Source organism: Monashia sp. HAY1-11D, assembly GCF_056868035.1.
Genome location: NZ_CP200320.1, coordinates 1421923 through 1651931, shown reverse-complemented (window position 1 = coordinate 1651931; position 230009 = coordinate 1421923). Strand labels below are relative to the sequence as shown.

General features: G+C 73.3%; 199 protein-coding genes, 3 pseudogenes and 1 riboswitch (2 of these 203 only partly in view). Of the genes and pseudogenes, 109 read left to right on the top strand and 93 right to left on the bottom strand.

What is annotated here, in order from left to right; genetic code table 11:
- The 3 genes from AC1VM9_RS07615 to AC1VM9_RS07605 all read left to right on the top strand — a co-directional run.
- On the top strand, window positions 1–68 hold the end of the coding sequence (locus AC1VM9_RS07615) for a hypothetical protein (protein ID WP_481343584.1). The gene continues 805 nt to the left of window position 1, outside the view; 68 of the gene's 873 nt are visible here — the last part of the coding sequence; its start codon lies beyond the left edge, outside the window; the stop codon is at window positions 66–68.
- Between the two features lie 94 nt (window positions 69–162).
- Window positions 163–2151 carry a VWA domain-containing protein gene (locus AC1VM9_RS07610; RefSeq protein WP_483122148.1) on the top strand — a complete coding sequence of 663 codons (1989 nt, stop codon included), beginning with the start codon at window positions 163–165 and terminating at the stop codon, window positions 2149–2151.
- 70 nt (window positions 2152–2221) lie between these two features.
- Window positions 2222–3010, top strand: coding sequence for a GNAT family N-acetyltransferase (locus AC1VM9_RS07605; protein ID WP_483122146.1), 789 nt, complete (start codon window positions 2222–2224; stop codon window positions 3008–3010).
- A gap of 223 nt (window positions 3011–3233) precedes the next feature.
- On the opposite strand, the gene AC1VM9_RS07600 is transcribed toward AC1VM9_RS07605, so the two are convergent.
- Window positions 3234–4601: an NAD(P)/FAD-dependent oxidoreductase gene (locus tag AC1VM9_RS07600; RefSeq protein ID WP_483122144.1), complete on the bottom strand. Its 1368-nt coding sequence runs from the start codon at window positions 4599–4601 to the stop codon at window positions 3234–3236.
- Window positions 4598–5701 (bottom strand): semialdehyde dehydrogenase, encoded by a 1104-nt coding sequence (locus AC1VM9_RS07595; RefSeq protein ID WP_483122143.1) that lies wholly within the window; start codon window positions 5699–5701, stop codon window positions 4598–4600. The genes AC1VM9_RS07600 and AC1VM9_RS07595 overlap by 4 nt, the downstream gene beginning before the upstream one ends.
- Before the next feature lie 138 nt (window positions 5702–5839).
- On the opposite strand from AC1VM9_RS07595, the gene AC1VM9_RS07590 reads away from it, so the two are divergent.
- Entirely contained in the window at window positions 5840–6262 is a 423-nt protein-coding gene (locus tag AC1VM9_RS07590; RefSeq protein ID WP_483122141.1) for a hypothetical protein, read from the top strand.
- Between the two features lie 14 nt (window positions 6263–6276).
- Here AC1VM9_RS07590 and AC1VM9_RS07585 read toward each other — a convergent pair whose 3' ends face one another.
- Window positions 6277–6978, bottom strand: a complete 702-nt coding sequence (locus tag AC1VM9_RS07585) for a DNA glycosylase AlkZ-like family protein (RefSeq protein ID WP_483122139.1) — start codon at window positions 6976–6978, stop codon at window positions 6277–6279.
- A 536-nt stretch (window positions 6979–7514) separates the two neighbouring features.
- Here AC1VM9_RS07585 and AC1VM9_RS07580 point away from each other — a divergent pair.
- A pseudogene (locus AC1VM9_RS07580) lies at window positions 7515–7984 on the top strand (phage tail protein).
- Here the strand turns inward: AC1VM9_RS07580 and AC1VM9_RS07575 are convergent.
- The 6 genes from AC1VM9_RS07575 to AC1VM9_RS07550 are packed head-to-tail and all read right to left on the bottom strand — an operon-like array spanning window position 7948 to window position 13651.
- Window positions 7948–8493, bottom strand: a complete 546-nt coding sequence (locus AC1VM9_RS07575) for a DUF4440 domain-containing protein (protein WP_483122137.1) — start codon at window positions 8491–8493, stop codon at window positions 7948–7950. The pseudogene AC1VM9_RS07580 and the gene AC1VM9_RS07575 sit on opposite strands and share 37 nt — an antisense overlap.
- 24 nt (window positions 8494–8517) lie before the next feature.
- The gene (locus tag AC1VM9_RS07570; protein ID WP_483122136.1) at window positions 8518–9666 is read right to left on the bottom strand and encodes a VWA domain-containing protein; all 1149 of its coding nucleotides are present in this window, start codon (window positions 9664–9666) and stop codon (window positions 8518–8520) included.
- Window positions 9667–10647: a VWA domain-containing protein gene (locus AC1VM9_RS07565; RefSeq protein WP_483122134.1), complete on the bottom strand. Its 981-nt coding sequence runs from the start codon at window positions 10645–10647 to the stop codon at window positions 9667–9669.
- Window positions 10644–11642, bottom strand: a complete 999-nt coding sequence (locus tag AC1VM9_RS07560; RefSeq protein ID WP_481346537.1) for a DUF58 domain-containing protein — start codon at window positions 11640–11642, stop codon at window positions 10644–10646. The genes AC1VM9_RS07565 and AC1VM9_RS07560 overlap by 4 nt, the downstream gene beginning before the upstream one ends.
- Window positions 11621–12694 carry an AAA family ATPase gene (locus AC1VM9_RS07555; protein WP_481346538.1) on the bottom strand — a complete coding sequence of 358 codons (1074 nt, stop codon included), beginning with the start codon at window positions 12692–12694 and terminating at the stop codon, window positions 11621–11623. Before AC1VM9_RS07555 ends, AC1VM9_RS07560 begins: the two co-directional genes overlap by 22 nt.
- 39 nt (window positions 12695–12733) lie before the next feature.
- Window positions 12734–13651 carry a S1C family serine protease gene (locus AC1VM9_RS07550; protein ID WP_481346539.1) on the bottom strand — a complete coding sequence of 306 codons (918 nt, stop codon included), beginning with the start codon at window positions 13649–13651 and terminating at the stop codon, window positions 12734–12736.
- 98 nt (window positions 13652–13749) lie between these two features.
- Here AC1VM9_RS07550 and AC1VM9_RS07545 point away from each other — a divergent pair, with 98 nt between their 5' ends.
- Entirely contained in the window at window positions 13750–14307 is a 558-nt protein-coding gene (locus AC1VM9_RS07545) for an N-acetyltransferase family protein (protein ID WP_481346540.1), read from the top strand.
- A 127-nt stretch (window positions 14308–14434) separates the two neighbouring features.
- Here the strand turns inward: AC1VM9_RS07545 and AC1VM9_RS07540 are convergent, their stop codons facing one another.
- The 4 genes from AC1VM9_RS07540 to AC1VM9_RS07525 all read right to left on the bottom strand — a co-directional run bounded on the left by AC1VM9_RS07540 (window position 14435) and on the right by AC1VM9_RS07525 (window position 18438).
- Window positions 14435–15286, bottom strand: coding sequence for a CHAP domain-containing protein (locus tag AC1VM9_RS07540; protein ID WP_481346541.1), 852 nt, complete (start codon window positions 15284–15286; stop codon window positions 14435–14437).
- Window positions 15286–15469, bottom strand: a riboswitch (cyclic di-AMP (ydaO/yuaA leader). Its footprint overlaps the gene before it by 1 nt.
- A 282-nt stretch (window positions 15470–15751) precedes the next feature.
- Window positions 15752–16138 (bottom strand): iron chaperone, encoded by a 387-nt coding sequence (locus AC1VM9_RS07535; protein WP_481343873.1) that lies wholly within the window; start codon window positions 16136–16138, stop codon window positions 15752–15754.
- A gap of 219 nt (window positions 16139–16357) precedes the next feature.
- Window positions 16358–17374, bottom strand: coding sequence for a zinc-dependent alcohol dehydrogenase family protein (locus AC1VM9_RS07530; protein ID WP_481343874.1), 1017 nt, complete (start codon window positions 17372–17374; stop codon window positions 16358–16360).
- A 71-nt stretch (window positions 17375–17445) separates the two neighbouring features.
- Window positions 17446–18438 carry a pirin family protein gene (locus AC1VM9_RS07525; protein WP_481346542.1) on the bottom strand — a complete coding sequence of 331 codons (993 nt, stop codon included), beginning with the start codon at window positions 18436–18438 and terminating at the stop codon, window positions 17446–17448.
- Window positions 18439–18475: 37 nt separating this feature from the next.
- On the opposite strand from AC1VM9_RS07525, the gene AC1VM9_RS07520 reads away from it, so the two are divergent.
- A complete protein-coding gene (locus AC1VM9_RS07520) occupies window positions 18476–19975 on the top strand; it encodes an MFS transporter (RefSeq protein ID WP_483122131.1) in 1500 nt (499 codons plus the stop codon).
- 22 nt (window positions 19976–19997) lie between these two features.
- On the opposite strand, the gene AC1VM9_RS07515 is transcribed toward AC1VM9_RS07520, so the two are convergent.
- Window positions 19998–20702 carry a hypothetical protein gene (locus AC1VM9_RS07515; RefSeq protein WP_481346544.1) on the bottom strand — a complete coding sequence of 235 codons (705 nt, stop codon included), beginning with the start codon at window positions 20700–20702 and terminating at the stop codon, window positions 19998–20000.
- Between the two features lie 256 nt (window positions 20703–20958).
- On the opposite strand from AC1VM9_RS07515, the gene AC1VM9_RS07510 reads away from it, so the two are divergent.
- From AC1VM9_RS07510 to AC1VM9_RS07500, 3 genes are all read left to right on the top strand, one after another.
- Window positions 20959–21522 carry a hypothetical protein gene (locus AC1VM9_RS07510; protein ID WP_481346545.1) on the top strand — a complete coding sequence of 188 codons (564 nt, stop codon included), beginning with the start codon at window positions 20959–20961 and terminating at the stop codon, window positions 21520–21522.
- A 1-nt stretch (window position 21523) separates the two neighbouring features.
- On the top strand, window positions 21524–22642 hold the full coding sequence (locus AC1VM9_RS07505; RefSeq protein WP_481346546.1) for a hypothetical protein: 1119 nt from the start codon (window positions 21524–21526) through the stop codon (window positions 22640–22642).
- A 242-nt stretch (window positions 22643–22884) separates the two neighbouring features.
- On the top strand, window positions 22885–24756 hold the full coding sequence (locus AC1VM9_RS07500) for a hypothetical protein (protein WP_483122129.1): 1872 nt from the start codon (window positions 22885–22887) through the stop codon (window positions 24754–24756).
- 21 nt (window positions 24757–24777) lie between these two features.
- Here AC1VM9_RS07500 and AC1VM9_RS07495 read toward each other — a convergent pair whose 3' ends face one another.
- A complete protein-coding gene (locus AC1VM9_RS07495) occupies window positions 24778–25176 on the bottom strand; it encodes a cupin domain-containing protein (protein ID WP_481343178.1) in 399 nt (132 codons plus the stop codon).
- An 81-nt stretch (window positions 25177–25257) separates the two neighbouring features.
- On the opposite strand from AC1VM9_RS07495, the gene AC1VM9_RS07490 reads away from it, so the two are divergent.
- From AC1VM9_RS07490 to AC1VM9_RS07480, 3 genes are all read left to right on the top strand, one after another.
- Window positions 25258–26673 carry an FAD-dependent oxidoreductase gene (locus AC1VM9_RS07490; protein WP_483122127.1) on the top strand — a complete coding sequence of 472 codons (1416 nt, stop codon included), beginning with the start codon at window positions 25258–25260 and terminating at the stop codon, window positions 26671–26673.
- A 91-nt stretch (window positions 26674–26764) separates the two neighbouring features.
- Entirely contained in the window at window positions 26765–29089 is a 2325-nt protein-coding gene (locus AC1VM9_RS07485; RefSeq protein WP_483122125.1) for a glycoside hydrolase family 31 protein, read from the top strand.
- 141 nt (window positions 29090–29230) lie between these two features.
- Window positions 29231–30196: a cation diffusion facilitator family transporter gene (locus AC1VM9_RS07480; protein WP_483122123.1), complete on the top strand. Its 966-nt coding sequence runs from the start codon at window positions 29231–29233 to the stop codon at window positions 30194–30196.
- Window positions 30197–30457: 261 nt separating this feature from the next.
- On the opposite strand, the gene AC1VM9_RS07475 is transcribed toward AC1VM9_RS07480, so the two are convergent.
- Window positions 30458–31768 (bottom strand): HNH endonuclease signature motif containing protein, encoded by a 1311-nt coding sequence (locus AC1VM9_RS07475; RefSeq protein WP_483122122.1) that lies wholly within the window; start codon window positions 31766–31768, stop codon window positions 30458–30460.
- 598 nt (window positions 31769–32366) lie between these two features.
- Window positions 32367–32711: pseudogene (locus AC1VM9_RS07470) on the bottom strand (substrate-binding domain-containing protein); the annotation flags it as partial.
- Window positions 32712–32768: 57 nt separating this feature from the next.
- Here AC1VM9_RS07470 and AC1VM9_RS07465 point away from each other — a divergent pair.
- From AC1VM9_RS07465 to AC1VM9_RS07455, 3 genes are read left to right on the top strand one after another with little or no spacing between them, the layout of a single operon-like run.
- Window positions 32769–33182, top strand: coding sequence for a (deoxy)nucleoside triphosphate pyrophosphohydrolase (locus AC1VM9_RS07465; protein ID WP_483122120.1), 414 nt, complete (start codon window positions 32769–32771; stop codon window positions 33180–33182).
- Window positions 33172–34353 carry a DEAD/DEAH box helicase gene (locus tag AC1VM9_RS07460; RefSeq protein ID WP_483122118.1) on the top strand — a complete coding sequence of 394 codons (1182 nt, stop codon included), beginning with the start codon at window positions 33172–33174 and terminating at the stop codon, window positions 34351–34353. Before AC1VM9_RS07465 ends, AC1VM9_RS07460 begins: the two co-directional genes overlap by 11 nt.
- Window positions 34242–36164, top strand: coding sequence for a DUF3427 domain-containing protein (locus AC1VM9_RS07455; protein WP_483123977.1), 1923 nt, complete (start codon window positions 34242–34244; stop codon window positions 36162–36164). Before AC1VM9_RS07460 ends, AC1VM9_RS07455 begins: the two co-directional genes overlap by 112 nt.
- Before the next feature lie 270 nt (window positions 36165–36434).
- Here AC1VM9_RS07455 and AC1VM9_RS07450 read toward each other — a convergent pair whose 3' ends face one another.
- From AC1VM9_RS07450 to AC1VM9_RS07440, 3 genes are read right to left on the bottom strand one after another with little or no spacing between them, the layout of a single operon-like run.
- Complete coding sequence (locus AC1VM9_RS07450; protein WP_481343227.1) at window positions 36435–36863, bottom strand: hypothetical protein; 429 nt, start codon at window positions 36861–36863, stop codon at window positions 36435–36437.
- Window positions 36863–38068, bottom strand: a complete 1206-nt coding sequence (locus tag AC1VM9_RS07445; RefSeq protein WP_483122116.1) for a hypothetical protein — start codon at window positions 38066–38068, stop codon at window positions 36863–36865. The genes AC1VM9_RS07450 and AC1VM9_RS07445 overlap by 1 nt, the downstream gene beginning before the upstream one ends.
- Window positions 38069–38100: 32 nt before the next feature.
- The gene (locus tag AC1VM9_RS07440) at window positions 38101–38439 is read right to left on the bottom strand and encodes a hypothetical protein (RefSeq protein WP_481343225.1); all 339 of its coding nucleotides are present in this window, start codon (window positions 38437–38439) and stop codon (window positions 38101–38103) included.
- Between the two features lie 330 nt (window positions 38440–38769).
- Here AC1VM9_RS07440 and AC1VM9_RS07435 point away from each other — a divergent pair, with 330 nt between their 5' ends.
- Both AC1VM9_RS07435 and AC1VM9_RS07430 read left to right on the top strand, forming a co-directional pair.
- Window positions 38770–39945 carry a S53 family peptidase gene (locus AC1VM9_RS07435; RefSeq protein ID WP_483122115.1) on the top strand — a complete coding sequence of 392 codons (1176 nt, stop codon included), beginning with the start codon at window positions 38770–38772 and terminating at the stop codon, window positions 39943–39945.
- A 125-nt stretch (window positions 39946–40070) separates the two neighbouring features.
- On the top strand, window positions 40071–40733 hold the full coding sequence (locus AC1VM9_RS07430) for an HAD family hydrolase (RefSeq protein ID WP_483122113.1): 663 nt from the start codon (window positions 40071–40073) through the stop codon (window positions 40731–40733).
- A gap of 78 nt (window positions 40734–40811) precedes the next feature.
- Here the strand turns inward: AC1VM9_RS07430 and AC1VM9_RS07425 are convergent, their stop codons facing one another.
- On the bottom strand, window positions 40812–41717 hold the full coding sequence (locus tag AC1VM9_RS07425; RefSeq protein WP_481345995.1) for an oxygenase MpaB family protein: 906 nt from the start codon (window positions 41715–41717) through the stop codon (window positions 40812–40814).
- Window positions 41718–41830: 113 nt separating this feature from the next.
- Window positions 41831–42232: a PPOX class F420-dependent oxidoreductase gene (locus AC1VM9_RS07420; protein ID WP_483122111.1), complete on the bottom strand. Its 402-nt coding sequence runs from the start codon at window positions 42230–42232 to the stop codon at window positions 41831–41833.
- 33 nt (window positions 42233–42265) lie between these two features.
- On the opposite strand from AC1VM9_RS07420, the gene AC1VM9_RS07415 reads away from it, so the two are divergent.
- A complete protein-coding gene (locus tag AC1VM9_RS07415) occupies window positions 42266–42790 on the top strand; it encodes a 2'-5' RNA ligase family protein (RefSeq protein ID WP_483122109.1) in 525 nt (174 codons plus the stop codon).
- Between the two features lie 288 nt (window positions 42791–43078).
- On the opposite strand, the gene AC1VM9_RS07410 is transcribed toward AC1VM9_RS07415, so the two are convergent.
- Together AC1VM9_RS07410 and AC1VM9_RS07405 are read right to left on the bottom strand one after the other, a co-directional pair.
- A complete protein-coding gene (locus AC1VM9_RS07410) occupies window positions 43079–43999 on the bottom strand; it encodes a lysophospholipase (RefSeq protein ID WP_483122107.1) in 921 nt (306 codons plus the stop codon).
- A gap of 280 nt (window positions 44000–44279) precedes the next feature.
- Complete coding sequence (locus AC1VM9_RS07405; protein WP_483122105.1) at window positions 44280–44843, bottom strand: flavodoxin family protein; 564 nt, start codon at window positions 44841–44843, stop codon at window positions 44280–44282.
- 197 nt (window positions 44844–45040) lie between these two features.
- On the opposite strand from AC1VM9_RS07405, the gene AC1VM9_RS07400 reads away from it, so the two are divergent.
- A complete protein-coding gene (locus AC1VM9_RS07400; RefSeq protein WP_483122103.1) occupies window positions 45041–46624 on the top strand; it encodes a DUF4389 domain-containing protein in 1584 nt (527 codons plus the stop codon).
- A 25-nt stretch (window positions 46625–46649) separates the two neighbouring features.
- Window positions 46650–47120, top strand: a complete 471-nt coding sequence (locus AC1VM9_RS07395) for a hypothetical protein (protein ID WP_483122101.1) — start codon at window positions 46650–46652, stop codon at window positions 47118–47120.
- A gap of 404 nt (window positions 47121–47524) precedes the next feature.
- Here the strand turns inward: AC1VM9_RS07395 and AC1VM9_RS07390 are convergent, their stop codons facing one another.
- Window positions 47525–49714, bottom strand: coding sequence for an ATP-dependent DNA ligase (locus AC1VM9_RS07390; protein ID WP_483122100.1), 2190 nt, complete (start codon window positions 49712–49714; stop codon window positions 47525–47527).
- Window positions 49715–49898: 184 nt separating this feature from the next.
- On the opposite strand from AC1VM9_RS07390, the gene AC1VM9_RS07385 reads away from it, so the two are divergent.
- The 6 genes from AC1VM9_RS07385 to ptsP all read left to right on the top strand — a co-directional run bounded on the left by AC1VM9_RS07385 (window position 49899) and on the right by ptsP (window position 56370).
- Window positions 49899–50285 carry a VOC family protein gene (locus AC1VM9_RS07385; protein ID WP_481346227.1) on the top strand — a complete coding sequence of 129 codons (387 nt, stop codon included), beginning with the start codon at window positions 49899–49901 and terminating at the stop codon, window positions 50283–50285.
- Between the two features lie 255 nt (window positions 50286–50540).
- The gene (locus tag AC1VM9_RS07380) at window positions 50541–51302 is read left to right on the top strand and encodes a DeoR/GlpR family DNA-binding transcription regulator (protein WP_481343125.1); all 762 of its coding nucleotides are present in this window, start codon (window positions 50541–50543) and stop codon (window positions 51300–51302) included.
- Window positions 51299–52258 carry a 1-phosphofructokinase gene (pfkB, locus tag AC1VM9_RS07375; RefSeq protein ID WP_481343124.1) on the top strand — a complete coding sequence of 320 codons (960 nt, stop codon included), beginning with the start codon at window positions 51299–51301 and terminating at the stop codon, window positions 52256–52258. Before AC1VM9_RS07380 ends, pfkB begins: the two co-directional genes overlap by 4 nt.
- A gap of 16 nt (window positions 52259–52274) precedes the next feature.
- Window positions 52275–54383: a PTS fructose transporter subunit IIABC gene (locus AC1VM9_RS07370; protein ID WP_481346228.1), complete on the top strand. Its 2109-nt coding sequence runs from the start codon at window positions 52275–52277 to the stop codon at window positions 54381–54383.
- Between the two features lie 29 nt (window positions 54384–54412).
- A complete protein-coding gene (locus tag AC1VM9_RS07365) occupies window positions 54413–54679 on the top strand; it encodes an HPr family phosphocarrier protein (RefSeq protein ID WP_483122097.1) in 267 nt (88 codons plus the stop codon).
- 8 nt (window positions 54680–54687) lie between these two features.
- Window positions 54688–56370, top strand: coding sequence for a phosphoenolpyruvate--protein phosphotransferase (ptsP, locus tag AC1VM9_RS07360; RefSeq protein WP_481343121.1), 1683 nt, complete (start codon window positions 54688–54690; stop codon window positions 56368–56370).
- Window positions 56371–56531: 161 nt separating this feature from the next.
- Here the strand turns inward: ptsP and AC1VM9_RS07355 are convergent, their stop codons facing one another.
- The gene (locus tag AC1VM9_RS07355; RefSeq protein ID WP_483122095.1) at window positions 56532–57254 is read right to left on the bottom strand and encodes a histone deacetylase; all 723 of its coding nucleotides are present in this window, start codon (window positions 57252–57254) and stop codon (window positions 56532–56534) included.
- Window positions 57255–57358: 104 nt separating this feature from the next.
- Here AC1VM9_RS07355 and AC1VM9_RS07350 point away from each other — a divergent pair, with 104 nt between their 5' ends.
- Complete coding sequence (locus AC1VM9_RS07350) at window positions 57359–58528, top strand: baeRF2 domain-containing protein (RefSeq protein WP_483122093.1); 1170 nt, start codon at window positions 57359–57361, stop codon at window positions 58526–58528.
- Between the two features lie 20 nt (window positions 58529–58548).
- Here AC1VM9_RS07350 and rocD read toward each other — a convergent pair whose 3' ends face one another.
- Window positions 58549–59790, bottom strand: coding sequence for an ornithine--oxo-acid transaminase (gene rocD, locus AC1VM9_RS07345; RefSeq protein WP_483122091.1), 1242 nt, complete (start codon window positions 59788–59790; stop codon window positions 58549–58551).
- A 188-nt stretch (window positions 59791–59978) separates the two neighbouring features.
- Between rocD and AC1VM9_RS07340 the strand changes: the two genes are divergently transcribed.
- The gene (locus tag AC1VM9_RS07340) at window positions 59979–61415 is read left to right on the top strand and encodes a cyclic 2,3-diphosphoglycerate synthase (protein ID WP_483122089.1); all 1437 of its coding nucleotides are present in this window, start codon (window positions 59979–59981) and stop codon (window positions 61413–61415) included.
- 13 nt (window positions 61416–61428) lie between these two features.
- The gene (locus tag AC1VM9_RS07335) at window positions 61429–62091 is read left to right on the top strand and encodes an SRPBCC family protein (protein ID WP_483122087.1); all 663 of its coding nucleotides are present in this window, start codon (window positions 61429–61431) and stop codon (window positions 62089–62091) included.
- A 6-nt stretch (window positions 62092–62097) separates the two neighbouring features.
- Here the strand turns inward: AC1VM9_RS07335 and AC1VM9_RS07330 are convergent, their stop codons facing one another.
- From AC1VM9_RS07330 to AC1VM9_RS07320, 3 genes are all read right to left on the bottom strand, one after another.
- Window positions 62098–62886 (bottom strand): dienelactone hydrolase family protein, encoded by a 789-nt coding sequence (locus tag AC1VM9_RS07330; RefSeq protein WP_483122084.1) that lies wholly within the window; start codon window positions 62884–62886, stop codon window positions 62098–62100.
- Window positions 62887–62940: 54 nt separating this feature from the next.
- Window positions 62941–63390: a hypothetical protein gene (locus AC1VM9_RS07325; RefSeq protein WP_483122082.1), complete on the bottom strand. Its 450-nt coding sequence runs from the start codon at window positions 63388–63390 to the stop codon at window positions 62941–62943.
- A gap of 143 nt (window positions 63391–63533) precedes the next feature.
- Window positions 63534–64064, bottom strand: coding sequence for a DoxX family membrane protein (locus tag AC1VM9_RS07320; protein ID WP_483122080.1), 531 nt, complete (start codon window positions 64062–64064; stop codon window positions 63534–63536).
- Between the two features lie 292 nt (window positions 64065–64356).
- Here AC1VM9_RS07320 and AC1VM9_RS07315 point away from each other — a divergent pair, with 292 nt between their 5' ends.
- Window positions 64357–65310 (top strand): DUF4097 family beta strand repeat-containing protein, encoded by a 954-nt coding sequence (locus AC1VM9_RS07315; RefSeq protein ID WP_483122079.1) that lies wholly within the window; start codon window positions 64357–64359, stop codon window positions 65308–65310.
- Window positions 65311–65396: 86 nt separating this feature from the next.
- Here AC1VM9_RS07315 and AC1VM9_RS07310 read toward each other — a convergent pair whose 3' ends face one another.
- The gene (locus AC1VM9_RS07310; protein WP_483122077.1) at window positions 65397–65786 is read right to left on the bottom strand and encodes an antitoxin; all 390 of its coding nucleotides are present in this window, start codon (window positions 65784–65786) and stop codon (window positions 65397–65399) included.
- A gap of 169 nt (window positions 65787–65955) precedes the next feature.
- Window positions 65956–67107 (bottom strand): GNAT family N-acetyltransferase, encoded by a 1152-nt coding sequence (locus AC1VM9_RS07305; RefSeq protein ID WP_483122075.1) that lies wholly within the window; start codon window positions 67105–67107, stop codon window positions 65956–65958.
- Between the two features lie 704 nt (window positions 67108–67811).
- Here AC1VM9_RS07305 and AC1VM9_RS07300 point away from each other — a divergent pair.
- Window positions 67812–69374, top strand: a complete 1563-nt coding sequence (locus tag AC1VM9_RS07300) for a hypothetical protein (protein ID WP_483122073.1) — start codon at window positions 67812–67814, stop codon at window positions 69372–69374.
- Between the two features lie 153 nt (window positions 69375–69527).
- On the opposite strand, the gene AC1VM9_RS07295 is transcribed toward AC1VM9_RS07300, so the two are convergent.
- Entirely contained in the window at window positions 69528–70844 is a 1317-nt protein-coding gene (locus AC1VM9_RS07295; RefSeq protein WP_483122071.1) for a hypothetical protein, read from the bottom strand.
- Window positions 70845–71063: 219 nt separating this feature from the next.
- Here AC1VM9_RS07295 and AC1VM9_RS07290 point away from each other — a divergent pair, with 219 nt between their 5' ends.
- The 3 genes from AC1VM9_RS07290 (at window position 71064) to AC1VM9_RS07280 (ending at window position 74120) form a co-directional block, all read left to right on the top strand.
- Window positions 71064–71975 (top strand): inositol monophosphatase family protein, encoded by a 912-nt coding sequence (locus AC1VM9_RS07290; RefSeq protein WP_483122069.1) that lies wholly within the window; start codon window positions 71064–71066, stop codon window positions 71973–71975.
- A 199-nt stretch (window positions 71976–72174) separates the two neighbouring features.
- A complete protein-coding gene (locus tag AC1VM9_RS07285; protein ID WP_483122067.1) occupies window positions 72175–73605 on the top strand; it encodes an esterase/lipase family protein in 1431 nt (476 codons plus the stop codon).
- A 68-nt stretch (window positions 73606–73673) separates the two neighbouring features.
- Window positions 73674–74120 (top strand): VOC family protein, encoded by a 447-nt coding sequence (locus AC1VM9_RS07280; protein WP_483122065.1) that lies wholly within the window; start codon window positions 73674–73676, stop codon window positions 74118–74120.
- Window positions 74121–74132: 12 nt separating this feature from the next.
- Here the strand turns inward: AC1VM9_RS07280 and AC1VM9_RS07275 are convergent, their stop codons facing one another.
- The 3 genes from AC1VM9_RS07275 to AC1VM9_RS07265 are packed head-to-tail and all read right to left on the bottom strand — an operon-like array spanning window position 74133 to window position 77066.
- On the bottom strand, window positions 74133–74933 hold the full coding sequence (locus AC1VM9_RS07275) for an arylamine N-acetyltransferase family protein (RefSeq protein WP_483122062.1): 801 nt from the start codon (window positions 74931–74933) through the stop codon (window positions 74133–74135).
- A 42-nt stretch (window positions 74934–74975) separates the two neighbouring features.
- Window positions 74976–76004 carry a Y-family DNA polymerase gene (locus AC1VM9_RS07270; RefSeq protein ID WP_483122060.1) on the bottom strand — a complete coding sequence of 343 codons (1029 nt, stop codon included), beginning with the start codon at window positions 76002–76004 and terminating at the stop codon, window positions 74976–74978.
- A 54-nt stretch (window positions 76005–76058) separates the two neighbouring features.
- Complete coding sequence (locus AC1VM9_RS07265) at window positions 76059–77066, bottom strand: patatin-like phospholipase family protein (protein ID WP_481342413.1); 1008 nt, start codon at window positions 77064–77066, stop codon at window positions 76059–76061.
- Window positions 77067–77347: 281 nt separating this feature from the next.
- Between AC1VM9_RS07265 and AC1VM9_RS07260 the strand changes: the two genes are divergently transcribed.
- Window positions 77348–78058: an NERD domain-containing protein gene (locus AC1VM9_RS07260; protein WP_483122058.1), complete on the top strand. Its 711-nt coding sequence runs from the start codon at window positions 77348–77350 to the stop codon at window positions 78056–78058.
- Window positions 78059–78069: 11 nt separating this feature from the next.
- Here the strand turns inward: AC1VM9_RS07260 and AC1VM9_RS07255 are convergent, their stop codons facing one another.
- Window positions 78070–78657 (bottom strand): DinB family protein, encoded by a 588-nt coding sequence (locus AC1VM9_RS07255; RefSeq protein ID WP_483122057.1) that lies wholly within the window; start codon window positions 78655–78657, stop codon window positions 78070–78072.
- 310 nt (window positions 78658–78967) lie between these two features.
- Here AC1VM9_RS07255 and AC1VM9_RS07250 point away from each other — a divergent pair, with 310 nt between their 5' ends.
- Complete coding sequence (locus AC1VM9_RS07250) at window positions 78968–79510, top strand: VOC family protein (protein WP_483122055.1); 543 nt, start codon at window positions 78968–78970, stop codon at window positions 79508–79510.
- Window positions 79511–79520: 10 nt separating this feature from the next.
- Here AC1VM9_RS07250 and AC1VM9_RS07245 read toward each other — a convergent pair whose 3' ends face one another.
- On the bottom strand, window positions 79521–80456 hold the full coding sequence (locus AC1VM9_RS07245; RefSeq protein ID WP_483122053.1) for a sigma-70 family RNA polymerase sigma factor: 936 nt from the start codon (window positions 80454–80456) through the stop codon (window positions 79521–79523).
- Window positions 80457–80602: 146 nt separating this feature from the next.
- Here AC1VM9_RS07245 and AC1VM9_RS07240 point away from each other — a divergent pair, with 146 nt between their 5' ends.
- The 7 genes and pseudogenes from AC1VM9_RS07240 to AC1VM9_RS07210 all read left to right on the top strand — a co-directional run bounded on the left by AC1VM9_RS07240 (window position 80603) and on the right by AC1VM9_RS07210 (window position 89308).
- Window positions 80603–80947 carry a VOC family protein gene (locus AC1VM9_RS07240; RefSeq protein ID WP_481345426.1) on the top strand — a complete coding sequence of 115 codons (345 nt, stop codon included), beginning with the start codon at window positions 80603–80605 and terminating at the stop codon, window positions 80945–80947.
- A gap of 325 nt (window positions 80948–81272) precedes the next feature.
- Entirely contained in the window at window positions 81273–83708 is a 2436-nt protein-coding gene (locus AC1VM9_RS07235; RefSeq protein ID WP_483122050.1) for an extracellular solute-binding protein, read from the top strand.
- Window positions 83709–83712: 4 nt separating this feature from the next.
- On the top strand, window positions 83713–84720 hold the full coding sequence (locus tag AC1VM9_RS07230) for a carbohydrate ABC transporter permease (RefSeq protein ID WP_481342405.1): 1008 nt from the start codon (window positions 83713–83715) through the stop codon (window positions 84718–84720).
- A gap of 1 nt (window position 84721) precedes the next feature.
- Window positions 84722–85630, top strand: coding sequence for a carbohydrate ABC transporter permease (locus AC1VM9_RS07225; RefSeq protein ID WP_483122048.1), 909 nt, complete (start codon window positions 84722–84724; stop codon window positions 85628–85630).
- A 19-nt stretch (window positions 85631–85649) separates the two neighbouring features.
- Window positions 85650–86174: pseudogene (locus tag AC1VM9_RS07220) on the top strand (DUF3131 domain-containing protein); the annotation flags it as partial.
- Window positions 86175–86286: 112 nt separating this feature from the next.
- Window positions 86287–87276 carry a glucoamylase family protein gene (locus AC1VM9_RS07215; RefSeq protein WP_483122046.1) on the top strand — a complete coding sequence of 330 codons (990 nt, stop codon included), beginning with the start codon at window positions 86287–86289 and terminating at the stop codon, window positions 87274–87276.
- A gap of 136 nt (window positions 87277–87412) precedes the next feature.
- On the top strand, window positions 87413–89308 hold the full coding sequence (locus AC1VM9_RS07210) for a glycoside hydrolase family 3 protein (RefSeq protein ID WP_483122043.1): 1896 nt from the start codon (window positions 87413–87415) through the stop codon (window positions 89306–89308).
- On the opposite strand, the gene AC1VM9_RS07205 is transcribed toward AC1VM9_RS07210, so the two are convergent.
- The 3 genes from AC1VM9_RS07205 to AC1VM9_RS07195 form a co-directional block, all read right to left on the bottom strand.
- Window positions 89296–89544, bottom strand: a complete 249-nt coding sequence (locus AC1VM9_RS07205) for a DUF2630 family protein (RefSeq protein ID WP_481342401.1) — start codon at window positions 89542–89544, stop codon at window positions 89296–89298. The two genes, AC1VM9_RS07210 and AC1VM9_RS07205, sit on opposite strands and share 13 nt — an antisense overlap.
- A 225-nt stretch (window positions 89545–89769) precedes the next feature.
- Window positions 89770–90450, bottom strand: a complete 681-nt coding sequence (locus AC1VM9_RS07200; protein WP_483122041.1) for a zf-HC2 domain-containing protein — start codon at window positions 90448–90450, stop codon at window positions 89770–89772.
- Window positions 90447–90935 carry a sigma-70 family RNA polymerase sigma factor gene (locus tag AC1VM9_RS07195; protein WP_481345420.1) on the bottom strand — a complete coding sequence of 163 codons (489 nt, stop codon included), beginning with the start codon at window positions 90933–90935 and terminating at the stop codon, window positions 90447–90449. The genes AC1VM9_RS07200 and AC1VM9_RS07195 overlap by 4 nt, the downstream gene beginning before the upstream one ends.
- Before the next feature lie 131 nt (window positions 90936–91066).
- On the opposite strand from AC1VM9_RS07195, the gene AC1VM9_RS07190 reads away from it, so the two are divergent.
- From AC1VM9_RS07190 to AC1VM9_RS07180, 3 genes are all read left to right on the top strand, one after another.
- Window positions 91067–91912 carry a uracil-DNA glycosylase gene (locus AC1VM9_RS07190; protein WP_483122039.1) on the top strand — a complete coding sequence of 282 codons (846 nt, stop codon included), beginning with the start codon at window positions 91067–91069 and terminating at the stop codon, window positions 91910–91912.
- A 28-nt stretch (window positions 91913–91940) separates the two neighbouring features.
- Complete coding sequence (locus AC1VM9_RS07185; RefSeq protein ID WP_481343266.1) at window positions 91941–92135, top strand: hypothetical protein; 195 nt, start codon at window positions 91941–91943, stop codon at window positions 92133–92135.
- Between the two features lie 102 nt (window positions 92136–92237).
- Window positions 92238–92741: a DnaJ family domain-containing protein gene (locus AC1VM9_RS07180; protein WP_481343267.1), complete on the top strand. Its 504-nt coding sequence runs from the start codon at window positions 92238–92240 to the stop codon at window positions 92739–92741.
- Window positions 92742–92956: 215 nt separating this feature from the next.
- Here AC1VM9_RS07180 and AC1VM9_RS07175 read toward each other — a convergent pair whose 3' ends face one another.
- The 3 genes from AC1VM9_RS07175 to AC1VM9_RS07165 form a co-directional block, all read right to left on the bottom strand.
- Window positions 92957–94573, bottom strand: a complete 1617-nt coding sequence (locus AC1VM9_RS07175; protein ID WP_483122037.1) for a serine/threonine-protein kinase — start codon at window positions 94571–94573, stop codon at window positions 92957–92959.
- Window positions 94574–94657: 84 nt separating this feature from the next.
- Window positions 94658–95452 (bottom strand): HAD-IIA family hydrolase, encoded by a 795-nt coding sequence (locus tag AC1VM9_RS07170; protein ID WP_481343269.1) that lies wholly within the window; start codon window positions 95450–95452, stop codon window positions 94658–94660.
- 44 nt (window positions 95453–95496) lie between these two features.
- Window positions 95497–96735 (bottom strand): ROK family transcriptional regulator, encoded by a 1239-nt coding sequence (locus AC1VM9_RS07165; protein ID WP_481343274.1) that lies wholly within the window; start codon window positions 96733–96735, stop codon window positions 95497–95499.
- A 90-nt stretch (window positions 96736–96825) separates the two neighbouring features.
- On the opposite strand from AC1VM9_RS07165, the gene AC1VM9_RS07160 reads away from it, so the two are divergent.
- From AC1VM9_RS07160 to AC1VM9_RS07080, 17 genes are all read left to right on the top strand, one after another.
- A complete protein-coding gene (locus AC1VM9_RS07160) occupies window positions 96826–98352 on the top strand; it encodes a sugar ABC transporter ATP-binding protein (protein WP_483122034.1) in 1527 nt (508 codons plus the stop codon).
- Window positions 98349–99437, top strand: coding sequence for an ABC transporter permease (locus AC1VM9_RS07155; RefSeq protein ID WP_483122032.1), 1089 nt, complete (start codon window positions 98349–98351; stop codon window positions 99435–99437). The genes AC1VM9_RS07160 and AC1VM9_RS07155 overlap by 4 nt, the downstream gene beginning before the upstream one ends.
- Window positions 99438–99579: 142 nt before the next feature.
- Window positions 99580–100638: a substrate-binding domain-containing protein gene (locus AC1VM9_RS07150; protein ID WP_481343272.1), complete on the top strand. Its 1059-nt coding sequence runs from the start codon at window positions 99580–99582 to the stop codon at window positions 100636–100638.
- Between the two features lie 75 nt (window positions 100639–100713).
- Entirely contained in the window at window positions 100714–101946 is a 1233-nt protein-coding gene (locus AC1VM9_RS07145) for a Gfo/Idh/MocA family protein (RefSeq protein ID WP_483122029.1), read from the top strand.
- Between the two features lie 91 nt (window positions 101947–102037).
- Window positions 102038–103153, top strand: a complete 1116-nt coding sequence (locus tag AC1VM9_RS07140) for a sugar phosphate isomerase/epimerase family protein (RefSeq protein WP_481345413.1) — start codon at window positions 102038–102040, stop codon at window positions 103151–103153.
- Between the two features lie 197 nt (window positions 103154–103350).
- Window positions 103351–106611: a PQQ-dependent sugar dehydrogenase gene (locus AC1VM9_RS07135; protein WP_483122026.1), complete on the top strand. Its 3261-nt coding sequence runs from the start codon at window positions 103351–103353 to the stop codon at window positions 106609–106611.
- An 83-nt stretch (window positions 106612–106694) separates the two neighbouring features.
- On the top strand, window positions 106695–107909 hold the full coding sequence (locus tag AC1VM9_RS07130) for an inositol-3-phosphate synthase (RefSeq protein ID WP_481347320.1): 1215 nt from the start codon (window positions 106695–106697) through the stop codon (window positions 107907–107909).
- Window positions 107906–108856, top strand: coding sequence for an SCO3242 family prenyltransferase (locus tag AC1VM9_RS07125; RefSeq protein WP_483122024.1), 951 nt, complete (start codon window positions 107906–107908; stop codon window positions 108854–108856). Before AC1VM9_RS07130 ends, AC1VM9_RS07125 begins: the two co-directional genes overlap by 4 nt.
- A complete protein-coding gene (locus AC1VM9_RS07120; protein WP_483122022.1) occupies window positions 108853–109773 on the top strand; it encodes a sugar phosphate isomerase/epimerase family protein in 921 nt (306 codons plus the stop codon). Before AC1VM9_RS07125 ends, AC1VM9_RS07120 begins: the two co-directional genes overlap by 4 nt.
- A complete protein-coding gene (locus tag AC1VM9_RS07115) occupies window positions 109770–110390 on the top strand; it encodes an EboA domain-containing protein (RefSeq protein WP_483122020.1) in 621 nt (206 codons plus the stop codon). Before AC1VM9_RS07120 ends, AC1VM9_RS07115 begins: the two co-directional genes overlap by 4 nt.
- Before the next feature lie 9 nt (window positions 110391–110399).
- The gene (locus AC1VM9_RS07110) at window positions 110400–111287 is read left to right on the top strand and encodes a TatD family hydrolase (RefSeq protein ID WP_483122018.1); all 888 of its coding nucleotides are present in this window, start codon (window positions 110400–110402) and stop codon (window positions 111285–111287) included.
- A 2-nt stretch (window positions 111288–111289) separates the two neighbouring features.
- Complete coding sequence (gene eboE / locus AC1VM9_RS07105; protein WP_483122016.1) at window positions 111290–112471, top strand: metabolite traffic protein EboE; 1182 nt, start codon at window positions 111290–111292, stop codon at window positions 112469–112471.
- Entirely contained in the window at window positions 112468–113916 is a 1449-nt protein-coding gene (locus AC1VM9_RS07100) for an alkaline phosphatase family protein (protein ID WP_483122014.1), read from the top strand. Before eboE ends, AC1VM9_RS07100 begins: the two co-directional genes overlap by 4 nt.
- Window positions 113917–113948: 32 nt before the next feature.
- Window positions 113949–114959, top strand: coding sequence for a sugar phosphate isomerase/epimerase family protein (locus tag AC1VM9_RS07095; protein ID WP_481343056.1), 1011 nt, complete (start codon window positions 113949–113951; stop codon window positions 114957–114959).
- Window positions 114960–114997: 38 nt separating this feature from the next.
- On the top strand, window positions 114998–115381 hold the full coding sequence (locus AC1VM9_RS07090; protein ID WP_481343057.1) for a VOC family protein: 384 nt from the start codon (window positions 114998–115000) through the stop codon (window positions 115379–115381).
- Window positions 115382–115399: 18 nt separating this feature from the next.
- Complete coding sequence (locus tag AC1VM9_RS07085; protein WP_483122011.1) at window positions 115400–116413, top strand: alpha/beta fold hydrolase; 1014 nt, start codon at window positions 115400–115402, stop codon at window positions 116411–116413.
- A gap of 14 nt (window positions 116414–116427) precedes the next feature.
- Window positions 116428–117045, top strand: coding sequence for a class I SAM-dependent methyltransferase (locus tag AC1VM9_RS07080; RefSeq protein ID WP_483122009.1), 618 nt, complete (start codon window positions 116428–116430; stop codon window positions 117043–117045).
- 47 nt (window positions 117046–117092) lie between these two features.
- On the opposite strand, the gene AC1VM9_RS07075 is transcribed toward AC1VM9_RS07080, so the two are convergent.
- Complete coding sequence (locus tag AC1VM9_RS07075; RefSeq protein WP_481343389.1) at window positions 117093–117329, bottom strand: ECF-type sigma factor; 237 nt, start codon at window positions 117327–117329, stop codon at window positions 117093–117095.
- Window positions 117330–117448: 119 nt separating this feature from the next.
- On the opposite strand from AC1VM9_RS07075, the gene AC1VM9_RS07070 reads away from it, so the two are divergent.
- From AC1VM9_RS07070 to AC1VM9_RS07060, 3 genes are all read left to right on the top strand, one after another.
- Window positions 117449–117991, top strand: a complete 543-nt coding sequence (locus AC1VM9_RS07070) for a hypothetical protein (protein WP_483122007.1) — start codon at window positions 117449–117451, stop codon at window positions 117989–117991.
- A 94-nt stretch (window positions 117992–118085) separates the two neighbouring features.
- Window positions 118086–118346 (top strand): metal-sensitive transcriptional regulator, encoded by a 261-nt coding sequence (locus AC1VM9_RS07065; protein ID WP_481343391.1) that lies wholly within the window; start codon window positions 118086–118088, stop codon window positions 118344–118346.
- A gap of 53 nt (window positions 118347–118399) precedes the next feature.
- On the top strand, window positions 118400–118798 hold the full coding sequence (locus AC1VM9_RS07060) for a VOC family protein (protein ID WP_481343392.1): 399 nt from the start codon (window positions 118400–118402) through the stop codon (window positions 118796–118798).
- Window positions 118799–118867: 69 nt separating this feature from the next.
- Here the strand turns inward: AC1VM9_RS07060 and AC1VM9_RS07055 are convergent, their stop codons facing one another.
- The 3 genes from AC1VM9_RS07055 to AC1VM9_RS07045 all read right to left on the bottom strand — a co-directional run bounded on the left by AC1VM9_RS07055 (window position 118868) and on the right by AC1VM9_RS07045 (window position 122371).
- Window positions 118868–120169 (bottom strand): class I SAM-dependent methyltransferase, encoded by a 1302-nt coding sequence (locus AC1VM9_RS07055; protein WP_481343393.1) that lies wholly within the window; start codon window positions 120167–120169, stop codon window positions 118868–118870.
- Complete coding sequence (locus AC1VM9_RS07050; RefSeq protein ID WP_483122004.1) at window positions 120166–121677, bottom strand: FAD-binding oxidoreductase; 1512 nt, start codon at window positions 121675–121677, stop codon at window positions 120166–120168. The genes AC1VM9_RS07055 and AC1VM9_RS07050 overlap by 4 nt, the downstream gene beginning before the upstream one ends.
- Window positions 121678–121744: 67 nt before the next feature.
- Entirely contained in the window at window positions 121745–122371 is a 627-nt protein-coding gene (locus AC1VM9_RS07045; protein WP_483122002.1) for a LysE family translocator, read from the bottom strand.
- A gap of 72 nt (window positions 122372–122443) precedes the next feature.
- Between AC1VM9_RS07045 and AC1VM9_RS07040 the strand changes: the two genes are divergently transcribed.
- A complete protein-coding gene (locus AC1VM9_RS07040; RefSeq protein WP_481346615.1) occupies window positions 122444–122983 on the top strand; it encodes a DinB family protein in 540 nt (179 codons plus the stop codon).
- 34 nt (window positions 122984–123017) lie between these two features.
- Here the strand turns inward: AC1VM9_RS07040 and AC1VM9_RS07035 are convergent, their stop codons facing one another.
- The 5 genes from AC1VM9_RS07035 to AC1VM9_RS07015 all read right to left on the bottom strand — a co-directional run bounded on the left by AC1VM9_RS07035 (window position 123018) and on the right by AC1VM9_RS07015 (window position 130949).
- Window positions 123018–124313: a DUF6596 domain-containing protein gene (locus AC1VM9_RS07035; RefSeq protein WP_483122000.1), complete on the bottom strand. Its 1296-nt coding sequence runs from the start codon at window positions 124311–124313 to the stop codon at window positions 123018–123020.
- A complete protein-coding gene (locus AC1VM9_RS07030; RefSeq protein WP_481346613.1) occupies window positions 124314–124808 on the bottom strand; it encodes a YciI family protein in 495 nt (164 codons plus the stop codon).
- A 104-nt stretch (window positions 124809–124912) separates the two neighbouring features.
- The gene (locus tag AC1VM9_RS07025) at window positions 124913–126565 is read right to left on the bottom strand and encodes a helix-turn-helix domain-containing protein (RefSeq protein ID WP_483121998.1); all 1653 of its coding nucleotides are present in this window, start codon (window positions 126563–126565) and stop codon (window positions 124913–124915) included.
- A gap of 1042 nt (window positions 126566–127607) precedes the next feature.
- Window positions 127608–129563 (bottom strand): APC family permease, encoded by a 1956-nt coding sequence (locus tag AC1VM9_RS07020; RefSeq protein WP_481341766.1) that lies wholly within the window; start codon window positions 129561–129563, stop codon window positions 127608–127610.
- A gap of 57 nt (window positions 129564–129620) precedes the next feature.
- Window positions 129621–130949 carry an APC family permease gene (locus AC1VM9_RS07015; protein WP_483121995.1) on the bottom strand — a complete coding sequence of 443 codons (1329 nt, stop codon included), beginning with the start codon at window positions 130947–130949 and terminating at the stop codon, window positions 129621–129623.
- Between the two features lie 80 nt (window positions 130950–131029).
- Between AC1VM9_RS07015 and pdxR the strand changes: the two genes are divergently transcribed.
- Complete coding sequence (pdxR, locus tag AC1VM9_RS07010) at window positions 131030–132457, top strand: MocR-like pyridoxine biosynthesis transcription factor PdxR (RefSeq protein ID WP_483121993.1); 1428 nt, start codon at window positions 131030–131032, stop codon at window positions 132455–132457.
- Here pdxR and AC1VM9_RS07005 read toward each other — a convergent pair.
- The 4 genes from AC1VM9_RS07005 to AC1VM9_RS06990 all read right to left on the bottom strand — a co-directional run bounded on the left by AC1VM9_RS07005 (window position 132438) and on the right by AC1VM9_RS06990 (window position 135638).
- The gene (locus AC1VM9_RS07005; RefSeq protein ID WP_483121991.1) at window positions 132438–133634 is read right to left on the bottom strand and encodes an MFS transporter; all 1197 of its coding nucleotides are present in this window, start codon (window positions 133632–133634) and stop codon (window positions 132438–132440) included. The two genes, pdxR and AC1VM9_RS07005, sit on opposite strands and share 20 nt — an antisense overlap.
- Before the next feature lie 74 nt (window positions 133635–133708).
- Complete coding sequence (locus AC1VM9_RS07000) at window positions 133709–134341, bottom strand: cation efflux transmembrane domain-containing protein (RefSeq protein ID WP_481345859.1); 633 nt, start codon at window positions 134339–134341, stop codon at window positions 133709–133711.
- Window positions 134338–135261 carry a cation diffusion facilitator family transporter gene (locus AC1VM9_RS06995; RefSeq protein ID WP_483121989.1) on the bottom strand — a complete coding sequence of 308 codons (924 nt, stop codon included), beginning with the start codon at window positions 135259–135261 and terminating at the stop codon, window positions 134338–134340. The genes AC1VM9_RS07000 and AC1VM9_RS06995 overlap by 4 nt, the downstream gene beginning before the upstream one ends.
- Window positions 135258–135638 (bottom strand): ArsR/SmtB family transcription factor, encoded by a 381-nt coding sequence (locus tag AC1VM9_RS06990; RefSeq protein ID WP_483121987.1) that lies wholly within the window; start codon window positions 135636–135638, stop codon window positions 135258–135260. The genes AC1VM9_RS06995 and AC1VM9_RS06990 overlap by 4 nt, the downstream gene beginning before the upstream one ends.
- An 88-nt stretch (window positions 135639–135726) precedes the next feature.
- Here AC1VM9_RS06990 and AC1VM9_RS06985 point away from each other — a divergent pair, with 88 nt between their 5' ends.
- From AC1VM9_RS06985 to AC1VM9_RS06975, 3 genes are all read left to right on the top strand, one after another.
- Entirely contained in the window at window positions 135727–136713 is a 987-nt protein-coding gene (locus AC1VM9_RS06985) for a DUF389 domain-containing protein (RefSeq protein ID WP_483121985.1), read from the top strand.
- Window positions 136714–136883: 170 nt separating this feature from the next.
- The gene (locus AC1VM9_RS06980; RefSeq protein WP_483121983.1) at window positions 136884–140936 is read left to right on the top strand and encodes a family 43 glycosylhydrolase; all 4053 of its coding nucleotides are present in this window, start codon (window positions 136884–136886) and stop codon (window positions 140934–140936) included.
- A 594-nt stretch (window positions 140937–141530) separates the two neighbouring features.
- On the top strand, window positions 141531–142976 hold the full coding sequence (locus AC1VM9_RS06975; protein ID WP_483121981.1) for an HNH endonuclease signature motif containing protein: 1446 nt from the start codon (window positions 141531–141533) through the stop codon (window positions 142974–142976).
- Window positions 142977–143044: 68 nt separating this feature from the next.
- Here the strand turns inward: AC1VM9_RS06975 and AC1VM9_RS06970 are convergent, their stop codons facing one another.
- Both AC1VM9_RS06970 and AC1VM9_RS06965 read right to left on the bottom strand, forming a co-directional pair.
- Window positions 143045–143704: a hypothetical protein gene (locus tag AC1VM9_RS06970; RefSeq protein WP_481345855.1), complete on the bottom strand. Its 660-nt coding sequence runs from the start codon at window positions 143702–143704 to the stop codon at window positions 143045–143047.
- Between the two features lie 135 nt (window positions 143705–143839).
- Complete coding sequence (locus AC1VM9_RS06965; RefSeq protein ID WP_481341755.1) at window positions 143840–144238, bottom strand: DUF2237 family protein; 399 nt, start codon at window positions 144236–144238, stop codon at window positions 143840–143842.
- A gap of 76 nt (window positions 144239–144314) precedes the next feature.
- Between AC1VM9_RS06965 and AC1VM9_RS06960 the strand changes: the two genes are divergently transcribed.
- From AC1VM9_RS06960 to AC1VM9_RS06930, 7 genes are all read left to right on the top strand, one after another.
- A complete protein-coding gene (locus AC1VM9_RS06960) occupies window positions 144315–144776 on the top strand; it encodes a hypothetical protein (RefSeq protein ID WP_481345854.1) in 462 nt (153 codons plus the stop codon).
- A 6-nt stretch (window positions 144777–144782) separates the two neighbouring features.
- The gene (locus tag AC1VM9_RS06955; protein WP_481345853.1) at window positions 144783–145193 is read left to right on the top strand and encodes a TIGR03618 family F420-dependent PPOX class oxidoreductase; all 411 of its coding nucleotides are present in this window, start codon (window positions 144783–144785) and stop codon (window positions 145191–145193) included.
- Window positions 145190–147367, top strand: coding sequence for a penicillin acylase family protein (locus AC1VM9_RS06950; protein WP_481345852.1), 2178 nt, complete (start codon window positions 145190–145192; stop codon window positions 147365–147367). Before AC1VM9_RS06955 ends, AC1VM9_RS06950 begins: the two co-directional genes overlap by 4 nt.
- Window positions 147368–147508: 141 nt before the next feature.
- Window positions 147509–148684: a hypothetical protein gene (locus AC1VM9_RS06945; protein ID WP_483121978.1), complete on the top strand. Its 1176-nt coding sequence runs from the start codon at window positions 147509–147511 to the stop codon at window positions 148682–148684.
- Between the two features lie 126 nt (window positions 148685–148810).
- The gene (locus AC1VM9_RS06940) at window positions 148811–149236 is read left to right on the top strand and encodes a hypothetical protein (RefSeq protein ID WP_481345850.1); all 426 of its coding nucleotides are present in this window, start codon (window positions 148811–148813) and stop codon (window positions 149234–149236) included.
- A gap of 55 nt (window positions 149237–149291) precedes the next feature.
- Window positions 149292–150374, top strand: a complete 1083-nt coding sequence (locus AC1VM9_RS06935; protein WP_481341749.1) for a DNA polymerase IV — start codon at window positions 149292–149294, stop codon at window positions 150372–150374.
- A 57-nt stretch (window positions 150375–150431) separates the two neighbouring features.
- On the top strand, window positions 150432–151151 hold the full coding sequence (locus tag AC1VM9_RS06930) for a phosphatase PAP2 family protein (protein WP_481345849.1): 720 nt from the start codon (window positions 150432–150434) through the stop codon (window positions 151149–151151).
- Between the two features lie 94 nt (window positions 151152–151245).
- Here AC1VM9_RS06930 and AC1VM9_RS06925 read toward each other — a convergent pair whose 3' ends face one another.
- From AC1VM9_RS06925 to AC1VM9_RS06900, 6 genes are all read right to left on the bottom strand, one after another.
- Window positions 151246–151707, bottom strand: coding sequence for an Hsp20/alpha crystallin family protein (locus AC1VM9_RS06925; RefSeq protein WP_481341747.1), 462 nt, complete (start codon window positions 151705–151707; stop codon window positions 151246–151248).
- A 228-nt stretch (window positions 151708–151935) separates the two neighbouring features.
- Window positions 151936–153282 carry a sugar ABC transporter permease gene (locus AC1VM9_RS06920; RefSeq protein WP_481341746.1) on the bottom strand — a complete coding sequence of 449 codons (1347 nt, stop codon included), beginning with the start codon at window positions 153280–153282 and terminating at the stop codon, window positions 151936–151938.
- Complete coding sequence (locus AC1VM9_RS06915; RefSeq protein WP_481341767.1) at window positions 153279–154136, bottom strand: ATP-binding cassette domain-containing protein; 858 nt, start codon at window positions 154134–154136, stop codon at window positions 153279–153281. Before AC1VM9_RS06915 ends, AC1VM9_RS06920 begins: the two co-directional genes overlap by 4 nt.
- 107 nt (window positions 154137–154243) lie before the next feature.
- Window positions 154244–155344, bottom strand: coding sequence for an ABC transporter substrate-binding protein (locus AC1VM9_RS06910; RefSeq protein ID WP_483121973.1), 1101 nt, complete (start codon window positions 155342–155344; stop codon window positions 154244–154246).
- Between the two features lie 94 nt (window positions 155345–155438).
- A complete protein-coding gene (locus tag AC1VM9_RS06905) occupies window positions 155439–156635 on the bottom strand; it encodes an ROK family transcriptional regulator (RefSeq protein ID WP_481346720.1) in 1197 nt (398 codons plus the stop codon).
- 49 nt (window positions 156636–156684) lie between these two features.
- Window positions 156685–158331: an FAD-binding dehydrogenase gene (locus AC1VM9_RS06900; RefSeq protein ID WP_483121970.1), complete on the bottom strand. Its 1647-nt coding sequence runs from the start codon at window positions 158329–158331 to the stop codon at window positions 156685–156687.
- Window positions 158332–158431: 100 nt separating this feature from the next.
- On the opposite strand from AC1VM9_RS06900, the gene AC1VM9_RS06895 reads away from it, so the two are divergent.
- From AC1VM9_RS06895 to AC1VM9_RS06885, 3 genes are all read left to right on the top strand, one after another.
- Window positions 158432–159265 carry an alpha/beta fold hydrolase gene (locus tag AC1VM9_RS06895; protein WP_483121968.1) on the top strand — a complete coding sequence of 278 codons (834 nt, stop codon included), beginning with the start codon at window positions 158432–158434 and terminating at the stop codon, window positions 159263–159265.
- An 80-nt stretch (window positions 159266–159345) separates the two neighbouring features.
- Window positions 159346–159954, top strand: coding sequence for an ATP-dependent Clp protease proteolytic subunit (locus AC1VM9_RS06890; protein ID WP_481338982.1), 609 nt, complete (start codon window positions 159346–159348; stop codon window positions 159952–159954).
- Window positions 159951–160565, top strand: coding sequence for a ClpP family protease (locus AC1VM9_RS06885; protein WP_481338980.1), 615 nt, complete (start codon window positions 159951–159953; stop codon window positions 160563–160565). The genes AC1VM9_RS06890 and AC1VM9_RS06885 overlap by 4 nt, the downstream gene beginning before the upstream one ends.
- Before the next feature lie 33 nt (window positions 160566–160598).
- On the opposite strand, the gene AC1VM9_RS06880 is transcribed toward AC1VM9_RS06885, so the two are convergent.
- Window positions 160599–161072, bottom strand: a complete 474-nt coding sequence (locus AC1VM9_RS06880) for a helix-turn-helix domain-containing protein (protein ID WP_483121966.1) — start codon at window positions 161070–161072, stop codon at window positions 160599–160601.
- A 224-nt stretch (window positions 161073–161296) separates the two neighbouring features.
- Here AC1VM9_RS06880 and AC1VM9_RS06875 point away from each other — a divergent pair, with 224 nt between their 5' ends.
- Together AC1VM9_RS06875 and AC1VM9_RS06870 are read left to right on the top strand one after the other, a co-directional pair.
- Entirely contained in the window at window positions 161297–162343 is a 1047-nt protein-coding gene (locus AC1VM9_RS06875) for an ATP-binding cassette domain-containing protein (protein WP_483121964.1), read from the top strand.
- A complete protein-coding gene (locus AC1VM9_RS06870; RefSeq protein ID WP_483121962.1) occupies window positions 162340–163197 on the top strand; it encodes an ABC transporter permease in 858 nt (285 codons plus the stop codon). The genes AC1VM9_RS06875 and AC1VM9_RS06870 overlap by 4 nt, the downstream gene beginning before the upstream one ends.
- 98 nt (window positions 163198–163295) lie before the next feature.
- Here the strand turns inward: AC1VM9_RS06870 and AC1VM9_RS06865 are convergent, their stop codons facing one another.
- The 5 genes from AC1VM9_RS06865 to AC1VM9_RS06845 all read right to left on the bottom strand — a co-directional run bounded on the left by AC1VM9_RS06865 (window position 163296) and on the right by AC1VM9_RS06845 (window position 168748).
- Complete coding sequence (locus AC1VM9_RS06865; protein ID WP_483121960.1) at window positions 163296–164240, bottom strand: carbohydrate ABC transporter permease; 945 nt, start codon at window positions 164238–164240, stop codon at window positions 163296–163298.
- Window positions 164237–165142, bottom strand: coding sequence for a carbohydrate ABC transporter permease (locus tag AC1VM9_RS06860; RefSeq protein WP_481338970.1), 906 nt, complete (start codon window positions 165140–165142; stop codon window positions 164237–164239). Before AC1VM9_RS06860 ends, AC1VM9_RS06865 begins: the two co-directional genes overlap by 4 nt.
- Window positions 165143–165267: 125 nt before the next feature.
- Window positions 165268–166593, bottom strand: coding sequence for an ABC transporter substrate-binding protein (locus AC1VM9_RS06855; RefSeq protein WP_481338968.1), 1326 nt, complete (start codon window positions 166591–166593; stop codon window positions 165268–165270).
- Window positions 166594–166694: 101 nt separating this feature from the next.
- Window positions 166695–167753 carry a class I mannose-6-phosphate isomerase gene (locus AC1VM9_RS06850; protein WP_483121958.1) on the bottom strand — a complete coding sequence of 353 codons (1059 nt, stop codon included), beginning with the start codon at window positions 167751–167753 and terminating at the stop codon, window positions 166695–166697.
- The gene (locus tag AC1VM9_RS06845; protein ID WP_481338964.1) at window positions 167750–168748 is read right to left on the bottom strand and encodes a LacI family DNA-binding transcriptional regulator; all 999 of its coding nucleotides are present in this window, start codon (window positions 168746–168748) and stop codon (window positions 167750–167752) included. The genes AC1VM9_RS06850 and AC1VM9_RS06845 overlap by 4 nt, the downstream gene beginning before the upstream one ends.
- 236 nt (window positions 168749–168984) lie before the next feature.
- Here AC1VM9_RS06845 and AC1VM9_RS06840 point away from each other — a divergent pair, with 236 nt between their 5' ends.
- The gene (locus tag AC1VM9_RS06840) at window positions 168985–174078 is read left to right on the top strand and encodes a GH92 family glycosyl hydrolase (protein WP_483121957.1); all 5094 of its coding nucleotides are present in this window, start codon (window positions 168985–168987) and stop codon (window positions 174076–174078) included.
- A gap of 83 nt (window positions 174079–174161) precedes the next feature.
- Here the strand turns inward: AC1VM9_RS06840 and AC1VM9_RS06835 are convergent, their stop codons facing one another.
- The 4 genes from AC1VM9_RS06835 to AC1VM9_RS06820 all read right to left on the bottom strand — a co-directional run bounded on the left by AC1VM9_RS06835 (window position 174162) and on the right by AC1VM9_RS06820 (window position 176864).
- The gene (locus tag AC1VM9_RS06835) at window positions 174162–174962 is read right to left on the bottom strand and encodes an alpha/beta fold hydrolase (protein WP_483121956.1); all 801 of its coding nucleotides are present in this window, start codon (window positions 174960–174962) and stop codon (window positions 174162–174164) included.
- 88 nt (window positions 174963–175050) lie between these two features.
- Window positions 175051–175515, bottom strand: coding sequence for a trypsin-like serine peptidase (locus AC1VM9_RS06830; protein WP_483121955.1), 465 nt, complete (start codon window positions 175513–175515; stop codon window positions 175051–175053).
- Window positions 175427–175957, bottom strand: a complete 531-nt coding sequence (locus AC1VM9_RS06825) for a hypothetical protein (protein WP_483121953.1) — start codon at window positions 175955–175957, stop codon at window positions 175427–175429. Before AC1VM9_RS06825 ends, AC1VM9_RS06830 begins: the two co-directional genes overlap by 89 nt.
- 109 nt (window positions 175958–176066) lie before the next feature.
- Window positions 176067–176864 carry a deoxyribonuclease IV gene (locus tag AC1VM9_RS06820; protein WP_481338956.1) on the bottom strand — a complete coding sequence of 266 codons (798 nt, stop codon included), beginning with the start codon at window positions 176862–176864 and terminating at the stop codon, window positions 176067–176069.
- A 116-nt stretch (window positions 176865–176980) separates the two neighbouring features.
- Here AC1VM9_RS06820 and AC1VM9_RS06815 point away from each other — a divergent pair, with 116 nt between their 5' ends.
- The 4 genes from AC1VM9_RS06815 (at window position 176981) to AC1VM9_RS06800 (ending at window position 180596) form a co-directional block, all read left to right on the top strand.
- On the top strand, window positions 176981–177553 hold the full coding sequence (locus AC1VM9_RS06815) for a carboxymuconolactone decarboxylase family protein (RefSeq protein WP_483121951.1): 573 nt from the start codon (window positions 176981–176983) through the stop codon (window positions 177551–177553).
- Between the two features lie 24 nt (window positions 177554–177577).
- Window positions 177578–179128, top strand: a complete 1551-nt coding sequence (locus tag AC1VM9_RS06810) for an MFS transporter (protein WP_483121949.1) — start codon at window positions 177578–177580, stop codon at window positions 179126–179128.
- Window positions 179129–179186: 58 nt separating this feature from the next.
- Complete coding sequence (locus tag AC1VM9_RS06805; RefSeq protein ID WP_483121947.1) at window positions 179187–180002, top strand: DUF6498-containing protein; 816 nt, start codon at window positions 179187–179189, stop codon at window positions 180000–180002.
- Between the two features lie 63 nt (window positions 180003–180065).
- Complete coding sequence (locus AC1VM9_RS06800) at window positions 180066–180596, top strand: DUF4395 domain-containing protein (RefSeq protein ID WP_483121945.1); 531 nt, start codon at window positions 180066–180068, stop codon at window positions 180594–180596.
- Here AC1VM9_RS06800 and AC1VM9_RS06795 read toward each other — a convergent pair.
- The 3 genes from AC1VM9_RS06795 to AC1VM9_RS06785 all read right to left on the bottom strand — a co-directional run bounded on the left by AC1VM9_RS06795 (window position 180585) and on the right by AC1VM9_RS06785 (window position 184086).
- Complete coding sequence (locus AC1VM9_RS06795) at window positions 180585–181571, bottom strand: LLM class F420-dependent oxidoreductase (protein WP_483121943.1); 987 nt, start codon at window positions 181569–181571, stop codon at window positions 180585–180587. The two genes, AC1VM9_RS06800 and AC1VM9_RS06795, sit on opposite strands and share 12 nt — an antisense overlap.
- Window positions 181572–181646: 75 nt before the next feature.
- Complete coding sequence (locus AC1VM9_RS06790; protein WP_483121941.1) at window positions 181647–182366, bottom strand: MBL fold metallo-hydrolase; 720 nt, start codon at window positions 182364–182366, stop codon at window positions 181647–181649.
- A gap of 37 nt (window positions 182367–182403) precedes the next feature.
- Entirely contained in the window at window positions 182404–184086 is a 1683-nt protein-coding gene (locus AC1VM9_RS06785; RefSeq protein ID WP_483121939.1) for an alpha-amylase family protein, read from the bottom strand.
- A gap of 120 nt (window positions 184087–184206) precedes the next feature.
- Here AC1VM9_RS06785 and AC1VM9_RS06780 point away from each other — a divergent pair, with 120 nt between their 5' ends.
- The 4 genes from AC1VM9_RS06780 to AC1VM9_RS06765 all read left to right on the top strand — a co-directional run bounded on the left by AC1VM9_RS06780 (window position 184207) and on the right by AC1VM9_RS06765 (window position 187288).
- Window positions 184207–184755 (top strand): type 1 glutamine amidotransferase domain-containing protein, encoded by a 549-nt coding sequence (locus AC1VM9_RS06780; protein ID WP_481338940.1) that lies wholly within the window; start codon window positions 184207–184209, stop codon window positions 184753–184755.
- A gap of 74 nt (window positions 184756–184829) precedes the next feature.
- Window positions 184830–185168: a TfoX/Sxy family protein gene (locus AC1VM9_RS06775; RefSeq protein ID WP_481338938.1), complete on the top strand. Its 339-nt coding sequence runs from the start codon at window positions 184830–184832 to the stop codon at window positions 185166–185168.
- 135 nt (window positions 185169–185303) lie between these two features.
- Complete coding sequence (locus AC1VM9_RS06770) at window positions 185304–186038, top strand: alpha/beta hydrolase (RefSeq protein WP_483121936.1); 735 nt, start codon at window positions 185304–185306, stop codon at window positions 186036–186038.
- Window positions 186035–187288, top strand: coding sequence for an ATP-grasp domain-containing protein (locus AC1VM9_RS06765; protein ID WP_483121934.1), 1254 nt, complete (start codon window positions 186035–186037; stop codon window positions 187286–187288). Before AC1VM9_RS06770 ends, AC1VM9_RS06765 begins: the two co-directional genes overlap by 4 nt.
- A gap of 27 nt (window positions 187289–187315) precedes the next feature.
- On the opposite strand, the gene AC1VM9_RS06760 is transcribed toward AC1VM9_RS06765, so the two are convergent.
- Entirely contained in the window at window positions 187316–188302 is a 987-nt protein-coding gene (locus AC1VM9_RS06760; RefSeq protein ID WP_483121932.1) for an IS481 family transposase, read from the bottom strand.
- Window positions 188303–188425: 123 nt separating this feature from the next.
- Complete coding sequence (locus tag AC1VM9_RS06755) at window positions 188426–189079, bottom strand: DUF1345 domain-containing protein (protein WP_481338934.1); 654 nt, start codon at window positions 189077–189079, stop codon at window positions 188426–188428.
- Between the two features lie 118 nt (window positions 189080–189197).
- Here AC1VM9_RS06755 and AC1VM9_RS06750 point away from each other — a divergent pair, with 118 nt between their 5' ends.
- Genes AC1VM9_RS06750 through AC1VM9_RS06740 form a run of 3 tightly spaced genes read left to right on the top strand, consistent with a single transcriptional unit; the run spans window position 189198 to window position 191729 of the window.
- A complete protein-coding gene (locus AC1VM9_RS06750) occupies window positions 189198–190196 on the top strand; it encodes a diacylglycerol/lipid kinase family protein (protein WP_481338932.1) in 999 nt (332 codons plus the stop codon).
- The gene (locus AC1VM9_RS06745) at window positions 190189–190959 is read left to right on the top strand and encodes a phosphatase PAP2 family protein (RefSeq protein WP_481347255.1); all 771 of its coding nucleotides are present in this window, start codon (window positions 190189–190191) and stop codon (window positions 190957–190959) included. Before AC1VM9_RS06750 ends, AC1VM9_RS06745 begins: the two co-directional genes overlap by 8 nt.
- Entirely contained in the window at window positions 190956–191729 is a 774-nt protein-coding gene (locus AC1VM9_RS06740) for a phosphatase PAP2 family protein (protein ID WP_481347254.1), read from the top strand. The genes AC1VM9_RS06745 and AC1VM9_RS06740 overlap by 4 nt, the downstream gene beginning before the upstream one ends.
- Window positions 191730–191733: 4 nt before the next feature.
- Here AC1VM9_RS06740 and AC1VM9_RS06735 read toward each other — a convergent pair whose 3' ends face one another.
- The 3 genes from AC1VM9_RS06735 to AC1VM9_RS06725 form a co-directional block, all read right to left on the bottom strand.
- On the bottom strand, window positions 191734–192516 hold the full coding sequence (locus AC1VM9_RS06735; RefSeq protein ID WP_481338926.1) for a DUF1206 domain-containing protein: 783 nt from the start codon (window positions 192514–192516) through the stop codon (window positions 191734–191736).
- Window positions 192517–192627: 111 nt separating this feature from the next.
- Entirely contained in the window at window positions 192628–193521 is an 894-nt protein-coding gene (locus tag AC1VM9_RS06730; RefSeq protein WP_481347253.1) for an acyl-CoA thioester hydrolase/BAAT C-terminal domain-containing protein, read from the bottom strand.
- A gap of 38 nt (window positions 193522–193559) precedes the next feature.
- Window positions 193560–196115 (bottom strand): DEAD/DEAH box helicase, encoded by a 2556-nt coding sequence (locus tag AC1VM9_RS06725; RefSeq protein WP_481347252.1) that lies wholly within the window; start codon window positions 196113–196115, stop codon window positions 193560–193562.
- 137 nt (window positions 196116–196252) lie between these two features.
- Between AC1VM9_RS06725 and fdh the strand changes: the two genes are divergently transcribed.
- The 8 genes from fdh to AC1VM9_RS06685 are packed head-to-tail and all read left to right on the top strand — an operon-like array spanning window position 196253 to window position 210518.
- The gene (gene fdh / locus AC1VM9_RS06720) at window positions 196253–199600 is read left to right on the top strand and encodes a formate dehydrogenase (protein WP_483121928.1); all 3348 of its coding nucleotides are present in this window, start codon (window positions 196253–196255) and stop codon (window positions 199598–199600) included.
- Window positions 199601–199603: 3 nt separating this feature from the next.
- Window positions 199604–200701 (top strand): 4Fe-4S dicluster domain-containing protein, encoded by a 1098-nt coding sequence (locus AC1VM9_RS06715; RefSeq protein WP_481345328.1) that lies wholly within the window; start codon window positions 199604–199606, stop codon window positions 200699–200701.
- Entirely contained in the window at window positions 200698–201594 is an 897-nt protein-coding gene (gene nrfD, locus AC1VM9_RS06710) for an NrfD/PsrC family molybdoenzyme membrane anchor subunit (protein WP_483121926.1), read from the top strand. Before AC1VM9_RS06715 ends, nrfD begins: the two co-directional genes overlap by 4 nt.
- On the top strand, window positions 201531–201821 hold the full coding sequence (locus AC1VM9_RS06705; protein WP_483121924.1) for a hypothetical protein: 291 nt from the start codon (window positions 201531–201533) through the stop codon (window positions 201819–201821). The genes nrfD and AC1VM9_RS06705 overlap by 64 nt, the downstream gene beginning before the upstream one ends.
- Before the next feature lie 53 nt (window positions 201822–201874).
- Window positions 201875–203239 carry an L-lactate MFS transporter gene (locus AC1VM9_RS06700; RefSeq protein WP_481345326.1) on the top strand — a complete coding sequence of 455 codons (1365 nt, stop codon included), beginning with the start codon at window positions 201875–201877 and terminating at the stop codon, window positions 203237–203239.
- A 30-nt stretch (window positions 203240–203269) separates the two neighbouring features.
- Entirely contained in the window at window positions 203270–205081 is a 1812-nt protein-coding gene (gene selB / locus AC1VM9_RS06695) for a selenocysteine-specific translation elongation factor (protein ID WP_481345325.1), read from the top strand.
- A 22-nt stretch (window positions 205082–205103) separates the two neighbouring features.
- Window positions 205104–205544: a nuclear transport factor 2 family protein gene (locus AC1VM9_RS06690; RefSeq protein ID WP_481345324.1), complete on the top strand. Its 441-nt coding sequence runs from the start codon at window positions 205104–205106 to the stop codon at window positions 205542–205544.
- Between the two features lie 57 nt (window positions 205545–205601).
- Window positions 205602–210518 (top strand): ATP-dependent helicase, encoded by a 4917-nt coding sequence (locus AC1VM9_RS06685; RefSeq protein WP_483121921.1) that lies wholly within the window; start codon window positions 205602–205604, stop codon window positions 210516–210518.
- A 228-nt stretch (window positions 210519–210746) separates the two neighbouring features.
- Here AC1VM9_RS06685 and AC1VM9_RS06680 read toward each other — a convergent pair whose 3' ends face one another.
- Window positions 210747–212024, bottom strand: coding sequence for a nucleotide sugar dehydrogenase (locus AC1VM9_RS06680; RefSeq protein ID WP_483121919.1), 1278 nt, complete (start codon window positions 212022–212024; stop codon window positions 210747–210749).
- A gap of 119 nt (window positions 212025–212143) precedes the next feature.
- On the opposite strand from AC1VM9_RS06680, the gene wecB reads away from it, so the two are divergent.
- On the top strand, window positions 212144–213322 hold the full coding sequence (gene wecB / locus AC1VM9_RS06675) for a non-hydrolyzing UDP-N-acetylglucosamine 2-epimerase (RefSeq protein ID WP_483121917.1): 1179 nt from the start codon (window positions 212144–212146) through the stop codon (window positions 213320–213322).
- A 65-nt stretch (window positions 213323–213387) separates the two neighbouring features.
- On the opposite strand, the gene wecC is transcribed toward wecB, so the two are convergent.
- Genes wecC through AC1VM9_RS06650 form a run of 5 tightly spaced genes read right to left on the bottom strand, consistent with a single transcriptional unit; the run spans window position 213388 to window position 219274 of the window.
- Entirely contained in the window at window positions 213388–214647 is a 1260-nt protein-coding gene (gene wecC / locus AC1VM9_RS06670; protein ID WP_481345319.1) for a UDP-N-acetyl-D-mannosamine dehydrogenase, read from the bottom strand.
- Window positions 214581–215789 (bottom strand): glycosyltransferase, encoded by a 1209-nt coding sequence (locus tag AC1VM9_RS06665; RefSeq protein ID WP_481338900.1) that lies wholly within the window; start codon window positions 215787–215789, stop codon window positions 214581–214583. Before AC1VM9_RS06665 ends, wecC begins: the two co-directional genes overlap by 67 nt.
- Window positions 215786–216649, bottom strand: coding sequence for an ABC transporter ATP-binding protein (locus AC1VM9_RS06660; protein ID WP_481345318.1), 864 nt, complete (start codon window positions 216647–216649; stop codon window positions 215786–215788). Before AC1VM9_RS06660 ends, AC1VM9_RS06665 begins: the two co-directional genes overlap by 4 nt.
- Entirely contained in the window at window positions 216636–217550 is a 915-nt protein-coding gene (locus tag AC1VM9_RS06655; protein ID WP_481338896.1) for an ABC transporter permease, read from the bottom strand. Before AC1VM9_RS06655 ends, AC1VM9_RS06660 begins: the two co-directional genes overlap by 14 nt.
- Window positions 217547–219274 (bottom strand): glycosyltransferase, encoded by a 1728-nt coding sequence (locus AC1VM9_RS06650; RefSeq protein WP_481345317.1) that lies wholly within the window; start codon window positions 219272–219274, stop codon window positions 217547–217549. Before AC1VM9_RS06650 ends, AC1VM9_RS06655 begins: the two co-directional genes overlap by 4 nt.
- Before the next feature lie 186 nt (window positions 219275–219460).
- On the opposite strand from AC1VM9_RS06650, the gene AC1VM9_RS06645 reads away from it, so the two are divergent.
- Both AC1VM9_RS06645 and AC1VM9_RS06640 read left to right on the top strand, forming a co-directional pair.
- Window positions 219461–221338 carry a glycosyltransferase family protein gene (locus AC1VM9_RS06645; protein WP_483121914.1) on the top strand — a complete coding sequence of 626 codons (1878 nt, stop codon included), beginning with the start codon at window positions 219461–219463 and terminating at the stop codon, window positions 221336–221338.
- A complete protein-coding gene (locus AC1VM9_RS06640; RefSeq protein ID WP_483121913.1) occupies window positions 221338–222552 on the top strand; it encodes a glycosyltransferase family protein in 1215 nt (404 codons plus the stop codon). Before AC1VM9_RS06645 ends, AC1VM9_RS06640 begins: the two co-directional genes overlap by 1 nt.
- Here the strand turns inward: AC1VM9_RS06640 and AC1VM9_RS06635 are convergent.
- Window positions 222539–225424: a glycosyltransferase gene (locus AC1VM9_RS06635; protein ID WP_483121911.1), complete on the bottom strand. Its 2886-nt coding sequence runs from the start codon at window positions 225422–225424 to the stop codon at window positions 222539–222541. The genes AC1VM9_RS06640 and AC1VM9_RS06635 overlap by 14 nt on opposite strands.
- 110 nt (window positions 225425–225534) lie before the next feature.
- Here AC1VM9_RS06635 and AC1VM9_RS06630 point away from each other — a divergent pair, with 110 nt between their 5' ends.
- Both AC1VM9_RS06630 and AC1VM9_RS06625 read left to right on the top strand, forming a co-directional pair.
- The gene (locus AC1VM9_RS06630) at window positions 225535–226404 is read left to right on the top strand and encodes a DNA-formamidopyrimidine glycosylase family protein (protein WP_481345313.1); all 870 of its coding nucleotides are present in this window, start codon (window positions 225535–225537) and stop codon (window positions 226402–226404) included.
- A 109-nt stretch (window positions 226405–226513) separates the two neighbouring features.
- Window positions 226514–226960 (top strand): VOC family protein, encoded by a 447-nt coding sequence (locus tag AC1VM9_RS06625; protein WP_481345312.1) that lies wholly within the window; start codon window positions 226514–226516, stop codon window positions 226958–226960.
- Between the two features lies 1 nt (window position 226961).
- On the opposite strand, the gene AC1VM9_RS06620 is transcribed toward AC1VM9_RS06625, so the two are convergent.
- The 3 genes from AC1VM9_RS06620 to AC1VM9_RS06610 form a co-directional block, all read right to left on the bottom strand.
- Window positions 226962–227894, bottom strand: a complete 933-nt coding sequence (locus AC1VM9_RS06620) for a carbohydrate kinase family protein (protein WP_483121909.1) — start codon at window positions 227892–227894, stop codon at window positions 226962–226964.
- A complete protein-coding gene (locus AC1VM9_RS06615) occupies window positions 227891–229615 on the bottom strand; it encodes a glycerol-3-phosphate dehydrogenase/oxidase (RefSeq protein ID WP_481345310.1) in 1725 nt (574 codons plus the stop codon). Before AC1VM9_RS06615 ends, AC1VM9_RS06620 begins: the two co-directional genes overlap by 4 nt.
- Before the next feature lie 226 nt (window positions 229616–229841).
- A protein-coding gene (locus AC1VM9_RS06610) for a twin-arginine translocase TatA/TatE family subunit (RefSeq protein ID WP_481345309.1) crosses the window boundary here: on the bottom strand, window positions 229842–230009 show its 3' portion. The gene runs 84 nt beyond the window's last position; the window shows 168 of its 252 coding nt (coding positions 85–252); its start codon lies beyond the right edge, outside the window — the gene reads right to left on this strand; it ends in the stop codon at window positions 229842–229844.

The window sequence follows — 230009 nt, the reverse complement described above, 5'->3', positions numbered from 1 at the left end:
AGGTCGCAGGAGCCGCGGTGCTCGTCCTCGGCTCGGTCGTCCTGTTCCGCCTCGGCCCTCCGTCGTGAGCCGCGACGCGCAGGCCGCCACGCGGGGGGCGGCGGGACCTGCGGCGCGGCGACGGCCGTCGACAGCCTCCGGGGCCGGACGTAGCGTGGGGCGATGAGCCCTCGCGACACCGGCGACGTGCACGGCCGCTTCCGTTACGGGCCGTGGACCGGTGGCCCCGACCCGCTGGCGCCGCCGTTCGACGTCCGCTCGGCGCTCGACGAGGTCGGCCGTGACGTCCTCGCCGGCGGCAGCCTCCGGGAGTCGCTGCGCGACCTGCTCCGACGCGGCCTGGACGGCCGGCGCGGGCTCGACGACCTCGCCGACCGTGTCCGTCGGCTGCGCGAGGCGGCCCGCCGCCGCGGCGACCTCGGCGGCACGCTCGACCAGGTGCGCGCCATGCTCGACCAGGCGCTCGCCCAGGAGCGCGACGCCCTCGCCGGTGAGGAGGGCGACGCGGCGCGCCTCGCGGAGATGGACCTCGCGACGATCCCCGACGACGTCGCCGGGGCGGTGCGGGCGCTCGCCGACCACGAGTGGCATTCCGACGAGGCCCGCGCCACCTACGAGCAGATCCGACGCATGCTCCAGCGCGAGGTCGTCGGCGCGCAGTTCGAGGGGTTGCGCCGGGCGCTGTCCGGCGACGACCCCGGAGCGATGCAGGCGGTCAAGGACATGCTCGCGGACCTCAACGAGCTGCTCGCGGCGCACGCCCGGGGCGAGGACACCGACGACCGGTTCCGCGACTTCATGGACAAGCACGGCGAGATGTTCCCCGAGAACCCGCAGAACGTCGACGAGCTGATCGACGCCCTCGCCCGCCGGCAGGCCGCCGCGGAGCGCCTGCTCGCGTCGCTGAGCCCGGAGCAGCGCGAGCAGCTGGCCCAGCTGATGTCGGACGCGCTCGGGGACCCCGATCTCGCCTCGCAGATGGCGCAGCTGTCCGACAACCTCCGCGCGCTGCGCCCGGGCCTGGACCGCTCCACGCCGGTGCGCCCGGGGCAGGGACCCGAGTCGCTGGGTTGGGGCCAGGCGGTCGACGCCGTCGCGGAGCTGGCCGACCTCGAGCAGCTCGGCGAGCAGCTCGGCCAGTCGTACTACGGCGCGAGCCTCGACGACGTCGACGTCGAGCGTCTCGAGCAGCACCTCGGCGCCGACGCCGCCAGGGACATGGACCAGCTGCGCCGGCTCGAGCACGAGCTCGAGCGCCAGGGCTACGTCTCGAGGGGCGACGACGGCCTCCGGCTCACGCCTCGCGCCGTCCGGCGTCTGGGCGAGACGGCGCTGCGCCGCGTCTTCGAGCGCGTCGACGCCACCGGCCGGGGTGACCACGACGACCGCAGTGCCGGCCAGGCCGACGAGCTGACGGGACTCTCACGGCAGTGGGAGTTCGGCGACGAGCTGCCGATCGACACCGTCCGCACCGTCTCGAACGCCTTGCGCCGCACTGCAGCCCACCGGTCTGCGTCGGGCACCGGTGGCGTCGACCTGCTCGTCGAGGACTTCGAGGTGGCCGAGACCGAGCGGCGCGCCCGCGCGGCCGTCGCCCTCTGCGTCGACATGTCCTTCTCGATGCTCCAGGAGGGACGCTGGGGGCCGATGAAGCAGACGGCGCTCGCCCTCTCGCACCTCGTGCAGACGCGGTTCCGCCACGACGCGCTCGAGATCATCGGGTTCAACCTCGCCGCCCGCCGCCTGTCGCCCGTCGAGCTGACCGAGGCCGAGCCCGAGTGGGTGCAGGGCACCAACCTCCAGCACGCGCTCATGCTCGCCTCCCGCCACCTGCGGCGCCATCCCGACGCGGAGCCCGTCGTGCTCGTCGTCACCGACGGCGAGCCGACGGCCCATCTCGAGGCCGACGGGCGGCCGTCGTTCCACTGGCCGGCCCTGCCCGAGACGGTCCGCGCGACCGTGGCGCAGGTCGACGAGCTGCGGCGCTCGGGCGCCACGCTCAACGTCTTCATGCTCGGCGACGACCCGGGCCTCGCGCGGTTCGTCGACGCCGTCGCGCGCCGGGCCGGCGGACGCGTCTTCACCCCGGACGTGTCCCGGCTCGGCGAGTACGTCGTCGCCGACTACCTCCGCAGCCGCCGCGGGCGATGACCCCCGCCCTGTCCGACCGGCACCGCCAAATGGATGGCCCGCGGCCCGGAGGCGGTGTCATCCTCGCCGCATGACGACCTCGCGCACGCGCCGCCAGCCCGGTGCCGCCGACCGGCGCCTGCACCGCATCGAGGCGTACTACGACCGTGTCCCGCGCGCCGTGGCCACGACCGAGGAGGTGGGCCCGTTCACCCTCTTCCTGGCCGAGGAGGGCACCGGCTGGCAGTTCTACGCGCGGCCGCGCCTCGGCGGCGGTGACGCGTTCACCGTGTCGGACGTCGAGCGGGTCCTCGCGCGGCAGGCGGCCCTGGACGTGCCGCGTGCCATCGAGTGGGTGGACGACGTGACGCCGACGCTGCTGCCCGCGGTCCGCGCGGCCGGGTACGAGCCGCGCCGCTACCCGCTGCTCGTCCTGCCCCCCGACGTCGTCGTCGAACCGGACCCGCGGGCCCGCCCGCTGCGTCCGGCCGAGCCGCACCTCGCCCTCGCCATCGGGACCGTGTCGGCGGGGTTCGGCGAGCGTGACGTCGTCGAGCCGAAGGACACCGGCAAGCGCCCCGAGCTCATCGAGAACGGCGAGCTCGTCGTTGTCGCCTCGTTCGAGGAGGGTCGGCTCTGCGGGGCGGGGTCGGCCGCGCCGCGGGGGGACGTCGCCGAGCTCATGGGGATCGCCGTGCCGCCGAAGCACCGCGGCCGGGGCCACGGCAGCGCCATCACCCGCACGCTCGTCAGCGCGTGTCGCGAGCACGGCGTCGACCTCGTCTTCCTCACCGCGGGCTCCGACCCCACGGCCGACATCTACCGCCGCGTCGGCTTCGTCGACCTAGGGACGGCGTGCGTCCTCGAGCTCGACGACTGACGAGATCGGGCGGCCCGTCAGCAGGCTCGGGCCCGGGGGGTGCCGTGGTGGGTACGTCAGTGCTCAGTCAGAGTGAGCAGTGACGTAGCGGTCGGAGGGTGTCGCCGCGGGGGGGTCCGGGGGGTGCCGTGGATACGTCAGTGCTCAGTCAGAGTGAGCAGTGACGTAGCGGTGGGAGGGTGTCGCCGCGGGGGCCCGGGGGGTGCCGTGTGTACGTCAGTGCTCAGTCAGAGTGAGCAGTGACGTAGGAAGCGGCGGACGACCGGGCCGGGCGCGGCGGGTAGGTCTCGACGCGCTCCAGGTGGCCGAGGTGGCCGCCGCCGCGAGCGGCGGCCAACGGGATCAGCGCGCCTCGTGACGCCGCCGAGGGCACCGGGCGGCCGTGCCGGGCGACCCGGGCGAGGTCACCGACCACCTGCAGGGCCTTGCGGCGCGACGGCATGAACCGCAGGAAGAAGGTCACCCGCAGCACCCAGGCAGCCCATCCGGTGAAGGGGACGCCGTAGAGCTCGCTGATCGAGCGTCCCATCCCGAACGACGCGGCCTGGCCGAGGCCGCGGTAGCCGAACGCCCGCGTGGCGCGTCCACGGATGGACCGGCCGACGTTGGCGCCGACGTGGTCGCCGCCCTTGATGGCCCACAGCGCGTTGGCGGGTACCGGCTCGCGCCGCGTCGGGTGCACAACGCACGCGGCGTCGCCGGCCGCCCAGACGTGCTCGACGACGGACAGGTCGGGGCGGGTGACGAGTCGGCCGCGCGGGTCGCGGTGCTCGTCGAGACCGGGAACGCGCACGGGCCGCTGGCCGATCGTCGCGATGACGGTGGTCGCCGGCAGCGTCGTGCCGTCGGACAGGACGGCCCGGTCGGCGGTGACCGCCGCGAGCCGGACGCCGAGCCGGACGTGGACGCCGAGGCGCCGCAGCTCGTCCGCGGCGCGACGCGCCAGGCGGGGCTGGGCCTCGTGCAGCTCGGGCAACAGGTTCGGCCCCGAGTGGACGAGCTCGACGCGGACGCGGGCGCCCCCGAGGTCGGCGACCGCCGCGGCCATCTCCACCCCGGCCAGGCCGCCGCCGGCGACGACGACGGTGTGCCGGCGCAGCCCGTGCTGGTCGGCGGCCGCGCGGACCCGGTCGGCGAGCACCTCGATGTCGCCGGGCGAGCGCAGGGTGAACCCGTGCTCGGCGAGGCCGGGGACCGTCGTGGCCGGCTCCCGGCCGCCGGTGCCCACGACGAGCTCGTCGTAGTCGAGGACGCGCTGGCCCGGTTCGCCGTCCTGCTCGTACCGGACGACGCGGCGCTCGGTGTCGATGCCGACGGCCCGGCCGACGACGACGTGGGCGTGCGGCATCGCGCCGGCCAGCGGGGTGCGGATGCGGTCGTAGGGAAGCAGGCCCGCCAGCACCTCGCCGGTGAAGCCGTGGAAGCTGTGGGCGTCGTCGGCGCTGATGACGACGACCTGCACGTCGCCGCGGCGGACGGCCTGCCCCGCCCGACGCATGAGGCCGGCGTAGGCGTGCAGCGTGACGTAGCCGCCGCCGAGGAGGACGACGCGCTGCTGGGCCCGGTGGCCGCCCCGCACGACGGTGGTCACGACGCCACCCCCAGCACCACGCGTCGGGTGCCGGCCTCAGGACCGCGGTGATCCGCGCTGCGGTCGAGGGTGACCGGCCGACCGAACGACGTCGGAGCTGCGGCGCGGAAGCCCAGGTGCGACAGGTCCGCTGCCAGCGCCCGCGTCTGGTCGACGAGCTCGAGGTCGGGAGCGCCGATGGAGAAGTGGCCACGGTGGCCGGACAGGGCGAGCAGTGCCGTCTCGGCGAAGCACGCGTACGCGCGTCCGTCCGGCAGGCCGATGTCGCCGCCGACGAGGCGCAGCGACGGGATCGACACGACACCGCCGTCGACGACGAGGACGTCCGGACGGGTGCCGAGGAGGTCGGCGGAGGTGTTGCGCGGCTGGGTGCCGTCGAGGACGACCGCATCGGGCTTGAGGTGCTCGGGCCCGAGCAGCGCGTCGGCCGAGGCGGTGAGGAGGACGACGAGGTCGGCGTCGCCCACGGCACCGAGGGTCGTGGCTGCAGTCGTCGGCACCCGGCGTCCCACCTCGGCGGCGAGGGCCTCGAGGCGGGGACGCGACCGGGCGACGAGCGTCAGGCGGGCCACGGCGCGGTCGCGTGCCAGCAGCCGCGTCAGGGCGGAGCCGACGCTGCCGGTGGCGCCGACGACCGCCACGTGCGCGTCGGCGGCGGGGTCGACGGCCTCGCGCAGGAGGCGGCGGGCCTGGTCGTCGATGATCGCGGCGGTGAAGGCGTTGCCGTTGGTGACACCGATGTCGGTGCGGCCCCGCAGCGACACACCGCCGCCGGTCACCGTGGCGGTGAGTGCGCCGAGGCCGACGACGTCGCAGCCGAGGTCGCGGGCCTTGTCGATGGCGCGGTGGACGCGGGCGCGTCCCTCGCCGGGTGCCTCGAGCAGGTGCCGCGCGCCGAACGGGACGAGGACGACGTGGCCGACGTGCTGGTCACCGATGCGGACCCGCGCCATGGCGTGGGGCGGCAGCGGCAGGCGGCGCAGGGCCGTGGCGTACGCGCGCTCCGGGACGCGCCCCAGCGGTGCCCAGACGCGGGCGAGGTCCTCGCCGATGCGGGTCCGCGGGTGGACGGTGAAGGCGAAGGTGCCGGGCGAGGTCACGGTCGTGCTCCTGATCCTGCGTGGCCGGGGTGGCCGGAGTAGCGAGGGGATGAACAGGAGGGGCCGAGGACCAGGGCGCTGATACGCGCCGCGGCGCAACGCAGCGAAATCCGAGTACGCGTGCCTAGGATCGGGAGCATGCCCACGATTCCCCGACCCCTCCGCGGGAAGTGGTCGATCGCCTCTCGCGACTCGTTCCTGTCCATCGGCTCGACCGGGTCGATCCTGTCGATCGGCAGCGTCGGCTCGATCCTGTCCGTCGGCAGCATCGGCTCGATCGCCTCGCTGCTGTCGATCGGGTCCTCGATGAGCGCGTTCTCGTTCCTGTCGAACATGTCCAACACGTCGGCGTTGTCGCACCAGAGCGACCAGTCGGTGCTGTCGGCCCAGTCCAAGCGGGCGATCCGCGGGTACCGGACCAACGGGGCCAAGCGCGCGGCCGACCGGCGCGCCGAGCGCAACGGCGACGCCGTCGACGGGCTGGTCCCGCCGCCCGCCCCGCCCGCCACCTCGAACGGGCACGGACGCTTCGAGCAGCTCCAGGGCGTCAGCCGCGGCTGACGTCGTCGACCACGTCAGGCGCGCTGGACCTCGAGGCCGAGCCAGGCGGCGAGGTCGGCGATCTCGCGGTCGACGTCCGTGGCCATGGACCGGGTGAACGGGACGTCCTCGTGGACGGCGCTGACGACGAGGACCCCGGCCTTGCGGTCGGCCTGGGCGTCGAGCTTCCCGACCAGGCGGTCGTGGTGCAGGATCGGCAGCGCGAAGTAGCCCCAGCGTCGCCGGTCCTTGGGCTTGTACATCTCGAGGTAGTACTCGAAGCCCCACAGCTGCTCGGCCCGGGTGCGGTTGTGCACGAGCTGGTCGAAGGGCGACAGCAGCGCCGCGCGGCCCCGGAAGGTGCCCCGCGAACCGGACGACCCGGATGAGCCGGACGACGCGAAGAGTCGTCGAGGTAGGGCTCGTGGACGCGCCACGTCCCGGACGTGCCGGCGACGGCGACCTCGAGACCGGCCTGTCCGACGTACGCCTGCTCGCCGGGCAGCTCCGGTCCGGTCGCCCGCGCGATGCCGAGGGCCGCGAGACGGCGCTCGTTGCGGATGCGGGTGGCCTCGTCGGGCGTCAGCCGCTCGAGCGGACCGCCGTAGACCCGCTCCGGGAGGTCGAAGTAGCGCTGCCGTCCCTTGCGGCCGGCGATGGCGACCTGCCCGCGGCGGGCCATGGACTCGAGCATCTTGGTGACGTTGCGGTTGTTGGTCCAGCCGCTCGACGGCCACGGCACCGCGCTCGTGTCGGGGATGTCGCGCGAGAGCAGGGGGCCCTCCTTCTCCAGACGGTCGAGGATGTCCTGCCGGAACTGCTCGTTGGCCTCGAGCCACTCGAGGATCGACGGGTGGAACTCGCGTCCGACCCACTCGGCCACGACCGCCGCGACGTCGCCGGGCGGCCGGACGTAGGCGACCGTCTCGTGGAGCCGGCGCTCCTCGAGCGCCTGCGTGAGCTGCTCGGGCCGGTAGGCCGAACCGAGCCGGGACCACAGGACGAGGTCGGCGCTCGGTGCGATCGCCGCGGTGGGGTCGATCTGGAGCAGCGTCAGCCGGTCGACGACCGCGAGCACGTCGGTCGGGCGCGGCAGGTCGAGCAGCTGGGCGTGGATCGCCACGCGTCGTGCCTGCTCGATGGTCAGCTCCGTGGTCCCCTGCCGCACCGCCATGCGGCCGACCCTAGACCGAACCACCGACGCGGTGTCAGGCTCCCGACCGGCGGCGGGGACTAGCCTCGTGGGAACCAGGCCCTGCTTCCGGAGGTGGTCATGCCCTACGCCGTCGACTTCACGGACGTCTCCACGGTGGGTCTCGAGTCGTCACCGCACGCGGAGGCGCTCGCGGGGGTGCGTGCGAACGAGGCCCGGTACTACTGGAACAAGTACGACCACACCTTCACGGTGCACCCGGCGAGCGAGGCGACGGAGGTCGTCGACTACGTCGCCCGCATCCTGAGGGAGGAGCGCGGCCTCGTCATCGCGTCCCCGGCGCTGGAGGCCACGACGTTCGAGGTCGACGGCATGCGGATGTCCTACGTGTTCTACGAGTCGGGCCTGTCGATCAACGTCATGTACACGCTCGCGGACGGCGGCAAGCGCGCCGTCGGGTTCAAGCTGTGTGACGGGATGGATGTCCCCGACGACTCTCGGGCTTCAAGTTCGCGCGACAGAAGTCGAAGCTCGCCGGGACGATCCGCGGGTCCTACTTCGTCGTCAAGGGCGAGTACCCGACCCCCTGACGAGGGGCCGTGGTGCCCTCCCCACCGCCTGGGGAGCCTGCCGGCAGCGTGAGGCCCGGGCGCTCGTCGTCCCACGCGACGGCACTGATCCGCCAGCCCTCGGGCGTCCGGACCAGCTGCACCGACTTCATCCCGCGCCCGGCGGTCGGCTCGCCGTCGTGGACGCCCTCCTTGGCGTAGGCCCCGAACCAGGCCGCGATGTCACCGAAGACGTCGACGCGCCCGCCGAGCGACCACTCGTGGAAGTCGACGAGGACCCCGCCGGTCAGCAGGGCCTCCCGCGGGGCGATGAACGACTCGACGTCGTGCACGCCGAGGTCCGCTCCGCAGGTGCGGACGACGACCGCCTGCGGGAGGAACAGCCGGCGCAGCCGGTCGAGGCGCTGCGCCGCCTCGGGGCCGGAGCGGAACGCGTCGAGGAACGCCTCGACGACGGCCTGCACGGCCGTCCGGTCGGCGTCGACGTCGACGTCGAAGACGGGAACTGGCTGCTGCCCTTCGGTGCCCACGCCCGAACGCTAGCGGGTCGGCCCTCAGGCGGTCGCACGGCGCAGGGAGAGCCAGGCGCCGACGACGAGCACCAGGGCGGCGAGCCCGGCGAAGGCGGAGCTGAGGTCGACCGCCTCGTGCGTGACCGTCACGTGCTTGGGCAGGTTGCCGAGGACCTGCGCCAGCGACTCGGCGTCCTGCGCCGCGAAGTACTCGCCGCCCGTGGTCTCGGCGACGTCGCGCAGGGCTGCCTCGTCGACGACGAGGAAGTTGCGACCGCCGATGTCGCCGACGCGGGACCCGCCGAAGCCGCCACCGACGTTGGGGCCGAAGCCGGGCCCGGGCAGCCCGCCGTACTGGTCGAGCGTGCACGCGAGCCGCGTCGGGTTCCGGGTGCCGAACCCGATCGGGTAGACGCGGACGCCGCGGGCCGCCGCCTGCTCGGCCGCCTGCCTCGGGGTGACTCCGCGGGTGTTGGCTCCGTCGGTGAGCAGGACGACGATCTCGGGCGCCGGCGCCCCGCGGGCCGCGGCCCGGGCGTCGCCCCCGGAGCCCTCGCCGGAGGACGGCGAGCCGGTCGGCGGAGTTGCGTCGGCCGTCCCGGGACCGTCCGTCGCCGGTTCGGCCACCGGGTCGCTCGGGGGCACGGTCGGGTCGAGCTCCGCGATGGCGTCGATGGAGCGCAGGATGGCAGCGCCGATCGTCGTGCCGCGTCCGGTCGTCACCTCGTCGATCGCCTCGAGCAGCGCGTCCCGGTCGTCGGTCGGCGGCACGGCGAGTTGTGCGAACCCGGAGAACACGACGAGCCCGACCTTCGCGTCACCGTCCTGCCGGCGGACGAACTCCCGCACGGCCGCCTGGGCCGCGCTGAGCCGGTTGGGCGTCACGTCGGTCGCGCACATCGACCCGGAGACGTCGAGCGCGATGATGACCGTCGAGCTCGACGTCGGCACGTCCGCCTCGACGGTCGGGCGCGCACCGGCGAGGCCCAGCAGCGCCAGCGCGCCCAGCACGAGCGCCACCGGCACGTGCCGACGCCACGATCGGGTGGACGCCCCTGCCGCCCGAAGCAGGGCGACGTCCGGGAACGGCACCGCGTCCCGACGCCGTCGGCGCAGCTGCCAGGCGTAGGCCGCGAGCAGTGCGGGGACGGCGGCGAGGACGAGGAGCAGGAGCGGCTGGCCGAACGACACCTAGACCACCCGACCCTGCCGGAGCACCGTCACGGCCGCCCCGGAGAGCAGCAGCAGCGCCGCCACCGCCGCCACGAGCGAGGTGATCTCGTGCGGCACCGACCGGGTCGTCCACTGCAGCTGGATCGAGTCGTAGACGGCCGCGAGGGTGGCGACGTCCGACGCGCGCCGGTAGGTCCCGCCGGTCGTGTCGGCCACCTCGCGCAGCACCGACTCGTCCAGTGCGGTCGCGATGCTGAACCCGTCCACGTCGATGACCGTGCCCGCAGGCGTCCCGAGCCCCACCGGGTCGATGCGCACCCCGGCGGCCGAGGCGAGGTCGGCCAGGTCGTTCGGGTCGGCGCCGGACGTGTTCTCGCCGTCGGTGAGCAGGACGATCGCCGTGCCGCCGAAGTAGCCGATCGGGGTCTCGTCCGTCGCGCCGTTCTCGGTGTCGGTCGGCGGGCGCACCGGCTTGCCGGCGATGGCGCTCAGGCCGCCGAGGATGCCACCGGCCAGCGACGTGTCGCCCTGCGGCGTCAGTCGCGCGATCGCGGCGAGCACCGCCGACCGGTCGTCCGTCGGACGTTGTGCCACGACGCCGCTGCCGCCGAACGCGACGACGGCGATGCGCACGCTCGGCGGCTGCTTCTCCACGAAGCCGCGTGCGGCCGCCTTGGCCGCCTCGAGCCGCGTCGGCTTGACGTCGGTGGCCGCCATGCTGTTCGACACGTCGAAGGCCAGCACGACGGTGCCCTCGCGGTGCGGCTCGGCCACGGCCGCCACCGGTCGCGTCAGCGCGACGACGAGCAGGGCCAGGGCGGCGAGCAGCAGCACCGGCCCCAGGTGGCGCAGGCGGTCGCGCCGTTCCACGAGCACGAAGCCCTCCGCGGCCATGGCCCGAAGCCGCGCGGCCCGCGCGGCCAGCAGCCGCCGGTACGCCACGACGAGCAGCGGCAGGAGCGCGAGTCCCGCCACCATCCACGGCCAGGTCAGCGTCATGGTCGACGTGCTCCGATCCGCCTGCGCCGCAAGGCGGCCACGCGCACGAGCACCCGCACGAGGTCCTCCTCCGTCGACACGTGGTGCAGGTCGGCCCCGGCCCGACGCGTCACCCGCTCCAGCTCGGCCCGGCGCTCGTCGGCCACCTGCCGCACCCGCGCCCGGAAGGCCGCGTCGTCGGTGTCGACGACGATCTGCTCGCCGGTCTCGGGGTCCTCGACGTACACCGTGCCCACGTTCGGCAGGTCGTGCTCGCGGGGGTCGCTGACCCGCAGCACGACGACGTCGTGCCGCCGTGCGAGCCGGCCGAGCTCGGCATCCCACCCCGGCGCGCTGACGAGGTCGCTGACGACGACGACCATCGACCGCCGGCGCGCCAGGCCGGCCAGCGCGCGCAGGCCGCCGCCGAGGTCGGTGAGGCCGGGAGGGGCCGGACGTGCCGGTCGGAACGGGCGGACGGGGCGAGCCAGCGTCCATCGACGCCGGCTCGGGGCGGCGGCCGCCGCGTCGGCCGCCTCGTGCGCCGCCCGCCGGTCGAGCAGCGCCGTGGCGATCCGCAGCACCTGGGTGCGCCCCGACCCCGGTGGCACGACCGCCTCGACGCCCGCGTCGACGATGACCGCCCCGACGCGGCTGCCCCCACGGGTCAGGACGTGGGCGAGCGTCGTGGCGAGCTCGGCCACGACGAGGTCCTTGTTGCGGCCTGCGGCGCCGAAGCCCATCGACCGCGACGCGTCGAGGAGCAGCCACGCCGTCACCTCGCGCTCCTCGACGTACTCCCGCACCCACGGCTCGTCGAGGCGCGCGGTGACGTTCCACTCGACGTGCCGCAGGTCGTCGCCGGGCTCGTACTCGCGCAGGTCCGTGAAGTCGAGCCCGGACCCCGTGAAGAGGCTGCGGTAGTCCCCCTGGAGCAGCCCGTCGAGCCGGCGCACCACGCGCCACTCGAGCCGGCGGAGCAGGCGCTCCGGCGTCAGTGCTGGGGCCGCGCCCACGACGTGTCCTCCACGCCACCGACGGGGACGCCTGTCCCCGTGGGGGCCTCGCGCGTCGGTGCCGTCGGCACGGGGACCGCAGCGACGACGGGGGCGAGCACCTCGTCGGGCGACAGGTCCTCGGCCAGCGCCTCGTACGACAGCACGACGCGGTGCCGCAGCACGTCGTGCGCGAGCTCGTGCACGTCGGACGGCAGCGCGAAGTCACGCCCGCGCAGGAAGGCCAGGGCCCGGGCCGCGAGGACGAGGTTGATGGACGCGCGGGGGCTGGCCCCGTACGTCAGGAGACGGGACAGGTCGTCGCGCCCGACCGAGGCCGGGTCGCGCGTCGCCGACGCGAGGTGCACGGCGTACTCGATGACCGCCGGGTCGACGTACACCTCGTCGACCTCCTGCTGGAACCGCCGCAGCACGTCCGGGTCCAGCACCTGCGCCGTCCGCACCGCCGCCCCGATCTGCCGCTCGACGACGACGAACTCCTCTGCGGCGGAGGGGTACCCGATGAGGACCTTGAGCATGAAGCGGTCGACCTGGGCCTCGGGCAGCTGGTACGTGCCCTCCGACTCGATGGGGTTCTGGGTCGCCATGACGAGGAAGGGGTCCGGCGCCGGGTAGGTCTGGCGGCCGATCGTCACCTGCCGCTCCTGCATGACCTCCAGCAGCGCGCTCTGCACCTTGGCCGGCGCACGGTTGACCTCGTCGGCGAGCACGAGGTTGGCGAAGACCGGACCGAGCGACACCTGGAACTCGCCGTCGCGCTGGTTCCAGATGCGCGTGCCGACGAGGTCGGCCGGCACGAGGTCGGGCGTGAACTGGATGCGCTGGAACTGGCCGCCCACCGTCGCCGCGAGCGTCTTGATGGCCATCGTCTTGGCCAGGCCGGGAACGCCCTCGACGAGCAGGTGACCGCGGGCGAGGAGCGCCACGACCATCCGCTCGAGGAGCACGTCCTGCCCGACGATGGTCCGCTTGACCTCGTAGAGCGCCTGCTCGAGCAGCCGGTGGTCGGCGGCGGTGTCGACGTCGGGAGCGACGTGCGTCGGGTCGTCCATGGCTTCTCCCCGTGGTGGGCTGGTGCTCGTACCCGGCGCTCAGTGCGGCGGGCTGCCGGCGGCGCCGCCGGCCGTGGCGATGGGCACGGCGAAGCCGATGCCGACGAACAGCGTCTGATCGGTGGGGTTGGCCAGGCCCGTGACGATGCCGACGACGTGCCCGGCCCGGTCGAGCAGCGGCCCGCCGGAGTTGCCCGGGTTGACGGCGGCGTCGAACTGGATGAGGTGGCGCAGCTGCCTGCCGCCGGGCACGGTGACGGTGCGGTCGAGGGCCGACACGACCCCGGCCGAGAGAGAGTCGGTCAGCCCGAGCGGGTGCCCCACGGCGAAGACCGGGACGCCGACCTGCACCCGGCCCCCGAGCACGGCCGGGACGACGGTGGCCGGCAGGCGCGCCGGCGTCAGGGTCGCGATGTCGTTCTCCGGCCGGCGCGTCCCCACCGTCGCCGGCGAGCTCGTGCCGTCGGCGAACTGGACGGTGATGCCGGTCGCGCCCGCCACGACGTGGTCGGCGGTCAGCACCGTGCCGTCGTCGTTGACGACGACGCCGGCCCCCGTGCCGCGCTCCACGCCGGTCCGGGTCGGGGTGAGCGTCGTGACGAGGACGAGCGAGGGCTCGATGGCGCGGTGGGCGAGGCTGGCGTCCGGGGGCCGCGCGGCCTGGTCCTCGGCGTACGCCTCGAGGCTGCGCCGGACGCTGGCGTCGACGTCCCGCTGCGTCGGCGGGGGCGGACCGGACTGATGGGTCAGCCCGAAGGCGAGCCCCGCTGCGGCCACGAGGAGGACGACGACCACGACCGCCCAGACGCGTCGGGGCAACGACCGCAGGGGGCCGGACCGGCGCGGCGGCTCGGGCGGGGAAGCCGGCTCCGACCCGCCACCGGGCGCGGGGGTCGACGGCGCGGCACCGACGGCGCCGGCCGGATGCACCTTCGGCGGATCGGTGACCCGTGCCACCACTCGACTCTACGTTCCGCACCCACCGACCGGCAGGGGTCTGTGCACCCTTCACAGGAGCGCGGCCAGCGCGGGCCCGGGCCCCTACGATCGCCACCATGCCGACCGACGCGACCCCTCCCCTCGCCGTGGTCGTCCGCGACGCCACGCCCGCCGACGCCGCGGCCTGCGCGCGCATCTACCGGCCGTACGTCCTCGACACCGCGATCACCTTCGAGCTCGAGCCACCGACCGAGGACGCGGTCGCTGCGCGCATCGAGGCCGCCCGCGCCACGCACGCCTGGCTCGTCCTCGAGGAGGCGGGACGGATCCTCGGCTACGCGTACGCCGGTCCGTTCAAGACGCGCCCGGCCTACCGCTGGGCCTGCGAGGTCTCCGTCTACCTCGACCTGGAGCGGCGGGGGCGCGGCGGCGGGCGGGCGCTCTACCTGGCGCTGCTCGAGCGGCTCACCGCGCGCGGCTACCGGATGGCGGCCGCCGGCATCGCCCAGCCCAACGAGGCGAGCAACCGGCTCCACGCGTCGCTGGGGTTCGAGCCGGTGGGCACCTTCCGGCGGGTGGGCTGGAAGCACGGCGCGTGGCACGACGTCGCATGGGTGCAGCGGCTCCTCGGCGAGCCGCACGCGGGCCCCGAGCCGCCCCCCGAGCCGCGCTGAAAGCCACGGCCGGCCCCGGGTCCCGTCAGGCACCCTCGGCCTCCGGCCCCGCACGCCCCGGCATGCAATGAGGGCGGGGACGACACGTGGTCGTCCCCGCCCTCATCCCGCGGGCGCACCGGTCAGGTCACGGTGCGTAGATGTACTGCATCCCCGAGATGTCGGTGACGGTGCGGGTGTTGTAGTTGTACGGGCCGGCGAGGGCGTTCATCTCGACGATGGTGACCTCGTTGCCGTTGACGGCCGTGACCCAGGCGACGTGGCCGACGCTCGAGGAGCCGTGGACGCCGGGCTGCATGACGACGATGGAGCGCGTGCGCGGCGTGCCGCTCACGGTGTAGCCGGCGGAGGCGGCGCCGGAGGCCCACTCCATGGCGTTGCCGGTCCAGCCACCGGGGTAGTAGCCCTCGGACTGGTACCACTTGTTGAGAGCGCCCCACGTGCACTGGCCCGGGGTGGCCCAGTTCGACGAGGCGCGCATGCCGGACGAGGCGCTCGGGACCGAGGCGTTGCTCGTCGCCTTGGTCGAGATCGTGCTCGTCGTCAGGGACCGGCGGGACGCGTCGCGCGAGGCGCGCTCGGCCGCGGCCTTGCGCTCCGCGGCGGCCTGGCGGGCCTTCTCGACGACGAGGTCCTCGATGACGGTCGGCTTGGCCGTGGCGGTGCGCTGGGCGACGGCCTGCTGCACCTGGGGCTGGAAGCCGATCTTGGACAGGGCCGTCGCGGGAGCCACGGCGGGAGTGGTCGCCGGGCCGACGGCGGCAGCGTTGCCGAGGGCGGCGACCGCACCGTTGGCCGGCTTCGCCTCGTCGGCGCTGGCCGGGTTCGCGAAGGTGGCGACGAGGCCACCGGTTGCCGCGACGATCGCGGCGCCCTTCATCGCCGGCTGGGCCGACTCACGGGCGAGAAGCTTGAGTTCGTTGAGGGGGTTGTGTCGTCCCGGCGCACGGTGGCGCCCGCGGGTGTTCTCAGTCGTCATGTACCTCTCCGCGCCTACGAAGTTAGCTGTCGGGTTCGGGCGGAAAGGTGCCCGGTGCCCTCCCGTGCCAGCTGCGGCCCGGATGGGTACTTCACCCCAAGGACGTCCGGAGTCGTGGTGCCGGACGCCCGGAGAAACGCGTGGTTCCTCCGCTCCTGTCACAAGGTTTGTCGTCACGAACGAGGCGGTGACAGGACTAGGCGGTCCACCTCGCGCGTGTCCGGCCTGGTGGCCGGACTCCCGGAACTGTAGACGAATCAACCGGGCAATGTCACGCCGAGGTAACGGTGACGCGCCGGGTGTGCCCTTGAACGACCGGTTGCTCCCGCTTTACCGGCGGCATACCGCCCGGGGAGTGAGACATGGGTCACAGACCCACCGGTCGGGTTTCCGGTACGTCGGCCCCGCTCCGGGGTATACGCACCGCCGGGCGCGGTCCGTCTGTCGCCCGGCGTCGTCACGCCCTCAACCGGACTGGATCTCGTCCTCGTCCTGCTCGCGCTCCGCGCGGCGTCTGACGCACAGGCGGGCGATCGTCGCGACGAGGTCGAGGGGCACGGGACGGGTGATCGGAAAACGCACGGTGTCCTTGGCGCGACGGTAGGGCCGGATGGCCTCCTCGAACGCCTCGTCACCGCTCGGGACGGGGTAGACCCCGACGTGGTTCTTCCACCCGGCGAAGTACAGCAACGGCTTGCCGTCGAGGGTGAAGGTCGCCATGCCGTAGCTGATCTTCTCGCTGGCGTCGGGCACCGCCGTGCGCACCGCCGTACGAACCCTCGCGAGCTGAGTTCGCGTCTCCTCGGGATAGGAGGCGATGTAGTCATCGACGGACGCGAATCTGGGGGCCAATCCTGGTCCTCACTGTCTCCGGACCGGTTTGTCGGGCGGGATCACTGCGACTTTATTGGCCCAAAGGGGTCAGTGCAAAGGAACCTCGCCATTCGGCGCCAAACCGGAGCAAAGCGACAGATGCGTGGAGAGGCCGGATCGTCCGGCGAATCCCGTTGGCCCGAGGCGCCGTCCGCGTCAGGCGGGAGCGCCCGCGCGCAGCGCGTCAGGGAAGGCGGCTCACGGCTGCAGGAGCACCTTGACGGCGCGTCGCTCGTCCATGGCGCGGTAGCCCTCGGCCACCTCGTCGAGCGGCAGCGTCAGGTCGAAGACCTTGCCGGGGTCGATGCGCCCGGACAGCACCCGGTCCAGGAGGTCCGGCAGGTAGCGGCGCACCGGGGCGACGCCGCCGGCGAGCCCGATGTTCCGGGAGAACATCCGGCGCACGGGCAGCTCGACCCCGTGCGGGACGCCGACGAAGCCGACGGTCGACCCGGCCCGCGCGACGTCGAAGGCGGTGTCCATGGCCTGGTGCGTGCCGACGCACTCGAGCACGGCGTCGGCCCCGACGCCGCCGGTGAGGTCCTTCACCGCCGCGACGGCCTCCTCGCCGCGCTCGGCCACGACGTGCGTCGCGCCGAAGTCGCGGGCCAGGGCCTGTCGCGGCTCGTGCCGCGACATCGCGACGATCCGCTCGGCGCCGAGCTGCTGGGCGGCGATGACGCCGCAGAGGCCGACCGCGCCGTCACCGACGACGACGACCGTGGAGCCGGGCGTCACCTTCGCGGCGACGGCGGCGTGCCAGCCGGTGGCCATGACGTCGGACAGCGCCAGCAGCGAGGGCAGGTACTTCTCGTCGGGCATCCCGTCGGTCTTGACGAGGCTGCCGTCGGCCTGCGTGACGCGGGTCAGCTCGGCCTGGCCGCTCGCGGTGCCGTCGGCGTTCGGGCACGCGGACTGCACACCGGCGAGACAGTCCGGGCAGGTGTTGTCGCAGTGGCAGAACGGGATGACGACGAAGTCGCCGGGCCTGACCTCCCGGACCTGCGCGCCGACCTCCTCGACGACGCCGACGGCCTCGTGACCGATGGTGGCGCCCACGCGGATCGGGTTCTCGCCGCGGTAGGGCCACAGGTCGGAGCCGCAGATGCAGCCCGCCGTGACGCGCACGATCGCGTCGGTCGGGGCCTCGATGGTGGGGTCGGCGACCTCGGACAGACGGATGTCGCCGGGGCCGTGGATCGTCGTCGCGCGCATGGGCGCCATCCTCGTCCGGCCGCCCGCACGTGGCAAAGCCACTCGACGACGGCGCGGGCCTTACCCTGCGCTCAGCCGCGGGAACGCAGGCGCAGGTTGGGCAGCCCGGGCGCGGGGAGCGTGTGGTCCCACGCGTCGGGGAAGGTGCCGTAGCGGGCGGACGCGTCAACCGCCTCGCCGCGTGCAGCGGCCTCGCGCTCGCGCTGCCACTGCTCGCGGAAGCCGACGACCTCGTCGTGGCTGCGGCCGATGAAGTTCCACCACATGACGATCTGCTCGCCGAAGGGTGTCCCGCCGAGGACGAGCAGGCGCGTGGCGTCGTCGCCCGCGGTCAGCGTCACGCGCTGGGCTCCGGCCGGCAGGAAGACGATCTCGCCCGGCTTGGCCGTCGCGCCCTGCACCGTGAGCGTGCCTGTGTCGCAGAGGAACCCGTGCTCGTACGCCACGTCCAGGTCGACCTCGAGCGAGCGCCCGGCCGGCAGGGTCACCTCGGCGCCGACGAGCGGCGAGTGCATCGTCACCGGTGAGGTCTGCCCGAACAGGGTGCCGAGGAACACGAGGACGCGGCAGCCGTCGACGTCGGTCGCCGCCGGCGCGTAGTGCTCGAAGCCCGGCGCGGTGAACCGGCTCGCCTCGGGCAGCGCCACCCACAGCTGCGCGCCGTGCAGCGTCGTCGTGGCCGGCGTCGAGTACTCGGAGTGGGCGATGCCGTTGCCGGCCGTCATGAGGTTGAGCTCGCCCGGGCGGACGAAGGCGTGCGCGCCGGTGGTGTCGCGGTGCTCGACCTCACCCGAGAAGAGCCACGACACCGTCTGCAGGCCGGTGTGCGGGTGACCCGGCACGACCATGCCTCCTGTCGCCGACACGTCGTCGGGCCCGTAGTGGTCGACGAAGCACCAGGCCCCGATGAGCGAGCGCTCACGCTGGGGGAGGCTGCGGCGCACCGGCATCGCCCGCGGCCCGCCGAGGGGCACGTCGCGGTAGGGGAGCACGACGGGGTCGTGGCCGCCGGTGTCGCGGCTCTCGCAGGTGACCTCGTCGGGGTTGCGGTCGGGGTTGCTCACCGGATCAGGCTAGGCCGCCGTTGCTACCTTGCCCACCATGACCGAACCCCTCCGACCGGCCCGACCCGACGCCTCGCCGGTCCCGTCGTCCGCCGCGTCCCCGACGCGGGCGCCGCGCTGGTCCGCGTGGCGGGTGGTGTGGTGGTTCGGGTTCGTCAGCCTCGCCGCCGACATGGTCTACGAGGGCGCCCGGTCGATGTACGGCCCGCTGCTCGCCTCGCTCGGCGCGGGCGCGGTCGTCGTCGGGCTCGTCACCGGGGCCGGCGAGGCGATGGCGCTGGCCCTGCGTCTCGTCTTCGGTCCCCTCGCCGACCGCACCGGCCGCTACTGGGGCCTGACGATCGCCGGCTACGGCCTCACCGCGGTCTGCGTGCCGCTGCTCGCCGTGGCACCGTTCGTCGGCGGCGCCGGACTCGTCCTCGCCGCGGTGCTCATCCTGCTCGAGCGCGCCGGCAAGGCGGTGCGCAGCCCGTCCAAGTCGGCCCTGCTCGCCCACGTGGCCACCGCGGTGGGGCGCGGACGTGGCTTCGGGGTCCACAAGGCCCTCGACCAGGTGGGCGCGTTCGCGGGCCCGCTGCTCGTGGCCGGAGTGGTCGCGGCCGCCGGCGCGATCTGGCCGGGCCTGCTCGTGCTCGCCGTCCCCGGCCTCGCCGCCATGGTTCTGCTCGCCGTCATGCGGGCGTGGGTGCCCGACCCGGCCGTGTACGACCCCCAGCCGACCGACACCGCGCCTCCCGCTGCGACCACCGACACGTCGAGCACCGACGCCCAGTCAGACGTCGGGACCATCGACGCCGGGACGACCGACGCGGTCGCGCCCACCGAGGCGCTCGCGGCCGACGCCGTACTCGCCGCCGCGTCGGTGACGGACGCGAAGGACGGCCACACGCCTGCCGACCCGTCGGTGCCTGCCGACGGTACGCGTCCTCGACAACCCGTCGGCGGCGTGCGCGGCTGGTTCGCGGACGCCGTCGGCGCGGGTCTGCCGCCCTCGTTCTTCCGGTACGCGCTCGCCGCGGGCCTGACGACCGCCGGCCTCGTGACGTTCGGCCTCATCGGCTACCACCTCACCGTCGCCGGTCTCGTGCCCGTGGCCACCGTGCCGGTGGTCTACGCCGGGGCGATGGGCGTCGAGGCGCTCGCGGCCCTCGGTGTCGGCGTCGGGTACGACCGGTTCGGCGGGGCGGTGCTCTTCGCGGTACCGGTGCTCGTCGCGCTCGTGCCTCCGCTCGCGCTCACCGGCTCCCTGACCCTCGCGCTCGTCGGCGTCGCAGTGTGGGGACTGGCGTACGGCGTCCAGGACTCGACGGTCAAGGCGCTCGTCGCCGAGGTCGTCGAGGCGCCGAGGCGGGCCACCGCGTACGGCGTCTTCGCCGGCGTCCAGGGCGCCTTCGCCGTGGTCGGCGGCCTCGTGTCCGGCTGGCTCTACGACCGGTCGCTGCCCTGGCTCGTCGCCGTCGTCGCGGTCAGCCAGCTCGTCGCCCTCGTCCTGCTCGTCCGCACCGTCCGCGCCCTCCGTGGGACCCGCACCCCCTGACCGACGAGGAGGGCCGGGTCGGTCAGGCGGGGAGCGCGGTCGGACGCGTCAGCGGGCCGAGCGCGATGAGCAGCAGGAGCGCCCCGAGCGGCAGCAGGCCCCACGGCACCGCGATGGCGACGGCTCCGACGGCTGCCAGCGCCGCCGACCCCACCGGCAGGCGTCCCTCGAGGGTCAGGGCCGCGAGCACCGCGGCCAGGCCGACGGCGACGAGCACCGGGCCGCCGACGACGAGGGCGACGGGCAGGGTCGAACCGAGCAGCCCGACCGCCTGGCCGAGCCACACCGCGCCCGTGGCGCCGGCGCCGAACGCGGCGAGGGCCGTGGCCGGGACGCCGATCCGCAGGTGCTCGAGGCGTGTGCCCAGCGCCGCGACGAGCCAGCAGAACGCGGCGGCGGCGACGACGAGCGTCAGTCCCGACGCCACGGGCGCGAGCCGGTCCACGTCCGCCCCGTCGAGGCTCGCCCCGAGCGCGAGGGAGACGGTGCCGGTGTCGCTGCCGGTGTCGCTGCCGGCGACCGCGCCGTCGATGCCCGTGGCGGCGGGGGACCCGAGGCCGAGCACCCACGCGACGATGCCGTGGACGAACAGGGCGAGGGGTGCGACGAACGCGAGCACCCGACCCCGGGCGGGCAGCGGCGCGGGCACGGTGCGGGCGACCGGAGGGGTGCGGTCGGCGCCCGGAACCCCGAGGGTGACGGGGCGGGAGCGGAGGGTCGTCGTCATGCTCCCAGCGTGGGGTCCCGGACGGGTCCTGCCCATCGGGGTCGACCCCGAGCCGTCCCCGAGCGACCCCTGAGCCGCCCCGGCGCGGCGAGTTCGCGGCGACGGCGCTGCGGGCCGGGCGCAGCCGGCGGGGAGCGCCTCCCGAAAGGTGGGTTTTGTCCATTTCGCGACGGAGGCGCTGTCCGGCGTCGTACCTTTCGCCAAGAGGGAGTGGAGCACGGGGGTGCTCCGAGGTTCGCGTTCAAAGGGGATGACCATGTCCGTGCGCTTCAACACCCCACCCGGATGGCCGGCTCCGCCCGCAGCATGGGCGCCCGGTGACGACTGGATGCCCGACCCCAGCTGGCCTGTGCCACCCGAGGACTGGGAGTTCTGGACGGTCGTCGACCCGCGTCGGGTCGCGAGCAGCGGTCTGGTCGGCGACGTGCTCGCCGGCCTCCCCGTGGGGTCGCGTGCGGTCAGTGCCATCGATGCCATCGACGCCGTCGGCGCAGCCGGCCCAGCCGGGCCAGCCGGGCCGGGTGGTGCACGGCGGTTCGAGCCGCGTCCGCCGCGACTGGGTGCCCCTCCCCGGTCCGTCGTGGCGGCCTACGGCACGGACCGCGGCACCTGGCTCGCCCGGCTCCGGGCGTCCGAGCGCGTGGCCCAGCCCGGGGTGGCTCCCACCACCACGGTCGTGGCCACGCCGGTCCCCGAGAACGAGACCCTGCCCGCGCCGGCCGCACCCGTGACGCCTCCGCGTCCCGCGGCGCGTCCGGCACCCGAGGACGCGTGGGCCGTCGACGGCCTCCGGTTCCCGGTCAGCAGGGTGGACGTCTGACGTGGAGCCGCAGATCAGGGTCGCACCCGAGGTGCGGCTCGGCTCCACGGCGTCCGGCCTGCGCGCGTCGCTCGCCGCCGGTGCCTCCTCCACCGACCCCCTCGCGGGCCCCGGCGGCTGGATGGGCACCGGCGTCGGGTCGCGCGGCACGTCCGGCGTCCCCCCGGTGTCGCTCGACGCGCTCGCCGTGCGGGCGCTGGCCGCGCAGCGCGGCAGCGACGTCAACGCCCTGACCGAGGTCGAGACGACGCTCGCCTCGCTCCACCTCCAGACCCACACCCCCCGGCGCCGTCCGGAGCCCGAGCCGGTCGGACCGCTCCAGGGCCACGAGCGCAAGGACCTGTACCGCAGGGCCCTGCGCGCCGCGCGCCGGCCGGTGCCGGTGTTCCGGTTCTCGGCGCGTTCGGCCGCTCGCCAGGACGCCGAGGTGCAGGCCGACGCGTTCGCCGCCGCCGCCGAGGTGTCCCACGCCGTCGTCGGGCAGCACCGCGCCACGGCCCTCGAGGACCGGTGGGCCGACCTCGCCCGCAACGACCGGGTCACCGTCATCGCCGAGCTCGACGCGGAGTTCGCCGCGGGCGGCGGGACGTGCACCTGCATCGACGCCGGCTGGTCCGAGGACGGCGCGCGCGGTTACGTCACCGTGGTCGCCCGCTACCCGCGTCCGGACATCGTCGGCGAGCGCGGCCCGGGCCTGTCGGGCAACGGGCGACCGATGCTGCGCCGCCGAACGCCCGCCGAGCGCAACGCCGTCTACCTCGGCGGCCTCGCCTCGCTCGCCCTCGCGACGGCACGCCACGCGATCAGCGTCGCCGTCGCCGCCGACGACGTCCACGTCCTCGTCGTCCGCCCGACCGAGGGCGGCACCGGCCTCGAGCCGGTCTACCTCGGCAGCCTGAGCCGCGAGGCCGTGACGCTGCGGCCGGCCTCGGCCGACCCGTTGCCCCTGCTCGTCAGCGCCGCCGCCCGGCCGATGCGCTTCGAGGGAGCGACCAACGACCTGGCCCCGCTCGAGCCGGAGGCGGACATCGAGGCGGTCGTCGGCGCGTGCGTCGCCGCGCTCGAGGACGAAGCCGTCGACGCCGTCCTCGGCGGTGCGGTCGAGGGCTCCGCCGGCTGACCGCTCTCGGCCGCCCGGTGGACACGACAGGGACATCGGCGGGGCCCGGCGACGGAGACGTCGGCGGGACACATCGGGACACATCGGGACACGTCCGGAACCCGGACTGCCCTCCGCTGCAACGGAACCCGTGACGGCGTTACGCTGCGAACGGCACGTACAGGCAACCGGCCTCGGTGGCGTGCCGGGCGATGTCTCGGTTCCCGTGGGGGCGGGTGACGAGGCAGGGTCTAGGGGGCCCTGTGCTGACCGTACGTTTCAACCCGCCGCCGGGGTGGCCGGCGCCGCCGACCTCGTGGGTGCCGGCGGACGACTGGCTGCCCGAACCGGAATGGCCGGATCCGCCGGTGCGCTGGACGTTCTGGACGATGGACGGCGAACCGGACGTACCGCGCGGCGTGCGTGACCTGGGCCGCCTGTCCCAGGTCTCCTTCCCCGTCGCGACGGTGGCGGCCCAGTCGACGGTCTCGCTCGCGGCCCTGTTTCCCGAGCGCGGACGCCGGGGCGGTGCCGTGCACGGCGGCTACGGCAGCTCGATGCGTGCGAGCCCGGGGTCCGGTGGCCCGGCCGGCGGTGGCACGTACGGCAGCTCGGCGGGTGCCGCCTTCCGTGGTGCGGCGCGCGGGTCGGGGGTGTACAAGCGCTCGGGGCGCGAGTACTACCGACCCCGTGGCGCGTTCGACGCCTTCGACGCCTCGGCCCTCGACGGCGGCCACGCGCTGGCGGCGCTCGAGGGCACGCCCGTCGGCGCGGACCCGGCTGCCGTCCTCGACTCGAGGCTGCGGGCACCGCTGCCGGTGGTCGACCGGGCGGCCACGAGCGCGGCGGTCTCGACGGTCCGGTTGTCGCCGCTGCTGCGCATCGTCGCCCACCCGTCGGGGTTCCGGGTCCGGTTCCGGCTCGGCGGTGACGTGGCCGCGGCCCTGACCGAGCTCATGACGCCCGCGCTCGTCGCCAGCGCCGCCGACCGGTCCGAGGCGTCCGTTCGCCCGGACCCTGCGCAGGACGGCCGTCCGGGGCGAGGTCCGGGCGAACGCGGAGGGCGCGAGCGCGGCATCCGGATGCTGCTGCGTCGCTCCAGGGGCGAGGACGGACCGGCGGCCGGGACCACGGAGCAGGGCATCGCGACCATCCGCTCCTCGCGGGCCGCCGTCGCCACCGGCGACCTGCTCCGTCGGGCGCTCGCGGCCCGTCGCGACGGTGACCAGGCTGCCGCGGCGAGGGTCGAGGCGGAGCTGCGCTCGCTGCACCGGCAGGCGTTCCGCCCGTTGCGGGCGCCGGCGCCCGCGCCCCGGGCGTCGCTCTCGGACGCCGACGAGGAGGCGATCCTGCGTCGTGCGCTCGACGTCGAGAGCGCGGCCGAGCGAGGCATCGAGCGGGAGGAGATCCAGCGTCGGCGCGAGGTCGCGAGCGAGCGCGCGGCGGAGGTCGTGCGGGCCACCCGGATCGCGAGGTGGGTGCTCTCCGACCGCCGGCGGGTCATCGCCGACGGCGCCTGGCGTCTCCTTCGCGAGCACGACCCGGCCACCGTCGTGGCCGTCGTCGACGAGGCGATGCGCCTGTCGGGCAGCGAGGTCACGTGCATCGACGCGGGCCACGACCCCGCGACCGGCCGGCCGTACGTGTCCGTCCTCGTGCGGTTCCCGCCCCCGGTCGTCGTCCCCGACGAGGTCCTCGAGCGGACGGCGACGGGCCGGCACGTCTGGCGACCGCGCACCGCACGAGAGCGCAACGTCGCGTACGCGTCGGGCCTCGCGTCGGCGACGCTCGCGGCCGCCAAGCACGTCGACAGCATCGCCATCGCGAGCGATGCCGTGCGCGTCGTCGTCGTGCGGCCGACGCCCAACGGCCGTTCGGTCGAGCCCATCTACGTCGGCACGCTGGACCGGGAGGACGTGTCGCTGCGCCACCCCGACGCCGACCCGATGCCGCTCGTCGTCTCCTCGGCGGTGCCGGGCGGCCTGCGGGTCGTGGGGCACCAGCGCGAGGTCATGGCGCTGGAACGGTCGGTCGACAGCGACGGGTCGATCGCCGACATCGTCGAGGCGTGCCGGCGCGCCCTCCACTCGGCCGGCGCCGAGCGGATGCCCGGCGCGGGAGCCCAGCAGGCGTGACGAGCGTGAGAGGCTGCGGCGTCAGCGCTCCGGTGCCGGACCGTCGACGTTGACCGTCGGAGTTCCGGAGCCGCAGCGGACGATGACGGCCCGCGACGACGCGTCGCCCGGGTTGGACTCGCGGTGCACGGCGCCGGCGGGGACGCGCAGGAAGTCGCCGGGACCCGCCTCGACGACGTCGCGACCGCCCGGCCCCGACTCGAGGCGCATCCGCCCGGACACGATGTAGAGCGTCGTGTCGTGCTCGCCGTGGTGGTGCCAGCCCGAGGTCGCCCCGGCCTCGGTGTCGACGGTGCCGGACCACATGGTCTCGGTGTGCAGCGCCACCTTCCGCGCCATGCCGGGCGTCGGGTCGGCCGGCGTGAGCTCGTCGCCGCCGACGTGGGTGCAGGGCGTGGCCGGGTCGTGCGGGTCGCTCATGGGCCCATCAAACCCCGGAACGGCCGCGTCCGGCAGTTCGGCGGCCCTAGCCTCGGGGGAGGCTCGACGTCGGGAGGTGCGGTGGCAGCGCGGCAGAGGGATGAGGCACGGGGGCAGCGGGTCGGACGCGTCGTCGTCGTCGGTGCGGGCACGGCCGGGCTCTTCACCGCCCGGGTGCTCGCGGACCACGTCGCGGAGGTCGTCGTCCTCGAGCGCGAGCGCCTTCCCGAGGACGTGCGCCCGCGTGGACGCGTGCCGCAGGGTCGGCACCTGCACCTGCTGCTGTCCGCGGGTCTGGACCGGCTCCGGGTGTGGTTCCCGGGGATCGAGGACGAGCTGGTCGGGCGTGGGGCCGTGGCCACGGACGGTCGGAGCGCCTACGTGCACCAGGGCGGGGCCTACCGCGCCCGCGGCGACTGGGGTCGCCCGGTGCTCAGCATGTCGCGTCCGCTGCTCGAGGACGTCGTGCGGTCGCGGGTCGCCGCCCTGCGGAACGTCACCGTCGAGTCGGGGGTCCGGGTCGAGCGGGTCACCCTGTCCGAGACCGCGCCGGTGCGGGTCACGGGGGTCGTCGCCGGGGGCGTCGAGCGGCCGGCCGACCTCGTCGTCGACTGCTCGGGACGCAGCTCGGCCATCGCGCACGACCTCGTCGAGGCCGGGGTGGTCGTGCCGCCCGTCACCCGCGTCGGCATCGACATCGCCTACGCGTCCTGCCTGCTGCACCGCGGACCGGACGACTTCGAGGGCACGTTCGTCGTCTGCCAGGACAACCCGGGCTCCCTCCGCGCCGGTGCGGCGCTGCCGGTCGAGGGCGACCGGTGGCAGGTCACGCTCGCGGGCGTGCACGGCGACTCGCCGGGGTCCACGGACGCGTCGATGCGGGCCTTCGCGGCGGGGCTGCCCTCGCCCGTGGTGCGCCAGCTGCTCGACCGCTGCGAACGGGTCGGCGACGTCGAGACGTACCGGTTCCCGTCGAGCCAGCGACGCCACCACGAGAAGGTGCGCGACCCCGTGCCCGGCATCGTCGGCCTCGGCGACGCGGCGTGCAGCTTCGACCCGATCTACGGGCAGGGGATGACGTCGTCGGCGTTGCAGGCGGAGGCCCTCGGCCGGGTCCTGACGGAGCTGGTCGCGCACTCCGATGCCGCGGGCCTTCGCTCACCTGACCTGCCGAAACGCTTCTACCGCAAGGCAGCCCGCGTCATCGACGCACCGTGGCGGATCGCCGTCGGCGGTGACTTCGGGCACCCCGCGACGACCGGACCGCGGCCGCCCGGGTCGTCGGCGCTCAACGCCTACGTGCGCCGCGTCGTCCGCGCGAGCCACTCCTCGGTCGAGGTGGCGCGCGCCTTCAACCGCGTCGTCCAGCTGGCCGACCCGCCGGTCGCCCTCGCCCGGCCGGTGCTCGTTGCGCGCGTCGTGCGCCACGCCGGGCGCTCGCCCGTGGCGACCGGGGCGCCGGTCGTGCACCCGCGCGTCGGCCCGCCGTCTCCCTGAACGACCTCTCGGCGCGTTCAGCATTGCGTCGCCTGGTGGGGCACCGCATACGGTGGTCTCGGCCCGTCCCCTGCCAGCGAGGACCAGCACCATGAGGACCGACCACTTCATCCGCTTCGAGCGCGTCGACTCGGTCGAGCAGGTTGAGCACGGCCTGCGCGCCCGCCTCCACGGCGAGACCTTCCTCGTCGAGGCGGTGCGCGACGACGTCGTGCGGCTGCGGATGAGCCGCGGCGGCGCCTACGAGGAGAAGCCGACCTACGCCGTGTGCGTCGACCCGCTGTCCCGGCCCCTCGGCGGTGGTGTCCAGTGGTCGGTCGAGGAGGGGCCGGACGCGTGGCGCCTGCGCACGGCCGGCCTCGTCGTCACGCTGTGGCTCGACCCGTTCCGCGTCGACGTGCACCGCACCGACGGCTCGCCGGTCGTCGAGTCGGCGCCGGACGCCGAGGGCCGGTACTGGACGTACGCTACGCTCAACGACGCGTGGACGACGCGGCGCCGCATCGGCCGCGACGACGCGATCTACGGCCTGGGGGAGAAGGGCGGCCGGCTCAACCGCCGCGGCCGCGACTTCACGCTGTGGAACACCGACGTCCTCAACGAGCACGCGACCGCCGAGTTCCGCGCCGGGCTCGCCGCCGACGACCCGCGGGCCGACATGACGAGCACCGAGTTCGACCCGTACTACGTGTCGATCCCGTTCTTCCACCACCGCTCCGCCCAGTCCGGTGCGGTGGCCGGCTCGTTCGTCGACAACGGCTACCGCGGCCACTACGCGTTCAGCGACGACGACGAGTACCGCATCTCCTTCCACGGCGGGCAGTGGGCCGAGTACGTGTTCGCCGGTCCGTCGATGGCCTCGGTCATCGAGCGGTACACGTGGCTCACCGGGCGCGCGTCGCTGCCCCCCGTCTGGGCCCTCGGCTACCACCACTGCCGCTGGCACGCCTACAAGCAGCAGGACGTCGAGGTGATCGCCAAGCGCTACCGGGAGGACGAGTTCCCCTGCGACGCCATCTGGCTCGACATCGACTACATGGACGGTTACCGCGTCTTCACCTGGGACTCCGACCGCTACCCCGACCCCGCGGGCATGCTCAAGGGCCTGGCCGACCAAGGCTTTCGGACGGTGACCATCGTCGACCCGGGCGTCAAGCACGACCCGGGCTACGAGGTCTACGACGACGGGCTGGAGGAGGACGTCTTCTGCCGCACGGAGGGCGGTGACACGTACATCGGCCAGGTGTGGCCGGGCAACACGGTCTTCCCGGACTTCGCGACACCCGAGGCCCGCGCCTGGTGGGGCGAGCTCAACGCCCGCCACGTGGAGTCGGGCCTGGCCGGCATCTGGAACGACATGAACGAGCCTGCGACCGGCGAGATCCCGCCGGGAGCGATGCTCTTCGACAAGGGCCGCGCCACGCACGAGCGCTTCCACAACCAGTACGCGATGCTCATGGCGATGGGCACGCTCGAGGGACTGCGCAAGGTGCGGCCCGAGGCGCGCACCTTCATCCTGTCGAGGTCCGGGTTCGCCGGCATCCAGCGGTACGCCGCCAACTGGATGGGTGACAACCAGGCCCGCTGGGACCACCTCTGGGTCAGCATGCCGATGGCCTGCGGTTTCGGCCTGTCCGGCCAGCCGTTCGTCGGTGCCGACATCGGTGGCTTCCAGGGAGACACCAACGCCGAGCTCTTCCTGCGGTGGATGCAGATGGGCACGCTGACTCCCTTCTGCCGCAACCACTCCGAGACCGACAACATCGACCAGTACCCGTGGTCGTTCGGGCCGGAGATCCACGAGCTGGCCCGCGAGGCGGTCCGGCTGCGCTACCGCCTGATGCCGTACATCTACTCGGCCTTCGTCCGGGCCTCACAGACCGGAGAGCCGGTGCAGCGTCCGCTCGTCCTCGACCACCAGGACGACCCGGCGGTCGTCGACCTCGACGACCAGTACCTCTTCGGCCGCGACCTCCTCGTCGCACCGGTGTACGAGGCCGGCGTGACGTCGCGGACCGTGTACCTGCCCGCGGGGCACTGGTACGACTGGCACACCGGCGAGCTGCACGAGGGGCGGCAGACGATCACCGTCGAGACGCCGCTTGAGCGGATCCCGCTCTTCGCCCGTGCGGGCGCCGTCGTGCCGATGTGGGAGGAGGCCCCGGCGTCGACGGACGGCTACGCGCCGGAGACCATCGAGCTGCACGTCTTCGAGCCGGCTGTCGACGGACGCTGGACCTCGACGCTGATCGAGGACGACGGTCTCACCGCGGGCGAGGGCGTGCCGCAGCTCGTCACGACGGTCACCGTGACCCGCGCCGACGGCGAGACGACCGTTGCCCACGAGACGTCGGGGGAGCCGTATCCGGGTCACCGGCGGACATCCTTCCGCGAGGTCCGCCACACGGCGTCCTGAGCCTGACCGGCCCGCGTCGAGGGCCGACGGTCGAGGGACGACCGCCGCGCCGGCGGGTACGGCCGGGTAGCCGCCGTCGAGCGGGCGCGTCCACCGCGCTCGTGGGTTGAGGCGCCGCGAGGGTGGGGTAAGGATGCCGACATGGCCGACGACGCGAAGTCCTCGGGTGGCGAGAGCCTCCTCACCGTCATCGTCGCGCTGGCGGCGAACACCCTCATCGCGATCGCGAAGTCCGTCGTCGCCGCGATCACCGGCTCGGCGTCGATGGTCGCGGAGGCCGCGCACTCGTGGGCCGACGCGGGCAACGAGATCTTCCTGCTCAAGGCGGAACGCCGTGCCGCGAAGCCGCGTGACGACCAGCATCCCTTCGGCTACGGCCGCGAGGCGTACGTGTGGTCGATGTTCGCGGCGTTCGGGCTGTTCGGCGCCGGGGCGGTCGTGTCGGTGTGGCACGGCATCCAGGCGCTGACGTTGTCGGAGGCGGAGACCGACTACGTCTGGGCGTACGTCGTGCTCGGCATCGCCTTCGTCCTCGAGAGCGTCTCCTTCGTCCAGGCCACGCGGCAGACGCGCGCCGAGGCCAAGCGGCGCGGGCTGCACTCGCTGCCCTACCTCGGCTACACGTCCAACCCGACGCTGCGCGCGGTGTTCGCCGAGGACGCCGCGGCGCTCATCGGCATCCTCATCGCAGGCGCCGGTATCGTCCTCCACCAGGTGACCGGCAACGCCGTCTGGGACGCGCTCGGCTCGATCCTCGTCGGGCTCCTGCTCGGCGTCGTCGCGATCTACCTCATCGGCCGCAACCGCGACTTCCTCGTCGGCGAGACCGTGCGGCCGGAGCTGTGGCGACGCGTCCTGCGGGAGCTGCAGGGCAGCCCGGAGGTGGAGCGGGTCACGTTCCTGCACCTCGAGTTCGTCGGCCCGAGCCGGATGCTGCTCGTCGCCGCCGTCGACCTCGTCGGGGACGAGATGGAGTCGCAGGTCGCCGCCAAGCTCACGGCGATCGGCCGCCGCATCGAGGAGTCCGACGTCATCGAGCGCGCCATGGTGACGCTGTCGCGCCCGGACGCCCCCACCCTCGACGCCGACGCCGCCCCTGCCGCCTGACCCGCGGCGCGCGACCCAGCCCCAGCCCCGGCCCTGGCCCCGGCCCCGCCCCGGCTTGGCCCCGGCGCTGGCCCCGGCCCTGGCCCGGCCCCGACGGCAGCCGCTGGGCAGCCCGCCGACCCCGCCCCGGTGCCCGTCCCTGCCCCCATGCATGGGCCTCCTGCCCGGCCCTGCCCGACGGCAGGCCACTGGGAAGCCCGACGACAGACCACGGGCAGCCCTACGACCCCGCCGCTGCCGGCAGGGTGCGGGGCGGGTGACTCAGGTGTGCCAGGTGACTCCGGCCGCCGTGACCGTCGCAGTGAGGTCACGCTCGTGGACCTCGGTGTGGTGCCGAGGGCACAGGAGCGCGCCGTTCGACACAGACGTGCCCCCACCGTGCCGCCAGTGCACGACGTGGTGGGCGTCGCACCAGGTGGCGGGAACGGTGCAGCCCTCGAAGCTGCAGCCCTTGTCGCGAGCGACGAGGGCGAGTCGCTGGCCACGGGTGAACAGTCGGCGGCTGCGGCCGACATCGAGCGGCTCGCTGTCGGGACCGAGCACCATCGGGATGATCGCGGCGTCGCAGGCCATCCGGCGCACGACTCCCGGTGACAGGACGTCGCCGGTCAGCGTCGTCCCGGTGCCCCGGACCTCACCCACGAGCGTCTCGAGGTCGATGAGGACGACGACCTTGGCCTTGTCGGTGGTCGGGACGCCGTCCGCCGAGGCGACCCCGCGTCGGACGATCGCCAGCAGGGCCTCCAGGCGCCGGCGCGCGGGCGTGCGCGTGTCGGCGCTGACGGTGCGGCCGTGCTCGTCGGTCTCGGGACACGGCATGGACAAGGGGTCGATGGCGGCCTTGAGGACCGCCGCCCCTTCCGGGTCGAGGGTGCCGCGCAGGCCCACCATGCCGGAGCCGTCGGGCTGGGAAAGCCACAGACCGCGGGCCTCCCGGCGGCCGCGGTCGAGGCGGTCCTCGTCGCGGGGCGGTCTGATCTGCTCGGTGTGGTGCCGGACGAGGCGGGCCAGTTCCTCCGGCCGCAGCCGGGGTGCCTGCTGCATGAGGTCGACGAGCGCCGTCGTGAGGTCGTCGGCGTCCGCCACCGGCCTCGTGCGCGAGTCGAAGTCGACGATCTGTGCGGCGTTGCCGACGGTGACCTGGTGGGTGGCCACGAGCATCCGCAGCCGAGCCCAGCGCGCGTCCGCCAGCGCCGTGCCCACCGTGACGAACGCGGCCGCCTGTCCCGCCGTCAGCGACGGGTCGTGCTGGCGCAGCCAGTCGGTACGGGACAACCCGTCCGGCGCCCTGACGCCACGCGAGACGAGCTCGGACACGATCCCGACCAGGGCGACCTCGTGCGAGCGTCGCTGCTGCGCCAGGTGCTCGGCCGCGGCGGTGAGCTCGGCCTCTGCATGGGCGGACAGTCCCAGCCCGATGGTCGCCTCGAGCGCGATCGCGTCCCGAACCTCCACCCGACCCTTGCTCTCGGCCTCGCGCTGCGCCCGGGCGGCGCCCCGCTTCGAGACGCTCTCGACCCAGGCCGGGTCGTCGACCAGCTGCTCGTAGCCGGTCGCGTCGAGCCACGGCATGGACCGCGGATCGGGGGAAGCCAGGGAGTCCAGCGCCTCGGGTGGGACCTCGGACCACAGGCCGCGTGACTGAGGGTCGGGCCGCGTCAGACGCGCCACGTGCCGACCCGGTCTCGCCGTCCGCCCCGGCCGCATCTGCGCCGCCGGGCCCGCGGAGGACGACGGCGTCGCCGGGGAGGGCCGCGTCGCCGGGGACGACGGGGACGGTAGGGGCCTCGAGAAGCGCTCCCAGAACCCACCCTCGGCCACACCCCCTGAAGCGCGCTGCCGCGCCTCGAGGTCGGCGAGCCGGCTCCGGAGCAGCTCGAGCGTCGAGGGATCCGCTGTCATGGTTCGAACATACATTCGACCACCGACAGTCCCTGTGCGCCGTCCACAGCCCGCTCTGCCGCCGGAAGCGGCCCGCCGAGGGTCGCGGAAGGGCCTCGCGCACAACCGCGTCCGGTTCTCCGGCGCATCCGTCGTTGCCATCCCCCGCCCGGGCGACGTCCGGCCCGCGCCCGGCGGCGCAAGGCGTCAGGGGAGTGAACGGATCGAGCACCTGGAGGGACATCTCGACGAGGTGCTCGCCCCGCGACACGGCCGGGTCGAGGAGCAGCTCGAGCGCCCCACGCCCCATCCCGAGGTGGGGCAGCCGCGCCGTCGTCAGTCCGGGACGCAGGTAGGTGGCCAGCTCGTCGTCGTCGAAGGAGGCCACGGACAGGTCGTCGGGGATGAGAAGACCCTTCTCCTGCCTGGCCTGCTTGGCTCCAAAGGCGACGCGGTCGTTGCGGCTCGGCTCGGGCAGTCTGACCTCGTGACAGCCGTTTCGGCGGACAGTTGCGCCGTGTAAGTCATTGCCGGTGGCCGGCGACACCGTTTCCGCCTCGAGGGGACGCACATCGTGAGCGGGGTCAAAGGACTGGCCGGCCCAGCAGATGGTCCCCAAGGGGCAGGACGTCATGGGTGGCCCTCTTCGTGTCGGCGGCCGCATTCCGCCACCACCTTCTAAGCTCGGCACGTGAGTAGGTCGAAGTCGGTCATTTCGGTCGTCGGGGCGGTCATCCTTTCGGACGGCAAGGTTCTGTGTGCACGCAGGGCGGCGCCCGGGACGCTGGCCGGCTATTGGGAGTTTCCGGGCGGAAAGGTGGAGCGCGAGGAGACGCCTCGAGACGCACTGGTTCGCGAGATCGATGAGGAACTGCGCTGCGAGGTCGTTGTGGGCGCGGAGATTGAGTCGACCCACCACGAGTACGACTTCGCCACGATCCTCCTCACCACCTTCTACTGCGACCTGACAGCCGGCCAGCCGCACCTCACCGACCACGACGATGTGCGGTGGTGCACTCCATCGGAGATGGGCGAGCTGCGGTGGGCCCCCGCAGACATTCCTGCGGTGGAGCGTGTGAGGCGTGATCTGACGCATGGCGACTGACTTCAACTGGCTGGGCGACCTTTCTCGGGACGTCCAGTTCGGCTACCTCGGTACCGACCAACTGGCTCCCCGTCGACGCCACCCACAACTCGTCTACAACGACGCGGACAACACCGCCCTTCGTGTGATCCGCGAGGAACTGGCGACCTGCGACAGCTTTCTCTTCTCCGTCGCCTTCGTCTCACCGCGAGCCATTGCCCTCCTCCTAACGGACCTACTTGAGTTCCGAGGGGAGGGCCGCATCGTGACCTCTGACTACCTGGCCTTCAACTCACCGGCCGCCTTCGCCGAGCTCCTGCGGCTACAGCAGCACGGCATTGACGTTCGTATCCATCGCTCGCCAGCGTTCCACCCGAAGGGCTACGTCTTCCAGCACGACAGCTCAGTGACAGCCATGCTGGGTAGCTCGAACCTCACCGAAACCGCGCTCGTGAAGAACCACGAGTGGAATCTCCGAGTCTCGGCAGCGCGGACGAGCGACTTGGGCAAACAGCTTCAACAGCTGTGCGACTTTCAGCTCCGCGACTCCGATCCGCTGACGCAGGACTGGGTCGACTCTTACTCAGAGGGCTACCTGGCCCCGCCGGCTCGTCCCCGGCGGATGCTGAACGGCGTCGCAAGCATCAGCCAGATCGACGGGCTGGGCCGACCGGGTCTGAGCCCGAACGGATACCTGGAGCCCACGCCGGAAGGCTCCAATGACGCAATCGCCGGTCACGAAGCGCGTCCGCTCATACTTCCGAACCGCATGCAGCGAGAAGCGCTCGCTGCCATCGCGCACGCGCGGGCCGACGGTGCGGAACGTGCGGTCGTCATCTCAGCGACTGGCACAGGTAAGACGATCCTTTCCGCTCTCGACGTTAAGGCTGCGAACCCCAAACGCATGCTCTTCATCGTCCACCGCGAACAGATCCTCGACCGGACCATGGGGGAGTACGCCCGAGTCCTTGACAGGCCGATGACTGACTTCGGCAAGCTGGCTGGAGGATCACATCACTGGATCGGCCTTTCGTGTTTGCCACCATTCAGAGTCTGTCCAGACCCCATACGCTTGAGAGCATCGATCCCGCGGCCTTTGATTACGTGCTCGTTGACGAGGTCCACCGGGCCGGGGCATCGAGCTATCTCAAGGTCCTGGAGCACCTCAAGCCACGCTTCCTTCTCGGGATGACAGCGACGCCGGAACGCACCGACGGGTTCAACGTCTACGAATTGTTCCACTACGTGGTCCCCTACGAGATCCGCCTTACCAAGGCGTTAGAGGAGGAGATGCTGTCGCCATTCCACTACTACGGGATCGCCGATTTCTCGTTTGACGACGGAACTACGACGGACGACTTCACGGTCCTGGCCAAGCTGGCCTCCCCGGAACGGGTACGCCACGTCCTCGCCGGCATCGAAACGTATGGTCAGGCCGGTGTCCCGCCGCGGGGTCTCATCTTCTGTAGCCGCAAAGAGGAAGCGCATCAGCTCTCGCAGGCCTTCAACGCCGCGACGCTGCGAGGGAGGCAACTCAGGACGCTTGCGCTGACGGGCGACGATGCGATCGGGGCGAGAGAGGCTGCAGTGGGCCGCCTCGAGCGCGGTGAACTCGACTACATCCTGACCGTTGACGTCTTCAACGAGGGCGTTGACATCCCGAGCATTAACCAGGTGGTCATGCTGCGTCAGACGCAGTCATCAATCATCTTCGTGCAGCAGCTTGGTCGGGGCCTTCGCAAGGCTCCCGGCAAGGACTACCTGGTCGTCATCGACTTCATCGGCAACTACGCGAACAACTTCCTCATCCCGGTCGCGCTGTTCGAGAACGAGTCACTCAACAAGGAATCGATTCGCCAGAACCTAATTGCCGCAGAAGAGATCGGTGTTGTTGCGGGACTCTCGAGCGTCCGTTTTGACAAGGTCGCGGAGGCCCGCGTGTTGTCCTCGATCAGCCAGACGCGGCTTGACGACATGCCGAAGCTGCGGGCTGCGCTCGTAGCCATGCGCGACCGCGTCGGTCGAACCCCACGACTGTGGGACTTTTGGCGGTTCAAGTCGACAGACCCCGTCGTGCTGGCCACCAGGCGGCAGCATTACCCGAGCCTGCTGCAGGCAGCCTTGAAGGTGACGACCGAGCTGACCACGCGACAGGCGAAAGCCCTCGAACTGCTGTCCCACGAGGTCCTCGCCGCCAAGCGCTCGGGAGAGGCGCGACTCCTGCGCGCGCTGCTCGACGGCGCCAACTTGACTAGGGCGGAAGCCCGGGATGCCCTCCATGTCAGCGGCGGCCGCGTGCCGGACCGCCTTCTTGACAGCATCATCGACACGTTCACCCTGGAGCGGCACGCAGAGGCAGACCAGAAGCGCTACAAGACCGGAATCGTCGAGCGGCGCGCGGACGGCAGCATCGCTTTGACACCCGAGTTTCAGTGGGACTACGCCCGTTCCGGGGCTTTTCAGTCTCACGTGGATGACCTCGTGGAGACCGGAGACGCGATCGCCACGTCCCTGTATGACCCCTCCCGACCCTTTACCCCAGGACGGCAATATTCGCGCAAGGAGGTCTGTCGGCTCCTGGGCTGGCCCAGAAAGTGGACGTCAACGGTCTATGGGTATCGGGCCGACGTCGAGTCGGGTGACTGCCCAGTCTTCGTGACGCTGCACAAGGGTGAGGGCATCACGTCGAGCACCGCCTACGAGGACGCCCTGCTCGATAAATCGACGATGCTCTGGTACAGCAGAGCCCGTCGCACGCTTGCCAGTGCAGAGGTCGAGAACATCATCCAGGGTCGCGTGAAGCTCTACATCTTCGTGAAGAGGGACGACGCCGAGGGCACGCAGTTCTACTACCTCGGCGATGCGACGCCTCTGGAGTTTGAAGAGACGACTATGCCTGACGACGACGGAAAGGCCTTGCCAGTCGTCCGCATGCGTCTGGAGTTCGATGCGCCCATCCAGGCAGGTCTGTACGACTACTTCCATCCAGTGATCACCGTGTGAGTCAGCCTCGACGTTCGTCCGTTCGTGGCATCTTGGCGCCTAGGGACGGTACCGGCGCAAGGGGCAAGGTCAAGTCGGCTTGCGAGCTACAACGGAGCGTGGTCGGCGATAACTGCCGCTTGTGCGCGGTTGTCGACGCCAAGCTGGGTGCTCGCAATCGTGACAAGCGACTTGACGGTGGGTTCGCTGACCGTGGAGCGCGCGCGAGATCGGCGTTGACGGCCGGGCCGCGCTGCACGTCGCTGCCGACGTGCGGTGCGGTGCCGCCGTTCACGGCCAGGGGAGCAGCTCCTGTGCGACTGCGTCGGGCCGATCGGAGAGCCGGTCGACCTTCCGCAGCCCGAAGACGCGTCGAGGGTAGACGTGCTCGGTCTCGTTCTTGAAGGCCGGAGGGACGAACCACTTGGGGATCGGGACGGCGGCGAACTGCCCCATGCCGGCCCAAGCCATGCACACCAACAGCCACAGGAGCACGATCTTGTCCACGATCCCTCCGTTCGTGCCTCCGGCGCTGATCCACAGGCCCACCGGCGTGAAACCGAAGCCGAGGCCCAATCCCGCGACGTACCCGCGGTCGGGCAGGTGCGCGTACCTGAACCGCCCGCGGTACATGCGCTTGGGCTGCGAGATGCTGAGGTAGCTGATGGGGAGGAAGCCGTCGATCACCAGTACGAGCACCCACGGGGGCCACGACTCCATCAGTTCCACACCGCCTGGAGCGGCACGGTGACGGTGTGCTTCGTGTCTTGCCGCGTCGGTGCCAAGCCCACCCGCGTGTTGACCCACCGACCGGCCTGCTGCCCGGCGGCCGTGCCGGCAGCGCCACACGCGGGTGCCAGAACCGGACCGAGGATCGGTACCCGCGAGCACGCAGCGCCTGCCAACGCTCCGCCGAAGCCGGCGATCCCGCCCTGGACGAGTCCGCGGGAGAACAGCTTCCACGTCGGCATGTTCGAGTACTTCCTCGAGTCAGAGTCGAGCTGGCTGGCCGTCGTCGTCACGCCGGTGAGACCGATCCCGGCCCAGCCGGCCACCTTGTCGGCCTTCGTCAGCGTGTCGACGGTGCGCCGGACGGCAGGGTTCTCCGCCGCCCGGGAGACCATGCCGCTCGGGTGCAGGGCGCCCGTCAGGCCGTACTGCGTCGCGGTCAGCGCGGCGCCGGAGCCCCAGGCGATCTTGTCGATGACGCTCGGCCCGGGGATGATCCCGGCATCGGTCAGCTTCTGCTCGAGCGACCACTCGGGCAGGCCGGTGTCGACGTCGTCATAGACATCGACGGCCACCGTCTTGCACTCGGGTGGCACGAGCTCGGTCCTCGTCAGGGGGAGGTCGCCGAGGAGGTCGTGCGGAACGCCCTGGGCGGTGTTCGGCCCAGGGAGGGTGACCTCGGTGCTGCCACGCAGGGGAGTGGCGGCCAGATACAGCAGCCGACGCGTCAGCGCCCGACGCTTCAGACCCAGCTGCGTCAGGGCCGCCTCGTACCGCGACCGGGCCAGGCGCTGGCGTCGGTCGCGCTCGTCGGTGAAGGTACGCTGTCGTTCCGCCTGCGCGACCGGGTCGAGCATCGGGAAGGTCGTCGCGAGGACCTGCTCGTAGTCGCGCTGGGCGGCGTACTGCTCGGCGATCGAGCGCCGCGCGACCGTCTGCGCCTCCTCCAAGGCGGCAGCGAGGGCGAGCAGCTCGACGCCGGCGCCACCGACCCGCTCGAGCAGCAGCCGGGTGCGCGCCGCGAGCACGTCGGCCTCGCGCTGGGCCGCGGTGGCGGCATCGCCCCGCCACACCGCCGCGATGATCGACGCCGACCGGCCGCGCACGCCGGGCGTCTGCAGCCCGGTCTCGGCCACCCTGCCCAGACGGCGTGCCGCCGCACGCAGCGACGCCGGGTCGCCGTTGGGGACGGTCATCGGGCCGTGCGGCCCTTGCGGAGTCGGCCGCATCAGAGTGTCTGTCCCGCAGAGCCGGTCGGTGCCGGCCTGCCCGTGAGGCCCAACGCCTGGGCCACCTCGAGCTCGGTCTCCCTGCCGGTGAGGCCCACCCAGGACACCTTGCGGCCGAGGGCGGCGAACCCGCCCGACGCGGTGTGCAGGGACATGGTCTGGGCGCCGGCGAACTCCTTCGCGGCCGCCGCGAGGACCGGGTCGTCGTCACCCACCCCTCGCTGCAGCACCCCTGCGGTGTAGGCGAACGCCTCGGCGCAGTCCTTCAACGTGGTGGCGGTGAGGGCCAGCGTGTCACCGGCCCCACCCGCCCCGTCGGTGTCGATCGCGTAGGACATGCCTCGAGGCTAGGGACATCCCGAACACCCCGCCCGCCGTCATCCACAGCCTCGACGCCTCACCAGCCGGACCACGTGAGTGGGGGTCGACGGCGGCGGCACGACGCGTCGCGTACAGGAGCATGTGTTGCCGTCACGGGAGCGCGCAACAACACCCTTCGTCAATTCGGCTGTGTGGCAGAAGTCTTCCCAAATGTTGGCCAACGCTTTACCTGACCGGGCGTAACGTCCGGGACGCGGCGCCAATGAGGTTGGGAGGCCTCGACGATCGCGCCGCCGACCCCATCGACGCTGCGCCGGGCGTCCACACACCCCACCCTGGAGGACCCTGTGAAACGCTCGGCTCTGTCTCTTGCTGCCGTCGCCGGCGCCCTGATGCTCACGGTCGGCGCGACCTCGGCGATGGCCCAACCGACCGCCGCTTCGACCGCGTCCACGCACCGTGCCGCGCACGTCTGCGCGGTGCCCGTGCCCGGGACGGCGGGCTGCCACGCCATGGTCGTCGTCGACGCGACGGGCAAGCCGCAGGTGACCGCGACCCCGAGCGGGTACGGCCCGGCCGACATCCAGTCGGCGTACGGCCTGACCGGCCTGTCCAGCGGCGGCCGCACCGTCGCCATCGTCGACGCCTACGACGACCCGACCGCTGAGGCGGACCTCGCCACGTACCGTTCGCAGTTCGGCCTGCCGGCCTGCACCACGGCCAACGGCTGCTTCAAGAAGGTCAACCAGACCGGCGGCACGAGCTACCCGCGGACCGACGCGGGCTGGGCCACCGAGATCAGCCTCGACCTCGACATGGTCTCGGCATCGTGCCCCGACTGCAGGATCCTGCTCGTCGAGGCCAGCTCGGCCTCGTTCACCAACCTCGGCGCCGCAGTGAACTACGCAGCGACACAAGGGGTCTCGGCCATCAGCAACAGCTACGGCGGCTCCGACTCCTCGCCGATCGCGGCCTACGACCACCCGGGCATCGCCATCACGGCCTCGACCGGTGACAACGGCTACGGCATCGAGTCGCCGGCCTCCTTCGACAGCGTCGTCGCCGTCGGCGGCACGAGCCTGACCCGCGCGGCGGGCACGGCTCGCGGCTGGACGGAGAAGGCGTGGAGCGGCGCGGGCAGCGGCTGCTCGACGAAGAACGCCAAGCCGTCGTGGCAGACGTCCGCGACGCAGTGCTCGGGCAAGGCCAACGCCGACGTATCGGCCGTCGCCGACCCCAACACCGGCGTCGCCGTCTACGACTCGACGTCCTACCAGGGCCGCAGGGGCTGGCAGGTCTACGGCGGCACCAGCGCCTCCGCCCCGATCATCGGCAGTGTCTACGCGCTCTCGGGCAACACCGCCGGCTACCCGGCCTCGTACACCTGGGCGCACACGTCGGGCCTGAACGACGTCACCACCGGCACCAACGGCACGTGCACCCCTGCGGTGTGGTGCACCTCGGGCGCCGGCTGGGACGGACCGACCGGCCTCGGCACGCCGAACGGCACCAGCGCCTTCTGAGCCCGTACCTCCGACAGGCGAAGGGGCCCGTCCCGGACGGCCCCTTCGCCGCATCCGAGCTGTGGTTCCGTTGGCCGAGCGCGGTCGCCGCTGCTCTCGGCCTGCTGGTTGGGTACGGACCTGCCATGGCTGACACGGCAATCTTCGACGTCGACGGAACCCTCGTGGACACCAACTACCAGCATGCCCTTGCTTGGTTCCGGGCCCTGCGCCGCTTCGAGATCACCCGGCCGATGTGGCGCATCCACCGCGGCATCGGGATGGGCGGGGATCTGTTCGTCTCGGCGGTCGGGGGCCAGGAGGTCGAGGAGGCCCACGGCGACGCACTGCGCGAGGCATGGGCGGAGGAGTTCGACGAGCTCATCGGCGAGGTGCAGGCCTTCGAGGGCGCGCACGAGCTGCTGGCCGACGTCAAGGAGCGGGGCTTCCGGCTCGTTCTCGCCAGCTCGGGCAAGAAAAAGCACGTCGAGGCGTTCCTCGACCTCATCGACGGCACGTCCCTCGCCGACGCCTGGACGACCTCGGACGACGTGAAGAACAGCAAGCCGGAGCCCGACATCGTGTCGGCGGCACTGGCCAAGGTGAACGGCGACAGCGGCATCATGGTCGGCGACTCGATCTACGACGCGCAGGCGGCGGCCAAGCTCGGCATCCCGACCCTGGGAGTCCGCACCGGAGGGTTCTCCGTCGGCGAGCTGCAGGAGGCCGGCGTCCTGCAGGTGTTCGACTCCCTGGTCGCCTTCCGCTACGCCCTCGACGGCACCCCGTTGGCTCGCGCCAGCCGCTGAGGGGGCTCGGGTGGACGTGCGCGTGGGGCTGTGCCCAGGACAGTCTCCGACTCCTCGTACGTACGAAAGACGCCGGGGTCACGCCGAGGCAGCGGTCCCCCCGTGCGTGTCGGAGGGGCGGCGCTCGCCGAGTCCGGCCATGCCCCACCGCACGGTCGCCGCACCGAGGTACCCGAGCGGCCGCCCGACCAGCCACGCGACCGGGTCCGGCACCGGCAGCCCCAGCATCTGTCGGGCCCACCCCGGCAGCAGCGACACCCCGCCGGCCGCCAGGGTCGCGTACCCGGGCCTCGCCACCAGCGGCAGCGGCGGGTACAGCAGCAGGAACCGCGCCGCCTCACGCGCCGCGTCCGACGCCTCGAGCTCGGGCCGGTACGACTCGAGCACCGCGCGCAGCTCCGCGACCGACGCGGGCGGCGTCGGCACCCCCAACCGGGCCGCCGGCACCCCCGCTTGGCGCACGTACAGGTCGGCCTCGGCGGGCGTCAGCGGGGCAGCCGAGAAGGCCTGGTACGCGCGCAGGAACGAGTCAACCTCCGCGACGTGCACCCATGTCAGCAGGTGGGGGTCGCTGGCCCGGTAGGCACGCCCCGACGCGTCGCGCCCGCGGACCCGCTCGTGGATCGCCTGCACCGCCGCGATGGCCTCCTCGGCGTCCTCGACCGTGCCGAACGTCGTCGTCGCGAGGTAGTGGCTCGTGCGCTGCAGCCGCCCCCACGGGTCGCTCTTGTAACCGCTGTGCCCCGCGACCCCGGCCATCGCGAGCGGGTGCAGCATCTGCAGCAGCAGCGACGTGAGGCCACCCGGGAACATCGACGCGTCGGCGTGCACCCGCCACACCGGGTCCGACGGCCCGAACCACCGCTCGCCTTGCGCGCCCCAGATGCGCTGCGCCCGCGCCGGCGCGTCCTGGCCGGCGACCTTGTCGCGCAGCATCGTCCCGAGCCGGCGCTGGAGCGCGCGCGTCACCGGTTGGAGCGTCATGAAACCACGCTAGGCGACGCCTCCCGCAGGCCCAAACGCCGTGTCCAACGTTCGCCCCGACGCGTCCCGGCGCCTGTGGAGGAGCCACCCGACGCGTCGTCGGGGCGGGCGCGTCAGTCGAGCGTGATGCGGATGCCGGCCCGCGGCTGCCGCTTGACCGCCCACGACGTCGCGGCGGCGATCGCGTCGCCGAGCCGGGCCAGCGGGTACTTGCGGCCCATCGCCCGCTTGACCGCCGCGACGCCCTCCGGGGTCCGGACGACGCGTGCCGTGCCCGTGTACGCCGGCGCCCCGGGCGCGACGCGTCCGCGGATGTCGCACGGCCGCAGCTCGACCCGCGCCGTGTGGGCCAGTCGCTTGAGCTTGCCCGCCGGATCGACGGTGACGACGACGAGCTCGCCGCCGTCCCGCGCGATCCACACCGGCGTCGCGACCGGCGTCCCGTCGCGGCGGAACGTCGTCAACGAGACGTACCCGTGTGCGGCGACGACCTCGGGGTCGCTCGGTGTCTCCATCCGCCCACCCTAGGTGCCCAGTGACAATGGGGCATGGCGCTCGCGCTATGCCTCCTGCTCGACCGGCCGTCCGAGCGGACGGTCATCCGGCTCTGGGAGCGCCTCGAGCAGCGCGGCATCGCCACCCTCCTCACCCACACGCACGGCCGGCACGTCCCACACCTGTCGTACGCGGTGCTCCGCGAGTGGGATCTCGATGCCGTCCTCGCGACTCTCACCGCGCTGCCGGACGCCGGACCGGTCGAGGTCGCGGTCCAGGGCACCGTGGCCTTCCCCCGCGGACGCGCCGCCCTGGCCTGCTCGGTGACCTCCGCGACCGCCGCCCGGCAGGAGTGCGCCGTCGCGGCCCTGCGCGCCACCGGTGCGGACCTGCACCGCCACTACGAGCCCGGCCACTGGGTGCCGCACGTCTCCGTCGCGACCGGCCTGTCCGCCGCCCAGCTGCCGCTCGCCGTCACCGCCGTCACCGACGTGCTGCCCCTGACGATCCGCTGCGACCACGCCGCCCTCGTAGACACCGCCGACGGACGCCGCTGGCCCCTCCCCGGCATCCCCTGACCGAACCTCACGGGGCCCAACCGGACCCCACCCCGCCGGGCCGCCGAGCCGCCGGGCCGCCGGGCCGGCAAGCCGCCGAGCCGCCGAGCCGCCGAGCCGGCACGCTCCTCCCGCAACACACCGAGTAGTTGCCAACCGGTGCGAGGTATTCCTGGGCCCGGTTGGCAACTGCTCGGTGTGTTGCGGGACGGGGGCGGCGGTGTCGCGGGCAGGGCAGGGGCAAGGCAGGTGCGGGACAGGGGCGGGGCAGGCGCGGGGTCAGGCCCGACGGCGGCGGTTGCGGCGCTGTCAGGCGGGGAGGTGGGCGTCGAGCCAGTCGACGATCTCGGCCTCGACCTCGTCGCGGTTGGTCTCGTTGAGGATCTCGTGCCGCGCGCCGGGCCAGAGCGTGACGGTGACGTCCCGGACGCCGACGCGCCGTAGCTGGTTGGCGACCGCCCGCACGCCCTTGCCCTTGTTGCCGACCGGGTCCGTGTCGCCGGCCGCGAGGTGGACGGGCAGGTCCTCGGGGATCCGCGACACCACGCGGTCGCTGTTGACGGCGGCCAGGCCCTTGAGCAGGTCGACGAAGCCGCCCGCCGTGAACACGAACCCGCAGTCGGGGTCCGCGACGTACTTGTCGACCTCGGCCGTGTCGCGCGAGAGCCAGTCGAACTCGGTGCGGGCCGGCTTGAACGCCGCGTTGTACCGGCCGAACGTCAGCTGGTTCATCAGGCCGCTGACGTGCTCGTGCCCGCGGAGCCGGGCCTGGGCCGTGGCGAGGAGGACCCCGACGTTGCCGAGCGGTCCGGCGCTGCCGGCCGTGCCGGTCAGCACGAGCCCGGCCAGCTCGGCCCCGTGCTGGGCCGCGAAGCCCCGGGCCAGGAAGCTGCCCATGCTGTGGCCGAGGAGGAAGAGGGGCAGCTCCAGATGCTCCTCGCGGGCACGGTCGGCGACGGCGCGCAGGTCGTCGACGACGGTCTGCCAGCCCTCGTTCGCGGCGAAGCTGCCGCGCGTGCCGGGCGTGCGCCCGTGACCGCGGTGGTCGGACGCGTAGACGGCGTACCCGTGGGCCGTCAGCCGCTCCGCGAAGCGCGCGTACCGCGAGGAGTGCTCGGCCATGCCGTGCGCGATCTGGACGATGCCCTTGACCGCGCCGTCGGGCAGCCAGCGGTTGACGAACACCTCGGTGCCGTCGGGCGTGGTCAGCGTGAAGGTGCTGCTCTGCATCGTGGTCCTCGCGGGCTCGGTGGGTCCTGCGGGCACTGTATGACGCATCGCAACGTGCCTGCTGGCTTCCCGCAAGTTATCTGCAATCGGGCAAAGCGGCGTGTCTGCCGACGTTTCAATGGAGAAAGTCGGAACAATTCATGACGACGCAAAGACTTTGACGGTTGGCCCGATGTGGTACGTGAACCGTCGCCCGGGGCCCGGACTCGCACGGCGAGCCGGGCCCCAAAATGTGCCCTTCCGGAGCGCGTCGGACCGCGACGGACCGCGTCAGACAGCGTCAGACCGCGACGGGCAGGGTCGCGAGGAACGCGCCCCACGCCCGGGCCCGCACGACCTCGTCGTGCGAGAGCGGACCGTCCGTACCACCGACCCAGAAGCTCTCACCACGCTCGGCGCGCTGGAACCCCTTGTGCCGCAAAGCGATCGCCGCCTGTTTGGCCGCCGACCCCGGCAGCATCCGGACGTGGACGCGGGTGTCGAACGTGACCACCCGCAGGTCCTCCCGAGGCTCCACGTCGTCGATCCACTCCCGGATGCCGCGGTGGGGGGAGCCCGTCGCGCCCTGGCGGGCCGCGTCGGCCCGCGTCGAGCTGCGCGACATCGAGAACGCGTGCGTCGGGCCGCCCACGAGGAGCAGCTCCACGTCGTCACCGATGCGGGTCGGGGCCTGCGTCACGGGGACGACGCGGACCGTGGTCGGGTGGCCGCCCGGATCTGGGGCTGAGGCGTCTGGTGGACTGCCGGGCGGCGCACCGCGGGTGCGGGCGATCCCCTCGGCGATGGCCTCGGCGATCGCGGCTGTGTTGCCGAACATGGACTCGTGGACGATCAGGGTGCTCATGGGATCCGCCTCCACGCCCATCGTCCCGCCGCGCGTCGGGGCCGCCCGGGAAAGGTGACCCACGAGACGGTCCGGACGGTGTGACGTGGCGGACAGGACTCGTGGGTCACACTCCCGCGGCGCCGCGCGAGGACCGGCCTAACGTTGAAAACGTAGAGCCGTCAACGGAGTTCGCCATGAAAACGCGTCATGTTGTCATGTTGGTCATCGGCTGCCTGCTCCTCCTGCCGGGGTTGGGCCTCATCGTCGGCGGTGGTGCCATCGGGGTGCTGGAGGCGACGACCCGCGACAGCGCCGGCTGGCACTCCGTGTCGATCGAGCGCCTCGCCTCCCCGGGCGTCGCCGTGACGACCACCGACACGATGGTCCGGCTCGACGGCCCGAGCAGCGTCGTCGACCGCCTCGACCTCGAGATGCGCCTCGCCGTGACTCCCGCGGACGGCGTCAACCCGGTCTTCGTCGGTGTCGCGCCCACCGCGGCCCTCGACCGCTACCTCTCGGGCGCCGCGCGCGACCAGGTGGTCGGCGTCGATGCCCGCGGCGTCGTCACCTACCGCGCGGTGCCGGGCAGCGGGTCGGTCGCCCCGCCCGCCACCGAGAGCTTCTGGGCCGCCAGGGCCACCGGCTCGGGCACCCAGACGCTGACGTGGACCCTGCGCTCCGGCAGCTGGACCGTGGCCGTGCTCAACGCGTCCGGTGTGCCCGGCGTGTCGGTGTCGGCCGTCGCCGGCGTCCGGTCCGCGGCGGTCGTGCCCCTCGGCGTCGGGATGGTCGTCGTCGGGCTGGTGCTCCTCGTGGTCGGCGTCGTCCTCGTCGTCACCGGTGTCCGCGGACGGGACCGCGCGCGCGACCACGACCACGACGAGCCCGGCTCCGGGCCCGGCCCGACGCCCCAGGGGCGTCCCGTCGTGACCACCGGAGCTGCGGGCGCCGGCCCGGGGGAGGGGTCCGCGTCGTCCGGCATCGACCGGGCGGACGCGGTGCAGCCGACGCTCGCGCACCCCGTGGTGCTCGAGGCGCGGATCGCGCCCGACCTGTCGCGCTGGCTGTGGCTCGTCAAGTGGTTCCTCGCCCTGCCGCACCTCGTCGTGCTCGTCGGCCTGTGGCTCGTCTTCGGCGTGACCACGGTCTGCGCGTGGTTCGCGATCCTCGTCACCGGCCGCTACCCGCGCAGCCTCTTCGACGTCAACGTCGGCGTGATGCGCTGGAGCTGGCGCGTCATGCACTACTGCGGCTCGGGCGGACTCGGCACCGACCGTTACCCACCGTTCTCGCTGGACCCGCAGCCCGGTGACGACGCGCGCCTCGACATCGCCTACCCCGAGCGGCTGTCGCGCGGCCTCATCTTCGTCAAGTGGCTGCTCCTGCTGCCGCACTGGGTCGTCGTCGCCCTCATCGTCGGGACGCAGTCGCACACCGACGACCGGGGCGTGCGCGTCGGCGGCTGGCCCGGTGTGCTCGGCATCCTCGTGTTCGTCGCGGGCGTCGTGCTGCTCGTCACCGGCACGATGCCGCGGGGGTTGTTCGACGTCGTCGTCGGGCTCAACCGCTGGGTCTACCGCGTCATGGCGTACGCGGCGCTCATGACCGACGTGTACCCGCCGTTCCGCTTCGACGCCGGTGGCAGCGAGCCGTCGCCGCCGCTGGCCCCGCCGTCCGGCCCGCCGCGCGGCGACGCGGTGGTCCCGCCGGACGCGGTCGTCCCGCCGGACGCGTCGACGCCGGGTGAGCCGCGGCCCGCGGACCAGCCCGACCTCTGGCACCACACCCCGACCGGCTGACCGGCCGGGCCCGAGAGGAGTCCTCATGTCCACCCACCTGCACCAGCCGACCCGTGAGCCGACCGGCCAGCCGTCCCGCCGGACCGCGGGTGGGACGGTGCCCGCCTCGGCGAGCGCCGGCTACATCGCCGCGGTCGTCGTCAACGGGGTGCTGCTCTACCTCATCGACGTCGCACCCGGCTGGGAGGCCGTGCCGTTCCTGACGCCGGCGATGACGCTCGTCCTCGGCCTGGTCAACGCCACGCTCGTGGCCGGGCTCGTCGCCAACCTCGTCTACACCGTGGCCGACCCGCCCCGGCTGCGCGCCCTCGGTGACCTCGTCACGACCTCGATCGGCCTGGCCGCCCTGGTCCGCATCTGGCAGGTCTTCCCCTTCGACTTCGCCCATGACGCGGTGTGGGAGGTCGTCGCCCGGACCGCGCTGTGGTTCGGCTTCGTCGGCAGTGGCATCGCGATCATCGTCGCCCTCGCCCGCCTCGCCAGCGGCCGTCGCTGACCCGCCTCGCCGGGGCCGAACGCGTCGGTGAGGCCCGAACGCGTCGGTAGAGCCCGAACTGACCGGTGCACCGGACAGTTCGGCACCGAACGAGTCGTTCGGTGCCGAGGCGCGGGATCGGTCGGCCGAACGCGTCGGTGAGGCCCGAACGCGTCGGTAGAGCCCGAACTCACCGGTGCACCGGACAGTTCGGCACCGAACGAGTCGTTCGGTGCTGAGGCGTGGGATCGGTCGGCCGAACGCGTCGGTGAGGCCGAACGCGTCGGTAGAGCCCGAACGCGCCGCCGAGGCCCGAACACACCGGTGCACCGGACAGTTCGGCACCGAACGACTCGTTCGGTGCTGAGGCGCGGGATCGGTGTGACCGAACGATTCGTTCGGTGCTGAAGAAGGGGTGGCGGGGGTCAGTCGGGCGTGGCGGAGAGGACGTCGGCGAGGTCGTAGCTGACGGGCTCCTCGAGCTGGGCGTAGTTGCACGACTCGGGGTCGCGGTCCGGGCGCCAGCGGACGAACTGCGCCGTGTGACGGAACCGGTCGCCCTCCATGTGGTCGTAGCGCACCTCGACGACGCGCTCGGGCCGAAGCGGGACGAACGAGAGGTCCTTGCCGTTGTTCCAGCGCGAGTACTCCGAGGACCGCGGGTTGCGCACCCCCTCCTCGGGCTGGGCCCAGTTCCAGGGGTGCTCGTCCCACTCGGCGACGAGCGGCTGGAGCTCCTCGAACAGCTCCCTGCGCCGCGCCATGGGGAACGCGCCGATGACGCCCACCGACGCGAGCTGTCCGTCGGGGCCGTAGAGTCCGAGCAGGAGCGAGCCGATCGCGTCGGGACCGCTCTTGTGGACGCGGTAGCCGGCGACGACGCAGTCGGCGGTCCGCTCGTGCTTGATCTTGTGCATGAGGCGCTTGTCCGGCTCGTAGTGCACGTCGACCGGCTTGGCGATGACGCCGTCCAGCCCGGCCCCCTCGAACTGGGTGAACCAGCCGCGCGCGACCTCGCGGTCGGCGGTGGCCGGTGTCAGGTGCACCGGCGGCTGGGCGTCGGCCAGGGCCTTCTCGAGGGCGGACCGGCGCTCGCTGAACGGGCGGTCCACGTACGAGACGCCGTCGAGGGAGAGCAGGTCGAACGCGACGAACGAGGCCGGCGTCTCGGCCGCGAGCTTCTTCACGCGCGACGCGGCCGGGTGGATGCGCTGCTGGAGCAGGTCGAAGTCGAGGCGGTCCCCGGACGACGGTGACACGAGGACGATCTCGCCGTCGACGACCGCCTGCTCGGGGAAGTTGGCGAGCACCGCCTCGACGACGTCGGGGAAGTACCGCGTCATCGGTTTCTCGTTGCGCGAGCCGATCTCGACGAGGTCGCCGGACCGGTAGATGATCGAGCGGAAGCCGTCCCACTTCGGCTCGTAGAGCACCTCGCCCTTGACGGCCGAGAAGTCCTTGACCGGCTTGGCGAGCATCGGCGGGACCGGCGGCACGACCGGGCCCCACACGTCGCGCAGCTCGGCGTCGCGCTCGGCCTTGGGCGCCATGTACTCCGCGTCGGACTTGTCCTGCCGGCGTTTGCTCGGCTGGACGCGCGGGGGCTCGCCGGGCATCTTCGGGTAGTCGGGCGGGAAGTTCAGCTCGCCGAGGCCTCGCTCGTGGACGTCCTTGTCCCACAGGGCGATCGCGGCCGCGACATCGCCGACGGCGTCGTCCATGCCGTCCCACGCGTGGCCGCGCGACGCGACGAGACCGGGCACGGTGCGCAGCGTCAGCTCCTTGGGGTCGACCGACCGCAGCTCGTCCCACGTCACCGGCGTCGACACCGGGGCGCCCGGCAGCGGACGCGGCGAGTACGCCGAGGCGATGGTGCGGTCGCGGCAGGCCTGGTTGAAGTCGACGAAGACGCGCTCGCCGCGCTCCTCCTTCCACCACGAGGTCGTGACGAGGTCGGGCAGCCGGCGCTCGAGCTCGCGGGCGATGCCGATGACGCCGTGGCGCACGTCGAGGAACTCGTGCGTCGGCGCGACCCGCGCGTAGACGTGCACGCCGCGGTTGCCCGACGTCTTGGCCCAGGCTGTCAACCCGATCTCGGCCATGACCTCGCGCAGCGCGAACGCCGCCTCGACGGCGTCGGCGAAGCCGCGCCCCGGCTGCGGGTCGAGGTCGATGCGCAGCTCGTCGGGGTTGTCGATGCTGCCGGTTCGCACCGGCCACGGGTGGAAGGTGATGGTGTTCATCTGGGCGGCCCACACCGCCGTGGCGACCTCGTCGACGACGAGCTGCGGGTGGCGACGGCCGGAGGGGTACGTGCACATGACCGTGCGCACCCAGTCGGGCACCCCCTTCGGCGGGTTCTTCGAGAAGAACTCCTCGCCCTCGATGCCCTCGGGGAAGCGCTGCAGCGTCACCGGCCGGTCGCCGAGGGCGTGCAGCAGCGGGTCGGCCACGGCGACGAGGTACTGCGCCATGTCGAGCTTGGTGACCGGCCTGCCGTGGGCCATCCCCTCCGCAGGCCACAGCACGCGGTCCGGGCTCGACACGCGCACCTCCCGCGCCCCGGACGGGCTGGCCGGGCTGGGCGCGACGACGACGGCGGGCTTGGCGCTCACGGGCCGATCGTAACGACGCGGACCGTCACCGAGGCCCGGCGCGCGGACAAGCCCGCGGGGGCACCCGTGGCGCCAAGCCCGCCACCGCCAAGCCCGCCACCGCCAAGCCCGCCACCGCCAAGCCCCCACGCGACCGCGTCGAGGAGTTCACTGGGGAGGACCGCCACGACGAGAGGGGACCACCGTGCTCGAGAGCTCCAAGGCCTTCAGCGGCTTCGCCGTGAAGGACCTCGACGCCGCCCGCACCTTCTACGCAGACACGCTCGGCCTGCACGTCACCGAGGAGAACGGCATGCTGACGCTGCACCTCGCGGGTGACCGCCCGGTGCTCGTCTACCCGAAGCCGGACCACACGCCGGCGACGTACACGATCCTCAACTTCCCCGTCGAGGACATCGGGTCCACGGTCGAGGGGCTGGCCTCGCGGGGCGTCACCTTCGAGCACTACGAGGGCACGCCGATGGAGACCGACGCGTCGGGCGTCTTCCGCGGCGGTGGTCCGCCCATCGCCTGGTTCACCGACCCCTCGGGGAATGTGCTCTCGGTCCTCGAGGCGCCCGGCCCGTCCTGACGCGGCTGCCGGTCCGGTGCCCGTTCCCGCCCGCTTTCGCGTGCTCGGCGTGCGCGCTACGGCCTCCCTCCCCGAAGAGCCACAAAAACGGGTGCCCGAATCCCTTTACTTGAGCCGACGTCGGTGGTTCCATGGAACGACCGGCCCCCCACGGCCGGGCCCGGCACCACCACCGAGCACCACCAGCACGACCAGCACCCGGCACGAGGACGGCACGGCGCGACGAGCGCGCCACCGGCAGGACGAAGGGGTCCGATGTACGCAGCGGAGCGGCAGCAGCGCATCATGAGCGAGGCGCGCCAGGCCGGCCGGGTCGAGGTCAGCGCCCTCGCCGACACCCTCGGCGTCGCCGCCGAGACCATCCGCCGCGACCTGTCCGCCCTCGAGCGCCGCGGCTCGCTGCGCCGGGTCCACGGCGGCGCGATCCCCGTCGAGCGCCTCGAGGTCGAGCCCACCCTCGCCACCCGCTTCGGCCGGCTCGCCGACGTCAAGCGCCGCATCGCCGCCCGCGCCCTCGAGCAGGTGCCCGCCGGCGGCAGCATCGTCCTCGACTCCGGGACGACCACCCAGGCGCTCGCCGAGCTGCTTCCGCCGGACGCCGAGCTGACCGTCGTCACCAACAGCGTCCAGATCGCCGGCGTCCTCTGCGCCCGGCCCGGCATCTCCCTCTACGTCGTCGGCGGCACCGTCCGCGGAGTCACCGGCGCGGCCGTCGGCGTCTGGGCCGTCAACGCCCTGCGCGACGTCGTCGTCGACGTCGCGTTCGTCGGCACGAACGGCCTGTCCGCGGCCCGCGGGTTCACGACCCCGGACCAGTCGGAGGCCGTCGTCAAGCGGGCCATGGTCGCGGCGGGCCGGTCCGCCGTCGTCCTCGCCGACTCGAGCAAGGCCGGGGACGACCACCTGCACCGCTTCGCCGGCCTCGACGAGGTCGACGTCCTCGTCACCGACACCGACCTTCCCGACGACGTCGCGGCCGACCTACGGGCCGCCGGACCCGAGGTGGTGACCGCATGATCGTCACGCTCACGCCCAACCCCAGCGTCGACCGCGCCGTCGTCATCGACGCCCTGCGCCGCGGCGAGGTGCACCGCGCCACCGAGAGCCGGATCGACCCGGGCGGCAAAGGAGTCAACGTCTCCCGCGCCCTCGCCGCCAACGCCGGCCGGACCGTCGCCGTCCTGCCCGCCGGCGGCCCCGAGGGCCACCTGCTCGAGGAGCTGCTCGACGCGTCCGGCGTCTGCCGCCGCAGCGTCCCCGTCGCGGGCACGGTCCGGATGAACATCAGCGTCCTCGAGCCCGACGGCACGACGACCAAGCTCAACGAGCCGGGCCCGACGCTGTCGAGCGCCGAGGTCGACGCGCTCGTCGACGCCACCGTGGCCCTCGCCGGCGAGCTCGACGCCGGCTCCGACTGGGTCGTCGGGTGCGGCAGCCTGCCGCCCGGCGCACCGGCCGACCTCTACGCGACGCTCGTGGCCCGGGTCCGCGACCTCGGCGTCCGCGTCGCCGTCGACTCCTCCGGCGCCCCGATGGCCGCAGCCGTCGCGGCCCGCCCGAGCCTCGTCAAGCCCAACCACGAGGAGCTCGCCGAGGTCGTCGGGCACGACCTGCCCACCCTCGGCGACGTCCGCGACGCCGCCCTCGACCTCGTCACGAACGGGATCGAGTGCGTCGCGGTGAGCCTCGGCGGCGACGGCGCGCTGCTCGTCACCGCTGACGCAGCCGTCCACGCCCGCGCGACGATCACCGCCCCGCTGTCGACCGTCGGGGCCGGCGACTGCATGCTCGCCGGCCTCCTCCACGGCCTGTCCACCGGGCAGGGACCCGAGGAGGCCCTCGTCACCGGCGTCCTCTGGGGCGCCGCGGCCGTGACGCTGCCCGGCAGCCGCGTCCCCACGCCCGCCGACCTGCTCGGCATCCCCGTCGACAGCACCGACACCCCTGACTTCACCTGGCGCCTGGCCGGCTGAACCGAAAGGAACCCGCATGTCCCTCATCACCGAAGAGCAGGTCGTCCTCGACCTCACCGGTGCCGACCGTCACGAGGCGACGCGCACGCTCGGCGAGCGCCTCGTCGCGACCGGCCGCTGCACCGACCTCGACCAGTTCCTCGCCGACGTCCGCACGCGCGAGGAGACGATGGCCACCGGTCTGCCCGGCGGCATCGGCATCCCGCACGCCCGCAGCACGGCCATCACCGAGCCCTCGCTCGTCTTCGGCCGCACCTCGGGCATCGACTGGGGTGCCAAGGACGGCCCCGCCCGTCTCGTCTTCCTCATCGCGGCCCCCGAGGGCGGCGGCGACGCCCACATGCAGATGCTGCCCAAGCTCGCCCGGGCGCTCATGAAGCAGGACTTCAAGGACGCCCTGCTCGCCGCGACGACCGAGGCCGAGGTCGTGCGCATCGTCAGCCAGGAGGTCGCCCTCGACGCTCCTGCCGCCTCGGCCGCCCCTGCCGCGACCGGTGCCGCAGCCGGTGCCACGGCCGGCGGGGCAGCTGCCAGCGACGCCACCGGCGCGGCCGCCGGCTCGGTCGCCACGGCCACGCGCGAGCGGCGGACCCTCAACCTCGTCGGCGTCACGTCGTGCCCCACCGGCATCGCGCACACGTACATGGCCGCCGAGGGCCTCGAGAACGCGGCGAAGGCCGCCGGCCACACGATGAAGGTCGAGACGCAGGGCTCGGCCGGCAGCAAGCCGCTGAGCCCGGCCGAGATCGCCGCCGCCGACGCCGTCATCTTCGCCCACGACCTCCCGGTCAAGGACGCCCGGCGCTTCGCCGGCAAGCCGCTCGTCGACGTCGGCGTCAAGAAGGGCATCTCCGACGGCCCCGCCCTCGTGGCGCAGGCCGAGCAGCTCGTCGCCGAGTGGGACGCCGACCCGAGCAAGCGCGAGGCGGCTGCCGCCGCTGCCGCCGCCGCCGGCGCGTCGGGCGGGCTCACGACGAAGGTCGACGAGAGCGCGAGCACGGGCACGAGGATCCGCCAGTGGCTCATGACCGGCGTCTCCTACATGATCCCGTTCGTCGCGGCGGGCGGCATCCTCATCGCCCTGTCGTTCATGCTCGCCCAGGTCGCCCTCGGCCAGCAGGGCGCCATCGAGATCGTCAAGTACAACCTCAAGCCGGGCGACCCGCTCAACATCGCGACGACGTTCACCCCCGGCAGCCTCACCTCGTGGGCGGCGCTGCTGTTCGTCATCGGCGGCGCGTCCTTCGGCTTCCTCGTGCCGATCCTGTCCGGCTTCATCGCCTTCGCGATCGCCGACCGGCCCGGCCTCGTGCCCGGCATCGTCGGCGGCTCGATCGCGGCCACGATGGGCGCCGGCTTCCTCGGCGGTCTCGTCACCGGCCTGCTCGGTGGCTTCGTGGCCCGCTGGGTCTCCGGCTGGAACGTCGCCAAGGGCGTCCGGGGCGTCATGCCCGTGGTCGTCATCCCGCTGCTGAGCTCCCTCATCACCGTGGGCCTGTTCATCACCGTCCTCGGCCGCCCGATCAAGGGCCTGACGGACGGGCTCAACAGCTGGCTCACCGGCATGAGCGGCGCCAGCGCCGTCGTCCTCGGCCTCATCCTCGGCGCGATGATGGGCTTCGACCTCGGCGGCCCGGTCAACAAGGTGGCCTACGCGTTCGCGACGACCGGTCTGGCCGCGGCGGGGGCCGCGACCGACGCCCCGCAGCTGAAGATCATGGCCGCGGTCATGGCCGCCGGCATGGTGGCCCCGCTGGCCATGGCGCTCGCGACGACGGTCCGCCCGCACCTGTTCTCCGAGCCCGAGCGCGAGAACGGCAAGGCGGCCTGGCTGCTCGGCTTCTCGTTCATCTCCGAGGGTGCCATCCCGTTCGCCGCGGCCGACCCGGTGCGCATCATCGCCTCGTCCGTTGTGGGCTCGGCGATCACCGGGGCGCTCGCGATGCTCTTCGGCGCGACCCTGCGGGCCCCGCACGGAGGCATCTGGGTGCTGCCGCTCATCGGCAACTTCCTCCTGTTCGTCCTCGCCCTCGTCGTCGGCGTCCTCGTCATGGCGGGCATCGTCGTCGTCCTCAAGTCCCGAGAGCACAACCTGGCGCAGGTCGAGGCCAGCGCTACCGTCTGAGAACACCCGACAGCGAAGGAGAGCCGTTCATGGCCAGTCGTACCGTCACCATCGCCTCGTCCGTGGGCCTGCACGCCCGTCCCGCCGCCCTCTTCGTCGAGGCCGCGAGCAACAGCGGCCTCGACATCGAGATCGCCCGACCGGGCCAGGACCCCGTCGACGCGACGAGCATCCTCGGCGTCATGGCCCTCGGGGCCAAGCACGGCGAGGAGGTCGTGCTCAGCGCGGAGGGCGACGGCGCCGACGCGACCCTCGACCAGCTCGTCGACCTGCTGTCGCAGGACCTCGACGCCTAGGAGGCACCATGGCCGCCGCGACGACGATCCACGGCATCGGCGTCAGCCCCGGGACGGCGTACGGGCCGGTGGTGCAGGTCGCGCCACCGGTCCCGCCGCCGACCGACGAGGCTGCGCCGGAGGACCACGAGACCGCCCTGGCCGACGTCAAGGCGGCGTTCGAGGCGGTGGCGGTCTCGCTCGAGGAGCGGGCCGCCCACGCCGACGACACCGCGCAGCAGATCCTCAAGGCCACCGCCCTCATCGCCCGTGACAAGGGCCTGGTCAAGGCGGCCGACAAGCTGCTCGCCGCCGGGCAGGGCCGGGCCACCGCGATCAGCCACGCCGTCGAGGAGTACGCCGCGCAGTTCGAGGCCCTCGGCGGCTACTTCGCCGAGCGCGTCACCGACCTGCGCGACGTCGGGGCGCGCGCCGTCGCCGCCGTGCTCGGCGTGCCCGCGCCGGGCGTCCCCGACCTCACCGAGCCGTGCGTCCTCGTCGCCGAGGACCTCGCGCCCGCCGAGACGGCCACGCTCAACCGGGCCCTCGTCGTCGGCATCATCACCCAGGGCGGCGGGCGCACGAGCCACACCGCGATCCTCGCCGCCCAGATGGGGATCCCGGCCGTCGTCCAGCTGCACGGCGCGATGGACATCGCACCCGGCACGCCCGTCGCGCTCGACGGGGACTCCGGCGAGGTCGCCGTCGACCCCGACCCGACGCTCGTCGAGGAGCAGGCCCGACGCCGGCAGCGGCGGGCCGATGCCCTCGCGCACCTCTCCGGCCCCGGCCGCACCGCCGACGGAGCCGCCGTGGCGCTGCTGGCCAACATCGGCGGTGTCGAGGACGCCGAGGCCGCCGGTCCGCTCGACCTCGAAGGCGTCGGCCTCTTCCGCACCGAGTTCGTCTTCCTCTCGGCCGACAAGGCGCCCACGGTGGAGGAGCAGGCCGACATCTACCGACGCGTCATGGCGCCCTTCGGCGACCGACGCGTCGTCGTGCGGACCCTCGACGCCGGCGCCGACAAGCCGCTGGCCTTCGCCGACCTCGGCCCGGAGGAGAACCCGGCCCTGGGACGCCGCGGCCTGCGCCTGTCGGCCGAGCGCCCCGAGCTGCTCGACGCCCAGCTCGAGGCCCTCGCCATCGCGGCGCGCGACACGGGGGCCGACGTGCGGGTCATGGCCCCCATGGTGGCCACCGTCGAGGAGGCCGCCTGGTTCGCGCGGCGGGTCCGCGAGAACGGGCTGCCCAAGGCCGGGGTCATGATCGAGGTGCCGGGTGCCGCGCTGCGGGCGCGGCACGTGCTCGGGGAGGTCGAGTTCGGCTCGCTCGGCACCAACGACCTCGCGCAGTACACGATGGCCGCCGACCGCATGCAGGGCGAGCTGTCCGACCTGCTCGACCCGTGGCAGCCGGCCGTCCTCGACGTCGTGGCCCTCGCGAGCGAGGGGGCGGCCGCCGCCGGCCGCCCCATCGGCGTCTGCGGCGAGTCCGCCGGTGACCCGCTGCTCGCGCTCGTCCTCGTGGGTCTCGGCGTGTCGTCGCTGTCGATGGCGCCGAGCAAAGTGCCCATCGTGCGGCTCGCGCTCTCGGTGCACACCCTCGCCGAGTGCCAGGGACTGGCGGCGGCCGCCCGCGGCGCCCGAACCGCGTACGAGGCCCTCCAGGTCGTCCGCGACCGCGCCAACGCCGAGCTCACCGACCTCCTCTGACCCGCCGCCCCACCCGCCCCGACACGCCCCGACGCGCCCCACGCGCCCACCCCACCCTGGACGCGGTACGAGCGGCCGGATCGAACGGCGAAAACGCCCTCGGACGAGGGTTTCGCCGGTTGGATCCGGCCGCTCGGCCCACCGGGGTGCGCGCGCCTCTGTCAGAAGCGCGCGAGGCAGTCGGTGACGAGCTCGGTCAGGGCGGCGCGGGTCCACGTCGGGGTGAGGCCGGGACACGCGAGGAGGTAGTCGCAGACGCGGGTCTCGTCCCAGCCGTGCGACTCGGCCAGCCCCGTCGCCATGGTGCGCAGGTACGCCTCGACCGGCGGGTTGAGCCTCGCGGCCGCGTGCTCCCACGACGCCGTGAACGTCACCACCGGCACGGCGTCCAGCTCGGCGACGACGTGCAGCGTCTCGTAGCGGCCGGGCCCGATCACGGCCGTCCGGCTCTCGCGGAACAGGGTCGCGAGCGGCAGGTCCCGGCCCACCGGCCGGCGCATCTCCTGGCTCGCGACGTCGCTGAGCTGCTGGCCGGTCAGCAGGTACGCCCGGGCCGCGACCCCGCCCGACGCGCCTCCCTCGCCCGACGCGTCCGCCCCGCCCGACGCGTCCGCCCCGCGCGACGCGGGCGCCGCACCCGACGCGGGCGCCGCGGCGGACCCGTCCGGGTCGTAGAAGGCGATGCCGCCACCCCACGTCGGCGACTCCCACGCGAAGTACACCCGTCCCGGGAGCACGATCGGCACGTCGCCGAGGGGCTGGGACGCGTCCCGGGCACCGACGTACGTGCGCGCGGCCCCGTCGGGGCGTCCTCCCGCGAGGTAGTGGGTGAAGCGGGCGCGCGAGAGGTTCGACCCGTACGCCGCGTACCAGACCTGGTTCATCCCCTCCACCATCGCAGACGCCCCCACGGACGCTCACCACGACGTGGAGACGGTCGGGGCCGAATGGGTAGGAGCGCACTGTTGGACGGACACGGAGGTGACTGATGGATCTCGAGATGTTCCACCCCCTCGCCGAGGTGAGCGGGCCGTTCGCGAGCGCCACCCTCGACGTGACGAAGACCGACCCGGCCACCGGCGACGACGTGGAAGCGCGCTGGCGTGACGTGGAGCGGCTGCTGCGCGAGTCGGGGGCACCGGACGGCGTCGTCGACGCGATGCGGGAGCCCGCGCTGGCGCCCACCGGCCGAGGCGGTGAGCACGGCCGCCTGCTCGTCGCCACCGAGGCCGGACCGACGTTGACCGTCGAGCTGCCCCGGCGCCCCGTGCAGGACGCCACATGGGCCCCGATCCCGTCGCTGCTGCCGGCCGTCCGGGCGCTGTCCGCGAGCCTGCCCCACATCGTCGTCCGGCTCGACCGCACCGGCGCCGACATCGAGGTGCACGGCGGCCGGGGCCTCGATCACCCCGCCGACACCGAGACGATCGAGGTCGAGGGCGGTCACGACGAGCTGCACCAGGTGCCCACCGGCGGGTGGTCGCAGCGGCGCTACCAGTCCCGCGTCGAGGACTCCTGGCAGCACAACGCGGCCGCCGTCGCGGCCCAGCTCGACCGGCTCGTGACGCGGTACCGGCCGCGGGTCGTCGTCCTCATGGGGGACGAGCACGCGGCGGCCTACCTCGAGCAGCACGCCGGCGAGGAGCTGCGTTCCGTGCTCGTCCGCTCTACGACCGGTGGCCGGGCCGCGGGCACGTCGGCCGAGGCCGAGCGCCAGGCCGTCGCGTCGGTCCTCGCCGCGTGCCGGGCCGAGGACGAGGCCGCGCTCGTCGGGCGGTTCGAGGAGCAGACCGGGCGCGCCGGGGCCGCCGCGGAGGGACTCGAGCCCGTCGTCGAGGTGCTCCAGCGGGCGCAGGCGGCCACGGTGCTCCTCGTCGACGGGCGCCTCCACGACGCACGGCTCTGGGTCGGCAGGGACCGGCTCCAGGTCGGCAGCTCGAGGGAGGACGCGCTCATGACCGGTGCGTCCGACCCGGTCCAGGTGCCCGCCGACGCTGCCCTCGTGTGGGCCGCGGTGTGCTCGCGGGCCGGCGTGACGCTCCTCGACGCCGGCCAGGTGGACCCGGCCGACGGCGTCGGGGCCGTGCTGCGCTGGTCGGACGAGTCGACGCCACGGGCGCTTCCCCAGCATGCCGGGACACGGCGGCCAGTGACCTGACACCCGAGGTGGGTGCAGGATCAGCGCAGGATACGGGCGAAGGCGTCGACGAGCAGCTGCACGTCACGCTCCTCGACGACGAGCGGGGGTGCGACGCGGACGGTCGAGCCGTGGGCGTCCTTGACGAGGACGCCCTGCTCGAGCATCCGCTCGCACACCTCGCGCCCCGTCATGAGCGTCGGGTCGACGTCGATGCCGGCCCACAGGCCGCGCACCCGGACGGCGTCGACGCCGTGGCCGACGAGGGGCGTGAGCCCCTCGGCGAGCACCTCGCCGAGCCACGCCGCCCGCTCCTGGTACTCGCCCGTCTCGAGGAGGCCGACGACGGCGTGCCCGACCGCCGCCGCGAGGGGGTTGCCGCCGAACGTCGAGCCGTGGCTGCCGGGCGTGAAGACACCGAGGACGTCGCGGTCGCCGACGACGGCCGAGACCGGCAGGATTCCGCCGCCGAGGGCCTTGCCGAGGACGTAGAGGTCGGGCACGACGCCCTCGAGGTCGCACGCGAAGGTCGACCCGGTCCGCCCGAGGCCGGACTGGATCTCGTCGGCGACGAGGAGGACTCCTCGCTCGCGGGTGAGCCGCCGGACCGTGGCCAGGTACCCCTCGGGCGGGATGACGACGCCGCCCTCGCCCTGCACCGGCTCGAGGAGCACGGCCACCGTGTCGTCGGTCAGGGCCGCCTCGAGCGCGGCCGCGTCGCCGTAGGGAACGACGTCGAACCCGGGCGTGTAGGGGCCGTAGTGGTCGCGGGCGACGGGGTCGTCGCTGAACCCGACGATCGTCGTCGTGCGTCCGTGGAAGTTGCCGGACATGACGACGATGCGGGCGCGGCCGTCCGGCACGCCCTTGACCTCGTAGCCCCACTTGCGGGCGGCCTTGATCGCGGTCTCGACGGCCTCGGCGCCGGTGTTCATCGGCAGGACGAGCTCCTTGCCGGCGAGCGCGGCGAGGTCGCGCGCGAAGGGACCGAGCCGGTCGCTGTGGAAGGCGCGGCTGGTCAGGGTCAGGCGGTCGAGCTGGTCGCGGACGGCGCCGACGAGCACGGGGTGCAGGTGGCCGAAGTTCAGGGCCGAGTAGCCGGCGAGCGCGTCGAGGTAGCGGCGTCCGTCGACATCGGTGACCCAGGCGCCCTCGGCGTGCGCGATGACCACGCGGAGCGGGGAGTAGTTGCGGGCCAGCCACTGCTCGGCGAGGGAGACGTGCTCGTGCGTCCCGGTCGTCCGGCGGGCGTGGCCGCCACGGTCTGCCGTCGCGGTGCTCACCCCCTGATGGTCGCACCCTCGCCGCCGGCCGTCAGGCGGTCGTGGGGTACGCCACGGGTGAGTCTCGTCTCCACGGCCCCACGCGGCGGGGCCCCGGTGCCACCATGGGGGTGGCGGGTCCCGCAGCCAGGACTACCCGCGACAGGGTGTGTCGGTTCCGGCGGTCGACCTCAGCCGTGGAGTTGGCCATGAGCACGACCGGACCCCTCGACCCGACCCCCGCCGCCACCGCAGGCGACGATGCCGCGCGGCCCCGACGCGTCGTCCTGCTCGGGGCCGCCGGACGCGACTTCCACGACTTCAACGTGACGTTCCGCGACGACCCCGCGTACGAGGTCGTCGCGTTCACGGCGACCCAGATCCCCGACATCGACGGGCGCCGCTACCCACCCGAGCTCGCGGGGCCCCTCTACCCGCAGGGGATCCCGATCGTCGACGAGTCGCAGCTGACCGACCTGGTGACCCGCGAGGACGTCGACGTCGTCGCCTTCGCGTACTCCGACGTGTCGCACGAGCGGGTCATGCACCTGGCCTCCGAGGCGATCGCGGCGGGTGCCGACTTCTGGCTGCGCGGCGCCCGCCGGACGATGCTGCGCAGCAGCAAGCCGGTCGTCGCCGTCACCGCGGTGCGCACCGGCGTCGGCAAGAGCCAGACGACCCGCTACCTGAGCCGGCTGCTGCGCGCGACTGGCCGGCGGGTCGTGGCCGTGCGCCACCCGATGCCGTACGGCGACCTCGCCCGCCAGGCGTGCCAGCGGTTCGCGACCCACGACGACCTCGACCGGCACGACTGCACCATCGAGGAGCGCGAGGAGTACGAGCCGCACCTCGACAACGGGTGCGTCGTCTACGCGGGCGTGGACTACGAACGGATCCTGCGCGAGGCCGAGGAGGAGGCCGACGTCATCCTCTGGGACGGCGGCAACAACGACCTGCCCTTCTACGAGCCGGACCTGCACATCGTCCTCGCCGACCCGCTGCGACCCGGCGACGAGACGCGCTACCACCCGGGCGAGGCCAACGTCCGGATGGCCGACGTCGTCGTCGTCAACAAGTGCGACTCCGCCCGCCCGGAGGACGTCGAGGCGGTCGTCGACTCGTGCCGCGGCCTCAACCCGGCCGCGCGGATCGTCTTGGCGGACAGTCCGGTCCGCGTCGACGACGAGGACCTCGTCCGTGGCCACCGGGTCGTCGTCGTCGAGGACGGGCCGACGCTGACGCACGGGTCGATGACGTACGGCGCGGGCGTCGTCGGCGCCCGACGGGCCGGTGCCGCGGCCATCGTCAACCCGACGCCGTACGCCGTCGGCTCGCTCGCCCGCACCTTCGAGCGGTACCCGAACGCGCGCGGCATCCTGCCCGCGATGGGCTACGGCGCGGCCCAGGTCCGCGACCTCGAGGCGACGATCGAGGCCGTCGTCGCCGCCGGGATGTGCGACGTCGTCGTCACCGGCACGCCCATCGACCTCACGCGGGTGCTCACCGTCAGCGTCCCGGTCGTCCGGGCCCGGTACGACCTGCGGGAGCGGACACCGGGCCAGCTCGAGGCCGCCGTCCGCGAGGTGCTGGAGCGACACGACGAGTCCGGCGGCCACCCCCACGAGCACGACCTCGCGGCGACGTGACGAGGAGGCAACGATGAACCCGATCAGGTGGGACGTGCACCCGGTGCGCCGAGCGGTCCTGCTCGGCGGCCTCGCGACGGCGGCGGCCTTCTCCGCGTGGACGTTCCGCTGGGCGTACCTGCGGTACGGGTCCACCACCGGCGAGACGCTCGATGCCCTGCCCGGTGACGACCTCATCCCCGACGCGTCGCTCGTCGCCACGCGGGCCGTGACGATCGGCGCGCCGCCGGAGCAGGTGTGGCCGTGGGTCGCCCAGCTCGGTCAGGGCCGGGGCGGCTTCTACAGCTACGACTGGCTGGAGAACCTCGTCGGCTGCCACGTCGCGAGCGCCGACCGCGTCCACGAGGAGTGGCAGCACCCGCACGTGGGCGAGGAGTTCCGGCTGCACCCCGACCTCGCCCTGCGCGTCGCGTCGGTGGACGAGGGCCGGTCGCTCGTCGTCGACGGCCGGGCCCGGCCCGACGCTCCGGCGCCGCCCTACGACTTCACGTGGGCGTTCGTCGTGCGCAAGCACCCCGGTCGCACGACGAGGCTGCTCGTCCGCGAGCGGTACGGCTACACGACGCACGCCTCACGTGCGGTGTGCGAGCCGCTCGCGGCGGGCAGCGCCCTCATGACCCGCAAGATGCTCCTCGGCATCAAGGAGCGGGCCGAGGCGGCGGCCCTCGCCGCGTGACCGGACCTATCCGGGCTGGCCGGTGGGCAGCTGCTCGCGGAGGAACTCGAGCGTGCGCGCCCAGGCCTCACCCGACGCGCCCGGGTGGAACCACGGCATGTCGTCGTTGTCGAAGGCGTGGTCGGCCCCCGCGTAGGTGACGACGACGGTCTGCGGCTCCTTCGCCAGGGAGGCCTCGATGCGTCGCACCGTGTCGGTGTCGATGAACGAGTCGGCCAGGCCGAAGTGGTGCAGGCTCGGCGCCGACACCGCGACGGTGTCGTGCAGCCCGGGCAGCGCCGAGCCGTAGTAGCTGACGAGGGCATCGAGCGGCGTCGCCCCCTCTGCCTCGAGCCCGGCCGCGACGGCGTAGCCCAACCCGCCGCCGAAGCAGAACCCGACGACCCCGACACCGGCCGTCACATCCTCGCGGTCCCGGAGCCACTCCACGGCGGCGGACGCGTCGAGGACCGCCCGGTCCCAGTCGAGCCGCCGCACGAGGGCCATGCCCTGCTGGAGGGCGTCCTCCCCCTCGACCGGGTCGGTCACGCCGAGCCGCCAGAACATCTCGGGAGCGGCCACGACGTACCCGAGGCGCGCCAGGGCGGCCGCGCGACGCCGGATGTACGGGCTGACGCCGAAGATCTCCTGGAGCACGACGATGCCCGGGCCCCGTCCGCCGGGCGGCAGCCAGAGCCGGGTCGGCAGGTCGCCGGTCCCGGTCGGCACCGCCACGTCGATGGCGTCTGAGGCGTCGGTCGCGTCGGTGGTGTGGGCGGCGGGCGCGTCGGTCTCGTTACGGGCGGTGTCGGGCATGCTCGCCATCCTCACTCATGCCGGGGCGCCGATGGGGCGAAGCCGACGGCCGGCTCAGCGTCGGCGGGCCGCCTGGAGCTCGAGCACCCGGGACTCGTACCGGCGGACGCGCTCGGCGAGCCGGTCGTTCTCCCGCTCGTGCCGGCGCAGGGCCGCGACGAGCCCGCTGACGGCGAGGACGAGGACGGTCCCGGTACCGAGGAGCGTCACGACGCCCGTGGTGCCCGCGGCGCGCCCGGTCGAGAGCAGCACGAGCATGACGGCGAACGCGGCCGCCACGAGAAGGGCCAGGGCCCCGGCGCGACGTGTCGCGCGGCGTCCCGACGCGGCGAGCTCGGCGAGGGCGAAGGCCCGCTCCTCGCGGGCCGCCGCGCGGCCGAGGTACGTCGCGGCCGGGAAGCGGTGGGTGCGCGGCCCTGCGTCGGGCCGGCGTGCGATCGGCCGGTGGTCGCACGGGCTGTCGGCGGCATGGGTTCCGGTGTGGTGCAGGGGAGTGGCGGTCATGGTCCGGTCCTGGGTCTGACGGGTCGCCGCGGTCTGCAGGCAGGTTGTCGCCGGCGACGGGGGGTGGTGGCGTGCTGTGCACGTGGTGCTCCCGCCGCGGACGGTGTGGTGGCCGGCCGCGGCGGGAGGTCGGGGGTCGCCGGTCAGCCGCGGGGCGTGAGCCGGGCGCCGAGCGCGTAGGCGCAGACGACGAGCGCCGCGGCCGCGAGGACGATGTCCTTGAGGACGTACTGCCCCATGAGCGTCGGGCCGTGCGGGAACAGGTCGGCCGTGAAGAGCGCGAGCGGCGACATGATGCCGATGAGCGCGCCGCCGAGGACGACGATGCCGACGCGGAGGAACCGCCCGCTGACCAGCGTCAGGCCGATGACCGTCTCGGTCACGGCGGTGAGCAGGACGGCCGCATGCCCCGAGACGAGGCCGAGCGTGAGCCGGTCGACGGTGGCCGAGGCGATGGCCTCCGCAGGGCTGAGCCCCGGGAAGAACTTGAGGACGCCGAAGCCGAGGAAGACCAGGCCGAGGCTGACGCGGAGGATGGTCAGGCTGAACCGGACGAGGAAGGCCTGGAGGCGGTCGACGCCGGCGGTGGCCAGGCCGGTGACGGTGCCCACGACGCCGGAGGCGGAGGGGCGGAGGGTGCTGCGACCGGGTCGGTCGACGGCGATCTGCGACATGGTGGTGTCTCCTGTGAGGTCGTTGCTGTCGGGACCTCAGAAGCCCGACGACCCGGCGGAGATACGCGCGGGCCGTCGTTTGAGTCGCGGTACCCATCCCGTACCGGGACGTTCGCTGTCAATTCGGACACGATCGCGGGCCGCTGTGAGTTCGCTTGACGCACAAGCGCGCTCGTGACGCGCTCGTGAGGGCTTGGAGTCCTCGCGGGGAGACCCTCCTCCCGGCCTCGACCCGCCGGAGGGTGCGAAACGTCATGGTCGCCGGGAGGTCCCGGCCCGTACCGTGAGTCGGGTGACCTCCGACGAGCCGGTCCGCGGCTACGGCCAGCACCCACCCCCTCCCACCGGTCCACCCGTGCCCGACGACCGGGTCCCTGGCGACCCGCCTCGCGGCGAGGTGTACGGCGACGCGTGGCTGCGCCCGACGCGCGAGGTCCGGACGGACGCCGGGCTCCCGCCGACGCCTCCGCCTGCCGCGCCGGGTCGCCGCCGGCGGTCGGCCAGGCGGCCCTGGTTCCTCGCCGGTGTCGGCGCGGTGCTGGTGCTCGCCTCCGCCGGCGCGTTCTCCTCCGGAGCGCGCGGCGGCGACGCCCGCGTCAGCTCGGTGACCTACCCGGTGACGGCCCGCACCGTGACGATCCGCGGCGGAGCGGATGACATCGAGGTCCACGCCGGTCCGCGGGGTGGCACCCTGTCGGTCCGGACGGAGGCGCGCTGCTGGGGTGACGCGTCCCACGCGGCACCGTCGTGGTCGGGGAACACCCTTGCCCTCGACGGCGGGTGCGGCGGGTTCCCCGGCTGGGGCAGCGTCGACCACGTCGTCGAGGTTCCCGACGGCACCGCCGTGGTCATCGACAACGGCTCCGGCGACCTGACGCTGACCGGCGGGCTCGGCGCCACGACGGCCAGGTCCGGGTCGGGCGACATCGAGGTGCGCGACGTGCCGGGTGCCCTCGACGTCGAGACCGGCTCCGGGGACATCGACGCCACGGGGCTCGGGCAGGCGGCGGTCACCGCACGGTCCGGCAGCGGCGACGTCGACCTCGAGTTCTCCTCCGCCGCCGACACCGTCGAGGTGCGCACCGGGTCCGGTGACGCCTCGGTGCGCCTGCCGCCGGGTGCCTACGCCGTCTCCACCGAGACCGGCTCGGGCGACGAGGAGGTCGAGGTCACCCAGTCGTCGGCGAGCCGGGACCACCTCACCGTCCGGACCGGCTCCGGCGACATCGACGTCCGCTACCGCTGACCCCCCAGCCCGGCCCAGCGAGGGTCGAGCCGGCAGGCGCAGGGCGGGAACGTCGGCTGTCGAGCCGGCTCGGGTCGGCGGGTCGGTCAGGAGGGGGAGCCCTCGGGCGTGTCGTCGTCGAAGGCCGAGTGCCTGTCGTCGGGGACGCTCGAGCCCGTCGTCGAGCCCGCCGAGCCCGTGGACCCGGGGGCGGCGGTCTGCGAGCCGCTCTTCTCGACGAGCTTGTCGATGCCCTTGTCGACGCCGGCGCGCACCTTGCTCACGGTGTCGGTGTGCTTGCCGTTCGTCCGCTCCGAGATGGTGCCCTCGACCTTGTCGAGCGCGCCGTCGACCTTCTCGCGGTTCTCCTTCGCGTAGCGGGCGGCGATCGAGACGGCCGCCTTGACCATCTCGGCCACGGCGTCGCCGAAGTCCTTCGCCTTGGCCTGGAGGTGGACCTCGTCGGCCTTGTTCTTCATCTGGTCACCGAACGACACGGTGCCTCCTCGGGGTGCTCGGTCGTCCCGGACCGGTCGCCGGGCTCGCTGCTGCCAGCGTCCATCCGACGTGCCGGTCCCCGCAACCGGGGTCGGCCCGGAGCCGACCCTGAGTCGACCCCGACACCGACCTCACAGCCCGATCGGCAGCCCGACCGGAGCGCTCACGTCAGCCGGCGGCAGGGGACCCGGCGCCCGGCCCCTCGAGCCACGCGTCACGGAACAGCTCCCAGTGCAGCCCGTCACCCAGCGACCCGTCGGGCAGCTCGTCGACGGCGTGCTCACGACCCCACGACGTGAACCCGGTGGCCCGCAGGACGGCGTTGCTCGCGTCGTTGTCGGCCGCGGTCTCGGCGACGAGCCGGCGCAGGCCGAGGCCGCCCTCCTCGCGCGCGGTGAACGCGTGCCTCGTGGCGAGCCGGGCGGCGGTCTTGGCCACGCCCCGCCCTCGCGCGCTCGGGAAGAGCTGGTACCCGAGCTCGGCGGCGTCCCCCGTCATCGGCCCCGACCGCGAGAACACGGTGACGCTGCCGAGAGCGCGGTCGGTCGCGGCGTCGGCGACGCACCAGTCGAGGGCCGTGCCCTCGGCCATGCGCTCCTGGCGGACGAGGAGCCAGCCCGGGAAGGTGTCGCGGGCCAGGACCGAGCGCGTCGGCATCCAGTGCGCCGGGTCGGTGTCGCGGGCCTCGATGGCCTCCGCGTCCGCGAGCCGCCACGGCCGCAGCCGCAGGCCGGCCTCCGGCGCCTCGAGGACCGGGGGTTCGAGCCACGGTGCGACGGGCACGGTGGGCTCGCCCGCGGCGATGCTCGCCGTCCACGTGTCGAGGGCGTCCACCCCGCCGGACGGGTCCGGGTGGCTGCCGGGAACCGTGCCGTGCTGCGTGAAACCGGTGGCCCAGGCGACGCGTCGCGAGGCCCAGTTGCCACGGACCGCGCGCCAGTGGACGCGGGTCAGCGGCCGCCCCCACGCGCCCTCGCCGAACGCGTGCTCGAGGACGAGGCGCACCGCGCGGGCCATGATGCCGTTGCCGCGGGCGTCGGGGTGCAGCCCGAAGCCGAGCTCGCCGACCGTCGGCGGCACCGTCGGGCGCAGGTCGATGGTGCCCCCGAACCGCGTGCGCCCCTCGGGGTCGACCCACTCGATGGCCCACGAACGCGTGCCGTCGGGCGTGCTCCAGGCGGCTCGGTTGCCCTCGACGAAGGCCAGGGCGTCGTCGCGGCCGTACGGGCGGGGGACCGTGGTCCACCTCAGGCTTTCGGGGTCGGTCGACTGCTCGACGACGGCGTCGGCGTCCGCCTCGGTGTGCCCGCGCAGGGTCACGACGCCGTCGCTGAGGATCGACGCAGACGCAGACGCAGACGCAGACGCTGACGGTGACGCCGACGCGGGCACGGGACTGGGCTGGGGCTGCACGGTGGTCACGAGGGCCACCCTGCCAGCCGGGCGCGACACCCGGCCACGGAGTTACCGACCGACGCCACCGACCGAGGCCACCGACCGAGGCCACCGACCGAGGCCACCAACCGACGCCCCCGACCGACGCCTACACGGGAAGACCGGGAGCCGGACGTGCCGGCTCCCGGTCCGAAAGGCCCGCTTCCCCTCCACAGGCTGCGTACCGGGCTCTACCGTACCCAAGGAGGGGGTCCGCCGAACGCGCGTTGCGCGGGCCGGCGCCCGACGCAACTCGGGGGAGTTCGGGCACGTCGGGGCGCGGCTGCGCGCCCGCCGGGACGAGGGTTCGAGACGGGAGCTGCCATGCAGGGGGAGTCGCCGTGGGAGTCGGGGTGCGGCGTCGCCGCGGTACGCAGGAGACGGTCGCTCACGTCGTCGGAGCGGCCGGGAGCCGACCCCTGGCCACGGCTCCCGGCACTCCCTCCCCGGTGTTGCAGGTGCCGCAGATGCTGCACCCCCCGTGCCGGTCACCCTACGAAGGCCCCCAGCCCGTCCAGCCCGCCGTTGCGCGGCCTTCGGTACGCCGCAACGGCGCGTCTCGCGACGTGGACCGGGGGTAGGGGGCGGCGGTGGAGCTGATCGACGAGATCCAGTGGGTGCTCCGCAACGCCAGACTCCACGCGTCGGACCCTGCACTGCGCACGGCGGCCGGCTTCGCCCACGGCGACGGTGTCGCCGCGCCGGTGCACCGCGCGCAGGTCGGCCGGTGGGAGCGGGGCCGCGTCGTCGTCACGCGCCCCCTCGTCCGTCGCTACGAGGAGGTCCTCGGCCTCGACGAGGGCACGCTCCTGACCGCCGTCGACCTGTTCGGCCGGGCGCGAAACCCGGTCCGCTCGGTGGCGGTGCTGTCGACCCCCGGTGAGCCCGACCGCGACCTCGCCCTCACGCTTCTCGAACGCGCCCTGTCCGACGAGCGCATGACGGGTCTGGACTGGGACCTGCTCACCGACGCGCTCGGCCGGATCGGCCGGCCGCTCGTGCGCGCCGGCGACTGGGAGGCCCTGCTGCGCCGGCTCCTCGAGGAGACCAGCCTCGCCCTCGGTCTCGGGTACGCCGAGCGGTCGGAGGCGCTCGCCCGCCTCGTCGGTCACGCCCGCAGCGGCCCGGTCGTCGCGGCCATGGCGGCCGAGGTGACGGCCCGGCCGGACGCGCAGTTCTACAACGACCCGCTCGGCATGCTGCACCACACCGACCACCCCGAGGCGGTGTCGGTGGTCCTCGACCAGCTCCGCGAGCCGACCAACCCGAGCGTCCTGCGCGCCTGCCTCATCGTGCTGACGACGCTCGTCCGGGGCCGCCGCCTGCACCCCGACGTCCGGCTGGAGGCCGCGCGCCTCGCGGTGCGCCACCTGCGCGACGGCGACCTGCCCTACCGGGTCCAGCGCGGTGCGGCCAACCTCGTGCGGGCCCTCGGCATCGGCGGGCCCCGGCTGGCGACGGTCCTCACCGCCGAGGACCGCCGGGTCGCGGCCTCGATCATCCGCGACGGCCGGGCCATCAGCGCCGAGGCCGTGCGGATCGCCAACAAGCAGATCCGGGCCGAGCTGGAGGAGCAGGGCGGACGCGAGTCGATGGACGAGCCGGTGCTCGACCGGCTGCTCGAGACCGCCCTGGGGTCCACGGACGAGGGGGAGCGCGGCTCGGCCCTCGGCATCCTCATGATCTCGCCGCAGGCCCGGGCCGTCGGACGGGTGCTGGCACGGGCGCTCGCCGGCGCTCTCGAGGACGGCGACCTCGTGGCGGTGCACGAGAGCCTGACGATCCTGTCGTGGGTGGGGCAGCCGGAGGACCTCGACCTGTACGAGCGGCTGGCGACGGGGGGACGGGCCGCGGCGACGTCGCCACCGACACCCCGGTCCCGAGCGACGTCGCCGCGACGGCCGGGTTCGTCGTCGGCAACACCGTGGAGCCGCCTTCGCCGCAGCGGGAGGCGCGCGAGCGGTCCCTCGCCCTCCGCGCCGCAGAGCTCGTCGCCACCGGCTCGGGCCACGACGACAGCGACCACCTGCGCAGCCTCGTCTACGCCCTGGGGATGCGTGGGCGTCTCGACCTGCTCACCGCGCTCTCCGACGCGCTGCCCGCCCACGTCGTGGCCCCCCTGGAGGAGGCCGCGGCGTCGGGCGTGCCGGTGACGGCGACGCGTCCGGGCACCGACGCCGTGGCGCGCGGCATCCTCGACTACTGGCTCGCGCTGCCGGAGCACCTGCGCCCCGAGGGGTGACGCGCGACCCACCCCCGCTCGCGAGCGGGGGTGGGTCGTGGCGTGGGCGGACGCGTCGCCCGGGTCAGCAGCCGGTGGCCGGCTGGCGGAAGCCCGGGAACGGGTTGAGATCACCCATGAAGGTGTAGCGGCCACCCGACCCGCTCTGTGTCGGCTCGGTGCCGGCCGCGTTCGGCGGCAGGCGCAGGAACCACGGGAAGAGCGCCTCGTCCTCGGGGTGGTAGGCCCCGTCCGCGCTCCGCGTCCCGTTCGGGTTGGGACCCTGGCGGAACGTGTTGGTGCCCTGGGCGAAGCCGATGGCGACGACGGGGTCACCGGTCTCGAGCACCGAGGTGCAGCCGTACTGCGGGGCGGTCGGCGTAAGCCACGGCTCGACCGTGTTGTTGACGAAGGGGTCGTCGCCCCACTCGGCGATCTCGTGGCTGATGGCGTGGATGTCCTGCAGCGCCCAGTAGGTGCCGCCGTCGGGCCGCGAGTAGATGCCGGGGCTGACGTACGACGCCCAGGCGAACGTCTGGACGGCCGCGTTGCCCTGCGACTTGCCGGTGCCGTAGCGGTTCCCGGCGGCGACGGTGCCGTGGTAGCCGATGACGCAGCAGTCGGTCAGCGACTTGCCGGTGTGCAGCAAGATGTCGTCGGTGAGGTAGAGCGGCAGGTGCGTCGGGTCGGCGGTCGACTCGAGGTTGGTGATCTGGGCCGACCACCAGCCGATGTCGACGCTCGCGAAGACCACACCGCGACCGCTCTGCAGCAGCCCACCCTGGTTGCTCGGCACCGTGAACGTCACGGGCGACAGGACGTTCGGGTGAAGCCGCAGGTGGTACGGGCTCGCGCCGGTCCTGTCGAACTGGGCCCGCATCGTCGCGTCCTCCAGCTGGAGCGGCACGCCGGCATCCTCCTGCGAGAGCAGACCGCCGGGGCCGCGCACGAGCGCGGGCGCGTTCGGGAAGGCGCCGGCAGCGGTGGCCGCCGTCGTCGACCCGTAGTCACCGGTGGCGAACTGCGGCGAGGCGAGGGTCGCCGGCAGGACGGTCGACCCGTCGAAGGTACGGCCCGCGACGACGACCCTGATCGGGGTGATGTCGACCTGGACCGTGACGTCGCACGCCGAGCCGCTGCACGAGTGCGGGTCGGCCCCGACCATGTTGTAGCCGTAGGTTCGCCCGTCGGACGGGTCGGCCTGGGTGCCGTACCAGTGGGGCACGGTGCGGGTGGTCGGGAGGACCTTCGCGCCTCCCATCGTCACCGACTCGGCCTTGAGGGCGTCGTCGCTGATGACCTGCGGCTCGGACGTCGTGGGTGTGCCCGCCGTCGCCGCTCCGGCGGCCACCACGAGTGACGCGGCGGCGACCAGGGCTGATGCTGTGGAACGCAGTCTCATGTGCTGCTCCATCCATGGGTTCCTTGTGGTGACCCCCGATATGGCGGAATGTAGTGCCCGCGAGGCGCTGGTGGGCCGTATCGACGCGGACGGAATTCGTTGGGCACCAAGGGGTTTCTGCAACTCACAGCCTTCCCTCAGAGGGAGGTCACGATGCCTCCAGCAAGCGTCCAGCGGTCGCCCAGCGGAGGCGCTCGAGGAAGGGGCTAGGTTGCTGCCGTGGACACCGACGAGATCCTGACGCTGCTGCGCGAGGTCGCCGAGGAGGTGGTCAACCCGCGGTTCCGGTCCCTCGCCAACGGCGAGGTGCACGAGAAGAACCCGGGCGACCTCGTCACGGACGCGGACCGCGAGGCCGAGGTGCTCATCACCCGGGCGCTGCTCGACGCCCACCCGGACGCCGTCGTCCTCGGGGAGGAGACCTTCGCGTCGGACCACACCCTCATGGACCGGTACGCGGCCGCGCCGCACGCCTTCACCCTCGACCCGGTCGACGGCACGAAGAACTTCGTGCACGGCTCGCCGGACCACGCCGTCATGGTCAGCGAGACCGTCGACGGGCAGGCGGTCCGCTCGTGGATCTGGCAGCCCCAGCACGGCCGCGGCTACGTCGCCGAGCGGGGCGCGGGCTCCTGGCGCCACGACGACCGGGGTGCGACCCGGCTGACCGTGCCCTCCCGTGACGACTCGACTGACGCCTCGGGTGACGCGTCGGGCGTGCCGTCCGGTGACGCGTCGGCCGGCGGCTTCGGTGACACCGCGGGGGAGACGCCCGGCCACCCCGTGGACCGCGCGGGTACCGGCGCGGGGCTGCGCGGTCGTACGTCGCGCCGGGCGTGGATCGGCCGCAGCCTCGGCGGCCTGCCGCCGCTCGAGCTGACGTGGGTCTCCTGCGGCATCGACTACCCGAAGCTCGTCGAGGGCGCGGCCGACTACGTGCTCTACGCGCGCGGCGCGCCGTGGGACCACGTTCCCGGGTCGCTCCTGCTCGCCGAGGCCGGCGGCGTCCTCGGCCGGGCCGACGGGCAGCCCTACTCGCCGCGCGACACCGCCCCGCCGGGGCTCGTCGCGGCCGGGGCCCCGACCGTCTACGACCGGGTCGTCGCGGCCCTCGCCGCCGGCACGCACTGAGCTTCGCCCACGATCGAGGCTCCGGGCGGGTGACGTCGACGGGTGCTCCTGCCCGGCTCCACGACTTCTGCGACGTTCGCACCCGTTTCGCGTATCACCAGCCGGCATCGGTGCCACCGTTGGTCGGAGGGCTTCGCAGCAGCCCCCGGCAGTCCTCTTGCAGCTCTCTGCAGTCCCCAGGATCGAGGCGGTGGGTCGGATGACGAGCAACGATCTGGTCGTGGTGCTCCCGGGCATCACGGGCAGCACCCTCGGGGTGCGCGGCACGGACGGGTCCCCCGCCGCTTCGAACCTCATCTGGGCCCCGAGCGCCGGTGCGGTCTGGAAGATGTTCACCGGCGGAGACTCGGTGCTCAAGCACGCGCTGCCGGCCGGCATCGGCGACGACCACCCGGGCGACGGCGTCGAACCGGTCGCCCTCATGCCGGACGTCCACGCCATCCCCGGCATCTGGACGCCGATCCGGGGCTACGACGTCCTCGTGTCGGCGCTGGAGAGGCTCGGCTACCGACGCGGCGACGGGGCCCAGCCGCCGACCCTCATCGCCTTCGCCTACGACTGGCGCCTGTCGAACCGCTACAACGGCCGGCGGCTCGGCACCGTCGTCGAGCCCGCGCTCGAGCGCCTGCGCGCCCGCGGTGGGCAGTGGGCCGACGCGAAGGTCGTCTTCGTGTGCCACTCGATGGGTGGCCTCGTGGCCCGGTGGTACATCGAGAAGTGCGGCGGCGCGGAGGTGACCCGCAAGCTCGTGACGCTCGGGACGCCGTGGCGCGGGGCCACGGACGCCCTCGAGCAGCTCGTCAACGGGGTGCGCAAGGGCATCGGGCCCCTGTCGGTCGACCTGACGCAGTTCGCCCGGAGCATGCCGTCGCTGCACCAGCTGCTCCCGGAGTACGCGTGCATCGGCGGCGCCCCCGGGGCAGGCGGCGACTGGGCCAAGACGACCGAGGTGCAGGTGCCGAACCTCGACACCGCCATGGTCGCCGACGCGATGGCCTTCCACACCGACCTGCAGGCCGCCGAGGCCGCCCGGCCGGCGAGCCGGGACACCGCCCACCTGGTGCTCGGGGTGCGCCAACCGACGCAGACCACGGTGACCTTCCGGGACGGCCGGGCGATCACGTCGCAGACGTTCGGGTCCGACGACGACTACGGCGACGGCACGGTGACGCTGACCGGCGCCGTCGGCCTCGGTGAGACCCTCGACACGAACCTCGCGGTCCGGGTGCCCGACCAGCACACCAACCTCCAGTGCAACCCGGTCGTCCTCGACCAGGTGCAGGAGATCCTCACGGCCAAGCCGGTGCGCCGCCGCGACCTCGCCACCGTCAGCGTCCGGGCGGTCGTGCCCGACCTCGTCACCGACGGGCACGCGCTGCGCGTCGCCTTCGACCTCGAGCACGACGACCCCGACGCCGGCCCTCCCGACCAGGCGGTGACCGTGACCGTCCGCAGCGAGGGCGGGGCCGTGCTCGCCACGTCGGAGCCTCGGGTGCGGGCAGGGCACGGTTCGGTGCGGTTCCCCGAGCTGCCGCCCGGCACGCACACGGTGAGCATCACCGGGTCCGGCCCGGTGTCGACGGTTCGACCGGTCACCTCCACCACCCTCGTGTGGCCGACCGCCACCTGAGGCGACGGGTGCCGGCCGGCGGGCGAATCCCGGTGGCGCGTGTCGGTGGCGGGTGCTGAGGTGGGGGGATGACAGACACCGCAGCACCCGACCCCACGCCGACGCCCACACCGACACCCGGCCCGGGCGACCGCATCGGCTGGGACTGCGTGGCCCTCGACTGCGCCGACGCGGCCGGCGTCGCGCAGTTCTACGCCGACCTCCTCGGCGGCACCGTGGTGGCCGATGCCGACGGCGACTGGTTCAACGTCGTCTGGGACGGCCCGCGCATCGCCACCCAGCTGGCCCCGAACCACGAGGCGCCGGACTGGCCGCGCGGCCAGCAGCAGGTGCACCTCGACTTCGTCGTCGTCGACATCGCGGCCGCTCACGAGCGGGTCCTCGCCCTCGGTGGCGCGGCCCTGGACCCGGTGGAACCGCCGCAGCCGGCGCCCGAGCGCGGCTTCCGCGTCTACGCCGACCCGGCGGGGCACCCGTTCTGCCTGTGCCGCCCCACCCGCGACGCCTGGGGCTGAGGCGGGCCGACGTCACGCCGCCGGCAGGTCGATGCCGAACCGGGCCGCGAGCACCTCGTGCACCTGCGCCTCGTCGACCTGTCGCTCGTCCCGCACACCGTGCGTCGTCGTGATGAGCCGCGTGCCGCTCAGGGTGGTGCGCCCGGTGGCCGTCAGCACCGAGGCCAGCCGCTGCCGCGTGAAGTGGCTCTCGGCCGAGGTCTGCTGCCACTCGTTGCGTGCGGCGAAGTCGGACAACGGGTGCGGGCGGGTCGTGAACAGGTACCGGGCGGCCCACTCACCGCCGGCGGGACGCTCCCGGTACGCCCACGTGTCGCCGTCCCGCACGAGGCCGACGTCGGTGCCGCGCTCGCGGCGCACGAACCCGTCACGCAGCGGCATCGGCTCGATGAACCCCGCGCCGAACCCGACGTCGGCGAGGACCGGCTCGTCCATGTCCCCGCTCGCCACGACGAGCGCGAGGTGGTCGTACTCCGGCGTGAACCCCCCGTCCGCCGTGGCCACCCGAGCCGACACCAGGTCGACGTGGAACCCGGCCGTGCGCAACAGCGCCGCGAAGAGACCGTTGAGCTCGTAGCAGTAGCCGCCGCGCCGGTGCCTGACCACCTTGTCGACCAACGCGTCGAGGTCGAGGCGGATCGGCCGGCCCAGGTGGATGTCGAGGTTCTCGAACGGCACGGCGAGCAGGTGGGCCCGGTGCAGGCTCGACAGCGCCGCGAGCGTCGGGGCCGCAGGCAGGGTCGCACCGATGCGGCGGGCGTAGGCGTCGGCATCCGCCGCGGTGAGGGTCTGCGTGCCCGAGGTGGGGTCCATGGGCGTCATCGTGCGACCTCGAGCGCACCTGAGGTCAAGGCGTCAGGACTGCGGCGTGGCGGGCAGCGGCAGGGTCAGGCCCACGAGCGTGACGCCGCGACCGTCCCGCTCGAAGCCGGTGCGGTCGAGCAGGTCGTGGGCGGCCCGACGCAGGACGTCCGTGGCGAGCGTGGGTGCCGGCAGCGGGCCGCGTTCGAGCACCTGCACGCCGTCGTCGTAGCGGACGTGCACCTCGAGGCGTGCCGGCAGGCGCAGCGGGCCGTCGAGCCCCGACACCCGCTGGACCGCCCGCGCGATGCACTCGTCGAGGACGGCGAGGACCTTGGAGCGGGTCCGGGTGGCGGCCAGCGACCGCGTCGCACTGACCGACCGGCGTAGCCCCGGCAGGCGGACGGTGGCGTCGTCGGTGCCCGCGGCTATCGACACGAGGCGTCGCGCCATCGCCGTGGAGACGACACCCTTGAGCCGCTGCTCGTCCCAGCCGTAGAGGTCGGAGACGACGAACAGGCCTGCGGCGTGGAGCTTCTCGTACGTCGTGGGCCCGACACCCCAGAGGTCGTCGAGCCGGAGCCGGGGCCGCACCCGGGCCTCGGTCTCGGGGTCCACGACGACGAGGCCGTCCGGCTTGGCGCGCCGGCTGGCCAGCTTGGCCATGAGCTTGGTGCGCCCGACGCCGATGCTGACCGGGAGGCCGACCTCGGCCCTGGCCGCGCGTCGGAGCGCGGCCGCCATGCCGGCGGGGTCACCGCGGTCGCGGCCCGTGACGTCGAGGAACGCCTCCTCCATGGAGCCCGGCTCGACGAGGGGGGTGAACGAGCGGAAGACGTCGAACAGCCGTCGTGAGGCGTCCTCGTAGGCATCGGCCCGGTAGCCCACGACGAGCACCTCGGGCCACCGACGGCTGACCATCCGCGTCGACATGCCGGCGTGCACGCCGAGCGCCCTGGCCTCGTAGGACGGGCACGCGACGACCTCGTGCGCGACCACCATCGGCCGCCCGCGCAGCCGCGGGTCGTCGCGCTGCTCGACGGAGGCGAAGAACGCGTCGGCGTCGGCGTGCAGGAGGACCACGGGCCCATTCGACACGCGACCGCCGACAGCACGCCAGGGCGGCTGGGGCAGGTGTCAGTAGCCGGCGTGGTCGAGCGCCTCGGCCGTCAGCTGGCGGCCGAGCTCGATCATCTCGGCGGCCCGGTGGAAGTCGAGGGTCCGCACGGCGTTCGACGGGACGGTGACGAGGACGTCGGGCGGGTTGCTCGCCATGCGGTAGCGCGAGATGAGGGCGCTCATGGTGTCGAACGACATGGTGAGCAGGTCGACGGTGCCGATGTCGGCACGGCCCGGGGCGAGCACCTCGGCCGCGGCCTGCGGGACGACGTCGGAGGCGTCCGGCGCGACGGTCAGCTCGGCGTCGACCTCGCGGCCGTGGGAGAACCGGCTCGTGATCGACCGGACCCGCTCGGAGTCGAGGACCTCGGCGGCGCTGCGGCGCAGTCGCAGGGCCCACTCCTCGCGGGGCCGCTGCTCGGAGGACTCCTTGACCGGTGTCGCGGTGCCGGTCGAGGACCGCATGCCGGACAGCGACACCGCGATCGTGACGTCGGCCGGCGCGGCGGCCGTCGGCTCGATGGGGATCGGGTTGATGAGGCCGCCGTCGACGAGGACCCGCCCGTTGATGACCGCCGGCGTGATGACGCCGGGGATGGCGATCGAGGCGCGGATCGCCTGCTCGACCGGCCCGCGCTGGAACCACACCTCGCGGCGGGCGTTGATGTCGGTGGCGACCGCCGTGAACGGGATGGGCAGGTCCTCGATCGTCGCACCGTCGAGGATCTCGCCGACGCGGGCGATGATGCGCTCGGCCCGGATCGCGCCGCCGAGCCCGCCGAGCCCGGTGAGGTTGAGGTCGAGGAGCCGCCACACCTCGCGCTGGGTCAGGCTCCGCGCCCACTCCGTGTACGCGTCGAGCCGTCCGGCCGCCGCGAGCCCGCCGACGAGGGCGCCCATCGACGTACCGGCGATGGCGACGACCTCGATGCCGCGCTCGGCGAGCACCTCGAGCGCGCCGATGTGCGCGTAGCCCCGGGCTCCGCCCGACCCGAGCACGACCGCCGCACGCGTCCCGTCAGCCACGTTCCGACGATACGACCTCGGCGTCGGTCGGGTGGCCGGGCCGGGGTGGTGTCGGTCACGCCCGGGGGCAGCACATCCCGCGTTCTCCCGCGTTCTCCCGCGTTCGGCCACGGCGCCGGCCGCGGACGCCTAGCGTCAGGCGAATGACAGGGGACGAGCCACTCGCCGAGGGTGAGAAGCGGGTGAGGCTCCGGTACGCCGGCGCCTGCGTGCGGTGCGGCGCGCACCTGGACCGCGGAGCACCTGCCATCCACTCCCGGGTGACCCGCACCGTCCGCTGCGTGGACTGCCACACCTCCTCGGAGCCGAGCGCCGCGGACCTGCCGAGCGCGCTGCCGCTCCTCGACGGGACCGCAGGCGCGTCGGCCCGGCGCGAGCACGACCGGCGCCGCCGCGCCCGGGAGGAGCGGGTGCGCGCCCGCGCACCTCGCATCCGTGGCCTGCTCCTCGCCCTCTTCGCCGACCCGCAGAGCACCAGGGCGTGGGAGACGGGCGCGCGCGGCGAGGAGCACGTCGGCTCGGCCCTCGACGCCGCCGCGGGTCCCACGTTCCGCGTGCTGCACGACCGGCGCGTGCCGGGCTCGCGAGCCAACCTCGACCACGTCGTCGTCTGCGCCCAGGGGGTCGTCGTGGTGGACGCCAAGCGGTACAGGGGACGGCCGCGGCACGTCGTCGAGGGCGGCTTCCTGCGTCCACGGGTCGACCGGCTGCTCGTCGGGACGCGGGACCGGACCGGGCTCGTCACCGCCGCGCACCGTCAGGTCGACGTCGTGCGTGCCGGGCTCGGTGCGGACGTCGACGTCGACGTCACCGCGGCGCTCTGCTTCGTCGACGCGGACTGGCCGCTCGTCGGCGGGTCGTTCGTCATCGACGGCGTGGCCGTGACGTGGGCCCGACGCCTCGTGTCCGTGCTCAGCCGGCCGGGCCCCCTCGACGCCGAGGCGGTCGCCGCCCTGCACCGGCGGCTCGCGTCGGCGCTGCGACCGGCCTGAGAGACCTGCGGTCAGGCGTCGGGGTCCTCGCCGGTGAGGCCGTCGACGTTCTCGCGCAGGAGGTCGATGTGGCCCACGTGGCGTGCGTACTCCTCGACCATGTCGACGACGACGCGACGCGTGTCCGGCGTCCGTCCGTCCCGCCACGTGAACGCCGCCGGGTGGTCGAGCCCTCCGTCGGCGAGGGCCTCGGCGAGCCGTCGGCGCGACCGGTCGCACGAGGTCTCCCACAGGGCGAGCAGCTCCTCGGGGGAGTGGTCGGCGGCGGTGCGGAACTCCCAGTCCGGGTCGGCGTCGAAGTCGACCGACGCCCAGGGCTCGCCGAGGGCCAGGCCGTGCAGCCGGTTGCCGAACCAGTGGTCCTCCACGAGCGCCAGGTGCTTGAGCAGGCCGCCGAGCGTCAGGCTCGAGGGCCCGAGCCGCCGGCGCATGCCGTCGGCGTCGACGCCGCTGCACTTCCACCGCACGTAGCCGCGGACCCGCTCGAGCTCGCCGAGGAGCATCTGGACCTCAGTGCCGGCGACCGGCGGGTGCGAGGGCGGCGGGAGGAAGGGGGAGCGGCCGGAGAGGTCGGTCGGCGCAGGGTGCGAGGTGTCCATGGCGGCGACGGTATTCCCGGTTGCGGACGATCCGCAGCCGCAACGGATGTGGTGGCGCTGGGTGCGTCGGTGACCGCTGGGGCCGCTTTGTCACTGGTGCCTCGCCGACCATGTGACGCAACGCTGACGAAGAGCGGCAACGGCGACGCGTCGGATCGGCTGTGGCCCTCAGCCGGCGTTGAAGCCGCCGTTGCCGTGGGGCAACCAACCAGCCCCTCCCGGCCGCACGACCGGACTGCGGGCCGCGCGCTCGCCCGGGTGTCGTGAATGTTCAAGCCGCAGAGGCCACCCCGCGCCTAGCCTCGGCGTCATGAGTGACACCACCACCACGTCCGCGACGAGCCGAGCCGCCACCGGCGCCCACACGACGAACGGCGTGCCGCACGGGTCGACGAGCGTCACGCCCTTCATCGCCGTGCCCCGTGCCGCCGAGGCGATCCGGTTCTACGCCGACGTCTTCGGCGCCCGGGTCGTCGACGTCACCGAGATGGGCGGCGTCGTCGTCCACGCCGACCTCGACCTCGGCGACGGCCACCTGCAGCTCGGCGAGCCGATGCCCGACTACCACCTCGTGGGCCCGCCGGACGGCGAGGACGACTGCTACTCCCTCGGGCTCTACCGCCCGGACGTCGACGCCGTCGTCGAGCGGGCGCTCGCCGCGGGCGCGACGCTGCGCGAGCCGGCGACCGACTTCGTCTCGGGTGACCGGTACGCCAGCATCCGGGACCCGTTCGGCGTCCGGTGGAGCATCCTGACGCGGGTCGAGGACCTGTCCGAGGAGGAGAGCGCGCGACGCGTCCGCGACTGGGCCGCGCAGGCCTCCCAGGCCTCGCAGCAGGACGCGCAGGGCTGAGCGGCAGCCGTCACAGGTAGTCGAGGTCGAGCGCGTCGAGGCGCGCCTCGTCGGCGACGAGGTCGATGCTCACGACGTGCCCGTCCTCGACGGTGAAGGCGAAGACGACCTTCGGCACGCCGTGCAGCATCCACACCGCTCCGAGGCGCCCGTCGATGGCGGCGAGCCGGGCTCCCCGGGCGCGTCCGTCGAACATCGCGGCGACGGCCTCGCGGCCGCGCAGCTCCGCCGGTGACCCCATGAGCGCGGCGGCCGCATCGGACCGGACGACGACGCCGGGGTCCAGCAGCTCGAGCAACCGGCGGAGGTCACCACCCCGGGAGGCCGCGAGGAAGGCCTCGACGACCTCCCGCTGTCGCGACCTCGCCACCCCGTCCGCGGCCCGGACCGCGGCACCGACGCGCTCGGCGTCGAGGTCGACGTCCGAGGCCCGGACCCGGCGCCGGGCCCTGCTCGCGAGCTGACGCGTCGCGGCGGGAGAGCGGTCGAGCACGTCGGCGATCTCCTCGAAGGGCAGCCCGAACAGGTCGTGCAGGACGAAGGCGAGCCGCTCGGCCGGGGCGAGCGTGTCGAGCACGACGAGCAGCGCCAGCCCCACGGAGTCGGCGAGCTCGGCCTCCCCGGCCGGGTCGGGGGCGCGCCTCCCGCCGATGGGCACGACGGTGGCGTCGCCGCCCGGGGACTCGGTCCCGGCGGTGTCCCACAGGTGCTCGCGGCGCGCCGACCGGGACCGCAGCATGTCGAGGCTGATCCGGGCGACGACGGTCGTCAGCCACCCACCGAGGTTGGCCACGTCCCCGGTGTCGGTCCGGCTCAGCCGCAGCCAGGCCTCCTGGACGGCGTCGTCGGCCTCGGTGGGGGAGCCGAGCACGCGGTAGGCCACGGCCCGCAGGTGCGGTCGGTGGTCCTCGAAGCGTCGGGCCAGCCAGTCCGGTGTCGTGTCCATCCCTGTGCCCATCCCCGTGCCCATCGCCGTGTCCATCGCCGTGTCACATCCTCCGTGTCTCGTCCGTCATGCCGTTGACGGGCCGCACCGGCCCGATGTGACACCGGCACCGCCGGGCACCCGACCACCCGCGAGAAGGAGCAGCCATGCCCAGCATGAACACCATCGTCTACGCCGTCACCGACCTCGAGGCCGCGAAGGCTGCCTTCACCGCCCTCCTCGGCGACCCGCACACCGACCAGCCGTACTACGTCGGCTTCACCGTGTCGGGCGTCGAGGTGGGCCTGGACCCCAACGGCAGCCGGAAGGGCCTGGCCGGTCCGCTGCCGTACTGGACCGTCGATGACATCACCGCCTCGCGCGACGCGCTCGTCGGCGCGGGGGCCACCGTCGTTCAGGAGCCGACCGAGGTGGGCGGGGGTCGGCGAACCGCCGTCGTCGCACTGCCCGACGGGAGCCACGTCGGCATCCTCCAGGACTCCGTCGCCTGACCGGAGGCCTGACCGGAGCATCCTCTTCCGGAACCCCGCGGCCCGGTGTCGTCGATCCTGACGGCACCGGGCCGTCGCGCGGTCCGAGGCCTGTCGGGAGCCCGAAAACCCTTGGGCCCCAATGCTTCACCGCTGGCGGGAGCGGTGCCGGCACGCAGTCCCCTGACCGCGTCGACGCGTGGCCGTGGGGGACGGCGCGGACCCCCGAGGACCCGAGGGTCTTGCGCTCTGCCGCGGGACGTGTGCAGGATGGACATGGATGTAAGCGCTTACAGACCCGGACAGGGCGACGGCACGGACTCGACGACGAGGCGGAGGTGGGCCCATGGCAGCCGAGCAGGCGGACCCCGCGCGCCGTGCCGCCGCTCCGCCCATCGCGTCCCCGACGGCCGCTGCCGCGGCTCCCGGCGGCGCGACGATCTACTCGGTCGCCGAGCGCGCCGGGGTCTCCATCGCGACGGTCTCGCGCGTCCTCCAAGGCGCCGACGTCGTGTCCGAGGCGACGCGTCGCAAGGTCCTCGACGCCGTCGACGAGCTCAACTACGTGCCGCTCGGCGCCGCCCGCAGCCTCGCGGTGCGCCACCACGAGGCGTACGGCCTCGTCCTGCCCGAGCTCAGCGGGCCCTACTACGCCGAGCTGCTCCTCGGCTTCGAGACGCGCGCCGCCGACCTCGGCCAGAGCGTCACCCTCCTGCTCACCGAGGGCAAGGCCGACGCCGCTCGTGCGGTCCGACGCCTCACCACCCGGGTCGACGCGATCGCCGTGCTCGGCTCGGCCGCCATGCCACCGGCCGTGGCCCGGGCCCTGCACGGCCGCAAGCCCGTCGTCATCATCGCGGGCGAGCCGCAGAGCGGCATCGAGAGCGTCGCCGCCGAGAACGTCCACAGTGCGGCCGAGCTCACCACCCACGTCCTCGGCCACGGCCGGCGTCGCCTCCTGTTCGTCGGTGACCCCGACGGGGCGCCCGACATCGCCGAGCGCCACGCCGGCTTCGTCGCTGCCCACCACGACGCGGGGATCGAACCGGCCGAGCCACTCCGCGTCCCCTTCCGCGAGGCCGACGGCGAGCGCGTCGCCGACCGCGTCCTGTCCGGTGAGCTCGAGACCGACGCGCTCGTCTGCGCCAACGACGAGCTGGCCCTGTCGATCATGGCCCGGCTGCAGGACGCCGGTCGCGACGTCCCAGGGGACGTGGCCGTCGTCGGCTGGGACGACGTCATGACCGCCAGGTACGTGCGCCCGGGCCTCACGACCGTCCGGCAACCCGTCCACGAGCTGGGGACTCGCGGCCGAACGCCTCCACCAGCGGGTCCAGGGGGCGCAGCCGCCGACCGAGCGCCGGGTGCTGCCGACCCGTGTGGTCATCCGTGGCTCGTGCGGCTGCGCGAGTCCGCGCTCACCGTCCGCGCCCGCGCCGAACCGTGTGCACGAGCAACCCACGCAGCACGCCCCAGAGAAAGAGAGAACACCCCGATGAGACGCACCACAGCCATCACCGTCGCGTGCATGACGGCCGCGGCCCTGACCGTGACCGCGTGCGGCCGGGGCTCCGACACCGGCGGCCCCGCCGCGGGCCAGACCGGCGCCGCCGTGAGCACCGGCAAGGCCACCGGCACCATCACCGTGTGGGCCATGGGCGCGGAGGGCGACAACCTGCCCAAGCTGGCCAAGGACTTCGAGGCGGCCAACCCCGGCGTCAAGATCCAGGTCACCGCCATCCCGTGGGACGCCGCCCACGACAAGTTCACGACGGCCATCACGGCCAACAAGACCCCCGACGTCGCCATGGTCGGCACGACGTGGATGGGCGAGTTCGCCGGCATGAACGCCCTCGACCCGACCCCCGGCCAGATCGACAAGTCCGTCTTCTTCGACGGCGCGCAGAAGACGACCGAGGTGGGCGGCACCTCGTTCGGCATCCCGTGGTACGTGGAGACGCGCGTCGTCTTCTACCGCACGGACCTGGCCAAGAAGGCCGGCTACGACACCGTCCCGACCGACTGGAAGGGCCTGCACGACATGGCCAAGGCCATGCAGACCAAGGCCGGCGCCAAGTGGGGCATCGGCCTGCAGGCCGGTGGCGAGGGGTCCTGGCAGACCCTCATGCCGTTCGCCTGGGGTGAGGGGGCCGACCTGACCAAGAACGGCGGCAAGGCCTACAACTTCGACAGCCCGCAGATGCTCAAGGCGGCGCAGTACTACCAGTCCTTCTTCACCGACGGCATCTCCGACAAGGCCGCACCCGCGACGCCGACGACCGAGCCGGACTTCGTCAGCGGCAAGGTGCCGATGTTCATCTCCGGCCCCTGGGAGATGGCCGCGGTCGAGAAGGTCGGCGGCCCCGGCTTCAAGGACAAGTACAACGTCGCGCCGATCCCGGCCGGGTCGCAGGGCTCCTCGTCGTTCGTCGGCGGCTCGAACTTCGTCGTCTTCAAGAGCACGAAGAACCGGGACACGGCCTGGAAGTTCGTCCAGTGGCTCACCGACCCGAAGGTCCAGGCCAAGTGGTACACGCTCTCGACCGACCTGCCCTCGGTGAAGAGCGCCTGGCAGGACCCGCAGCTGGCCTCGGACAAGAAGCTCGCCGTCTTCGGCAAGCAGCTCGAGACGGCCAAGGCGCCGCCGTCCTTCCCGACGTGGGAGCAGGCCGTCAAGGGTCTCGACACCGAGCTGGAGAAGATCACCAAGACCGGCGAGGACCCTGCCCAGGGGCTGAAGACGGCCCAGCAGCAGGCCGACTCCATCGGCACGGGCAGCTGAGACCATGACCGCCCGGACCGGCACGACGGGGTCCCCCACCGGACCCGTGTCGCCCGTCGCGGCGGGCGACGCGGCGGCACGTCCCGACGCGTCGCCCGGTGGGCCGTCCACCGGAACCTCCCGCCGGGCCGCGAAGGCGGTCCGACGGGAGGGGCGGGCGGCGTGGATCCTCGCCCTCCCGTTCTGCCTCCTCTTCCTCGCCTTCACCGCGTGGCCGGTGCTCCAGTCGCTCTTCATGAGCATCACCGACACGAGGGCCCGCGACCTGCGCACCCCCTTCGCCGTCGACGTCGTCGGGTTCGAGAACTACGCCAAGGCGCTGTCCGACCCGCTCTTTCGCACCGCCGCGGGCAACACCGCCTACTTCGTCCTCGTCGGGATGCCCCTGACCCTCGTCGTGGCGCTCGCCGCCGCGGTCGCCCTCGACAAGGGCATCACCCGCTTCCGGGCCGCGTTCCGCCTCGGCTTCTACCTGCCGGTCATCACCTCGATCGTCGCGGTGGCCGTCGTGTGGCGCTTCCTCCTGCAGGACCCGGGCGGCCTCATCAACACGGCGCTCGGCTGGGTCGGCATCGAGGGACCGAACTGGCTCGGTGACCCGCACTGGTCGATGCCGGCGCTCATCCTCATGGCGTCGTGGCGCAACTTCGGCACCGCGATGATCATCTTCCTGGCCGGCCTGCAGGCGGTACCCGGCGAGCTGCACGAGGCGGCGGCCATCGACGGCGCCGGGGCCTGGAAGCGGTTCCGGCACGTGACGATGCCGCTGCTGCGCCCGACCCTGCTGTTCGTCATGGTCACGACGGCGATCGGCTACCTCCAGTTCTTCGAGGAGCCGTTCGTCATGACCAAGGGTGGCCCGCTGAACAGCACGATCTCGCTGTCCTACTACACGTACCAGCAGTTCGGCTTCGGCAACTACGCCCTCGCGTCGGCGATGAGCTACCTCATCTTCGTCGTCATCGCGGTCGTCACCGCGATCCAGTTCCGGCTGCTGCGAGAGAGGACCTGACATGTCCGTCGACACCGCACCCCGACCCGCGCCGGAGGCGGGTGCCCGCCCGTCGGGGCGTTCCCGGGCCCCGCGCTCGGGCATGGTCGGCTCGGGCCAGGGCGGACGGTGGTGGCTCTACCTCGTCCTCGTCGTCGCCCTGGTGGCCGTCGTCGCGCCGTTCGTGTGGATGGTCCTCGGGTCCTTCAAGGGCGAGGGCGAGCTGCGCCAGGTCCCCCCGACGTGGTGGCCGCACAGCGCGTCCCTCGACAACTACACGCAGCTGTTCAGCAAGCTGAACTTCGGCCAGTACTTCTTCAACTCCATCGTCGTGGCGGTGGTCGTGACGGCCGGCAACCTCGTCTTCTGCTCGATGCTCGGCTACGCCTTCGCGATGCTCGAGTTCCGCGGAAAGCGTCCCCTGTTCCTCGCCGTCATGGCGACGCTGATGATCCCCGGCGTCGTGACGTTCGTGCCGCTGTTCGTCCTCGTCGCCAACGTGGGGCTCATCAACTCGCTGCCCGGCCTCTTCCTGCCGTTCCTCGTCAGCCCGTTCGGCGTGTTCCTCATGCGCCAGTTCATCCTCGGCCTGCCCCGGGACCTCCTCGACGCCGGACGCGTCGACGGCGCCGGCGAGCTGCGGATCTTCTGGCGGATCATCATGCCGCTGTGCGGTCCCGCTCTGGCGACGCTGGGCATCCTGACGTTCCTCGGCAGCTGGAACAACTTCCTCTGGCCGCTCGTCGTGGGCCAGACCGAGGACAAGTACACCCTCCCCGTGGCGCTGGCCCTCTACTCGACGGGCCAGAACAGCACCCACTACGGCCTGCTCCTGGCGGGCGCCACCGTCGTCATCCTGCCGATCCTCGTCGTCTTCCTCGTGTTCCAGAAGCGCTTCATCGAGGGCATCGCGACGACCGGCCTCAAGTAAAGGAACGGAGAACACCCGCATGTCCGACCGTCCCGGTCCCACCCCGTCCTCGACCCCGACCAGACGCAGCCTCCTCGTCGGCGGCGCCGCCGCCCTGGCCGCCTTCGCCCTCCCGCCGGCGGCGCCGGCCGGTGCCACCACCCGCACCGGATCGGCCCCCGCCTTCCTGCGTGGCGGGCTCAAGGCCCGGACGCGTGCGCTCGACGCGGGCCGCGTGCGCACGTGGGCCGCCGACACCTGGCGCAGCCTCGTCGCGATGACCGACCCCAGGACCGGCCTGCCTGCCGACAACATCCCGGAAAGCCTTGCCCCAGAGGACCGTTCGGGATACACCTCGCCGACGAACATCGGCGGCTACATGTGGTCCACGATCGCGGCCCGTGAGCTCGGCATCATCGGCCGCGGTGAGGCGTCGGCCCGGCTCATCCGGACGCTCAAGACGCTCGACCGCATGCAGCACCACGAGCCGAGCGGCATGTACTACAACTGGTACGACGAGGCCACCGGCGAGGTGCTGACGACGTGGCCCACGGACGGCAGCCGCGTCTACCCGTTCCTGTCGAGCGTCGACAACGGCTGGCTCGGCGCGGCGCTGCTCGTCGTCCGGAAGCTCGGACGCCGCCGCGGCACCGTGGGCCTCCCGCATCTTCGGCCGGATGCGCTGGGACATGTTCTACGACACGAACGTGGCGCTCAAGCCCGGCCTCATCCACGGCGGGTTCTACGACGCGCCACCGCCGCCCGGGTTCTCCGGCTACACCGGCAACCACATCGGCGTCGGCCCGGACGTCTGGTACACCAACCACCACTACGACACGACGGTCTCCGAGACGCGCATCACCAGCTACCTCGGCATCCTCACCGGGCAGATCCCCGGCGCCCAGTACTACGCCATGTGGCGCACGTTCCCGGCCGGCTGCGACTGGTCCTGGCAGGAGATGCAGCCCGTCGGCGAGCACCGCACCTACCTCGGCGTCGACGTCTACGAGGGCGCGTACACCTACCGCGGCCTGCACGTCGTGCCCGGCTGGGGCGGCAGCATGTTCGAGGAGCTGATGCCCGACGTCTTCGTCCCCGAGGCCGAGTGGGCGCCGAACAGCTGGGGCCGCAACCACCCGCTGCACGTGCGGGCCCAGCGCGAGCACGGCCTCGACGACGCCGGCTACGGCTACTGGGGCTTCAGCCCCTCGAGCGACCCGTTCGGCACCTACCGCGAGTACGGCGTCGACGCCCTCGGGCTCAACCCCGATGGCTACTTCTCCGACCGGGAGAAGACCAACTACGACCCCGGCTTCGGCGACTGCCGCCCCGCCACGAACCCCAACCCGACCTACGGCGACGGCGTCGTCACCCCGCACGCCGCCTTCCTGGCGATGCTGCACGAGCCCGACGAGGCGTTCACCAACCTCGCGAACCTCCAGGCGGACCTCGACGCCTACGGCCGCGGCGGGTTCTTCGACGCGGTCGCGGTGCGCTCCGGGACCGTGGCTCGGCGCTACCTGTCGCTCGACCAGGCGATGGTCATGGGCGTGGCCGGCAACGTGCTCGGACGCGACGTCATCCGCCGGGGCTTCGCGACGCCGGCCGTCGAGCGGCGCCTGCGCCCCGTCATCGGCATCGAGCAGTTCGGCGCCGGGCTCGCCTGACCGCTCGACCCGTCGGGAGCAGCCCACCGGCTCCCGACGCCGTGGCCGCCCGCCCTGCGCGGCCCCCTCACGCGGGCGGCCACGGCCCCACTTCCGCCTCCCCTGCGTCCACCTGCACCATGAAAGGGTTCTACCCGTGCGACCCGAGACGAGCATCTCCGAGGACGGGGTCGTGTACCGCGACCTGAACGGCAACGGCCGGATGGACCCGTACGAGGATCCCCGGCTGCCGGTGGCCGACCGGGTCGAGGACCTGCTCGGCCGGCTGTCGCTGGAGGAGAAGGTCGGCCTGATGTTCCAGACCGTCATCGAGGCCGGCACGGACGGCTCGGTCCTCGAGGCGCCGGGCGCGATCAGCAAGTCGCCGACGTCGCAAGTGGTGCTGGACAAGCACCTGAGCCACTTCAACGTGCACGCGCTGGCCGACCCGCGGATGGCCGCCCGGTGGAGCAACGCGCTGCAGTCGCTCGCGGAGCGCACGCCGCACGGCATCCCGGTGACGATCTCGACCGACCCGCGCCACGCGTTCATCGAGAACGTCGGGGTGTCGTTCTCGGCCGGCGCCTTCTCCCAGTGGCCCGAGCCGCTGGGCCTGGCCGCCCTGCGCGACGCGGACCTGGTGCGCACCTTCGCCGACGTCGCCCGGCAGGAGTACGTCGCCGTGGGCATCCGCGCGGCGCTGCACCCGACGCTGGACCTGGCCACCGAGCCGCGCTGGGCCCGACAGGCCGGCACCTTCGGCCAGGACGCGGACCTCGTCACCGAGCTCGGCGTGGCCTACCTCGAGGGCTTCCAGGGCCAGTCGCTCGGGCCCGGCAGCGTGGCCTGCACGAGCAAGCACTTCCCCGGCGGCGGGCCGCAGAAGGACGGTGAGGACGCCCACTTCCCCTACGGCCGCGAGCAGGTCTACCCCGGCGGCCGGTTCGCCGAGCACCTCAAGCCGTTCCCGCCGGCCATCGCGGCCGGCACGGCCGGGATCATGCCCTACTACGGCATGCCGGTGGGCCTGCGGATCGACGGCGAGCCGATCGAGCCGGTCGGGTTCGGCTACAACCGGCAGATCGTCACCGGGCTGCTGCGCGAGCAGCTGGGCTACGACGGCGTCGTCGTCACCGACTGGGAGCTGGTCAACGACAACCACGTCGGCGACCAGGTGCTCCCGGCCCGGGCCTGGGGCGTCGAGCACCTGGACCCGGCCGGCCGGATGGAGCTCATCCTGCAGGCCGGGGCCGACCAGTTCGGCGGGGAGGAGTGCGTCGAGGTCCTCATCGACCTCGTCAAGGCGGGCCGCGTCACCGAGGACCGCATCGACGTGTCCGCGCGGCGCCTGCTGGCCGTGAAGTTCCGCCTCGGCCTGTTCGAGAACCCCTACGTCGACGAGGACGCGGCCGCCGCGACCGTGGGCCGAGCGGACTTCCGCGAGCTGGGCCGGGCCGTGCAGGCGCGGTCGGTGACCGTGCTGCAGAACGGCGCCCCCGCCGGCGCCCGAGCGGCCGCGTCGAACGTCACGTGCGCCGAGGCGACGCTGCCGCTTCGCCGGGGACTGCGCGTCTACGTCGAGAACCTGTCAGCCGAGGCGGCGAGCCGCCTCGGCAGGGTCGTGGACCGGCCGCAGGACGCCGACGTCGCCGTCGTGCGCGTCACCGCCCCGTTCGAGCCGCGCGCGGACCTGTTCCTCGAGTCGTGGTTCCACCAGGGGTCCCTGGACTTCCCGCCGGGGCTGGTGCACCGGCTCGGCCGGCTCGCCGCCGTGTGCCCACTCGTGCTCGACGTCGTCCTGGACCGGCCGGCCGTGCTGACCCCGCTGCTGCCCGTGGCCACGACCATCGTGGCCAGCTACGGCACGAGCGACGACGCGCTCGTCGACGCCCTGACCGGCCTCGAGGCCCCGCAGGGCAAGCTGCCCTTCGACCTGCCCCGCTCCATGGAGCAGGTCCGCCGGCACGGCGAGGACGTGCCGGGCTACGACGACCCGCTCTTCCCGTTCGGCCACGGCCTCGCCGTCGAGACGGCGGCGGCTCAGCCGAGGTAGCCCTCGACGGTGCGCTCGGAGCGGACCTGAGCCTCCTCCGGGTCCTGGCCGAACTCGCGCCGGGCTCGACGCTGGCGCAGCAGGTCCCAGCACTGGTCCAGCTCGACCTCGATGCTGCCGAGGCGCGCGTGCTCGTCGTCGACGGTGATCTCGCCCTTGCCGAGCGACTCGCGCAGGGCGTGCTCCTCGTCGATGAGCGACTTGATGCGGCTCTGGATGGACACGTCGTCAGCCATGCCACAGTGTCGCACGGGGTGGATGCCCGGGCCCGAGGCTCCCGGCGTGTATCTGCGGCGGTGGGATCGGCACTGATCGGTGTGAGGGTCGCAGACCGGACAGAACCGGACTCGACCCGACGCTCCCAGCTTCGGCGGTTGGCCCGTTGTGGTACGTGAACCGTCACCCAGGGCCCGGTATCGCAGCCCCGCGCACCCGCGAACCGGGCCCTCGAGCGTTGCCCCTCACGTCCGCGCCGACGCGACGACCCTGCCGGTTCCGGTGCGGACCTCGATGGCCTCGATCTGGTCGGGGCTCAGGGCGGTCGCTCCGGTCACCCGGGAGTAGCCGGACGTCGTCGCACGCCAGGACGCCGCGGTCATGGCCTTGCCGTTGCGGTCGATGACGTAGAGCAGCAGCTCGCCCTCCTTCGGCATGTCCTCGCAGTCGATGTCGAGCTGGGTGCCCCAGCCACGGGTCACCAGGGCGACGTCGACCTTGACCGTGGAGCCCGGGGCGGCCGCGGCGACGTAGTGCGCCGTCGGCGGGGTCGAGGTGAGCATCTGCGGACCGAGCCACGCGCCGCCGGCGAAGAGCAGGACGGCGGCGGCTGCTGCCACGGCCGACAGCCAGGCCCGGCGCCGCCGCCGCCGCCGGGAGACCTCCGCCAGAAGGTCGGCCACGCCTTCGCCCCCGACCGGCGGGAGGGCCGCCGCGGGCGTCGCGTCGGCGTCCGCGAGGTGCGGCCCGCCGTCGGGCCCGGCGAGGTCGAGCAGCCGGGGGAGCCCGGACACCTGGCCGAGCTCGGCCTGGCACTCCCGGCACGTGCGTAGGTGCTCGGTGAAGGTGCGGTGGTCGTCGTCGGACAGGCCACCGAGCACGTACGCGCCGAGGAGCACGTGCACGTCGTGCGGCCCGGGGGTCATCGGGTCACTCCCATCTCGTCGAGGATCGCGCGCAGGTTGCGCACGGCGTAGAAGGCGCGCGACTTCACGGTGCCCTCGGGCGCCCCGACGCGGACGGCGGTCTCGGCCACGGAGAGCCGGTCGTAGTAGAGGCATCGGACGATGTCGCGGTGGGCGGGCTGGAGGCGGCCGAGCGCCTCCTCGACGAGCACCTGGTCGAGCGCGTGGTCGAGGGCGGCGTCGTCCTCGGGGACGTCGACGAGCTGGGCCTGCTGCGGGCGGCGGGTCGCGGCGCGGTGCTGGTCGACGATGAGGTGCCGGGCCGTGGTGATGAGGTACGCGCGGAGGTTGTCCGCTTCGGGTGCCTGACGCCAGACGCGCAGGATGACCTCCTGGACGATGTCGTCGACCCGGTTCGCGTCGCTCGTCGCGCGCCACACGACACGCCGCAGCATCGGGCCGTGCTCGCGGTAGATCGCCGCGACGGCGTCGTCGTCGAGCGGCATGCGACGCTCACCTCCTTGCGCGTCCCGGGTCGTGCACCGTGCGACCGTCCCCGAACCGAGGACGACGCGGGTGCGCACCCGGTTCACCGGACCACCCCTGAACCGTCTCACGTCGCCCTAGCGTGGGGCCCATGGACGCCGACGACGCGCTCGAGCCGCTCGACCCGCACCCCCTGACCGGCCGGCTCTTCCCCTCCCCGGTCCCGCCGGGCACGGGCTGGCCCGGCGACCCGGCCGACGCGTCGACGCCGGTGGCGCACACCGCGGCGGAGGTGGTGCGGCTCGCGCGGACGGCGGCGTCCGTGCCCGAGCTCGACGCGCGCGTCAGCGTGTGCCGGGCCTGCCCGCGTCTCGTCCACTGGCGGGAGTCCGTGGCGCGCGCCGGCCGGCGGGCCTCGTTCGCCGACCAGCCGTACTGGGGACGCCCCGGTCCCTCCTTCGGGGACCCGAAGGCCCGCGTGCTCGTCGTCGGTCTGGCCCCAGCGGCCAACGGCACCAACCGCACCGGTCGGATGTTCACCGGCGACCGCTCCGGTGACTGGCTGTACGCCGCGCTGCACCGGGCGGGTTTCGCGAACCAGCCGACGGCGGTGTCGGCCGGGGACGGCCTCGAGCTGACCGGCCTGCGCATCGTGGCCACGGTGCGGTGCGCTCCACCGGCGAACAAGCCGACGACGCAGGAGAAGGCGACGTGCGCGCCGTGGTTCGACCGTGACCTCGAGCTCGCCGAACCCTACGTCGAGTCGCTCCTAGCCCTCGGGTCGATCGGCTGGGACGCAGCGCTCAGGGCCGCCCGACGCCGCGGCTGGGCGGTGCCCAGGCCCAAGCCACGGTTCGGCCACGGTGCCGAGGCGCGACTCGTCACCGCGTCGGGCCGGGTGGTGCGGCTCGTCGGCAGCTACCACGTTAGCCAGCAGAACACCTTCACCGGCAAGCTGACCGAGGCCATGCTCGACGAGGTGCTCGCCAGGCTGTGAGGGGCCCGTCACGCCTACGCTGTCGAGCATGGAGACGATCAGCATCCCGTGCCCGACGAAGGGGTGCGGCGGCACCGTGACGGTGACCGCCGAACCCGTGCACGGCGGGACCGCGTGGCGCGTCGGTCGGCAGGACGGGGAACCTGCGCTGGCCTGCTCCAACGGATGCGCCTCGCCCGCGGACCTCGAGCATCCCGTCCTGCGCGAGCTGCAGGCCGGCTGAGGAGGCCCAGGTGCCGGGTGCCTCCGCGCGAGAGCCCGGCCCATCCCCGACGGCCCACCATCGAGCGCCTGCCGAGCCCAGGCCGTCGGTTAGCGTGGAGACATGTCCGGGCAGCCGTACTGGGAGAGTGCCGTCGAGCGGCAGATCCGCGAGGCGCAGGAGCGGGGCGAGTTCGACAACCTGCCCGGGGCGGGCAAGCCGCTCGACCTGCGCGACTCCGGCGACCCGGACTGGTGGGTCAAGCGGTTCGCCGAGCGCGAGAACCTCGACCTCGGCGGTGCGCTGCCGGGCCCCCTCGCGCTGCGCAAGGAGGCTGCCACCTACCCCGGTGCACTGGCCGACGTGCGTACCGAGCAGCAGGTGCGCGAGATCATCGAGGACTACAACAGGCGGGTGCTCGCCGACCGGCTCCGGCCCGTGGTCGGCAACCTGCCACCGGTGCTGGCGCGGACGCTCGACGTCGACGAGATGGTCGCCGCCTGGCGGGTCCTGCGCGACGAGCGCGAGGAGCAGCTGCGCCGCGCCCGCGCCGAGCGCGAGGCCGCCGCCGCGGCTGCCCGCCCGCCCGCGCGCTCGTGGTGGTCGCGCCTCTTCGGCCACGGCTGAGGCGGCTTCCTCCTCGGCGTCCCCACCTGACGCGGCACCCACCGCGGTTCGGGGCACGAGCAGCGGTTCGGGGCAGGCGCGGGTCGGGTCCGCGCCGCCCGTGCCCCGAACCGCAGCCCCTCGAAGCGGCCGGTCAGCCGGTCGGCCGGTCAGCCGGTCAGCCGGTCGGCCGGTCAGCGGACCGCGGTCGGCAGGGAAGGCGCCCGGTGTGACGCTCAGAGCTGTCGGCTGCTGAGCACGAAGCTGCGGTCGATCTTGAGACGGCCGCCCTCCGGCACCAGCGTGAAGTCGGTCCGCTCGAGGTACGTGCGACCGTCCTTGTAGTCGTAGCGCAGCGTGGCCACGACCGAGGACGGGGGCGACGCGTCGACCGCGCTGGCGCGGACCCGGTCGATCGCTGCCCAGAAGCGCTCGTAGGTCTGGCGACCCCCCGCGGTCGTCGTGCGATAGCGCGGCGTCAGCAGGGCCCAGCCGGCGTCGGTGTCGCCCGGCAGCACGGCGTAGTAGTCCCGGATCGCCCCGGCCAGCTCGGCGGCGGTGGGCGGTCCGGGTGACGCCGTGCTCGCGGACGGACGCGTCGGCGCCGGTCGGGACGTGCTCGGGGTCGTCTTGGGGGTCGTCGTGGGGGTCCGGGCGGTGGACGTCGGCCGAGATGTGGTCCGGGGTGGCGACGTGGCCGGCGTCGAGGACGAGGTGGCCGAGGACGACCCGCCCGGGTTCGGCGCCAACGTGGTCAGCGGGCCCTCGCGCGTGACGAGGACCAGGACGAGGACGAGCGCTGCCAGCACCGCCGCAGCCCCGAGCACCAGCAGCGCCGGTCGCCGGCGCCGACGGTCGGGCGGCTCCCCCGCGAGCTCGCGCGCTGTGTCGGGCGCTGCATCGGGCGGGACGGGCCGGTCATCGGGGTCGGGTGCGACTGGCAGGACGGCGGTGTGGCCCACCGGGGCGTTCTCGGACGCTGGGCCGTCGGCCGCCTCGGCCGCCTCGGCCGCGAAAGCCACGGTGTCGCCCGCGCCGCGGGCGACGGCGGCCAGGGCCGCCGCGGCCTCCGCCATGAGCGGCCGCGCCTCGGGGTCGGCGGCGAGCATGCGGACGAGGACGCGCTCCAGGGGCCCGGCGCGACGCGGAGGGTCGATGCGGCCCGAGGCCACCTGGTGCAGCAGGGCCATCGGGTTGTCGCCCACCCCGAAGGGCGGCGTGCCCTCCACGGCGGCGTACAGGGTGGCCCCCAGCGCGAAGACGTCGGCGGCCGGCGTCGACTCCTCGCCCCGTGCGACCTCGGGCGCGAGGTAGGCCGGCGTGCCGGTCAGCAGCCCGCTCACCGTGAGCGAGGCGTCGCCACGGCCGCGGGAGATCCCGAAGTCCGTGAGCAACGGCGTCCCGGTCGTTGTCAGCAGGATGTTGCCCGGTTTGACGTCGCGGTGCACGATGCCGGCCTCGTGGGCCGACGCGAGGGCTCCGGCGATCCCGGCACCGATGCGGGCCGCTTCGCGCGGATCGAGCGTGCCTTCGGCCGCGAGGACCTCGTGCAGGCTGCGGGAGGGCAGGTACTGCATGACGAGGCAAGGCGCACCGTCTGCGTCCACCACGTCGTAGACCGGCACCGCGTTCGGGTGGTGCAGGCGCGCCGTGATCCGCGCCTCCCGCATCGCACGCTCGCGGGCAAGGTCGGCCTCGTCCTGGGGGAGGCCGACCGGCGCATGCAGCCGCTTCAGGGCGACCGCCCGGCTCAGCCGCTCGTCCCAGGCGAGCCACACCTGGCCCATGCCTCCGGACCCGAGTTGGTCGAGCAGGCGGTAGCGCCCCGCGACGACGTCTCGTTCCTGGCTCACTGCTGGAGTCCCTCTCGTCGGCCAGAGGAGTCCTACCCCGCCCGGCCGCGTCGCACACGCGTCCGGGCGTCCGCGGCCGCCGGTTCAGTCCTCGTGGTGCCCGACGAGCGGCACGAGGTCCGCGACTGAGTCGACGACGCGGCTCGGCCGGTACGGGAACCGCTCGATCTGGTGCTTCTGCGTCGACCCGGTGAGCACGAGCACCGTGCGCAGGCCGGCCTCGAGGCCGCTGATGATGTCGGTGTCCATGCGGTCACCGACCATGACGGTCGTCTCGCTGTGTGCCTCGATGCGGTTGAGCGCGCTGCGCATCATGAGTGGGTTCGGCTTGCCGACGTAGTACGGCTGGCGCCCGGTGGCCGTCGAGATGAGTGCCGCCACCGACCCCGTGGCCGGCAGCTTGCCCAGGGCGCTGGGGCCGCTCGGGTCGGGGTTGGTCGCGATGAACCGGGCGCCGTTGTCGATGAGCCGGATGGCCCGCGTGATCGCCTCGAACGAGTACGTGCGGGTCTCGCCGAGCACGACGTAGTCGGGGTCGCGCTCGGTCATGACGAACCCGATGTCGTGCATCGCGGTGAGGAGCCCGGCCTCGCCGACGACGTAGGCGCTCCCGCCGCCGCGCTGGTCGGCGAGGAACTGCGCCGTGGCGAGCGCCGACGTCCAGATCGCCTGCTCGGGAACGCGGATCCCGCTGAGTCGCAGGCGTGCCGCAAGGTCGCGCGGGGTGAAGATCGAGTTGTTCGTCAGGACGAGGAACCGCTTGCCCGATGCCTCGAGGGCGGCGATGAACTCGGCCGCTCCGGGGATGGCGTCCTCCTCGTGGACGAGGACGCCGTCCATGTCGGTGAGCCAGCTGTCGACGGGCCGGTGATCGGTCATGGGCCCATTGTGGTGGCTGGTGCCCTGGGGCCCCGGGGACGCGCTCAGGACGCGGACGCGGCAGCCGCGGCACCCCGGGCGATGACGAGGTCGACGCGGTCGGCGTCGAGGACGTGCTGGATGACCATCGTCGCGGCCCCGATGACCGCGGCCTGGACCCCGGTCGAGGCGACGACGATCTGGAGGCCGCCCGTCGCGAGCGGCAGCGACCGCCCGTAGACGACCTCGCGGACCCCGGCGACGAGGCTCTCACCGGCCTGGACGAGGGAGCCGCCGATGACGATGACCTCGGGGTTGAGGAGGCTGACGCACGTGGCTAGCACCTCCCCGATGGTGCGCCCGGCCTGGCGCACCGCGTGGGCCGTGGGCACGTTGCCGCCCCGGACGAGCTCGACGATGTCGGCGTTGCTCTCCGCTGCGATGTCGAGCTGCCTGAGCGACCTCGTGATCGCGGGCCCGCTCGCCACGGCCTCGAGGCACCCGGTGTTGCCGCAGGAGCAGAGCACGTCCGGTGCGTGGGGCGCAGCGACGTGTCCCAGGTCGCCCGCGGCCCCGACGGCGCCGCGGTGGAGCCGGCCGCCGCTGATGATGCCCGCGCCGATGCCGGTGGCGACCTTGACGAAGAGGAGGTGCTCGACGCCGGGATGGGCCGTGGCGTGCTCGCCGAGAGCCATGATGTTGACGTCGTTGTCGACGAGGACAGGCACGTCGAAGGACTGGCGCACGCGGGCGGGCACGTCGTAGCCGTCCCAGCCCGGCATGATCGGTGGGCGCATCGGCCGGCCGGTGGAGTGCTCGACGGGCCCCGGCAGCCCGATGCCGATGCCGATGAGGTCGGACGCGTCACGGCCGGTGCCCTCGAGGAGGCGCTGGGTGGCGTCGACGAGCCAGTCGAGGACGGCCTCCGGCCCGTCCGTGATGTCGAGGGGTTCGGCGATCTCGCGAATCGGCTTGCCGCTCAGGTCGGTCAGGGCGACACGACCGTGGGTGGCGCCGACGTCCGCACCGATGACGATGCGCGCCTCGGGGTTGAACGCGAAGCGCACCGGGGGACGCCCGCCGGTGCTCGCCGCCTCGCCGCTGGGAGCGAGCAGGCCGGTGGCGAGGAGGGCGTCGACGCGGGCGCCCACGGTGGAGCGGGCCAGGCCCGTCAGCTTGGCCAGCTCGGCGCGGGTGCGGGGCGTCTCGTCGCGGAGCAGCTGGAGCAGCTCGCCCGCGCCGCTGGCGCCGAGGGCGTGGGGCGACGACGACTCCGGATGGCGCACCCTTGAAGTCAAGCACATGCAGCTTTGACGCGCCATGTGCGCGGCTTTCGCGTCTCACGCCAGAAACTTTTGCTTGACCGGCCGACAAAAGTGGTCCACGGTGTGCCCATGGAATCTCGACGGCGAGATGGAGCCGACGCCCCGCTGCTGCGGATGACCGGCGTCGTCAAGCGTTTTCCCGGGGTCGTCGCCCTGGGCGGCGTCGACCTCGACGTGCGACCGGGCGAGGTGCACTGCCTCCTCGGCCAGAACGGCGCCGGCAAGAGCACCCTCATCAAGGTGCTGGCCGGCGTCCACGAGCCCGACGAGGGCGGCATCGAGTGGGACGGCACGCCGGTGACCCTCCACCACCCCCAGGCCGCGATGGACCTCGGCATCGCGACGATGTACCAGGAGCTCGACCTCGTCGAGGGCCTCACCGTCGCCGAGAACATCTACCTCGGGCACGAGCCGACGCGCCTCGGGTTCTCCCAGCGCAGCACCGCTCGGCGCGGCGCCGCCCGCCTGCTCGCCCGCCTCGGTCACCGCGAGATCTCGCCGTCGGCCGAGGTCGGCACGCTCTCGGCCGCCTCGTGCCAGATCGTCAGCATGGCCCGCGCGCTGTCCCGCGACGCCCGCCTCATCATCATGGACGAGCCGTCCGCCGTGCTCGACGCCGGCGAGGTCGACCAGCTGTTCGCCGTCATCCGCGAGGTCACCGCGCAAGGCGTCGCCGTCGTCTACATCTCCCACCGGCTCGAGGAGATCCGCGAGATCGGTGACCGGGTCACGGTCCTCAAGGACGGCCGCACCGTGGCCACCGGGCTCGACGCCGAGGAGACCGGCACGCAGGAGCTGATCCGGCTCATGACCGGCCGCTCCATCGAGTACGTCTTCCCGGACAAGCCGGCCGTGCCCGAGGCCGAGCCCGTGCTCCGCGTCGAGGGCCTCTCGCGCACAGGCGAGTTCACCGACGTGACCTTCGACGTCCGGCCGGGTGAGGTCGTCGGCCTCGCCGGGCTGGTGGGGTCGGGCCGGTCCGAGATCGTCGAGACGATCTTCGGGGCGCGCCGTGCCACCGGGGGCCGCGTCCTCGTCGACGGCCGGCCGGTGCGTCCCGGCTCGGTCGCCGCCGCCGTCCGCGCCGGCATCGGACTGTGCCCCGAGGAGCGCAAGAGCCAGGCACTCGTCCTCGGCGCGTCGCTCGCCGCGAACATCAGCCTCGCCACCCTCGCGCGCTTCTCCCGCGGTGGGCTGCTCGACGGCGACGCCGAGGTGGCGGCCGCCGAGGAGCTCATGGAGTCGCTCGACGTCCGGCCGCGCGGCGTGCACCGCGAGTCGCGGACCCTGTCGGGTGGCAACCAGCAGAAGGTCGTGCTCGCGCGCTGGCTGCTCCGCGGCTGCCGCGTCCTGCTCCTCGACGAGCCCACCCGTGGTGTCGATGTCGGCGCCCGGTCCGAGATCTATGCCCTCGTGCGCCGGCTCACCGACGAGGGCGTGGCCGTCGTCGTCGTCTCGAGCGAGATCCCCGAGGTGCTCGGGCTGTCCAACCGGGTGCTGGTCCTCGCCGACCGCACCGTCCGACACGAGGGTCCGGCCGACGAGCTCGACGAGCACGCCGTCCTCGACATCATCCTGAAGGGAGACGCGGCATGAGCGCCGACGTCACGAAGGTCGACCAGACGCCGGGAACCGTGGGGGCGGGGGACGACGGCGAGCAGCAGGAAGCCAAGGGTGGCCCGGCCGTCGGCGGTGCCGCGGCCCGGCCGCCTGGAGGCCTCACCGGCTTCCTGTCCGGGCCCGCCGGCCGCAGCGCGGGCCTCGTCCTCGCGCTCCTGCTGCTCGTCGTCGTCGGGATCCTCACCGGCGGTGACCGCTTCGCCAGCCCCGACAACGCGTTGACGATCCTGCGCCTCGGGTCGGTCATCGGCGTCGTCAGCGTCGGCATGACCTTCGTCATCTCGGGTGGCGGCATCGACCTGTCGGTGGGGGCCATCGTCGCGCTCTCGTCGGTGTGGGCGACGACGGTCGCCACCCAGGCGATGGCGGCCGACGTCCACTGGGTCGTCATGGTCTTCGCGGCCGTCGCGGTCGGCGCCGGCTGCGGCCTCGTCAACGGGGTGCTCGTCGCCTACGGACGCATAGCGCCGTTCATCGTCACCCTGGCGATGCTGGCCGCGGCGCGCGGCCTCGCCGAGATCATCGCCAAGCGCCGCACCCAGATCGTCCGCGAGCGCGGCTTCATCGAGTTCTTCGGCGGCAGCGTGCTCGGCGTCCCGGTCCTCGTCATCCTGTTCGCGATCGTCGCCGTCATCGGCTGGGTCCTGCTCAACCGCACCACCTTCGGGCGCCGCACCCTGGCCATCGGCGGCAACGCCGAGGCGGCCCGGCTCGCGGGCATCCGCGTCCAGCGGCAGACCATGTACCTCTACGTCCTGCTCGGCGTCGCCTGCGGCATCGCGGCCGTCATGATCATGGCCCGCACGACCACCGGCACCTCGACCCACGGCCAGCTCTACGAGCTCGACGCCATCGCCGCGGTCGTCATCGGCGGCACGCTCCTGTCGGGCGGGCGCGGCACCGTGGTGGGCACCGTCCTCGGCGTCCTCATCTTCACGACGCTGACCAACGTCTTCACCCTCAACAACCTCGACACCTCGACGCAGGCGGTGGCCAAGGGAGCCATCATCGTGGCCGCCGTCCTGCTCCAGCAGCGGGTCTCCCGCACGAGGTCGACCTAGCCCGGACCGGGGCACCCCCGCGCCCGCTCTCGCCGGCCGGCACGGACGGGACCGTCCTGCAGGGGAACCCAGCACCACCGACCTCGGGTCACCGGGTCGCACGGCAACTCACACCCTCAACACCGCTCACATAGGAGTCAGCGTGTCTGCATCACTTCGTCACACCCAGCGCGTCGCCGTCGTGGCGATCGCCATGAGCGCCGCCCTCGTCGCAGCCGGCTGCACGAGCAACGACCCGGCCACGACGCCGGCGGCCTCGACCCAGCAGGCCGCCGGCAACGCCGCGAGCGACAACGACGCCCCGGGCAAGAAGGTCACCATCGGCTTCTCCGGTCCGGCGGCCGACCACGGCTGGCTCGGTGCGATCAACAGCGCCGCGCAGGCCGAGGCCAAGAAGCACGGAGACGTCGAGCTCAAGGTCGCCGAGGGCACCAACGACGCGTCTCTGCAGATCAGCCAGATCGAGACCTTCATCAACGACAAGGTCGATGCCATCGTCCTGCTCCCGACCGACGGCGCGGCCCTCACCGAGGTGGCGACCAAGGCGATGAACGCGGGCATCCCGGTCATCAACGTCGACCGCGAGTTCTCCAGCCCGTTCGCGGCCCGCGCGACGGTCCTCGGCGACAACTACGGCATGGGCGTCTCGGCCGGCACGTACGCGTGCACGCTCGTCAAGGACAAGAACCTGTCCAACCCGGTCATCGCCGAGATCGCCGGCATCGACTCGCTGCCGCTGACACAGGACCGGAGCAAGGGCTTCGCCGACGCGCTCAAGGCGTGCGGCCAGACGGTCGACAACCGGGTCGCCGCCGAGTTCACCGTCGAGTCCGGCGAGAAGCAGATGTCCAACCTGCTCCAGGCCGCACCGAAGATCGACATCCTCTGGAACCACGACGACGACCAGGGCGTCGGCGTCATGGCCGCCCTCGACCAGGCCAACCGCCACGAGATGGCCTTCATCGGCGGCGCCGGCTCGGCCAACGCGATGCGCTGGATCCAGGAGGGCAAGATGGAGGCCACCGTCCTCTACCCGCCGACCCAGGCGGCCGACGGCATCAAGCTCGCGCGTCTCATCGCGCAGGGCAAGGGCATCAGCGACCTCGTCCAGGTCGAGGTGCCGCGACGCATCGTCCTCAACGCCCCCGTGGTGACGAAGGCGAACGTCGAGCAGTACCTCCCGCTCGGCTTCGAGTCCTGACCGTACGGGGCCCGCGCCGCGCCGACCGGTGCGGCGCGGGCGCCCCACACCGCCAACGCCCGAGATGAGGACGTCATGACGACCGCACCAAAGCCCACCCTCGGGGTGGGGATGATCGGCTACGCCTTCATGGGCCGGGCCCACTCGCAGGCCTGGCGCAACGCCCGCAGCTACTTCGACGTGCCGGTCGACCCGCGCCTCGTCGCCGTGGCGGGGCGCAACGCCGCGGCCGCCAAGAACACCGCGGACCGCTTCGGCTGGGGCGAGGTCGAGACGGACTGGCGGCGCCTGCTCGACCGTGACGACATCCACGTCATCGACATCTGCACCCCCGGCGACACCCACGCCGAGATCGCCGTCGCGGCGCTCGAGGCCGGCAAGCACGTCCTGTGCGAGAAGCCGCTGGCCAACAGCGTCGGCGAGGCCGAGGTCATGGCCACGGCCGCCGAGGCGGCCCGCGCCCGGGGCGTCCGCTCGATGGTCGGGTTCACCTACCGGCGTGTCCCGGCCGTCGCGTACGCGCGGCAGCTCGTCGCCGAGGGGCGCATCGGGCGCGTGCTGCACGTCCGGGGCGCCTACCTGCAGGACTGGCTCACCGACCCCGAGTCACCGCTGACGTGGCGCCTCCAGAAGGACCGCGCCGGGTCCGGCGCCCTCGGCGACATCGGGGCCCACATCGTCGACCTCGCCCAGCACGTGACGGGGGAGACCCTGACGGGGGTGTCGGCACTGACCGAGACCTTCGTGCGCGAGCGGCCGGTCTGCGACCCCTCGCTCGTCGCCACGAACGGCATCAGCGGCACCGCCGGCGCGAACGGCTCGGCCACCCGTGGTCCGGTCACCGTCGACGACGCCGCCGTCCTCGTGTCGCGTCTGAGCGGCGGAGGGCTCGCCACCTTCGAGGCGACCCGGTTCGCCACCGGGCGCAAGAACGCGATCCGCCTGGAGGTCAACGGGACCCAGGGATCGATCGCGTTCGACTTCGAGGACATGAACGTGCTGCACGTCTTCGACAACGGCAGCCGGTCGCGCGACGCCGGGTTCACCCGCGTGCTCGTCACCGAGGCCGACCACCCGTGGGTGGCCGCGTGGTGGCCGCCCGGGCACGTGCTCGGCTACGAGCACGGCTTCACCCACCAGGCGGTGGACTTCCTCACCGCCGTCGCCGCGGGCGCCGACCCGCGGCCCTCGTTCACCGACGGGCTCCAGGTGCAGCGGATCCTGTCGGCCGTCGAGACCAGTGCGGAGCGGGAGGGGTCCTGGACCCCGATCGTCGGGGCCCGCACGGCGTCTCCCCTTCCCTCCTGACCGTGGGGGTCATCGCGTCCGCCGTCCTGAAAGGAGATCCGGCTCGACCCCCGCACCACCGTCTCTGTCACACCCGAAGGAGCATCCTCACATGCACGACAACGACGTCAAGCCGCTGAAGCTCGCCAAGGGCCTCGGCCTCAACCGACGCCAGTTCATGGCGGCCTCGACCGGGATGGCGGCCGCGGCCGCCCTCACGGCGGCCTCGGCCGGCACCGCCACCGCGGCACCCGGCGCCAACGGCGTGGTGGTGCCACCCGGCAAGCGCGGCATCATCCTCTACACCGTCCGTGACGCCATCTCGCGCGACCCGGCCACGAGCCCCTTCGCCTCCGGCTTCAAGGCGGTCTTCGAGGAGCTCGGGCGCATCGGTTACAAGCAGGTCGAGTTCGCCGGCTTCAACCAGCACGCGAACGCCCCCGGCGGCAACGTCAACAACGTCGCCGGTGCCCAGCTGCTGCGCACGTGGCTCGACGACAACGGCCTCGAGGCCGAGGGCAACCACGGCACCATCCCGTCGGTCGTCAACGACGCGACGCTCGCCCAGTTCGACGCCGCCTGCGAGGTCGCGAACATCCTCGGCATGCAGCACATCGGCACCGGCTCGGACCCGACCGGCTCCGCCTACGTCGCCGACTGGGCCGCCGCTGCCGAGCGGTGGAACGTCCTCGGTCGTCGTGCGGCCTCGCACGGCCTCAAGCTGTACACGCACAACCACGACATCGCGTACAGCTTCCTGCTCGACAGCGGCCCGCTCGACGCCCTGGGCCGTCCGACCCGCTCGTCGGGCATCCGCCGGCTCGAGTACTTCCTGGCCAACACCGACCCGGAGTACGTCTACCTCGAGATGGACATCTACTGGGCGCACGTGGCCAAGTTCAAGCACACGGCCTACACGGCGCCCGACGGCACGGCGGTCGCCTCGGTCTTCAACCCGCTCGGCGTCGTCCAGGCCCAGCCGATCCGCTTCCCGCTGTTCCACGCCAAGGACGGCGACTCGCGGCCCGACCTGGCCAACGGCTACGAGATGGTCCCCTTCGGCACGGGTGACATCGACTACACGACGTTCCTCAGCTCGACCGGTGCCAAGGGTTACCACAACCCGATGTACGAGCAGGACACCGCTCCCGGCGGCGCGGCCAACCCGGGCCAGTCGCTGGAGTTCGCGCGGATCAGCTACGAGAACATGGCCGCCCTCCGCGGCTGAGGCCCCGGCGCGTCGGAACAGCAGTACGCCGACCCCCGGGGAGTGCATGGCCGTTGCAGCGGCGCGCTCCCCGGGGACCGGCTTCGCCCGTCTCTGTCAAGAAGGACGTACCGATGAATGCTACAAGTCGTTCCAGAGGCCGGAGGGCGGTTGCGGCAACTGCCGCGGCCGTCCTGGCCCTCACCACCCTCGGCGGGGTGCTCGCGTCCCCGGCGCTCGCCCACGACGGCGTCGACCACGGCGACGACCCCGCCCTCGACTGGTCCAACTACGAGAAGATCACGCTCACCAAGGACACCGGCGAGCCGATCGACCTCGCCGTCCTGCCCGACCGTCGCGTGCTCACCACCGCCCGCAACGGCGACGTGCGCCTCGTCGACCCCGACACCGGCGTCACCAAGGTCGTCAACTCCGTGCCGGTCTACAACAACTCCGAGGACGGCCTGCAGACCGTCACCCTGGACCCCGACTTCGCGACGAACAAGTGGGTCTACCTCTACTACGCGCCCAAGACGATGACGGCGCCGTACGTCACGAGCACCCCGACGGGCTCGGCCCCGAACACCCTGCCCGCCGGGGCCGACGCGTCGTACTGGGACCAGTGGAAGGGCTACAACCAGCTCAGCCGCTTCAAGTGGGACGACGCCGCCGACAAGCTCGACCTCTCGAGCGAGCAGGTCATCCTCAAGGTCGAGACGAACCGCGGGCAGTGCTGCCACGTCGCCGGTGACGTCGACTTCGACGGCGACGGCAACCTCTACCTCTCGACCGGTGACAACACCCCGGCCAGCACGCCGGGCGCCAACGGCATGGCACCGAACAACGACGCGCCGGGCATGAACCCCGGCTTCGACTCGCGTCGTGGGGCGGGCAACACCAACGACCTGCGCGGCAAGATCCTGCGCGTCCACGTCGAGGACGACGGCAGCTACACGATCCCGGCCGGCAACCTCTTCCCGCCCGGCACGGCCAAGACGCGCCCGGAGATCTTCGTCATGGGCGTGCGCAACCCGTTCCGCATGGACGTCGACCCGGGCACGAACTCGGTGACGTGGGGCGACTACGGCCCCGACGCCGGCGCGGCCGACCCGCAGCGCGGCCCGATGGGCTACGTCGAGTGGATGACGACGGCGATCGACCGGCCGGTCAACGGCGGCTGGCCGTACTGCCACGGCCCGAACGCCAACTACAACGAGTGGAACTTCGCGACGGCCACGCCCGGCCCGTGGTTCGACTGCAACGCCGGCGCGCAGAACAACTCACGCTGGAACACCGGCCTGCCCCAGGTGCCGCCGGCCACGACGGCCACGCTCTACTACGGCGACCGGTCCACCGACCAGCCGTGGCCCGAGCTGACCGACTTCGACCCGCAGGGCGGCCAGGGCCCGATGGGCGGCCCCGTCTACCACTACGACGCCGACAACCCGTCGACGACGAAGTTCCCGGCGTACTGGGACAAGAAGGCGTTCTTCGCCGAGTTCTCCCAGGACTACCTCGCGGCCTTCACGGTGCAGTGGCCGAACGGCCCGGTCGACCACATCGAGCAGGTCCTGCCCAACAAGGCCCTCGAGACGAACGGCCAGCCGATCACCGACAGCCCGATCGACGTCGAGTTCGGCCCGGACGGGTCGCTCTACGTCCTCGACTACGGTGACGGCTTCTTCCGGGCCAACCCCGACGCCGGCCTCTACCGGATCGACTACAGCCCGGGCAACAAGGCGCCGCAGGCGAAGATCGCGGCCAGCCCGGTGAGCAGCAGCAACGCCCCGCTCACCGTGCAGTTCGACGCCTCGGCGTCGAAGGACCCGGAGGGCGGCGCGCTCACCTACCAGTGGGACTTCGACGGCAACGGCACGTTCGACGCCACCGGTGCCACCGCGTCCTACACCTACACCGAGCTCGGCAGGTACACGGCTCGTCTGCGCGTCACCGACCCGCAGGGCCGCAGCGGCCTGACGAGCACGTCGATCTCGGTCGGCAACGTCGCACCGACCGTGACCATCAAGACGCCCCCGAACGGCGCCTTCTTCGACTGGGGCCAGGCCGTGCCGTTCGACGTCACGACCTCCGACCCCGAGGACGGCACCGCCACGGTGTGCTCGCGCGTCACGTGGACCTTCGGTCTCGGGCACGACGCGCACGCCCACCCGCTGAGCCAGGGCACGGGCTGCCAGTTCGCGATCCCGACCCCGGCGGACGCGACCGAGCACGGCGAGACCGAGAACATCTTCGGCGTCGTCGTCATCACCTACACCGACAACGGTCACGCCGGCGTCCCTGCCGCGACCACGACCGAGCAGCTGGTCCTCAACCCGAAGAAGCAGGAGGCCGAGTGGGCCGACCTGGCCCAGGGCGTCGAGATCGTCGGCGACACGACGGCGAGCGGCCTGCGCAAGGTCACCTCGCTCGACGCCGGTGACCACCTCGGCTGGGACCCGGCCAACCTCGTCGGCATCACCGGCATCACGGCCCGCGCGTCGGGCCAGGGGACGCTGTCGCTGCGCTGGAACTCGCCGACGGCGACACCGTTCGGGACGGTCGCGGTGGACAGCACCGGCTGGTCCGACACGGCGGCGGTCCTGTCGTCGAAGCCGGCCGGCACCGGCCGCCTCTTCGTCACCTCGACGGGCGGGGTCGTGCTCGACGCCCTATCGATCGTCGGCGACGGGGTGGCGGACAAGACGCCGCCGACCGTCTCGGCGACGCTCAGCCCGGCGACGCCGAACGGCGCGAACGGCTGGTGGACGAGCAACGTCACCGTGACGGTCACCGCGACCGACAACGGCACCGTCGCCTCCCGCCAGCGCTCCACCGACGGTGGGGCGACGTGGGTCAACGCCAACACCGCGCTCACAGTCTCGACCGAGGGCACGACGACGGTGCTCTACCGGGCCACCGACAACGGCGGCAACGTCTCCGAGGTCGGCTCCGTCACGGTGAAGCTCGACAAGACGCAGCCCACCGTGGCGGTCTCCGGGGTCACCGACGGCGCGTCCGTCGGCAACTCGACGGACGTCAGGTGGACGGCGACCGACGCCACGAGCGGCATCGACACCGTCACGGCCACGGTCGACGGGACCACGGTCGCGGCCGACCAGCCGCTGGCCCTGTGGCGCCTGCCGCTCGGCAGCCACACCCTCGTCGTCACGGCCAAGGACAAGGCGGGCCTCGTCCGCACGACCACGACGACGTTCACCACGACGACGTCGCTGGCCGAGCTGACCGCCCTCACCGAGCGCCTGGCCCGCGAGGGACTCGTGACGAAGGTCGGTGAGCCGCTCCTGGAGAAGCGTCTCGAGCAGGCCGCCCGGCACGTGGCGGGTGGCCGCCCGGCCGCGGCCATCTCGCAGCTGCAGGAGTTCGTCGCCCTCGCCGGCCAGCCGGCGAACGTGTCGGACGCCGCGGCACGGGGTGCGCTCCAGCGCGACGGCAACGCCGTCATCGCCTCGCTGAGGTGACGACCCGGTGACCCGGCGGCGGCCCCCGCCGCCGGGTCACCCGGGCCCCACCGGGGGACCCGACCAGATCGAAGGAGATCGAGATGAGCAACGACAACAGCACCGGGCCGGTCGAGCACCCGATCGGACGGACCGGGCTCTGGCTCGTCGGCGCGCGCGGCAGCGTCGCGACGACCGTGGCCACCGGCCTGGCCCTGGTCGCCGCGGGCGGCATCGGCGAGCACGGCCCGGACGGGCTCGTCACCGAGCAGCCCGGCCTGCGGGAGCACCTGGTCGGGCTCGACCGCCTCGTGCTCGGCGGCCACGACGTCGCCGACGTGCCCCTCGTCAAGCGGGCCGCCGCGCTCGCCGACGCGGGTGTCGTGCCGGCGACCGCCCTGCCCCTCGTCCACGACGAGCTCGAACGCGTCGAGACGCGGCTGCGGCCCGGCTACGCGCCCGGCGCCGAGACGCAGGGCGACGCCGCGCGCCGCGTCGCGGCCGACATCGAGGCCTTCCGTCGGGCCGAGGGCCTGGACCGTGTCGTCGTCGTCAACGTGTCCTCGACCGAGCCGCCCGTCGATGAGGACGCGTCCCACGCCTCCCTCTCGGCGCTCGAGTCGGCCTGGGCGGCAGGCGGTTCGCCCCTCCCGTCCAGCTCGGTCTACGCGGCGGCGGCCTTCCTCGCCGGTGCCGCGTTCGTCGACTTCACCCCGTCCACCGGCGCCCGGCTCCCGGCGCTCGCCGAGCTCGCGCAGCGTCTCCGCGTGCCGTGGGGCGGCAGCGACGGCAAGACCGGCGAGACGCTCGTCAAGTCGGTGCTGGCGCCGATGTTCGCCGCACGCTCGCTCCGGGTGCGCTCATGGGCCGGGGCCAACCTCCTCGGTGGCGGTGACGGCGCGACGCTTGCCGACCCTGACGCCCGCGAGAGCAAGTCGCGCAGCAAGGCCAAGGGACTGGAGGCGATGCTCGGCTACCCGGTCGAGGGCCCGGTCCACATCGACAACATCACCGACCTCGGCGACTGGAAGACGGCGTGGGACCACGTGACGTTCTCGGGGTTCCTCGGGACGCGGATGACGCTGCAGTTCACGTGGCAGGGCTGCGACTCGGCCCTCGCGGCACCACTCGTCATCGACCTGGCCCGCCTCGCCGACCTCGCGCTGCGTCGCGGCGTCGTCGGCTCCGTGCCGGAGTGGGGGTTCTTCTTCAAGGACCCCGTCGGCTCCGACGAGCACGGGCTCGCCGCACAGCTCGAGACGCTGCGCGGCTGGGTCCGCGGCACCACCGCACCGGCATCGACATCGGCATCGTCATGACCACCCTGCGCGACCTCGCGGAGCTGGTGCGTGCGCCGGCCGCCCTCACGGTCCCCGGCGACACGCTCGCCGGCGCGGCCGCGGCGGGCTGGCCCGGCGGGCGCCGTGCCGCACTGCTGCCGTTGGCCTCGACGTGCCTGTACTGGGCCGGGATGGCGCTCAACGACTGGGCCGACCGCGCTGTCGATGCCACCGAGCGTCCGGAACGGCCCATCCCGTCCGGACGCGTGCCGGCCGGCACCGCCCTCGGCGTGGCCGCCGGCCTGACGGTCGGTGGGGTCGCCGTGGCCGGCCTCGCGGCAGGACGGGTCGGCGCAGCCGTCGCGGGCGTCCTCGCCGCGGCGGTGTGGGCCTACGACCTCGGCCCCAAGGACGGGCCGGTGGGCGTGGCCACGATGGCCTCGACCCGTGCCCTCGACGTCGTCCTCGGGGCGAGCGCCGGCGGCGTGGCGGGGGTCCGAGCGGCCGCCGCGCCGGCCGTGCTCGTCGGTGCCCACACCGCGGGCGTCACCGCCCTGAGCCGCGGCGAGGTGCACGGCGGCTCCGCCGCCACCGCCAGGGCCGTGGCGCTCGGCACCGCCGCGGTCGCCACCGCGACGGCGGCCCTCGCGCCGGCCCTCGCGCTGGCCCTCGCGCCGGCCCTCGCGCCGGCCCTCGACGGGCCGTCGCGTGCTCGGCACCGCACGCGCGCGTGGCGCGCGGGGTCCGTCGTGCTGTCGACGACGCTGGCCGGCTGGTACGCCCGGGGCGTCCTGCCGGCCCAGCTCGACGCGGCCCGCTCGCCCGACGCCGCGACGGTCCGGCGCGCCACGGGGCACGGCATCCGGGGGTTCGTGCCACTGCAGGGCTCGCTCGTCGCCGGCCGGGGACGGCCCGAGCTCGCCCTGGCCCTCGCGGCCTCGGTGCCGGTCGGACGCCTCGCCATGCGGGTGGTGTCGCCGACATGAGCCTGCGGTTCGGCTACGGCCTCAACGGGTTCACCGACCACCGGCTCGAGGACGCGCTCGCCCTCCTCGCAGACCTCGGCTACGACGGCGTCGCGCTCACCCTCGACCACGCGCACCTCGACCCGTTCGCCCGCGACGTCGCCGCGCGGGTCCGGCGGGTGCGGGCCCTGCTCGACCGCCACGCCCTCGACGTCGTCGTCGAGACGGGGGCACGGTTCCTGCTCGACCCGCGACGCAAGCACGAGCCGACACTGGTGTCCGACGAGGGCCGGCAGCGTCGCGTCGACCTGCTGCAGCGGGCGATCCGCATCGCGGCCGAGATCGGCGCGCCGGTCGTGTCCTGCTGGAGCGGCCTGGGGCCGCGAGGGGTGCCGCGCGCCGAGCTGCTCCGGCGTGTCGACGACGGAGTCGCCCGGGTCCTGCCGGTCGCCGTCGAGCACGGCGTCGACCTGGCGGTGGAGCCCGAACCGGGCATGGTCCTCGAGCGCGTCGGCGACGTGCTCGCCCTGCGCCGGCGGCTCGGCGACCCGGACCGGCTGCGCCTGACCATCGACGTCGGCCACCTGCGCTGCGTCGAGGACGAGGACCCGGCCTCCGTCGTCCTCGCGGCCGGCCCCCACGTGGCGAACGTGCAGATCGACGACATGCGGCGCGGCGTCCACGAGCACCTGCCGTTCGGCGAGGGCGAGGTGGACGTGCCGCCGGTCTTGGCCGCCTTCCACGCGGTCGGCTACCGCGGCCTCGTCTCCGTCGAGCTGCCGCGGCACGCATGGGCGGCGCCGACGCTGGCCGCCAACAGCCTCCGCTTCCTCCGTGAGGCGCAGGGGGCGGCAGCGCGTCCCGCCGCCTGCCCCGCGGCGGCTTCTCCCGCAGGACGGACCGCATCCGACCCGAGCCTCCAGGAGGTGACCTCGTGACCCGCACCGCGACCCAGCCAGACCTCGACGCCGCCCTGGTCGAGGTGGCCCGCGACCCCGACTCCATCGACCGGCACTTCCCGCCCGCCGCACGCCTCGCCGCGCGCGCCGGGGTGGACGGCGCCGCCCACCGACGTCGGCTCCTGCTCGCCGTGCCCGGACCTGCCGACGACATCGCCCGCCGGGTCGCCCGCCTCTACGAGCGTGGCGACACGGCCGAGCGGCTCGCGGTGCTGGGGTCCCTCGACGCCCTGGACGCGCCGGACCGCCACGACCCGCTGGGGGACCGCGGCCTACCGCTCGTCCGGGATGCCCTGCGCACCAACGACACCCGGCTGGTCGAGGCTGCGCTGGGGCCGTACGCCGCGCGGCACCTCGACGCGCACGCGTGGCGGCAGGCCGTCCTCAAGGTGCTCTTCACCGGGGTGCCCGTGGCTGCCGTCGCCGGTCTCGCCGAGCGGGCCGACGCCGAGCTGGCCCGGATGGTCACCGACTACGCCGCCGAACGGCTGGCCGCCGGCCGCACCGTGCCCGCCGACGCCTCGACCGTCCTCGCCGCCTGCACCCACCCCGACACCACCCCGACCACCGACCCCGTCGGCGCCCGAGACCGCTGAGGAGCAGCCGTGCGCATCTTCGACCCCCACATCCACATGACCTCGCGGACCACCGACGACTACCGACGGATGCACGAGGCCGGCGTCCGCGCCGTCGTCGAGCCCTCGTTCTGGCTCGGCCAGCCGCGGACGACCGTCGGCACGTTCTGCGACTACTTCGACGCGCTCCTCGGCTGGGAGCCGTTCCGGGCCGCGCAGTACGGCATCGCGCACCACGCGACGATCGGCCTCAACCCCAAGGAGGCCAACGACGCCCGCTGCCGCGAGATCCTCGCCGAGCTGCCCCGCTACCTCGTCAAGGACCGGGTCGTCGCGGTCGGCGAGCTCGGCTACGACAGCATGACGCCGGAGGAGGACGAGGCCTTCGCCGCCCAGCTCGCCCTCGCCGTCGAGCACGAGCTGCCCGCCCTCGTCCACACGCCGCACCGCGACAAGCTCGCGGGGACGCGTCGGACCCTCGACGTCGTCCGCGAGTCGGGTCTCGAGCCGCAGCGGGTCCTCGTCGACCACCTCAACGAGGTGACGGTGGGCGTCGTCGCCGAGTCCGGCTGCTGGATGGGCTTCTCCGTCTACCCGGACACGAAGATGGACGAGCAGCGGATGGTCGCGATCCTGCGCGAGCACGGTCTCGACCGGATGCTCGTCAACTCCGCCGCCGACTGGGGCAACAGCGACCCGCTCAAGACCTGGCGCACCGGGCAGGCGATGCTGCGCGCCGGGTTCACCGACGACGACGTCGACCGCGTGCTGTGGCGCAACCCCGTCGAGTTCTTCGCCCAGAGCGGTCGTCTCGAGCTGCCCGAGGACGCCGACGGTGACCGCCCCGAGGGTGGCCTCGTCGGCGCGGGCACGGCGACGTACGAGGGCAACTCGGTGCTGCGCGGGTCGAGGGAGTAGTCGTGCGCCTCCGGCACGCCGACGGCACGACCGTGCACGTCGCGTACTGCACCAACGTCCATGGCGGCGAGGACCTCGACACGGTCGTCGGCCAGCTCGAACGGTTCGCCCTGCCCGTGCGGCGGCACCTCGGGCTCGAGCTTCTCGGCCTCGGCCTGTGGCTCAGCGCCCCCGTCGCGCGTGCCCTCGCCGGCGACCCGTCGCTCACCGACCGCCTCCGCCGCGAGCTCGACCGGCGGGGCCTCGAGGTCGTGACGCTCAACGGTTTCCCGTACCGCGGGTTCCAGGAGCCGGTCGTCAAGCACCGCGTCTACCACCCGGACTGGAGCGAGCCGGCGCGCCTGCGCTACACGAGCGACCTCGCCGACGTGCTCGTCCGGCTGCTGCCGGACGATGCCGCCCGCGGCAGCATCTCGACGCTCCCGCTCGGCTGGCGGCACCCGTGGTTCGGCGACCGGCAGGCCCTCGCAGCGGAGCAGTTCGAGCGCCTCGCCGCGCACCTGCACGCCCTGTGCGACTCGACGGGCCGGTCCGTCCGCGTCGCCGTCGAGCCGGAGCCCGGGTGCGTCATCGAGACCGTCGCCGACCTCGTCGAGCGCACCCGGGGCTGGGACCGCGACGTCATCGGCGCGTGCCTCGACCTGTGCCACCTCGCCGTCGGCTTCGAGGACGCGACGGACGCCGTGGCCGCGCTGGACGCGTCCGGCATGGCTGTCGCCAAGGCCCAGGTCTCCGCCGGGCTGCACGCGGCCGACCCGACCGACGCGGCGACCCGGGCCGCCCTCTCGTCCTTCGACGAGGAGCGGTTCCTGCACCAGGTGCGCTCGCGCGACCTCGCCGGCCTCGTTCGTGCCCGCGACGACCTCGGCGAGGCCCTCGGCGGCCGCCGCCCGCTCGGCGCGCACGCCGACGAGCCGTGGCGCGTGCACTTCCACGTGCCGCTGGGCACCGCCCCCGAGCCGCCACTCACCGCGACGACCGACGACCTGCGTCGCTCGCTCGAGGTGCTCGTCGGTGGCGAGACCGTCCGCACCGACCACCTCGAGGTCGAGACGTACACGTGGGCCGTCGTGCCCGAGCGGCACCGGCCTCGCGACGACGTCGGCCTCGCCCGCAGCATCGCCGGCGAGCTGGCGTGGCTGCGCGACACCCTCATCGACCTCGGCCTCAAGGAGCCCGCATGAGCACCTCCACCAGCACCGACCCGCGCCCCGTCCTCCTCCTCGACGTCGTCGGCCTGACCCCTCGGGCGCTGCGCGACATGCCGCGGCTGCGGCGCCTCGCGGAGCGGGGCTCACAGGCGGCCCTCGGCACCGTGCTGCCGGCCGTCACGTGCTCGGTGCAGTCGACGTTCCTCACCGGCCGGATGCCGGCCGAGCACGGCGCCGTCGGCAACGGCTGGTACTTCCGCGACCTCGGGGAGGTGTTCCTCTGGCGGCAGCACAACGCGCTCGTGCAGGGCGAGAAGGTCTGGGACGCGCTGCGCCGCGTCCGCCCCGGCGCCCGCGTCGCGAACGTCTGCTGGTGGTACGCGATGGGGATGGACGTCGACTCGCTCGTCACGCCGCGGCCGGTCTACCACGCCGACGGACGCAAGTCGCCGGACTGCTACACCCGCCCGGTGTCCCTGCACGACCGGCTCGTCGAACGGCTGGGCCCGTTCCCGCTCTTCCAGTACTGGGGCCCGACCGCCTCGATCGCCGCCTCCCGCTGGATCGTCGATGCGACCCGGATGCTGCTGCGCGAGCACGACCTGACGCTCGCCTACGTGCCGCACCTCGACTACGACCTCCAGCGCTTCGGGCCCGCGTCGCCCGAGGCACGGGCCGCCGCGGCCGAGCTCGACGCCGTGCTCGCCCCGCTCCTCGACGACGCCGAACGGCTGGGCGCCGCCGTCGTCGTGGTCAGCGAGTACGGCATCACCGAGGTCGACCGACCCGTCGACGTCAACCGGGTGCTGCGCCGCGAGGGTCTCCTCGAGGTGCACACGCAGGCCGGTATGGAGTACCTCGACCCGTGGGCGTCCGAGGCCTTCGCCGTCGCGGACCACCAGGTGGCGCACGTCTACGTGCGCGACCCCGCCCGCCTGGAGCACGTGCGGACGCTGCTCGCTGCCGTCCCCGGCATCGACCTCGTCCTCGACCGGGCGGCGCAGGCCGCCCATGGCCTGGACCACGAGCGCAGCGGCGACCTCGTCCTCGTGGCCGAGCCGCGGGCGTGGTTCACGTACTACTACTGGCTCGACGACCGTCGCGCGCCCGACTTCGCCCGGGGCGTCGAGATCCACCGCAAGCCCGGCTACGACCCGGCCGAGCTGTTCTTCGACCCGGCCGACCGCTCCGCCAAGGCCCGTGCCGCCCTGTCGCTCGTGCGCAAGAAGGTCGGCCTGAGGTACGCGATGAGCGTCGTGCCGCTCGACCCGCGATGGGTGCGCGGAAGCCACGGCCGGCTGCCGGAGGACCCCGAGGACGGGCCCCTGCTCCTCATGTCCGACGCGGGGCTGGGCCGTGAGACGGTGGCGGCGACGGACGTCCACGACCTCGTCCTGGGGGCTGCCGGCGTCCGCGTCGCCGAAACCGTCGCCGCAACCGTTCCCGGAGCCGTCCCCGCAGCCGTTCCCGCGACCTGACCCCGAGCACCCACAGCGCCAAGGAGACTCACATGCCTCGACCGATCACCCTGTTCACCGGCCAGTGGGCCGACCTTCCCTTCGAGGAGATGTGCCGCCTGGCCGGCGAATGGGGCTACGACGGCCTCGAGATCGCCTGCTGGGGCGACCACTTCGAGGTCGACCGCGCCCTGACCGAGGACGGCTACGTCGAGTCGCGCCTCGAGATCCTCGCCAAGCACGACCTCAAGGTGTGGGCCGTCTCGAACCACCTCGTCGGCCAGGCCGTGTGCGACGACCCGATCGACCACCGACACCGGGACATCCTGCCCGCGGCCGTGTGGGGCGACGGGGACCCGGAGGGGGTGCGCCGGCGGGCCGCCGAGCGGATGGCCGACACGGCGCGTGCCGCGGCGAAGCTCGGCGTCGACACCGTCGTCGGGTTCACCGGCTCGGCGGTGTGGAAGTACGTCGCGATGTTCCCGCCGGTGTCCGACGACGTCATCCAGGAGGGGTACGCCGACTTCGCCCGACGCTGGAACCCGATCCTCGACGTCTTCGACGAGGTGGGCGTGCGGTTCGCCCACGAGGTCCACCCCAGCGAGATCGCCTACGACTACTGGTCGACGCAGGCCACGCTCGAGGCGATCGGCCACCGAGAGGCGTTCGGCCTCAACTGGGACCCGAGCCACATGGTGTGGCAGGACCTCGACCCGGCGGCGTTCATCTGGGACTTCAAGGACCGGATCTACCACGTCGACTGCAAGGACGCCCGCAAGCGGATCGGCAACGGCCGCAACGGCCGGCTCGGTTCGCACCTGCCGTGGGGCGACCCGCGTCGGGGCTGGGACTTCGTCTCGACCGGGCACGGCGACGTGCCGTGGGAGGACTGCTTCCGGACCCTCAACGCCATCGGCTACGACGGCCCCATCTCCATCGAGTGGGAGGACGCGGGGATGGACCGCCTCGTCGGTGCACCCGAGGCCCTCGAGCACGTCCGACGGCTCAACTTCGAGCCGCCGAGCGCGTCGTTCGACGCCGCCTTCAGCAGCGGCCGGGGCTGAGACCCCTCGACGCGGACCCGACGGTCTACCGTCGGGGGATGGAACTCATCCAGGTGGCCCAGCGGGCCGAGGACCTCGACCGCGCGGGGGCCTTCTACGCCGACCTGCTCGGCACCCCGCCCCTCGCCTCCTTCGACCCGCCGGGCCTGCTCTTCTTCGACCTCGGCGGTGTCCGGCTGCTGCTCGACCGGGCCGCTCCGAGCACGCTGCTCTACCACCGGGTCGACGACATCGACGCGACCGTGGAGCGGCTGCGCGCGTCGGGCGTCACCGTGGAGACCGAGCCGCACGTCATCTTCGGCCACGACGACGACACCCTCGGACCGGCCGGCACGGACGAGTGGATGGCCTTTGTCAAGGATTCCGAAGGCAACCTCGTCGGCCTCGTCGAGCAGCGCCCGCGGGCCACTCCCGGTGACTGAGGTTTGTACATTGCAGGGGTGAGCGCGATCCCCGGGGACGCCCCGTTCGACCTCGCGGCGCCCTGGGGCGGCCGCAGCCACGTCACCCACCTCGACGGGCCGGTGCACTGGGTGGAGTTCAGCCCGCCCGAGGGCACTCCCGTCCAGGGTGACGCGTCCGGCACGCCGGTCGTCCTCGTGCACGGCCTCGGCGGCTCGCACCTCAACTGGGTCCACGTCGGCCCGGCGCTCGCGGCAGCCCGACGCGTCGTGGCCCTCGACCTGCCCGGCTTCGGCCTGACGCCGGCCGGGTCACGTTCGACGAGCGTCCACGCCAACGCCGAGGTGCTCGGCCGGTTCCTCGACGAGGTCGTCGGCGCGCCGGCCGTCCTCGTCGGCAACTCGATGGGTGGCATGGTGTCGCTGCTGCTCGCCGGTCGGTCGCCCGAGCGGGTCGCCGGTCTCGTGCTCGTCGACCCGGCGCTGCCCAACCCGCGGCAGCGCCAGGACCCCCAGGTCGCGATGACCTTCGCGCTCTACGCCGTGCCCCGCGTCGGCGAGCTGTTCCTCTCGCGGATGCAGAGCCGGTTCACCGACCGGCAACGCGTCCTCGGCACCGTCCGCCTCTGCTTCGCCGACGCGACGCGCGCCGACGACGCGGTCGTCGACGCCGGCGTCACGCTGACGCAGTGGCGCGGCTCCCTGCCCGCCCGGGACACCGAGTTCCTCGGCGCGGCCCGCTCCCTCCTCGGAGTGCTGCGCCGCCCGCGTCGCTACGACGCCCTCCTGTCCGGCATCGACCGGCCGGTCCTCCTCGTCCACGGCGACCGCGACCGGCTCGTGCCGCTCGCGGCGGCTCGGCGGGCGGCGACGCGCAACCCCGGGTGGGCCACGGTGTGGCTCGAGGACGTCGGGCACACGCCACAGCTCGAGGTGCCCGAGCGCTTCGTCGCCGAGGTCGAGCCGTGGCTCGAGGGCGTCGACGCGCTCCGGGCGGACGACGCACTGCAGTCGAACGACGGCGTCCGCCGGCCCACGGCCGGTCCGGCGTGAGCGAGGATGGGGTCGTGGACGCACACGCCTGGGACGAGCGGTACGCGGCGAGCGAGCTCGTCTGGTCGGTGGAGCCCAACCGGTTCGTCGCCGAGATCGTCGGGCCGCTCACGCCCGGCACCGCCCTCGACGTCGCGGCCGGCGAGGGCCGCAACGCGATCTGGATGGTGCAGCAGGGCTGGAGCGTCGTCGCCACTGACTACTCGCAGGTCGCCGTGGACCGGATGCGCACCCGGGCTGCCGACCTGCTCGGCGACGACGCATCGCGCCTGACGCCGCTCGTCGCCGACGCGACGACGAGCGCGCCGGGGGAGCCCGCCTCCTACGACCTCGTGCTCTTCTCCTACCTGCAGCTGCCCCGAGAGCCGATGCGCGCCGCCTTCTCGGCCGGCGTCGCGGCGGTGCGCCCCGGGGGTCATGTCGTCGTCGTCTGCCACGCGGGCCGCAACCTCGCCGAGGGCTGGGGCGGCCCGAGCGCCCGCGAGGTGCTCCACGACCCCGACGAGGTGCTCGACCTCGTCGACGGGCTCCCCGTCGAGGTGGTCCGCTCGGGCATCAGGGTGCGGCCGGTGCAGACCGAGGACGGCCCGCGCGAGGCCCTCGACACCGTCGTTGTGCTGTCCCGGGCCTGAGCAGGGACGCCCCGGGCGCGAGGCCGACCCCGCCTGAGAGGGCCGGCTCAGCGACGTCCGTACCTCTTGTGCACCGCCTGCCGGCTGACGCCGAGGGCATCGGCGATCTCGGCCCAGGCCAGGCCGGCGACCCTGGCGCGCCGGACGACGGCGGCCTCGGTCCGGTCGGCAGCCCGTCGCAGCTCCCGCGCCGCCGCCAGGGCCACCCGTGGGTCGTCGTCACCCGTCGCGAGCGCGGTCCGCACCACGTCGTCCACCTCCACCCGTCCACCCCTTTGCGTCAACCTGCGTTGACGACGCTACGCCTGCTCGGCCAAGGCGTCAACCATGGTTGACGCCGATCCGGGGGTATGGACGCGCGTCGCGCGCCGGGGCACCATGGAGGAGCATCGAGGGGGTCGACATGGACGTTCAGACCGGGACCGAGCAGGTCGCGCCCGACCGCCGCGCGGACGACGCCGTGATGCCGGGCGGCCCGTCGACGGCCATCGCACCCGCGGACGGTCTTGCCGCCCACCTCGAGCGCGTCCGGGCGCACCGGGCCGAGCTGCGTGAGTCCGTGACCGCCGTCGGTGCGGCCCTCGAGTCCCCCCTGGCCCGCGGCGGGATGTGGCGTGAGCGGGTCCGGGCCGCCCTCGCCGAGCTGGCCCACGACTTCGACGACCACGTCCTGCTCACCGAGAGCAGCGGCGGCGCCTACGACCGTGCTGCGCACGCCGCCCCCCGACTGGCCGGCGTCGCCGGCCGGCTGCGGGCGGAGCACCCGGAGCTGCGCGACTGCATCCACGGCTACCTCGCCGTCCTCGAGCACGGCGGGACGATGGCCGACCTGCCGGTCTTCCGCGAGGAGGTCGGCGATCTCGTCGCGCGGCTCGTGCGCCACCGGAGCAAGGGCGACGACCTGCTCCACGAGGCCTACGACGTCGACCTCGGCGGCTCCGACTGAGGCGACCTACCTGCTTGGGAGAGTCTGCGGGAAAGCCCGTTCCGATACGCCGCCGGGTATCATCGTGGCGTTCCCGTCCTCGAGGAGGTCGCCCATGGAGCTCGACGCCGAGGAGATGAAGGCCGTCGTCAAGCGGCTCAACCGTGCCCAGGGCCAGATCGGCGGCATCGTGCGGATGATCGAGGAGGGCCGAGACTGCCAGGACATCGTCACGCAGCTCGCCGCCGTCTCCAAGGCCCTGGACCGCGCCGGGTTCGCCGTCATCGCGCTCGGCCTGCGCCAGTGCCTCGCCGACCCGGACAACGGCGAGATGGACGTCGAGACGATGCAGCGGCTGTTCCTCTCGCTGGCCTGACACCCGCCGATATCCGGTGGCCGGGCGCGGCCGGCCCCAGCAGGATGTCCGGCATGGCCCTGCAGCTCTCGCACACGACCGTCAACGCCCTCGACGCCCATGCCCAGTCGGTCTGGTGGGCCGACCTCCTCGGTTACCACGAGGACCCCGCCGACCCGAACGAGCCGGGCCACGAGGAGTGCATGATCTCCTCGCCGGACGAGTCGCACCGGCTCCTGTTCATCGAGGTCGAGGACGCCAAGCAGGTGCGCAACCGCGTCCACCTGGACCTGCGCCCCACCGACCGCCCGCGCGACGACGAGGTCGCCCGCGTCGAGGGGCTCGGTGCGACCGTCGTCCAGGACTGCCGCACCCCGGACGGCCGCGGCTGGGTCGTCATGGCCGACCCGGAGGGCAACGAGTTCTGCATCCTGCGCAGCGACGCCGAGCGGCGCGCCGCCGGCGACCTCTGACCGCGAGCGGTCGGTGACCTCTGACCGCGAGCGGTCGGCGACCTCTGACCGCGAGCGGTCGGCGACGCGTCAGCCCAACGGCCGCTCGAGGTCGGCCGGCTCGAAGCGCGGACGCAACGCGAACCCGGACACGCCGTCGCTGCTCGTGCGGGACGCGAGCACCTGGTGCAGCTGGATCTCGTTGCGCTCGAAGGAGAGTCGCGACCCGGCCAGGTAGAGTCCCCAGACGCGCGCCGTGCCGAGACCCGCGAGCTCGACGCACCGGTCCCAGTGCTTGGAGAGGTTGGCGTTCCAGGCTCCGGTCGTGCGGGCGTAGTGCTCGCGCAGGTTCTCGTGGTGGCGGACCTCGAAGCCCTCGTCCTCCATGACGCGCACGATGTCGCCCGAACCGGTCAGCTCGCCGTCGGGGAAGACGTACTTGTTGATGAAGCCGCGGACGGGAAGACCTGCATGGCGGTTGTCCGGCCGGGTGATGCAGTGGTTGAGCAGCCGGCCCTCGTCGCGCAGCCGCTCGCGCAGGAACCGGAAGTAGGACGGGTAGTTGCGCACCCCGATGTGCTCGGTCAGCCCGATCGAGCTGATGGCGTCGAAGCCGCGCTCGGTGACGTCGCGGTAGTCGCAGTGCCGCACCTCGGCGCGCTCGGCCAGGCCCTCGGCCGCGATGGCCCGCTGCGCCCACGAGGCCTGCTCGCGCGAGAGCGTGACGCCGAGCGCCGTGACGCCGTAGTGGCGTACCGCGTGGCGCACCATGCCGCCCCAGCCGCAGCCGACGTCGAGCAGCCGCATGCCGGGCCGCAGCCCGAGCTTCTGGGCGACGAGGTCGTACTTGTAGGCCTGGGCCTCCTCGAGCGAGGCCGTCTCGGAGGGGTAGCACGCGCACGTGTACGTCATCGAAGGCCCGAGCACGAGCTCGTAGAAGTCGTTGGAGACGTCGTAGTGGTGGTGGATCGCCTCGGCGTCGCGGGCCCGGCCGTGGCGCAGCCCGTGCGCCAGCCGGCGCAGCTGACCCGGCGCCTCCTCGGGCGGGATCGGCGGCACGTGCGGGCGGTTCGCGCCGATGAGCCTGACCAGCTCGAGCGCGTCGCGGGCGCCGGGCCGCCGGGGGTGCAGTCCCTCGCCGAGCACGCGCAGCACCTCGTAGGGGTCGCCCTCGTCGATGCCGTCGATGACGAGCTCGCCGAGGAGGTAGGCCCGGGCCAGACCGAGGTCCCCGGGGGCCGTCACGAGATGGTTGAGGGCCTCCGGGCCGGTCAGCCGGACGACGAGCCCGTCGGGGCTGCCCCCGCTCGACCCGTCCCACGCGACGACCCGAACCGGCGCGTCCGCACCGTAGATCCGGTCGAACGCCTCGCCCACCGTCAGCGTCGTCATCCTGCTCGCACCGCCTTCTCGTAGAGGGTCGGGAGCCGACCCGCGGGGTCGTACCTGTTCTTGGCCTCCGTGTAGGCCGGGCCGCCGTAGAGGCGCGCGAAGGTCGCCTCGTCGTAGTAGGCGTCCGAGTAGAGGGACTTGTGGCCGCCGAGGCGCGTCACCTCGTCCTCGATGCGGCGGTTGACGTCGCCGTCGGACGCGCCGGGCTCGATCGGGACCGTCGACCAGAACCCGACGTTGACGTAGGGCTCACCCCGACGCATGGGGTAGAGCGGCCACGGCGTCGGCTCGGCGGCGGAGCGGCCCGGTGCGTCCGCGTCGGCGTCCGCGTCGGCGTCCGCGTCCCCGTCGGCGTCGCGCACCGACGCCTGGACGTCGCTGTCGCGCAGGCGGATCGGGCACAGCCACACCGGCTCGATCGGCACCTCGCGCAGGAACCAGTCGAGGAACTCGGCCGTGCGCGCGAGGGGGATCTCGACGTCCTGCACGACGCGCTCGCGCGGGGGCAGCCCCCGGAGCCGGTCGAGCCGGGCCATCGGGCGGTAGCGGTTCTCCAGGGCGACGATCTTCCAGTACACGTCGCTGCGCAGCAGGTGCCGGGGCCAGAGGCGGCGCACGGTCGGGACCTGGGCCCCGAAGGCCCGGCTGCACCAGAACCAGTCGGTGTCCCAGCGCCAGAGGTAGTCGTGGGCCGACAGCACGTCGGTGCGCCGGTGCTGGATCGAGCGGTAGTAGACCTGCTCGCCGGTGTAGTCGCTGGGTCGCGCGCCGTGCGGCACGTCGTCGGACCACCGGCCGAACGTCAGGTACGCCTCGCGCGGGCCGAACACGACGCCGTCGACGAAGTCGACCCGCTCGCCGGACCACACAGCGTCCGCCATGACGGTGCCGACCGCGTCGACGAGCGCCTCGACGCCGTCGAACCGCACGTGCCGCAGCAGGACCCAGGGGTGCGCCTGCTCGAGCTCGATGACGAGGTCGAGCACGTAGCCGAGGGACCCGTAGGAGTTGGGGAAGGTGCGGAACAGCTCGGCGTGCTCGCCCTCGGGGGTGGCGGTCACTACCTCGCCGGCCCCCGTGAGGACCCGCATCTCCCGGACCGACTCGTGCGGGAGCCCGTTGCGGAACGAGGCCGCCTCGATGCCGAGCCCGGTGACGGCCCCGCCGATGGTGATGGTCCGCAGCTGCGGCACGACGAGCGGCACGAACCCGTGCGGCAGCAGCTCGTCGACGAGCTGCTCGTAGGTCGTGAGGCCCCCGACCCGCGCCGTCTGCGCCTCCGGGTCGACCTCGACGACACCGGTCAGGCCGGACAGGTCCAGACCCGGCGCCCCGGTCGGGGTGCGGGGTCGGAAGAGGTTGGACGTGCGCTTGGCCAGGCGCACCCGTGCGCCCGGCGGGATGGCCGCGTACGACCGCCGGGCGGCCTCGACGGCACGCTCGTGGTCGCGCCGCCGCTCGCTCGGTGCGGGACGCAGTGCCGGGGCGGTGACCTGACCGGTTGCCACGGTCCTACTCAAGCATGCTCGCGGGCCACGTGGCAGTCAGGCGCGTTCCCGTGTCGTCCCTCGGTCGTCACTCGCGGGCGAGGAGCGTGACGCCGAGGCCGACCATCATCGTGCCGCCCGCCGCACCGAGCCGGTCCAGGCGGGTCGGCTTGCGCGCGAGCCAGTCGCGGGCCTTCGAGGCGGCCAGCGCCCAGACGCTGTCCGAGCACACCGCCATCGCCCCGAAGACGACGCCGAGCACCGCCATCTGCAGGCCGACGTGGCCCGCCGCGGTGTTGGTGAACTGCGGCAGGAAGGCGACGAAGAACAGGATGGTCTTGGGGTTGGTGACGCCGACGACGAACCCGACGCGCAGGGCGTGTCCGCGCTTGGCCGCGACCTGGGCCTCGAGCGCCTCACGCGCCTCGGCGCGGTGGCGGATCGCCTGGATGCCGAGCCAGATGACGTACGCCGCGCCGGCGACCTTGACGACGCCGTAGGCGGTGGTGCTCGCGGCGACGATGGCCCCCAGGCCCACCGCGACGAGCAGCACCTGCGTCGTGACGCCGAGGGCGTTGCCGACGACCGACAGCAGCGCCTCGCGGCGGCCGACGGTCAGGGCTCGACCGATGGTGAACAGCAGGCTCGGGCCCGGCACCTGGATGAACAGGAGCGAGGCGACGAGGAAGGCGATCCACTGGCTGGAGCTGGGCACCGACCCAGTGTGGGCCCGGGGCCCGGATAACGACATGCGTTTTTCGCGGGGCGGACACTAGCGTCGGGCGCCATGACCGCACCCGCGCCGGACCGCACCGACCCGCCGCTCGCCGCCGACGAGGGGACCACCCTCCTCGCCTTCCTCGACTACCATCGCGACACGCTGCGCTGGAAGACGGCGGGTCTCACCGCCGAGCAGCTCGCGACCCCGCACCGGCCGTCGACGCTGACGCTCGGCGGCCTGCTCAAGCACGTCGCGCTCAACGAGGCCAGCTGGTTCGGACGGGTGCTGCACGGCCGGCCGATGGGCCAGCCGTGGGACTCCGCCGACTGGGACGCCGACCCGGACTGGGAGCTGACCTCGGCCGCGGACGACAGCCCGGAGGAGCTGCACCGGCTCATGGACGAGGCCGTCGGGACGGCCCGACGCCACATCGACGAGGCGCTCGCCACGGGAGGCCTGGACCGGCTGTCGGTCGTGTCGTCGCACAAGGAGGGCCGCCAGTTCAGCCTGCGCTGGATCATCCTGCACATGATCGAGGAGTACGCCCGGCACAACGGCCACGCCGACCTCATCCGCGAGTCGCTCGACGGCGTCACCGGGGAGTGAGGCGGCGAGCCGCCCGTCAGGCCGATGCCGCCCGTCAAGCCGACGCCGCGCGGCGGAGGCAGAAGCGTCGGAGCGGCTCCGTGGGCAGCACCTCGGCGAGGTCGCGGTAGCGGGTGGCCGCGGAGGCGCGCCGGCCGGTGCGCCACTCGAGGTCGGCCAGGGCGAGGGCGGCGTCGCGGCTCGCGTAGGCGGGTGCCGCCTCTGCGAGGAGGGTCAGCTCGCGCTCGACGTCGCTCAGGGACGGCGCGTCACCCACGGCGTCGGCGCGTCCGGCGAGGTGGGCGTGCGCGGTGGCGGCCAGGCGCGCGACACGGACTGCGGGGGAGGGCCAGCGCTCCTCGAGCGCGCCGTAGAGCTGGACGATGCGGGGCCAGTCCGTCGCGTCGAACGTCGGTGCCGCCGTGTGCAGCCCGGCGATCGCGGCCTCGATCGCGAAGCGTCCGTCGCCGCGGGTGGCGGCCGTGGCGTCGTCGAGCCCGGCCGCGACGAGGGCCCGGTCCCACCGACGGCGGTCCACCTCGTCGAGGGCCAGGCCGGTGCCGTCCGCGTCGAGGCGACCGGGCCGGCGCGCGAGGCCCAGCCGGATGACGGCGCGCAGCCCCCGGACCTCGGGGTCGCCCGGGTGCTCGGCGACGAGCGCGTCGGCGATGGACAGGGCCTGGCGGCCGGTGTCCGCGAGGGCGTCGGCGGGGTCGAGGACGGTGCGGTGCGCGACGGTGAACATCCCGGACACGCAGGCGAGGACCACCGGCAGGCGGCGGTCCCGCTCGCTGGCGTCGGGTACGTGGAAGGCTCCCCGCGCGTCCGTCAGGGCCTTCTTCGCGCGGGTCAGCCGGGCCGCGGCCGCGGTGTCCTGGACCCCGAGGTGGCCGGCGATCTCGGAGACGGTGAGGCCGCAGACGACGCGAAGGGCGAGGACCATGCGCGAGGCGGGCGACAGCGCCTCGTCGCAGGCGACGTAGAGCAGGGCGAGGCGGTCGTCGAGCCCCTCGCGGGCCAGGTCGTCGGTGTCCATGGCGGTGTGGTCGGCGGCGGCGTGCTGCGCGGTCGGGTCGGCCTCGGGACGCTCCTGCGGCGTGACGAGCTGCGGTGTGAGGCGGTCCAGCGCGGCGCGTCGACGCGTGTCGTCGAGCCAGGCCCGCTTGGCCACGGTCGTGCACCAGGCCGTCCACGAGTCGATGGACCTGCCGGTGCGCTCCTCGTGCTCGGCCGCGCGGGCGACCGCCTCGGCGGCGTACTCCTCCGCGTCGTCGAGGCTGCCGGTGAAGGAGGCGAGGGCGCGCACGACGCGCGGCCACGCCTCCTCGAACTCACCCGGCGCGAGCGGCACTCACATCCCCGTCGGGAAGACCTTGCGCCACTCGACGTGCCCCTCCGACGGCACGAGTGCCGCGATCCGGCGGGCGGTGTCCTCGTCGTCGGTCTCGACGAGGTAGAAGCCGGTGATGACCTCGGCGGTGTCGGTGAACGGGCCGTCGGTGTAGACGGCGTCCTCGGCCTTCCGGTCGCCGGAGCCGGGGGTCACGGTGCCCCCGTACCGCGAGTTCTGCAGGGCCGCGCCGCCGACGATGCGGGCGCCCATCCGGGCGACGGCCTCCTGGAAGGCGCGGTGCGCGGGGAACGACCCCTCGGCCTGGGCGGGGGCCTCCGCGGGGGCCTCGACGGTCGCGACGGCGGCGCCGCTCATACTGCCCGTGCCGCTCGTGGTGCCGGAGGGGGCGGACGGGTCCTTGCCGGCCGGGGCGCTCGAGTCCGGGGCCCCGGCGAGGAAGGCGTCGGAGTCCCAGTCGGGCTCGTGGATCAGGTAGGCGTACGTGTCGGTCATGGTGGGCTCCTCGTCGGTGCGGATGCGTGACGACCCTCGTCACATCATGCTGACGAACTCGACTCGGCGGAATCGACACGAGCCGTGGAGAAGTTTCCGGCCGGTCAGGCGCGCAGCTTCTGCAGGCGGGCGGCGAGGGAGTCGCGCCGGTGGGCGTTGCCGTCGAGGGCGAGGTAGCGCTCGGCGAAGCGCTGCAGGAGGGCGTCGTCGAGGCGGCGGACCGCGCCGGGCGGGTACTTGTAGCCCATCCGCTCGGTGAGGTCGGCGCCGTCGTCGGGTCCGAGCACCTCCCTGAGCTGGTCGACGGACGTCACACCGAGCTCGAGCAGCAGCCCCGAGATCCAGGTGTAGTGGTCGGCGCGGGACCAGCCGGCGTCGGTGTACCGGTGGGCCAGGAACTTGGCGAGGTCCTGCGCCGCGATGCCGGGGGCCGGGCGCTCGCCGGTGTCGGCCGGACGCGTCGGCAGCACCTTCTGCAGGCGCCCGCGGATGGCGGAGAACTCCCGGTCGGCGAGCTCGATGAGCCCGGCGGCGAGGGTGAAGCGGCGGTCGAGGTCGCTCGCGTGCTCCTCGGGGACGCTGCCCTTGTAGCGGATGTCGTGCTCGAACTCGGCCCAGGCGTGCTGCAGGACGGTCCGCACCTGGACCGACGCGTTCTGCCGGCCCAGCGACTCGTACTCACGGGGCACCGTGCGGCTCGCGTCGATCCCGACGAGCAGGTGCCGGCTGGCGTACCCGAACCGCCCCGAGCGGGCGGTCTCCTTGCCGAGATCGCGGTCGTCGAGGACGGCGAGCTCCTCCGCGAGCAGCTCGGCGACGGCTGTGACGTCGTCGGGCACGTAGGTGATGACGCGGACCCCGACGCCGTCGGTGATGTCCTCGAGCGGGTCGGGGTGGACGAGGCGGCCGTCGCGGCGTCGCTCGGCCTTGGCGGCGAAGGACTCGACGCTCTTGGTCCGCCCGGTGACGCTGAGGTAGTTGATGCCGGCGTCGTCGAGCAGGTCGCGCACGAGCTCGATGAACCGGTGCGTGGCCACCTCCAGCGCGGGCCGCCGCGCGGCGTACTCCTCGACGGCGGCGCGGATCTGCGGCGACGAGGCGGCCACCACCGCCGCGGCCGCAGCGGTGTCGTCGCTCGGGGCGGTCGCGGCGGTCGCGGCGGTCGCGGCGTTCGTGTCGGTGGCGTCGGTGGCGTCGGCAGCGCCGGGGGCGTCTCCCGGGTTCGGGTTCGTCGGGGACATGCCGCCATCCTGCCCTGCCGGAGCGCCCGGAGCGCGCGGGCCACGACGGTCGTGCACCCAGGGCACCCGGTCGGTCGGGCCCCAGCCGTAACGGGCACCCCAGTGGCCCGGGACCAGCGCGCTGTCGGTCACGCCATGGGCCGGGAACGCGCGGCCCGCGTCGTCGCGGTGCACGATCGCGCCGTCGAGGAACCATTCCTCACACCGGTTCGGGCTGCGGTCGACGTCGCGGCCGGGCAACTGGTCCGGTCGCGGCCGGCACGGGAAGTCGTGCGAGGGCACGATCCGGAACCCGAGCACCCGGAAGAGCCCGATGGCATCCCCCAGGCTGATCCCGAGGTCGCCGGCCTCGAGGCGCCCCACCCGCGACCGGGGGACCTGCAGCCAGCTCGCGAGCTGCCGCTGGCTGAGCCGGTGCACCCGACGGACGTGTCGCATGGCGTCGCCGAACGCCTCGGCACCGAGGTCGAGGGGACTGCCGACGGGGCTCGCGGGGCGCGGGCTGCTGGAGCTCATGTCCGTACCCTGACGCGGGCCTGAGCTGGCCACCCTTGGGCTCGGCCCGGCCTGTGGACGCCATGAGCTGACCAAGGAGGATGTGGACGACGGCATGGCGGCTGGCAGCGACCCGAACCCTCGCCACGTGCCTGTGTACCGCACCCGCGGCGAGTCGGAGGTGACCCTCCGGCCGCTCAGCATTGCTCCGCGTGCCGAGCCATGGTGGTGGAGGGGGTTGCAGGGGCAGGGGGAAGGGCGAGCGGAGCGGTTCCGGGAGTTCCCCCGGGCGCTCAGCATTGCTCCGCGTGCCGAGCCATGGTGGTGGAGGGGGTTGCAGGGCAGGGGGAAGGGCGAGCGGAGCGGTTCGGGGAGTTCCCCCACTTCCACCCGGGCGCTCAGCATTGCTCCGCGTGCCGAGCCATGGTGGTGAGGAGGGGTTGCAGGGCAGGGCGCGGTGGATCGCCGACGCTGGGCGGTCGCGGAGGGCGCGCGGCGGCTGCCGGGACCTTGCGCGGTGGCTGGCTCAGGTGGCGGAGCAATGCTGAGCGGCCGGGTGGAAGTGGGTGACGGGCGAAGGAGGCGGCCTGGGCCGCTGTGGCACGGGGCCGCGGAGCGCGCGGATGCGGGGCACGGCGGCCGGACCTTGCGCGCGGTGGCTGGCTCAAGTGGCGGAGCAATGCCGAGGGGCCGGGTGGAAGTGGAGGGGGATGGGCGAAGGAGACGGTCTGGGCGGCTGTGGAGCACGGGGCCGCGGAGCGCGCGGATGCGGGGCACGGCGGCCGGACCTTGCCGGGTGGCTGGCTCAGGTGGCGGAGCAATGCTGAGGGCAGATGTGAGGGTACGTGGGAGGCCGTGTTCCGGCGTGTCATCGCGACGCTGGCACGTTGGCTCATGCGGCGGAGCAATGCCGAGCGGCCTGCAGGCAGGGCGGGCGTCCGAACGAGGCCCGCTCCCCACCGGGCCGCTCCCCACCGGGCCGCTCCCCACCAGGCCGCTCCCCACCGGGCCGCTCCCCGCCAGGCCGATTCTGCAGCCGTCTCGCTTTCACGCGCGGGGCTGGTCAGCCGCCGACGTGCACCTGCGGGCGGCGGGCGGCATCCGGCTCGGCGCGCCGGATGATCTCGTGGGTCAGGGGCGGGATGTCACCCTCGCCGGCGAGGAGGAAGCGCAGGACATTCAGACCCGGCGGCTTCTCGCTCCACTCGAAGTAGATGTGCGGGGGCTTGCTCATCTGCTCGCGGACGTCGAGCAGCACCGCAGCGAGGACGTTGGGCACCGAGGGCCCCGTGGCCCGCAGGACGTAGTGCGCCCCGACGACGGCCGAGGTCACCTGCACCGTCGTGGCGAAGTCGCTCGCGTCGGTCACCTCGACCTCGAGGAAGATCGCTCCCTGCCGCGCCGTGAGGTGGTTGTGCATCCGCACCTCCATCGACTTGGCGCGGTACTCCTCCCGGTCGCCGGCGTCGATCTTGTTCGCGATGAACCGCAGCGGCTGCTGGCCGAGCGCCGCGTCGTCGAGGATGGCCCGCGCGCCCCCGTCGTACACGACGCGCTGCACCCGCAGCTCGGTGGAGCGCGCGATCCGGGACCACACGCTGATGACGACGATGAGCGCGATGAACAGCAGCGCGATGACCAGACCCTCCGGCCGCTCCTCGACGGTGATGGTGATCGTGTAGAGGAAGATCGCGCTGACCACGCCGAAGAACACCGCCGTGCCCCGGTGCCCGCGCCGCAGCTCGGTGAGGAACACGGCGACCGCAGCCGAGGTCATGAGCGCGAGCACGCCGGTCGCGTAGGCACCGGCCTGTTCGTCGACGTTCGCCCGGAACGCGAGGGTCACGACGGCGGCGATGAACGACAGGACGAGCACGAGCGGACGGGTCGAGCGCGCCCAGTCCGGCGCCATGCCGTATCGCGGCAGGTAGCGCGGCACGATGTTGAGCAGTCCCGCCATCGCCGACGCGCCGGCGAACCACAGGATGCCGATCGTCGACGCGTCGTAGACCGTGCCGAACCCCTCGCCGAGCAGGTCGTGGGCCAGGTAGGCGAGGGCGCGACCGTTGGCCGGGCCCCCTGGCTCGAACGCGGCGTGCGGGATGAGCAGCGTCGTCACGAGCGAGGACCCGATGAGCATGACGCTCATGACGAGGGCCGCGGTCGTCAGCAGCTTCTTGGCGTTGCGGATCCGGCCGGCCGGGTTCGCCGGGGTGTCCTCGGGGTCGCCCTGGACGAGCGGCATGACGACGACTCCGGTCTCGAAGCCGGACAGGCCGAGGGCGAGCGCAGGGAACACGAGCAGGGCGGCGCCGATGATCCCGAACGGCGCCGAGTGGGCCGACGTCATCGCGTCGACCCAGTCACCGAACGCGGTCGGGTGGTTGCGGATCTCGACGAAGCCGCGGACCACGACGACGAGGCTCAGGCCCAGGTAGGCCGCGACGAGGACGACGGCCAGGCCGATGGCCTCCTTGAACCCCTTGAGGAAGATCGCGGCGAGCAGCAGCAGGAGCGTCAGGGTGACGCCGACCTGGTGCCCGCTCAGCGTCGAGCGCAGGTACGGGTTCTCGATGAGGTGGGCGCTCGCGTCCGCGGCCGAGAGCGTGATCGTGATGACGAACCCGGTGGCGACGAATCCGATGAGGGCGAGGACGAGGATCTTGCTCGGCCAGTAGGACAGGAGCCGCTCGAGCATCGAGAGGCTTCCGTCGCCGTGCGGGCTCTCGGTGGCCACCCGGCGGTACATCGGCAGCGCGCCGAAGAGCGTGATGAGCACGAGGACGAGCGTCGCGATCGGTGACAGCGCCCCGGCCGCGAGGGCCGCGATGCCCGGCTGGTAGCCGAGCGTCGAGAAGTAGTCCACGCCGGTGAGGCACATGACCCGCCACCACGGCTGCACGTGCTGCTGCGCCGTGGCCTCGGTCTCGCGCTCGTAGTAGCCGCCCGGGTCGGGCTGCTCCTCGGCGTCGAGGAACCATCGGAGGAAGCGGGTGTGCTCCGGTGCTGACGTCGTCACGGCGGAGGAGTCTAGGGGCGGTTCCCGAGAACGGTGCCCGTCCGCGGCGGCGACGCGTCAGCAGGAAGGTGACGTGGGGGACAGCCGCGTCCGGCCGGTTCGGGCGCGCCACGCCTGGTAGGTCAGTGACAGGCCGACCACGGCGAGGGCCCACAGGGCGTGCAGCCCGTTGACCGCGAGGAGCGCCACGACCGACGCGAAGGCGACGACGGCACACCACCAGCCGAGGCTCCACCGGTCGAGCAGCCGCAGCGCCGACGCCGTGCCGAGCACGTAGACGAGGGTGAAGCAGCCCGTCGCGAGCAGCATGAGCGGCGTCAGGCCGAGGTCGAGCACGGCGGTGACCGCGAGAGCGGTGGCCGACGAGCCGGCGATGACGGCGATGCTACGGCGCGGCACCTGGCCCGGTCCCGAGCCGCGGGCGAGCCAGCCGGGCAGGGCTCCCTCGCGCGCCAGCGACGCGCCGAGCCGCGACCCACCGGCGAAGTAGGCGTTCATCGCCCCGACGGTGAGCAGCACGGCGACGACGGCGGTGACGACGCGTGCCTGCTCGCCGAGGGCGATCGCCATGAGGTCGGACAACGGTGCGGCGCTCGACCCGGCGGCCGGGCCGAGCACGAGGATGCTCGTCGCCGCCAGCCCGAGGTAGAGCACCCCGACGACGGCCACGGCGATGCCGGTGGCGCGGGGCACGTCGCGCCGGGGGTCGCGGTAGTCGCCGGCGAGCGAGGCCACCGCCTCCCACCCGGCGAAGCCCCACACCAGGACGGCCGCGGCCGAGCCGACGGCGCCCCAGCCGTGCGGTGCGAACGGAGTCAGGGACTCGCTGCAACCGTGCGGCAGGGCGAGGGCCATCGTCGCCGTCATGAGGAGGGCGAGAACCGTGGCCAGGCCGAGCTGGACGCGTCCGGAGAATCGCAGCCCGGCCGCGTTCATGAGGCCCGTGCCGAGGATGAGGGCGGCGGCCACCACGAGGGTCGTCGCGCGACCGCCGCCGACGACGTCGGCGACGTACCCGCCCGCCATCATCGACGCGGGGGGTGCCCCGACCGGGATGGCGAGGTAGAAGCACCAGCCGACAGCGCCGGCGGCCCGGTCGCCGAAGGCACGGCGGACGTATGTCGAGACGCCGCCGCCGTCGGGGTGCCGGGCCCCGAGCGCGGCGAAGGTGCTCGCCAGCGGTACCGACAGCACGACGAGCGCCGCCCAGGCGATGAGGGAGGCGGGACCGGCGATCCCGGCGGCGAGGGCAGGCAGGGTGATGACCCCGGTGCCGAGCACGGCCCCGACCGACAGGGCCGTCCCCTGCGGCACGGTGAGACCTCCGGGCGCGGTGCCGACGGCGTCCTGGCGGGGCAGCGACTCGCGGGCGGTGGTCGACGTCATGGACCGAGCCTGCCTGCCGAGTGGACCGGTCGGAAGGTCCATTACCACCTGAGTCGTTTGGGCCACATTAGGCTGGAGGCATGGAGCTGCACGTCACCCTGACCGGAACGGGCGACCTGACCGCCCAGATCTACGCCCAGGTGCGCGACGCGATCCTCGACGGCCGCCTCGCCGGCGGGGACCGGCTCCCCGCGTCCCGCGACCTCGCCGAGCGGCTCGACGTCGCCCGCGGCACGGTCACCGCGGCCTACGACCGGCTGCTCGCCGAGGAGCTGCTCGAGGCCCGACGCGGCGCCGGGACGTTCGTCACACCGGGCTGCATGCCGCCGGCAGCCGGTCGGCGCACGTCCCGGGGCGGCGGGGTGCTCGTGCCGCGCGGGCCGTGGCGCGTCGCGGGAGCACCGCCACAGGTGCCCGGGCCGGTGGCGGTGGACTTCTCCGTCGGCGTGCCCGACCCGGACCTGTTCCCGTTGGCGACCTGGCGGCGTCTCGTGTCCGGGGTGCTGCGTCGCGGACGGCTCGCCACCGTCACCTACGGCGACACCGGCCCGTCGCGGCTCGAGGTGCAGGTCGCGCGGTACGCCGGACTGTCGCGGTCGGTGGCGGCCCGGCCGGAGGACGTCGTGGTGACGGCGGGAGCCCAGCAGGCCCTCGACATCGTCGCACGCGTCCTCGTCGAGCCGGGGGAGGTCGTCGCCGTCGAGGACCCGGGCTACACGGCGGCCGCACGCCTCCTCGAGACGCACCGCGCCCGGGTCCGCGGCGTGCCCGTCGATGCCGAGGGCCTCGTCGTCGACGCCCTCCCCGCCGGCGCGCGGCTCGTCTACGTCACGCCGTCGCACCAGCACCCGACTGGGGCAGTGATGTCGCTGGGTCGCCGGATCGCCCTGCTGCAGTGGGCTTCCCGGCATGACGCTGTCGTCGTCGAGGACGACTACGACAGCGAGTTCCGGTTCGCCGACCGCCCTCTCGAGCCGTTGCAGAGCCTCGACCGCGAGGGCCGGGTCGTGTACGTGGGCTCCTTCTCGAAGTCCCTCCTGCCGTCGTTGCGCGTCGGGTACGCGGTGTCACCGCCGTCGCTGTCGGGGGCGCTGCGCGAGGCGCGTCGGGTGACGGCGTGGGCCGGTGACGCGGTGACGCACGAGGCCCTCGCCGACTTCCTCGTCGAGGGCCATCACGGCGCCCACGTCCGTCGTGCCACGAAGGTGTACCGCGAGCGCCGAGAGCGGCTCCTCGACGCGCTCGCGGGGCTCGACGAGCACCTCGAGGTCGTGCCGTCGGCGGCCGGCCTGCACGTCTGTGCCGTGCTGCGCGACCCGTCCGCCGACGACGTGGCGCTCGCCGGGCAGGCCCGGGCCGCAGGCGTCTTCGTCGAACCACTGTCGACGCGCTACCGCGAGCAGCCGGTCTGTCATGGGTTTGTGCTCGGCGTCGGTGCGGCGCCCGCCGACCGGGTGGCGGCCGGGGTCGCGGCGCTCGCCGCCTGCCTCAGGCGTCCGCGTCGATGACGTCGCGCGGGTGGCGTCGGACGATGGCGAACTGTGCCGCGAGAGGGACGATGCCGAGGATGAGGACCATCGGCACGGCGAAGCCGACGCGGAGGTTGTCCGAGCCGACGGCGCCGGTGAGGACGGCGCCGAGGAGGGCGCCGGCGTAGTTGAACTGGTTGAAGCGCGCGATGACCTGGTCGACCTTGTCGATGCGGGCCTCGCCGGTCAGGCCCTCGCCCCCGGCGATGGCTCCCGCGGCAGAGAAGCTGAGGGGGGCGATCGTCGCGACGGCGCCGCCGAGGACGGCGAACCCGACGACCGCGACCCACCACGTCGGCGCGAACACGATGACGGCGAGCGAGACCGCGGCGACGACCCCGCTGATGCGCAGCAGCCACACGGCACCGTGCCGGTCGACGAGCCCGTCGCCGAGGGCGCGCGCGAGGAGGGTGGCGAGCAGGTAGGGCAGCGTCGCCAGGGCGGTGAGGGCCTGCGGCGCGTCGAGGGTGCCGTCGAGGTAGACGGGTCCCCACGTCGTGGCGGCGGTGTCGACCATGTAGAAGAGGACCATCGCGACGCCGAGGAGCAGGATCCGGCGCCACGGGACGTCGAGCGGCCCGGCCGTCTCGGCGAGGCGGTCCCGGCGCACGAACGGGGCGGCCAGGCCGGCGAGCGGGAACACGAGCAGCGGGAGCAGCCGCGGGCCCAGCTCGACCGACGCGGTGGCGAGCGTGATGAGGGTGCCGAGGACACCGCCGGCCGTCCAGAAGCCGTGGAACGAGGGCAGGATCGGGCGTCGGTACAGGTGCTCCACCGTGACCGCCTGCATGTTCGAGGACGCGTCGACGAGCCCGAGGGCGAGGCCGTACGCCGCGAGGCCGGCGACGAACACGGCGAACGCCGGCGCGACGAGCAGCACCGCGAACCCCGCCGTGGCCAGCACGAGACCGAACCGCACGACGACCGCGCTCGACGCGCGCTTCGCGACGACCTCCGCGAGGACCGAGCCGACGCCGGCGAGCAGCACCACCATGAGCAGCAGGCCGCTGACGGCGAGCTCGTCGAGGTCCCAGCGGCGCTGGATCATCGGCAGGCGGGTCGTCAGGGAGATGAAGAGCAGGCCCTGGACGAAGAAGGCGGCGCCGGCGGCGAGCCGCGAGCGGCGCAGGGCGGGCGCCTCGGTCTGGACCGTCACGGTGGCTCACGATGGACCCCGCGCGGTCGCTCGTCAAGCGCTCCGCGCCGGGCGAGGACGACGAGCCGGACGCGTCAGCAGCACGGGTCGCCGCGCCAGCTCTGCACGCCCTCGCGCACGGCGACCGCCGCGATGACGAGCGCGGCGACGGCGTCGAGCCACCACCAGCCGAACGCGGCGTTGGCGAGCAGCCCGACGAGCAGCACCGCCGACAGGTACGTGCACAGCAGGGTCTGGGTGCCGTCGGCCACGACGGCGCCGGAGCCGAGCGCACGCCCGGTGCGACGCTGCCAGTGCGAGAGCACCGGCATGACCAGCAGCGACAGCGCCGCGAGGGCGATCCCGACGACCGACGCGTCGGGCTGCTCCCGCGTCACCAGGGCGCGCAGCGACTCGACGGTGACGTACGCGGCGAGGACGAGGAACGAGACGGCGATGACGCGTCTGGCCCGGTGCTCGCGCTCCTCCGGGACCGCGTGGCCGAACTGCCAGAGGATGACGAGACCGCTCATCACCTCGACGGTCGAGTCGAGCCCGAAGCCGATGAGGGCCGTCGAGTCGGCGACGCGTCCGGCGGCGACGGCCACGACGGCCTCGACGACGTTGTAGGCGACCGACGTCGCGGCGAGCAGCCGGGCCCGTCGCGCCAGGACCGCTCGCCGGGACGGCGTCAGCAGCGAGAACACCTGGGGCGTCGGCGCGCTCACCAGTCGGCCCCGGTGCAGGCGGAGCGGTCGGTGGTCTCGACCTGGAGCGTGGCGTGCGCGATGTGGAACCGCTCGCGCAGCACGCCCCCGGCGGCGTCGAGCACCCGGGCGGACGGCTCGGAGGCGGTGGTGACGAGGTGCGCCGTGGCGACGTCCATGCCCGAGGTGAGGGTCCACACGTGCAGGTCGTGGACCTCGACGACGCCGGGGACGCCGGCAAGGGCATCGGCGAGGTCGTCCGGCGCGATGCCGGCCGGTGCGTGCTGCCCGAGCACGGCGACGACCTCGCGGCCCAGCCCGAGGGCGCGGACGGCGACGAACACGGCGATGGCGAGGGCGACACCGGTGTCCCACCAGGCGCTCCCGGTGGCCCGCACGAGCAGCGCGGCCACGACCACACCGACCGACCCGACGGTGTCGGCGACGACCTCGAGGTAGGCGCCCTTGACGTTGAGGCTCTCGCCCGCCCCACCACGGAGCAGGAGGAGGGCGGCGGCGTTGAGGACGAGTCCGAGGAGGCCGACGACGAACATCGTCCCCGACGCGACGGAGGGCACGGTGCCGATGCGTCCGACCGCCTCCACGACGATGTAGACCGACACCCCGAGCATGAGCAGCACGGCCAGGCCGGAGGCGAACACCTCGGCGCGGTAGGAGCCGAAGGTGCGGCGCCCGGTGGTGTCGGCCCGTGCCGCGATGCGGGTCGCGACGAGGGCCGCTCCGAGGGTCACGACGTCGGCGGCCATGTGCCCGGCGTCGGACAGGAGTGCGAGCGAGCCGGAGACGAGGCCGGCGGCGAGCTCGACGACGAAGAAGGCGGCGACGAGGACGAACGCGACCGCGAGCCGCCACCGGTGGCGCCCGCCGGCGTGCCCGTGCGCGTGCCCGTGAGAGTGCCCGTGCGAGTGGTTGTGGCTCACCGGGCGACCCCGTCGTGGAGGGCGTGCTCGCGGGTGACGTCGAGCAGCAGCCGGACGTGGGCGTCGGAGAGGCGGTAGAAGACGTTGCGGCCCTCGCGCCTGCCGGTGACGACACCGGACGCGCGGAGCAGCCGGAGCGCCTGCGACACGGTCGCCTCCGCGGTGGTCGTCGCGGCGCCGAGGTCCCAGACGCACAGCTCGCCGGCTTCGAGGAGGGCGTAGAGGAGGCGGGCGCGCGTGGGGTCCCCGAGCAGCTTGAAGACGCTCGTGACCCGGGCGAGCTCGTCGGCGCCGGGCGCGTGCTCGGAGGCGAGCGCGACCTTCTCGGGGTGCACGCAGGGGGTGGTGCAGGCGTCCAGGCCGGCGACCGTCGACATGGAGTCGTCCTCTCATCTGACTGGATGTTCAGATGTCACTGTCGTGGACGGGGCCCGCCGCTGTCAACAGCGCGGCAGACTGGCGGCCATGCTGCGACTGACGGTGACGGTGCCGGCCGCCCTGACCGACGAGGTGACGGGCCTGCTCGCGGACTCGACCGCCGTGAGCACGCTCGTCGTGCACCGTGGCGCCGCGATCCGCCCGGCCGGTGACGTGGTCGAGGCCGACGTCGCGCGCGAAGGGGCCAACCACCTCGTCGACGCGCTCCGCGACCTTGGCGTCCACGAGGAGGGCTCGCTGCACGTCGAGCCGGTGCCCACCTGGATCTCGAGGGCGGGCTTCGAGGCCGACGAGACGACCCCGGGCAGCAGCGCCGACGCCGTCGTGTGGGCCGAGGTCGCCCAGCGCTCCTACGAGGACAGCGAGCTCAACTGGACGTTCCTGTCCTTCATGTCGCTCGCGACGCTCATCGCCGGCATCGCCATCGTCCTCGACAGCCAGATCCTCGTCATCGGCGCCATGGTGCTCGGCCCGGAGTTCGGCGCGGTCGCGGCCCTCGGTGTGGCGCTCGTGCGGCGCCGGGCCCTGTTGTTCGGGGTCGCCGCGCGGACCCTCGTCGTCGGGTTCGCGGTGGCGATCGTCGTGACCTGCCTGGCCGGCCTGGTCGGGCGCGCCCTCGGGTGGGTCACGCTCGAGGACATCACCGGCGAGCGGCCGGCCACCGACTTCATCTACACGCCGGACCGGTGGTCGTTCATCGTCGCCGTGCTCGCCGCGGCGGCCGGCGTGCTCTCCCTCACCTCCGCGCGGGTCGGTGGCCTGAGCGGAGTCTTCATCTCGGTCACGACGATCCCGGCGGCCGGCAACGTCGGCCTCGGGCTGGCGTTCGGCGCGTGGGGCGAGGTGCGCGGCAGCGGCCTGCAGCTGGTCGTCAACCTCGTCGGGATGGCCCTGGCCGGCTGGCTGACGCTCGCCCTGCAGAGGGCCGTGTGGTCCCGCGTCCCGGCGCCGCGCTCGCACTCGCGGCTGAGCCGTCGGGTCCATGCGGACCCCCCGCGGCAGCGTGAGAACTGAGGTCCGGGTAGCGGTCGGACGTGGGGTTGACAGCGACCTCGGCCGTCCCTATGTTAACGCTCACATCGCGCGGTCGGACGCCCACGAGGACGGTCCGACGCGGTGACACCCGGACGCAGTGCCCTTCGCTCGTGGCTTCCCGCCGCGTGCCCGACAAGGAAGTCACCGGCATGTCCGACACGACGCTGCGCGGGTTCTCCCGGCGTCCCCTCGCGGTCCTCGCCACCCTGGCCCTGGCCCTCCCGCTGGCGGTCTCGACGGTCGTTGCCGCGGCCGCCCCGACCCGGGCCGCGGGTGCCGAGTCCTCGCTGGACCAGGGTCTCGTCGTCCGGTACGCGCTCGACCAGACCTCCGGCACGACGGTGCCCGACGCGTCCGGCCACGGCCGCGACGCCACGGTCAGCGGCGACACCACGTGGCTCGGCGCCGAGGGGCTGGGCCTCGGCGGCACGAACGGCCACCTGCGCCTGCCCGACGACCTGATGAGCGGCCTCACGGCCATCACGGTGTCCACGCAGGTGTGGATCGACCCGGCACAGGCCACGCCGTACTTCGTCTGGGGCCTCGGCAACACCGCGAGCGGGGCCGGCAACGGTTACCTCTTCACGACCGGCAACGCCTACCGCACCTCGATCGCGAGCGGCAACTGGTCCACCGAGCAGACCGTCACGGCCGGCCGCAACGTCGACCGCGGCCAGTGGCGCACCCTGACCTACACGCTCGACGCCGGCACCGCCGTGCTGTACGAGGACGGCGTCGAGGTCGGGCGCCGGACCGGAGTCACCCTGACACCCGGATCGATCGGCGGCGGGACGACCACGGCCAACTACCTCGGCCGCTCGGTCTACACCGCGGACAGGTACCTCAAGGGCAAGGTGCGCGACTTCCGCGTCTACGACCGGGCCCTCACCGGCGACGAGGCGCGGCAGCTCGGCGCGCTGACCGCCTCGCTGCGGGTCGCCTCCGACGCCGCGGCTCTCGACCTCGGTGACACCTCGGCCGTCACCGACGACCTTCCGTTGTCGACGAAGGGTGCCGGCGGCTCGACCGTCGCCTGGGCCTCGAGCGACCCGGACGTCGTGGCCCCCGACGGAACGGTGACACGTCCGGCCCCCGGCGCCGGGAACGCGACCGTCACGCTGACGGCCACCGTCTCGTACGCCGCGTCCTCGGCGACGAAGACGTTCACCGTCACGGTGCTGCAGGACATCACGGCGGAGCAGAAGGTCGCGAACGCCCTTGCGGCCGTGTCGATCCCGGATGCCACTGCCGTCCGCGGCAACGTCACGCTCCCGACGGCCGGAGCGCGCGGCGTCACCCTGTCGTGGACGACGAAGGACCCCGAGGTCGTCACGGCGACCGGTGAGGTGACGCGGCCGCCCTACGGCAGCAAGGCGGCCGCCGGTCGCCTCGTGGTCCGCGCCACGCTCGGCTCCGTGTCCGACACCCGCAACCTCACCCTGACCGTCCTGCCGCTGCCGAAGAAGGAGGCCCTCGAGGGCTACGCCTTCGCGTACTTCACCGGCGAGGGCACGGCCGACGGTGAGCAGATCTACATGGCGGCGAGCCGGGGCAACGACCCGCTCCACTGGGACGAGCTCAACGGTGGGCGGCCCGTGCTCACCTCGACCGAGGGCGAGGAGGGGGTCCGTGACCCCTTCGTCATCCGCAGCCCCGAGGGCGACCGCTTCTTCCTCATCGCGACCGACCTCAAGGTCTACGGCAACGGTGACTGGGACCGCAGCCAGCGCACCGGCAGCCGCTACATCGAGGTGTGGGAGTCGACCGACCTCGTCAACTGGGGGCAGCAGCGTCACGTCCTCGTCTCGCCGAAGGAGGCCGGCAACACGTGGGCGCCCGAGGCGTACTACGACGACACCATCGGCGCCTACGTCGTCTTCTGGGCCTCCAAGCTCTACGCCGCGGACGACCCGCAGCACACCGGCAGCACGTACAACACGATGCAGTACGCGACGACCCGCGACTTCCGCACCTTCAGCGAGCCCAAGGTCTGGGTCGACCCCGGGTACTCGGTCATCGACTCCACGGTCATCAAGAACGGCGACACGTACTACCGGTTCACCAAGGACGAGCGGAACAACACCTCGTCGACGCCGTGCAGCAAGTTCATCCTCGAGCAGAGGTCGACGTCCTTGCGCTCGACCGACTGGGGCTTCGTCAAGGACTGCATCGGCAAGGCGACCGCGACGAGCCCGGGCATCAACCAGGGCGAGGGGCCGACGGTGTTCAAGTCGAACACCGAGGACAAGTGGTACGTCTTCATCGACGAGTTCGGCGGGCGCGGCTACGTCCCGTTCGAGACCACGGACCTGGATGCCGGCACCTTCACGATGTCGCAGGACTACCAGCTCCCGGGTCGGCCCCGACACGGCACCGTGCTGCCCGTGACGAAGGCCGAGCTCGAGCGGCTGCGGACCGGGCCGTCGCCCGCGCCGACGACGAGGAAGGGCGTCATCGCCGACTACCGCTTCGCCACGACGGCCGGGGGCACGGCGGCCAGCGTCCCCGACGCGTCCGGCAACCAGCGCCCGGCGACGCTCAAGGGCGATGCGACGCGCACGACCGACGCGCTCCAGCTCGGCGGCACCGACGGCTACGTCGACCTGCCCGACAACCTCCTCGCGGGGCTCGACGCCGTCACGGTGTCGACCCAGGTGTGGGTCGACCCCAGCCAGCCGACGCCGTACTTCCTCTGGGGCCTCGGCAACACGCTGAACGGGTCCGGCACCGGGTACCTCTTCGCCACAGGTGACGCCTACCGCACCGCCATCGCTCCGGGGAACTGGTCGACGGAGCAGAACACGACGTCCGGACGCGACCTGCCGCGCGGCTCGTGGCACACCCTGACCTACACGCTCGCCGGCGGCACCGCGGAGCTCTACCTCGACGGGGCACAGGTCGCCCGCACCACGAACGTCACGGTGACGCCGGGGCAGCTCGGGGACGGCGTGACGACCGCCGGCTACGTGGGCCGCTCCCTGTACTCGGGCGACCGCTACCTCAAGGGCCGGGTCCGGTCGTTCACCCTGTGGAACCGCGGCCTCTCGGCCGAGGAGGTGCTCGGGCTGCCGGGCAACGAGACCGAGATCGGGTCGGTGACGCTCGACGCGCTCAGGGTGCCGGCCATCATCGACTCCACCGCGGGCACCGTCACGCTGCCGGTGAAGCCGGGCACCGACGTCCGCCACCTCGCGCCGACGTTCGGCGTGCCCGTGGAGGCGCGGGTGACGCCCGGCAACGGCTCCACCCAGGACTTCTCGACGCCCGTGACCTACACGGTGACCGGGGCCGACGGGACGACGCGGGCGTGGAAGGTCAGCGCGGTGGTCATGAACAGCCCGGTCCTGCCCGGCTACAACGCCGACCCGAACATCGTCCGGTTCGGGGACACGTACTGGATCTACGCGACGACGGACGGCTTCGAGGGCTGGTCGAGCACGACGTTCACGACGTGGTCGAGCACCGACCTCGTCCACTGGACCGCGCACCCGGTCATCCTCGACCTCGGGCCGGACGTCTCGTGGGCCGACGGCCGGGCCTGGGCACCGGCGGCGCTCGAGAAGGACGGCCGGTACTACCTGTACTTCTGTGCGGACGCGAAGATCGGTGTGGCCGTTGCGGACTCGCCCGCCGGGCCCTTCCGGGACGCCATCGGCAAGCCGCTCGTCGCGTCGAACCCGAACGGCGGCCAAGCCATCGACCCGGCGGTCTTCACCGACGACGACGGCCAGAGCTACCTCTACTGGGGCAACGGCAACGCGTACGTCGTGCCCCTGAACGCCGACCTGACCTCGTACGACCCGGCCAGGGTGGTCCGGCTCACCGGGCTCACCGACTTCCGCGAGGGCCTGTTCATGCACAAGCGCAACGGCACGTACTACCTGTCGTGGTCGATCGACGACACGCGCAGCGAGAACTACCGGGTCGGCTACGCGACGATGACGAGCCCCATCGGGGCGGGCCTGGTCAACCGCGGGGTCATCCTGTCGAAAGACCCGTCGCTCGGCATCCTCGGCACCGGCCACCACTCGGTGGTCCAGGTGCCCGGCACCGACGACTGGTACATCGCCTACCACCGGTTCGCGATCCCCGGCGGCGACGGCATGCACCGCGAGGTGACCATCGACCGGCTCCGCTACAACCCGGACGGCACGATCGCCCCCGTCGTGCCGACCCTCGGGAGCGTCCCACCGCTGCGCTGACGGTGGTGACGTGACCCCACCGGTCGGCCCGCCTCCCCTCCAGCGGGCCGACCGAGTGGCCGATGACAGGCGTGTTGGCCGGCGGCGTGTCCCGGAACGACGCGTCGATCGAGTCGACCAACCACGGGTGAGCAATCCTGGGCGACGGTGACGTGCCCTCGCCGTGACCTGACGACGGCCTGCCCTGATGCGCGTCGAGATGCCCTACTCGCTGCCTAACCAGTGCGCGATCCTGCGCTTTGCGGCCGCCTAATGGACGGCCCGGGTGGGCCCGAGCCCGCCGGGCCCGATCGCGCGCACCCGTCGGCCCGAGGGCTTGCTGCGGGCAACGGTGCGGGTCGAGACGTCGCGGTTCGCCGGGAAGAGGTCGAGGCCGGATAGAGCTCAGTACCGGGACGGGTCGTCCCGCGCTGGTCCAGGTCGACCGCGTGGCCGAGCTCGCACGTGTCTGACGCAATGGGTGCACGGACCAGCAAGAGACGATACCCGAGGTCGGCTCGGCGGCACATAGGTGTCGCGAAATCCGCTGGGGCTCAGAAGAATTGGTTGTGGATAAGGGTTCCCATCCCATTCGAACACCTGTACGATAATGGCATGTCGCAGGCGGTGATCGAGCAGGACTGGGACCTCGTCGCGTCCCTGGCCGCCGACCTGCACGACGCCCACGCCCGCCTCGTCGAGGCCGTCGCCGCCGCGCTGGTCGAGGGGTCCTGGCAGGCGGCCGGGATCCGCTCTCCGGAGCACTGGCTCGTCGTGCGGGCCGGGCTCTCGCGCGGGCAGGCCGCCGCGGTCGTGCTGCTGGCCCGGCGGGCGGCCGAGCTGCCGGCCACCACCGCCTTGCTGCGCGAGGGCCGGATCAGCCTGGACCAGGCCGCGGTGGTGGCCCGGCACACCCCGGCCGCCTTCGACGAGACGGTCGCCGAGTTCGCCCGGCACGCGACGGTCCCGCAGCTGCAACGCACCGTCACCCGCTACGACTTCACCCTCGAACCTCGCCTCCTCGACGACGACGGCAACCTCCTGCCCGCCGAACGACCCACCGGTCCCGACGCCGGCGCCGAGCACGAGGCCGGGCCCGCGCGGCCGCAGCTCGTCGCCCCGGCGTCGTTGAGCATGGGAACCGGCCCCGACGGCCGGTTCCGGCTGCGGTACGAGGCGCCCGCCGAGGTCGGCGCGCTCGTGCGGGCCGCGCTCGCCGAGGCCAGGGACCACCTCTTCCGCGCCACCGGGCAGGACCCGGACCGGCACGAGGTCATCGAGGAGGTCATCGAGGGCGACCCGGCCGCCCATCCCGGCCCGCACCGGGTCACCTGGGCCGACGCGCTCGTCCTGCTCGCGACCCGCTCCCTCGAGTCCGGAACCGCCCCCACGCGCGCCCGACGCGCCCGCTACCGGGTCCAGGTCCACCTGGACACCGACGGCGGCTGGCTCACCGGCACCCCGCGCCTGCCCCGCCACATCGCCGACGGGCTCACGTGCGACGGCACCCTGACCCCGGTCTGGCAGACCGAGGGGCGCCCGGTCAACGTCGGCCGCAGCCAGCGGGTCGTGCCGCACCGGACCCGGGTCCTCGTGCTGGACCGCGACCGCGGCTGCCGCTTCCCCGGTTGCCGGGCCAGCACCGACATCCACCTCGAGGTCCACCACCTCACCCACTGGCGCGACGGTGGGCCCACCGACCTGGCCAACCTGCTGTGCCTGTGCACCTTCCACCACGACGGCCACCACCGCGGCGAGTACACCATCACCGGCGACCCCACCAAGGCGGACGGGCTCGACTTCGCCAGCCGGTACGGGCTGGCGATCGGGCCGCCGGCCCGGCCACCCCGAGCCGACCGACGACCCGCCACGCACCACAGGCCAACCGAACCCGCCGGGCCAGCCGAATCGGCCAAGGCATGGCGCCCGGGCCCACCACCGCACCCACGCCCACGCCCACAGCCGCGCCTCGGGCGCACCTACCCTGCCCCGACCGGCGGCACCCTGCACCTGCACCTCGTCGACTTCACCCCCACCCGCGCCGCCCCGGCACCGGGCTGACCCGACGAGACGGGTGCCAGGGCGAACTCGGCTCGCCGACGTACGCGCCGACGTGCGCCGAGGTCGGGTCAGGGGGTCGTCGGGGTCGGAGTCGGAGGAGGCGGCGGCGGGAGGACGTAGGTCGTCGACAGGGCGCCGTTGACGAGGGCGAGGAAGGTGCCCGTCTCCTGCCGGATGACGGCGTAGCGCGCCGCTGCCTGCGGTGACCCCGCCTCGGCCTCACGCGTGGCGGCGTCGGCGAAGAGCCGGAGCGAGGACAGCCGCGCGTAGTACGTCGGGGCGTCGAGGCCCGGTGGTGGAGCGCCCGCGGCGAGCACGGCGAAGTGGTGGGTCAGCGCGTCGAGGCGTACGGCGGCCTCGCTGCCGGCCAAGGGCATCCGGTCGAGCAGGCGGATGTCGCCGAGCAGCGCGGAGTACCCGGCCAGAGCCGTCGCCCGGTTGAACACCGTCGTGCGCGTCAGGGCAGGTCGCGGGAGCATCGTCACGGTCACGGTCGGGGTGGCTCGCACGGTGACCGTCGAGGTCACCGGCACCGTGGTGGTCCGCGTGACGGCCTGCGTCTGCGTCACGGTCACGCTCACGGTGGCGGTGCCGCCGGCTCCCTGCGGCGCGGCCTGGCTCAGCTCGACGGAGGGCTTGCCGGCGGTGCACCCGGTCAGCGACCCGGTCAACCCCGCTGCGAGTGCGGCTCCGAGCAGGCCGACGCGTGCGGCACGGACGTGGTGCACGGTCGCCTCCTCGGTCGTCGGCTCGGGCGGTCGGTGCCCGGTCCGACGATTGTCGTCACGGCGTCGCTCGTTCGGGCCGGAACGCGCGAAACGGGTTCGACCTCGCGCAGGCACGCGGCACCGGGTGCCGGCCGGTCAGAGCAACGAGCTGGGGTCGTCGGGGATGTCGGCGGCGTAGTCCTGGAGCAGCTGGAGCGGCACGATCTCGAGCGCCTTCTCGTGGGTCGCAGCGAGGAACACCGGCGCGGCCACACCGTCCTGCTGGGCCTGCAGCCACCGCGCGGCGACGACGCACCACCGGTCCCCGGGCGTCAGGCCCGGGAAGCGCCACTCGGGCCGTGGCGTCACGAGGTCGTTGCCGACGGAGCGCTGGTGGTCGAGGAACTCGCGGGTGGCGACGACGCAGATGGTGTGGCTGCCGCGGTCCTCGGGTCCGGTCGTGCACCAGCCGTCGCGGTAGAAGCCGGTCAGGGGGTCGGTGCCGCACGGTTCGAGGTCGCCGCCGAGCACGTTGCGCTCCCGCCGATCCGCCATGGCCTCAAGGTAGCGCGCCGTCCGGAACGGCGACGTCATCGGCGACCCGGGGCCGCCGCGTGGCTAGGCTGGGCCCATGCCGGCGATGCGCGACTGGGACGCCTACGAGCAGGACTACGTCGACGCGTGCCGTTCCCGCGTCGAGACGCAGGTGGCGATGTTCCGCGAGGTCGCCCAGGCGTCCCGCGACCACGGCGACGCCGACGTCGTGCTCCTCGAGGGCGCCCTGGAGTCGCTCGAGTCCGAGTACTTCAACAACATGGTCATCGTCCTCGAGCGCTACTTCGACCACCGGCTCCGGGCGCTCGAGGGCAGGGACGGCGGGGCGGTCCAGGAAGTGCGGGCCATCGTCCGCTCCCTGCTCGAGAACGGCGGCACGCTGGACGCGGAGGCCCGGCTCGCCTCCGATCCGGCCGGCTCGGTCCTCGGGCTCGCGCCGGGTGACCCCATCCGGCTGACGCTCGGGCAGTACGTGCGCCTCTCCGACGCGTTCTTCCGCGAGATCGAGAGCCGCTTCCCGCCGGGCGGGCAGGGCTGACGCGTCGTGCCCGGTCCACCGCTGCCCGACGAGGTCACCGCGTTCCTCGCCCGACCCAACCACGCCACCATGAGCACGGTGCGCCGTGACGGCCAGCCCGTGTCGGTCCCGACCTGGTACCTCTTCGAGGACGGTCAGGTCCTCGTCAACCTCGACGCGGGACGCACCCGGCTCGCTCACCTGCGCCGTGAGCCGCGGGTCGCCCTGAGCGCCATGGACCCCGACGACTGGATCACGCACGTCAGCGTCCAGGGCCACGTCGTCGAGCTCGTCGACGACGTCGACCTGCGCGACATCGACCGCATCGCGCGGCACTACACCGGGTCGCCGTACCGGGTGCGCGACCGAGCCCGGGTCACGGCCCGCATCGAGGTCGACCGCTGGCATGCGTGGGGCCGGCTCCGGGACGCCAGGTGAGGGAACGCGTCCGACGCGACCCCCTCGGGATCCCCCACCTGTGGGCCGACGACGTCATGGAGCTGGCTCGGGTACAGGGCCAGGTCACCGCCCTCGACCGTGCCTGGCAGGTGGAGCACCACCGGTGGCGCATGGAGGGACGTACCGCCGAGTACCTGGGCGCGGCAGGCGTGGACTGGGACCGGTTCGCACGACAGGTGCGGCTCGAGTGGACGGTCCGCCGCTGCTTCGAGAAGCTCGACGCCGAGACCCAGGAGTGGCTCTCGGCCTACGTCGACGGTGTGAACTCCACTCTCGCAGAAGGCCTTTCCGACTCCACCGAGATCCGGGCCCTCGGCCTCGAGGCCTACGCGGCCGCGCCCCGACCGTGGCAGCCGTGGACGCCCCTCGGCATCTTCTGGGGCATCCACCTGCTCTTCGGCACGTTCCCGTCGAAGCTGTTCAACGCCCACGTCGCCGAGCGGCTCGGCCCGCACGTCGTGCCGCTGCTGCGTACCGAGGGTTCCGACCGCTCGGGCAGCAACGCCTGGGTCGTCGCCGGGCACCGCACGGCCAGCGGGAAGCCGCTCGTCGCGGGTGACCCGCACCGGACCATCGAGCTGCCGGGGTGCTACCAGCAGGTCGGGCTCGCCTGCCCCGAGCTCGACGTCGTCGGCTTCACGTTCCCCGGCGTGCCCGGGGTCCAGCACTTCGCGCACACGGGCACGGTGGCGTGGGGCATCACCAACGCCATGGCCGACTACCAGGACCTCAGCACCGAGTCGCTGCGGGTCATCGGGCGTGACGCCGCCGGCGGACCCGTCGTCGAGGCACGCGGTGTCGAGGGCTGGGAGCCGGCCGAGGCGTCGACCGAGATCGTCCGCGTGCGGGGTGGCGACGACGTCGCCGTGCCCGTCGTCGTGACCCGACGCGGGCCGGTCGTCACCGGCGTGGAGGCGGCCCTCGAGGCGGCCCTCGAGGGCGGATCCGAGGCGAGGTCCGGCGAGCCACGGCGTCCGGCCACCACCCCGCCGGTGTACAGCCTGCGCACCCCGACGGGCGTCGAGCAGGACCTCGGCTTCTCGGCGCTGCTGCCCCTCCTGCGCGCCCGCACCGTCGAGGACGTCGAGGCGGCCCTCGCCCACTGGGTCGAGCCGGTCAACAGCGGCCTCGTCGCCGACGCGTCGGGACGCGTCCGCCACGTCGTCGCCGGACGGGTGCCCGACCGCGACCCCGCGGCCCTCGAGCTACCGCTGCCGGCGTGGGACCCGAGGCACGCGTGGCACGGCTACCGGACGCCTCCGGCCACCGACGTGGAGGACGTCATGGTGAGCGCCAACGACCGGGCGAGCGGTGGCGGCCTCGGCATCGACTACGCGACTCCCTTCCGCGCCGGCCGGATCCGTGAGCTCGTCGGGGACCGCACCGGTCTCACCGTCGAGGACTTCGCCGCGATCCACGTCGACACCCTCAACGGCCAGGTGGCCGCGATGCGTCCGCTCGTCGAGGCCGCCGTCGTGGAGGGCCGCGCCGCGGACGCCCGCGAGACCCTCCTCGCGTGGGACGGTCACAGCGACGTCGACAGCCACCCCGCGGCGCTCTTCGCCGCCTGGCGCACCGCGCTCGTCCGGTGGTTCGCCGAGCAGCCACCGCTGGCCGCGGTCTGCGAGCCGCTCGGCCACTCGCGCGTCTTCGCCGCGTGGACCAACCCGTTCGCCCAGCTCGGAGCCGGCTGGCACACCCTCGTCGAGGGCGCCGACGCGCTCGGCATCGACGTCCCGGCCGGCGTGGGCGTGGCGCTCGACCGCGCCGCTGCGTCGGTCGGGCCCGACGCCGTGTGGGGCGACCGGCACCGGCTCGACCCGTTCCACGCGCTCGACGGCCTCGCGAACCCCGAGGGCTCCGAGGGCCTCGCGCGCTCCGCGGGCCTCGCGGGGGTGCCGACGGTGACGCCCCATCCCGTCCCCGGCGACAAGGGGTGCGTCCTCGCCGCGGCGAGCGCCCCGGGTGTCACGGACCGCGCCTACGGCGGCCCCGTGGCGCGTTACGTCTGGGACCTCGCCGACCGCTCGGCCAGCCGGTGGGTCGTTCCGCTCGGTGCCTCCGGTGTGGAGGGCGACCCGCACTTCTGCGACCAGACGGAGGCCTGGCTCGCGGGTCGCCTCTACCGCGTGCACGACCGGGACGACGCCTGACCCGCCACACTTGACCATTCTTTTACCTTTTACGGGATATATCCTGACTTTCCCCGTACGCTCGTCCTGACGGACCGGGTGGGACGGTCCGCGGTGGTCGGGTCGAGGGTCCCGACCGTGAGGGGTGGAGGGGGTCCGGACGTGTCCTGGACGATGACGATTCCCGGTTTCGCACTCGATGCCGCGCTCGACCGTGCCTTGGTCCCGGTCGGGGTCGCCGGCGGCGAACGCCTCCTGCCCGACCCTGAGTGGCCGGTGCCGCCCCGCGGCTGGCACCTCTGGGCCGCGGCGCTCCCCGACCCCGGCTCGCGCCGCTCGCCGTCGGACGCCGCGTCCCGCGAGCCCGGCCACGGCGAGGTCGACGTCACCGGTGACGACGAGACGCGCCCCTTCGTCGAGGCCGACGACACGGCCTTCACCCTCCCGTCGCGTCCCGCGCACGCACCTCGCGACAGGGTCGACCTGCTCGGGGGCCGTGGCCGCCGCCTGCCCGAGGGCTCCGGTCTCGGCTTCACGCTCATGGCCGCCCTCGTCGTCCTCGGCACGCTCATCGGCGGACCCACCGGCGGCCTCGTGGTCCTCGGCGTCTCGACGCTCCTCGCCGCCTCCGCAGCGATCGTCCTCGGCCGACTGACGCTGCACCACGTCGGTGGCGCGCGCGGTGGCGGTGTGCTGCTCGTCGTCGCGGCCTGCGCCCTCATCGTCGGCTCCCTCGATGCGGCGGCCCGCCGGCTGGACGCCCCGCAGCACGACGTCTCCGTCCCCGTCCCTGTCTCCTCGCCCGCGGCCTCCGACCTCGTGTCGACGCCGACGGCCTCGACGGCGGTGACGGGGTCGACGCACCGCGAGAGCACCGAACTGGGCACCGAGCTGACCACCGAGCTGGGCATCGTCCCGTCGGTCACCGGGACGCTCCTGCCGCACGACGCGCCTCCGTCCGCGTCGATGCCGTCCGACCGACGGGCCACGCCGGCCACAGCGGCCGCGCGGGCCGCGGATGTCGCGGGCGGCGGGGCCACCCGGGCTCGTCCCTCGTCGGCGCCGGTCGCGCCGTCCCTGCCAGTGCTGCCGACAGACGCGTTCGCCCCCCGGCTGCCGGCCCTCGACGGCCTCGCCACGCCCCTCGAGCCCCTCGAGCCGCTCGCGTCGACGCCGGTCGGCGGCGTGGGTAACGCGGCGAAGAACACCGTGCAGCAGCGCGCGAACCACGGTGCGGAGGTCCTCGTGGAGAACCTGTCGGGGAACGCCGCCGGGCTCGGGGCGGCGACCGCCAGGCCCGCCGCCGGCGACGTCCTGGCCGCGCACCCGGCCCGCTGACCGGACCGCAGGCCGGAGCACAGACCGCAGCTCGGACTGCAGCACAGGCCGGCCCCGGTAGGCGGCATCGGTGTGCCGCATGCGGAGCCGCCTCTCGTGCCGGTCGCGCTGTGCGAGAGTGACCCCGTGAGCACAACGACGCGGCGCTCGGCTGCCCTCTGGCTCGTCGGCGCCGCCCTCGTGGGTGCCGCTGCGGCCGTCCTCCACGTCCTGCGATCCGACTTCGGCGGCGGCCACGCGAGCCCGGGCCTCGCGGTGTCGGCCTACCTCGTCACCGGCCTCGCCGCCCTGATGCTCTACCACGGCATCGTCGTCGCGGCCCGGGCCCAGGACGCGGCGGCCCCCCGCGCGATCGAGGACGAGGTCGAGCCCTGGCCGCGCCCGGGCGACCCGTCCGACGGCACCGCGCTCGACCGCGACCGCGTCGACCCGGTGGACCCGGTGGACCCCCTCGACCCCCTCGACCACCCCGACGCCGCGACCACCCCGCCGGCGGTCGAGACGCACGAGGTCTACACCTTCCGGCGCGGCAAGCGCATCGGGCACGGCTGACGTCGTCGAGGCTGCTCGTCCGGCTGCGGTCGGTGGGCGCGGGCACAATGGCGACATGACCGACGGCGCCACCCGCTGGGTGCTCCACGTCGACCTCGACCAGTTCATCGCGGCGGTCGAGGTGCTGCGACGCCCCGAGCTCGCCGGCCGGCCGGTCATCGTCGGCGGCCGTGGCGACCCCACGGAGCGGGCCGTCGTCTCGACGGCCAGCTACGAGGCACGCCGGTACGGCGTGGGGTCGGGCATGGCGCTGCGGATCGCGGCGCGCAAGGTGCCCGACGCCGTCATCCTGCCGGTCGACGCCGAGGCCTACACCGAGGCTTCCGGACGGGTCATGGACGCGCTGCGCTCGCTCGGGGTCGTTGTCGAGGTCCTCGGCTGGGACGAGGCGTTCCTCGGGGTCGAGACCGACGATCCCGAGGCGTTCGCCGGCCTGGTGCGCCAGACCGTGCTCGAGGCCACCGAGCTGCACTGCTCCGTCGGCATCGGCGACAACAAGGTGCGGGCCAAGATCGCGACCGGGTTCGGCAAGCCACGCGGCGTCTTCCGCCTCACGAGGGACAACTGGTTCGAGGTCATGGGGGACCGGCCGGTCATCGACCTGTGGGGCGTCGGGTCGCGGGTGTCGAAGCGGCTCGCCGCGCTCGGCCTCGACACGGTGCGCTCCCTGGCCGAGGCCGACGAGTCCGCCCTCGTCGGCGAGTTCGGCCCGCGCATGGGGGTCTGGTACCACCAGCTCGGCCGCGGCCTGGGGTCCGCGGTCGTCGACGACAGCCCATGGGTCGCCCGAGGCCACAGCCGCGAGACGACGTACCAGCAGAACCTGACGACGCCGGCCGAGGTGCAGGAGGCCGTCCGCGTGCTCGCCGCCCAGGTGTTCGCGGACACCGTCAAGGAGGGGCGACCGGTCTTCCGGGTCACCCTCAAGGTGCGGTATGCACCGTTCTTCACGCAGACGAAGGCCCGCAAGCTGGCGGCCCCGACGACCGACGTCGCCGACGTCGTCGCGGCCGCCGTCGAGCTCGCCGGTCGCCTCGACCCGGACCGCGAGGTGCGCCTGCTGGGGGTCCGGGCCGAGCTGGTCATGCCCGAGGAGGGCGACCCCGTCGAACGCACGCCGATCCGCGGTCGCCTCTGACGCCGCGCGACGAGCAGTGGCAGGACGCTGTCAGGTTCGTGGCCTACGGTCGTGCGCATGTCTTTGCGCGCGAGCAGCCCTGCCGAGGCCGGACGCCGGGTGGGCGGGTCGCGCCTGCTGCTGGCGGTCGTCGGCTGCGCGGTCGTCGTGGCGCTGCTCGCGGTCGTCCGCGACCCGCTCTACACGTGGACGGCTCACCTCGGTGACTCGCTGCCCGGCCCGGTCGGTGCCCTCGTGGAGGTCGCGGGCGAGCTCGGCATCCTCGTGCTCCTCAGCGCGGCCGGTCTGCTGGCCTGGCGCGCGCGGTCACGGGGGCTCGAGCACGTCGCCGTCGCGGTCGGCGCAGGCCTCAGCGTCGTCGGGGCGTACGCGCTGAGCGAGCTGGTCAAGGCCGTCGTCCGGGAGGAACGACCCTGCCGCACCCTCGCGGTGCACCCGCTCGCGGCCTGCCCAGCGGTGGGCGACTACTCGTGGCCGAGCAACCACGCCGTCATCGCCGCGGCGCTCGCGACGGCCGTCGTCGTCATGGTGCCCGTGTGGTGGCGGTTCGCCGCCCCCGTCGCCCTCACCGTCGCCGTCGCGCGGGTCCTGACCGGGGCGCACTACTGGCACGACGTCGTGACGGGCCTGGCCGTGGGCGTCCTCGTCGTGTGGTTCGCCACCTGGGCGCTCGTGCCCTGGCTGCACGATCGCCTCGAGGCCTGGGTCACGGCCTCGGCCCCCGACCCGGTGCGTCGTCTCGTCGGGGCGCCGGTGCACGACCGGGCCGACGCCTGAGGGTCCCGTGCGAGGCGTCCGGCTCGGCGGCGCGGCCGCAGGCAGGCGATGGCCCCGGGCGGCCGTCCACCCGGGGCCTCGTGCGTCGTGATGGTCAGCTCTCGGAGTCGGAGGACCCGCCCGACTCGATCGACTGGGTGCCACCGCCGTGCGAGACGGAGATCTTGCGCGGCTTGGCCTCCTCCGCGACCGGGATCACCAGGGTGAGGACGCCGTCACGGTAGTCCGCCTCGATGCGGTCGAGCGCGAGCCCGCGACCGAGCGACAGCTGGCGGGCGAAGGTGCCCGTCGGGCGCTCCCGCGAGAGCCACTGCGCGCCCTCGACCTCGGGGGCCGGGCGCTCGGCCCGGACCGTGAGGGTGCGGTCCTCGACATCGATGTCGATGCTCGAGGGGTCGACGCCCGGCAGGTCGATGCGGGCCACGAAGTTCTCGCCGGACCGGTAGAGGTCCATCGGCATGACGGCGCCGGCACTCGAGCGCAGGCCGTCGGTGAAGAGACGGTCGAACGTGCGGTCGAAAGTGCTGCGGAACGGGTCGAAGGTGGTGGTGCTCATGTCAGTTCTCCTCGATGAACGGTGGCCGTATCTGATGGGCCAACGGTGACCTTTCTTGAGTGGTAACCGCTCAACTTCGTGCTGTGTTCCCGAGGATACGACGGGTTCCGCGCCAGCTCAAGAGGGCCCCGACGGCAGAGGGCCCGGCGGTGGTCTCCCACCTCCGGGCCCTCCTCCCGTCCCCGCCGACCGACCGTCGGCGAAGGTCCCTGGCGTGCCTGCGCGGCGTCAGGCGCGCCCGTGGGCCGCCCGGCTGCGCCGGCTCAGCGCATCCACCGTCACGGCGAGGAGCAGGACCGCGCCGGTGATCATGTACCGCTCCGGGGAGCCGAGGTTGATGAGCGCGAGGCCGTTGCTGATCGACTGGATGACGAGGATGCCGAGCAGTGCCGCGTAGGCCGAGCCGCGCCCGCCGAAGAGGCTCGTCCCGCCGATGACCGCGGCCGCGATGGCGTTGAGATTGGTGTCGGCGCCCCCGCTGCTCTGGTTGGCCGCCGCGAGGCGGGCCGCCGCGAAGATGCCGCCGAGGGCCGCGAACGTCGAGCACAGCGCGAAGACGGTGAGGTAGGTGCGCCGCACGTCGATGCCGGCCCGACGGGCGGCCTCGACGTTGCCGCCGACCGCCATGACCGAGCGCCCCCAGCTCGTGCGCCGGATCGCGAAGTCCATGACGACGACCAACGCGAGGAACACGAGGAACATGACCGACACGCCGCGGTCCTGGTTGAGCACCGCGATGGGCGCGAGCAGGACGACCGCGAGGAAGGCGGCGCGGGCCACGACGAAGCCCACCGGCGTCGTCGACAGGCCGGCCGCGTCTCGCCGGGCGTTCGCGCGCAGCCTGCTCGCGGCGTAGGCCGCCACCACGAGCGCGGCCAGGACGTAGGCGACGACCGGCGGCAGGAAGGTCTGCTGGGCGAAGGTGACCAGTCCGGACTGGAAGGGCAGGTTGATCGAGCCGGTCTCGCCGAGGACCTTCAGCTGCAGCCCGAGGAAGCCGAGCAGACCGGCCAGGGTGATGACGAAGCTCGGCACCCCGAAGCGGGTGTAGACCGCGCCGTAGGCCAGGCCGATGACGGTGCCCGCGAGGATCGCCGCGACGATCGCGACGAGCGCCGGCCAGCCGCGCTCGACGGTCCCCACCGCCACGATCGCCGCCGCGAGGCCGCTGATCGAGCCGACGGACAGGTCGATCTCGCCGAGCAGCAGCACGAGGACGATGCCGATCGAGATCGTGCCGATCGCCGCGCTCTGGAGGGTCAGGTTGACGAGGTTGCGCGGGGACAGGAACGCGTCGTTGAGGCTCTGGAAGACCACCCAGATGATGACGAGGCCGACGACGACCGGTAGCGCGCCGAGGTCACCGCTGCGCAGCCTCGCGAAGAAGGCCCGGGCGGCACCTGCCACGCCGGCCTCGGCGATGAGCCGTTCGTCCTGCAGGTCGGCGGGCAGGGCGGCGGCCCGGGCGGCCGGTTGGGCCGGCGTCGCGTGGGCGGCATCCTCGGCCCGAGCGGCGAGGCCGGCGCCTGCCGGTGCGGTCGAGTCCCGCGTGGGGTCGGGGGTCGTCGTGCTCATGACTGCTCCTGCGGCTCGGGCTGCTCGGTGTGCTGGTCGGGCTCGGGGTGCCCGGCATGGGCCCGTCGCGAGGCGCGCTCGGACACCGCGTTGGTCGTGGCGCCCGTGATCGCGGCGATGATCTCCTGCACGCTCGTGCGGCTGACGTCGAACGTGCCGTTGTTGCGTCCGAGGCGCAGCACCGTGACACGGTCCGCGACGGCCATGACGTCGCTCATGTTGTGGCTGATGAGGATGACGCCGAGGCCGTTCTCGCGCAGGCGCTCGACGAGGTTGAGCACCTCGGCGGTCTGGGCGACGCCGAGGGCCGCGGTCGGCTCGTCGAGCATGACGACCTTGGGGTCGCCGAGCAGCGAGCGGGCGATCGCGACCGTCTGGCGCTGGCCGCCCGAGAGGCTCGCGACGGGGATGCGGACCGAGGGGATCCGCGCCGAGAGCTGGCGCAGCAGGCGCCAGCTCTCCTTCTCCATCGTCACCTCGTCGAGGGCCCGACCGCTGTGCAGCTCGCGGCCGAGGAACAGGTTCGCGACGACGTCGAGGTTGTCGCAGAGGGCGAGGTCCTGGAACACCGTCGCGATGCCGAGTCGCTGGGCCTCCGCCGGGGACGTGACGCTCGCCGGCGCGCCGGCGAACTCCATGGTGCCGGCATCGGGGGTGTAGACCCCGGCGATCGTCTTGACGAGGGTCGACTTGCCGGCGCCGTTGTCGCCGACGAGGGCGACGACCTCGCCCGGGTGGACGTCGAAGTCGATGTTCGACAGGGCCTGGACCGCGCCGAAGCGTTTGGAGATGCCGCGCAGCGAGAGCACGGCCGTCTGCGTCGGTGCAGGAGGCGGCGAGATGGTGGCGGTCATGGCCGTCCTTCGGTCGGTGAGGGATCGGGAGAGGGGGCGGGAGGGGAGCGGTCGGGCGGATGGACGGGGTGCGGGCGGCCCGGTCGGCGCCGCCCGCACCCCGTGCGTCAGCTGATGCCGGCAGCCGAGCAGGCGGCGGCGAAGCTGCCCGAGCAGATGTCGGCAGTCTTGTAGATGCCGTCCTTGACGACGGTGTCCTTGATCTTGTCCTTGGTGACGGCGATCGGGTCGAGGATCGTGGCCGCGATGCCCTTGAAGTCGCCGGACTTCTCCGGCGTCTCCTTGGCGGCCAGGGCGAGGGCGGCCTTGGCGGCGGCCTCGGCCTCGGGCTTGATCGGCTTGTAGATCGTCATGGCCTGGTCGCCGGACAGGATGCGCTGGATGGCGGCGAGCTCGGAGTCCTGGCCGGTCACCGGCGGCAGCGGGTTGACGCCGCCACCCTTGAGGGCCGCGATGGCGCCGCCGGCGGTACCGTCGTTGGCCGCGTAGACCCCGACGAGGCTGCCCTTGACCGCGGCGATCTGCCCCTCCATCCACTGCTGGGCCTTGTCGGGGCTCCAGTCCGGGGTGTCGTACTCGGCGGCGACCTTGAAGCCGCTGCCGTCGATGACGCTGTGGGCGCCCTTCTTGAAGTCGGCGGCGTTGGGGTCGGTCGGCGACCCGTTGATCATGACGAGGTCACCGGTGGTCTTGCCGCCCTTCTTGACCAGGTCGACGAGGGTCTGGGCCTGCAGCTTGCCGACGGTCTCGTTGTCGAACGAGACGTAGTAGTCGGCGCCGTCGATGAACCGGTCGTAGGCGACGACGGGGACGCCGCTGCTCTTGGCGCTGGCGACGACGGACGCCGCGGCCTTGCCGTCGACGGGGTCGAGCACGAGGACCGAGGCGCCCTGCGTCAGCGCGGCCTCGGCCTGCTGCTGCTGCTTGCTCGCGTCCTGGTCGGCGTTGCTGTAGATGACCTGGCAGTCCGCGCACGACGCCTTGACGGCGGCCTCGAAGAGAGGCCGGTCGAAGGTCTCGTAACGGGTGGTCTTGGACTCGGGCAGCAGCAGGGCGATCTTCTTCCCGCCACCGCCACCGCTGCCGGCGGCCCCGCCGCTGCTGCCGGCGTTCGAGCCGCTGCCGGAGCCGCCGCACGCGGCGAGCGAGGTGATGCCGAGGCCGGCGGCGAGGACGAGGCCGGCCAGACGGGTCGAGCGAGCACGCATCTTGTGGAACTCCCTTGTTCTTGCGCCGGCAACCTCCGTGGTGCGGCCGGACACGAGTACAGCGTGGCGACCCGGTTGACGTCAAGCCTTGAATTCAAGGCGTGGACGTAATTGTGACCAGGAGTCCCTGGCGGGACGCCAGCAGCGTCTCCGCTGCGACGATGGCGCCGACGACGTCGGCATCGGTGTCGAGCTCCGAGCGGCGCACCTCGAGCGAGGCTGCCGCGCTCGGGATGGCACTGCGCTCGACCTCCCGACGCATCGGCTCGGCGATGAGGTTCCCGACCGCCGAGAGCTGGCCACCGAGCACGATGACCTGAGGGTTGAGCAGGTTGACGAGGCCCGCCACCGCCACCCCGAGGTGCCGACCGGCGTCGTCGAGGACGCGACGGCAGCCCGGGTCGCCGTCGATCGCCCGGGCCACGAGGTCGCGCAGGGTCAGCCGCCCGTGCGAGGCGGCCAGGGCCTCCGTGAGCGCCGCGGACCCGATGAACGTCTCGAGGCAGCCGCGGTTGCCGCACCGGCAGATCGGACCGTTCTCGTCGATCGTGAGGTGGCCGATCTCGCCCGCCGTGCCCGCGTGCCCGCGGAAGAGGTCGCCGCCGAGCACGAGGCCGGCTCCCACGCCGTACGACAGCTTGATGAACACGCCGTCCGAAACCCCTTGCAGCGCACCGCATCTCAGCTCACCGAGGGCACCGAGGTTGGCCGTGTTGTCGACCGACACGGGCGCCCCGATGCGACCGCTCATCTCGTCCGCGACCTCGACGCCGCGCCACCCCGGCAGGATGCTCTCGGACCCGACCTGACCCGTGACGCTGTCGACGGGCGCCGGGATGCCGACGCCCACCGCCCTGATGTCCGGCATCGTCTTGCCGGCCTTCTCGACGAGGTCGGCAAGGAGGCGGGAGGCGCGCTCCATGCCCTCGTCGGCCTTGTGGTTCGACGGCAGCGGCATGCGCTGGCGACCGACGACGTCGCGGGGTCCGGTGGCCACGGCGACCCGCACGTCGCGGTCGCCGAAGGCGATGCCCGCGAGCAGCGTGTTGCCGGTCGCGAGCGAGACGAGGACGGCGCGGCGGCCGTTGCGGATGCTCGGGGCCAGCTCGACGGCCCCCGCGGCGTCCAGCTCCTTGACCATGTTCGAGACGGTGGCCGGCGACAGCCCCGTCGACCCGGCGATCTCGACCTGCGTCATCGCACCGTGGTCGCGCAGCGCCTCGAGGACGCGCAGGCGGTTGGCTTCTCGCAGTGAGGCCTGCGAGCCGGGAGATGCCTGCACTGGGTTCACGGGCTAAAGATAAGGGCTGGGTTCGCTTTGGGCCAGCGGCGTCCGCGGCTCAGAGGGCCGCGGCGACGGAGCGTCCGACGGTGCGCCCGCTGAAGAGGCAGCCCCCGAGGAACGTGCCCTCGAGCGAGTTGTACCCGTGCATCCCGCCCCCACCGAAGCCGGCCACCTCGCCGGCGGCGTAGACGCCGGGAAGCGGCTCCCCGCCGGCGCGCATGACCCGTCCGGCCAGGTCGGTCTCGAGCCCGCCGAGGGTCTTGCGCGTCAGGATGTTGAGCCGCACGGCGATGAGCGGGCCCGCCTTCGGGTCGAGGATCCGGTGCGGCGTCGCCACGCGGATCAGCCGGTCGCCGCGGTAGCGGCGCGCGCCCCGGATCGCCGTGACCTGGGCGTCCTTGCCGAAGTCGTTGGTGACCTCGTTGTCGCGGGCGACGACGGTGGCTCGCAACCGGTCCTCGTCGACGAGGTCCTCGCCGGTCAGGGCGTTCATGCCACGGACGAGCTCACCGAGGGTGTCGGCCACGACGAAGTCCTCGCCGTGCCGCTTGAACGCCTCGACCGGCCCCGGCGCCCCGGCGCGGACGCGTCCGAGCACCTGACGGACGTCCTTGCCCGTGAGGTCGGGGTTCTGCTCGGAGCCGGACAGGGCGAACTCCTTCTCGATGATCTTCTGGGTCAGGACGAACCACGAGTAGTCGTGCCCCGAGCGCATGATGTGGCCGAGCGTGCCGAGCGTGTCGAAGCCGGGGAAGTACGGCGCCGGGAACCGTCGCCCGGTCGCGTCGAGCCAGAGGGAGGAGGGCCCGGGCAGGACCCGGATGCCGTGGTCGTCCCAGATCGGGTCCCAGTTGCGCAGGCCCTCGGTGTAGTGCCACATCCGGTCCGGGTTGATGACGCGGCCGCCGGCCGCCTCGGTGATGCCGAGCATCCGGCCGTCGACGTGCGCCGGGACGCCGGCCACCATGTGGCGCGGCGGGGCACCCAGGCGCTCGGGCCAGGCCTTGCGGACGAGGTCGTGGTCGCCGCCGATGCCCCCGCTCGTCACGACGACCGCCTGGGCGGTGATCTCGAACTCGCCGACGACGTCGCGGTTCGTCGGCCGCCCGCGCGGCGCGTCGTCCGGGGCGAGGACGGCCCCGCAGACGCCGGACACGACCCCACCGGACTCGACGAGCTCGTCGACGCGGTGCCGGAAGGCCAGCGTGACGCGCCCGGCCCCGACCCCGGCCCGCACCCCGCGCTCGAACGGCTCGACGACGCCGGGGCCGGTGCCCCACGTGACGTGGAAGCGGGGGACCGAGTTGCCGTGGCCCTCGGCCCTGCCGTCACCACGCTCGGCCCAGCCGACGACGGGGAAGAGGCGGTGGCCGAGGTCGTGCAGCCACGACCGCTTCTCGCCGGCGGCGAAGTGCAGGTACGCCTCGGCCCACTTGCGCGGCCAGAAGTCCTCGTCGCGGTCGAACTGGGCCGACCCCATCCAGTCCTGCGTCGCGAGCTCGAGGCCGTCCTTGATGCCCAGGCGGCGTTGCTCCGGCGAGTCGACGAGGAACAGGCCCCCGAAGCTCCAGAAGGCCTGGCCCCCGAGGGACTGCTCGCCCTCCTGGTCCACGAGGACCACCCGCTTGCCCGCCCTCGCGAGCTCCGCGGTGGTGACGAGGCCGGCCAGGCCGGCTCCCACGACGACGACGTCGGCTTCCATGGACCGAAACCTACCGTCGCGTCGGTCGCGGCCCCACGTCTCCGGTGCACGAGTGGGTACGAACCACGTCGGAGGCACCCGTCCGGACCGAAGGAGCACCATGACCGACGTCACCGGGACCGGGCCGGCCGGCGACGCGAGGCTGCACGTGCAGGACTCCGACGGCGACGGCCGACCCCTCGTCCTGCTCCACGGCTGGCCGCTCGACGCGGACTCGTGGTCCGAGCAGGTGCCGGCCCTGACGGGCGCCGGGTTCCGCGTCGTCGCGTACGACCGCAGGGGCTTCGGCCGCAGCGACAAGCCGCGCGGTGGCTACGACTACGACACCTTCGCCGACGACCTCCACGGCGTCCTGGAGGCCCTCGACCTGCGGGACGTGACGCTCGTCGGGTTCTCGATGGGCGGCGGCGAGGTGGCTCGCTACCTCTCGCGCCACGGGACCGAGCGCGTGCAGAGCGTCGTCCTCGCCGCCGCCGTCACGCCCTACCTCCTGCGGGGACCGGACAACCCCGACGGGCCGCTGACCCGCGACCTGGCGGCCGAGCTCGAGGAGGGGTACCAGCGCGACCGCGACGCGTTCTTCCGGACGTTCATGACCGGCTTCTTCTCCGTCGACGGCGAGCTCACCGTGGGTGAGGACGTGCTCCGGACCGCGCTCGACCAGTGCCGGCTCTCGGACGAGCACGGCGCCCTCGAGGCGATGCGGGCCTGGGCCACGACCGACTTCCGCCCGGACCTCGCCGCCGTCACCGTGCCGACGCTCGTCCTGCACGGCGAGGGTGACGCGACCGTCCCGTTCGGCGGGTCCGGCCGGCGGACGGCGGCCGCGATCCCGCACTCGACCCTCATCGCGGTGCCGGACGCGCCGCACGGCTTCAACACCAGCCACGCGCAGGAGTTCAACGAGGCGTTGCTCGCGTTCCTCGTGCGATGACCGCGCCGCTCTGCCGCAGGCGAATCCGCCTGCGGCAGAGTCGTGCCGCAGTCCGCGGCGACGGGGCCCACGCTGGTGGCATGACCGACACACTCGCACCAGCAGCCCTGGACGACCAGCTGTCGATGCAGCTGCTCCACCAGCGGATCATCGTCCTCGGGGCGGAGGTCGACGACCCCATCGCCAACCGGATCACGGCCCAGCTCCTGCTCCTGTCCGCCCGCGACCCACGCGCCGACATCAGCCTCTACATCAACAGTCCCGGGGGTTCGGTCACGGCCGGCCTGGCGATCTACGACACGATGCGCGTGATCCCCAACGACGTGTCCACCCTCGCCCTCGGGTTCGCCGCGTCGATGGGGCAGTTCCTGCTGGGGGCCGGGACTCCCGGCAAGCGGTTCGCGCTGCCCAACGCGCGGGTCATGATGCACCAGCCGTCGGCCGGCATCCAGGGCACCGCGGCCGACGTCGAGGTGCAGGCCAACAACCTCAAGGCCGTCAAGCGCCGCGTCAACGAGCTGCAGGCCGAGCACACCGGCCAGAGCGTCGAGCAGATCACCCACGACAGCGAGCGCGACCGGTGGTTCAGCGCCGAGGAGGCCGCCGCGTACGGCATCGTCGACCACGTCGTCGCGTCGCTGTCCGACGTCCGGCCCCAGGGCGTGGAGCGGAAGGTGGGCCTGCGATGAGCAGCTACACGATCCCCTACGTCGTCGAGCGCACCCCGGCCGGCGAGCGCAGCTTCGACATCTACAGCCGGCTGCTCCAGGAGCGGATCATCTTCGTGGGCACCGAGATCGACGACGGCGTCGCCAACGTCGTCATGGCCCAGCTGCTCCACCTCGCGGACGTCGCCCCCGAGCGCGAGACCGCGCTCTACATCAACAGCCCCGGGGGCTCGTTCACCTCGCTCATGGCCATCTACGACACGATGCAGTTCGTGCCGACGCCGGTCGCGACGTACTGCCTCGGCCAGGCCGCCTCAGCGGCGGCCGTCCTCCTCGCCGCGGGCGAGCCGGGTCGCCGGTTCGCCCTCAAGCACTCGAGGGTCCTGCTGCACCAGCCCTCCGCCGGGGGGCAGGGGACGGTCAGCGACCTCGCGCTGCAGGCCGACGAGCTGCTCCGCGTCCGCTCGCAGGTGGAGGACGTGCTGAGCCGGCACACCGGCCGGTCCGTCGAGCAGCTGCGCGTCGACACCGACCGCGACAAGGTGCTCACCGCGACCGAGGCCGTCGAGTTCGGCCTCGTCGACGGCGTCGTCGAACGGGCCGAGGAGGCCCGCCTGGCACCGGCGGGCTGACCCGACCGGCGAGCGGGCCGGCCGCGCCCGGGCTCAGGACGCGAGGACGAACGAGGCCCGGGTGCCGCTGGCCGGGGGACGCGCCGGCGCCAGCGGCGCGGCGTCGGCGCGCTGGTGCTCGATGCGGTTGGTGAGGTCGAGGACCGGCGCCACGGTCGTCTCGGCGGTGAGGTCGAGCAGCTGCCGGTGCGCCGCCCCGATGAGGTGGGTGATGCTCGAGCCGAGGGCGCGGCACACGGCGTCGAGGACCTCCGAGGACGGTTCCTTGAGGCCGCGCTCGACCTCGGAGAGGTAGGCGACCGAGATGCCGGCCTCACCCGCCACCTCGGCCAGGGTCCGACCCTGCCGGAGGCGCAGGCCGCGGATGAGGCCGCCGTAGACGTCGCGCAGCAGGGGCGTGCGGCGACGTGGGCGGGGCCGGCCGGGGCCGGTGGTGGCCGCGTCGCTGGGACGGGCGCCGGCGACGGGCCGTGCGGGTCGTCCGGGTCGTCCGGGTCGTGTGGTCATCGCGGTCTCCTGTCGTCGGTGCCGTGGCGGCGACGCCTGCTGCCAGCGTCGCATCCACAGCCGCCCGGGACCGAGCGCTCGACGTACGCCTACGGCGAAACGGCGGTCGACAGGGGTGGGCAGCGGTCGGCAGGAAACATGTTGACGCCGTCCACTCCCGCCCTAGGCTGTCGGTGTCGGGGCCTACCGTCGGTCCCGTCACCAACCACTCGGGAGCCCCTCACATGACCCTCGCCGACACCGACCGTCCACCTCGCCCCTCCCACCACGGCGGGGCTCCGGCCATCGAGGCCGAGCACCTCGTCAAGCGCTTCGACGACATGACCGCCGTCGACGACGTCTCCTTCACCGTTCCGCAGGGCACCGTCCTGGGTCTGCTCGGCCCCAACGGGGCCGGCAAGACCACCACGGTCCGCATGATGACGACCCTGACCGCCCCGACGAGCGGCACCGCCCGGGTCGCCGGCCACGACGTGCGCACCGAGCCCGAGGCCGTCCGCCGCAGCATGGGCCTGACCGGCCAGGCCGCCACCGTCGACGAGATGCTGACCGGCCGCGAGAACCTGCGGCTCATCGGTTCGCTCTACGGCCTCGGCCGCCCGGACGTGCGGCGCCTGTCCGACGAGCTGCTCGAGCGGTTCTCGCTCGCCGACGCCGGCGACAAGGTCGTCAAGGAGTACAGCGGCGGCATGCGACGCCGCCTCGACCTCGCCGTCAGCCTCATCGCCGCGCCGCCGGTGCTCTTCCTCGACGAGCCCACGACCGGCCTCGACCCGCGCAGCCGCGTCGAGCTGTGGGAGGTCCTGCGCGGCCTCGTCGCCGACGGCACGACGCTGCTGCTCACCACCCAGTACCTCGAGGAGGCCGACCAGCTCGCCGACCGCATCGTCGTCATCGACCACGGCCGCGTCATCGCCGAGGGCACGCCGCTCGAGCTCAAGGACCAGTCCGGCCAGGCGGCCATCGTCCTGACCGTGTCGCACGCCGACCAGCTCGAGGAGGCACGCGCCCTGCTCGCCTCGCACGTCAGCGAGGTGCACGTCGACGCCGCCGCGCGGCAGCTCACGGCACCGGCCGAGGGCCTGGCCGACATGACGCGGGTCGCGGCCCTGTTCGACCGCAGCCAGATCGTCCTCGACGACCTCGGTCTCAAGCGCCCGAGCCTCGACGACGTCTTCCTGCGCCTCACCGGCCATCGCGCCGAGCAGGACGCCGACGCCGATGCCGACGCCGACGGCGGCCCGACCGCCGAGAAGGGGGAACCGCTGTGACCCAGTCGTCCACCACCACCACGACGACCCTGCCCTCCCGGGCGGCCGCGCCGCGGCTGCATCCGCCCGGCCTCGCGCACCAGGTCCGGATGATGGTCTGGCGCAACCTCAAGCACACGAGGCGCCAGCCCGAGATGCTCACCGACGTCACGATCCAGCCGATCATGTTCGTCGTGCTGTTCGCGTTCGTCTTCGGCGGCTCGATCCGCACCGACAGCGGGTCCTACCGCGAGTGGCTGCTGCCCGGGATCATGGCGCAGACGATGGCCTTCTCCTCGTTCATCGTCGCCAACGGCCTCAACATGGACCTCGAGAAGGGCATCATCGACCGGTTCCGGTCGCTGCCGATCTCACGCGCCTCGGTGCTCGTCGGGCGCAGCGTCTACGGCATCATCCACTCGAGCATCGGCATCTTCGTCATGTCGATGACGGGGCTCGTCATCGGCTGGCGCATCCGCCACGGGGTGGGGCACGCCGTGCTCGCCTTCGCGCTGCTGCTGCTCTTCGGGTTCTCGATGATCTGGATCGGCATCCTCGTCGGCTCGGCGATGCGCTCGGTCGAGGCCGTCAACGGCCTCATGTTCACGACGATGTTCCCGATCACGTTCCTGGCCAACACCTTCGCCCCGACCGAGGCGATGGTGCCGTGGCTTCGCTCGGTGGCCGAGTGGAACCCGATCAGCTCGCTCGTGCAGGCGATGCGCGAGCTGTGGGGCAACGTCCCGCCGGCGCCGCCGAGCGCGTCGTGGCCCCTGCAGCACGCCGTCGTCGTGTCGGTCGGGTGGTCGCTGCTCATCACGGCCGTCGTCGCGCCCCTCGCGATCCGCGCCTACGCCCGCCGCACCAAGGACTGACGCACGCGGCACGCCGGGCACGCCCGGTACGGACGTCGAACGGCGCGGTCCCCTCGGGGGCCGCGCCGTTCTCGCCGGGTCGGGGGACGGTGGTGTTCTTACTTGACCGAGCCGCTCATGAGGCCGCCGATGAAGTAGCGGCCGAGCAGGATGTAGACGAGCAGGGTGGGCAGCGACGCGAGGAGCACGCCGGCCATGATCTGCGGGTAGCTCGGGTTCTGGCCACCGGCGAGCTCGTTGAGCGCGTAGGTCACCGGGCCGTTGTTGCGGTTGGTGAGGAACAGCGCGAAGAGGAAGTCGTTCCACGCCGAGGTGAACTGCCAGATCATCGTCACGACGAAGCCGGGCACCGAGATCGGCAGGACGACCGAGAAGAACGTGCGGAACAGGCCCGCGCCGTCGACCTTGGCCGCCTCGAGGATCTCGCTCGGCAGAGCCGTCGCGTAGTAGTTGCGGAAGATGAGCGTGCAGATCGGGATGCCGAAGATGACGTGGACGGCGATGAGCTTGGCGATGCCGTCGAACCAGGAGAAGCCCGGCGTGGCCTGCACGTCGAGGAGCATGCCCTGCAGCGGGATCATGACCGCCTGGTAGGGGATGAACATCCCGAACAGGAACAGCGTGAAGACGACGGTCGCACCCGGGAAGCGCCACTTGGAGAAGACGAACCCGTTGACCGAGCCGAGGGCCGAGGACAGCACGGCGACCGACACGGCGAGGATGACGGAGCGGAACAGCGGCGGCGACAGGGCCGCCCACGCCGAGGACCAGCCCTCGACCGACAGGTTCGTCGGCAGCGACCACGCCTGGCTGGCCGTGACGTCCGCGCTGCGCTTGAAGCTCGTGACGAGCAGCACGTACAGCGGCAGCAGGATCGCGACGAGGAACAGCAGCAGCAGGCCGTAGCGGACGGTCCGCCCCCACGCCGTGCCCTCGGTCCCGGGCGCCCGGCCCGTCGAGCGTCGTGACGGGATGGGTTCACCGACGGTGCCACCGCGTGCGCCGGGAGGGGCCGGCGCGATCTCGTTCGTCGTGGCGGTCATCCCCGCGTCTCCTTCTCCGTCTTGTTCGTGTAGATGAGGTAGGGCACGACGACGACGGCGACGAGCAGCAGCAGGATCGTGGCGTTGACCGCGGCGGCGGTCGGGTTGTTCTGCTGGAACATCTGGGTCCACATCATCGTGGCCGGCACCGAGGCCTTGTACGAGTTCTGGCCCGCGATGGCGTAGATGAGGTCGAACATCTTCATCGACATGTGGCCGATGATGATGAGCGCCGACAGCGCGATCGGCGACAGCTGCGGGAACAGCACGTGGCGGTAGAGCTTCCACTCGCTGGCGCCGTCGATGCGGGCGGCCTCGCGCTGGTCCTCGCTGATGCCGCGGAAGCCGGCGAGGAACAGGGCCATGACGTACCCGGACAGCTGCCAGATGGCCGGGATCGCCATCGCCGCCATCGAGAACGCGCTGGAGGACTGCCACCACGCGCTCTGGAACCGTTCGAGCCCGAGCATCGCGAGCAGCTGGTTGAGGCCCACGGCCTGGTCGCCCTTGCCGGGCGAGAGCAGCCAGCGCCACACGACGCCGGCCGCGATGAACGAGATCGCCATCGGCAGCAGGTACACCGACCGGAAGATGCCCTCGGCGCGCACACCCTTCTCGAGGAGCACGGCCCACAGGAGGCCGAAGAGCATGGTGCCGGCGACGAAGACGACGGTCAGGACGAGCAGGTTGAACAGGGCGTGCTTGTAGTCGTCACTGCCGAGCAGCTTCGAGTAGTTCTCGAGGCCACCCGGGTTGGTGACGCGCTTGCTGGCTCGGGTCACCGTCCGGTCCAGCGACGTCGCGACGTTGCGACCGATGAGCCAGTAGACGAAGACCCCGACGAGGATGATCGACGGCAGCACGAGGAGGAACCCCGGCAGCCAGTCCTTGGTCTTGCGCATGGAAGGTCCTTGCTGGGAAGGGTGGGGCGCTGGAGGTGCCGGCCGGCCGGCGCGGGCACCCGCCCCGAGGGGAGGGCGACCCGCGCCGGCCGCACCGGCGTCAGCCGACGAGCACGGGTGCGGCGTCAGCCGAGGTTCTTCTTCGCGGCGGCCGCCAGGTCGCTCACGAGGGTCGCGTCGTCCCGGCTCCCGTAGAACTTGCTGATCGCGGTGCTGATGTCCGCGTTCCACGCGAGCGACACGGCGGCGCCGTGCGCGATCGACGAGACGATGGTGTTGGACTTGAAGGCGTCCATCGCGGCCTGCTGGTACGGCGGGAAGCCGTCCTTGGGCACGTCGGTGCGCGCCGGGATCGAGCCCTTGGCCAGGTTGAAGGCCTTCTGGCCCTCGGCCGAGCCGATGAGCATGAGCCAGTCCTTCGTGCCGCCGGGGTTCTTCGCGCCCTTGGGGAGCGTGAAGGAGTCGGCGAGGAAGTCGAAGACGCCGTCGGTGCCCGGGGTCGGGAACCACGTCCAGTCCTGGTCCTGCTTCTTGCCCTTGTCCGCGAACTCCGCCACGGCCCAGTCGCCCATGACGTTGTAGGCGGCCTTGCCGTCGATGACCATGTCGGTCGCGACCGGCCAGTCGTCACCGTCGGAGGCCGTGTTCGTGTACGTCAGCAGCTTCTTGTAGTCGGCCGCTGCCGCCTTGACCTCCGCCGAGTCCCACTTGGTGTCGCCGGTGAACAGGCCGTTGTACTTGTCCGCGCCGAGGTCGGCGATGAGGACGTTCTCGAACAGCTGGACCTGGGTCCACGTGCCCGAGACCGACAGCGGTGTCGAGACGCCCGAGGCCTTGACCTTGTCCATGTCGGCGATCCAGGACTTGATGTCCTTCGGCGGCTGGTTGACGCCGGCCTTCTTCAGCACCGCGACGTTGGCCCACACGACGTTGGCCCGGTGGATGTTCGAGGGCACGGAGTAGATCTTGCCGTCGACAGTGAGCCGGTCGAGCAGGTTCTTCGGGAAGACCGACTCGCCACCGAGCGCCGTGATGACGTCGTTGACCGGCTCGATCTGGTCGGCGTCGATGTAGTCGGCCAGCTCGGCGCCGGCGTGGCCCTGGAACGAGTCCGGTGGCTGGTTGTTCTGCAGGTCGGACGCGAGCTTGGCCTTCGCGTTCGAGCCCGCGCCACCGGCGACGGCCAGGTTGACGAACTTGTCGTTGGGGTACTTCTCCTTGAAGAGCGCCTCGAGCGCGTCGAGACCCTTCTTCTCCGAGCCGGCCGCCCACCACGTGAACACGCCGACGTCACCTCCGGCACCGCCGGCCTTGGTCGCGAGCGACGTGCTCGCGCCGCCACCGCCGGACCCGGCGCCGCCGGTGTCGTTCGTCGCGCCCGACCCGCAGGCGGCGAGGGCGACGGCCATGACCCCCGCCATCGCGACGGCTGCAACAGCCCTGTTGCGCATTGATCCTCCTTGTTGGTTCCGACGCCCCGACCGGTTGGTGGTCCGGACGCTCGGTACGTTGCCGGTGCCCCCTCCGGGTCCGGCCCGTTGTGGTGCCGCGGTCAGGCGGCGGGAGTGCCGTCCGGCGGCATGCACCGGATGACGGTGACGTCACCCTCGACGCGGACGCGGCCCGCGCCGTGGGGGACGAGGAGGACATCTCCCCTGCTGATGTCCATCGATGCGCCGCCGCCGTCGTCGGCGCCGGTCACGAGGGTCCCGTGGCCGTCGACGACGACGGTGACGGCGAACGCCGCCTCGACGGTGACCGGCTCGGAGCCGGTCGGCCGGACGACCTGCGCCCGGAAGAAGGTGTCGGCCTGCTCGGGGAGCGCGCCGCCGGCGCCGGCCACGTCGGACCACCGTCGTCGCAGGCCGGCGAGGGCCTCGGGGCCCAGGGGCCCCCGGTCGACGCTCTGCAGCGCGAGCCCGCGCTCGAGGCCGAGGAAGGCGTGCTCCTCCTCGAGGCCGAAGCGTTCGTGCTCGAGCATGACCGACAGGTCGGTGGGTTCCTGCAGCTCGAGGACGAGGACGCCCTCGCCGATGACGTGCGGCTGCCCCGCGGGCACGAGGATCGCGTCGCCGCGGCGCACCTCGAGCGGGTTGAGGGCGGCCAGCAGCTGCTCGTCCTGGGCCTCGACGAGCTCGGCGAGCCGCTCGGGGGAGACCTCGTCGCGGAACCCGAGCCACACGCGGGCCCCGGGCTCGGCGTCGAGGACGATCCAGGCCTCGGTCTTGCCGTTGTCGCAGTGCAGGTGGGCCTTGGCGAAGGCGCGGTCCGGGTGCGAGTGGACCGGCAGGCGCTCCCCGCTGTCGAGCAGCTTGGTCAGCAGGCCGGGCACGACGCCGTACGCCGCGACGTGCCCCGCGCCGAGCCACTCCTGCGGGTCGGCCTCGAGCAGGCTCGGCAGGTCGGCGCCGTCGTCGAGCCGCGTGACGCCGCCGCCACCCTCGGCGAACAGGCGCGTCGTCGAGGCCAGCCAGTCCTCCGGGCGGTGGCCGTCGAAGCCGTCGGGCACGGGGAGACGACGGAAGGCGAGGATGCGCTCGCCGCCGCGGTAGAACCGGTGCGGCGTGTTGACGGGCAGGTGCCTCGGCCGGAGGTGCTGGGTGGTGGTCATCGGTGGGTTCCTCGGTTGCCGTCGCGGCGGACGCCGGACGCGCGGACGATCAGACGCGTCGGCATGACGACGGTCTGCGGTGGGGACTCGTCGCCGAGCAGCCGGGCGAACAGCTGCTGGGCCGCCTTCTGGCCCATGGCGGCCGGGTCCTGGTGGACCACCGTCACGGGCGGGTCGATGAGCTCGGCGAGCTCGAAGTCGTCGTAGCCGACGAGCGAGAGGTCGGCGTGCAGGTCCCGGACCGCGAAGAGTGCCGCGAGGGTGATGCGGTTGTTGCCGGTGATGAGCGCGGTGATCGGCTCCGGGCCCGCACTCCACCGCGTCAGGACGTCGCGGACGGACGCCACCGAGTGGGGGCCCATGACGACGCGCGCGGGACCGGGCAGGCCGAGCGCCTCCTGCGTGGCGACGAAGGACTCGCGACGCTGGCGGGCGGTCCAGAAGCCCGGGTCGTCGCCGAGGAAGGCGATGTGCCGGTGCCCGTGGGCGACGAGGTGCTCGATGGCGCTGCGGACGCCGCCCTGGTTGTCGCTGAGGACGGTGTCGCGCGGGGTGCCGCGGACGGGGCGGTCCATGTAGACGATGGGGGTGCCGCTCGCGTCGATCTCGGGGTCGGCCGAGGCCGCCTCGCTCGCGGGCACGACGACGATGCCGTCGACGCGTCGGGCGATGAGGGCCTCCAGTGCGGCACGCTCGCGGCTCGGCGAGCCCTCGGCCGAGGCGGTGATGAGCTGGTGCTGGCGGATCCGCGCCTCGCGCTCCACGGCCGCCCCGACCAGCGAGTAGAACGGGTTGGCGAGGTCCTCGACGACGAGCCCGATGGTGAAGGTGCGCCCCTGGCGGATGAGACGCGCGCCGTCGTGGCGTCGGAAGCCGAGCCGTTCGATGACGGCGCGGACGCGCTCGGCGGTGTCCGGCCGCACCCCGGGCTCGTGGTTGACGACGCGTGACACCGTCTTGACCGAGACGTGTGCCTCGGCCGCCACGTCCGCCATGGTGGGGCGGGTGACTGTCCGGTGGTCAGACAACGCTGTCATGCCGCCATCTGAGCAGATGCAGCGGAGCCCGGGCAACGGGATGGGGCCGAAAGAGGCGGCGGTCGGGCAGTTCCTGTCCGATTGGCTGTCCCGGCCGGACAAGAACGGTCTGCACCGTTGACGACACTCGTCCCCCGGGGCAAGTCTCGCGGGGTCTTGCACCGCTCAGCTCAAGGACGAGCACGGAGGAACCGATGGGTTTGACACCTGGGATCCAGAGAGGCGCCGTCGCCATGGCGCTCCTGGTCACCTCGACGATGGGGGCCGTCGCCGGACCGCCCCGCGCAGCGGCGGCCCCCGCCGACACCACAGGCAGCTTCACGACCTCCTTCGAGGCCGGCGACCCCCAGCCGGCGTTCTCGACGGTCGAGGTGGGTCCCGACGGGCCCCGGCAGAAGAACGTCACCGGCACGGTCAGCGTCGACGGCAGCCTGCTCGGGCAGGTCACGGCCGTCACTGCCAGTGCCGAGAACTCGCCGGGTGAGGTGGCGGCGAACCTCGCCGACGCCAACCCCGACACGAAGTGGCTCGCCTTCGCCCCGAGCGGCTGGGTCCGCTACCAGCTCGCGTCGCCGGCCACGGTGGTCCGCTACTCGCTGACGTCGGCCAACGACGCGCCCGAGCGCGACCCGAAGGACTTCACGCTCCAGGGCTCGGCCGACGGCACGACGTGGACCGACCTCGACCGGCGCACCGGCATCGACTTCTCGGGCCGGTTCGCGACGCGGACCTTCTCGGTGGCGACCCCGCGCAGCTACGCGTACTACCGGCTCGACGTGACCGCCGTGCACTCGGGCGGCATCGTGCAGCTGGCCGACTGGGACATCTCCGACGGTTCGACCGGCACGGGTCCGGCGACGCCGATGGTGACGAAGGTCGGCTCGGGGCCGATCTCCGGCTTCAACATCAAGCCCCTCGTCGGCTGGACCGGCGTCAGGGCGCTGCGCTACTCCGGTGGCCACACCGCCGACGGCCGCGGCTACGCCTGGAACCGCCTGTTCGACGTCGACCTTCCCGTCAACCCTGCAACTCGCCTGTCCTACAAGGTCTTCCCCGACATGGTCGCGGGCGACCTCAGCTACCCGTCGACGTACAGCGCGCTCGACCTGCGCTTCACCGACGGGACGTACCTGTCCGACCTGGAGGCCACCGACGCCAACGGTGTCGCGGCGAGCCCGAACGGCCAGGGCAGGGGCAAGATCCTCTACGCCAACCAGTGGAACTCGGTGTCGGTCGACGTCGGCAGGGTCGCCGCCGGCAAGACCATCGACCGCATCCTCGTCGGCTACGACAACGACACGGCGAAGAAGGACACCCGCTTCGGCGGCTGGATCGACGACCTCGACGTCGCGGCCCACCCGGCCGCGGTCGACGCGTCCGACCTGACGAACTTCGTCGACACGCGTCGGGGCACCAACGCGTCGGGCAGCTTCTCGCGCGGCAACAACCTGCCGATCAGCGCGCTGCCCAACGGGTTCACGTTCTTCACCCCCGTGACCAACGCGAACTCGCAGTCGTGGGAGTACTACTACCAGTCGGCCAACAACGCCTCGAACCTGCCGGTGATGCAGGGCCTGGCGATCTCGCACGAGCCCAGCCCGTGGATGGGTGACCGCAACCAGCTGTCGGTCATGCCGTCGGCGACGACCGGTATCCCGACCGGCAGCGCGTCCGGTCGCTCCCTCACCTTCGACCACCGGACCGAGGTGGCCCGGCCGGACTACTACAGGGCCGTGCTCCAGGGCGGCCTCGTGTCGGAGATGACGCCGGCCGACCACGGCGGCGTCTACCGGTTCACCTTCCCGTCCGGCACGGCCAAGGGCAGCCTCGTCCTCGACACCGTCGACGACAACGGCACGTTCACCGTCGACGCCGCGGCCGGCATGGTGACCGGCTGGGTCGACAACGGCAGCGGCCTGTCCGCCGGCCGCAGCCGGATGTTCGTCTACGGCACCTTCGACCGGCCCGCGACCGCCGCGGGCACCGCCCCGAACGGGCACGCCGGCACGCGCTACGCCTCGTTCGACACGAGCACGGACAAGACCGTCGTTCTCAAGCTGGCCACGTCGTTCATCTCGCTCGACCAGGCGAGGCGCAACCACGCGCTCGAGCTGGCCGCCCGCGACTTCGACGCCGTCCACGCGGCCGCGAACACGGCGTGGAACGACCGGCTCGGCGTCGTGGGCGTCGAGACCAACGCCGACACGGACGCCGACACGCAACGCACGACGCTGTACTCGAACCTCTACCGGCTCAACCTCTACCCGAACAGCCAGTTCGAGAACACCGGCACTGCAACGGCACCCCGGTACCAGTACGCGAGCCCCGTTGCAGCCAAGTCCGGTTCGGCAACCGCGACGACGACCAACGCCGCCGTCAAGGACGGCAGGGTCTACGTCAACAACGGCTTCTGGGACACCTACCGGACCGTGTGGCCGGCCTACAGCCTCCTCTACCCGGAGGTGGCGGCCGAGATCGCCGACGGCTTCGTCCAGCAGTACCGCGACGGCGGCTGGGTCGCCCGGTGGAGCTCGCCGGGCTACGCGGACCTCATGACCGGCACCAGCTCGGACGTCGCCTTCGCCGACGCGTACGTCAAGGGCGTCAAGCTGCCCGACGCGCTCGGCACCTACGACGCCGCGCTGAAGAACGCGACCGTCCTGCCGACCTCGAGCGCCGTGGGCCGCAAGGGCCTCGACACCTCGATCTTCCTCGGCTACACGAGCACGAGCACCGGCGAGTCGGTCTCGTGGGGTCTCGAGGGCCTGGTCAACGACTCCGGCATCGGCAACATGGCGGCCAAGCTGGCCACGGACCCGGCCACCCCGGCAGACCGCCGTGCGCAGCTGAAGGAGGAGTCGCAGTACTTCCTCGAGCGGGCCACGCACTACGTCAACACCTTCAACCCGAAGGTCGGGTTCTTCCAGGGCCGGGGGCCCGACGGCAGCTTCCCGGCGACCTTCGACCCCGAGGCGTGGGGCGGCGACTACACGGAGACGAACGGCTGGAACTTCGCCTTCCACGCGCCGCAGGACGGCAACGGTCTGGCGAACCTCTACGGCGGTCGCGACGCCCTCGCGAAGAAGCTCGACACGTTCTTCGCGACGCCGGAGACCGCGACGAAGCCCGGCGGGTACGGCGGCACGATCCACGAGATGCTCGAGGCACGGGACGTCCGGATGGGCCAGCTCGGCCAGTCCAACCAGGTCTCGCACCACATCGCGTACATGTACGACTGGACCGGCCAGCAGTACAAGACGGCCGAGAAGGTCCGCGAGATCCTGCGCCGTCTCTACGTCGGCACCGACACCGGCCAGGGCTACCCCGGCGACGAGGACAACGGCGAGATGTCGGCGTGGTACGTCCTGTCCTCGCTCGGCCTCTACCCCCTGCAGGTCGGCTCGTCCCAGTGGGCCGTCGGCTCGCCGAAGTTCTCGCAGGTCACGGTGCACCGCACGCAGGGCGACCTCGTCGTCAACGCACCGGGCAACTCGGAGAAGAACCTCTACGTCCAGGGCCTGACCGTCGACGGCCAGAAGCAGAAGTCGGTCTCGGTCGACCAGTCGCAGCTGGCCGGTCCGACGCGGCTCGACTTCGCGATGGGGTCCGCGCCGTCGGACTTCGGCGCCCGGGCCCAGGACGCCCCGCCGTCGCTGACGACGGGCACCGAGGCCCCGAAGCCACTGCGCGACATGACCGGTCCGGGTCGTGGCACCGCGTCGGCAACCGGGCTCGCGGACGGTGCCGAGGCCGCGAAGCTCTTCGACGACACGTCGCGCACCTCTGCCGCGTTCGCCTCGGCCACGCCGACCGTCACGTTCGACCTGTCGGGCGTCGGGCAGCGGGCCACGTGGTACACGATCACCTCCGGCCCGGCCGCGGGCGACCCGTCCGCGTGGCGCGTCGAGGGGTCCAAGGACGGCGGCACGACGTGGCGCACGCTCGACACGCGCACCGACCAGTCCTTCCCGTGGCGGGTGCAGACGCGTCCGTTCCGGCTGGCCGACACCGGCACCTACACCTCCTACCGTCTCGTCGTCACGGCGACGAAGGGGGCGGCGGCGCCGAACCTCTCGGAGGTCGAGCTCCTCACCGACGGCTCGAAGGCGGAGAACACCGGCATCAAGGTCACCGCCGGTCCGGCGTTCGAGACGTCCGAGGACACCGCGTGGACCGGCACCGTCGGCACCTTCTCCGGTGGCGTCGGCCAGGGCCAGGACCCGTCGGCCACCGCCACGGCGACCATCGCCTGGGGTGACGGCTCGAGCTCGGACGGGACCATCACGGCCGGCGACCTCGGGTCCTTCACGGTCCGCGGCAGCCACACGTGGGCCGAGCCGGGCTACTACCAGCCGAAGGTCACGGTGACGACGGCGAACGACAGCGGCTCCGCCCTCGGCGGCGCCACGGTCCACACGGCGTCGGTGCCCTCGTACGCGGCCGGGTTCGACTCGGTCTGCTTCGGCAACGTCGGCGACTCCGTCCCGTGCGACGGCGACCGGGCGGGCCTGTCCCGTGAGGCGCTCGCGGCGGCGGGCGGTGTGCCCGGCACGCTGCTCACCGTCCCGGGGACGGACCTGAGGTTCTCGATGCCGGGCATCCCGGTGGGCCAGAAGGACAACGCGACGGGCGCCGGGCAGACCCTCGAGGTCTCGCTCGCGCCGGGTGCGACGAAGCTGTCCCTCATCGGCACCGCGACGCAGAGGGACCAGGACACCACCGCGACGGTGCGCTTCACCGACGGCTCGACCACGAGCTACCCGGTGCAGTACGGCGACTGGTGCGGCTCGCCCCGGTTCGGCAACGTCGTCGCGATCCAGATGGCCTACCGCCTCAACGGCACGAGCACGGACAGCTGCCACGCCACGCTGTTCGCGACCGCCCCGCTCGACATCCCGTCGGGCAAGACGGTCCGGTCCGTCACGCTGCCGACGCAGACCGGTGACCCGGCCACGGCCGGCCGGATCCACGTGTTCGCCGTGGCGGACAACGGTTCGGCGATGCAGGTGAAGCCGGGTGCCGACGTGTCGGCCTCGGCGGGTGCGGCCACCGACGTCGCGCTCTGCTCGGTGGGCGGCGGTGTGCCGGACGGCCGGTACACGGCCCGCGTCCAGTGGGGCGACGGGACCGTCACGGAGGACGCCACGGTCTCGGCACCGGGTGCCGACGGCGTGGCCACGATCAGCGGGAAGCACACGTGGGCCACGGCCGGCACCTACCGGGTGCGGGTGCTCGTGTCCGACTCCCGCTCCGACGTCCTGGGGACGCTGACGGTCACGGTGCGCTGACGCGACCGGCCCAGCACGTCGGACCGACCGGCCCGTCGACGGCCACGAGCCGTCGGCGGGCCGGCCGCCCGTGCCGAGCGGGGTCAGTCCGCAGCGAGGAACGGTCGCACGGCGGCGAGGAAGCCGTCGGGGTCGGTGGCGTGGACGAGGTGGCCGCCGTCCACGCGCACCAGACGCCCGGCGGGCAGGGTCCGGGCCAGCTCGGCGACGTGCTCGGCCGGCATCGGGCTCGACCGCCCGCCCCACACGACGAGCGCGGGGCAGCGGACCGAGCGCGCCACGTCGGCCCACCCCGGGTCGGGGTCGTCGATCTGCGCCCGCACCTGCAGGACCATCTGCCAGTCGAACCCGGGGTCCGTGTCCGGCCGGGCCGGCGGGTTCGGGGTGCGCGGGTACGGCAGGGGGACGTCCTCGAGGACGAGCCGACGGACGCGTCGGGGTTCGGTGGCCGCGACGAGGAGCGCGACGAGGCCGCCCATGGAGTGCCCGACGACGTCGTAGGCGTCGGCATCGGCGAGGGCCGGGACGGTGCCGGCGACGGCGACCGCGTCGGCGGCCATCTCCTCGAGGCGGTAGGAGCCCGGACGGCTGCTGCCGCCGTGGCCGCGGGCGTCCGGCGCGACGACGGACCGGTCGGTCCGCAGGTCGGCGGCCACGCGGGCCCAGTCGAGCGAGGACTCACCGGTGGCGTGGAGCAGCAGCACGGGTGGGGCCGCCGCCGGGGCCGCCGTCGGGGCCGCCGCCGGGGCCGCCGTCGGGGCCGCCGCCGGGGCCGCCGCGGAGCTCCGTCGGGACCACGTGCGCACGAGGACGTCGGCGCCGCGGAGGGCGACGAGCGACTCACCGTCGGGAGGTGGGTCGGCAGGTCGGTCGGGGGGTGCCACGCCAGGAGTCTCGCAGCCGTCCGGGTGTGAGCGGGCGACCACGCCTGACGCGACCGGTGCGGCGCGTCAGGCGGGGCCGCCCCGCCCCTCAGTCGACCTGCGTGTAGAGGCTCTGCTCGACGGTGCCGAAGTAGGGCCCGTACATGACGTCCTTCTCGCCGCGGTAGCCGAACGAGTTGAGCGAGTTGAGCTGCCCACCGGTGATCCAGCCGCCGCCGGACGAACCGCCGGTCATGCTGCACGGCAGCCGGTTGTCGGTGGAGCCGCGGGTGTCCATCGTCGTCGGGCCGCTGCACCGCCACAGCGTCTGGCCGTCGTAGGGGCTGGCCTGCGGGTAGCCGTACGCGTCGAAGGTGCGGCCGTAACCGAGGTTGAAGGCGATCGGGTACGAGCCGCCGACGGTCGCCGAGAGGGTCTTGCCGCCGAGCGGGTTCATGACGGCGAAGCCGATGTCGTGGTTGAAGTCACCGCTGGTGCGCCAGGCGTCGGTCGTCAGCAGCGATGCCGCGGTGAACGTCCCGTAGGGACGGACGCCATTCTCGTACTGGGGCACGAAGGCGAAGTTGGTGACGTAGGCGTCCGGGCCCTCGTTGACGCAGTGGCCGGCGGTCGTGACGAGCGAGCCGCTCGAGCTTCTGGGTCACCGTGCCGGAGCAGACGTAGTTGAGGCCCTTCTCGGTGAAGAAGACCTTGCCGAACAGCGGCGAGGCCGGCACCTGCACCGCCTGCGCGCCGCTCGTGCCGCCGCCGGGCTTGCCCTTCGCCGCGACGTACGTGTTCTCGCGGGGGATGGCGCTCTTCATGCGGGCGGTCGTCCAGTAGGCGAGGACCCGCTGCTGCTCGGCCGGCGTCGTCGCCGCCGGGTGCGGCGTCGGGGTGCCGCGCGTCGGGGCGTGCCCGGTGCCGGAGGCGGTGGCCCCCGGGGCCGCCGTGAGCGAGAGGACGAGGGCGCCGGCGCCGAGGGCACCTGCCACGAGTGAGCTGATCCTGCGCATGGAGCCTCCTGGGACGGATCGGCCGCCGGACGATCCCCCGAGGACGGTCCTAGCCAGCACGGTACGGGCAGAAGGGTCCCCCGCGGGTCAGGTTCGGGTCAGGAAACGGTCACCCGACCCGGTCGCGCAGCCACGAGATGTCGGCGGCCTGCCCCGCGACACCGCCCGGGGTCTCGCAGACGACCGGTGCGCCGGCGGCGCGGACGACGTCGGCGAGCGCGTCGCCGTCGATGTGGCCCGAGCCGAAGTTCGTGTGCCGGTCGGCCCCGGAGTCGAACTCGTCGCGGGAGTCGTTGGCGTGGACGAGGTCGATGCGGCCGGTGATGGCGCGGACCTGGTCGACGACGCTGCCGAGGTCGTTGCCGCCGGCGTGCGCGTGGCAGGTGTCGAGGCAGAAGCCGACGTTCTCGCTGCCGGAGGCCTGCCCGACGGCGTCCCAGAGGCGGGCGATGGCCTCGAGCCGACGCGCCATCGCGTTGTCGCCGCCCGCGGTGTTCTCGATGAGCAGCGGCACCGGCAGGTCGAGGCCGTCGATGCACTTGCGCCAGTTGTCGAAGCCCGTCGCGGCGTCCTCGTCGGCGCCGAGGTGCCCGCCGTGCACGATGACGCCCTTGGCGCCGATCTCGGCGGCCGCCGTGAGGTGTTGCTGGAGCAGCTTGCGGCCGGGGATGCGGATGCGGTTGTTGAGGCTCGCGACGTTGATCGGGTACGGCGCGTGCACCCAGAGGTCGATGCCCGCGGCCGCGGCGTCCGCCTTGAGCGCCTCGGCGCCGCCGGCGTACCGGACGACCGGGCCCTTGTAGCTCTGCGGGTCGCCGAGGAACAGCTGCGAGAGCGAGGCTCCCCGGGCCTTCGCCTCGGCGATCGGGTCCTCCTGGTCGACGTGCGCACCGATGTGTAGGGCCATCCCCCGAGCGTAGGCGGTGGTGCCGACGACGCGTCGTGCAGGCCGATGTCACACATCTGCGCCGCCGGGTGTCCACCTGTCGACGGACGAGTTCCCACCACCCACAGGAGGACACGATGACCACCAGGATCCCCGCCAAGGAGATCACCGGCCCCTACGGCGCCCTCGTCAAGCGGTTCAGCACGAAGCTGTTCGGCCGCGTCCCCGAGTCGCTCGGCGTGATGTGGCACCACCAGCCCCTGCTGCGGGCCACGATGGGCCTGGGCCAGAAGATCCAGAAGGCGCACGAGTGCGACGAGGGCCTCAAGTCCTTCGCGCACATGGCCGTCGCCGCCATGCTCGGCTGCTCGTGGTGCCTCGACTTCAACTACTTCATGGCCTACAACCAGGGCCTCGACGTCGACAAGGCCCGCGAGATCCCGAGGTGGCGCGAGTCCGACGTGTTCTCGCCGCTCGAGCGCTCGGTCATGGAGTACGCGGAGGCGATGAGCCAGACGCCGCCCGAGCCGTCCGAGGAGCTCGTCGCGCACCTGCTTCGCGAGCTCGGCCCGGCGGGGCTCGTCGAGCTGACCACGGTGATCGGGTTCGCCAACCTCACGACCCGCTCGAACATCGCGCTCGGCATCGAGTCGGAGGGCTTCGCCACATCGTGCGGCCTGGCCCCGATGGCGCAGGCCGTGTCGAAATGACGGTTCGGTGATCGACGTGAGGGCATGACGACGATCACCGAGCCCCAGACCACCACCACGGCCACCACCACGGCCAGCACCTCCGCCAGCACGCCGACGCGCCGCCAGTGGCTCGCCCTCGGCGTGCTGGCGCTGACCGCCCTGCTGCTGTCGCTCGACGTCAGCGTCCTCTACCTCGCGTTGCCGGAGCTGTCCGCTGACCTGCACGCGAGCACGACCCAGCAGCTGTGGATGCTCGACATCTACAGCTTCGTCCTGGCCGGCTTCCTCGTGACGATGGGTGCGGTCGGCGACCGCATCGGCCGCAAGCGGCTGCTGCTCGTGGGCGCGGTCGCCTTCGGCGTCGCGAGCGCCTGCGCGGCCTACGCGAGCAGCCCCGGCCAGCTCATCGTCTGGCGGGCGGTCCTCGGGATCGCGGGCGCGACCCTGATGCCCTCGACGATGGGCCTGGTCCGGACGATCTTCCACGACGAGAAGCAGATGATGACGGCCATCGGCGTCTGGTACTCGTGCTTCATGGGCGGCATGGCCGTCGGCCCGCTCGTCGGCGGTGTCCTGCTCCAGCACTTCTGGTGGGGTTCGGCGTTCCTGCTCGGCGTGCCGTTCATGCTGCTGCTCGTCCTCGTCGGCCGACGCGTCCTGCCCGAGTCCGAGCGTCACGCGGGCGCCCGCGTCGACGTGCTCAGCTCGGTCCTGTCGCTCGCGACGATCCTGCCGGTCATCCACGGCTTCAAGGAGATCGCCCGCGGCGGCAGCGTCTCGCTCGCCGCGACGACGATCACCGCGGGCCTGGCCATGGGCGTCCTGTTCGTCCGTCGCCAGCGCCGGATCGCCAACCCGCTCGTCGACCTCGCGCTCTTCCGCAGCCGGGCGTTCTCGGTGGCGCTGGCCGTCATGCTCGTCGGCGGCGTCGTCATGGCCGGGGTGTCGTTCCTCGGTTCGCAGTGGCTCCAGCTCGTCGCCGGCCTGTCGCCGCTCGGCGCCGGCCTGTGGATGCTGCCGGCCAACCTCGCGCTGCTCGTCGGCTCGTCGACCTCGGCCCGCGTGGCCCGGCGCCTCGGCACCGCGCGCAGCATGGCCTACGGGTTGCTCGTGTGCGCGGCCGGCCTCGCCCTGTACACGCAGGTCGGTGCCGCCGCGGGGCTCGGGCTGCTCGTCTTCGGGATGTGCCTCGCGTCGTTCGGGATCATGCTGCCCTCGACGCTGACGATGGGCGTGATGATGCAGTCCGCACCGCCGGAGCGGGCCGGCTCGGTGGCCTCGATGTCGGAGACGTCGGGCGAGTTCGGGATCGCCATCGGGGTGGCCGGCCTCGGCTCCCTCGCGACGTTCGTCTACCGCGACGAGCTCGCCCCGTACGCCGCGGGGCACGCGTCGGGCGCCACGGCGTCGGCGCTCGACTCCCTCGCCGGGGCCGTCCAGGCGGCGTCGACGCTGCCCGCGGACGCCGCCCGCGAGCTCGTCACCGCCGCACAGACCGCCTTCACGACGAGCCTCAACGTCGTGGCCGGCGTCGGCGCCGCCCTCTTCGTCGTCTGCGCGTGGTGCGCTCTGCGGGTGCTCCGCTCGGCGTGACCTGCCGTCCACCCTCTCGACAGGTGGCGGTCACGGGCCCATGGCACGATGGGCGCCCGTGACCGCCCTCCTGCGCATCCTCGGCGTCGAGCTCATGGCCCGGCTGGGCCGTCGCCTGCCCTCCCCGCTGGCCCGGACGCTGAGCGCGGCGATCCTCGTCGGCGCGAACCTCCTGCCGCTCTGGGCCGTGCTCGAGGGGCGCCTCGGGATGGGCGACGTGCTGCTCGTGTACTGGTTCGAGACCGTCGTCGTCTGGTTCACGACGACGGTGAGGCTGCTGACCTCGACGCGTCGGCGCGACCCCTCGTCCGGCGGCCGCCAGCCGGGACCCGCGGGCCGGCCCCGTCCTCCGCGCGGGTCGCGGCTCGCCGGCCTCGAACGGTGGCTCGCAGCCAAGACGTGGGTCAGCGGCGACCCGGCCGACGCGGTCACCTTCGCCCTGCGCTTCGGGGTCCTCACCGTGGTCCACGGCGCGGTTGCGGTGGTCCTCGCCGTCCTGGCCGGCCTGCGCGGCGGCCCGCTCGACTGGGTGGCCACCTCGGGGGTGATCCTGCTCAGCCACCTCCTGTCCGTCGGGCTCAACTGGTTCGGCCGGCGCGAGCGAGCCTTCGCCGACCCTGCCCGCGTCGGGGCGGTCCCGTACCCGCGGACGGCTCTCCTGCAGGTCACGGTCCTCGCCGGCCTGCTCCTCCTCGGAGGACCGGACGGGCCGACCGCCCGCGACGCGGGGGCGGTCGCCCTGCTCGTCGGGTGCAAGACCGGCCTCGACCTCGTCCTGCACCTGCTCGAGCACGTCGCCCTCGCCCGGCGGTCGGGCGTCGCGGCTGGGGCACGGGTGACGCCCCCGGCGAAGGAGCACGCGTCCACGCGGTGAGGCCGGGTCGCATCCCGACCACCGGCTTGCATAAGTCAGCCTTATGGAGGTCATAATGCAGGCATGAGTTCCTCGCGCTTCCCCGCGGTCGTCGACGACGTGACGGTGCGGCTCGTGGCCGCCGTCGTCCTCGTCGTCGGCGCCGTCGCGCTGTCGACGCAGCAGTGGTGGCTCTACGCCGTCCTCGCCGTCGACTTCACGCTGCGGGCGGCGCTCGGACCGCAGGCCAGCCCGGCAGCGCAGCTCGTCCGGCGGTGGATCCGACCCGCCGTCCGGGCGGCCAAGCAGCCGACGGCCGGCACGCCGAAGCGGTTCGCGGCGAGCATCGGCGCCGTCATGACGCTCGCCGCGACCGCGCTCTGGCTCCTCGGGGCGGCGATCGGGTCCTCGGGGCCACACGTCGGGCTCGTCGCGATCGGCGCGGTCATGGTCGTCTTCCCGTTCCTCGAGTCGGTCTTCGGCATCTGTGTCGGCTGCATCCTCTTCTCCGGGCTCATGCGCGTCGGCCTCGTGCCGGAGGAGATCTGCATCGAGTGCGCGGACATCACCAAGCGCCGCGAGCGTCTGCTCGCCGAGCGGGAGTCAACCGGCTGACGCGCGCAGCTTCTCGAGCAGCGGGCCCGCCGCGTCGGACAGGAACTCCTCCTGCGCGTCGCCGCCGACCTGGACGAGCGCGATGTCGGTGAACCCCGCCTCCCAGTAGGGGCTGACGGCCTCGACGATGCGGTCGAGGTCGGGACCGCACGCGATCGACGCGGCGACGTCCTCGGGGCGCACGAACTGGGTGGCGCCGCGGAAGCCCGCCGGCGTCGGCAGGTCGCTGTTGACCGACCAGCCGCCGCCGAACCACCGGAACTGCCGGTGCGCCCGCTCGACCGCGGTCCGCTCGTCGGGGTCCCAGCAGACCGGGACCTGGCCGACCGCGCGGGCACCGTCGCCGATGCGGGGCGCGCCCTCGGTCCCGTTCCACGTCGAGATGGTCTCCGCGTCCGGCTGCACCGCGACGAGGTGGTCGGCGTGCGGGGCGAGCCGCGCGATGGACCGGTCGCCGCTGACGGCGACCGCGATCGGCACGCCGCCGTCCGGGCAGTCCCAGATGCGGGCGGAGTCGACGTCGAAGTACTCGCCGTGGTGCGTGACGAGCTCACCGGTGTGCAGCTCGCGGATGATGCCGATCGCCTCTGCCAGCATGTCCTGGCGCGTCACGACGCCGGGCCAGCCCTCGCCGACGACGTGCTCGTTGAGGCTCTCGCCGCTGCCGAGGCCGAGCGTGAACCGCCCGTCGGCCAGCAGCTGGAGGGTCGCGGCCTTCTGGGCCACGACGGCGGGGTGGTACCGGATCGTCGGGCACGTGACGTAGGTCATGAGCCCGACCCGCTCGGTGGCGTGGGCGACGGCGCCGAGCACCGACCACGCGTACGGCGCGTGGCCCTGCTCGGTGAGCCACGGCGAGTAGTGGTCGCTGCACACCTCGAAGTCGAAGCCGGCCTGCTCGGCAGCCACCGCCCAGCGCACGAGGTCCTTGGGGCCGCTCTGCTCGGTCATGAGGGTGTATCCGAAGGTGGTCACGGGCGCGTCGTACCCCTCGAACCGAGCGCCACACCGTCGGCCCGACGTCGAGCCGGTGCGGTGTCCGAGGTCGCGTCAGGCGCGCGCGTGCCGCAGCAGGAAGGTGCGGATGGCCTCGCGCGGCCGTTCACGCAGCTCGGCGCCGTGCGTGAACGCGGCCACGTCGTAGTCGAGCTCGGCGAGGCGGTGGGCGGTCTGCTGCGTCATCCGGAAGTCGGTGCAGAAGGCCTTGATCGGCCACCGGAGCCCGCGCACGTTGAAGATCGCGTCCCCCGTGACGAGGACGCCGGTCGGCTCGTGCAGCAGGGAGACGTGGCCGGGCGAGTGACCGGGCGTGTGCACGACGCGCAGGCCCCCGGCGATCGGCAGCACCTCGCCGTCGTGCATCTCGTGCTCGACCGCGACCGGTGCGAAGTCGCGGCCGGGGCGCGAGAAGCGTTGGAAGAGGCGGCCGAGCAGGAAGCGGGGGTCGCGGGGCGGCGAGGACCCGTCTGCCGCGAACCGGGCATCCTCGGTGTGGACGGTGAAGCCGCGCCCGGTCGCCTCGGCGACGTGCGCCGCGCCACCGGCGTGGTCCGGGTGCGCGTGGGTCAGCAGCAGGCGCGTCACGTCGGAGGGGCCGGACCCGATCGCCCCGAGGGCGGCGACCACCTTGGGCCCGCTGCTCCGGACGCCCATGTCGACGAGCGTCACCTGGCCGTCCTCGTCGCGGAACGCGAAGCCGTTGACGAGGTCGCGCAGCAGGGGGATGCGCCACACGCCCGGCGCGAGGGGGACGACGAGGTCCTGGGTCATGCGGCGAGCGTAGTGGGGGCGGGCGGCCCCGGCCGGTTCAGACGAAGCACTCCTCGCCCGGGCGCAGGACCCGCAGCCAGCGTCCGGAGTAGCCCTCGACCGGGAGCTCGACGCGTCCGTCCGCAGGGAGTGGGACGTCGGCGTCGTTCGCGAGGACGTCGCGCAGGACGGCGTCCGGTGGCGGGTCGTCGACGGTGAGGGTGACGACGCAGGAGTCGGGGCCGAGGTTGTGCACGGCCAGCATCCGCCAGTCGTCGCGGTGGCAGACGTGGGCGAGCACCGCCGCCTGGTCGTGGTCGAGCACCTCGACCGTCGACCACCCGAGCTGCGGCATCTGCCGGTACGTGCGCACGAGCCGGCGCACGAAGGACCACAGCGAGCCGGGGTCCTTGCGCTGCTCGACGGCGTTGACGTGCTCGGGTCCGTAGAGCCCGTCCGGCAGCGGGCGGGCGAGGCGACGAGCCGGCGCGCTCGAGAACCCCCCGTTCGGCTGGGTGGACCACTGCATCGGCGTGCGCACCGAGAGCCGTCCGGGGACGGCGAGGTTCTCGCCCATGCCGATCTCCTCGCCGTAGAAGAGCACCGGCGTGCCGGGCAGGGAGAACATCAGCGAGTAGACGAGCCGGATGCGACGCTGGTCGCCGCCGAGCATCGTGGGCAGCCGGCGCCGCAGCCCACGGCCGTAGAGCTGCATCTCCTCGTCGGCCCCGAAGGCCTCGAACACCTCCTGACGCTCCTCCTCGGACAGCTTGTCGAGCGTCAGCTCGTCGTGGTTGCGGACGAAGTTGGCCCACTGGCTGGTCTCGTCCAGGGTGGGACGCTCTCGCAGGGCCGAGGCGAGCGGGCCGGCCTCACCCCGGGCGAGGGACAGGTAGAGCCGTTGCATGCCGTTGAAGTCGAACTGCATCGTCAGCCCGTCGCCGTCGGGCCCGCCGAAGAAGGTGACCTGCTGCTCGTAGGGCAGGTTGACCTCGCCGAGCAGGACGGCGGCGCCCTTGCGGCGCTGGACGAACGCGCGGACGTCACCGAGGTAGCGGTCGGGGTCGAAGGCGTCGTCGTCCTCGACGCCGGGCACGCCGTCGCGAGCGAAGAGGAAGGGGACGGCGTCCACGCGGAAGCCGTCCACGCCGAGCTGCAGCCAGAACCCGAGCGTCTTCGAGATCTCCTCCTGCACAGCCGGGTTCGCGACGTTGAGGTCGGGCTGAGTGCGGTAGAAGTGGTGCAGGTACCACTCGCCGGTGCGCTCGTCGAGCTCCCAGATGCTGTCCTCGGCGTCCGGGAAGACGACCTCCTTCCTCGTCGACGGCGGTTTCTTCGAGGACCAGACGTAGTAGTCGCGGTACGGGGCGTCCGTGCTGCGCCGGGCCTGCTTGAACCAGGGATGCTGGTCGCTCGTGTGGTTCATGACGAAGTCGACGATGACCCGGATGCCGGCGGCGTTGGCCGTGCGGACGAGCTCGACGAAGTCGCCGTGGTCGCCCAGGTGCGGGTCGACCCCGAAGAAGTCGGTGATGTCGTAGCCGTCGTCGCGACCCGCCGTCGGGTAGAGCGGCATGAGCCAGAGGCAGGTGATGCCGAGGTCGGCGAGGTACTCGATGCGGTCGGTCATGCCGCGCAGGTCGCCCTGTCCGTCGCCGTCCGAGTCGTTGAACGTCTGGACGTCGGCGCAGTACACGACCGCGCTCTTCCACCACAGGTCGCCGGTCTGGCTCAGCTTCATGCGCTCCTCCTCACGGGCTCCCCGACCTACAGGCACGTACCCCACCACCGGGTACGCGCCAACGGCGGCTGGGTACGAGCGACAGGTCCCGCACGACCGTCCCGACCCCAGGAGGTCCCCGTGTCCAAGAAGGTCGCCTTTCTCGTCGCGAGCGAGGGCATCGAGCAGGTCGAGCTCACCGAGCCGTGGAAGGCGGTGACCGACGCCGGCCACGAGGCGGTCGTCGTCAGCCCCGAGGCCGGCACGGTCCAGATGTTCAACCACCTCGACAAGGCCGACACGAGGGACGTCGACGTCACGGTGGCCGACGCGTCGGTCGACGACTACGACGCGCTCGTGCTGCCCGGCGGCGTCGCCAACCCGGACAGCCTGCGGACCCAGCCCGAGGCGGTCGCCTTCGCCCGGGACTTCATCGCGTCGGGCAAGCCGGTCGCCGCGATCTGCCACGCCCCCTGGACCCTCGTGGAGGCCGGCGTGCTGTCCGGGCGGCGGCTCACCTCGTGGCCGAGCCTGCAGACGGACATCCGCAACGCCGGCGGCGACTGGGTGGACGAGTCGCTCGTCATCGACGGCAACCTCATCACCAGTCGCAAGCCCGACGACCTGCCCGACTTCTGCGGCGCCGTCGTCGAGGTGCTCGAGCACGGGGCGGCCGCCAACCCCGCCTGACCCGCTGACGGCGCGGGGTGACCCCGGACCGCGAGCGAGCGCGGCGCCGGGAGTGGTGTGATGGACGCGTGAAGATGCCGAAGCACACGGACGAGGCCAAGGCGCACTTCCGCGGCCTCGTGACCGAGGGTCCCGGCGTCGAGGTCAAGCCGATGTTCGGCAGCCTCGGTGCCTTCGTCAACGGCAACATGTACGCCGGGCTCTTCGGGGAGGACGTCGGCGTCAAGCCCGGCCCGGATGCGCTCGCCGAGCTCGAGGCGATGGACGGCACCGGCCCGTTCGGACCCGACGAGCGACCGATGAAGGGCTGGCGCTCCCTGCCCGCGGCGATGCCCGACGACGAGAAGTCGGCCTGGCTCGAGCGGGCGCGGGACCACGTGGCGACCCTGCCGCCCAAGGCGAGGAAGGCCTAGGCAGCCGGCTGGCGTCGCGGATGACGACCACCATCCGGTCGCCGGCCGAAGGGCGCGCACGCGACCGCTGACCCGGACGTGGTCGTGGTCGTCATCTCGAACCGCCGCCCGTCGCGTTCTCCGTAGGGTCGGCCCATGGCGCGCACGAGGCTGACCGTGAGCGGGACCCCGGTGGGTGACGTCGGCCTCACCGTCGTCACCCCGGCCGGCACCCGCCGCGGCGACCCGCTGCCGCTGCTCGTCGCCCACGACGGCCCCGAGTACTCGCGCCGGGCGCACCTGCTGTCGGCCCTGCGCCGCGCGACCGACGCGGGACGCATCGGCCCGCACCGGGTCGTGCTCCTCGAGCCGGGCCCCCGCGACGAGCGCTACGCGGCCGACCCCGCGTGGGCCGACGCGCTCGTCGGCTGCGTGCTCCCGCGCGTCGTGGCGGGATGGGTGACGCCGAAGGCTCCGGTGCTCATGGGGGCCAGCCTCGGCGCCTTGGCGTCGCTGCAGGCCGAGTGGCGCCACCCCGGCACCTTCGGAGCCCTGTTCCTGCAGTCCGGCTCGTTCTTCCGCAAGCGGCTCGACGGCGAGGAGGCCTTCGTCCACTGGGACCGCGTCACCTCCTTCGTCGCGTCCGTGGGCCGGGCGCGACGGCGGCGCACCGGCGCGCGGATCGTCCTGACCTCTGGCACCGAGGAGGGCAACCTCGCCAACAACCGCCTCATGGCGCGGACGCTGGAGCGAACCGGCCACGACGTGACGCTGGCCGAGGTGCCGGGCCGGCACGACTGGCGCCACTGGGAGGCCGCCTTCGACCCGTTCCTGTTGACACTGCTGCAAGGATCGGGAGCACCCGGCCCGTCGAGAGGGAGAGGCAGATGACGCAGACCCGCAACCACCTGATCGGACTGCTGCTGGGAGCCGAGGAGGACTGGCCCGCAGCGTTCGAGGCTCTCCTCGAGCGGGTCGGCCCGATCACGACGGCCGACGGCGTCACCCACCAGCTGACGAGCGAGCGCCTCACCATCGAGCCGTTCGACCTGCGCCAGCCGGTGCGCACCGAGCTCGTCATCGACCGGCTCGCGCACTGGTACTACCACCCGCGCGAGTGGCTCAAGAAGGCCGCCCTCGTCGACGGCACCTACCTGCTCAACAGCCCGTTCACGTTCCAGTCGATGGAGAAGCACAGCGCCTACTGCGCCCTGATGCGCTTGGGGCTCAAGGTTCCCGAGACCTGGCTCGTGCCGTACAAGAACCCCGTCGACAACGTCCGGTGGGCCTACACGAGCGCCAAGTACAACCGGCCCTTCGACCTCAAGAAGATCGCCAACCGGCTCGGCTACCCGATGTACATGAAGCCGTTCGACGGCGGCGGCTGGCGCGGCGTCTCGCGGATCGACGACGAGGCCGGCCTCGTCAAGGCCTACGACGACTCGGGCGAGATGCTCATGCACCTGCAGGCCACGGTCGAGTACGACCACTTCGCGCGGGCGCTGTCCATCGGTCCCGAGACGATGGTCATGGACTTCCGGCCCGAGCAGCCGATGCACAACCGGTACGCCGTGTCCTACGACTTCCTCACGCCCTCGGCCGGCCGGCAGGCGGCCGCGATCAGCCGGATCGTCAACGCGATGTTCGGGTGGGAGTTCAACTCCGCCGAGATGCTCGTCAAGGGCGACGACGTCTACCCGATCGACTACGCGAACGCCTGCCCCGACGTGGCCGTCACGTCGCTGCACTACTACTTCCCGTGGGCCATCAAGGCGCTCGTGCGCTGGTCGGCGTACTGCCTCGTCACCGGACGCCGCGGCCGCGTCGACCTCGAGATGCACCGCTACTTCGAGGTGGCCGACCGCGACGACCTGTCCGACGAGGACAAGCTCGACGCCTACCTCGCCCTCGCCGACGAGTACTTCGAGACCGACGCGTACTGGGCCTGGTGCGACGAGCACCTGTCGCACCTGGATGCCGCCGTCCTCGACTGGGTGCAGTCCGACGCGTTCGACTCGCTCCTGCGGGCGACGGTCGTCACGACCTACCCGGCCCACGAGCGCGACCAGTTCATGGCCCACTTCGGTGGGCTGGTCTCGATGTGGGTGCGCGACGAGAAGGCCCGCCTCAGCGCTGCCTGACGCCGGTCCCGGGACTGGCCGCCGGCCCTAGGTGTACTGACCCGACAGGTTGGTTAAGCGGGTGATGGGTGGCTTGTTCCCGCAGGCGGTGTGGGGTCGGTGGTGGTTGTACTCGTGCAGCCATGCTGGCAGAGCGGCTCGCCGTTCGTGTTCTGAGGCGTAGCAGCGGGCGTATCCCCATCCGTCGGCCAGGGTGCGGTGGAAGCGTTCGATCTTGCCGTTGGTCTGGGGGCGGTAGGGCCGGGTCCGGGTGTGCGTGAGTATCAGCTCGGTGCAGGTGTCGCGCCACAGGTGGGAGCGGTACGCGGCGCCGTTGTCAGACAGCACTCGTTGGGCCGTGATGCCCCGGTCGGCGAACCAGGTGACCGCGCGGCGCAGGACCGCGACGGCGGTCGTGGCGGTCTCATCGTCGTGGACCTCGGCGTAGGCCACGCGGGAGTGGTCATCGATGACGGTGTGGACGAAGGCGTGGCCCATGTTCGGGTTGTAGTGGACGTTCTTGGGCTTGCCCGGGGTCGCGGCCCGGTTGCGCTTGCCCTGGGCACGTCCGACGTAGCGCCAGCCGCCGCCGTCGGGGATGTTGCCCAGCTTCTTGACGTCCACGTGCAGCATCGCGCCCGGGTGCTCGTGCTCGTAGCGGCGCACCGGTTCGCCGGTGGCCCGGTCAACATGAGCCAGACGGTTGAGCCGGCACCGCAGCAGCACGCGGTGCGCTGTCGAGGGCGCGACACCGGTCAGGGCGGCGAGCTGGACCGGGCCCAGGCGCTTACGCAGCCGCAGTGCCACGATCCGCTTCGTCGTCGCTGCGCTGGTCTTGGCCGGCATCGAGTGTGGCCGGCTGGACCGGTCGCTCATCGCCTCCCCCGCGGCGTACCGATCCGCCCAGCGTTTGACCGTCGGCCAAGAGCACTGGAACCGGGCCGCGACCTCGACGATCGGGACTTTCTGGTCGACGACGAGCTGGGCCACCCGGAGCCGGGCGCGTGGGGTCAGGGCAGCGTTAGCGTGGGACACGAGGGCCTCCTGTTTGGCGAAGTGAACCTTGAGCAGTTCCACTCCACCGCGGGAGGCCCTCCCATGTCAGCAGCTCACAGCGCGAAGTCGCACTCCCTCAACCAACGTGCCCGGTCAGTACACCTAGGACTGGCCGCCGATGCCGACGACGAGGTTGATCGTCGAGGCGATGACGATCGTGCCGTAGAGGTAGGCCAGGAGCGTGTGCCCGAGGACGACGCGTCGCACCTGCGAGGAGCGCACCGCGGTGTCCGAGACCTGGTAGGCCATGCCGAGGTTGAAGGAGAAGTAGGCGAAGTCGCTGAACGCCGGGTCGGCGTCCATGTTGAAGTCGATGGGCGGGCGGCCGCCCTCGGGGCTCGCGTAGTAGAGGCGCGCGTAGCGCAGCACGTAGACGGTGTGCACGCACAGCCAGCCGACGCCGACGGCGAGCACCCCGAGGACGCCGTCGACGACGAGCTCGGACCCGCGCGCCTTCGTCGCGATGAGCAGGACGGCGACCCCGAAAAGGCTGGCGAGCCCGACGACGATGACGACCACGTCGTACCAGGCGGCGTCGCCGTCGCGGCCGGCCACCTTCTCGCGCGTCGAAGGAGCATCGTGGCCGAGCACGTGCGTGAGCAGTGGCACGGCGAAGACGAGTCCGGCGACGACGAACCCCTCGAGCAGGTGGACGAGCAGCCCGCGGGACGGGCCGAGGGGCACGAGCCCCGCGAGGACCCCGACGAGGACACCGACGGTGGCCGCGACGAGGAGGCGTCGGCGGATGGTGGGCACGTCGTGGAGGCTACTCGCGGGGGCTGGGGCCGTGATGCCCGAAACGCGCGCGCGGGTATGACTGCTCCTAGTCGAGCGAGAGGCCGCCGTCCTGCCAGCCGAGTCCGAGGAGTCGTCCATGTCCGACCAGTCCCGCGCTCGGCGCAGCCTCACCGTCGTCTACAACCCCCTCCGCGTCGACGACCTCGAGGACGCGCAGGCGACCGTCGCCAAGGCCTGCGCCGACGGCGGCTGGTCCGAGCCGCAGTGGGTCGAGACCACGGCGGAGGAGACCGGCGAGCGCCAGGCCCGCGATGCCGTGGAGGCGGGAGCGGACGTCGTGGCCTCGCTCGGCGGCGACGGCACGGTCCGCGCCGTCGCCTCGGCGCTCGTCGGGACGGACGTCGCCCTCGGCCTGCTCCCCGGCGGCACCGGCAACCTGCTCGCGCGCAACCTCGGGGTCCCCGTCGGCAGCCTCGAGGAGGCGGCGCGGGCACTCGTCGAGGGCCGGGACCGGCGCATCGACGTCGGCGCGGTGCGCCTGGCCGACGCCCTCCCCGAGCCGGAGTCGAGCCGGGCGACGAAGGACAGCCCCGCCGGGGTCGCGGACGACGAGGAGGTCTTCCTCGTCATGGCCGGGCTCGGCCTCGACGGCGAGATCATGGCCGACACCGACGAGACGGTGAAGGAGGCGGTCGGCTGGGTCGCCTACGTGCTCGCCGCCACCCGGAAGCTCTCGGGTCGCGGCTTCCCCGTCGAGGTGCGGGCCAGGGGTGGGGAGGGGGTCGTCGGCGCCCCCGAGGAGTCGGTCGTGCGGCACGCGCAGGCCGTCATCATCGGCAACTGCGGCACCCTTCAGGGCGGCGTCGAGCTCATGCCGGAGGCCGTCGTGGACGACGGCGTCCTCGATGCCGTCGTGCTCGCGCCCCAGGGAGCCTTCGGGTGGGCCTCGGTCCTCGTCGACGTCGCGACCCGCCACCGCGCCGGGCGCCGGAGGCTCGACCGGCTCGTGGCCCCCGACCTCACCGTCCTCGCGCGTCGCGCCGTGGAGGCCGAGATCGACGGCGACCCGGTCGGACCGCACCGCGCGATGACGGCGCGGGCGCTCCCGGGAGCGCTGGTGGTGCGCGGTGGCTGAGGCTCGCCCGGGCGTCGAGGCCCGCGAACGGCGCGAGGGCGAGGCAGTCCCAGCCCCACCGGGCCGATGGCGCCGGCTGCGCCGGGCCGTCGTGTTCGGCCTGGCCTTCGCCGTGCCCGTGACGGCGCTGGCCTTCATCGCCCGTGAGAAGTTCGTGCCGGTCATCCGTATCGACGAGGCCTCGATCCGCGCCGCCACCGACCTGACCCGCGCGCACCCGGCGTTCAAGACCTTCCTCGTCGCCTGGCAGGAGGCCACGCAGCCGAGGTGGCCCTACATCGCGGCCACCGGCCTGTGCATCTGGGTGTGGCGCCGGCACGGCCTGCGCAGCCGCGCCATCTGGGCGTTCGTCACGATGATGGTGGCCTGGAACCTCCAGCTCGTCCTCAAGGAGGTCGTCCGTCGGACCCGCCCGGTGGTCACCGACGCCGTCTCGCACGCGCCCGGCTACAGCTTCCCCTCGGGCCATGCCGCGAACGCGGCCGCGATCGCCACCGCGCTCGTCCTGCTCGTGTGGCCCGTCGTGTCGCCGCGGACGCGCCGGGTGGTGGTCACCGTCGGGGCGGTGGCCGTCCTCGTGACCATGGCCGACCGCGTCTTCCTCGGCGTGCACTTCCCGTCCGACGTCGTCGCCGGCCTGCTCTTCGGGACGGGGCTGGTCGGCGCCTCCTACCTCGGCTACCTCGGATGGAACCCCCGCACCCCTGACGACCCGCCGCCCCCGGAGGGCAGGACGGGTCCTGAGTCGAAAGGCACCCGGTGAACCGGTCGACGCTGCACCGATACGAGCTGCACCGATACGAGCTGCACCGATACGAGCTGGACCGGACCCGACCGGCCGTCGGGCCCGCGCTGCGCGACCTGGCGCTGCGCGTGCTCGGCCCGGCGATCGTCCTGTTCGCCGTCATCACCGGCATCGGCTTCTTCATCGAGGGGCCGCTCGGCGGTCTCCGGTCCGAGACTGCGGTCAACCGCGCGATCCAGGGCACCCGGACGAGCGCGTGGGACGCCGTGACCCTCGTGTGGTCGCACATCGGCAACACCGAGTACGTCATCGGCGTCTGCATCCTCGTCGCGCTTCTCGTGTGGTGGCGCACCGGGCAGTGGTGGTACGCGGTCGTCCCGGCCATCGCCATCGCCGCCCAGGCCAGCGTCTTCGTCGCGGCGACGATGATCACCGACCGCGACCGTCCGGAGGTCGCGCACCTCGACCCGGCACCGCCGACGTCGAGCTACCCGAGCGGACACGTCGGCGCGTCCACCGCGCTCTACGTGACCTTCGCGGCGATGGCCCAGCGCATCGAGACCCCGTGGCTGCGCCGCCTCGTGACGGTCGTGTGCCTCGTCGTGCCGGTCCTCGTCGGCTACGCCCGCCTCTACCGCGGCATGCACCACCTGACGGATGTCCTCGTCGGCCTGGCCAACGGGCTCGTCTGCTTCGTGCTCGCCTGGCTCTGGCTGCGGCGCGACGTCGGCGCCGCCGACGCGCCGGACGCGTGGGCCCCGGGGCGGACGGCGACGGCCACCCGCTGACGCGTCAGACTCGGGCCCGCCTCGCGCGCCCGAAGGAGTAGATGCCGAAGGCGATGAGGCCGAGCGCGACGAGCGTCAGCATCACCGGACCGCCCGGGGCGCCGAGCAGGCTGTGGAGCGCCCCGTCGAGGCCGGTGGCCTCGCTCGGGCGGTGGCGGACCGCGGCGAGCACGAAGAGGCCGCCGACGATGGCGAGGGCGACGCCCTTGGCGATGTACCCGAAGCGGCCCGCCTTCTCGACCCACGGGCCCGGGTGCGACTGGAGGTCGGTGAGGAACCGGCGCTTCCAGCCCTTGTAGACGTGGTAGACCCCGACGCCGATGACGACGAGGCCGACGATCCCCACGAGCCACTGCCCGGCCGGCTTGGACATGAGGGTGGCCGTGAGGTCCCGGGTCTGCGACGTGCTGTTCCTGCCCTGGTGGCCCCTCGCGTAGCTGAAGGCGGTCACCGACAGGGCGAGGTACACGACGGTCTTGGAAACCGCCTTGACCCGGTCGCCGGCCCCGCCGCGGGTCAGCGCCTCCGTCACCTGCCAGAGCGCGAGGCCGAGCCAGCCGAGGACGGCGACCCACAGGACGACCGTTCCGACGGGGTTGTCGGCCAGCGCCCTGAGGGCCCCCGACTGGTCCGGCCGGCCCGCGCCGGAGAGGGCGAGCTTGAGGGCGATGACACCGATGACGACGTGGAACACCCCGCTGACGGCGTAGCCCACCCGTGCAGCGCTCTCGAGCACCGGGTGGTCCCCGGCCCGGGTTGCGGCGAGCTTGACGTCGGTCACGTCCATCGGAGCCATCCTGTCGGTCGAGCGGAGCGGAGCGGGCATCGGCGAACATACCCGGCCCCGGCTCCCCGCGGACGCGGCGAGGACGCCGGTCCGTGGGCGCGGAGGTGGGTCTCAGGGCGACACTGCGAGCACCCGGAGCAGCTCCGGCCAGACGAGGCGTCCGAGCGCCCGGTCGGCCTCCTCGGTACCACCGCGGGCCAGCTGCAGGCCGCCGGTGGCGACCGGCTCGCCGGGCAGCACGACGCGGTGCCCGGCGTCGGGGTGGCTGACGACCGTGGTGGGCAGGTCGTACGCGGCGCGGCGCGCCTCGATGGCGCGCGCGGCGTCGAGCGAGGGCCACAGTCGGTCGTCCCCACCGGCGACGAGCAGGACGTCGCCGAAGAACCGCTCCACCGGGATCGTCGCTGCCGCAAGGGTGTCGGCCGGCGCGACGGCCAGGCTCCGGCGGTACAGGCCGACGTACTCGGGCGGGTCGCCGGAGATGTCGGCCTCGTCGTCGTACGGAACGAACGGCAGCGGCGCGCCCCCACGGCTCCACGACGCGTGCTGCGGGCGCAGCTCGCCGTCGGGCCCCGGGCCGACGTTGGCCCACGCGACGTGGCTGGGCGCGACCGCGACGACGGCGTCGACGCGCGGGTCCTCGGTGGCAAGGAGCAGGAACGCCTCGGCCGTCTTCGACGTCCCGAGGAGCACGACGCGGTCGCCGTCGGCGGCGAGCCGGTCGATGGCCGGAGCGAACGCCTCGAGGGGGTACTCCCAGATCGTGTCCGGGGTCCCCGGTGCGCCGAACCACTGGTAGGTCAAGGCTGCGGACACGCCCGCCGCGGCGAGCAGGCGGGCCCGCGGCGCCTCGACGCGTCCGCTCGAACCGGACAGGACGAGCACCCCGGTGCCGTTGCCGCCGTCGTGCGGCCGCGCGAGGACGCCCTCGGCATCAGGCAGCGGGTCGACCCGCACGGCGGCGAGGCCGGGTACCGAGGTCGGGTCGGACTGGGGACCACTCATGCCGACCACCCTAGGCACGCGCCGTCGCGCCTCGACGCTCAGCCGCCGAGGCGCTCGAAGCCCGTGACGGTGAGGACCGCGGCTCCGGCCTCGTCGCTGGCGGCGAGGTCGACGACGGCCCGGATGCCCCAGTCGCGGTCGCCGTCGGGGTCGACGACGACCTGCCGCAGCCGCCACTCACCCGGCACCTTCTCGACCTGGAGCAGCGCGGGGGAGCGGGCCTGCTGGTCGGTCGCGACGGCGTCGTGCTCGTCGTAGTAGGCGCCGAGCGCCTCGTTCCACGCGTCGGCGTCCATGACCACCGGACGCGGCGGGTCGGTCAGCTCGGCGACCCGGGCCTCGAGCTCGCCGAGCTGCTCCCACGCGTCGCGGGCGGCGAGCTCGACGCGGTGGAACATGGCGTTGCGGAGCATGACCGTGAAGGCCCGCTCGTTCGCGGTCAGTGGTCGGGCCGGTGGGGCGACCTCCCCGGACGGCCGCCCCGGAGCGGCGCCGTCGGCCGGGTTGACGAGGTCCTCCCACTCGTCGAGCAGGCTCGAGTCGGTCTGGCGCACCAGCTCACCGAGCCACTCGACGACGTCGTCGAGCTCGTCGTCGCGGTAGGCCTCGGGAACGGTGCGCCGCAGCGCCCGGTACGCGTCGGTGAGGTAGCGCAGGACGAGTCCCTCGGACCTCGACAGGCCGTAGTACGAGACGAACTCGGTGAACGTCATGCCGCGCTCGTACATCTCGCGCACGACCGACTTGGGGGACAGTGCGTCGGGGGAGATCCACGGGTGGCTCCGGCGGTACGCGGTGAGCGTCACCTCGAGCAGGTCGGCGAGCGGCTTGGGCCAGGTGACCTCCTCGAGCCGCTCCATGCGCTCCTCGTACTCGACGCCGTCGAGCTTCATCGCGGCCACCGCCTCGCCGCGCGCCTTGTACTCCTGGGCCCACAGCACCTGCCGCGGGTCCTCGAGGATCGCCTCGACGACGCTGACGATGTCGCGCGCGTACGTGTCGGACTCCCGGTCGAGGGTCTCCATGACGGCGAGGGCGAACGGTGCGAGCGGCTGGTTGAGGGCGAAGTCGCGCTGCAGGTCGATGGTCAGGGCGTGCCGGCGTCCCGACGCGTCGGCCGCGGGGAGCCGCTCGACGACGCCGGACGTGAGCAGCTCGCGCGCGAGGACGAGCGCGTGCCGCTGCAGGCGCCGCTGGTCCTTCTCCTCGTGGTGGTTGTCCGACAGCAGGCGAACCGCGTGGGCCACCGGGTTTCCCTCTCGGGCCAGCAGGTTGACGAGCATCGAGTGCGACACGCGCAGCCGCGGCTGGAGCGGCTCCGGCTCGCTCGTGATGAGCCGCTCGAAGGTCTCCTCCGACCAGCCGACGAAGCCGTCCGGCGCCTTCTTGCGCTGGACCTTCCGCTGTTTCTTCGGGTCGTCGCCCGCCTTCTCGACGGCCCGGAGGTTCTCGATGACGTGCTCCGGCGCCTGGGCGACGACCCAGCCCCGCGCGTCGAACCCGGCCCGCCCGGCGCGTCCGACGATCTGGTGGAACTCGCGCGCCTTGAGCAGGCGCTGCTTCGTGCCGTCGAACTTCGTCAGGCCGGTCAGCAGCACCGTGCGGATCGGCACGTTGATGCCGACGCCGAGGGTGTCGGTGCCGCAGATGACCTTGAGCAGGCCGTCCTGGGCCAGCTGCTCGACGAGCCGGCGGTACTTCGGCAGCATCCCGGCGTGGTGGACGCCGACGCCGTGGCGGACGAGGCGCGACAGGGTCCGTCCGAAACCGGAGCCGAAGCGGAAGCCGCCGATGCGCTCGGCGATGGCGTCCCGCTCCTCGCGGGTCGTCATCTTGAGGGCGACGAGGCTCTGGGCCCGCTCGAGGGCGGCCGCCTGGGTGAAGTGGACGACGTAGACCGGGGCCCGGTCCTGCTCGAGCAGCTGCTCGATCGTCTCGTGGATCGGCGTCGTGGCGTAGGAGAACTCGAGCGGCACCGGACGCTCGGTGCCGGTGATGACCGCGGTGGCCCGGCCCGTGCGTCGGGTGAGGTCGTCGCGGAACATCGTGACGTCGCCGAGGGTCGCCGACATGAGGACGAACTGCGCCTGCGGCAGCTCGAGGATCGGCACCTGCCAGGCCCAGCCGCGGTCGGGCTCGGAGTAGAAGTGGAACTCGTCCATGACGACGAGGCCGATGTCGGCGGCGGCGCCCTCGCGCAGCGCGACGTTGGCGAGGACCTCGGCCGTGCAGCAGATGATCGGGGCGTCGCCGTTGACCGTGGCGTCACCGGTGATCATGCCGACGTTGTCGGCGCCGAACTGCTCGCACAGCGCGAAGAACTTCTCCGAGACGAGCGCCTTGATCGGCGCCGTGTAGAAGGAGACGCGGTCCTCGGCGAGGGCGGTGAAGTGCGCGGCCGCCGCGACGAGGGACTTGCCGGACCCGGTCGGAGTCGCGAGGACGACGTTGGCGCCCGAGAGCACCTCGAGGAAGGCCTCCTCCTGGTGCGGGTAGAGCGCCAGCCCCTGCTCCGCGGCCCACTCGACGAACGCGTCGTAGAGCGCGTCGGCATCCGCGTCGGCCGGGATGCGCGCCTCGAGGTTCGTCGTCACCCGGCGAGCATGCCACCGGTCACCCCGCCGGCCGAATCGAGCCTAGGGTGGTTACGGGTCCCGCCCCGGTGGGAACGGAGAGCACGAGACGACGTGAGGCTCGACCGGAGTCCCCTGCGCCGAGGAAGGTGACGCTCATGGAGGCGAAGAAGACGTTCCTGTCGTGGCCGGTGGTCCGGCAGGTCCGCTCGGGAGACTTCCTCGGACGCGGCCCGGCCGTGACGTCCGAGCGCACCCGGTCGCTGGCGCCGCGCACGGCGACGGCCGACCGCGTCGTGCAGAGCGTCTGCCCGTACTGCGCCGTCGGCTGCGGCCAGAAGGTGTACGTCAAGGACGAGAAGGTCGTGCAGATCGAGGGCGACCCCGACTCGCCGGTGTCGCGCGGCCGACTGTGCCCCAAGGGCTCCGCGAGCGAGCAGCTCGTCAACAACCCGGGTCGCCAGCGGCACGTGCTCTACCGGCGGCCCGGCGGCACCGACTGGGAGCGGATGCCGCGGGCCACCGCCGTGGAGATGATCGCCCAGCGCTTCGTCGAGAGCCGGCGTGCCGGCTGGCAGGACGCCGACGAGCACGGCCGTCCGCTCCGGCGCACCATGGGCATCGCCTCGCTCGGCGGCGCGACGCTCGACAACGAGGAGAACTACCTCATCAAGAAGCTGTTCACCGCGGCGGGCGCCATCCAGATCGAGAACCAGGCCCGTATTTGACACTCCTCCACGGTCCCCAGTCTGGGGTCCTCGTTCGGACGCGGCGGCGCGACGCAGTACGTGCAGGACCTGTCCAACTCGGACTGCATCGTCATCCAGGGCTCGAACATGGCCGAGTGCCACCCGGTCGCCTACCAGTGGGTGACCGAGGCCCGTCTCAAGGGCGCGAAGGTCATCCACGTCGACCCGCGGTTCACCCGCACGTCGGCGACGGCCGACAAGCACATCCCGATCCGGGCCGGCAGCGACGTCGTGCTGCTCGGCGCGCTCATCAACCACATCCTGACGCGCGAGCTGTATTTCAAGGAGTACGTCGTCGCGTACACGAACGCCGCGACGCTCGTCAGCGAGACGTTCCGGGACACCGAGGACCTCGACGGCCTCTTCTCCGGCTACGACGAGGAGAAGGGCTCGTACGAGCCGAGCACGTGGGCCTACGCGGCGGGCTCGGACGACGAGGACGGGTCGCCGGGCACCATCGGCGGCCCGGCCGCCGCTCACGAGAGCGGCGGCGGCGGGCACGAGCACGGCCACAGCAAGTCCGAGCGCGCGGCCGGTGACGAGCACGGCTCCGGCGGACCGGCGCTCGAGCACGCGAGCGTGCTGCGCGACGAGTCGCTGCAGGACCCGCGGTGCGTCTTCCAGATCCTCAAGAAGCACTACGCCCGCTACACCCCGGAGATGGTCGCCGACACGTGCGGCGTCAGCGTCGACGACTTCGCCTACCTGGCCAAGGCCGTCACCGAGAACAGCGGCCGCGACCGCACCACGGCGTTCGTCTACGCCGTCGGCTGGACCCAGCACACGCTCGGCGCCCAGTTCATCCGCACTGCGGCCATCATCCAGCTGCTGCTCGGCAACATGGGCCGTCCGGGCGGCGGCATCATGGCGCTGCGCGGCCACGCCAGCATCCAGGGATCGACCGACATCCCGACGCTCTACAACATCCTCCCCGGCTACCTCGCGATGCCGGTCGTCGGCCTCCACGACACGTGGGAGGACTACGTGGGCGCCATCGGCAGCAAGTCCCAGAAGGGCTTCTGGGCCAACGCCGACACCTACGCCGTCAGCCTGCTCAAGGCGTGGTGGGGCAAGGCCGCGACCGCCGAGAACGACTGGTGCTTCGACTACCTGCCCCGGCTCTCGGGCGCGCACGGCACGTACCAGACGACGATGGCGATGCTCGAGGACCAGGTCGAGGGCTACTTCCTCCTCGGCCAGAACCCGGCCGTCGGCTCGGCCCACGGCCGCATGCAGCGCCAGGCGATGTCGCACCTCAAGTGGCTCGTCGTGCGCGACTTCGCGATGATCGAGTCGGCCACGTTCTGGAAGGACGGCCCGGAGATCGCGACGGGCGAGATGCGTCCTGAGGACATCCGGACCGAGGTGTTCTTCCTGCCCGCGGCGGCCCACACCGAGAAGTCCGGCTCGTTCACGCAGACCCAGCGGATGCTCCAGTGGCACCACAAGGCGGTGGCGCCGCCCGGTGAGGCGCAGAGCGAGCTGGAGTTCTTCTACGAGCTCGGCCGGCGCATCCGCGAGATCCTCGCCGACTCGACCGACCCGCGCGACCGGCCGCTGCTCGACCTGACGTGGGACTACCCGCTCGACGCCGACGGCGAGATCGACGCCGAGGCCGTGCTCGCCGAGGTCAACGGCCGCCACCTCACGGGCGACAAGGCCGGACAGCCGCTGTCGTCGTACACCGAGATGAAGGCCGACGGCTCGACCGACGGCGGCTGCTGGATCTACACCGGCGTCTACGCAGACGGCAAGAACCAGGCCGCCAACCGCCGACCCGGCCGCGAGCAGGACCTCACCGCCCTCGACTGGGGCTGGGCGTGGCCGGCCAACCGCCGCATCCTCTACAACCGGGCCTCGGCCGACCCCGAGGGCCACCCGTGGAGCGAGCGCAAGAAGTACGTGTGGTGGGACGCCGACGCCGGGAAGTGGACGGGGCACGACGTGCCGGACTTCCCGCCGACGAAGGCGCCGACGTTCCGGCCCGAGCCGGGCACCGGCGGCCCGGACGGCCTCGCCGGCGACGACCCGTTCATCATGCAGGCCGACGGCAAGGGCTGGCTCTTCACGCCCAAGGGCATGCTCGACGGTCCGCTGCCCACGCACTACGAGCCGCAGGAGTCGCCGGTCCGCAACCCGCTCTACACGCAGCAGTCCAACCCGGCCCGCCGGGTCTTCCCCCGCAAGGACAACCTGTGGAGCCCGTCCGCGGGCGAGCCGGGGTCCGACGTGTACCCGTACGTCTTCACGACCTACCGGCTCACCGAGCACCACACCGCGGGCGGCATGAGCCGGTGGCTGCCGTACCTGTCCGAGCTGCAGCCGGAGTTCTTCTGCGAGGTCTCGCCCGAGCTCGCGAAGGAGCGCGGGCTCGAGCCCGGTGGCTGGGCCACGATCGTGTCGGCCCGCACCGCGATCGAGGCGCGGGTCCTGGTCACCGAGCGCATGACGCCGCTCGTCATCCGCGGCCGCACCGTCCACCAGGTCGGGCTGCCGTACCACTGGGGCGTCGGCAGCGACGCCGTTGTCAGCGGTGACGCCGCCAACGACCTGCTCGGGATCGCCCTCGACCCGAACGTGCAGATCCAGGAGAGCAAGGCCGGCTCGTGCGACATCGTGCCGGGACGGCGTCCGACCGGGGAGGCGCTGCTGCGCCTCGTCGCCGAGTACCAGTCGCGCGCCGGCTCGACCGTCATGACGGGCAACGAGCTGCGCACCGGGCACCCGGGGTCCGTCCCCGAGCCGAAGGAGGGCTGAGGCATGGGTTTCTGGCGCAACCAGCTGTCGGGGCCGACCGACCCCGCGAGCGACGCCGCGTGGGACCGCCCGGAGCCGCGCAAGGGGTTCTTCACCGACACCTCGATCTGCATCGGCTGCAAGGCCTGCGAGGTCGCGTGCAAGGAGTGGAACGCCATCCCCGAGGACGGCCTCGACCTGCTCAACCAGTCCTACGACAACACCGGCGCGCTCGGGGCGAGCACCTGGCGCCACGTCGCGTTCGTCGAGCAGACGAGCGAGCGCATCGAGCAGGCCCGCGAGTCGGGGCGACGCCTCGTCCAGCTCGGGATGCCGACCCTGCGCACGGGGGACGAGCCGGCCCCGACCGGTGGCGGGGGCACCGCCACCGCGACGCTGGAGGCGCCCGGCGACGTGCGGTCCGGCGCCGCCGCCGGGCCGGGGCCCACCGACACCGCCGTGCCGGACGTCCGGTGGCTCATGGCGTCGGACGTGTGCAAGCACTGCACCCACGCGGCGTGCCTCGACGTGTGCCCGACGGGGTCGCTGTTCCGCACCGAGTTCGGCACCGTCGTCGTGCAGGACGACGTGTGCAACGGGTGCGGGTACTGCGTGGCCGCCTGCCCGTTCGGGGTCATCGAACGGCGCCGGGGCGACGAGGGCCACGAGGGCGGACGCCGCTCGCACGGCATCAGCATCGGCTCGGCAGGTGCCGACCCGGCCCACAACGGCGAGGTCAAGAACGTCGGCATCGCCCAGAAGTGCACGCTGTGCTACGACCGCCTCGGGGCCGGGCAGACACCCGCGTGCGCCCAGGCCTGCCCGACGACCTCGATCAAGTTCGGCGACCTCGACGACATGCGCGCCACCGCACGGGCCCGCGTCGCCGAGCTGCACGGCCTCGGCTACACCGAGGCGCGGCTCTACGGCACCGACGAGAACGACGGGGTCGGCGGCACCGGGTCGGTGTTCCTCCTGCTCGACGAGCCCGAGGTCTACGGGCTGCCGCCGGACCCGCGCGTAACCACGGCCGACCTGCCCGACATGTTCCGCAAGGCCGGGTACGCGGGACTGGCGATGCTCGGCATGGCCGCGGCCGCGTTCGTCGGGAGGAAGCGATGACGACCAACCCGTTCGACGCCGACCGCCCGCCCGAGCGCGAGCGCCGGCGTGACCCGGCGACCCACGGCAACGCCCGTGACACCGCCGGGCACGACGGCGGCCGCCGGCGCCGCGACGAGTCGCTCATGGTCCCGGACGTCCGGTTCGACAGCTACTACGGCCGGCACGTCGTCAAGCCCGCGCCGTGGGAGAAGGAGGTCGCCGCGTACCTGTTCCTCGGCGGCGTCGCCGGCGGGTCGGCGCTGCTCGGGGCCGGCGGCAAGGTGCTCGGCTACCCGGCGCTGCGCCGGGCGGGCCGCATCGGTGCGGTCGCAGCCGCGGCCCTCGGCGGTGCGGCGCTCGCCAAGGACCTCGGCAAGCCGAGCCGCGGCCTCAACATGCTGCGCACCGTCAAGCTCACCTCGCCGATGTCGGTCGGCTCGTGGATCCTTACCGCCTTCGGGGGCTTCTCCGGCCTGGCCCTCGCCACCGAGCTGGGTCAGGCGCTGCTCGAGCGTCGTTCCGGCACAGGGCGGCCCGGCACCGCGGTCGCCCGCGTCTCCCGGGTGCTCGCGGTCGCCGACGGGCCGGCCACGGCCGGCTCCGCGCTCTTCGCGCCGCCGCTCGCGGCCTACACCGCGGTGCTCCTCGCCGACACCGCGACCCCGACCTGGCACGAGTCCTACCGCGAGCTGCCGTTCGTCTTCGTCAGCTCGGCGAACGCCGCCGCGTCGGGCCTGGCCCTGCTCACCGTGCCGGCCCGGCAGAACGGTCCCGCCCGGCGGCTGGCCGCCCTCAGCGCCCTCGTCGAGACGCTCGCCTTCGAGCGGATGCAGCGCGAGCTCGGCCGATGCTCGCCGAGCCGCTGCGCACCGGCAGGGCCGCCCGTCTGCTCCGGGCCAGCACGGTGCTGACCGTCGCCGGCGCCGTCGGTGCCGTCACCGTGGGACGGACCCGCGTCGGTGCCGCCCTGAGCGGTTTGGCCCTGATGGCCGGATCGGCGTGCACTCGGTTCGGCGTCTTCGAGGCGGGTATGGCCTCCGCGATCGACCCGAAGTACACGGTCGAGCACCAACGCGAGCGTCTCGAACGCCGCCGCGCCGCCGGCGTCGTCGACGACGCGATCACCACGGCGCGCTAGACGCGCACCGACGACGCAGGGAGGCGCCGCCGGAGGACCGGAAGGGGAATGCCGTGAGCAGGACCGACAGCGATCCGGTGACGAGGACCCGAGGCGCCAACCGCTGGGTCATCCTCGTCTGTGCCGTCCTCGTGCAGCTGGCCATCGGCTCCGTCTACGCGTGGAGCGTCTTCGCCAAGGCGATGCAGAGCGACGCCGCGTTCGGATGGTCGAAGTCGAAGGCCGCCGTGCCGTTCAGCGTCGTCATCGGGATGATCTTCATCGGCAGCTACGTCGGCGGCCGGCTCCAGGACGCCCGCGGGCCGCGCGTCGTCGCGATGACCGGAGGGGTCATCTACGCCGTCGGCGTCATCCTCGCCTCCTTCGCCCAGTCGCCGGACGCCTTCTGGCTGGTCGTCCTCGGGTACGGCGTCATCGGCGGGTTCGGCCTCGGGATGGTCTACATCGTGCCGATCGCCATGCTGCAGAAGTGGTTCCCGGACAAACCGGGCCTCATCACCGGCCTCGCGGTCGCGGGGTTCGGGTTCGGGGCGGTCGTCACCGCCCCCGTCGGGCAGGCCCTGATCGACCACACGCCGAGCGTCCCGACGAAGGCCTTCCTCTGGCTCGGCATCGGGTACCTCGTCATCCTCCTCGTGTGCACGTCGGTGTTCCGCAACCCGGCAGCCGTGCCCGACACCACCACGGAGTCGGCCGCCACGGCCGTGTCCGCTGACACGGGCACGGGCACGGCCTCCCGCGACTTCACGCCGAGCGAGGCGATGCACACCCCGCAGTGGTACCTGCTCACCGGCATCCTCACGATGAGCGTCACCGCCGGCATCTCGCTCATCGCCGTGGCCGCCGGCACGGCCAGCGACGTCGCCGGCTACTCGACCGCGGCGGCTGCCGCGCTCGTCGGCGTGCTGGGCCTCTTCAACGGCGGAGGCCGCATCTTCTGGGGCTGGCTGTCCGACCTCGTCGGCAAGATGCCGGCGTTCCTCGGCATCCTCGGGATCCAGGCCGTGTGCCTGCTGCTCATCCCGCACGCGTCGAACAAGGCGCTGTTCGCCGTCCTCGCCGCCCTCGTGTACCTCTGCTACGGGGGCGCGTTCGGCACCATGCCCTCGACGGCCGGGCGGTTCTTCGGGGTGCGCAACGTCGGAGCGATCTACGGCCTCATGCTCATCGGCTGGAGCATCGGCGGCGTCGTCGGCCCGCTCCTCATCGCCTCGCTCATCGGCAGCGAGAAGGCCTACACGCTCGGGTTCAGCGTCATCGGCATCATCACCCTCGTCGCGCTGGTCCTGCCGCTCGTGACCCGGCCGCCCCGCCACGACCGCCGGCCGGCAGCTGCCGACGGTACCGGCACCACCGGCACGACCGGCGCCACCGGCGCCACGGCGGCGTCCGGGCGGGACAGGCTGCGTCGCCACTGACGCGGACCGTCCGCTGGGTACGGTGAGGGCGTGCACGTCGTCGCCACCGCCGGCCACGTCGACCACGGCAAGTCGACCCTGGTGCGCGCCCTCACCGGCATCGAGCCGGACCGCTGGGCCGAGGAACGGCGCCGCGGCCTGACGATCGACCTCGGCTATGCGTGGACGACCCTGCCGTCCGGGGCGTCCGTCGCCTTCGTCGACGTCCCCGGTCACGAGCACTTCGTCGGCAACATGCTGGCCGGTCTGGGCCCGGCCCCGGCCGTCGTCCTCGTCGTCGCCGCGGACGAGGGGTGGCGGCGGCAGTCGGCCGAGCACCTCGCCGCCGTCGACGCGCTCGGGCTGCGGCACGGGCTCGTCGTCGTCACGCGCGCCGACCTCGCCGACCCGGGGCCGGCTCGTGCCGACGCCCTCGAGCGGGTGCGGGCGACCTCGCTCGCCGGCTGCGAGGCGGTCGCCGTGTCGGCCCGGACCGGCGAGGGGCTCGACGACGTGCGGGCCGCCCTCGACCGGCTCGTCGCGTCGCTGCCCGCACCGGACACCGGGGCCCGCCTGCGCCTCTGGGTCGACCGGTCCTTCACGGTGCGGGGCGCCGGGACGGTGGTCACCGGCACGCTCGGCGCCGGGACGGTCCGCGTCGGCGACGAGCTGCTCGTGCAGCGCGCCGACGGAGCCCACGCCCGCGTCACCGTGCGCGGGCTGCAGAGCCAGGAGCAGCCCGCCCACGCCGTCGGCCCCGTGAGCCGGGTCGCCGTCAACCTCCGTGGGCTCGGGGCCGACCAGGTGGGCCGCGGGGACGCCCTCGTGACGCCGCACGCGTGGCGGACGACGGACTCGGTCGACGTGCGGCTCGAGCGTGGCGACGCCGTCCGCTCCGGACCCGGACGCATCCCCGCGAACCTCATGCTCCACGTCGGCTCGCTCGCCGTGCAGGTGCGCACGCGACCGCTCGGCGGCGACGCCGTCCGCCTCACCCTCCCGGCGCCGCTCGCCCTCACGGCGGGGGACCGGCTCGTCCTTCGCGACCCCGGGTCGCGGCACGTCGTCGGGGCGCTCGTCGTCGACGCCGACCCGCCGCCGCTGCGCCGCCGCGGTGCCGCGGTCCGGCGCGCCGAGGCCGTCGCCGGCATGAGCGGCACCCCGGACCTCGCCGCCGAGGTCGCCCGGCGCGAGGCGATGGCCACCTCCGACGCGGCAGCCCTCGGGCTCCCGGTGCCCGAGGACGGAGCGAGCGCCGACGGCGTGGCACGCCGGGGCCGGTGGCTCGTCGCCGACGCGGCGTGGCAGCAGTGGGGGCGGCGGTTGCACGCCGCTTCGGTCGCCCGCGCCGACGCCGACCCGCTCGACCCGACGCTCACTCTCGAGGCCGCGCGCGCGGCGTCCGGCGCCCCGGACCGCACCCTCGTCCCCGACCTCGCGGGCTCCGTCGGGCTCGACGTCCACGACGGCCGGGTCGGCCTGCCGGGCCGCACCGCCGAGCTGGGGGACCGGGCCGAGGAGGGCCTGCGCCGCATCGAGGCCCGGCTCGCCGACGAGCCGTTCGCGGCCCCCGAGCAGAAGGAGCTCGACGCGGCCGGCCTCGGGGGCCGCGAGGTGGCCGCGGCCGTGCGAGCCGGCCGGCTGCTGCGCCTGACCGGGGTGCCCGACGACGTCTACCTCCAGCCGATCGCGCCGGCCCGGGCCATGCGGGTCCTCGCCGGCCTGCCGCAGCCGTTCACGACGAGCGAGGCGCGGGTCGCGCTCGCCTCGACGCGCCGCACCGTCGTCCCGCTGCTCGAGCACCTCGACGCCCGGGGGTGGACCCGCCGCGTCGACGGCACGCACCGCGAGGTGCGACGCTGAGACCCTCGTGGAAGGAGCCGACATGGACCCCCGACCGCCGCTGCCGCCGTTCACGGAGGACACCGCCCGCCAGAAGGTGCAGGCGGCCGAGGACGCCTGGAACACGCGCGACCCTGACCGGGTCGCCGGCGCCTACAGCGAGGACACCGTGTGGCGCAACCGTGACGAGCACCTCGTCGGGCGCGCCGAGGTCACCGAGTTCCTGCGGCGCAAGTGGGCCCGGGAGCTGGACTACCGGCTGCGCAAGAACCTCTGGGCCTTCGAGGGCAACCGGATCGCCGTGCGGTTCCAGTACGAGTCCCGCGACCCCGAGGGCCGGTGGTGGCGCTCGTACGGCAACGAGCTGTGGGAGTTCGACGACCTGGGGTACATGCGTCGGCGGGAGGCGAGCATCAACGACGTCCGCATCGACGAGGGCGACCTGCGGGTCACCCCCGGCGAGGGCGAGCTGCCGCCCTTCTGAGCACCGACGCGGTGACGCCCCGGGCACTGTCCCCGGCGCATGGCAGGGTGGTCGGTGATGGCTGACGTGCTCGACCGCTTCTCCCCGGCCACCGCGGAGTGGTTCCGGAGCAGCTTCAGTGCGCCCACCACCGCCCAGACCGGCGCCTGGGAGGCCATCTCGTCCGGACGTCACTGCGTCGTCGTCGCCCCGACCGGCTCGGGCAAGACGCTCTCGGCCTTCCTCTGGGCCATCGACCGGATGGCGAGCGAGCCGGTGCCCGAGGAGCGGCTCGAGCGGTGCCGCGTCCTCTACGTGTCGCCGATGAAGGCGCTGGCCGTCGACGTCGAACGCAACCTCCGCGCGCCGCTCGTCGGCATCGGGCACGCGGCCACCCGGCTGGGCCTTCCGGTCCCCGACATCGGTGTCAGCGTGCGCTCCGGCGACACCCCCGCGAACGAGCGGCGCGCCTTCGCGCGGACACCGAGCGACATCCTCATCACGACGCCCGAGTCGCTGTTCCTCATGCTCACCTCGTCGGTCCGCGAGGCACTCAGGGGCATCGAGACCGTCATCGTCGACGAGGTCCACGCCGTCGCCGGAACCAAGCGCGGTGCCCACCTCGCGCTGAGCCTCGAGCGCCTCGACGCCGTCCTGCCCAGGCCGGCCCAGCGCGTCGGGCTGTCGGCCACGGTCCGGCCGGTCGAGGAGGTCGCGCGCTACCTCGCCGGTGGGCGTCCGGTCGACATCGTGCAGCCGGCCTCGACGAAGCAGTGGGACCTCGACGTCGTCGTGCCCGTGCCCGACATGGCCGAGCTGTCCGCAGCGACGGCCGAGATCTCCCCGGGCGTCCCCGACCTGTCCGGCCCCGCAGCGGGCAACGCCCCGCAGGCGAGCATCTGGCCGCACGTCGAGGAACGCATCGTCGACCTCATCGCCGACCACCGCTCGACGCTCGTCTTCGCCAACTCGCGTCGCCTCGCCGAGCGGCTGACCTCCCGGCTCAACGAGATCTGGGAGGAGCGGCTCGCCGAGGAGGAGAGCCTGCCGGGGCCCGGCGCGGCCCTGGGCGCGGTGGCCACGGGCGTCGCGGCCGCGAAGCACCCACCCGCGCAGATCATGGCGCAGTCCGGGGCCTCGCGCGGCGCGCCCGCGGTGCTGGCCCGCGCGCACCACGGGTCCGTGAGCAAGGAGCATCGCGCCGCCATCGAGGAGGACCTCAAGGCCGGTCGCCTGCCCGCCGTCGTCGCCACGAGCAGCCTCGAGCTCGGCATCGACATGGGCGCCGTGGACCTCGTCGTGCAGGTCGAGTCGCCGCCGTCGGTCGCGAGCGGTCTGCAACGCGTCGGGCGTGCCGGCCACCAGGTGGGTGCCGTGAGCCAGGGCGTGCTCTTCCCGAAGTTCCGGGGAGACCTCGTGCAGACCGCCGTCGTCGTCGAACGGATGCGCTCGGGCGACATCGAGTCGCTGCGCGTACCGGCCAACCCCGTCGACGTCCTCGCCCAGCACGTCGTCGCGATGTGCGCCATGGACGACTGGACCGTCGGCGACCTCGAGGGTCTCGTGCGACGCACCGCGAGCTTCGCCGCGCTGCCGCGGACGGTCCTCGAGGCGACCCTCGACATGCTCGCCGGCCGGTACCCGTCCGACGAGTTCGCCGAGCTGCGACCGCGCATCGTGTGGGACCGCGTCACCGACACCCTCACCGGACGCCGCGGCGCCCAGCGCCTCGCCGTCACGAGCGGCGGCACCATCCCGGACCGCGGCCTGTACGCCGTGTTCCTCGCCTCCGGTGAGGGGCCGGGCCGCCGGGTCGGCGAGCTCGACGAGGAGATGGTCTACGAGTCCCGCGTCGGTGACGTCTTCACCCTCGGCACGTCGACGTGGCGCATCGAGGACATCACCCACGACCGCGTCCTCGTCACCCCCGCTCCGGGCCAGGCCGGTCGCCTCCCGTTCTGGAAGGGCGACCAGCAGGGCCGGCCCGCCGAGCTCGGCCGGGCCGTGGGGTCGTTCATCCGCGAGATCGTCGGCCTGTCGCCCGAGCGCGCCCGGGCCCGGGTCCGGGAGGCCGGCCTTGACGAGTGGGCCGCCGACAACCTCCTCGGCTACCTCGGCGAGCAGAAGGAGGCCACGCGCCACGTCCCCGACGACCGCACCATCGTCGTCGAGCGGTTCCGCGACGAGATCGGCGACTGGCGCGTCGCGGTGCTCTCGCCCTTCGGCGGTCAGGTGCACGCGCCGTGGGCCCTGTGCGTCGCGGCGCGGATGCGCGAACGGTTCGGCATCGACGTGCAGGCCATGCACGGTGACGACGGCATCGTCTTCCGGCTGCCCGACCTCGAGTTCGACGACGCCGGTGCGGGCGGCAGCGCGTCGGTCGGTCAGCAGCTCGTCGAGCTGGTCACCCTCGAGCCGGAGGAGGTGAGCGAGCTGGTCACGCAGGAGATCGGCGGGTCGGCCCTGTTCGCCTCCCGCTTCCGGGAGTGCGCGGCGCGCGCGCTGCTGCTACCGCGTCGACGCCCCGACCGGCGCCAGCCGCTGTGGCAGCAGCGGCAGCGGGCGGCCCAGCTGCTCGAGGTCGCCAGCCAGTACCCGACGTTCCCCATCGTCCTCGAGGCCGTCCGTGAGTGCGTCCAGGACGTCTTCGACGTCCCCGGTCTCGTCGAGCTCATGGGCGAGATCCGCTCGCGCGCCGTCACCGTCGTCGACGTCGAGTCGCGGCAGCCGAGCCCGTTCGCCAAGTCGCTCGTCTTCGGGTACGTCGCGCAGTACCTCTACGAGGGGGACTCGCCCCTCGCCGAGCGTCGCGCGGCCGCGCTCGCGCTCGACCCCTCGCTGCTGTCCGAGCTGCTCGGCCAGGGCGAGGCGCTGGCGCTGCGCGACCTGCTCGACCCCGAGGCGGTCGCCCGCACGGAGGCCGAGCTCCAGCGGCTCACGCCCGAGCGCGCCGCCCGCGACGCCGAGGACGTCGCCGACCTCCTGCGCGTCCTCGGCCCCCTGTCGACGCGCGACGTCGTGACGCGGGCCGCCGAGGGGTTCGGCCCGGCGGCGGTCGAGTCGGCGCTCGCCGAGCTGGAGTCCGCCCGACGCGTCATCGCGGTCCGTGTCGCCGGCGAGGACCGCTGGGCCGCCGTCGAGGACGCCGCCCGGCTGCGCGACGCGCTCGGCACGGCCCTGCCCGTCGGTGTCCCGCACGCCTTCCTCGAGCCGGTCCCCGACCCCCTGGCCGATCTCGTGGCCCGGTTCGCCCGCACGCACAGGCCGTTCACCGTCCACACCGTGGCCTCGTGGTGGGGTCTGGGCCCGGCCGTCGTCCACGACGCGCTGCGCCGGCTCGTGTCGGCCGGGCGGGTCGTCGAGGGCGAGCTGCTGCCGACCGAGAACGGCGGTGGCCGCGGCCCCGAGTTCTGCGACGCCGAGGTGCTGCGCCTCCTGCGGCGCCGGTCGCTCGCGGCCCTGCGGCACGAGGTCGAGCCGGTCGACCAGGCCGACCTCGCGCGGTTCGTGCCGCAGTGGCAGGGCGTCGGCGGCGGCCAGCGCGGTCGCGAGGGCCTGCTGCGTGCGGTCGAGCAGCTGACGGGTGCGGTCGTGCCCGCGAGCGCGCTCGAGTCGCTCGTCCTGCCGGCGCGGGTGGCCGACTACCGGCCGTCGCTGCTCGACGAGGTCATGAGCTCGGGCGAGGTGGTGTGGCGTGGCCACGGCTCGCTGCCGGGTGACGACGGCTGGGTCAGCCTCCACCTCGCAGACAGCGCGCACCTGACCCTGGCCCCGCCCGACGACCCCGTCGGTGCAGACCTGACCGACGCCGAGCGCGCCGTCCTCGCGGCCCTCGACGGCGGGGGCGCGTACTTCTTCCGTCCGCTCGCCCAGCGGCTCGAGCTCGACGACACCGAGGTGGTCGAGGCCCTGTGGTCCCTCGTGTGGTCCGGGCGCGTCACCAACGACACCGTCGCGCCGTTGCGGGCCCTGCTCTCCGGTGGCCGAACCGCGCACCGACGCACGTCGTCGGCCCCGCGGTCGGCGCGGTACACGTCGCGTCGTGGCTCGCTCGGCCGGTTCGGTTCGCTGCGGGGGGCGCTCGCGGCCTCGACGCCGGCGCAGGTCGAGGCTGCCGAGACCGCGGCCGCCGGGCGCGCGCTGCAGGCCGGCCGGGCGCAGGGTTCCGGCCCACCGACCGGCGTCGGCCGCTGGACGCTGCTGCCCGTCGCCGAGACCGACCCCACGGTGCGCGCCGTCACGGCCGCGGAGCTGCTCCTCGACCGGTACGGCGTGCTGACCCGGGGCTCGGTCGTCAGCGAGGACGTGCCGGGTGGGTTCGCCGCCGTCTACCGGGTGCTGGCCGCCGCCGAGGAGGCCGGCAAGGTGCGCCGCGGCTACTTCGTCGAGGGCCTCGGTGCGTCGCAGTTCGCCTCCACCGGTGCCGTCGACCGGCTGCGGTCGCTGTCGCGGCTGCCGGGTGGCGACCCGGCTCGTGCCGGGTCGTCCACCGGCCGCGTCGACCCGGGGGAGGGCGACGAGTGGGCCGTGCCGGTGACGCCGCCGCCCGCCGCGCCGGGTCGCGGGCGCCGCCCCGACGCGTCGGTCGTGCCGGCGCTCGTCCTCGCCGCGAGCGACCCCGCCAACCCCTACGGTGCCGCCATCGGCTGGCCCGAGCGCGGCGTGACCGACGCGAGCGAGGGCGACGAGCCGTCCCGTCGCAAGGGGCATCAGCCGGGCCGGAAGGCGGGCGCTCTCGTCGTCCTCGTCGACGGTGCGCTCGTGCTCTACGTCGAGCGCGGCGGCAAAACGATGCTCTGCTGGTCCGAGGACCCCGCCCGGCTGCAGCCGGCCGCGGACGCCCTGGCGCTCGCGGTCCGCGAGGGGGCCCTCGGGCGGCTCACCGTCGAGAAGGCCGACGGCGCCTCGGTCCTCGGCTCGGGTCACCCGCTCGTCGAGGCGCTGTCGACGGCGGGGTTCCACATGACCCCCCGCGGCCTGCGCCTGCGTCGCTGACTCGCCCGGACCGACCGACGGCACGCCCAGGCCCGCTACGTCACTGCTCACTCTCGCTGAGCAGTGACGTAGCGGGAGGAAGGGTGTGCTCCTGCAGGGCGTGACTTGGAGTCGCTACGTCAGTGCTCACTCTCGCTGAGCAGTGACGTAGCGAGTGGGGGCTCAGCGGTGCTGGTCGAGGGCTCGATGACCGAGCAGGTCTCCGGCCACAGGGCGTGGGCCGCGGTGTCACAGGCGTTCCACGTGCCGGCGGGGCGTCGCCGATCCCCGGGTGTCGAGGAAGCGCCGTGACCGGGCCGCCAGCCGGTCGACGTCGTAGCTGCGGTGGCGTTGCAGCAGGACGACGATGTCGGCCCCTGCCACCGCGTCCTCGAGCTCGGGGTCCGCGACGCGTGGCACGTCGGCGCCCACCTCGTCCCAGCGGGCGACGAACGGGTCGTGGAAGACGACCTCCGCCCCGAGCTCGAGGAGGCGCCGGGCCAGCGGCACGGCCGGTGACTCGCGCTGGTCGGCGATGTCCGCCTTGTAGGTCACGCCGAGGACGAGGACCCGCGAGCCGCGCAGGGCCTTCGCGTCGTGGTTGAGCGCGTCCTGCACGCGGCGCACGACGTAGGCGGGCATGCCGCCGTTGACCTCCTGGGCCAGCTCGACGAAGCGGAAGGGGTAGCCGAGCCGGGTGCGGACGTTGTGGGACAGGTAGTTCGGGTCGATGGGGATGCAGTGGCCCCCGACGCCGGGGCCGGGGTGGAACGCCTGGAAGCCGAACGGCTTGGTGCTCGCTGCGGCGATGACCTCCCACAGGTCGATGTCGAGGTCGTGGCAGAACCGGGCCATCTCGTTGACGAGCGCGATGTTGATGTGCCGGTAGGTGTTCTCGAGCAGCTTGGCGGTCTCGGCCTCGCGCGTGCCTCGGGTCCGCACGACGGTGTCGACGACCTTGCCGTAGAAGGTCGCGGCCGCGTCGGTGCAGGCAGCTGTGTGGCCGCCGACGACCTTGGGGGTGTTGACGATCCCGTACACGGGGTTGCCGGGGTCGACGCGCTCGGGCGAGAACGCGAGGCTGAAGTCGCGCCCGGCGACCAGGCCCCCGGACTCGAGGATCGGCCGCACCACCTCGTCGGTCGTGCCCGGGTAGGTCGTCGACTCCAGGACGACGAGGGTGCCCGGCCGCAGGTGGGCCGCCAGCGACCGGGTCGCCCCGACCACCGCCCCGAGGTCGGGACCGCCCTCGGACCCGAGCGGCGTCGGCACGCAGATCACGACGGTCGACGCGTCGGCCACGACCGAGGCGTCCGTCGTCGGAGTGAACCCGCCCTCGAGCATCGTGCGGACGTCGTCGTGGGACAGGTCGTCGACGTGCGACCGCCCGGCCGCCAGCGACGTCACGACGGACGCGTCGGTGTCGAGCCCTGCGACCCGCATCCCCGCCGCGGTCGCCGCCTGGGCGAGCGGCAGTCCGACGTACCCCAGGCCAACGACGACGACGTCGATTCGCGGCTGAATCATGGCTTCTCCCAATCGAACTCGCGACCTCCGAGTGAAGGTCGAATGAACCCTTCGTGCAAGCGGCCCTTGACGCCGATCGCGCCGGAAATCGTCGTCATGCTCGGGGAATGCACCGAGTCATGACCGTCTACGGAACCCGTCCGGAGGCCATCAAGATGGCGCCCCTCGTCGCTGCGCTCGAGGCCGATGAGCGCCTCGAACCGGTCGTGGCGGTGACCGGCCAGCACCGCGAGATGCTCGACCAGGTCAACGTCCTCTTCGGCATCGAGCCGGCCTACGACCTCGACCTCATGACGCCCGGCGCGAGCCTCGCCGAGCTCACCTCGCGCACGGTCCTCGCGGCATCCGAGCTGCTCCGCGAGGCGCGACCGGACGTCGTCGTCGTGCAGGGCGACACGACCACCGTCCTCGCCGCGGGCCTGGCCGCGTTCTACGAGCGGATCCCCGTCGTGCACCTCGAGGCCGGGCTGCGCACCGGTGACGTGCACTCGCCGTTCCCCGAGGAGGTCAACCGCCGCCTCACCGCCCCGCTCGCCGGCCTGCACCTCGCGCCGACGTCCACCTCCAAGGCCAACCTCCTGCGCGAGGCGATCGACGAACGGCACATCACCGTCACCGGCAACACCGTCATCGACGCCCTGCGCTGGACCACCGCCCAACCGGTGCGCTTCGACGACGAGCGCGTCGCCCGCGCCGTCGAGGCCGCCGAAACCGGCCGGAACCTGCTCCTCGTCACCTCGCACCGTCGCGAGTCGTGGGGCCCCCGCATGGTCGAGTCGATGACGGCGATCCGGGACCTCGCCGCAGCGCGACCGGAGCTGCAGGTGCTCCTGCCGATGCACCGCAACCCGGTGGTGCGGGAGGTCATCGAGCCGCTCCTCGGCGGCCTCGACAACGTGCTGCTCACCGAGCCGCTCGACTACCACCGGTTCGCCCACGCCCTCGCCGCGGCGAGCGTCGTGCTCACAGACTCCGGCGGAGTCCAGGAGGAGGCCCCGAGCCTCGGCAAGCCCGTGCTCGTCATGCGCGACACGACCGAGCGCCCGGAGGCGGTCACGGCCGGCACCGTCCGGCTCGTCGGCACCGACGGCGCGCGGATCCGCGCCGCCGTCGAGGAGCTGCTCGACGACACAGACGCCTACGCCGCGATGGCCGAGGCCGTGAACCCCTACGGCGACGGGCGTGCCGCCGAACGGTCCGTGGCCGCCATCGCCGAGCTGCTCGGCGTGGGCCACCGCGCCCCCGACTTCGACCCCGCGGTCGACGTCGACGAGGCGGGCCTGCTCCGCGCCGGCTGAGCCCCCTTGTGGCAGAGGCGCTCCCGAACGAGGTGTCGGGAGCGCCTCTTGGCCTGCCATGGCGTTCAGCGCCAGAGCCCGCGCGTGTCCACCAGCTCACGACCGCGCAGGTCGCCGAGGCTGACCGAGCGGAACGCGGCGTGGTCGACGAGCAGGACGACGACGTCGGCCTCGCGCACGGCCTGCTCGGTGGCGGTCAGCTCGACGTTCGGCAGTGCCGCCAGGGTCCGCGGCAGCGCGTCGACGTGCGGCTCGGCGGCGAGGACCCGCGTTCCCGGGTGCTCGGTCGCGAAGGCCTCGACGATGGCGAGGGCCGGCGACTCGCGCAGGTCGTCGATGTCGGCCTTGAACGCCAGGCCGAGGCAGGCGACGGTCGCGCCCCCGCCGCCCGGGTGACCCGCTACCTCGAGGGCGGCCTCGACCTTGCGCAGGACCGAGCGCGGGCGGGCGTCGTTGGTCTCGCGTGCGGTCCGGATGAGCCGGGCCTGCTCCGGGGCCGCCGCCACGATGAACCACGGGTCGACGGCGATGCAGTGCCCGCCGACGCCGGGGCCCGGCTTGAGGATGTCGACCCGTGGGTGGTGGTTGGCCATCCGGATGACCTCCCACACGTCGAGCCCGACGTGCTCGCAGATCTCGGCGAGCTCGTTGGCGAAGGCGATGTTGACGTCGCGGAACGCGTTCTCGGTCAGCTTGGCCATCTCGGCCGTCGCCGCGTCGGTGAGGATGATCTCCCCGGTGACGAAGGTGCGGTAGACCTCCGCGGCCCGCAGGGCGCACTCGGGCGTCAGGCCGCCGACGATGCGGTCGTTGGCGAAGATCTCGACCATGATCCGGCCCGGCAGCACCCGCTCGGGGCAGTGGGCGAGGTGGACGTCGGGGATCCCGCCGAGGTGGGGCAGCTTGAGGTCGGGTCGCAGGTCCGAGATCCACTCGGAGACCAGCTGCGTCGTGCCGGGCGGCGATGTGGACTCGAGGATGACGACCTCCCCGCCGCGCAGCTGCGGTGCGATGGCCTCGGTGGCCGCGCGCACGTAGGCGAGGTCCGGCTCGTGCTCGCCGCGGAACGGCGTCGGCACGGCGATGACGTAGACGGACGCGTGCGGCGTCCGCGTCGTCGCGGTGAGCAGGCCCTTGGCGACGGCGGACGCGATGGCGACGTCGAGGTTCGGCTCGACGATGGGCACCCGGCCGGCGTTGATCTCCTCGACGATGCGGGGGTCGATGTCGACCCCGACCACGCCGATGCCCTGGCGGGTCAGCGCTGCACAGGTCGGTAGTCCGATGTAGCCGAGGCCGATGACGGCGATTCCGTCGTCGAACATGAGGTGTCTCCGTTGCTCTGGGTGGTGGACGAGGCGAGGTCCGTGAGGTGCCGGACGAAGTCGCGGCCGATGACGCGCCAGTCGAAGTGCTCGCGCGCGAACTCGTGACCGGCCCGCCCCATCGCGGCACGACGCTCCGGGTCGGCGGCCAGCTCGACGAGCGCGGCCGCGGTGGCCTCGGCGTCCTCGAAGGGGACGACGTAGCCGCAGCCGGCGCGCTCGACGAGGTCACGCGCGAGGGGCAGCGGCGTCGTGACGACGGGGATGCCGTGGGCCATGTACTCCACGACCTTGGTCGGCATCGAGTGCCGGTAGTTCGGCCGGTCCTCGAGCAGGGACAGGCCGGCGAGGGCGCCGTCGAGCATCGGCAGGGCCCGGGCACTCGGCACGAAACCGTGGTGGACGACGTGCCCGCACTTGACGCCCCAGCTGACGGTGTCGGCCGTGCGCTGGTCCGGGGTCGGTCCGATGATCTCGACCTTGACGCGTCCGCGCGTGGCCACGGTGAGGAGCCGGCCGGTCTGCAGGAGGGTGGCGGCGCCGCGGGCCAGCGTCAGCGAGCCGAGGTAGACGGCCCGCGTGTCGCCCGGCGGCTCGACGTCCTCGGGGACCGTGACGGTGTTCGGCACGACGTGGTGGGACCGCTCGAAGCGCGCGGCGTAGGCGTGCTCGGCGAGGATGAGGTCGTGGTGCCGCTCGGCGTACCGCTCGATGCTCCGGGCGGCGCCGGCCACGGTCCCGCGGGCCCAGTCGGGCACCCAGGGCTTGGCCTCGACGGCGGCGGCGGTGTCCTCGTGGACGTCCCACACGAGGTGGCGCAGCCCCAGCCCGGCCGCGGCCGCGACGACCTCCGGGTCGTGGACGAGGACGACGTCGTGGTCGGACGCCTCGTGGCGCAGCAACCGGCGCGCGGCCCGGAACGCGGTCCCCCGGGACCGGCCGACGGCGTGCGGTAGGTCGACCAGGCGCAGTCGGGGCACCTCCGGCGGGTCGAGCCGGTGCGCCGAGAAGGGCGCGGCGTACGTGACCTGCACCCCGGCATCGAGGAGCGCACCGATCTGGCGGTGCCGGATGCGGGCGTCCTCGGGATGGTGCACGACCGTGACGACGAGCGCGCGCAGGGCTGCGGGCGGCAGGCTCACGCGCGCGCCTTCCGGTGGCTGTCCTCGTAGGCGCGGACGACGTCCTCGGTGGGACCGTCCATGACGAGCCGCCCTTGGTCCATCCACAGGACGCGTTCGCACGACTCACGGATCGCGGCGTTGGAGTGGCTGACGAGGAACACCGTGCTCGCGTCCTGGCGGATCTCGGCGATGCGGTCGCGGCTGCGCGCCTGGAACTCGGCGTCGCCCGTCGCGAGGGCCTCGTCGATCATGAGGATGTCGGGCGCGGCGGCCGTCGAGATCGCGAACCGCAGGCGCGCGCCCATGCCGGAGGAGTAGGCGCTCATCGGCAGGTCGACGAAGTCACCGATGCCCGAGAACTCGACGATGTCGTCGTAGCGGTCCCGCACCTCGCGCGGTGACAGACCCAGGGCGAGCCCCCCGATCATCACGTTGCGCGTGCCGGTCAGGCCGGTGAGCAGGACGGCGTTGACACCGAGCAGGGACGGGTTGCCCTCGGCCCACACGCGTCCGTTCGTCGGCGGGATGAGCCCGGCGATGGCGCGCAGCAGCGTGCTCTTGCCCGAGCCGTTGCGCCCGATGATGCCGACGGCCTCGCCGTGCCGCACGACGAACGAGACGTCCTTGACGGCGTGGATGCGGCGCACGGCGCCGACGCCGGTCCCCCCGGGCACGCCGGTTCCCCCGGGCACGCCGGTCCCCGCGGTGGCGCCGTGCCGGCGTCGGGCGAGGACGCGCTCGAGGAACGGCTCGGCGCCCTCGGTCGACGTCGAGCGCTTCTTGGCGCCGAACACCGAGTAGACGACGTCCAGGCCGCAGCACACGACGCTGGGGCGCGCCTCACCGGTCGCGTCCGTCGTGACCTCAGTCGCTGCCATAACGGCCCTCCCCGTGCCAGAAGAAGACGAGCCCCGACGCGCAGAGCACGACGCCCCAGACGCCGGCCGCGGCCCAGCTGGACCACGAGAGCGGGTACTGGTCCATGAGCGCCTCGCGGGCGGTCGTCATGCCGACGGCGAGCGGCTGGTAGAGCAGGAGCGCGCTCATGAGGCCGTGGCCGGCGTAGTGCGGGATGGAGAAGAAGACGCCCGACACGTAGCGCGCGAGCCGGACGACGACGGGCACGAGGTTGTTCGTGTCGCGCGCGGCGTTGACGACGCGCGCGAGGAAGAAGGCGAGCCCGAGGTTGACGAGGCTCTGCAGGAAGAGGGCCACGGGGAAGAGGAACCAGTGCCACGAGAACGGCTCGCCCGTGAGCGGCACCATGACCATGAGGACGACGAACGCCGGCACGTTGACGAGGAACTGCGTCAGCGTCACCGACACCGGCAGGACCGCGCGGGGGAACCGCAGCGCCCGCACGAGCCCGATGCTGGCGGTGACGGCCCGGGCGCCCGCGGTCAGCGCCGACGCGGTGTAGCCGAACACGAAGATGCCGATCGTCAGGAACGCGATGTAGTTCGACGTGCCGCCGCGGGTCTTCAGCAGCAGGCCGAAGATCAGGTAGTACGAGCCGACGAGCAGGAGCGGGTTGAGCACCGCCCAGAGCTGGCCGAGGTGGTTGTTCTGGTTCGTCGCGTACGCCTGGGACGACGAGAGGTGCCAGACGAGGTGGCGGTAGCGCCACACGTCGCGGACGTACCGGCGCAGCGGTGGTCGGACGCCGAGCTCCTCGAGGCCGCCGGCGCGCGCGAGGGCCTCCGCCTGGGCCGGCGTGATCGGCACGGGCGCGTGGTCGGCCGCCTCCCGCGTCACAGGGACGGTGGTCACGTCGGTCATGCGCCCTCGCAGACGGAGTCGTAGATGTGCTGGTACGTGCGGGCCGCGGCCGACCACGTGCGCTCGCTGGCGACGTGGTCCCGGGCGGCGCGCCCCAGCCGGGCGCGCAGGCCGGGGTCGCCGGCGAGGAGGTCGAGAGCGTCGGCCAGCGCGGACGCGTCGCCCGCGGGGACGAGGAGGCCGCGGTCGGGGCCGACGAGCTCACGAAGCGGTGGCAGGTCGCTCGCGACGACGGGGCGGGCCAGCGCCATCGCCTCGACCGGCTTGAGCGGCGGGACGAGGGCCGTGACGGCCGTCGACCGCCGCGGTAGGCAGAACACGTCGATGGCGGCGTGGTGGTCACGGCTGCGGGCGTGCGGGACACGTCCGGTGAGGATGACCCGGGTCCGGGTTCCCCTGACGGACAACCGGTTCGCGCCCGCGGCCAGCCGGTCGCGTGCAGGGCCGTCACCGACGACGAGGACGACGACCCTCGGGTCGTCGAGCAGGGCGGCCGCCTCGAGGAGCACGTCGACCCCCTCGTAGTCGTTGAGGGTCGTCACGGTGCCCACGACGACGGCGTCGGGACCGATGCCGAGACCCGCGCGGACGCCGTCGCCGCGCACGGCATCGGTCAGGTGCGCGTCGGGCACGCAGTTGCCGACGACGTGGACGCGCTCGGCAGGGACACCACGGGCGACGATGTCGGTGCGCATGGTCTCGGACAGGGTGACGACCGCGGCGGCGAGCTGCAGGCAGCGGGTCTCGGTGGCGCGCGTCCAGCGGTAGAAGTCGCTGTCCGGACTGCCGCCGCGGCTGGCCCAGGTGTCCTCGAGGAACCCACGGGCCTCGTAGACGACCGGCACGCCGAGGCGTGCACCGGCGACGAGGGCGGCCTGGGCGTTGTCGTGCCTGGAGTGGGCGTGCAGCACGCGCGCGCCGACGCTGCGGGCGAGGGCCGCGACGGCCGACGCGTACGCCTCGAGACGCCGGTCGGGCAGGTCGAGGCGGCTCCGGGTCGGGAGGCTCCGGTGGTACGGGACGCCGCCGTGCACGGACTCGGCGGACGTCAGGATGCGACCCTGGGTCAGCGGGTAGCCCGGGGGCGTGCACACGTGCGCGTCGATCCCGGCTCGTCGCTGGGCGCCGACGAGGCCCTGGGTGCGCACCGTGTACCCGGCCTGCACCTCGGGCAGCGAGTTGGTGACGACGTGGACGACGGCGCGGCGTCGGCCCGGTGACGCCGCGCCGCCCCCGACCGGACGCGCACGGCTCGGGCCCAGGCCGGCGACGGCGGCACCGGTCAGTACGAGCCGTTCACCTTCGAGCCACCGGCGGTGCGCCCGGTCGAGGGGGCCGCGGGCGCCGGCGAGGGCACGCTCGGCCGTGCTCACGTCGCCCGACGCGTGCGCGACGTACGCCGCGGCACCCCCGGTGACAGGGGCGCGCCTCGCCGTGTCGGCGTCGACCTCGGCCCACTGGCCGGTGGCCGCGGCGGCCGCGAGGAGGCGCCGGGCCCGCGCCGGCGGGGCGCCGCGCAGCCCGTCCGACAGGCGCCGACGGGCCAGCTCGCGCCGCCCGGCCGCGGCGGCCGCGATGACCGACACGGGGCCGCGCGTGCGCTCGCCGAGCCGTCCGGACACGGTCGTGGGCAGCAGGCGGGTGCCGACCCAGACGGCCTGCCACGGGTTGCGGACCACGTGGCTGCGGGCGACGCACGCGGCGACCGGCAGGTTGGCGAGCATCAACGCCGTCGTGGACGGGATGTCACCAACTGTTCGGCTGCGCGTCGCACCGCGGGGGCCGGAGGCGCCAAGGGCGGATGCCACAGTGGCGCCGAGTCCAGGTCTCACCCGACGAACGTCGCAGCGCACGCGAAACGTCGATGGGGCGCGGGCGGAACGCCAGCCGAACAGAGAGAGAAGTTTGTGGTGAACAGGCAGCGGATGCTCGCCGACCTCCGACGCGCGCGGGTCGCCTTGGCGCGCGCGGTGAGCGACGGCCGGGCGCGGGCAGACTTGCCGCGCAAGGCCCGTCGCGAGCTGGAGCGACGACTGCCCCGGGTGCGGTCCGCGCGGCTGCGCGTCGACCTGCCGAGGCCCGATCTGCCCGCGGGACCCGTGGCCCGGCCCGACGTCGTGGCCGCCGTCATCCTCGACGACTTCTCCGACCTCGCCTTCCGGTACGAGTGGGACCAGCTGCCGGTGCAGCCCGACACGTGGCGCCAGCTCCTGCGGCAGAGGCGGCCCGACCTCTTGTTCGTGGAGTCGGCGTGGAACGGCAACGGTGGTGCCTGGCGCCTGGCCATGACCGCGCCCGAGGCTCCCTCGCCCCAGTTGCGCGACCTCGTCGCCTGGTGCCGCGCCGAGGGCATCCCGACGGTGTTCTGGAACAAGGAGGACCCACCGAGCTACCACCGGTTCCTCGCGACGGCGCGGCTCTGCGACCACGTCTTCACCGTCGACGCCGGACGCATTCCCGACTACGAGCGCGACCTCGGGCACTCGCGGATCGGGCTGCTGCCGTTCGGTGCCCAGCCGCGCATCCACACCCCGGTGCGCCACGGGGCCGGCCGCACCCGTGAGGTCGCCTTCGCCGGAAGCTACTTCGCCGACAAGCACGACGAGCGCCGTCGACAGATGGCGTACGTGCTCGAACCGGCCCTGCCGCTCGGGCTCGAGGTGTTCTCGAGGATGGCCGGGCGCGACCGGCGATACCAGTTCCCGCGCCGCTACGCCGGCTCGCTCGTCGGCAGCCTGCCGTACGAGCGGATGCTCGGCGCGTACACCGCCTACAAGGTGTTCCTCAACGTCAACTCCGTGACGGAGTCGCCGAGCATGTGCGCGCGGAGGCTGTTCGAGCTGTCGGCGGCGCAGACGCCGGTGCTGTCCGGGCCGGCCGCGTCCCTCGAGCCGTTCTTCGGCGACACGGTGCGCGTGACGCACGACGCCGAGCAGACCGACCGGGAGCTGCGCGCGCTGCTCCAGCACGAGGACCACCGCGACCGGCTCGGCCTGCGGGCGCACCGCCGGGTCCATGACGCCCACACCTACGGCCACCGCGTCGACACCGTCCTGGCCACCGTCGGCGTGCCGGCGCCGCCGCGTGACCGCAGCGTCTCGGCCGTCGTCCCGACGATGCGCCCCGGCCAGGTGGAGCACGTCCTGCGGTTCCTCGCCGCACAGTCGCACCCCGACGTCGAGCTCGTCCTCGTGACGCACGGCTTCGGCGTCGAGCCCGGCAAGGTGCGCGTGCTCGCCGACGCCGCAGGGCTGGATCCCTCACGCATCGTCGTGCGCCCTGCCGACGCGTCGCTGACGCTCGGTGCGTGCATGAACCGCGGAGTCGAGGCGGCCTCGGGCCGGTACGTCGCGAAGATGGACGACGACAACGTCTACACCGAGCACTACCTGCTCGACCTCGTGCGCGCGTTCGACTACACGGACGCCGCGGTGGTCGGGAAGTGGGCGCACTACGCGCACCTGACCGCGACGGGGGCCACGCTGCTGCGCTTCCCGGAGGCCGAGCACCGGTACGTCGACCTCGTCCAGGGCGGCACGCTGCTGCTCGCCCGCGACCTCGCGACCCGGCTGCGGTTCGAGGACCTGCCCCGGCGCGTCGACACGACGTTCCTCGAGAAGGTGCGCGCCGACGGTGGCCGCGTCTACTCGACCGACCGCTTCAACTTCGTCTCGGTGCGTGCCTCGACGCCGGACGGGCACACGTGGCCGGTCTCGGACGTCGAGCTGCTCGCGCGGCGCGGGGTGCTCGCCTTCCACGGCGACCCCACGGAGCACGTCACCGTCTGATGACCTCGCGAAACCCCTTGGAGGACAGCATGGCCCACGGGGCCCCCGACACCGCCCGACGGCTCGTCACGTCGTACTGCTTCCCGCCCTACTCCGACACCGCGGCCATCGTCGCGGCCAAGCGCGTCCACGACCGCGGCGAGCCCGTCGACGTCGTCTGCAACGCGATGGACTCGATCCGGCACCAGGACCCGGGGCTCGTCCAGCTGACGGGTGGCCTCGTGCGCCGGTTCGCCGCGGTCCCGTCGAGGACCGCGTTCAGCTCGTGGGCCTCGATCGTCGACTACCAGCGCCTCGGCCTCGAGACGTTCCAACGGTGGGAGTCGCTCCAGGGGGAGTACGAGTCGCTCTACAGCAGAGCGCAGTTCGCGGCGTCACACTTCCTCGCCGCCGAGGTCAAGCTGGCCCGGCCGGGCATCCACTGGGACGCGGAGTTCTCCGACCCGCTGTCCCACGACGTGCTCGGCGACGTCCGGTCCGCGCCGGCCGGCGATGACCGGGTGCTCGGGCGCCTCCGGGCCGCCGTCGAGGCCGCCGGCTTCCGGGCGCCCGAGGGGCTCAACGCCTTCGAGTGGTGCGAGGTCATCGCGTTCGCCCTCGCCGACAGCGTCATGTTCACCAACGAGCACCAGCGCGACTTCATGCTCAGGCACTGCCACGACCCGCGCCTGGCCGACCGCGCCGCCCGCATCGGGGTCGTCTCACCGCACCCGACGCCGGAGCCCCGGTTCTACGGGAGCCGCACCTCGACCTACGAGCTCGACCCCAGCCGGCGCCACGTCGGCTACTTCGGCAACTTCTACGCCAACCGCGGCGTCACCGGCGTCCTCGACGCCCTCGAGGTGGCGCCGCGCACGGTCCGCGAGCGCGTCCTGCTGCACGTGTTCACCGCCAAGCCGGAGGAGCTGCACGACGTCGTCGCGGGCCGCGGGCTCGGTGACTGCGTCCGGGTCGGGCCGTTCGTCGGCTACCTCGAGTTCCTGTCCCTCGCCCGGCGGATGGACTGCCTCCTCGTCAACGACGCGGTCAGCCCGGCCGGTGCGCAGAACCCCTTCCTGCCATCCAAGTGGAGCGACTACCGCGGCAGTGGTACCCCGGTCTGGGGCGTCGTCGAGGAGGGCAGCGCCCTCGACGCCCAACCGCTCGACCACCGGTCGCCGATCGAGCACGTGAGCGCGGCCGTCCAGGTGCTCGCGCGGATCAGCCGGTCCTGAGGACGATCTCGCGCAGCCGGGCACCGGCGTCGGTGCCGCTGAAGCGCTGTCGGACCGTCTCGACGGTGGCGGCGCTCTCGGCCTCCCAGGCGCCGGCGTCCGACACCGCGAGGATGCGCGCGGCGGCCTCGGCCGGCGTCGTCACGACCCAGTCGGTCGGGAAGAGCAGGCCGGCCCCGCCCTCGCGCGCGTAGACGGGCCAGTCCCGCACGACGGGCACGGCGCCGCTCGCCGCCATCTCGACGAGCCCGACGTGGAAGCCCTCGCGGCGGCTCGCGCTCACGGCCCAGCCGACGTCACGCAGCCGCTCGGGAAGGCGGGAGGTGTACCCGACGTAGTCGACGGCGTCGTGCAGCTCGGCGTCGCCTGCGACGCGGTCGTGGAAGGCGCGGGCCAGCTCACGCTCGACGGGGTTGGTGTTGCGGACGTCGACGTCGGCGCCGATGAGCGCGAGGCGCCACTCCGGGTCCTGGCGCCGCAGCGCAGCGAGGACGTCGAGCGTCCACAGCGGGTCCTTGACCTGCTGGGCCCACCCGACCATGCCGAGGCGCTTGCGTGCCGACTCGCGCTTGGGCAGGTCGTAGCGGTCGACGTCGACCGGGTTGGCGACGACGTGCTGGCGCACGCCGTCGAGCCGGCCACCGAGGGCGCCTGCAGCAGCCCGGCGCAGGTGCTCGCTCGGGAAGACGGCGTCGGTGACCCGCGACCAGTCGGCCGTGTGCAGCCAGGCGCTCAGGGTGTCGACGCCGTGGAGGCGCACGACGACGCGTGTCCCCTCGGGCACGACGTCGGTGACCCACGTCAGGCCCTTGTCGGCCCAGTCGACGAAGACGACGTCGGCCGCCAGCGCCTCGGCGGTGGCGGGGTCGAGGGCTGGGGCCCGGCCGGTGGCCGCGAGGAGCCGGGATCGTACGGTGCGCGGATCGACGCCGGTGTTCGTGAAGCGTGACTCGCGCGCGGAGAGGTCGAGCAGCTCGACGACGGCGGCCGGGGTGAGCTGCTCGACGACGGCCCGGGCGAACTTGGGGTAGGCGCCGGGCAGGACAGTGACGCGCAGGCGACTCGCTCCGGCGTCGGGGGCCGTCGTCGGGCGAGCGGGGGAGCGGTGCGGCGCGGCGGCCGACAGGAGGCGTCCGGTGGCGGTGTCGCGCAGCGGGGCGAGGAAGGTGTCGGGGTCCTCGACGAGGGGAGTGGTCGTCACGGCCGCGTGCAGGCGCCGGGTGAAGAGCAGGTCGAGGGCGACGGTGGCCAGGAACGCCACCTCGTCGAGGGCCGCGTCGTCGGTCGGGCCGTGCCGGCCGTGCCGGCCGTGCGGGCCGTGCGGGCCGCCGAGCGCGGCGTCGGCCTCGTCGAGCGCGGCACGGGCGGCAGCGGTGACGGCCTGCACGAGGGTTGCGGTGTCGCGGCCGCGCCCGGTCTGCACGTCGAGGAGCGTCCGCAGGGCCGGCACCCCGTGCCGGTCGAGCGCCTCCAGGCCGAAGACGGCGCCGAGGTCCTCGAGGACGTGCTCCGCGGCCTCGACACGGTTCGCGCGCAGCAGCCGGTAGGCGACCATCGCCCAGAGACGCGCGTCGAGCACCGACCGCGTCCGAGCCGGGTCGCCACGGAGGATGCGGGACGCGCCGCGGGCGGCGTGCGCGTCCTGGAGGTGGCCGCCGACCCGGCTCGCGGCGACCCGCATGACGGTGACGGCGAGGTCGTGCGCGTCCCCGCTCGTCGGCACGGGCGCCTTCGGGCCACACGCCCGCAGGAGCGTCGAGCCGCCACGGTCGAGGGTGACGAGGGCGCCCGGCTCGGAGACGAGGTCGACGACACGCCGGTCGACGCGTCGCCACGCGGGTGCGGTGACCCCCGGCGGCAGCACCTCGGGGACCAGGCGTCGGCCGACGCGCAGTGCCTCCCCGGCGGCTCGGACGGCGACGCGGCCGCGACGGGATCGGGCGCCGCCGAGCAGCGACTCCAGCCGGTCCGGCGAGGCGGGCAGCACCTCGACGCGGTGGGCGTCGGGAAGCTGCCGCAGCATCCGCTTGAGGCGGCCGCTGTAGTGCACGACACGCACGCCGACCCCGTTGCGCGACAGGAACGACAGCATCCGCGCGTGGCCGTTGACGGCGGCCGCGCTGCCCGCGACGACGACGAGGGAGCGCACGCTGTCGCTGGGCTCACGGAACAGCGACCATGTGTCGTCGTGCGAGGACGTCGTGCCGAGACCGCGGATGCCGCGGATGCCGGCCGCGTGGAGCAGCCGGTCCGCGAGTGCCGCTGCCTCGGCGTCACCGGCGACGTCGCGTCGCAGGTCGGCCAGCTCGGCGTCGACGAGCGCGTCGGTCAGGGCGGACCGGTCGGTCGGGTCGGCCTGACCGGCGTGCGCGGCGAGCGCGTCGACCCACGGCACGTCGCGCAGCCACGCCGTCGGCACGAGGAAACCCCCACGCGCCCGGGCGAGCCCGACGGCGCGGTGGGGAGCCGTGGCGGGCCCGGCGTCGGGCCCCGGCTCGTGGCCGGGCTCGACGCGGGCCGCGGCGACCCGCTCGGTGGAGCGGGACGAGTAGAGAGCCTCGAGGAGGTCGGGACTCATGGTGTCGCGGCCGTCGACGAGCGTCGTCCACGCTCCGTGGGCCAGGCCCACGCCGACGTTGCGGGCCGCGGCCGACGTCGCGACGACGGCGTCGGCGAGGACGACCTCGTGCCCGGCGAGCGGCCCCTCGAGCGCGCGCTCGAGCGCCTCGCGCGCGCCCGTTCCGGACCCGTGCAGCACGACGACGATCTGGAAGCGGTCGGCGGGCAGCGTCTGCGCCGCGAGCGCCCGCAGGCATCGCTCGAGGGAGGCGCACGACGCCGGGGCGGACACGACGACGGTCAGGTCTCGCACCCGGCGAAGGTAGTGGCCCGGGTTGAATACGCTGGCCGTGGCGGGCACCTCGCCGGTGAACGCGAGGTGAAGCGGGGGTACGCAGAGCACGACGCGGCTGGAGGTGGCACGTGGCGGAGGGCGACACCGTGTGGCGCACGGCGCAGCGGCTGCACGCCGCGCTCGCCGGACGGGTCATCGTCGAGTCGGACCTGCGCTGGCCCGAGATCTCGACCGCCGACCTGCGCGGCCGCTCGACGCTCGAGGTGGTCAGCCGTGGCAAGCACCTGCTGCACCGGGTCGAGGGCGGCCTCACGCTGCACTCGCACCTGCGGATGGAGGGGCAGTGGCGCGTCGAGGCGACCCCGACGCTGGCCGACCGGTGGCGCCGCAACCCGCAGCTGCGCGCGCTCGTGTCGGCGCCCGACTGGACGGCGCTCGGCCTGCGGCTCGGGATGCTCGACCTCGTGCCGACCGCGCGTGAGGGCGAGCTCGTCGGCCACCTCGGCCCGGACGTCCTCGGACCCGACTGGGACCGCGAGCGCGCCGTCGGCAACGTGCTCGCCGCCACGGCGCCGGTCGGTGCCGCCCTGCTCGACCAGCGCAACCTCGCCGGCGTCGGCACGATGTGGTGCGCCGAGGCGCTCTTCCTCGAACGGGTCCACCCGTGGTCGCTGCCGGCCGACCTCGGCCGCCGGACCGTCGAGCGTCTGGTCGACCGGACGCAGCGGCTCATGGACCAGGGGCGGCACGACGGTGTGCAGTCGAGCACCGGCAGCCGGCGGCAGGGCGAGACGCAGTACGTGCACGCCCGCAGCGGCCGGCCCTGCCGGAGGTGCGGCACGACGGTCCGGGTCGCCCCGATCGGCGTGCCACCTCAGGAGCGGACGATGTTCTACTGCCCGGCGTGCCAGGGCGGGCTCGGGCCCACCGACGACGGACGCCGGCAGGACCCGCTCGGCTCGAGCGGCGGGGCCCGGCGCTCCCGACGGTCCTCCTGAGCCCGGGCCCCCGCGGCGTCGCCCTTCTGGGGGTGTCGGCCGTCGGTGCCGAGTCCTAGGCTGCTGCGCGTCCCGCTCCGCACCGGAGCGACCTGTGAAGGAGCATGTGATGACCTCTCGGCTCAACCCGTACATCTCGTTCAAGGACAACGCCCGCGAGGCGATGGAGTTCTACAAGTCGGTGTTCGGCGGCGACCTGACGCTCAGCACGTTCGGTGAGTTCGGGCAGGAGGGCGAGGGCTCCGACGGCATCATGCACGCCCAGCTCGTGACCCCCACGGGCTTCACCCTCATGGCCGCCGACACCCCGCCCCAGATGGAGCACCGGACCGGCTCGAGCATCACCATCAGCCTCAGCGGCGACGACGAGGACGACCTGAAGCGCTGGTGGGACGGCCTCGCCGAGGGCGGCGCGGTCCAGATGCCGCTCGAGAAGCAGATGTGGGGCGACACCTTCGGCATGCTCACGGACCGGTTCGGCGTCGACTGGATGGTCAACATCGGCACCGGCGGCGAGGGCGGCGACGCCGGGAGTGACGGCGGCGCGCAGGCCTGACTCAGGCGGCGAGCCGGGCCAGCTGGCGGTCGAGCTCGGCGGCGTCGACGAGGTCGGTGTGGGTGCCGACCGCGCCGCACGCACACGCGCCCGCCACGGCGCCGGCGCGGGCCGCGTCGCGGGTCGACCCGCCGTCGAGCCAGGTCCGCAGGAAGCCCGACACGTACGCGTCGCCGGCGCCGTTGGAGTCGATGACCGTGCGACCGGGCAGCTCGAGGGCGGGCACGGCGAACGGCTCGCCCTCGCGGGGGGTGACACGGCTGCCTCGCGCGCCGTCCATGACGACGACGGTGTGGGCACGGCCGCGGGCGAGGACGGCCGCGACGACGTCGTCCTCGCGTCCGCCCAACGCCGAGCCCGACACGAAGACGACGTCAGCCGCCTCGGCGAACGGCCGGTGGTGCGGGTTCTCGCCGTCCCAGTCGTGCAGGTCCGTCGAGGTGCTCAGGCCGCGCCGGGTCGCCTCGGTGAGGGCGTGCACCGTCCACGGCATGATCGACGCGTGGACGTGCCGCGCACCCGGCCCCGCGTCGAGGGCCGCCAGCGCGTCGAGCCACAGCGCTGCGTCGGGGACGAGGTCGTAGGGGTGACGCGGGTCGTAGAGGGACAGCCGGCGGCCGGTGGGGTCGACGAGGTTGACGGCCCGACGCGTCCCGGTCGGGTGGACGACCGCGTCGAACGGGATGCCCTCGGCGGCGAGCCGCTCGCGCACGAGCCGGCCCTCGTGGTCGTCACCGACGACGTCGACGATCCGGGTCGGGATGCCGAGCCGGTGGCAGCCGAGCGCGACGCCGGTACCGGTGTGACCGACGTGCACGTCGATCGGGGGCACGACGTGCGAGTCCGCGAGGGGCATGGGCAGCTCGGCGACGCGCACGATCGTGTCGACCCCGGTGCCGCCGACGACGAGGACCCCCCGTGCGGTGTCGGTCACGAGATCTCCTGGGGCCGGCTCACGGGGATGCGACGCGCATCCGGGGCGGCGAGGCGTTCCTCGTTGGCCTCGGAGTCGACCAGCTCCTTCTGCGACTCCAGCTCGGCCTCGACGCGCGCGAGGTAGGCGGACACCTCGGCCTCGACGCGCTCGGCGTCCCAGCCGAGGGCGGGCGCGACGATCTGCGCCGCGGCGCGGGCGCTGTCGACGCCGCGGCTCGGCGTCTCGATGGAGATGCGGGTGCGGCGGGCCAGTAGGTCGTCCAGGTGCAGGGCGGCCTCGTGGGTCGCCGCGTAGAGCACCTCGACCTTGAGGTACTCCTCGGCCCCCGGCAGCGGCTCGTAGAGGCTGCGGTCGTCCGCGGCGAGGGCGAACAGCTCGTGCACGAGCGACCCGTAGCGCTCGAGCAGGTGGGTGACCCGCCAGACCGGCAGGTCCTCGTGCCGGGCCAGGCGGTCGATCTGGTTGACGAGCGCGACGTACCCCTCCGCGCCGGACAGCGGGATGTACTCGGTGACGCTGCCCGGGACGTCCCCGCCGACGTCCTCGCGCGCGGCGTCGACGGCGTCGGCGGCCATGACCCGGTAGGTCGTGTACTTGCCGCCGGCGATGGAGATGAGGCCGGGCTGGGGCCGGGCCACGGCGTGCTCGCGCGAGAGCTGGCTGGTGTCCTCGTTCTCGCCGGACAGCAGCGGCCGCAGGCCGGCGTAGACGCCCTGGATGTCGTCGTGGGTCAGCGGCACCTTCAGGACGCCGTTGATGTGCTCGAGGATGTAGTCGATGTCGGCCTTGGTGGCGGCCGGGTGGGACCGGTCGAGGTCCCAGTCGGTGTCGGTCGTGCCGATGATCCAGTGGGTGTTCCACGGAATGACGAAGAGCACCGACTTCTCCGTGCGCAGGATGAGCCCGGTCTCGGAGTTGATCCGGTCGCGGGCAACGACGATGTGCACGCCCTTGCTCGCGCGGACGTGGAAGCGGCCGCGCCCGCCCGCCATCGTCTGGATGTCGTCGGTCCAGACGCCCGTGCAGTTGATGACGACCGACGCGTGCACGTCGGTGCGCTCGCCCGTCTCGACGTCCTCGACGACGGCGCCGACGACCCGCTCGCCGGCGCGCAGCAGGTCGACGACGCGGGCGCTCGACAGGACCGTGGCACCATAGGCCGCCGCGGTGCGGACGGTCATCAGGGTGTGCCGCGCGTCGTCCGCCTGGGCGTCGAAGTAGAGCAGCGCGCCCGTCAGGCTGTCGCGCTTGAGCGCCGGTGCGAGCTTGAGGGCACCGGTCCGGGTCAGCTGCTTGTGCCGCGGGACCGACCGCGCACCGCCCATCGAGTCGTAGAGCGTCAGCCCTGCCGTGACGTACGGGCGCTCCCAGCCCCGGCTCGTCAGGGGGTAGAGGAAGGACACCGGCCGCACGAGGTGCGGCGCGATGCGGCTCAGCATGAGCTCGCGCTCCTTGAGGGCCTCGCGGACGAGGTCGAAGTTCATCTGCTCGAGGTACCGGAGGCCGCCGTGGAACAGCTTCGAGGACCGCGACGACGTGCCCGACCCGAAGTCGCGCTGCTCGACGAGCGCCGTCGACAGACCACGCGTGGCCGCGTCGAGCGCGGTGCCGGCGCCGGTGACGCCGCCGCCGACGACGAGCACGTCGAACTGCTTGGTGGCCAGGCGCTTCCACGCCGCGGTGCGATAGGCGAGGTCCAGGCGGACGGGGCTGGTCATCGGTCCCCCTTCGAGTCGGACGGGCCCGAACACACCCTAGCCGTCAGGAGCGGTCCTCAGCCGTGGCGGCCATCCTGCTCGGGCCGCAGTCCGCAGGCGCCTCGCCGCAGGACGGCTGCGTCGGGCGTCGGGACGGCCCCCCGGGCGCGTGCGCGTCAGGTGCGGCTGGGCCGCGCGGGCGCGGGGCCCGGTCACCGGGACGCTTCGACGTCCCCGGCGGTCGACGTCACTCGGGCCGCAGCGGCGTCGCGATGGGGTCGCTCGTCGAGACGGGTGCCGGGGTGTCGAGGTCGGACGGGGCCACCGCGGTGGGGGCTGAGACGCCGTCGCCGTCGGTGCGCATACCGGCGATCTCGGAGCGGAACACGCGGATCGACCGGCCGAGGCTCCGTGA

Bases quoted from the DNA above. Each gene is read 5' to 3' on its own strand.
- AC1VM9_RS06860 (WP_481338970.1), bottom strand. From the start codon at position 165,142: ATGCGCAAGACCAAGGACTGGCTGCCGGGGTTCCTCCTCGTGCTGCCG.
- AC1VM9_RS06715 (WP_481345328.1), top strand. From the start codon at position 199,604: ATGGGTTTCTGGCGCAACCAGCTGTCGGGGCCGACCGACCCCGCGAGC.
- AC1VM9_RS07425 (WP_481345995.1), bottom strand. From the start codon at position 41,717: ATGACGCTCCAACCGGTGACGCGCGCGCTCCAGCGCCGGCTCGGGACG.
- AC1VM9_RS06650 (WP_481345317.1), bottom strand. From the start codon at position 219,274: ATGCTCGCCAACCTGCCGGTCGCCGCGTGCGTCGCCCGCAGCCACGTG.
- AC1VM9_RS07055 (WP_481343393.1), bottom strand. From the start codon at position 120,169: ATGACGACGCTGACGGTGGGCGAGGCGTTCGACCGGATCTACGGTGCG.
- AC1VM9_RS06895 (WP_483121968.1), top strand. From the start codon at position 158,432: ATGACCGACGTCACCGGGACCGGGCCGGCCGGCGACGCGAGGCTGCAC.
- AC1VM9_RS06930 (WP_481345849.1), top strand. From the start codon at position 150,432: ATGTCTTTGCGCGCGAGCAGCCCTGCCGAGGCCGGACGCCGGGTGGGC.
- AC1VM9_RS07555 (WP_481346538.1), bottom strand. From the start codon at position 12,694: ATGGACGACCCGACGCACGTCGCTCCCGACGTCGACACCGCCGCCGAC.
- AC1VM9_RS07125 (WP_483122024.1), top strand. From the start codon at position 107,906: ATGACCACCCTGCGCGACCTCGCGGAGCTGGTGCGTGCGCCGGCCGCC.
- AC1VM9_RS06800 (WP_483121945.1), top strand. From the start codon at position 180,066: ATGAGTTCCTCGCGCTTCCCCGCGGTCGTCGACGACGTGACGGTGCGG.
- AC1VM9_RS07400 (WP_483122103.1), top strand. From the start codon at position 45,041: ATGTTGGTCATCGGCTGCCTGCTCCTCCTGCCGGGGTTGGGCCTCATC.
- AC1VM9_RS06845 (WP_481338964.1), bottom strand. From the start codon at position 168,748: ATGGCGGACGTGGCGGCCGAGGCACACGTCTCGGTCAAGACGGTGTCA.
- pdxR (WP_483121993.1), top strand. From the start codon at position 131,030: ATGGAGCTGCACGTCACCCTGACCGGAACGGGCGACCTGACCGCCCAG.
- AC1VM9_RS06840 (WP_483121957.1), top strand. From the start codon at position 168,985: ATGGGTTTGACACCTGGGATCCAGAGAGGCGCCGTCGCCATGGCGCTC.
- AC1VM9_RS07405 (WP_483122105.1), bottom strand. From the start codon at position 44,843: ATGAGCACCCTGATCGTCCACGAGTCCATGTTCGGCAACACAGCCGCG.
- AC1VM9_RS06750 (WP_481338932.1), top strand. From the start codon at position 189,198: ATGTCCGACCAGTCCCGCGCTCGGCGCAGCCTCACCGTCGTCTACAAC.
- AC1VM9_RS07195 (WP_481345420.1), bottom strand. From the start codon at position 90,935: ATGCCGCTCGACGACGACGCCGTCGCGGCGATCTACCGCGAGCACGGC.
- AC1VM9_RS07475 (WP_483122122.1), bottom strand. From the start codon at position 31,768: ATGCCGTGGCTCGACGCGACCGGCTACGAGCAGCTGGTCGACGACCCG.
- AC1VM9_RS07140 (WP_481345413.1), top strand. From the start codon at position 102,038: ATGCACGACAACGACGTCAAGCCGCTGAAGCTCGCCAAGGGCCTCGGC.
- AC1VM9_RS06965 (WP_481341755.1), bottom strand. From the start codon at position 144,238: ATGGCGGATCGGCGGGAGCGCAACGTGCTCGGCGGCGACCTCGAACCG.
- AC1VM9_RS07485 (WP_483122125.1), top strand. From the start codon at position 26,765: ATGAGGACCGACCACTTCATCCGCTTCGAGCGCGTCGACTCGGTCGAG.
- AC1VM9_RS06785 (WP_483121939.1), bottom strand. From the start codon at position 184,086: ATGAAGCTGAGCCAGACCGGCGACCTGTGGTGGAAGAGCGCGGTCGTG.
- AC1VM9_RS06825 (WP_483121953.1), bottom strand. From the start codon at position 175,957: ATGCGCAGGATCAGCTCACTCGTGGCAGGTGCCCTCGGCGCCGGCGCC.
- AC1VM9_RS07040 (WP_481346615.1), top strand. From the start codon at position 122,444: ATGACCGCACCCGCGCCGGACCGCACCGACCCGCCGCTCGCCGCCGAC.
- AC1VM9_RS07335 (WP_483122087.1), top strand. From the start codon at position 61,429: ATGAACCCGATCAGGTGGGACGTGCACCCGGTGCGCCGAGCGGTCCTG.
- AC1VM9_RS06915 (WP_481341767.1), bottom strand. From the start codon at position 154,136: ATGACCGCCACCATCTCGCCGCCTCCTGCACCGACGCAGACGGCCGTG.
- AC1VM9_RS07240 (WP_481345426.1), top strand. From the start codon at position 80,603: ATGCCCAGCATGAACACCATCGTCTACGCCGTCACCGACCTCGAGGCC.
- AC1VM9_RS07450 (WP_481343227.1), bottom strand. From the start codon at position 36,863: ATGGAGTCGTGGCCCCCGTGGGTGCTCGTACTGGTGATCGACGGCTTC.
- AC1VM9_RS06705 (WP_483121924.1), top strand. From the start codon at position 201,531: ATGCTCGCCGAGCCGCTGCGCACCGGCAGGGCCGCCCGTCTGCTCCGG.
- AC1VM9_RS07460 (WP_483122118.1), top strand. From the start codon at position 33,172: ATGGCGACTGACTTCAACTGGCTGGGCGACCTTTCTCGGGACGTCCAG.
- AC1VM9_RS06875 (WP_483121964.1), top strand. From the start codon at position 161,297: ATGACCCTCGCCGACACCGACCGTCCACCTCGCCCCTCCCACCACGGC.
- AC1VM9_RS07495 (WP_481343178.1), bottom strand. From the start codon at position 25,176: ATGAGCGACCCGCACGACCCGGCCACGCCCTGCACCCACGTCGGCGGC.
- AC1VM9_RS07420 (WP_483122111.1), bottom strand. From the start codon at position 42,232: ATGGAGACACCGAGCGACCCCGAGGTCGTCGCCGCACACGGGTACGTC.
- AC1VM9_RS07235 (WP_483122050.1), top strand. From the start codon at position 81,273: ATGGCAGCCGAGCAGGCGGACCCCGCGCGCCGTGCCGCCGCTCCGCCC.
- AC1VM9_RS07540 (WP_481346541.1), bottom strand. From the start codon at position 15,286: ATGACGACTGAGAACACCCGCGGGCGCCACCGTGCGCCGGGACGACAC.
- AC1VM9_RS06925 (WP_481341747.1), bottom strand. From the start codon at position 151,707: ATGAGCACCACCACCTTCGACCCGTTCCGCAGCACTTTCGACCGCACG.
- AC1VM9_RS06690 (WP_481345324.1), top strand. From the start codon at position 205,104: ATGGACCCCCGACCGCCGCTGCCGCCGTTCACGGAGGACACCGCCCGC.
- AC1VM9_RS07170 (WP_481343269.1), bottom strand. From the start codon at position 95,452: ATGACCGATCACCGGCCCGTCGACAGCTGGCTCACCGACATGGACGGC.
- AC1VM9_RS07190 (WP_483122039.1), top strand. From the start codon at position 91,067: ATGGACGCCGACGACGCGCTCGAGCCGCTCGACCCGCACCCCCTGACC.
- AC1VM9_RS07515 (WP_481346544.1), bottom strand. From the start codon at position 20,702: ATGACGACGACCCTCCGCTCCCGCCCCGTCACCCTCGGGGTTCCGGGC.
- AC1VM9_RS06990 (WP_483121987.1), bottom strand. From the start codon at position 135,638: ATGTCGACGGTCGCCGGCCTGGACGCCTGCACCACCCCCTGCGTGCAC.
- AC1VM9_RS07565 (WP_483122134.1), bottom strand. From the start codon at position 10,647: ATGACGCTGACCTGGCCGTGGATGGTGGCGGGACTCGCGCTCCTGCCG.
- AC1VM9_RS07395 (WP_483122101.1), top strand. From the start codon at position 46,650: ATGTCCACCCACCTGCACCAGCCGACCCGTGAGCCGACCGGCCAGCCG.
- AC1VM9_RS06655 (WP_481338896.1), bottom strand. From the start codon at position 217,550: ATGACCGACGTGACCACCGTCCCTGTGACGCGGGAGGCGGCCGACCAC.
- AC1VM9_RS07070 (WP_483122007.1), top strand. From the start codon at position 117,449: ATGGACGTTCAGACCGGGACCGAGCAGGTCGCGCCCGACCGCCGCGCG.
- AC1VM9_RS06920 (WP_481341746.1), bottom strand. From the start codon at position 153,282: ATGAGCACGACGACCCCCGACCCCACGCGGGACTCGACCGCACCGGCA.
- AC1VM9_RS07205 (WP_481342401.1), bottom strand. From the start codon at position 89,544: ATGGCTGACGACGTGTCCATCCAGAGCCGCATCAAGTCGCTCATCGAC.
- AC1VM9_RS06865 (WP_483121960.1), bottom strand. From the start codon at position 164,240: ATGACCGCCACGACGAACGAGATCGCGCCGGCCCCTCCCGGCGCACGC.
- AC1VM9_RS07365 (WP_483122097.1), top strand. From the start codon at position 54,413: ATGGCCAGTCGTACCGTCACCATCGCCTCGTCCGTGGGCCTGCACGCC.
- AC1VM9_RS07025 (WP_483121998.1), bottom strand. From the start codon at position 126,565: ATGAGCTCCAGCAGCCCGCGCCCCGCGAGCCCCGTCGGCAGTCCCCTC.
- AC1VM9_RS07275 (WP_483122062.1), bottom strand. From the start codon at position 74,933: ATGGACCCCACCTCGGGCACGCAGACCCTCACCGCGGCGGATGCCGAC.
- AC1VM9_RS07355 (WP_483122095.1), bottom strand. From the start codon at position 57,254: ATGAACCAGGTCTGGTACGCGGCGTACGGGTCGAACCTCTCGCGCGCC.
- AC1VM9_RS06775 (WP_481338938.1), top strand. From the start codon at position 184,830: ATGCCGAAGCACACGGACGAGGCCAAGGCGCACTTCCGCGGCCTCGTG.
- AC1VM9_RS06615 (WP_481345310.1), bottom strand. From the start codon at position 229,615: ATGACCAGCCCCGTCCGCCTGGACCTCGCCTATCGCACCGCGGCGTGG.
- AC1VM9_RS06815 (WP_483121951.1), top strand. From the start codon at position 176,981: ATGACCACCAGGATCCCCGCCAAGGAGATCACCGGCCCCTACGGCGCC.
- AC1VM9_RS07255 (WP_483122057.1), bottom strand. From the start codon at position 78,657: ATGGACACCTCGCACCCTGCGCCGACCGACCTCTCCGGCCGCTCCCCC.
- AC1VM9_RS07095 (WP_481343056.1), top strand. From the start codon at position 113,949: ATGCCTCGACCGATCACCCTGTTCACCGGCCAGTGGGCCGACCTTCCC.
- AC1VM9_RS06735 (WP_481338926.1), bottom strand. From the start codon at position 192,516: ATGGACGTGACCGACGTCAAGCTCGCCGCAACCCGGGCCGGGGACCAC.
- AC1VM9_RS06680 (WP_483121919.1), bottom strand. From the start codon at position 212,024: ATGATTCAGCCGCGAATCGACGTCGTCGTCGTTGGCCTGGGGTACGTC.
- AC1VM9_RS07090 (WP_481343057.1), top strand. From the start codon at position 114,998: ATGGAACTCATCCAGGTGGCCCAGCGGGCCGAGGACCTCGACCGCGCG.
- AC1VM9_RS07295 (WP_483122071.1), bottom strand. From the start codon at position 70,844: ATGAGACTGCGTTCCACAGCATCAGCCCTGGTCGCCGCCGCGTCACTC.
- AC1VM9_RS07285 (WP_483122067.1), top strand. From the start codon at position 72,175: ATGACGAGCAACGATCTGGTCGTGGTGCTCCCGGGCATCACGGGCAGC.
- AC1VM9_RS07325 (WP_483122082.1), bottom strand. From the start codon at position 63,390: ATGACCGCCACTCCCCTGCACCACACCGGAACCCATGCCGCCGACAGC.
- AC1VM9_RS07185 (WP_481343266.1), top strand. From the start codon at position 91,941: ATGGAGACGATCAGCATCCCGTGCCCGACGAAGGGGTGCGGCGGCACC.
- AC1VM9_RS07230 (WP_481342405.1), top strand. From the start codon at position 83,713: ATGACCGCCCGGACCGGCACGACGGGGTCCCCCACCGGACCCGTGTCG.
- AC1VM9_RS06975 (WP_483121981.1), top strand. From the start codon at position 141,531: ATGTCGCAGGCGGTGATCGAGCAGGACTGGGACCTCGTCGCGTCCCTG.
- AC1VM9_RS06730 (WP_481347253.1), bottom strand. From the start codon at position 193,521: ATGAGTGGTCCCCAGTCCGACCCGACCTCGGTACCCGGCCTCGCCGCC.
- AC1VM9_RS07545 (WP_481346540.1), top strand. From the start codon at position 13,750: ATGCCGACCGACGCGACCCCTCCCCTCGCCGTGGTCGTCCGCGACGCC.
- AC1VM9_RS06855 (WP_481338968.1), bottom strand. From the start codon at position 166,593: ATGCGCAACAGGGCTGTTGCAGCCGTCGCGATGGCGGGGGTCATGGCC.
- AC1VM9_RS07610 (WP_483122148.1), top strand. From the start codon at position 163: ATGAGCCCTCGCGACACCGGCGACGTGCACGGCCGCTTCCGTTACGGG.
- AC1VM9_RS07155 (WP_483122032.1), top strand. From the start codon at position 98,349: ATGAGCGCCGACGTCACGAAGGTCGACCAGACGCCGGGAACCGTGGGG.
- AC1VM9_RS07430 (WP_483122113.1), top strand. From the start codon at position 40,071: ATGGCTGACACGGCAATCTTCGACGTCGACGGAACCCTCGTGGACACC.
- AC1VM9_RS07215 (WP_483122046.1), top strand. From the start codon at position 86,287: ATGCGCTGGGACATGTTCTACGACACGAACGTGGCGCTCAAGCCCGGC.
- AC1VM9_RS07065 (WP_481343391.1), top strand. From the start codon at position 118,086: ATGGAGCTCGACGCCGAGGAGATGAAGGCCGTCGTCAAGCGGCTCAAC.
- AC1VM9_RS07245 (WP_483122053.1), bottom strand. From the start codon at position 80,456: ATGGACACGACACCGGACTGGCTGGCCCGACGCTTCGAGGACCACCGA.
- AC1VM9_RS07130 (WP_481347320.1), top strand. From the start codon at position 106,695: ATGAGCAACGACAACAGCACCGGGCCGGTCGAGCACCCGATCGGACGG.
- AC1VM9_RS06935 (WP_481341749.1), top strand. From the start codon at position 149,292: ATGACCGACGGCGCCACCCGCTGGGTGCTCCACGTCGACCTCGACCAG.
- ptsP (WP_481343121.1), top strand. From the start codon at position 54,688: ATGGCCGCCGCGACGACGATCCACGGCATCGGCGTCAGCCCCGGGACG.
- AC1VM9_RS06790 (WP_483121941.1), bottom strand. From the start codon at position 182,366: ATGACCCAGGACCTCGTCGTCCCCCTCGCGCCGGGCGTGTGGCGCATC.
- AC1VM9_RS06625 (WP_481345312.1), top strand. From the start codon at position 226,514: ATGACCTCTCGGCTCAACCCGTACATCTCGTTCAAGGACAACGCCCGC.
- AC1VM9_RS07030 (WP_481346613.1), bottom strand. From the start codon at position 124,808: ATGACCGACACGTACGCCTACCTGATCCACGAGCCCGACTGGGACTCC.
- AC1VM9_RS07120 (WP_483122022.1), top strand. From the start codon at position 108,853: ATGAGCCTGCGGTTCGGCTACGGCCTCAACGGGTTCACCGACCACCGG.
- wecC (WP_481345319.1), bottom strand. From the start codon at position 214,647: ATGTTCGACGACGGAATCGCCGTCATCGGCCTCGGCTACATCGGACTA.
- AC1VM9_RS07250 (WP_483122055.1), top strand. From the start codon at position 78,968: ATGAGTGACACCACCACCACGTCCGCGACGAGCCGAGCCGCCACCGGC.
- AC1VM9_RS07370 (WP_481346228.1), top strand. From the start codon at position 52,275: ATGTCCCTCATCACCGAAGAGCAGGTCGTCCTCGACCTCACCGGTGCC.
- AC1VM9_RS07350 (WP_483122093.1), top strand. From the start codon at position 57,359: ATGGATCTCGAGATGTTCCACCCCCTCGCCGAGGTGAGCGGGCCGTTC.
- AC1VM9_RS06810 (WP_483121949.1), top strand. From the start codon at position 177,578: ATGACGACGATCACCGAGCCCCAGACCACCACCACGGCCACCACCACG.
- AC1VM9_RS07330 (WP_483122084.1), bottom strand. From the start codon at position 62,886: ATGCCCGACACCGCCCGTAACGAGACCGACGCGCCCGCCGCCCACACC.
- AC1VM9_RS06765 (WP_483121934.1), top strand. From the start codon at position 186,035: ATGACGCAGACCCGCAACCACCTGATCGGACTGCTGCTGGGAGCCGAG.
- AC1VM9_RS07060 (WP_481343392.1), top strand. From the start codon at position 118,400: ATGGCCCTGCAGCTCTCGCACACGACCGTCAACGCCCTCGACGCCCAT.
- AC1VM9_RS06980 (WP_483121983.1), top strand. From the start codon at position 136,884: ATGTCCGACACGACGCTGCGCGGGTTCTCCCGGCGTCCCCTCGCGGTC.
- AC1VM9_RS06890 (WP_481338982.1), top strand. From the start codon at position 159,346: ATGACCGACACACTCGCACCAGCAGCCCTGGACGACCAGCTGTCGATG.
- AC1VM9_RS07225 (WP_483122048.1), top strand. From the start codon at position 84,722: ATGTCCGTCGACACCGCACCCCGACCCGCGCCGGAGGCGGGTGCCCGC.
- AC1VM9_RS06770 (WP_483121936.1), top strand. From the start codon at position 185,304: ATGGCGCGCACGAGGCTGACCGTGAGCGGGACCCCGGTGGGTGACGTC.
- AC1VM9_RS06685 (WP_483121921.1), top strand. From the start codon at position 205,602: ATGGCTGACGTGCTCGACCGCTTCTCCCCGGCCACCGCGGAGTGGTTC.
- AC1VM9_RS07440 (WP_481343225.1), bottom strand. From the start codon at position 38,439: ATGTCCTACGCGATCGACACCGACGGGGCGGGTGGGGCCGGTGACACG.
- AC1VM9_RS07415 (WP_483122109.1), top strand. From the start codon at position 42,266: ATGGCGCTCGCGCTATGCCTCCTGCTCGACCGGCCGTCCGAGCGGACG.
- AC1VM9_RS07160 (WP_483122034.1), top strand. From the start codon at position 96,826: ATGGAATCTCGACGGCGAGATGGAGCCGACGCCCCGCTGCTGCGGATG.
- AC1VM9_RS07480 (WP_483122123.1), top strand. From the start codon at position 29,231: ATGGCCGACGACGCGAAGTCCTCGGGTGGCGAGAGCCTCCTCACCGTC.
- AC1VM9_RS07590 (WP_483122141.1), top strand. From the start codon at position 5,840: ATGCCCACGATTCCCCGACCCCTCCGCGGGAAGTGGTCGATCGCCTCT.
- AC1VM9_RS06850 (WP_483121958.1), bottom strand. From the start codon at position 167,753: ATGACCACCACCCAGCACCTCCGGCCGAGGCACCTGCCCGTCAACACG.
- AC1VM9_RS07280 (WP_483122065.1), top strand. From the start codon at position 73,674: ATGACAGACACCGCAGCACCCGACCCCACGCCGACGCCCACACCGACA.
- AC1VM9_RS06880 (WP_483121966.1), bottom strand. From the start codon at position 161,072: ATGACCACACGACCCGGACGACCCGGACGACCCGCACGGCCCGTCGCC.
- AC1VM9_RS06885 (WP_481338980.1), top strand. From the start codon at position 159,951: ATGAGCAGCTACACGATCCCCTACGTCGTCGAGCGCACCCCGGCCGGC.
- AC1VM9_RS07180 (WP_481343267.1), top strand. From the start codon at position 92,238: ATGTCCGGGCAGCCGTACTGGGAGAGTGCCGTCGAGCGGCAGATCCGC.
- AC1VM9_RS06910 (WP_483121973.1), bottom strand. From the start codon at position 155,344: ATGCGTGCTCGCTCGACCCGTCTGGCCGGCCTCGTCCTCGCCGCCGGC.
- wecB (WP_483121917.1), top strand. From the start codon at position 212,144: ATGACCGTCTACGGAACCCGTCCGGAGGCCATCAAGATGGCGCCCCTC.
- AC1VM9_RS07015 (WP_483121995.1), bottom strand. From the start codon at position 130,949: ATGACGTCGACCACCGCCCGCGAGTCGCTGCCCCGCCAGGACGCCGTC.
- AC1VM9_RS07510 (WP_481346545.1), top strand. From the start codon at position 20,959: ATGTCCGTGCGCTTCAACACCCCACCCGGATGGCCGGCTCCGCCCGCA.
- AC1VM9_RS06660 (WP_481345318.1), bottom strand. From the start codon at position 216,649: ATGGCAGCGACTGAGGTCACGACGGACGCGACCGGTGAGGCGCGCCCC.
- AC1VM9_RS06820 (WP_481338956.1), bottom strand. From the start codon at position 176,864: ATGGCCCTACACATCGGTGCGCACGTCGACCAGGAGGACCCGATCGCC.
- AC1VM9_RS06985 (WP_483121985.1), top strand. From the start codon at position 135,727: ATGCTGCGACTGACGGTGACGGTGCCGGCCGCCCTGACCGACGAGGTG.
- AC1VM9_RS07605 (WP_483122146.1), top strand. From the start codon at position 2,222: ATGACGACCTCGCGCACGCGCCGCCAGCCCGGTGCCGCCGACCGGCGC.
- AC1VM9_RS07165 (WP_481343274.1), bottom strand. From the start codon at position 96,735: ATGTGCTTGACTTCAAGGGTGCGCCATCCGGAGTCGTCGTCGCCCCAC.
- AC1VM9_RS07445 (WP_483122116.1), bottom strand. From the start codon at position 38,068: ATGACCGTCCCCAACGGCGACCCGGCGTCGCTGCGTGCGGCGGCACGC.
- AC1VM9_RS07200 (WP_483122041.1), bottom strand. From the start codon at position 90,450: ATGACCCCCGGGCCGCACGACGTGCACGTGCTCCTCGGCGCGTACGTG.
- AC1VM9_RS07520 (WP_483122131.1), top strand. From the start codon at position 18,476: ATGACCGAACCCCTCCGACCGGCCCGACCCGACGCCTCGCCGGTCCCG.
- AC1VM9_RS07145 (WP_483122029.1), top strand. From the start codon at position 100,714: ATGACGACCGCACCAAAGCCCACCCTCGGGGTGGGGATGATCGGCTAC.
- AC1VM9_RS07380 (WP_481343125.1), top strand. From the start codon at position 50,541: ATGTACGCAGCGGAGCGGCAGCAGCGCATCATGAGCGAGGCGCGCCAG.
- AC1VM9_RS07340 (WP_483122089.1), top strand. From the start codon at position 59,979: ATGAGCACGACCGGACCCCTCGACCCGACCCCCGCCGCCACCGCAGGC.
- AC1VM9_RS06640 (WP_483121913.1), top strand. From the start codon at position 221,338: ATGACCTCGCGAAACCCCTTGGAGGACAGCATGGCCCACGGGGCCCCC.
- AC1VM9_RS06960 (WP_481345854.1), top strand. From the start codon at position 144,315: ATGCCGGCGATGCGCGACTGGGACGCCTACGAGCAGGACTACGTCGAC.
- AC1VM9_RS07100 (WP_483122014.1), top strand. From the start codon at position 112,468: ATGAGCACCTCCACCAGCACCGACCCGCGCCCCGTCCTCCTCCTCGAC.
- AC1VM9_RS07320 (WP_483122080.1), bottom strand. From the start codon at position 64,064: ATGTCGCAGATCGCCGTCGACCGACCCGGTCGCAGCACCCTCCGCCCC.
- pfkB (WP_481343124.1), top strand. From the start codon at position 51,299: ATGATCGTCACGCTCACGCCCAACCCCAGCGTCGACCGCGCCGTCGTC.
- AC1VM9_RS06900 (WP_483121970.1), bottom strand. From the start codon at position 158,331: ATGGAAGCCGACGTCGTCGTCGTGGGAGCCGGCCTGGCCGGCCTCGTC.
- nrfD (WP_483121926.1), top strand. From the start codon at position 200,698: ATGACGACCAACCCGTTCGACGCCGACCGCCCGCCCGAGCGCGAGCGC.
- AC1VM9_RS07410 (WP_483122107.1), bottom strand. From the start codon at position 43,999: ATGCAGAGCAGCACCTTCACGCTGACCACGCCCGACGGCACCGAGGTG.
- AC1VM9_RS07530 (WP_481343874.1), bottom strand. From the start codon at position 17,374: ATGCGCGCGACGACGATCCACGGCCCCGGCGACATCCGTCTGTCCGAG.